General features: G+C 63.5%; 205 protein-coding genes, 4 tRNA genes, 1 other RNA gene and 2 pseudogenes (1 of these 212 running past the window's edge). 174 read left to right on the top strand and 38 right to left on the bottom strand.

Annotation, left to right across the window (positions count from 1 at the left end):
• From glyS to rnpB, 9 genes are all read left to right on the top strand, one after another.
• Nucleotides 1-22, top strand: partial view of a glycine--tRNA ligase subunit beta gene (glyS, locus tag GE073_RS15970; protein WP_153783842.1) — the 3' portion only. Its footprint begins 2,066 nt before the window's first position; 22 of the gene's 2,088 nt are visible here — the last part of the coding sequence; its start codon lies off the left edge, out of view; the stop codon is at nt 20-22.
• A gap of 37 nt (nt 23-59) precedes the next feature.
• The gene (locus GE073_RS15965; RefSeq protein WP_153783841.1) at nt 60-875 is read left to right on the top strand and encodes a pyruvate, water dikinase regulatory protein; all 816 of its coding nucleotides are present in this window, start codon (nt 60-62) and stop codon (nt 873-875) included.
• A gap of 43 nt (nt 876-918) precedes the next feature.
• Nucleotides 919-1,386, top strand: coding sequence for a YaiI/YqxD family protein (locus tag GE073_RS15960; RefSeq protein ID WP_028597050.1), 468 nt, complete (start codon nt 919-921; stop codon nt 1,384-1,386).
• A 47-nt stretch (nt 1,387-1,433) separates the two neighbouring features.
• On the top strand, nt 1,434-3,302 hold the full coding sequence (gene dnaG, locus GE073_RS15955) for a DNA primase (RefSeq protein ID WP_153783840.1): 1,869 nt from the start codon (nt 1,434-1,436) through the stop codon (nt 3,300-3,302).
• Nucleotides 3,303-3,373: 71 nt separating this feature from the next.
• Nucleotides 3,374-4,501: an RNA polymerase sigma factor RpoD gene (rpoD, locus tag GE073_RS15950; RefSeq protein ID WP_101809369.1), complete on the top strand. Its 1,128-nt coding sequence runs from the start codon at nt 3,374-3,376 to the stop codon at nt 4,499-4,501.
• Nucleotides 4,502-4,692: 191 nt separating this feature from the next.
• Complete coding sequence (locus GE073_RS15945; RefSeq protein ID WP_153783839.1) at nt 4,693-5,547, top strand: DUF2339 domain-containing protein; 855 nt, start codon at nt 4,693-4,695, stop codon at nt 5,545-5,547.
• A 1-nt stretch (nt 5,548) separates the two neighbouring features.
• On the top strand, nt 5,549-6,328 hold the full coding sequence (locus tag GE073_RS15940) for a tRNA (adenine(22)-N(1))-methyltransferase (RefSeq protein ID WP_153783838.1): 780 nt from the start codon (nt 5,549-5,551) through the stop codon (nt 6,326-6,328).
• Nucleotides 6,295-7,416 (top strand): Nif3-like dinuclear metal center hexameric protein, encoded by a 1,122-nt coding sequence (locus tag GE073_RS15935; protein WP_153783837.1) that lies wholly within the window; start codon nt 6,295-6,297, stop codon nt 7,414-7,416. Before GE073_RS15940 ends, GE073_RS15935 begins: the two co-directional genes overlap by 34 nt.
• Nucleotides 7,417-7,451: 35 nt before the next feature.
• An RNA gene (rnpB, locus tag GE073_RS15930) (RNase P RNA component class A) lies at nt 7,452-7,859 on the top strand.
• Between the two features lie 131 nt (nt 7,860-7,990).
• Here the strand turns inward: rnpB and GE073_RS15925 are convergent.
• Complete coding sequence (locus GE073_RS15925) at nt 7,991-9,946, bottom strand: S8 family peptidase (protein ID WP_153783836.1); 1,956 nt, start codon at nt 9,944-9,946, stop codon at nt 7,991-7,993.
• 199 nt (nt 9,947-10,145) lie between these two features.
• Here GE073_RS15925 and GE073_RS15920 point away from each other — a divergent pair, with 199 nt between their 5' ends.
• The 5 genes from GE073_RS15920 to thiI all read left to right on the top strand — a co-directional run bounded on the left by GE073_RS15920 (nt 10,146) and on the right by thiI (nt 14,420).
• Complete coding sequence (locus GE073_RS15920; RefSeq protein ID WP_028597044.1) at nt 10,146-10,646, top strand: YpuI family protein; 501 nt, start codon at nt 10,146-10,148, stop codon at nt 10,644-10,646.
• 55 nt (nt 10,647-10,701) lie between these two features.
• A complete protein-coding gene (locus GE073_RS15915) occupies nt 10,702-10,926 on the top strand; it encodes a DUF1540 domain-containing protein (protein ID WP_028597043.1) in 225 nt (74 codons plus the stop codon).
• Between the two features lie 129 nt (nt 10,927-11,055).
• Complete coding sequence (locus GE073_RS25970) at nt 11,056-11,859, top strand: lytic transglycosylase domain-containing protein (RefSeq protein WP_153783835.1); 804 nt, start codon at nt 11,056-11,058, stop codon at nt 11,857-11,859.
• A gap of 143 nt (nt 11,860-12,002) precedes the next feature.
• Nucleotides 12,003-13,184 (top strand): cysteine desulfurase family protein, encoded by a 1,182-nt coding sequence (locus tag GE073_RS25085; RefSeq protein WP_194843380.1) that lies wholly within the window; start codon nt 12,003-12,005, stop codon nt 13,182-13,184.
• Nucleotides 13,185-13,187: 3 nt separating this feature from the next.
• Complete coding sequence (gene thiI / locus GE073_RS25080) at nt 13,188-14,420, top strand: tRNA uracil 4-sulfurtransferase ThiI (RefSeq protein WP_194843379.1); 1,233 nt, start codon at nt 13,188-13,190, stop codon at nt 14,418-14,420.
• 198 nt (nt 14,421-14,618) lie between these two features.
• Here the strand turns inward: thiI and GE073_RS15900 are convergent, their stop codons facing one another.
• Nucleotides 14,619-15,308 carry a TerC family protein gene (locus GE073_RS15900; protein WP_153783834.1) on the bottom strand — a complete coding sequence of 230 codons (690 nt, stop codon included), beginning with the start codon at nt 15,306-15,308 and terminating at the stop codon, nt 14,619-14,621.
• Nucleotides 15,309-15,450: 142 nt separating this feature from the next.
• Here GE073_RS15900 and GE073_RS15895 point away from each other — a divergent pair, with 142 nt between their 5' ends.
• From GE073_RS15895 to GE073_RS15870, 6 genes are all read left to right on the top strand, one after another.
• Nucleotides 15,451-16,131 (top strand): TerC family protein, encoded by a 681-nt coding sequence (locus GE073_RS15895; RefSeq protein ID WP_028597038.1) that lies wholly within the window; start codon nt 15,451-15,453, stop codon nt 16,129-16,131.
• Nucleotides 16,132-16,305: 174 nt separating this feature from the next.
• Entirely contained in the window at nt 16,306-16,788 is a 483-nt protein-coding gene (locus GE073_RS15890; RefSeq protein WP_028597037.1) for a hypothetical protein, read from the top strand.
• A 61-nt stretch (nt 16,789-16,849) separates the two neighbouring features.
• The gene (typA, locus tag GE073_RS15885; RefSeq protein WP_028597036.1) at nt 16,850-18,691 is read left to right on the top strand and encodes a translational GTPase TypA; all 1,842 of its coding nucleotides are present in this window, start codon (nt 16,850-16,852) and stop codon (nt 18,689-18,691) included.
• A 130-nt stretch (nt 18,692-18,821) separates the two neighbouring features.
• Nucleotides 18,822-19,124, top strand: a complete 303-nt coding sequence (locus tag GE073_RS15880) for a YlaH-like family protein (protein WP_028597035.1) — start codon at nt 18,822-18,824, stop codon at nt 19,122-19,124.
• A gap of 63 nt (nt 19,125-19,187) precedes the next feature.
• Complete coding sequence (locus GE073_RS15875; protein WP_228551563.1) at nt 19,188-20,255, top strand: LCP family protein; 1,068 nt, start codon at nt 19,188-19,190, stop codon at nt 20,253-20,255.
• A gap of 80 nt (nt 20,256-20,335) precedes the next feature.
• Nucleotides 20,336-20,473: a hypothetical protein gene (locus GE073_RS15870; RefSeq protein ID WP_153783833.1), complete on the top strand. Its 138-nt coding sequence runs from the start codon at nt 20,336-20,338 to the stop codon at nt 20,471-20,473.
• A gap of 85 nt (nt 20,474-20,558) precedes the next feature.
• On the opposite strand, the gene GE073_RS15865 is transcribed toward GE073_RS15870, so the two are convergent.
• Nucleotides 20,559-21,104, bottom strand: a complete 546-nt coding sequence (locus GE073_RS15865; protein WP_101809363.1) for a YhcN/YlaJ family sporulation lipoprotein — start codon at nt 21,102-21,104, stop codon at nt 20,559-20,561.
• Between the two features lie 120 nt (nt 21,105-21,224).
• On the opposite strand from GE073_RS15865, the gene GE073_RS15860 reads away from it, so the two are divergent.
• Entirely contained in the window at nt 21,225-22,556 is a 1,332-nt protein-coding gene (locus GE073_RS15860) for a PhoH family protein (protein ID WP_028597032.1), read from the top strand.
• A 161-nt stretch (nt 22,557-22,717) separates the two neighbouring features.
• Nucleotides 22,718-23,950, top strand: a complete 1,233-nt coding sequence (locus tag GE073_RS15855) for an extracellular solute-binding protein (protein WP_153783832.1) — start codon at nt 22,718-22,720, stop codon at nt 23,948-23,950.
• Between the two features lie 129 nt (nt 23,951-24,079).
• Here the strand turns inward: GE073_RS15855 and GE073_RS15850 are convergent, their stop codons facing one another.
• Nucleotides 24,080-25,186, bottom strand: a complete 1,107-nt coding sequence (locus GE073_RS15850) for a hypothetical protein (protein WP_153783831.1) — start codon at nt 25,184-25,186, stop codon at nt 24,080-24,082.
• A 121-nt stretch (nt 25,187-25,307) separates the two neighbouring features.
• Complete coding sequence (locus tag GE073_RS15845) at nt 25,308-25,544, bottom strand: DUF2626 family protein (RefSeq protein WP_028597029.1); 237 nt, start codon at nt 25,542-25,544, stop codon at nt 25,308-25,310.
• Nucleotides 25,545-25,810: 266 nt separating this feature from the next.
• On the opposite strand from GE073_RS15845, the gene GE073_RS15840 reads away from it, so the two are divergent.
• The 39 genes from GE073_RS15840 to GE073_RS15655 all read left to right on the top strand — a co-directional run bounded on the left by GE073_RS15840 (nt 25,811) and on the right by GE073_RS15655 (nt 75,715).
• Nucleotides 25,811-26,455, top strand: a complete 645-nt coding sequence (locus GE073_RS15840) for an RsfA family transcriptional regulator (RefSeq protein ID WP_028597028.1) — start codon at nt 25,811-25,813, stop codon at nt 26,453-26,455.
• 1,146 nt (nt 26,456-27,601) lie between these two features.
• Complete coding sequence (locus tag GE073_RS15835) at nt 27,602-28,747, top strand: ketopantoate reductase family protein (protein WP_194843378.1); 1,146 nt, start codon at nt 27,602-27,604, stop codon at nt 28,745-28,747.
• Nucleotides 28,748-28,773: 26 nt separating this feature from the next.
• Nucleotides 28,774-29,166 (top strand): DUF3397 domain-containing protein, encoded by a 393-nt coding sequence (locus GE073_RS15830; RefSeq protein ID WP_028597026.1) that lies wholly within the window; start codon nt 28,774-28,776, stop codon nt 29,164-29,166.
• Between the two features lie 112 nt (nt 29,167-29,278).
• Nucleotides 29,279-30,928, top strand: coding sequence for a bacillithiol biosynthesis cysteine-adding enzyme BshC (gene bshC, locus GE073_RS15825; protein ID WP_153783829.1), 1,650 nt, complete (start codon nt 29,279-29,281; stop codon nt 30,926-30,928).
• Between the two features lie 35 nt (nt 30,929-30,963).
• The gene (locus GE073_RS15820; protein WP_153783828.1) at nt 30,964-32,229 is read left to right on the top strand and encodes an adenosylhomocysteinase; all 1,266 of its coding nucleotides are present in this window, start codon (nt 30,964-30,966) and stop codon (nt 32,227-32,229) included.
• A gap of 256 nt (nt 32,230-32,485) precedes the next feature.
• The gene (mraZ, locus tag GE073_RS15815) at nt 32,486-32,923 is read left to right on the top strand and encodes a division/cell wall cluster transcriptional repressor MraZ (protein WP_028597023.1); all 438 of its coding nucleotides are present in this window, start codon (nt 32,486-32,488) and stop codon (nt 32,921-32,923) included.
• 75 nt (nt 32,924-32,998) lie between these two features.
• Nucleotides 32,999-33,958: a 16S rRNA (cytosine(1402)-N(4))-methyltransferase RsmH gene (gene rsmH / locus GE073_RS15810; RefSeq protein WP_153783827.1), complete on the top strand. Its 960-nt coding sequence runs from the start codon at nt 32,999-33,001 to the stop codon at nt 33,956-33,958.
• Between the two features lie 106 nt (nt 33,959-34,064).
• Nucleotides 34,065-34,442 carry a septum formation initiator family protein gene (locus GE073_RS15805; protein ID WP_194843377.1) on the top strand — a complete coding sequence of 126 codons (378 nt, stop codon included), beginning with the start codon at nt 34,065-34,067 and terminating at the stop codon, nt 34,440-34,442.
• Between the two features lie 45 nt (nt 34,443-34,487).
• A complete protein-coding gene (locus tag GE073_RS15800; protein WP_228551561.1) occupies nt 34,488-36,746 on the top strand; it encodes a penicillin-binding transpeptidase domain-containing protein in 2,259 nt (752 codons plus the stop codon).
• Nucleotides 36,747-36,890: 144 nt separating this feature from the next.
• Nucleotides 36,891-38,846, top strand: coding sequence for a stage V sporulation protein D (locus tag GE073_RS15795; protein ID WP_153783824.1), 1,956 nt, complete (start codon nt 36,891-36,893; stop codon nt 38,844-38,846).
• A 25-nt stretch (nt 38,847-38,871) separates the two neighbouring features.
• On the top strand, nt 38,872-40,353 hold the full coding sequence (locus GE073_RS15790) for a UDP-N-acetylmuramoyl-L-alanyl-D-glutamate--2,6-diaminopimelate ligase (protein WP_153783823.1): 1,482 nt from the start codon (nt 38,872-38,874) through the stop codon (nt 40,351-40,353).
• Entirely contained in the window at nt 40,350-41,900 is a 1,551-nt protein-coding gene (locus GE073_RS15785) for a UDP-N-acetylmuramoyl-tripeptide--D-alanyl-D-alanine ligase (RefSeq protein WP_101809355.1), read from the top strand. The genes GE073_RS15790 and GE073_RS15785 overlap by 4 nt, the downstream gene beginning before the upstream one ends.
• An 18-nt stretch (nt 41,901-41,918) precedes the next feature.
• Complete coding sequence (mraY, locus tag GE073_RS15780) at nt 41,919-42,887, top strand: phospho-N-acetylmuramoyl-pentapeptide-transferase (protein ID WP_153783822.1); 969 nt, start codon at nt 41,919-41,921, stop codon at nt 42,885-42,887.
• 74 nt (nt 42,888-42,961) lie between these two features.
• On the top strand, nt 42,962-44,398 hold the full coding sequence (gene murD, locus GE073_RS15775; RefSeq protein ID WP_153783821.1) for a UDP-N-acetylmuramoyl-L-alanine--D-glutamate ligase: 1,437 nt from the start codon (nt 42,962-42,964) through the stop codon (nt 44,396-44,398).
• Between the two features lie 44 nt (nt 44,399-44,442).
• Nucleotides 44,443-45,540 (top strand): stage V sporulation protein E, encoded by a 1,098-nt coding sequence (spoVE, locus tag GE073_RS15770; protein ID WP_101809353.1) that lies wholly within the window; start codon nt 44,443-44,445, stop codon nt 45,538-45,540.
• Nucleotides 45,541-45,967: 427 nt separating this feature from the next.
• Nucleotides 45,968-46,879: a UDP-N-acetylmuramate dehydrogenase gene (murB, locus tag GE073_RS25075; RefSeq protein WP_180968518.1), complete on the top strand. Its 912-nt coding sequence runs from the start codon at nt 45,968-45,970 to the stop codon at nt 46,877-46,879.
• Nucleotides 46,880-46,894: 15 nt separating this feature from the next.
• Nucleotides 46,895-48,178: a UDP-N-acetylglucosamine 1-carboxyvinyltransferase gene (murA, locus tag GE073_RS25070; RefSeq protein ID WP_180968517.1), complete on the top strand. Its 1,284-nt coding sequence runs from the start codon at nt 46,895-46,897 to the stop codon at nt 48,176-48,178.
• Between the two features lie 98 nt (nt 48,179-48,276).
• Entirely contained in the window at nt 48,277-49,041 is a 765-nt protein-coding gene (locus tag GE073_RS15760) for a cell division protein FtsQ/DivIB (protein ID WP_028597013.1), read from the top strand.
• Between the two features lie 236 nt (nt 49,042-49,277).
• Nucleotides 49,278-50,519, top strand: a complete 1,242-nt coding sequence (gene ftsA, locus GE073_RS15755; RefSeq protein ID WP_028597012.1) for a cell division protein FtsA — start codon at nt 49,278-49,280, stop codon at nt 50,517-50,519.
• A gap of 14 nt (nt 50,520-50,533) precedes the next feature.
• Entirely contained in the window at nt 50,534-51,652 is a 1,119-nt protein-coding gene (gene ftsZ, locus GE073_RS15750) for a cell division protein FtsZ (RefSeq protein ID WP_028597011.1), read from the top strand.
• 202 nt (nt 51,653-51,854) lie between these two features.
• Nucleotides 51,855-52,781 carry a sigma-E processing peptidase SpoIIGA gene (spoIIGA, locus tag GE073_RS15745; protein ID WP_153783820.1) on the top strand — a complete coding sequence of 309 codons (927 nt, stop codon included), beginning with the start codon at nt 51,855-51,857 and terminating at the stop codon, nt 52,779-52,781.
• Between the two features lie 35 nt (nt 52,782-52,816).
• On the top strand, nt 52,817-53,539 hold the full coding sequence (gene sigE / locus GE073_RS15740; protein WP_028597009.1) for an RNA polymerase sporulation sigma factor SigE: 723 nt from the start codon (nt 52,817-52,819) through the stop codon (nt 53,537-53,539).
• Between the two features lie 200 nt (nt 53,540-53,739).
• On the top strand, nt 53,740-55,458 hold the full coding sequence (locus GE073_RS15735; protein ID WP_028597008.1) for an ABC transporter ATP-binding protein: 1,719 nt from the start codon (nt 53,740-53,742) through the stop codon (nt 55,456-55,458).
• A gap of 151 nt (nt 55,459-55,609) precedes the next feature.
• The gene (locus GE073_RS15730; protein ID WP_028597007.1) at nt 55,610-56,032 is read left to right on the top strand and encodes a GntR family transcriptional regulator; all 423 of its coding nucleotides are present in this window, start codon (nt 55,610-55,612) and stop codon (nt 56,030-56,032) included.
• Nucleotides 56,029-56,718 (top strand): ABC transporter ATP-binding protein, encoded by a 690-nt coding sequence (locus GE073_RS15725; protein ID WP_028597006.1) that lies wholly within the window; start codon nt 56,029-56,031, stop codon nt 56,716-56,718. The genes GE073_RS15730 and GE073_RS15725 overlap by 4 nt, the downstream gene beginning before the upstream one ends.
• Nucleotides 56,715-57,560: a hypothetical protein gene (locus GE073_RS15720; RefSeq protein WP_153783819.1), complete on the top strand. Its 846-nt coding sequence runs from the start codon at nt 56,715-56,717 to the stop codon at nt 57,558-57,560. The genes GE073_RS15725 and GE073_RS15720 overlap by 4 nt, the downstream gene beginning before the upstream one ends.
• A 9-nt stretch (nt 57,561-57,569) precedes the next feature.
• Nucleotides 57,570-58,769: a hypothetical protein gene (locus tag GE073_RS15715; protein ID WP_153783818.1), complete on the top strand. Its 1,200-nt coding sequence runs from the start codon at nt 57,570-57,572 to the stop codon at nt 58,767-58,769.
• Between the two features lie 201 nt (nt 58,770-58,970).
• Nucleotides 58,971-59,753, top strand: coding sequence for an RNA polymerase sporulation sigma factor SigG (sigG, locus tag GE073_RS15710; protein WP_028597003.1), 783 nt, complete (start codon nt 58,971-58,973; stop codon nt 59,751-59,753).
• A 133-nt stretch (nt 59,754-59,886) separates the two neighbouring features.
• A complete protein-coding gene (locus GE073_RS15705; RefSeq protein ID WP_028597002.1) occupies nt 59,887-60,186 on the top strand; it encodes a YlmC/YmxH family sporulation protein in 300 nt (99 codons plus the stop codon).
• A 48-nt stretch (nt 60,187-60,234) separates the two neighbouring features.
• Complete coding sequence (gene pgeF / locus GE073_RS15700; RefSeq protein WP_028597001.1) at nt 60,235-61,098, top strand: peptidoglycan editing factor PgeF; 864 nt, start codon at nt 60,235-60,237, stop codon at nt 61,096-61,098.
• 5 nt (nt 61,099-61,103) lie between these two features.
• On the top strand, nt 61,104-61,826 hold the full coding sequence (locus GE073_RS15695) for a YggS family pyridoxal phosphate-dependent enzyme (protein WP_028597000.1): 723 nt from the start codon (nt 61,104-61,106) through the stop codon (nt 61,824-61,826).
• Nucleotides 61,823-62,266, top strand: coding sequence for a cell division protein SepF (locus tag GE073_RS15690; protein ID WP_028596999.1), 444 nt, complete (start codon nt 61,823-61,825; stop codon nt 62,264-62,266). The genes GE073_RS15695 and GE073_RS15690 overlap by 4 nt, the downstream gene beginning before the upstream one ends.
• A gap of 13 nt (nt 62,267-62,279) precedes the next feature.
• Entirely contained in the window at nt 62,280-62,555 is a 276-nt protein-coding gene (locus GE073_RS15685; RefSeq protein ID WP_028596998.1) for a YggT family protein, read from the top strand.
• Between the two features lies 1 nt (nt 62,556).
• Nucleotides 62,557-63,339 carry a YlmH family RNA-binding protein gene (locus GE073_RS15680; RefSeq protein ID WP_028596997.1) on the top strand — a complete coding sequence of 261 codons (783 nt, stop codon included), beginning with the start codon at nt 62,557-62,559 and terminating at the stop codon, nt 63,337-63,339.
• A gap of 252 nt (nt 63,340-63,591) precedes the next feature.
• Nucleotides 63,592-64,089: a DivIVA domain-containing protein gene (locus tag GE073_RS15675; RefSeq protein WP_028596996.1), complete on the top strand. Its 498-nt coding sequence runs from the start codon at nt 63,592-63,594 to the stop codon at nt 64,087-64,089.
• Nucleotides 64,090-64,308: 219 nt separating this feature from the next.
• Entirely contained in the window at nt 64,309-65,508 is a 1,200-nt protein-coding gene (locus tag GE073_RS15670; protein ID WP_180968516.1) for an S-layer homology domain-containing protein, read from the top strand.
• Nucleotides 65,505-71,657, top strand: coding sequence for a CARDB domain-containing protein (locus tag GE073_RS15665; protein WP_153783817.1), 6,153 nt, complete (start codon nt 65,505-65,507; stop codon nt 71,655-71,657). Before GE073_RS15670 ends, GE073_RS15665 begins: the two co-directional genes overlap by 4 nt.
• A 456-nt stretch (nt 71,658-72,113) precedes the next feature.
• Entirely contained in the window at nt 72,114-75,218 is a 3,105-nt protein-coding gene (gene ileS, locus GE073_RS15660) for an isoleucine--tRNA ligase (RefSeq protein WP_153783816.1), read from the top strand.
• A gap of 167 nt (nt 75,219-75,385) precedes the next feature.
• Nucleotides 75,386-75,715 (top strand): DUF5665 domain-containing protein, encoded by a 330-nt coding sequence (locus GE073_RS15655; RefSeq protein WP_028596992.1) that lies wholly within the window; start codon nt 75,386-75,388, stop codon nt 75,713-75,715.
• 10 nt (nt 75,716-75,725) lie between these two features.
• On the opposite strand, the gene GE073_RS15650 is transcribed toward GE073_RS15655, so the two are convergent.
• The gene (locus tag GE073_RS15650; protein ID WP_153783815.1) at nt 75,726-76,427 is read right to left on the bottom strand and encodes a TraR/DksA C4-type zinc finger protein; all 702 of its coding nucleotides are present in this window, start codon (nt 76,425-76,427) and stop codon (nt 75,726-75,728) included.
• Between the two features lie 291 nt (nt 76,428-76,718).
• Between GE073_RS15650 and lspA the strand changes: the two genes are divergently transcribed.
• The 19 genes from lspA to GE073_RS15555 all read left to right on the top strand — a co-directional run bounded on the left by lspA (nt 76,719) and on the right by GE073_RS15555 (nt 98,772).
• On the top strand, nt 76,719-77,249 hold the full coding sequence (gene lspA / locus GE073_RS15645; RefSeq protein ID WP_028596991.1) for a signal peptidase II: 531 nt from the start codon (nt 76,719-76,721) through the stop codon (nt 77,247-77,249).
• 9 nt (nt 77,250-77,258) lie between these two features.
• Nucleotides 77,259-78,224: an RluA family pseudouridine synthase gene (locus tag GE073_RS15640; protein WP_153783814.1), complete on the top strand. Its 966-nt coding sequence runs from the start codon at nt 77,259-77,261 to the stop codon at nt 78,222-78,224.
• Nucleotides 78,225-78,455: 231 nt separating this feature from the next.
• Nucleotides 78,456-79,691, top strand: coding sequence for an LL-diaminopimelate aminotransferase (locus GE073_RS15635; RefSeq protein ID WP_153783813.1), 1,236 nt, complete (start codon nt 78,456-78,458; stop codon nt 79,689-79,691).
• 481 nt (nt 79,692-80,172) lie between these two features.
• Nucleotides 80,173-80,733: a bifunctional pyr operon transcriptional regulator/uracil phosphoribosyltransferase PyrR gene (pyrR, locus tag GE073_RS15630; RefSeq protein ID WP_101809327.1), complete on the top strand. Its 561-nt coding sequence runs from the start codon at nt 80,173-80,175 to the stop codon at nt 80,731-80,733.
• Nucleotides 80,734-80,738: 5 nt separating this feature from the next.
• Nucleotides 80,739-81,641: an aspartate carbamoyltransferase catalytic subunit gene (locus GE073_RS15625; protein WP_028596987.1), complete on the top strand. Its 903-nt coding sequence runs from the start codon at nt 80,739-80,741 to the stop codon at nt 81,639-81,641.
• 84 nt (nt 81,642-81,725) lie between these two features.
• Nucleotides 81,726-83,024 carry a dihydroorotase gene (locus GE073_RS15620; RefSeq protein ID WP_043110734.1) on the top strand — a complete coding sequence of 433 codons (1,299 nt, stop codon included), beginning with the start codon at nt 81,726-81,728 and terminating at the stop codon, nt 83,022-83,024.
• Nucleotides 83,025-83,036: 12 nt separating this feature from the next.
• Nucleotides 83,037-84,182, top strand: coding sequence for a carbamoyl phosphate synthase small subunit (locus GE073_RS15615; RefSeq protein ID WP_028596985.1), 1,146 nt, complete (start codon nt 83,037-83,039; stop codon nt 84,180-84,182).
• Nucleotides 84,169-87,381, top strand: coding sequence for a carbamoyl-phosphate synthase large subunit (carB, locus tag GE073_RS15610; RefSeq protein ID WP_153783812.1), 3,213 nt, complete (start codon nt 84,169-84,171; stop codon nt 87,379-87,381). Before GE073_RS15615 ends, carB begins: the two co-directional genes overlap by 14 nt.
• Before the next feature lie 141 nt (nt 87,382-87,522).
• Nucleotides 87,523-88,269 (top strand): orotidine-5'-phosphate decarboxylase, encoded by a 747-nt coding sequence (gene pyrF / locus GE073_RS15605; RefSeq protein ID WP_153783811.1) that lies wholly within the window; start codon nt 87,523-87,525, stop codon nt 88,267-88,269.
• Between the two features lie 2 nt (nt 88,270-88,271).
• The gene (gene pyrE, locus GE073_RS15600; protein ID WP_028596982.1) at nt 88,272-88,913 is read left to right on the top strand and encodes an orotate phosphoribosyltransferase; all 642 of its coding nucleotides are present in this window, start codon (nt 88,272-88,274) and stop codon (nt 88,911-88,913) included.
• A gap of 1,266 nt (nt 88,914-90,179) precedes the next feature.
• Nucleotides 90,180-91,673, top strand: coding sequence for a malate:quinone oxidoreductase (locus GE073_RS15595; protein WP_101809323.1), 1,494 nt, complete (start codon nt 90,180-90,182; stop codon nt 91,671-91,673).
• 111 nt (nt 91,674-91,784) lie between these two features.
• Nucleotides 91,785-92,639: a hypothetical protein gene (locus GE073_RS15590; protein ID WP_153783810.1), complete on the top strand. Its 855-nt coding sequence runs from the start codon at nt 91,785-91,787 to the stop codon at nt 92,637-92,639.
• On the top strand, nt 92,636-93,256 hold the full coding sequence (locus tag GE073_RS15585; RefSeq protein WP_101809322.1) for a hypothetical protein: 621 nt from the start codon (nt 92,636-92,638) through the stop codon (nt 93,254-93,256). Before GE073_RS15590 ends, GE073_RS15585 begins: the two co-directional genes overlap by 4 nt.
• Complete coding sequence (locus GE073_RS15580; protein ID WP_416362106.1) at nt 93,243-93,737, top strand: GNAT family N-acetyltransferase; 495 nt, start codon at nt 93,243-93,245, stop codon at nt 93,735-93,737. Before GE073_RS15585 ends, GE073_RS15580 begins: the two co-directional genes overlap by 14 nt.
• Nucleotides 93,738-93,840: 103 nt before the next feature.
• Nucleotides 93,841-95,178, top strand: coding sequence for a stalk domain-containing protein (locus tag GE073_RS15575; protein WP_153783808.1), 1,338 nt, complete (start codon nt 93,841-93,843; stop codon nt 95,176-95,178).
• 84 nt (nt 95,179-95,262) lie between these two features.
• Nucleotides 95,263-95,754 carry a tetratricopeptide repeat protein gene (locus tag GE073_RS15570; RefSeq protein WP_101809320.1) on the top strand — a complete coding sequence of 164 codons (492 nt, stop codon included), beginning with the start codon at nt 95,263-95,265 and terminating at the stop codon, nt 95,752-95,754.
• A gap of 306 nt (nt 95,755-96,060) precedes the next feature.
• A complete protein-coding gene (locus GE073_RS15565) occupies nt 96,061-97,089 on the top strand; it encodes an ABC transporter ATP-binding protein (RefSeq protein ID WP_101809491.1) in 1,029 nt (342 codons plus the stop codon).
• The gene (locus tag GE073_RS15560; RefSeq protein WP_228551559.1) at nt 97,086-97,886 is read left to right on the top strand and encodes an ABC transporter permease; all 801 of its coding nucleotides are present in this window, start codon (nt 97,086-97,088) and stop codon (nt 97,884-97,886) included. The genes GE073_RS15565 and GE073_RS15560 overlap by 4 nt, the downstream gene beginning before the upstream one ends.
• On the top strand, nt 97,876-98,772 hold the full coding sequence (locus GE073_RS15555) for an ABC transporter permease (protein WP_228551557.1): 897 nt from the start codon (nt 97,876-97,878) through the stop codon (nt 98,770-98,772). The genes GE073_RS15560 and GE073_RS15555 overlap by 11 nt, the downstream gene beginning before the upstream one ends.
• Before the next feature lie 36 nt (nt 98,773-98,808).
• Here GE073_RS15555 and GE073_RS15550 read toward each other — a convergent pair whose 3' ends face one another.
• Nucleotides 98,809-99,804 carry a glycosyltransferase gene (locus tag GE073_RS15550; RefSeq protein ID WP_028596974.1) on the bottom strand — a complete coding sequence of 332 codons (996 nt, stop codon included), beginning with the start codon at nt 99,802-99,804 and terminating at the stop codon, nt 98,809-98,811.
• 160 nt (nt 99,805-99,964) lie between these two features.
• Between GE073_RS15550 and GE073_RS15545 the strand changes: the two genes are divergently transcribed.
• From GE073_RS15545 to GE073_RS15510, 8 genes are all read left to right on the top strand, one after another.
• A complete protein-coding gene (locus tag GE073_RS15545; protein ID WP_153783807.1) occupies nt 99,965-100,774 on the top strand; it encodes an alpha/beta hydrolase in 810 nt (269 codons plus the stop codon).
• Nucleotides 100,775-100,834: 60 nt separating this feature from the next.
• Nucleotides 100,835-101,329, top strand: a complete 495-nt coding sequence (locus tag GE073_RS15540) for a glutathione peroxidase (protein WP_153783806.1) — start codon at nt 100,835-100,837, stop codon at nt 101,327-101,329.
• A gap of 237 nt (nt 101,330-101,566) precedes the next feature.
• Nucleotides 101,567-102,553 carry a Gfo/Idh/MocA family protein gene (locus GE073_RS15535; protein ID WP_153783805.1) on the top strand — a complete coding sequence of 329 codons (987 nt, stop codon included), beginning with the start codon at nt 101,567-101,569 and terminating at the stop codon, nt 102,551-102,553.
• A 1,524-nt stretch (nt 102,554-104,077) separates the two neighbouring features.
• Entirely contained in the window at nt 104,078-104,980 is a 903-nt protein-coding gene (locus tag GE073_RS15530; RefSeq protein ID WP_101809319.1) for an ABC transporter ATP-binding protein, read from the top strand.
• Nucleotides 104,946-106,028, top strand: a complete 1,083-nt coding sequence (locus GE073_RS15525; protein WP_028596969.1) for an efflux RND transporter periplasmic adaptor subunit — start codon at nt 104,946-104,948, stop codon at nt 106,026-106,028. Before GE073_RS15530 ends, GE073_RS15525 begins: the two co-directional genes overlap by 35 nt.
• A 31-nt stretch (nt 106,029-106,059) precedes the next feature.
• The gene (locus GE073_RS15520) at nt 106,060-108,966 is read left to right on the top strand and encodes an ABC transporter permease (RefSeq protein ID WP_052332891.1); all 2,907 of its coding nucleotides are present in this window, start codon (nt 106,060-106,062) and stop codon (nt 108,964-108,966) included.
• Nucleotides 108,967-108,972: 6 nt separating this feature from the next.
• The gene (locus tag GE073_RS15515; protein WP_028596967.1) at nt 108,973-109,857 is read left to right on the top strand and encodes an ABC transporter ATP-binding protein; all 885 of its coding nucleotides are present in this window, start codon (nt 108,973-108,975) and stop codon (nt 109,855-109,857) included.
• On the top strand, nt 109,854-111,416 hold the full coding sequence (locus tag GE073_RS15510; protein ID WP_084136445.1) for an ABC transporter substrate-binding protein: 1,563 nt from the start codon (nt 109,854-109,856) through the stop codon (nt 111,414-111,416). Before GE073_RS15515 ends, GE073_RS15510 begins: the two co-directional genes overlap by 4 nt.
• 156 nt (nt 111,417-111,572) lie before the next feature.
• On the opposite strand, the gene GE073_RS15505 is transcribed toward GE073_RS15510, so the two are convergent.
• Nucleotides 111,573-112,316, bottom strand: coding sequence for a sulfite exporter TauE/SafE family protein (locus tag GE073_RS15505; RefSeq protein ID WP_153783804.1), 744 nt, complete (start codon nt 112,314-112,316; stop codon nt 111,573-111,575).
• Nucleotides 112,317-112,524: 208 nt separating this feature from the next.
• Here GE073_RS15505 and GE073_RS15500 point away from each other — a divergent pair, with 208 nt between their 5' ends.
• Together GE073_RS15500 and GE073_RS15495 are read left to right on the top strand one after the other, a co-directional pair.
• Entirely contained in the window at nt 112,525-112,701 is a 177-nt protein-coding gene (locus tag GE073_RS15500; protein WP_153783803.1) for a hypothetical protein, read from the top strand.
• Between the two features lie 127 nt (nt 112,702-112,828).
• On the top strand, nt 112,829-113,749 hold the full coding sequence (locus tag GE073_RS15495) for an HD domain-containing phosphohydrolase (protein ID WP_228551555.1): 921 nt from the start codon (nt 112,829-112,831) through the stop codon (nt 113,747-113,749).
• Nucleotides 113,750-113,800: 51 nt separating this feature from the next.
• On the opposite strand, the gene GE073_RS15490 is transcribed toward GE073_RS15495, so the two are convergent.
• Entirely contained in the window at nt 113,801-114,109 is a 309-nt protein-coding gene (locus GE073_RS15490; RefSeq protein WP_028596963.1) for a hypothetical protein, read from the bottom strand.
• Between the two features lie 246 nt (nt 114,110-114,355).
• On the opposite strand from GE073_RS15490, the gene GE073_RS15485 reads away from it, so the two are divergent.
• The 3 genes from GE073_RS15485 to GE073_RS15475 all read left to right on the top strand — a co-directional run bounded on the left by GE073_RS15485 (nt 114,356) and on the right by GE073_RS15475 (nt 114,762).
• A tRNA-Met gene (locus GE073_RS15485) sits at nt 114,356-114,429 on the top strand.
• Between the two features lie 38 nt (nt 114,430-114,467).
• A tRNA-Ile gene (locus tag GE073_RS15480) sits at nt 114,468-114,544 on the top strand.
• Between the two features lie 135 nt (nt 114,545-114,679).
• Nucleotides 114,680-114,762 (top strand) — tRNA-Leu (locus tag GE073_RS15475).
• A 63-nt stretch (nt 114,763-114,825) separates the two neighbouring features.
• On the opposite strand, the gene GE073_RS15470 is transcribed toward GE073_RS15475, so the two are convergent.
• Together GE073_RS15470 and GE073_RS15465 are read right to left on the bottom strand one after the other, a co-directional pair.
• Entirely contained in the window at nt 114,826-115,077 is a 252-nt protein-coding gene (locus GE073_RS15470; protein ID WP_028596962.1) for a hypothetical protein, read from the bottom strand.
• Nucleotides 115,078-115,227: 150 nt separating this feature from the next.
• Complete coding sequence (locus GE073_RS15465) at nt 115,228-115,503, bottom strand: hypothetical protein (RefSeq protein WP_323744204.1); 276 nt, start codon at nt 115,501-115,503, stop codon at nt 115,228-115,230.
• 61 nt (nt 115,504-115,564) lie between these two features.
• Here GE073_RS15465 and GE073_RS15460 point away from each other — a divergent pair, with 61 nt between their 5' ends.
• Both GE073_RS15460 and GE073_RS15455 read left to right on the top strand, forming a co-directional pair.
• Nucleotides 115,565-116,290 carry a uracil-DNA glycosylase gene (locus GE073_RS15460; protein ID WP_028596961.1) on the top strand — a complete coding sequence of 242 codons (726 nt, stop codon included), beginning with the start codon at nt 115,565-115,567 and terminating at the stop codon, nt 116,288-116,290.
• On the top strand, nt 116,287-117,096 hold the full coding sequence (locus GE073_RS15455) for an SPL family radical SAM protein (RefSeq protein WP_153783802.1): 810 nt from the start codon (nt 116,287-116,289) through the stop codon (nt 117,094-117,096). The genes GE073_RS15460 and GE073_RS15455 overlap by 4 nt, the downstream gene beginning before the upstream one ends.
• Here the strand turns inward: GE073_RS15455 and GE073_RS15450 are convergent.
• A complete protein-coding gene (locus GE073_RS15450) occupies nt 117,059-118,042 on the bottom strand; it encodes an S-layer homology domain-containing protein (RefSeq protein ID WP_052332848.1) in 984 nt (327 codons plus the stop codon). The two genes, GE073_RS15455 and GE073_RS15450, sit on opposite strands and share 38 nt — an antisense overlap.
• Before the next feature lie 113 nt (nt 118,043-118,155).
• On the bottom strand, nt 118,156-118,494 hold the full coding sequence (locus GE073_RS15445) for a L,D-transpeptidase (RefSeq protein WP_028596959.1): 339 nt from the start codon (nt 118,492-118,494) through the stop codon (nt 118,156-118,158).
• 162 nt (nt 118,495-118,656) lie between these two features.
• Here GE073_RS15445 and GE073_RS15440 point away from each other — a divergent pair, with 162 nt between their 5' ends.
• From GE073_RS15440 to pstA, 4 genes are all read left to right on the top strand, one after another.
• Complete coding sequence (locus tag GE073_RS15440) at nt 118,657-120,018, top strand: stalk domain-containing protein (protein WP_028596958.1); 1,362 nt, start codon at nt 118,657-118,659, stop codon at nt 120,016-120,018.
• Nucleotides 120,019-120,078: 60 nt separating this feature from the next.
• The gene (locus tag GE073_RS15435) at nt 120,079-120,942 is read left to right on the top strand and encodes a phosphate ABC transporter substrate-binding protein (RefSeq protein WP_153783801.1); all 864 of its coding nucleotides are present in this window, start codon (nt 120,079-120,081) and stop codon (nt 120,940-120,942) included.
• Between the two features lie 248 nt (nt 120,943-121,190).
• A complete protein-coding gene (pstC, locus tag GE073_RS15430; protein WP_052332847.1) occupies nt 121,191-122,126 on the top strand; it encodes a phosphate ABC transporter permease subunit PstC in 936 nt (311 codons plus the stop codon).
• Nucleotides 122,123-123,007, top strand: coding sequence for a phosphate ABC transporter permease PstA (gene pstA, locus GE073_RS15425; protein WP_028596956.1), 885 nt, complete (start codon nt 122,123-122,125; stop codon nt 123,005-123,007). Before pstC ends, pstA begins: the two co-directional genes overlap by 4 nt.
• 129 nt (nt 123,008-123,136) lie before the next feature.
• Here pstA and GE073_RS15420 read toward each other — a convergent pair whose 3' ends face one another.
• The 3 genes from GE073_RS15420 to GE073_RS15410 form a co-directional block, all read right to left on the bottom strand.
• Complete coding sequence (locus GE073_RS15420; protein ID WP_028596955.1) at nt 123,137-123,427, bottom strand: hypothetical protein; 291 nt, start codon at nt 123,425-123,427, stop codon at nt 123,137-123,139.
• A gap of 98 nt (nt 123,428-123,525) precedes the next feature.
• Nucleotides 123,526-123,669 carry an aspartyl-phosphate phosphatase Spo0E family protein gene (locus GE073_RS15415; protein ID WP_084136441.1) on the bottom strand — a complete coding sequence of 48 codons (144 nt, stop codon included), beginning with the start codon at nt 123,667-123,669 and terminating at the stop codon, nt 123,526-123,528.
• 119 nt (nt 123,670-123,788) lie between these two features.
• Nucleotides 123,789-124,229, bottom strand: coding sequence for a VanZ family protein (locus GE073_RS15410; RefSeq protein WP_052332846.1), 441 nt, complete (start codon nt 124,227-124,229; stop codon nt 123,789-123,791).
• Between the two features lie 186 nt (nt 124,230-124,415).
• Between GE073_RS15410 and GE073_RS15405 the strand changes: the two genes are divergently transcribed.
• A tRNA-Val gene (locus GE073_RS15405) sits at nt 124,416-124,488 on the top strand.
• A gap of 149 nt (nt 124,489-124,637) precedes the next feature.
• Here the strand turns inward: GE073_RS15405 and GE073_RS15400 are convergent.
• The 3 genes from GE073_RS15400 to GE073_RS15390 are packed head-to-tail and all read right to left on the bottom strand — an operon-like array spanning nt 124,638 to nt 128,129.
• A complete protein-coding gene (locus tag GE073_RS15400; RefSeq protein WP_028596954.1) occupies nt 124,638-125,720 on the bottom strand; it encodes a Ger(x)C family spore germination protein in 1,083 nt (360 codons plus the stop codon).
• Nucleotides 125,717-126,787: a GerAB/ArcD/ProY family transporter gene (locus GE073_RS15395; protein WP_153783800.1), complete on the bottom strand. Its 1,071-nt coding sequence runs from the start codon at nt 126,785-126,787 to the stop codon at nt 125,717-125,719. Before GE073_RS15395 ends, GE073_RS15400 begins: the two co-directional genes overlap by 4 nt.
• Complete coding sequence (locus GE073_RS15390) at nt 126,780-128,129, bottom strand: spore germination protein (RefSeq protein ID WP_153783799.1); 1,350 nt, start codon at nt 128,127-128,129, stop codon at nt 126,780-126,782. Before GE073_RS15390 ends, GE073_RS15395 begins: the two co-directional genes overlap by 8 nt.
• A gap of 85 nt (nt 128,130-128,214) precedes the next feature.
• On the opposite strand from GE073_RS15390, the gene GE073_RS15385 reads away from it, so the two are divergent.
• A complete protein-coding gene (locus GE073_RS15385; protein ID WP_228551553.1) occupies nt 128,215-129,828 on the top strand; it encodes an alpha-L-arabinofuranosidase C-terminal domain-containing protein in 1,614 nt (537 codons plus the stop codon).
• A gap of 95 nt (nt 129,829-129,923) precedes the next feature.
• On the opposite strand, the gene GE073_RS15380 is transcribed toward GE073_RS15385, so the two are convergent.
• Nucleotides 129,924-130,502 (bottom strand): TetR-like C-terminal domain-containing protein, encoded by a 579-nt coding sequence (locus GE073_RS15380; protein ID WP_153783798.1) that lies wholly within the window; start codon nt 130,500-130,502, stop codon nt 129,924-129,926.
• 206 nt (nt 130,503-130,708) lie between these two features.
• Between GE073_RS15380 and GE073_RS15375 the strand changes: the two genes are divergently transcribed.
• From GE073_RS15375 to GE073_RS15335, 9 genes are all read left to right on the top strand, one after another.
• Nucleotides 130,709-132,196 carry a DHA2 family efflux MFS transporter permease subunit gene (locus GE073_RS15375; RefSeq protein WP_153783797.1) on the top strand — a complete coding sequence of 496 codons (1,488 nt, stop codon included), beginning with the start codon at nt 130,709-130,711 and terminating at the stop codon, nt 132,194-132,196.
• 177 nt (nt 132,197-132,373) lie between these two features.
• The gene (locus GE073_RS15370) at nt 132,374-132,853 is read left to right on the top strand and encodes a WGxxGxxG family protein (protein WP_043110731.1); all 480 of its coding nucleotides are present in this window, start codon (nt 132,374-132,376) and stop codon (nt 132,851-132,853) included.
• Between the two features lie 121 nt (nt 132,854-132,974).
• Entirely contained in the window at nt 132,975-133,256 is a 282-nt protein-coding gene (locus tag GE073_RS15365; RefSeq protein WP_153783796.1) for a phage holin family protein, read from the top strand.
• A 4-nt stretch (nt 133,257-133,260) separates the two neighbouring features.
• Nucleotides 133,261-133,452: a hypothetical protein gene (locus GE073_RS15360; RefSeq protein ID WP_101809311.1), complete on the top strand. Its 192-nt coding sequence runs from the start codon at nt 133,261-133,263 to the stop codon at nt 133,450-133,452.
• A gap of 63 nt (nt 133,453-133,515) precedes the next feature.
• Entirely contained in the window at nt 133,516-133,761 is a 246-nt protein-coding gene (locus GE073_RS15355; protein WP_127464477.1) for a hypothetical protein, read from the top strand.
• 310 nt (nt 133,762-134,071) lie between these two features.
• A complete protein-coding gene (locus tag GE073_RS15350; protein ID WP_028596947.1) occupies nt 134,072-134,323 on the top strand; it encodes a DUF3892 domain-containing protein in 252 nt (83 codons plus the stop codon).
• A 159-nt stretch (nt 134,324-134,482) separates the two neighbouring features.
• On the top strand, nt 134,483-134,692 hold the full coding sequence (locus GE073_RS15345; RefSeq protein WP_028596946.1) for a hypothetical protein: 210 nt from the start codon (nt 134,483-134,485) through the stop codon (nt 134,690-134,692).
• A gap of 348 nt (nt 134,693-135,040) precedes the next feature.
• Nucleotides 135,041-135,607 (top strand): stalk domain-containing protein, encoded by a 567-nt coding sequence (locus tag GE073_RS15340; RefSeq protein WP_028596945.1) that lies wholly within the window; start codon nt 135,041-135,043, stop codon nt 135,605-135,607.
• A 78-nt stretch (nt 135,608-135,685) separates the two neighbouring features.
• Entirely contained in the window at nt 135,686-135,997 is a 312-nt protein-coding gene (locus tag GE073_RS15335) for a DUF1292 domain-containing protein (RefSeq protein ID WP_028596944.1), read from the top strand.
• A 132-nt stretch (nt 135,998-136,129) separates the two neighbouring features.
• Here the strand turns inward: GE073_RS15335 and GE073_RS15330 are convergent.
• Together GE073_RS15330 and GE073_RS15325 are read right to left on the bottom strand one after the other, a co-directional pair.
• A pseudogene (locus GE073_RS15330) lies at nt 136,130-137,693 on the bottom strand (IS3 family transposase).
• An 88-nt stretch (nt 137,694-137,781) separates the two neighbouring features.
• Nucleotides 137,782-139,251 (bottom strand): aminotransferase class I/II-fold pyridoxal phosphate-dependent enzyme, encoded by a 1,470-nt coding sequence (locus GE073_RS15325; protein ID WP_028596943.1) that lies wholly within the window; start codon nt 139,249-139,251, stop codon nt 137,782-137,784.
• Nucleotides 139,252-139,312: 61 nt separating this feature from the next.
• On the opposite strand from GE073_RS15325, the gene GE073_RS15320 reads away from it, so the two are divergent.
• Nucleotides 139,313-140,629: an MFS transporter gene (locus GE073_RS15320; protein ID WP_153783795.1), complete on the top strand. Its 1,317-nt coding sequence runs from the start codon at nt 139,313-139,315 to the stop codon at nt 140,627-140,629.
• Nucleotides 140,630-141,786: 1,157 nt separating this feature from the next.
• Here the strand turns inward: GE073_RS15320 and GE073_RS15315 are convergent.
• Nucleotides 141,787-142,473, bottom strand: coding sequence for a YktB family protein (locus tag GE073_RS15315; RefSeq protein ID WP_153783794.1), 687 nt, complete (start codon nt 142,471-142,473; stop codon nt 141,787-141,789).
• A gap of 333 nt (nt 142,474-142,806) precedes the next feature.
• Here GE073_RS15315 and GE073_RS15310 point away from each other — a divergent pair, with 333 nt between their 5' ends.
• The 3 genes from GE073_RS15310 to gndA all read left to right on the top strand — a co-directional run bounded on the left by GE073_RS15310 (nt 142,807) and on the right by gndA (nt 146,983).
• A complete protein-coding gene (locus tag GE073_RS15310) occupies nt 142,807-143,403 on the top strand; it encodes a hypothetical protein (protein WP_028596940.1) in 597 nt (198 codons plus the stop codon).
• A gap of 427 nt (nt 143,404-143,830) precedes the next feature.
• Nucleotides 143,831-145,411, top strand: a complete 1,581-nt coding sequence (locus tag GE073_RS15305; protein WP_153783793.1) for a gluconokinase — start codon at nt 143,831-143,833, stop codon at nt 145,409-145,411.
• 150 nt (nt 145,412-145,561) lie between these two features.
• Nucleotides 145,562-146,983 carry an NADP-dependent phosphogluconate dehydrogenase gene (gndA, locus tag GE073_RS15300; RefSeq protein WP_028596938.1) on the top strand — a complete coding sequence of 474 codons (1,422 nt, stop codon included), beginning with the start codon at nt 145,562-145,564 and terminating at the stop codon, nt 146,981-146,983.
• 127 nt (nt 146,984-147,110) lie between these two features.
• Here gndA and GE073_RS15295 read toward each other — a convergent pair whose 3' ends face one another.
• Nucleotides 147,111-147,281, bottom strand: coding sequence for a hypothetical protein (locus tag GE073_RS15295; RefSeq protein WP_153783792.1), 171 nt, complete (start codon nt 147,279-147,281; stop codon nt 147,111-147,113).
• Between the two features lie 135 nt (nt 147,282-147,416).
• Between GE073_RS15295 and GE073_RS15290 the strand changes: the two genes are divergently transcribed.
• The 5 genes from GE073_RS15290 to ptsP all read left to right on the top strand — a co-directional run bounded on the left by GE073_RS15290 (nt 147,417) and on the right by ptsP (nt 153,603).
• Nucleotides 147,417-147,971: a shikimate kinase gene (locus GE073_RS15290; protein ID WP_153783791.1), complete on the top strand. Its 555-nt coding sequence runs from the start codon at nt 147,417-147,419 to the stop codon at nt 147,969-147,971.
• Between the two features lie 49 nt (nt 147,972-148,020).
• The gene (gene aroA, locus GE073_RS15285; protein WP_028596935.1) at nt 148,021-149,313 is read left to right on the top strand and encodes a 3-phosphoshikimate 1-carboxyvinyltransferase; all 1,293 of its coding nucleotides are present in this window, start codon (nt 148,021-148,023) and stop codon (nt 149,311-149,313) included.
• A 78-nt stretch (nt 149,314-149,391) separates the two neighbouring features.
• Nucleotides 149,392-149,820: a CoA-binding protein gene (locus tag GE073_RS15280; protein WP_028596934.1), complete on the top strand. Its 429-nt coding sequence runs from the start codon at nt 149,392-149,394 to the stop codon at nt 149,818-149,820.
• 127 nt (nt 149,821-149,947) lie between these two features.
• Nucleotides 149,948-151,837 (top strand): glucose PTS transporter subunit IIA, encoded by a 1,890-nt coding sequence (locus tag GE073_RS15275; RefSeq protein ID WP_028596933.1) that lies wholly within the window; start codon nt 149,948-149,950, stop codon nt 151,835-151,837.
• Nucleotides 151,834-153,603, top strand: a complete 1,770-nt coding sequence (gene ptsP, locus GE073_RS15270) for a phosphoenolpyruvate--protein phosphotransferase (protein ID WP_052332842.1) — start codon at nt 151,834-151,836, stop codon at nt 153,601-153,603. The genes GE073_RS15275 and ptsP overlap by 4 nt, the downstream gene beginning before the upstream one ends.
• A 67-nt stretch (nt 153,604-153,670) precedes the next feature.
• On the opposite strand, the gene GE073_RS15265 is transcribed toward ptsP, so the two are convergent.
• Entirely contained in the window at nt 153,671-154,195 is a 525-nt protein-coding gene (locus GE073_RS15265) for a type 1 glutamine amidotransferase domain-containing protein (protein ID WP_028596932.1), read from the bottom strand.
• A gap of 270 nt (nt 154,196-154,465) precedes the next feature.
• Between GE073_RS15265 and GE073_RS15260 the strand changes: the two genes are divergently transcribed.
• From GE073_RS15260 to GE073_RS15245, 4 genes are all read left to right on the top strand, one after another.
• Nucleotides 154,466-154,879, top strand: coding sequence for a hypothetical protein (locus GE073_RS15260; RefSeq protein WP_028596931.1), 414 nt, complete (start codon nt 154,466-154,468; stop codon nt 154,877-154,879).
• A gap of 42 nt (nt 154,880-154,921) precedes the next feature.
• Complete coding sequence (gene ytxJ, locus GE073_RS15255) at nt 154,922-155,260, top strand: bacillithiol system redox-active protein YtxJ (RefSeq protein WP_028596930.1); 339 nt, start codon at nt 154,922-154,924, stop codon at nt 155,258-155,260.
• Between the two features lie 93 nt (nt 155,261-155,353).
• Entirely contained in the window at nt 155,354-156,364 is a 1,011-nt protein-coding gene (gene ccpA / locus GE073_RS15250; RefSeq protein ID WP_028596929.1) for a catabolite control protein A, read from the top strand.
• Nucleotides 156,361-157,068, top strand: a complete 708-nt coding sequence (locus GE073_RS15245; RefSeq protein WP_028596928.1) for a 5'-methylthioadenosine/adenosylhomocysteine nucleosidase — start codon at nt 156,361-156,363, stop codon at nt 157,066-157,068. Before ccpA ends, GE073_RS15245 begins: the two co-directional genes overlap by 4 nt.
• Before the next feature lie 70 nt (nt 157,069-157,138).
• Here the strand turns inward: GE073_RS15245 and GE073_RS15240 are convergent, their stop codons facing one another.
• Entirely contained in the window at nt 157,139-158,320 is a 1,182-nt protein-coding gene (locus GE073_RS15240; protein WP_028596927.1) for an acetoin utilization protein AcuC, read from the bottom strand.
• 19 nt (nt 158,321-158,339) lie between these two features.
• The gene (locus GE073_RS15235) at nt 158,340-158,972 is read right to left on the bottom strand and encodes a GNAT family N-acetyltransferase (protein ID WP_028596926.1); all 633 of its coding nucleotides are present in this window, start codon (nt 158,970-158,972) and stop codon (nt 158,340-158,342) included.
• 275 nt (nt 158,973-159,247) lie between these two features.
• Here GE073_RS15235 and acsA point away from each other — a divergent pair, with 275 nt between their 5' ends.
• Nucleotides 159,248-160,969, top strand: a complete 1,722-nt coding sequence (gene acsA, locus GE073_RS15230) for an acetate--CoA ligase (protein ID WP_028596925.1) — start codon at nt 159,248-159,250, stop codon at nt 160,967-160,969.
• Between the two features lie 128 nt (nt 160,970-161,097).
• On the opposite strand, the gene GE073_RS15225 is transcribed toward acsA, so the two are convergent.
• Entirely contained in the window at nt 161,098-164,211 is a 3,114-nt protein-coding gene (locus GE073_RS15225) for a transglycosylase domain-containing protein (RefSeq protein WP_153783790.1), read from the bottom strand.
• Nucleotides 164,212-164,719: 508 nt separating this feature from the next.
• Between GE073_RS15225 and tyrS the strand changes: the two genes are divergently transcribed.
• From tyrS to GE073_RS15210, 3 genes are all read left to right on the top strand, one after another.
• Entirely contained in the window at nt 164,720-166,003 is a 1,284-nt protein-coding gene (gene tyrS, locus GE073_RS15220) for a tyrosine--tRNA ligase (RefSeq protein WP_043110729.1), read from the top strand.
• A 95-nt stretch (nt 166,004-166,098) separates the two neighbouring features.
• Complete coding sequence (locus GE073_RS15215; RefSeq protein WP_153783789.1) at nt 166,099-166,638, top strand: NfeD family protein; 540 nt, start codon at nt 166,099-166,101, stop codon at nt 166,636-166,638.
• Complete coding sequence (locus tag GE073_RS15210; protein ID WP_028596921.1) at nt 166,638-168,185, top strand: flotillin lipid rafts scaffold protein FloT; 1,548 nt, start codon at nt 166,638-166,640, stop codon at nt 168,183-168,185. The genes GE073_RS15215 and GE073_RS15210 overlap by 1 nt, the downstream gene beginning before the upstream one ends.
• Before the next feature lie 136 nt (nt 168,186-168,321).
• Here GE073_RS15210 and rpsD read toward each other — a convergent pair whose 3' ends face one another.
• Complete coding sequence (rpsD, locus tag GE073_RS15205) at nt 168,322-168,927, bottom strand: 30S ribosomal protein S4 (protein ID WP_028596920.1); 606 nt, start codon at nt 168,925-168,927, stop codon at nt 168,322-168,324.
• Between the two features lie 280 nt (nt 168,928-169,207).
• On the opposite strand from rpsD, the gene GE073_RS15200 reads away from it, so the two are divergent.
• From GE073_RS15200 to GE073_RS15185, 4 genes are all read left to right on the top strand, one after another.
• Nucleotides 169,208-169,858, top strand: coding sequence for a hypothetical protein (locus tag GE073_RS15200; protein WP_153783788.1), 651 nt, complete (start codon nt 169,208-169,210; stop codon nt 169,856-169,858).
• A gap of 84 nt (nt 169,859-169,942) precedes the next feature.
• A complete protein-coding gene (locus GE073_RS15195; protein ID WP_028596918.1) occupies nt 169,943-171,058 on the top strand; it encodes an aminopeptidase in 1,116 nt (371 codons plus the stop codon).
• Nucleotides 171,059-171,175: 117 nt separating this feature from the next.
• Nucleotides 171,176-171,418 carry an HPr family phosphocarrier protein gene (locus GE073_RS15190; RefSeq protein ID WP_028596917.1) on the top strand — a complete coding sequence of 81 codons (243 nt, stop codon included), beginning with the start codon at nt 171,176-171,178 and terminating at the stop codon, nt 171,416-171,418.
• A gap of 148 nt (nt 171,419-171,566) precedes the next feature.
• Nucleotides 171,567-171,863 (top strand): Fpa/YlaN family protein, encoded by a 297-nt coding sequence (locus GE073_RS15185; RefSeq protein WP_028596916.1) that lies wholly within the window; start codon nt 171,567-171,569, stop codon nt 171,861-171,863.
• Nucleotides 171,864-171,935: 72 nt separating this feature from the next.
• Here the strand turns inward: GE073_RS15185 and cax are convergent, their stop codons facing one another.
• Entirely contained in the window at nt 171,936-173,015 is a 1,080-nt protein-coding gene (gene cax, locus GE073_RS15180; protein ID WP_043110728.1) for a calcium/proton exchanger, read from the bottom strand.
• 201 nt (nt 173,016-173,216) lie between these two features.
• Here cax and GE073_RS15175 point away from each other — a divergent pair, with 201 nt between their 5' ends.
• Nucleotides 173,217-173,585 carry an Asp23/Gls24 family envelope stress response protein gene (locus GE073_RS15175; protein WP_043110727.1) on the top strand — a complete coding sequence of 123 codons (369 nt, stop codon included), beginning with the start codon at nt 173,217-173,219 and terminating at the stop codon, nt 173,583-173,585.
• A 164-nt stretch (nt 173,586-173,749) separates the two neighbouring features.
• Here the strand turns inward: GE073_RS15175 and ftsW are convergent, their stop codons facing one another.
• Both ftsW and GE073_RS15165 read right to left on the bottom strand, forming a co-directional pair.
• The gene (gene ftsW, locus GE073_RS15170) at nt 173,750-174,958 is read right to left on the bottom strand and encodes a putative lipid II flippase FtsW (protein ID WP_153783787.1); all 1,209 of its coding nucleotides are present in this window, start codon (nt 174,956-174,958) and stop codon (nt 173,750-173,752) included.
• A gap of 14 nt (nt 174,959-174,972) precedes the next feature.
• Complete coding sequence (locus GE073_RS15165) at nt 174,973-175,320, bottom strand: YugN family protein (RefSeq protein WP_028596912.1); 348 nt, start codon at nt 175,318-175,320, stop codon at nt 174,973-174,975.
• 165 nt (nt 175,321-175,485) lie between these two features.
• Between GE073_RS15165 and GE073_RS15160 the strand changes: the two genes are divergently transcribed.
• From GE073_RS15160 to GE073_RS15125, 8 genes are all read left to right on the top strand, one after another.
• A complete protein-coding gene (locus tag GE073_RS15160) occupies nt 175,486-176,682 on the top strand; it encodes an amidohydrolase (protein WP_101809296.1) in 1,197 nt (398 codons plus the stop codon).
• A 184-nt stretch (nt 176,683-176,866) separates the two neighbouring features.
• Nucleotides 176,867-178,561 (top strand): DNA repair helicase XPB, encoded by a 1,695-nt coding sequence (locus tag GE073_RS15155; protein WP_153783786.1) that lies wholly within the window; start codon nt 176,867-176,869, stop codon nt 178,559-178,561.
• Nucleotides 178,558-180,453 carry a hypothetical protein gene (locus tag GE073_RS15150; RefSeq protein WP_153783785.1) on the top strand — a complete coding sequence of 632 codons (1,896 nt, stop codon included), beginning with the start codon at nt 178,558-178,560 and terminating at the stop codon, nt 180,451-180,453. The genes GE073_RS15155 and GE073_RS15150 overlap by 4 nt, the downstream gene beginning before the upstream one ends.
• A 181-nt stretch (nt 180,454-180,634) precedes the next feature.
• Nucleotides 180,635-181,096 (top strand): YlbF/YmcA family competence regulator, encoded by a 462-nt coding sequence (locus tag GE073_RS15145; RefSeq protein ID WP_028596908.1) that lies wholly within the window; start codon nt 180,635-180,637, stop codon nt 181,094-181,096.
• 92 nt (nt 181,097-181,188) lie between these two features.
• Complete coding sequence (locus tag GE073_RS15140; protein WP_028596907.1) at nt 181,189-181,455, top strand: YlbG family protein; 267 nt, start codon at nt 181,189-181,191, stop codon at nt 181,453-181,455.
• 238 nt (nt 181,456-181,693) lie between these two features.
• Complete coding sequence (locus tag GE073_RS15135) at nt 181,694-182,131, top strand: hypothetical protein (protein ID WP_028596906.1); 438 nt, start codon at nt 181,694-181,696, stop codon at nt 182,129-182,131.
• Nucleotides 182,132-182,295: 164 nt separating this feature from the next.
• Complete coding sequence (locus GE073_RS15130; RefSeq protein ID WP_028596905.1) at nt 182,296-183,207, top strand: selenium metabolism-associated LysR family transcriptional regulator; 912 nt, start codon at nt 182,296-182,298, stop codon at nt 183,205-183,207.
• On the top strand, nt 183,198-184,046 hold the full coding sequence (locus GE073_RS15125; protein WP_153783784.1) for a PHP domain-containing protein: 849 nt from the start codon (nt 183,198-183,200) through the stop codon (nt 184,044-184,046). Before GE073_RS15130 ends, GE073_RS15125 begins: the two co-directional genes overlap by 10 nt.
• A 147-nt stretch (nt 184,047-184,193) precedes the next feature.
• Here the strand turns inward: GE073_RS15125 and GE073_RS15120 are convergent, their stop codons facing one another.
• The gene (locus GE073_RS15120) at nt 184,194-185,969 is read right to left on the bottom strand and encodes an Rqc2 family fibronectin-binding protein (RefSeq protein WP_153783783.1); all 1,776 of its coding nucleotides are present in this window, start codon (nt 185,967-185,969) and stop codon (nt 184,194-184,196) included.
• Between the two features lie 242 nt (nt 185,970-186,211).
• On the opposite strand from GE073_RS15120, the gene GE073_RS15115 reads away from it, so the two are divergent.
• The gene (locus tag GE073_RS15115; RefSeq protein WP_153783782.1) at nt 186,212-189,007 is read left to right on the top strand and encodes a calcium-translocating P-type ATPase, SERCA-type; all 2,796 of its coding nucleotides are present in this window, start codon (nt 186,212-186,214) and stop codon (nt 189,005-189,007) included.
• A gap of 294 nt (nt 189,008-189,301) precedes the next feature.
• Nucleotides 189,302-190,132: a diaminopimelate epimerase gene (dapF, locus tag GE073_RS15110; protein ID WP_028596901.1), complete on the top strand. Its 831-nt coding sequence runs from the start codon at nt 189,302-189,304 to the stop codon at nt 190,130-190,132.
• A gap of 158 nt (nt 190,133-190,290) precedes the next feature.
• Here the strand turns inward: dapF and GE073_RS15105 are convergent, their stop codons facing one another.
• Entirely contained in the window at nt 190,291-191,100 is an 810-nt protein-coding gene (locus GE073_RS15105; RefSeq protein ID WP_153783781.1) for an ABC transporter ATP-binding protein, read from the bottom strand.
• A 1-nt stretch (nt 191,101) separates the two neighbouring features.
• Complete coding sequence (locus tag GE073_RS15100) at nt 191,102-192,199, bottom strand: FecCD family ABC transporter permease (protein WP_153784750.1); 1,098 nt, start codon at nt 192,197-192,199, stop codon at nt 191,102-191,104.
• Between the two features lie 175 nt (nt 192,200-192,374).
• On the opposite strand from GE073_RS15100, the gene GE073_RS15095 reads away from it, so the two are divergent.
• The 17 genes and pseudogenes from GE073_RS15095 to spoVM all read left to right on the top strand — a co-directional run bounded on the left by GE073_RS15095 (nt 192,375) and on the right by spoVM (nt 210,378).
• Nucleotides 192,375-193,451, top strand: coding sequence for an ABC transporter substrate-binding protein (locus tag GE073_RS15095; protein ID WP_153783780.1), 1,077 nt, complete (start codon nt 192,375-192,377; stop codon nt 193,449-193,451).
• A gap of 367 nt (nt 193,452-193,818) precedes the next feature.
• Nucleotides 193,819-194,079: an extracellular matrix/biofilm regulator RemA gene (gene remA, locus GE073_RS15090; RefSeq protein ID WP_006036475.1), complete on the top strand. Its 261-nt coding sequence runs from the start codon at nt 193,819-193,821 to the stop codon at nt 194,077-194,079.
• A gap of 14 nt (nt 194,080-194,093) precedes the next feature.
• On the top strand, nt 194,094-194,717 hold the full coding sequence (gene gmk, locus GE073_RS15085; RefSeq protein ID WP_043110725.1) for a guanylate kinase: 624 nt from the start codon (nt 194,094-194,096) through the stop codon (nt 194,715-194,717).
• Nucleotides 194,718-194,734: 17 nt separating this feature from the next.
• Nucleotides 194,735-194,938, top strand: coding sequence for a DNA-directed RNA polymerase subunit omega (gene rpoZ / locus GE073_RS15080; RefSeq protein ID WP_028596897.1), 204 nt, complete (start codon nt 194,735-194,737; stop codon nt 194,936-194,938).
• Between the two features lie 138 nt (nt 194,939-195,076).
• Nucleotides 195,077-196,294 (top strand): bifunctional phosphopantothenoylcysteine decarboxylase/phosphopantothenate--cysteine ligase CoaBC, encoded by a 1,218-nt coding sequence (gene coaBC / locus GE073_RS15075; RefSeq protein WP_153783779.1) that lies wholly within the window; start codon nt 195,077-195,079, stop codon nt 196,292-196,294.
• Nucleotides 196,291-198,876, top strand: a complete 2,586-nt coding sequence (gene priA / locus GE073_RS15070; RefSeq protein WP_153783778.1) for a primosomal protein N' — start codon at nt 196,291-196,293, stop codon at nt 198,874-198,876. Before coaBC ends, priA begins: the two co-directional genes overlap by 4 nt.
• 33 nt (nt 198,877-198,909) lie before the next feature.
• Nucleotides 198,910-199,398, top strand: a complete 489-nt coding sequence (gene def, locus GE073_RS15065) for a peptide deformylase (protein WP_028596894.1) — start codon at nt 198,910-198,912, stop codon at nt 199,396-199,398.
• 5 nt (nt 199,399-199,403) lie between these two features.
• Nucleotides 199,404-200,351, top strand: a pseudogene (fmt, locus tag GE073_RS15060) (methionyl-tRNA formyltransferase); the annotation flags it as partial.
• A gap of 55 nt (nt 200,352-200,406) precedes the next feature.
• Nucleotides 200,407-201,927 (top strand): 16S rRNA (cytosine(967)-C(5))-methyltransferase RsmB, encoded by a 1,521-nt coding sequence (gene rsmB / locus GE073_RS15055; RefSeq protein ID WP_153783777.1) that lies wholly within the window; start codon nt 200,407-200,409, stop codon nt 201,925-201,927.
• Nucleotides 201,928-202,116: 189 nt separating this feature from the next.
• A complete protein-coding gene (locus GE073_RS15050) occupies nt 202,117-203,952 on the top strand; it encodes an LTA synthase family protein (RefSeq protein WP_164820190.1) in 1,836 nt (611 codons plus the stop codon).
• A gap of 232 nt (nt 203,953-204,184) precedes the next feature.
• On the top strand, nt 204,185-205,255 hold the full coding sequence (gene rlmN / locus GE073_RS15045; protein ID WP_153783776.1) for a dual-specificity RNA methyltransferase RlmN: 1,071 nt from the start codon (nt 204,185-204,187) through the stop codon (nt 205,253-205,255).
• Nucleotides 205,256-205,267: 12 nt separating this feature from the next.
• The gene (locus GE073_RS15040; RefSeq protein ID WP_153783775.1) at nt 205,268-206,026 is read left to right on the top strand and encodes a Stp1/IreP family PP2C-type Ser/Thr phosphatase; all 759 of its coding nucleotides are present in this window, start codon (nt 205,268-205,270) and stop codon (nt 206,024-206,026) included.
• A 10-nt stretch (nt 206,027-206,036) separates the two neighbouring features.
• Nucleotides 206,037-208,214, top strand: coding sequence for a Stk1 family PASTA domain-containing Ser/Thr kinase (gene pknB, locus GE073_RS15035; RefSeq protein WP_153783774.1), 2,178 nt, complete (start codon nt 206,037-206,039; stop codon nt 208,212-208,214).
• On the top strand, nt 208,207-209,130 hold the full coding sequence (gene rsgA / locus GE073_RS15030) for a ribosome small subunit-dependent GTPase A (RefSeq protein ID WP_153783773.1): 924 nt from the start codon (nt 208,207-208,209) through the stop codon (nt 209,128-209,130). The genes pknB and rsgA overlap by 8 nt, the downstream gene beginning before the upstream one ends.
• 2 nt (nt 209,131-209,132) lie before the next feature.
• Nucleotides 209,133-209,777, top strand: coding sequence for a ribulose-phosphate 3-epimerase (gene rpe / locus GE073_RS15025; protein WP_153783772.1), 645 nt, complete (start codon nt 209,133-209,135; stop codon nt 209,775-209,777).
• A gap of 5 nt (nt 209,778-209,782) precedes the next feature.
• Entirely contained in the window at nt 209,783-210,052 is a 270-nt protein-coding gene (locus GE073_RS15020) for a hypothetical protein (protein ID WP_153783771.1), read from the top strand.
• Nucleotides 210,053-210,297: 245 nt separating this feature from the next.
• Complete coding sequence (gene spoVM / locus GE073_RS15015; protein ID WP_040711006.1) at nt 210,298-210,378, top strand: stage V sporulation protein SpoVM; 81 nt, start codon at nt 210,298-210,300, stop codon at nt 210,376-210,378.
• 173 nt (nt 210,379-210,551) lie between these two features.
• Here spoVM and rpmB read toward each other — a convergent pair whose 3' ends face one another.
• Nucleotides 210,552-210,740 carry a 50S ribosomal protein L28 gene (gene rpmB / locus GE073_RS15010; protein ID WP_048748286.1) on the bottom strand — a complete coding sequence of 63 codons (189 nt, stop codon included), beginning with the start codon at nt 210,738-210,740 and terminating at the stop codon, nt 210,552-210,554.
• Between the two features lie 290 nt (nt 210,741-211,030).
• Between rpmB and GE073_RS15005 the strand changes: the two genes are divergently transcribed.
• The 5 genes from GE073_RS15005 (at nt 211,031) to GE073_RS14985 (ending at nt 216,603) form a co-directional block, all read left to right on the top strand.
• Nucleotides 211,031-211,390 (top strand): Asp23/Gls24 family envelope stress response protein, encoded by a 360-nt coding sequence (locus tag GE073_RS15005; RefSeq protein WP_028596887.1) that lies wholly within the window; start codon nt 211,031-211,033, stop codon nt 211,388-211,390.
• 20 nt (nt 211,391-211,410) lie between these two features.
• Nucleotides 211,411-213,210 carry a DAK2 domain-containing protein gene (locus tag GE073_RS15000; RefSeq protein ID WP_228551551.1) on the top strand — a complete coding sequence of 600 codons (1,800 nt, stop codon included), beginning with the start codon at nt 211,411-211,413 and terminating at the stop codon, nt 213,208-213,210.
• A gap of 78 nt (nt 213,211-213,288) precedes the next feature.
• Entirely contained in the window at nt 213,289-214,146 is an 858-nt protein-coding gene (locus GE073_RS14995; protein ID WP_153783770.1) for a DegV family protein, read from the top strand.
• Nucleotides 214,143-216,206, top strand: a complete 2,064-nt coding sequence (recG, locus tag GE073_RS14990; protein WP_153783769.1) for an ATP-dependent DNA helicase RecG — start codon at nt 214,143-214,145, stop codon at nt 216,204-216,206. The genes GE073_RS14995 and recG overlap by 4 nt, the downstream gene beginning before the upstream one ends.
• A 109-nt stretch (nt 216,207-216,315) precedes the next feature.
• Nucleotides 216,316-216,603 carry a stage VI sporulation protein F gene (locus tag GE073_RS14985; protein ID WP_028596883.1) on the top strand — a complete coding sequence of 96 codons (288 nt, stop codon included), beginning with the start codon at nt 216,316-216,318 and terminating at the stop codon, nt 216,601-216,603.
• Nucleotides 216,604-216,670: 67 nt separating this feature from the next.
• Here GE073_RS14985 and GE073_RS14980 read toward each other — a convergent pair whose 3' ends face one another.
• Nucleotides 216,671-217,114, bottom strand: a complete 444-nt coding sequence (locus GE073_RS14980) for an Lrp/AsnC family transcriptional regulator (protein WP_028596882.1) — start codon at nt 217,112-217,114, stop codon at nt 216,671-216,673.
• A gap of 146 nt (nt 217,115-217,260) precedes the next feature.
• Between GE073_RS14980 and GE073_RS14975 the strand changes: the two genes are divergently transcribed.
• From GE073_RS14975 to GE073_RS14955, 5 genes are all read left to right on the top strand, one after another.
• A complete protein-coding gene (locus GE073_RS14975) occupies nt 217,261-218,076 on the top strand; it encodes an alpha/beta fold hydrolase (RefSeq protein WP_028596881.1) in 816 nt (271 codons plus the stop codon).
• 100 nt (nt 218,077-218,176) lie between these two features.
• A complete protein-coding gene (locus GE073_RS14970; protein WP_228551549.1) occupies nt 218,177-219,400 on the top strand; it encodes a YeiH family protein in 1,224 nt (407 codons plus the stop codon).
• 162 nt (nt 219,401-219,562) lie between these two features.
• Nucleotides 219,563-220,195, top strand: coding sequence for an SGNH/GDSL hydrolase family protein (locus tag GE073_RS14965; RefSeq protein WP_028596879.1), 633 nt, complete (start codon nt 219,563-219,565; stop codon nt 220,193-220,195).
• The gene (locus GE073_RS14960) at nt 220,168-221,133 is read left to right on the top strand and encodes a GNAT family N-acetyltransferase (protein WP_052332837.1); all 966 of its coding nucleotides are present in this window, start codon (nt 220,168-220,170) and stop codon (nt 221,131-221,133) included. The genes GE073_RS14965 and GE073_RS14960 overlap by 28 nt, the downstream gene beginning before the upstream one ends.
• Before the next feature lie 174 nt (nt 221,134-221,307).
• Nucleotides 221,308-222,246, top strand: coding sequence for a TauD/TfdA dioxygenase family protein (locus GE073_RS14955; protein ID WP_028596878.1), 939 nt, complete (start codon nt 221,308-221,310; stop codon nt 222,244-222,246).
• Nucleotides 222,247-222,776: 530 nt separating this feature from the next.
• Here GE073_RS14955 and GE073_RS14950 read toward each other — a convergent pair.
• Complete coding sequence (locus GE073_RS14950) at nt 222,777-223,451, bottom strand: SOS response-associated peptidase (RefSeq protein ID WP_153783768.1); 675 nt, start codon at nt 223,449-223,451, stop codon at nt 222,777-222,779.
• 122 nt (nt 223,452-223,573) lie between these two features.
• Between GE073_RS14950 and GE073_RS14945 the strand changes: the two genes are divergently transcribed.
• The 5 genes from GE073_RS14945 (at nt 223,574) to GE073_RS14925 (ending at nt 230,508) form a co-directional block, all read left to right on the top strand.
• Nucleotides 223,574-225,067 carry a DUF2515 family protein gene (locus GE073_RS14945; RefSeq protein ID WP_153783767.1) on the top strand — a complete coding sequence of 498 codons (1,494 nt, stop codon included), beginning with the start codon at nt 223,574-223,576 and terminating at the stop codon, nt 225,065-225,067.
• Nucleotides 225,064-226,311, top strand: coding sequence for a serpin family protein (locus GE073_RS25480; protein WP_228551879.1), 1,248 nt, complete (start codon nt 225,064-225,066; stop codon nt 226,309-226,311). Before GE073_RS14945 ends, GE073_RS25480 begins: the two co-directional genes overlap by 4 nt.
• Nucleotides 226,212-226,775 carry a G1 family glutamic endopeptidase gene (locus GE073_RS14935; RefSeq protein WP_228551877.1) on the top strand — a complete coding sequence of 188 codons (564 nt, stop codon included), beginning with the start codon at nt 226,212-226,214 and terminating at the stop codon, nt 226,773-226,775. The genes GE073_RS25480 and GE073_RS14935 overlap by 100 nt, the downstream gene beginning before the upstream one ends.
• 265 nt (nt 226,776-227,040) lie before the next feature.
• Nucleotides 227,041-228,063 (top strand): LacI family DNA-binding transcriptional regulator, encoded by a 1,023-nt coding sequence (locus GE073_RS14930; RefSeq protein ID WP_153783766.1) that lies wholly within the window; start codon nt 227,041-227,043, stop codon nt 228,061-228,063.
• A gap of 162 nt (nt 228,064-228,225) precedes the next feature.
• Nucleotides 228,226-230,508 carry an alpha-amylase family glycosyl hydrolase gene (locus GE073_RS14925; RefSeq protein ID WP_153783765.1) on the top strand — a complete coding sequence of 761 codons (2,283 nt, stop codon included), beginning with the start codon at nt 228,226-228,228 and terminating at the stop codon, nt 230,506-230,508.
• The last annotated feature ends 178 nt before the right edge of the window (nt 230,509-230,686 follow it).

Genomic DNA, 230,686 nt, shown 5'->3' with positions numbered 1-230,686 from the left:
CTCGAAGCTTGTCTGGGCTTGATCCGGGGGTCCCATCTGATCCAAAGGAGAGTGGCGACGTGAGCGTATACGAGCGGGATGTCATTGTCTATGTCGTATCCGACTCGGCGGGAGATACGGGCGATCTGGTCGTGCGCGCCGCCGCGGCGCAGTTCCACCCGATCGTGCCGCAGATCCGCCGGGCGCCCTTCATCGCCGACGAGACGGCGCTAGCCAAGGTGGTGGAGCTCGCGCGCGGCAACGGCGCGATCGTCCTCTACACGCTCGTGCTGCCGCATCTGAGAGAGGCGATGGTCCGTCTGGCGGACGGGAGCGGGGTCGAGGCGATCGATCTGCTCGGTCCGCTGATCCATAGCCTCGAACGCAAGACGGGCATGCCGTCCCGGCAGGAGCCGGGGCTGAATCATGTGCTCGACGAGGATTACTTCCGCAAGGTGGAAGCGGTCGAGTTCGCGGTCAAATACGACGATGCGAGAGATACGACCGGCATCAAAAAAGCGGACATCGTGCTTGTCGGCGTGTCGCGCACGTCGAAGACGCCGCTGTCGATGTATCTCGCCCACAAGAAGTACAAGGTGGCCAACGTTCCGCTCGTGCCGGAGCTGAAGCCTCCGGACGAGCTGTTCACGATACCGAAGGAGCGCGTCATCGGCCTGACGATCGGCGTGCATTACCTCAATGTCATCCGCAAGGAGCGGCTGAAGGCGCTCGGCCTTCCGGACAGCGCTTCTTACGCCACTTCCGAGCGGATCGAGCGCGAGCTGGCCTACGCCAAAGGAATCACCGACCGGATCGGCTGCTTCACGATGGACGTGTCGCATCGGGCGGTCGAGGAGACGGCCAGCATCATCATGGAGCGGATCCGCAGCAGCTGACGGATCGCCCGGGGCCGGCCGCGGCCGAAAGGCGGGGAAGCGCATGGAGGAAAAGGCAAGCACCCGCATCGTCGTCGATGCGGACGCCTGCCCGGTCAAGCGGGAGATCATGGACATCGCCTATCCGCTCGGCGTGCCGGTGCTGATGGTCTCGTCCTACGACCACCGGCTGGAGCCGGAGCCGGGGCTCGAGATCGCCCATGTCGACCGGAGCAGCCAGGCGGCGGATCTGTATATTTTGAACCGCGTCCGGCGCGGCGACATTGTCGTCACCGGGGACTACGGCCTGGCGGCGATCGCGCTTGCCAAAGGGGCGGAGGTGATCGGCTTCCGCGGCCATCGCTACCGGAACGAGACGATCGACTCGATGATGGCGAGGCGCCATGAGCAGAGCGTCATCCGGCGAAGCGGAGGCCGGACCAAAGGGCCGAAGGCAATGACCGCGGAGGACCGGGCGGCTTTTCAACAAAAGCTGACAAAACTTTTGCAGGGCAGGCAGGAAAAAGAATAGGACCAGCGAATAGTATTACGTGTTATTCGGACGAAGGTGATGAACGAGTGGCATACGGCAAGATACCGGAAAGCGTCATCGAAGAGGTGCGCCGGAATCATGAAATTGTGGACACCGTCGGGAAGTACGTTCATCTGACCAAAAACGGCAAATATATGAAGGGGCTTTGTCCGTTCCATTCGGAGCGGACGCCTTCCTTCACGGTCACTCCCGAGCTGCAGATCTTTCATTGCTACGGCTGCGGCAAGGGAGGCAATGTCATTCGGTTCATCGAAGAGATCGAGGGCTACTCCTTCCCGGAAGCCGTCCGCCATCTGGCGGAAGAGGCAGGGATGCCCATTACATGGGATGCGCCCGGCGAGGGCTCTTCGCCGCGTGACCCCGAGCTCGACAAGTCCTATGAGGCGCATGAGCTCGCGGCCAAGTTCTACCATTATCTGCTCAACAATTCCGCTCAGGGCCAGGAGGCGAGAGCCTATCTGCTCGGACGGGGGATGAGCGGCAAGCTGATCGACGAGTTCTCCATCGGCTTCGCGCCGGAGGGATGGGACACGCTGTCCAGATTTCTGCAATCGAGGGGCTACGAGCCCGAGCTGCTGGAAAAAGCGGGCCTCCTTTCGGCGAAAAACGATGGAAGCGGTTATGTAGACCGATTCCGTGCGCGCATCATGTTTCCGATCCGTGCGCGGGACGGCAAAGTATGCGGCTTCGCAGGCCGCGTCATGGACGACTCCAAGCCGAAATACCTGAATACCCCCGAAACCCGCCTGTTCGCCAAGAGCAAGCTGCTCTATCAGCTGCATGCGGCGCGGTCCGTCTTCCGCAAGAAGAGGTCCGCCGTGCTGTTCGAGGGATATATGGACGTCATCAAGGCCTGGTCCGCCGGCGTCAAGAACGGCGTGGCGGCGATGGGCACCGCGCTGACGGACGATCATGCGGCCCAGCTCGCGCGCGAGGTGGACGAGGTGATCCTCTGCTACGACGGCGACGATGCCGGCCAGGCGGCGGCGATGAAGTCGATTCCGATCCTGGAGAAGGCCGGCGTCCGGCCGCTCGTCGCCGTGCTGCCCAAAGGCATGGATCCGGACGAGCATATTACCCGGTTCGGCGCCGAGACGTTCATGAGGGAAGTCATCGAGCATCCCGTCTCCGTCACCAAATTTAAGCTCTTATATTCGCGCCGGAATCATACACTCATAGGAGAAGAGGGCCGCAAGAACTATGTCATGGAAGCTGTCGGCATAGTGGCGGAGCTTGATTCCCGTACGGAGCAGGAAGTTTACCTGAAAGAGCTTTCCCGCGAGTTCGAGCTGTCTCTGGAGTCGCTCAAGCAGGACTGCCACCAGATCTGGAGCGAGCGGCAGAAAACGAGGCCGGACAGGGATAAGAACGATCAATCGTGGAATAATGGTAGGAATGAAACAAGGCGTGCGCCCTCGGCCGCGAGGACGGACACCACGCCTTTATTCAAACGAGCGGAACGACATCTGCTGGCTTGCATGATGCATGACAAGGAAGTGGCATCGACGGTCTACGAACAGCTCGGCGATTCGTTCATCCTTGAGGATCATGTCGCGTTGGCTGCTTATCTGTATGCCTATTACGCCGGAGGCAACGAGCCGGATGCGAGCCGATTTATCAGCTCGATTCAGGACCATCGTCTCGAGCAGCTCGCTTCTTCCATCCTCATTCATGAGGACAGCTCCTCCCTTCATTTCGAGCTTGTGCCTTCAAACATTCTCGACATCAAGAAAGAATCGGAAAGAATGGTCTTGAAGCAGAAGATCCAGGTTTTGAAGGAAGAGGCGACGCGGGCGGAAAAGGCGGGGGATGTATTGAAGGCGGCTCAGATCCATCTTGATATCATTCCTCTTGAGAGAGCGATCGACGTTTTGAAGAGCAAGGATCCAAAGTGAGATTATCGCCCTAGAAAGACAGCAGAAGGAATCGGCAGGATGACCTTTCTAGGGAGGAGGGAGTCGGGAATATGGCGAATGACCAACATACGGAGCTGGACAACGAGCAAAAAATGGAGCTGGTCAAGGATCAGCTCATCGAACAGGGGAAAAAGCGGTCTTCCCTTTCTTATAAAGAGATCATGGATAAGCTCGCTCCTTTCGATCAGGAGCCGGAGCAGATTGACGAGTTTTTCGAGCAGCTCGACGATCTCGGCATCGAAGTGACGAACGAGCGGGACGATCGGCCGTCTCCGCTCGGAGGCGAGGATCAGGAGCGCGAGAGCGACGAGTTCAACTTCGACGACGACCTGAGCCTGCCGCCCGGCATCAAGATCAACGACCCGGTCCGCATGTACCTCAAGGAGATCGGCCGCGTGCCGCTGCTGCTCGCCGATGACGAGATCGAGCTGGCCAAGCGCATCGAGCAAGGCGACGAGGAAGCGAAGCGCCGGCTGGCGGAAGCGAACCTCCGCCTCGTCGTCAGCATCGCCAAGCGCTATGTCGGCCGCGGCATGCTGTTCCTGGACCTGATCCAGGAGGGCAACATGGGCCTGATCAAGGCCGTCGAGAAGTTCGACCACCAAAAGGGCTTCAAGTTCAGCACCTACGCGACGTGGTGGATCCGTCAGGCGATCACGCGCGCCATCGCCGACCAGGCCCGCACGATCCGGATCCCGGTGCATATGGTCGAGACGATCAACAAGCTGATCCGCGTCTCGCGCCAGCTGCTGCAGGAGCTCGGACGCGAGCCCACGCCGGAGGAGATCGCGGCCGAGATGGATCTGAGCACCGACAAGGTGCGGGAGATCATGAAGATCGCTCAGGAGCCGGTATCGCTCGAGACGCCGATCGGCGAGGAGGACGATTCGCATCTGGGAGATTTCATCGAGGATCAGGAGGCGCTCGCTCCGGCGGATGCCGCGGCGTACGAGCTGCTCAAGGAACAGCTGGAGGACGTGCTCGATACGCTGACCGAGCGCGAGGAGAACGTGCTGCGCCTGCGCTTCGGCCTGGATGACGGCCGTACGAGGACGCTGGAGGAGGTCGGCAAGGTATTTGGCGTGACGCGCGAGCGGATCCGCCAGATCGAAGCCAAGGCGCTCCGCAAGCTCCGCCATCCGAGCCGAAGCAAGCGGCTCAAGGATTTCTTGGAATAGGTCGAAGGCCGGCCCGGCTCTCCGCATTCGCGGGGAGTCTTTTTTTGGCTTGGGGAGCGGATAGGTCCAACGTCCCGGAGACGGATGGCCCTTCAGCCGCTTGGCCGAGATGACGATGTAAGGAAGGGAGCCGACCGGCTCCGATTCCATAGGCCGCTCGTCTGCGAGCGGCTGCAAGGAGAGCCGTCATCATGGATATGGACAAGCGAAACCTTATGGTGCAGGAGATTCGCGGGTGGAAAAAAAGCAAGCTGCTGCCGGATCACTATTGCGACTTCCTGCTCAATCTGTATGCCGAGCCGGCGTCCGCCGACGAGGATCCGCCCCGAGAGGCACCCTCCAAAGAAAGGCTGCGGACGAAAAAAGCGGTAAGGGCGGCGGCGGGCGCATCCGGCTGGAAATGGCTCTTATTTCTTGCCATCTTCTCCCTTTTCTTCTTGATTGTTCTTCATTTTAGCTCTTTTCATCCGGCTTTGCAAATCGCGATCGCGCTGCTTGTCTCGGGCGGCTCCTTGACCGCGGGAGCGGTCATCCGGCCCCGCAGCGAGACGGCGGGCATGGCCTGGACCGGCGCAGGCATGCTGCTGCTTGCCGGCTTCGCGCTCTACCTGATGGGGCTGCACGGCCTGCTCGGCTGGCAGTGGAACGCCGCGATCTGGAGCGGATGCGCCGTTTTTTGGATCGGATACGGCATCTGGCAGCGCATACCGCTGCTCCATTTTTGCGGCTGGGCCTGCCTGGCGCTCGTGTATGCGATTTTGCTGCAGCAGCTTGCCGGCGGCGCCGCCCTCGGAGAGAAGCAGCTGTACTGGCTGCCGCTCGCGGTGCTGTTCGGCTGGTCCGGCTGGTTCGTGCGCCGCTGGTCCAAGCCTTCCTGCGCCGTCCTGCTGGGCGTCGCCTCGTTGATGGCGTTCATGCCGGAAGCGACGCTGCTCGTCGAGCAAGGTCGGGGCGTTTGGCTCCAGAGCGTATTTGTTGGTAAACTGGTGCTAGGCGGAGGAGCGCTGTTCCTCCTGCGAAACTATTGGATAGAGTGGGTTGCTTAATATGCTGACATCAAAGCGCTTAAGCGCGATCGCGGATTACGTCCTCGAGGGCTCGCGCCTCGCGGACATCGGCTCGGATCACGCGCTGCTGCCGGTCGAGCTCGTCGGCCGCGGCACCTGTCCGTCGGCGATCGCCGGCGAGGTGAACGACGGTCCGCTGGAGGCGGCTCGCCGCGGCATCGCCGCAGCCGGCCTCGCCTCGTCCATCGAGGCGCGCAAAGGAGACGGGCTGGAGGTGCTGCAGCCCGGAGAGGCCGACACGGTGACGATTGCCGGCATGGGCGGCGCGCTTATCGTGTCGATCCTGGAGGCGGGCCGCCTCGGCGGCAAGCTGGACGGCGTGCGCCAGCTCGTGCTGCAGCCGAACGTAGGCGAGGAGCTCGTGCGCGCCTGGCTGCTGGAGCATGGCTGGCATCTGGCCGACGAGTCGATCCTCGAGGAGGACGGCAAGATCTATGAAGTGCTCCACGCGCTGAGCTCCGCCGAGGCGCGGGAGCGGAGCGAGGAGCTGTATGGAGGCGAGCCGCTGCTGCCGGGGCTGACGTCCGAGGAGGACCGGAGGCTCAAGCTGCGGATGGGGCCTTATTTGACCCGTCGTCCGTCGGAAGCGTTCGCCCGCAAATGGAGCTCGGAGCTGCGCAAGCTGCGAGGCATCGCGCTCCAGCTGGAGCGTTCGGACACGGAGGAGGCGGCGGCCCGCAAGCGCGAGCTCGCCCAGGTGATCGATCGAATCGAGGAGGTGCTTGCATGTACGCGAACGGACATGTCGTCGCTGAGCTGATGGAGCGGCTCGCGCCGAAAAGATATGCCGTGGAGAACGATCGGATCGGCCTGCAGCTCGGCACGCTGCAGAAGCCGGTCCGCAAGGCGCTGATCGCGCTTGACGTGACGATGGAAGTAGTGGAGGAGGCGATCGCGGAGGGAGCCGAGCTGATCGTCGCCCATCACGCCATTATTTTCCGGCCGCTCGCCAAGATCGATACCGCATCGCCCGCGGGGGCGCTGTACGAGAAGCTGATCAAGCATGACATCGCGGTCTATATCTCGCATACGAATCTCGACGTCGCCGAAGGCGGCATGAACGACTGGATGGCCGATGCGGTCGGCATCGCGGCGGAGGGCCGCGTCAGCCTGGAGAAGGTGCATGAGGACCGGCTGCTCAAGCTTGCCGTCTATGTGCCGCAGACGCATGCCGATGCCGTGCGCGAGGCGATGTGGCAAGCCGGCGGCGGCGCGCTCGGCAGCTATGACCAATGCAGCTTCAATACGAGCGGCACGGGCACGTTCCGGCCTGGAGCGGGCAGCGCTCCGTTCCTCGGCACGCAAGGCCGGCTGGAAACCGTCGACGAGGTCCGCATCGAGATCGTCGTGCCTGAGAGCCTGCTGCGCAAGACGGTGAAGGCGATGCTGGCCGCCCATCCGTACGAGGAGACGGCCTACGACGTCATCCGGCTGGAGCGGGAAGGCAAGTCGCTCGGCCTCGGCCGCAGCGGGCGGCTGGAGCGGCCGCTCACGCTCGCCGAGCTGGCGGAGCGGGTCAAGGCCGCTTTCGACGTGCCTTTTGTGCGCGTGACGGGCGACCTCGGAACGGAGGTGCGCAAGGCAGCCGTGCTCGGCGGCTCGGGAGCCCGCTACTGGCGGCAGGCCCAGTTCGCCGGCGCGCAGGCGCTCATTACCGGGGACATCGACTATCATTCCGCCCACGACGCGCTCGCCGCGGGCATGCTGCTCATCGATCCGGGGCATAACGCCGAGAAGATCATGAAGGCGAAGGTGGCGCAGTGGCTGTCCGCACGGCTCTCCGAATCGCGCTATGCGACGGAGGTCGTTCCTTCGGCGATAAATACCGAGCCGTTTCGTCTTGCATGAGGACTCCGATCCGGCTATACTAGCTTAGGTATCGGAAAGTCTGACAGACAATCGCTGGCGGCCTCGGCCGCGAGAGGAAAGTCCGGGCTCCGTAGGGCAGGATGCTGGATAACGTCCAGTCGGCGCGAGCCGAAGGATAGTGCCACAGAAATGGACCGCCGATGGCCGGCGCCTCGCGCGCCGGATCAGGCAAGGGTGGAACCGTGGTGTAAGAGACCACGAGCGGCGTTGGCGACAACGCGGCTGGTAAACCCCATCTGGAGCAAGACCTAAGAGAACGCGGGAGCTTCGGCTCCAGCCCTTGCCCGGGGTGCGTTCGGGTTGGTCGCTTGAGCCTGCCAGCAATGGCCGGCCTAGATAGATGATTGTCGCTTGACCGTGGGAGGGTCGTTCCCGTTCGGACCACGAAGAGCACAGAACCCGGCTTACGGCAGACTTTCCGCAACGACCCTGCGATCAACAGCGCCCAGCGCTTTGGAGCATGTTGCCGTCCTATCGGACGGCGCTTCAAAGCGTCCTTCTCCCGCTCGGGAGAAGGACGCTTTGATTCAGGTTCGGGTTCAGGCTCTGGCGGCTAACCGCGCTCCAGCCTCCGCCGCAGCTCCTCCAGCTGCTTGCGGATCCGTTCGACGAACGAATCGGGCGCGTGCGAAGCCGCCGATTCGGTGGCAGGAGCGCCGCTCTCCGCCGGAACGAGGCCGGCCGGCTGCCGCCCGTCCGAGGCGGGGACCGTCGCCGCGGAGCCGCCTTTTCCGGCGGCGCGCAGCGCCTTGTCGATGTCGATCTGCCCGTAGCCGAAGTAAGGATCTCTTCCCTTGGCGCCGAGATCGCGTGCCGTGCTGCGCATGATGTCATAGACCTCGACGTTGGTCAGCTGCGGATTGAGCGAGCGGATGAGCGCCGCCAGCGCCGCGACATGCGGGCTGGCCATCGACGTGCCCGAGAGGGCGGCGTACTGGCTGCCCGGATAGGTGCTGGCGATGCTGTCTCCCGGCGCCGCCGCGTCGATGTAGTCGCCATAGTTGGAGAAGGACGACTTCTGCCCGCGCGAGTCGGTCGAGCCGACGGCGAACACTTCCGGATATGCGGCCGGATAGCCGGGCTGCTCGGAGTTGTCGTTGCCGCTTGCCGCGACGAGCACGACATCCTTGTCGTAGGCGTACTTGATCGCGTCGTGAAGGAACTCCGCCTGCGCATAGTTGCCGAGGCTCATGTTGATGACCTTGGCCCCGTGATCGGCCGCCCAGATGAGCCCTTGGGCGACGGAGTAGGTGGAGCCGGCTCCGCTCGAGTCGAGCACCTTGACCGGCATGATCTTGTTGTACCACGTCAGGCCGGCGACGCCTTCCCCGTTGTTGACCGCGGCGGCGATGATGCCCGCGACATGGGTGCCGTGGCCGACATCGTCGTCGGGCTGCTGGCCGGAGGTGACGACGTTGTAGCCTTCCGCCAGCTTTCCTTCAAGATCGGGATGGTCCAACTGCACGCCGGTGTCGAGCACGGCGACCTTGACGCCATCGCTGCCTTTGGACAGGTTCCAGCCGATTTCCGTCTCGATGGACGGGAGGTTCCACTGATAGTCGGAGTAGAGCCGGTCGTTCGGCACGATCGGCCTCACGTCGGCCGGCGCTTCGTTCGTCAGGTACAGGTAATGGGGCTCGACATAGATCGGATTCCACTTTTTGCGGAAATAGCCCATCATCTTCATCGCATCCATCGAGCGCGAGCGGAACACGTAGACGCCTCGCATCCGGTTTTCGGCGGAAGCGCCAATGTCGCGGCGGATCTGCTCCAGCTGCTCCGCGGACGGCTCGGCGCGGAAGCGGACGACGACTTCCTGGACATGGTAATGGCTGGCGCCTCCGTTGTCGTTGCCGGTGCGGACGGTGAACTCCCGCTTCGTGCCCGCGCGGACCGACTCGATCCGGTAATGGCCCTCCGCCGGAAAGGGAACCTGGCGCAGGTTGCGCATCTGATGCCGCTGCACGTCGCCGACGATGTCCTGCCGGATCAGGCCGACGATGCCTTCCTTGCCGCTTGGCGCGGGCACGGCGAGCAGCAGGTACCGCTTGCCGGCGGCCGTCAGCGTCTGCGACTGGTAGCGGGAGCCTTTGGCGATCGCCTCGGCAGCCGGCTTCGCATGCGCCGCGACGAACGATTCGGCGTCGGCCGGGACGTTTCCGGCTTCGGCGTCAGCTGCGCCGGGGCTTTTCCAGCTCAGATGAGCCATCTGCGGATGGTGGCGGATGAGCTTTTTCATCCGGTCGGCGCGGCTGGCGGCCGGCGCGTCCGTCAACGCGAACAGCTTGCCGATATCCCTGGAGCACTCGCTCGCGCACAGCATCGCGGTCGCTTCCATGTCGTGGCGGATGTCCGCCTCTTTGAGCCGGCTTTCCTGCTCTGCGGACAGAGCCCTCGTTTTGGCCTTCTGTTCCTGCGGATGCGCGCCGGGAATGAGCCAGGGGCTGATCGGAATCAACAGCGTCAGCAGAGCGAGCGCGGTGAACGCGCCGATCCATTTTTTTCTCATGAAGGCCTCATCCTCCCGGTCAAGTCTATAGCCGTTCCTGCTTAGAGTCCGGCAAGCGGGCGTAAATTATTCGGAGGGACGGCGCGGCTTCGCGGCCGCGGCAAGGGTCATAAAGAGTACAAATCGCGCCGATTGTATGTTAGGATAGACATAATCTTCAACTTCTTACGGGATTGATGAAAGGGGAACCTAATTCACCATGCCATCCGCCAATGTAAAGCCGCTCAGCGAATCAACCCGCGCCAAGCTCAAGGACGCCATCTCGCAGCTGGAGCCTTTCCTGAACGAGCATGCTCTTCCTCAGCTTGCGTCCCCGGAAGCAAATGACGAGGAGCTCACCTTCTACAAAGGGCTGCTGTCCGACCTGCGTCATCTGCTGGTCTACTCCGAGGTCGCCTATGAGAAGCTCGGGGTCACGCTGCGCCGGCCGAACTTCGACGCCGAGCATGCCGAGCGCCAGCTTTATGAGGTGTACCACCACTGCGTCAACGCCTTCTTCTATCCGAAGAACGAAGGCTACTCCGAGGACGGCCGCTACGCGTACACCGGCCAGGATGCGATCCGCTTCCGGCACAAGCCGCTGCGCAGCGCGCGCGACATCGTGCTCGGCGTATCCAAGATCTACGAAGAGCTGAGGGACGATCTCTCCTACTACGAAAACGACTACATGACCTCGCGTCGGATGCAAGGTCAAAAATAAGGAAGGCATACCGCGTCCCCTCCCTGGCCAGCCTAGGTAGCGGAGGTGAGGGACCATGCCAAAAGGCGTTGCATGCAGCGTTTCGAATTGCGCTTTCTGGGGACAAGGCAACCAATGCTCGGCCGATGCGATCCATATCGAGATCGACCAGCATGCGCACGCCGATCTGTCTGCCGAGTTTGCCGGCGGAGAGTTCGGAGATCGCCATACGGACGAGGCCAAGGAGTCGTCCGCGACCTGCTGCCACACGTTCCAACCCAAATCCGATTCGCCATCATGAGCCTCATCGAGCCGTCCCTTCCGGGGCGGCTCTTTCCTTTTTCGATAAAGCCATATCGCCGAGCTCTACATTTCCGAGGCTCGTCCGCCGATATACCGAGGATAATGGGAAATGAGGAGTGAACCTATCATGTCGATCGATCCTCGAATGCTTACGGCGCTCATTCAGCAGCAGCTGCGGCCCAGCCTGGATCAGCTGACTGGCGGCGGCAGCCAGGCATCAAGCGGAGCGGCCTCCGCTTTCGATCAGATCTTGAGCCAGCTGTCGGGGGCCGCAGGGGCTTCGGGTCTGGCCGATGCGGATACCTCCGCCTCCGCCGACTCCGGTATGATGGCGCTCGCCGCTTGGTCCGGGCTGTCTGCCGGAACCGGCTTGAACGGCCAAGCCGCCGCGGCGGCGGGCGGATGGGACGCCTCGGCTTCGCCGGCGCTGCAAGCCGCGCTGATCGCGGCGGGAAGCGGTTATGCGTCGTCAGCCGCCGCGTGGATCGGAGAGGGCGCAGGCTCGGCGGGAGCGGAGTACGAAGGGCTGATCGCCTCGGCCGCCGCCCGCCATGGACTGTCTCCGAAGCTGATCCGCTCTGTCATCGAGGCGGAATCCTCCTTCCAGCCGCTGGCCGTCTCCGGCGCCGGCGCGAAGGGCCTCATGCAGCTCATGGACGGAACGGCGCGCGGACTCGGCGTGACGGACTCGTTCGATCCCGCTCAGAACATCGACGGAGGCTCCAAATATCTCTCCTACCTGCTTCGCAAGCTGGACGGCAGCGTGCCTGCCGCGCTGGCGGCCTACAATGCCGGACCGGGAAGGCTCGATCGGCTCGGCATCCGGGACGAGGCGACGCTGACCGAGCATTTTTCCGAGCTGCCGCAGGAGACGCAGTCGTACGTCGTCAAGATCATGGCCAAGCTCGGCGGCTCCGGCACCGGGTTGTAACCGGAGGCTTTTTATAATAGGATAGGCGTAGGCTGGCTCTAGGCGTTCGGCCGGAGCCCACGGAAGGACCGCATTCGCGGCTGCACGCTTGACGGGCGGCCGGCGAAGCCGGTCTTTTTGTTTGATTCAAGGAGGTCATGGCGATGAGCAAGCACCGCCCGGTGCTTTATTTTGATCACGGAGCCTCGACGCCGCCGCATCCCGAGGTGATCCGCACGCTCGCGGAGGTGATGGGGCGGCACTATGCCAATCCGTCCTCGATCCACGGAGCGGGGCTGGAGGCGGGCAGGCTGCTGCGGCGCTCGCAGGAGCTGGCGGCCGAGCTGACGGGCACGTCGGCCGAGGAATGGGTGTTCACCTCCGGCGGCACGGAGAGCAATCAGCTTGCGGTCGTCGGAGCGGCGAGGGCCGCGAGGTCGAGGGGCCGCCATGTCATCGTGTCGCAGATCGAGCATCCATCGGTGAAGCAGGCGGCCGACCGGCTCGAGGCGGAAGGCTTCGAGACGACGAGGCTGCCGGTCGACGGCAACGGCCGGATCCGGCTGGACAGCCTGGAAGCTGCCCTGCGTCCCGATACGACGCTCGTCAGCCTCATGCATGTGAACAACGAGGTCGGGTCCGTCCAGCCGATCGAGGAGGCGGGAGCGCTGCTGCGCCGCTTTCCAGAGGTGCTGTTTCATGTGGACGGCGTGCAGAGCGTCGGCAAGCTGCCGATCCGGCTCAAGGAGTGGGGCATCGATCTGTTCAGCGCTTCGGCGCATAAGCTTCGCGGGCCTAAAGGAACCGGCTTCCTCTATGTCCGAGCCGGCGTCAGGCTGGAGCCGCTCATCGGCGGCAGCGGCCTGGACGGAAGCTGGCGCGGCGGAACGCCGAACGTGCCGGCGATCGTCGCTTCCGCCAAGGCGCTTCGCCTGGCGATGGAAGGCCGGACGGAGCGGACCGAGCGGATGGGGAGGCTGCGCAAGCGGCTGATCGGCCGCTTGGACGCGATTCCGGAGCTGCGGCTAAGCGGCGATCCGGACCCGGACTCGCCGCTGCAGGCGCCGCATGTGCTGCATCTGTCTTATCCGGGCATGAAGCCGGAAGTCGTCGTGCATGCGCTCGAGGAGGAGGGCATCATCGTCTCCACGAAGTCGGCTTGCTCGTCCAAGGACGAGAAGCCGAGCGAGGTGCTGCTGGCGATGGGGTATCCGGTTTCGCGGGCGGCGGGCGGCATCCGCATCACTTTTGGCGACGAGCATGACGAGGAGGCGGCGGACCGGCTGGCGGACAGCCTGGAAGCCGTCGTGAAGCGGCTGAAGCCGCTGGAGAGGAGCAAGATCTGATTCATGGAGTATGATCTCATCACGGTCCGGTACGGAGAGCTGACGCTCAAAGGGCGCAACCGCGGCCGGTTCGAGCAGCAGATGTTCCGCTATATCAAGCTCAGCCTGCAGCATCTGGAAGGGCTCGAATTCGAAAAGACCTATGCCCGCGCCTATATCAAGCTTAATGGAGTCGAGTATGAGCGCGTCGCCGAGGCGCTGCGCCGGGTGTTCGGCATCCATTCGTTCAGCCCGGTCAAGCGGGCGGCGAACGAGCTGGAGGCGATCCAGGAAGCCGCGCTTCAGCTGTGGAACGCGCTTCCGGCCAAGCCCGCGACGTTCAAGGTGACGGTGAAGCGGGGGTGGAAGGGATTCCCTTATGTCACCCATGAGCTCAACCATCTGATCGGCTCGCATATCCTGCGCGCGGCTCCCGAGCTCAAGGTGGACGTGCGGCGGCCGGAGATGGAGCTGCGCATCGACATCCAGCCGGAGGGAGCCTACGTCTTCAACCGCATCGAGCCGGGAGCGGGAGGCTTCCCGTACGGCTCCAACGGCAAGGCGATGCTGCTGCTGTCCGGCGGCATCGACAGCCCGGTCGCGGCATGGTCGGCGATGCGCAAGGGGCTGGAGCTCGAGCTGGTCCACTTTCACAGCTATCCGTTCACGAGCGAGCAGGCGACGGACAAGGTGATCGAGCTTGCCCGCCAGCTGTCGCGCTTCGCCGGCAAGCCGCTCAAGCTGCATCTCGTGCCGTTCACCGATATTCAGACTCGCTTCACGCAGACGGGGCAGGATCATCTGATCATCACGCTCATGCGAAGGGCGATGCTGAACATCGCCGGCCGGCTGGCCGAGCGGGCCGGCGCGGGCGCGGTCGTATCGGGGGACAGCCTCGGCCAGGTGGCGAGCCAGACGCTCGGCAGCATGAACGTGATCGGCCGCAGCCTCGAGCTGCCGCTGCTGCGCCCGCTCATCATGATGGACAAGCAGGAAATCATCGACCGAGCGGTACAGATCGGCACGTACGAGACGTCGATCCTGCCCTTCGAGGACTGCTGCACGCTGTTCGTGCCCAAATCCCCGAGCACCAATCCGAACCTGCGCATCGTGGAGCGGATCGAGGACGGCATTCCGGAGCTCGACGAGCTGATCGGACAGGCCGTCCAAGGCGTCGAGACGGTGCAGCTGGACCGGGGCAGGACGTTCCGCCGGCAGCCGGCCGTCGCCGAGGCGGAGGAGCGGGACTGGTTTTGACGGAGAAAGCCTGGAAGCAGGCTTTTTTCTTTTGGCTGGACTGCCGCTGGCCGCTGCGGCCAGCGGCGAGGGCGGCCGCGCCGGCAGGGCATCCAGGACGAGCCGCCTCGGAGCCGGCCGTCTGCTCCAGGACAGCTCGCTCGGCTGTACAAAGCGAAAAGCCGAACCGTCCGCAAGGGACGATTCGGCTTTTCGGATTCAATGCGTTTCCCGCTCGCGATGGGCGGGCTGCTTGTTTTTGCGGATCGCTTTGGTGAGAATGCCGGCTCCGACGATGAGCGCGACGACGAGACCGATGAAGAGCCACTCCGGCATGCCGCCGTTTCCGAACAGATGGGCGATCTTCTTTTCTCCCGTGATCATGTGGCCGGCGGTATAGCCCAGAATCGCCGCTCCGACGTAAAGGATCCACGAGAAGCGCTCGATCAGCCGGATGAACAGCGTGCTGCCCCAGACGACGATCGGGATGCTGATGATCAGCCCGGCGATGACGAGCCAGATGTTGCCGTGCGAGGCGCCGGCGACGGCCAGCACGTTGTCGATGCCCATGGCGGCGTCGGCGAGCACGATCGTGCCGATCGCCTGCCCGAGGGTGCTGCCGGCCTTGATGTTGTCGTGGCTGCTTTCCTCCTGCACGAGCAGCTTGTACGCGATCCAGACGAGCAGCAGTCCTCCGGCCAGATGCAGCCAAGGAATATCGAGCAGCTTCACGACCAGCACGGTGGCGACGATGCGGATGGCGATCGCTCCGAACGTTCCCCAGATGACGGCTTTTTTCTGTTGATGCTTAGGCAGGTTGCGGGCGGCAAGCGCGATGACGATCGCGTTGTCTCCGGCCAGCATAAGGTCGATGAAGACGATGGTCAACAGCGGACCTAACCATTCCATCCTTGCTCCTCCTTCGTGTTCGAACAATCCCCGACTCAAATACTTACCCGTATACGGATGAGCTGGACAATGGATTCGTTTTTTTTTGTAACATAAATGGACCTGCTTGTACATACCCCTGTAGGGAAGGGGGTCGTACGGCTTGGACCATCTATGGATCTTTCTGCAAATCATCGCGATCAACGTGCTGCTGAGCGGCGACAACGCGCTCGTCATCGCCATGGCGAGCCAGCATCTGCCTCCGGAGCAGCGCAAGCGGGCGATCGCCTGGGGCACGTTCGCCGCCATCGCCCTCCGCTGCGTGCTGACGCTTGCCGCCATCTCGCTGCTTCAGCTGCCCTATTTGCAGGCTTGCGGCTCCGCGCTCCTGCTCGTTATCGCCGTGCAGCTGCTGCGGGATGCGGAGCGTCCCGGCGAGGAGCGCCGCTCCAAGGGGGCCGGCGTCAAGCGAGCAGGCACGCTGGCCGGCGCGGTCGGCACGATTGTCGCCGCCGATTTTGTCATGAGCCTCGACAACGTGCTCGCCGTCGCCGCCGTGGCGGGCGGAGAGCCTGCGCTCATGCTGCTCGGCATCGCCCTTAGCATACCCATGATCCTGTGGGGAAGCCAGCTTCTCGGAGGCCTGCTGCTGCGCTTCCCGTCTCTTGTGTATGCCGGCGCCGGCCTGCTCGGCTATGCCGCCGGAGAGATGCTCGTCTCCGACGCGGCGCTGCAGCCTCTGCTCCGTCACGCTCCGCTGCTGCACGGGGCGCTGCCGGTGCTGATGGTGCCGGCCGTCATCGCGGCGGGCATCCTGCTGACCCGCTCCGCGCGCCGGAGCTGAAGGCTCCTCCGCCGTTCGCCAGCCTCGTTCCGGGCAGGCGAGCGGCGCTTTTTTTATTGGCATGCCCGGTTTCCCGCTGGCAATTTCACTCCGCTTCCTTTAGAATAAGAAAGATCTGACTGGTCGTACCTCTGCCTGCGCGCAGGCAGTCGTCAAGGGAAACGGGGGATAGGGTTGATCCGCAATCAATATTCCGCCGGAATCGTCATCTTGCTTGCAGGGATCGCCATCCTGCTGGGCCGCATGGGCGTCTTCAGCTTCATCGGCTCCGTATTTTGGCCGCTGTTCATCCTCGTGCCGGGCATATTGCTGCATGTGCTCTATTTCGGCCGGCTCCTCCCTGCGGCAGCGCTTGTTCCAGGCGGCATTTTGTCCGTATATGCACTGGTTTTCCTGTTCTGCAACTGGTTCGGATGGGGCTACATGAACTATTTGTGGCCGTTTTTCATCCTCGGCCTCGCGGTCGGACTGTACGAGTACTACACCTTCGATTCGTCCCATCCGAGAAGCGCCTTTACGATTGCCGCCGCGCTGGCGGGAGTCTGGGCGCTCTGCATGATCTTCGTGCTGCTCTGGAGCTGGGGCATCTATCTGATCGCGTTCGCGCTCGTCGCGCTCGGCGGCTGGATGATGGTGAGCAAGAAGGCCCGCTGGTAGCGGGCCGGCGCCTGTCGTAGATTTTAGCTTGATCCTATACAGATGGAGTGGATAAGAAGTTATGCAAGCAAGAGAGAACATTCGCAATATCGCCATCATCGCGCACGTCGACCACGGCAAGACGACGCTTGTCGACAAGCTGCTGCAGCAGTCCGGCACGTTCCGGGACAACGAGGTCGTGCACGAGCGGGCGATGGACTCCAATGACCTGGAGCGGGAGCGCGGCATTACGATCCTGGCCAAAAACACCGCGATCAACTACAAGAACTACCTGATCAACATCGTGGATACGCCCGGCCACGCCGACTTCGGCGGCGAAGTCGAGCGCATCATGAAGATGGTCGACGGCGTCCTGCTCGTCGTGGACGCTTTCGAGGGCTGCATGCCGCAGACGAAGTTCGTCCTGCGCAAGGCGCTGGAGCACAATCTGACGCCGATCGTCGTCCTCAACAAGATCGACCGCCCGAACGCGAATCCGGAAGGCGTCGTCGACGAGGTGCTCGACCTGTTCATCGAGCTCGGCGCGAACGACCAGCAGCTGGAATTCCCGGTCGTGTACGCATCGGCGCTGATGGGCACGTCCAGCCGCAACGTGGAGAAGCAGGACGAGAACATGGAAGCCCTCTACGAGACGATCATCGAGCGCATCCCGCATCCGACCGAGAACGTCGAGGAGCCGCTGCAGTTCCTCGTGACGCTGCTCGACTACAATGAATACATGGGCCGCATCGCGATCGGCCGCGTCAACCGCGGCGTCATCCGCCAAGGCCAGCCAGTCGCCGTCATGACGCGCGAAGGCGCGATCAAGCAGGCCCGCATCGAGAAGCTGTTCGGCTTCCAGGGGCTCAAGCGGATCGAGATCGAAGAAGCGGCGGCAGGGGACATCGTCGCCATCGCCGGCATCAAGGAGATCAACATCGGCGAGACGATCGCCGATCCGGCCAAGCCGGAGGCGCTGCCGGTGCTCGAGATCGACGAGCCGACGCTGCAGATGACGTTCCTCGTCAACAACAGCCCGTTCGCCGGCCGCGAAGGCAAGTGGGTCACCTCCCGCAAGCTGCGCGAGCGCCTGTACAAGGAGCTGGAGACGGACGTCGCCCTGCGCGTGCAGGACACCGACAGCCCTGACGTGTTCATCGTATCCGGCCGCGGCGAGCTTCACCTCGGCATCCTGATCGAGAACATGCGTCGCGAAGGCTACGAGCTGCAAGTATCGATGCCGGAAGTCATCGTCAAGGAGATCGACGGCCAGAAGATGGAGCCGTACGAGCGCCTGCTGATCGACGTGCCGGAGGAGAGCATGGGCGCGGTCATGGAGAGCCTCGGCACGCGCAAGGCCGAGATGGTCAACATGATCAACAACGGCAACGGCCAGGTCCGCCTGGAATTCATCATTCCGGCGCGCGGCCTGATCGGCTACCGCACGCAGTTCCTGACGCTGACGCGCGGCTACGGCATCATGAACCATGCGTTCGACAGCTACGGCCCGACCGTCGGCGGCAACGTCGGCGGACGCCATCAGGGCGTGCTTGTCGCGACCGAGAACGGCGTCTCGACGTTCTACGGCATGATGGGCGTCGAGGATCGCGGCATCCTGTTCCTCGAGCCGGGCACGGAGATCTACGAGGGCATGATCGTCGGCGAGCATAACCGCGACCAGGACATCGTCGTCAACATCTGCAAGGAGAAGCAGCTGACCAACATCCGGTCGGCCTCCAAGGATGAGACGGTCCGCCTCAAGACGCCTCGCACGTACTCGCTGGAGGCGGCGCTGGAGTACCTCAACGACGACGAATACTGCGAGATCACGCCGAAATCGATCCGCATGCGCAAGAAGCTGCTCAACAAGAGCGAGCGCGAGCGGGCGGAGAAGCAGCGCAAGACGTCCCAGGCCGGAGTCTGATTCCAGCCGAACCCATGAAGCGAGCAAGCGGCGGTTTGGCGCCGGCGAACAGCCGGACAGCCAAATGCGCCGCTTGCTCGTTGTATCCATATCGGACCGCTTGTACAACCAACCGGAGGAGTGAACTCGGATGCAGGACTGGCTCAGCGACCATCCGCTTGTATCGTATATTCTGATTCTGGCCAGCGTCATCTATATTTTCAACAAAGTATTCCGTCCTCAGCAGCGGCTACCGTTGTTGAAGGAGGTTCTGGTCTATCTGATGATGGCGATCGGCTCGACCGTGCTGCTCGTATTCCAGATCGACAAGCTGCCGATCATCCAATGCATGGCCGTCGCCGTCGCGATGATGCTGATGCTGCGCATCCGCCAGTTCAACGACCGGCGGACGGCGAAGCGCGAGCAGCGCCAAAGCGACGCCGGCCAGAGCTGATCCGCCTCTCCTGGCGTCCGGGAGGAAGCGTCCGAAATCAGGCTTGCGAACAAGGAGACAGCTATGAACAGGGGAAATGAATACCCGGCCCGCGGGCAGGGGAAATCCGGCGCTCCCGCCGGAAGCCGGAAGGGACGGCCCGGCAGACGCAAGCCGAAGCGGGTGTATTGGCTGCGCAGGCTGATGACGCTGCTGGCGCTCGTCCTGCTCGCGGGGGCGGGCTTCGCGGCTTATCTGCTCTACGACGCCAACAAGGCGCTCGGCCAGATCAGCAGCGGCGCCCCGGCCGTGCCTTCGGCCGGATCGGTGCGCACGCAGCCGACCGCGATGCTGCTGATGGGGCTCGATACCCGCGGAGAGAACGGCCTGCTCAATACCGACGTGCTGATGGCCGCAGCGTTCAATCCGCGCACCAAAAGCGCCGTCGTCGTGTCGATTCCGCGCGACGCTCGCGTGCCGGTCCAAGGCTACAAGCAGCGCAAGGTGAACAGCTATTATGCGGCGTTCATCGCCAACGCCAGATCTAAGAACAAGGACCTCAGCCGGGAAGAGGCAGAGCGTCAAGGCAAGCTCGGCATGAAGGATGCGATCGGCAGCTACCTCGACATCCCGATCGACTACGCCGCGACGATCAATTTTCAAGGCTTCGCGGATGTCGTGGACGCGCTCGGCGGCGTCGAGGTGGACGTCGACATGGACATGGATTACGACGACCACGCGGGACAGCCGGGAGGCACGAGCATCCACTTGAAGAAAGGCGCGCAGAAGCTCTACGGCGAGGACGCGCTGGGCTTCGTCCGTTACCGCAAGTCCAACGACGGCACGAACATGAGCAGCGACTTTGAGCGCAATCAGCGCCAGGAGCAGGTGATCGGGGCGATGACGTCCAGGCTGAAGTCGGTTCCCGGCATCCTGAGGCTCGGCAAAGTATTCGGCGCTGTCGGCGACAACATGAGGACCGACATGCCGGAGTCGGAGATTCGGGCGATGCTCATGGCCTACTTCGGCATCGGCGGCGGCGACATCGAGTTCATCGCGCTGACGGGCGACTGGCGGAGCCCCTACGTCTACGTCGACGACGCCTCGCTGGCCAAAGCCAAAAAAGCGCTGCAGGCCAAACTGGGCGAATGACGGTAGTGGGTGCGGCATACGTATGTTATACTACAGCTAAGATGCTCATCATGAAAATCTGACTCGCGGGAGGTAGGCCGATGAGAGAGCGCGCTAGGGCTTGCTCTAAGATTCGCCTGGACGCGCCGTCGCATCCGGCTGCAGCGGCGCCGTTTCGCGCCGACAGCCCGTCCGCTTCGGCGGCGCGGCGCTCGCTCGTCTTCTCCGCGGCGACATGAAAAAGAAGCCTGGCGACCTCAACGGGTCGCCAGGCTTCTTGCGCGCTCGGGGGCTTGTCCCCCGCGCCCGGCATTCGCCTCCGGGCTAAGGCCGGGCGGGAGAAGCAGCGGGCTCCTTGACGTTCGATTCCGGCAGCGGCATGACCTCGCTCGGCAGCTGCGGCATGACGCGACCGATCAGATCGGCCATCTCCTCGGCGAAGCCCTGGATCGGCCGGCCGGCGCGGATGTCCTCTCCGAGCTCGGCAAGCCTGCGGCTCACGTCCATGTCGGCCGTGACGACGGCATTCACGCCGAGCGGATCCTCGCGGAGCGCCTGCGCGACGGCATACTTGATCGTTCCGACCTTGGAGCGCTCGACGCTGCCGCCGACGTCGATGCCGACGACAGCCGTGGTTCCGGCTACGACGGCATGCGCCTTCTCGACGCCTTCCACCCGGGCCGCCAGTTCCTCAAGCCGCTTGGCGGCTTGCGCGGAATCGAGCTTCTTGCCGTCGTCGGCATGGGTCTGCTGGGAGCGCATCGCCGCATCGCCGGCAGGCGGGGGAGCGGCATCGCGGCGTGCGGACGTCCCGCAGCCGGCAGTCGCCAAGCAAAGCACAGCAGCAGCTGAAAGCAGCCATTTTCTCATTGCGGGACACCAGACCTTTCCTCGTACTTTGGACTCTGCAACCGACCCTAGTTTGTCCCTGTTCCGGAAGGATTATGCTTCCCGCCTTCCGGAACCATCCGGCGCCAGGAGGGGTTCTTCATGACTAAAATCTTCGTATTGGATACGAATGTGCTGCTTCATGATCCGCAGGCGATCTTCTCGTTCGACGACAACGAGGTCATCATCCCGGCCGTCGTGCTCGAAGAGATCGACTCCAAGAAGAGGCTGGCCGACGAGCTGGGCCGCAACGCCCGGCATGTCTCGAGGCTGCTCGACGGCTTGAGGGAGAACGGGCGCCTCCATGAAGGAATCGCGACCCCGCGCGGCGGCGTGCTGCGCGTCGAGCTCAACCATCGGAGCTTCGTCCGCGTCCAGGAAATGTTCGGGGAGATGTCGAACGACAACCGCATTCTCGCGGTCGCCCTGAATTACGATATGGAAGAGGAAGAAAAGGGCTCGAAGCGGGACGTCGTGCTCGTGAGCAAGGACGTGCTGGTGCGCATCAAAGCCGACGTGCTGGGGCTGCAGGCGGAGGACTATATGTCCGATCGCGTCGCGGAGCCTTCCGACGTCTATACCGGCACGGCGACGCTGTTCGTCCATCCATCGGTCATCGACGAGTTCTACTCCTATCGCTTCCTCAGCGTCAAGAGCCTGCAGCTGAGCTCAAGGCTCCATCCGAACGAGTTCATCATCCTGCGCGACGAGCTGGGCACGTCCAAGAGCGCGCTGCTCAAGGTGAGCCAGGACGGAGCAAGGCTGGAGCCGCTCTATATGAGCAACGATCCCGTCTGGGGCATCACGGCGCGCAATGCCCAGCAGCGGATGGCGCTCGAGCTGCTGCTGAACGACGACATCCCGCTCGTCACCCTCACCGGCAAGGCCGGCACCGGCAAGACGCTGCTCGCGCTGGCCGCCGGGCTGCTTAAGATCGAAGACGAGCATAAATACAAGAAGCTGCTCATCGCCCGCCCCGTCGTGCCGATGGGCAAGGATATCGGCTATCTGCCCGGCGAGAAGGACGAGAAGCTGCGTCCGTGGATGCAGCCGATCTACGACAACCTGGAATTCCTGTTCGATACCAAAAAGTCCGGCGACATCGACAAGATTCTGATGGGGCTCGGCAGCATCCAGGTCGAAGCGCTCACCTACATCCGCGGGCGCTCGATTCCGGGCCAGTTCATCATCATCGACGAAGCGCAGAACCTAAGCCGGCATGAGGTCAAGACGATCGTCTCGCGCGTCGGCGAAGGCAGCAAGATCGTGCTCATGGGCGATCCCGAGCAGATCGACCATCCTTACCTCGACTCGATGAGCAACGGCCTGTCCTACATCGTGGAGAGCTTCAAGAAGGAAGGGCTGAGCGGGCATATCAACCTGGAGAAGGGCGAGCGCTCCAAGCTGGCCCAGCTGGCGGCGGACCTGCTCTAAGGACGGCGACAGGATAGGCCGAAGGCTTCAGATTGCTGAAGCTTTCGGCCTGTTTTTTTGCGAAGGCAAGGAAGACAAGTCCCGATTCTTTTGATAGGATAGAAGAATAGAGAAGAGAAGGGGAGACCGAGGAGGACTGGACCCTGGAACGCAAAAAGTGGATGATTCTACCCGGCGCCGTCGTCGTATGCGCGCTGCTGCTGCTCGTCCAGGAAGGACCTTCCCCCGTCTCGCTGCTGCCGCAGCCCGCGGATCAGCCGTCGGGAGGCGCCGAGCGCCCGCAGGACGGCAGCGACGACAGCCGGGAGGCAAGGCTCCGTGTAAGCGTTTCCCTGGAACCGGAGGCGCTTGAAGCCCTCGAGCGGATCACCGAGGAATGGGAAAACCGCCATCCCTATTGGCAGGCCGAGCTCGTGCCGGCGGACGCCGAGGCCGATCGGGGAACGGACGTCGACGGGCAGCGGGCCGACATCGCGCTTCTATCGAGCCGCGACGTCTTGCGCTGGGCTTCGGCGGGCAAGCTGCTGCCGGCGGACGGACTCGTCCCGCAGGACAGCGGCTCGGGTTCCGTCTCCGAGGCAAGCCCGATCGTCCAGGAGCTTCGCTGGCGGGGCTATGCGTGGGGGACGCCGGCTTATGCGGATCCTCCCGTGCTGATCTGGAGCCGCGAAGCGCTGCAGGCTGCCGGCTGGAGCAAGCCGCCCGAAACCTGGGCGGAGCTGGAGCGGCTGCGGGCGCAGGCGCCGGAGAGGGCGGCGGCGGCGATCCCCGCCGCGGACGGCATCCAGGCGCTGTCCTGGCTGGCGCGCTGGCATGGCGGCGGCGCGACGCTTGATCCCGCGCTGCTGGAGGCGTCCGTGCTGCCGCGGACGGCTCCCTTGCAAGCGGCGGATCTGGCGGCTGCCGGGAGCGCGGACGCTGCCGTCGAGCTGGCGCGCCGGGGCGGCAGCTATGCGGCCGTCGTGCCGCTGTCCTATTATCGCAGCCATGGTTTGCACGTCGAATTCATCGCCGATGCGAGCCTCGCCGCCGCCGCCGCTCCGTCCGCTCTGGGCGGGTACGGTTACGTGATCTCTTCCGACACGGAATTCCCGGCTGCCGCCGGCTCCTGGATCGCTGCCGCGGCGGGCCGGAGCGCTCAAGAGCGGCTGCGGGAGGAGGCCGGGCTGCTGCCGGCCGATCCGAGCTTGTACGCGGGCGCCGGCGCGGTGGCGGAGACGCCGCTCTCCGTCTGGAAGCAGGCGCTCTTCCCGCAAGGAAGCGCGGGCGCAGGGCCGGAGAGCGGCCGCCTGCTGCCGTTCGGGCCGCTCTGGTCGGCTTACGGGACATCTGCCGGCGCGATGAGCCCGCAGCAGCTGGCGAACGCCTGGAGGCAGTCGCTGGAAGCGTCGTGAGCCTGCCTGCCGAAGCGGCAGGCAGGCTGCGGCTAGACCGTCGCGGCACAGGCATGCCCATCTCAATAAAAAGGCCGTTTCCGGCGTCGCAGACGCTTGCGGAAACGGCCTTTTTGGCGTTGTTTTGAGCTATAGGGAAAACTTGAAGCGAAGGAGCAGCTCATGCTCTTGAATCTGAACGGAATCGACACGCACGAACGAGATGAACTTGCTTGGATAAAAGCCGAGATTGAACGACTGCTCCAGCTCGTCGATCGTCGACTGCGGCAGGTCCAGGCCATTGAAGCGCAGTCCGTCAATGCGGAAGCGGATGCCGTTTTTCGGCTCCTCGACAAGCTCGTAGCGGCCGATCGCCTCCAGCTCGAGCTGTCCCTCGCTGCCGCTGGCGACGACCCTTCCGTCCTCGAAGGCGAAGCGGAACGAGGCGAGCGCCGGGTCCTGCTCCTGCAGGAAACGGTTCAGCGTTTCGTCGGGCAGCGTCAGCGTATAGCCTCCGGCGTCGAGCTTCAAATGCTCCGGATGCTCCTTCAGCCAGTCGGGCAGCCGGTTCATCGCCTTCGCGAGCGCCTTGAAATAGGAGCGCAGCTTTTCCCGCCCCTCGGACTCCCACAGCTGCTGGACCGAGCCGACCCGGCTGCGCGTCGCCTCCGGATCGTCGCTCGCCGCGATTTCCCGCTCCAGCTGCTGCCGCAGGCCGTCCATCTGGCTCCGCCGCTCCGTCAGCTGCCGCTCCAGCGCCGCCAGCTCGCTCCGTTCCCGGCTCAGCCGGGCGAGATCCGCGCGCAGCCGCTCGGAGCGCTCGCGGTAGTCGGCGATTTTGACGCGGTCGCCGCTCACGACCAGCTCGATCAGATCGAGCGTACGCAGCAGGTCGCCCAGGCTGCGCACATGCAGCAGCGCTCCGAGCAGCTTTTCCTGCTTGCCCATATAGTAGCTTGCCAGCGACTCGCCCGCCTGCCGCTTCCGCTCTTGGAGCTGCACTTCCTGCCGCTGAAGCTGTCCCGACGAGTCGTCGATCCGCTGCTGGAGCTGAAGCCGGTTCGTCTGGATGCGGCCTAGCTCCTGATCGATCTCGACGATGCGCAGGCTCATCTCGAGCAGCTGCCGCTGGGCGTCGGCGCTGCCGCCGCCGGAGGAAGCGGCCGGGGCAGAGGCAAGCGCATGCGCCGGCAGCTGCGCGAGCGCGATCAGCAAGACGAGCAGGCTCGCCAGACGGGCAGGGAATGATTTCGGCATCGGTGTCAGAAGGCCCTCCCCTCTTGTCCGGTTGTCTTCTACCCTATGCCCCGGCAGCTCCCGGAATGCAAACAACCGCCGGGCGCAAGGCCCGGCGGTCGGTCGCTTGAAGCATGTCGGATCAGAACGGAAGGTCCATCTTGAAGATGGTCCAGTAGCTGAAGCCCAGGAAGGTCAAGATCATGTAAGCCCAGAACATCAGTATGTACGTACGCTCCGTAAAGTTCAGGTAGCCCAGGAAGAAGAAGGCGATAGCCTGGAAGAAAAACAGAAGCGAAAACTCGGTCATATGTCCTGCAAATGCCATGAGGGCGATCACCAGACACCAGAAGCCGAGTACGCGAAACATGCGCGCCATGAGACGAATCCCCCTCTCGTTACGACCAGATAATATGCTAAAGAACATTATAGCGTTTTGGTCAAATACTGTAAACCGCTTTCCCGGACAACCCGGACTGAAAATCGCCATTCCGTTCTTCGCCCTTATCCTTGCCCCGGAAGGAGGATCTTATGTATGAGGCGCACCTTTATTGGATATACATTTTAGTATCAATAGATTCTATGAACTCCTGGGAGGGCATAGAGTGGAAGAAAGCGCGTTATCGCGAGGAGGTTGTAGCGAGAATGACAGCAGTCAGGCAAGATGCATGGAGCCCGGAGGACGACTTGATCCTCGCCGAGGTGACGCTGAGACATATTCGGGAAGGGGGAACCCAGCTCGGAGCCTTCGAGGAGGTCGGAGAGCGGATATCCCGCACCCCCGCGGCATGCGGCTTCCGCTGGAACAGCTGCGTGCGCAAGCGGTACGAGGAGGCGATCCAGCTCGCCAAGCAGCAGCGGCAGAAACGGAATTATTTGAAGAAGCAGACGGCGGTCGCCTCGCATGTCTCGGCCGTGGCGGAGCAGGACGTCCGCTCGAGCCGCTCGGAGGAATCCGGGTTCGGCGAAGAGACGGTCGCCATCGAGGCCGTCATCCGGTACCTGAAGCAGTGGAAAGCGACCTACAGCGACCTGCAGCGGCAGATCAGCCGGCTCGAGAAGGAGCTCAAGCTTCGGGACGACGAGCTCTCCGGGTTGAGGGAGCTGAACGACAAGCTGTCGACCGACGCGAACCACGCGCAGCTCGACTACCAGTCGGTGAACGACGATTACAAGATGCTGATCCAGATCATGGACCGGGCGCGTCGGATGACGGTCTTGAACGAAGAAGAGGAGACTCGTCCCCGGTTCAAGATGGATGCGAGCGGAAACTTGGAGCGGATCGAATGAGCGGGGCGGCAGTCGACTTCGGAAGAAGGCGGCTGCCGCTTTTTAGCGCCTTGTTTGAGCATTGCCGGCGGGGAGCAGGCTGCTGCGCTGCGCGAGCCTAGCCAAGCTGTCAAGAGGACGAACAAGGCGCTGCGCGAGCCTAGCCGCGAGCCGAGTCTTATGGGACGAATAGGCCGCTGCGCGAGCCGAGCCTTTCTCCGATTCCACTGGAAGCCGGATGCCCTGATTTCCTGACCTCCTATGCGGAGGCCATCCGTCTTCCAAGAGGACCGCTGCCGCTTCTCCGAAAGGCATCGTCTCGCTTCGCTCCCTTCGTCCCGGCGCCCGCCTCCCCCCCTTTTTTGGGGGGAGGGGAGCGTCTCCCGCATACCCGGGAGACGGCAATGCTCATTCGCGCTCATCGCCTGACCACGCTATGAAGTAGAGCCAACAAGTCGAAAAATCGAGTTAGTTGGAAGGCGCTAGCGTCGCAACGCTCTGAGTTGCGCGGAAAAACCAAGTAACTCAGGTACGCAGAAGGGGGAGCGGGCAGAGTTACGCGGAAAAACCGAGTAACTCAGATACGCAGAAGGAGAGACGGGCGGAGTTGCGCGGAAAAACCGAGTAACTCGGGTACGCAGAAGGGGAAACGGGCGGAGTTGCGCGGAGAAACCGAGTAACCCAGATACGCAGAAGGGGGAGCGGGCGGAGTTGCGCGGAAAAACCGAGTAACTCGGGTACGCAGAAGGGGGAACGGGCGGAGTTGCGCGGAAAAACCGAGTAACTCGGGTACGCAGAAGTAGAGACGGGCGGAGTTGCGCGGAAAAACCGAGTAACTCGGGTACGTAGAAGGGGAGTGGGCAGAGTTGCGCGGAAAAACCGAGTAACTCAGGGTTCAGCGGGATAAAGAAGTTTTTGTGGGTTCTGGAGAATGCGATTTAGGGAAGGAATCTGGAGCCAAGGAGATCGGAACGATCCCCGGCCCCGTGAAACGGGTTGCGATCCCCGGCCTGCCGCCCCGAAAAGCGGGTTGCGGTCCCGGCCTGCGATGTCGGCTCCGCGAAGCGGGGCCGTTTCAATCCCGCTTTCCGGTCGAGCGTCCCATTTTGTGCTGTCCAAGCCTCCCGTCCTTCTGCTAAAATGCCCCTGTGAAGAAGGAGGATGACGATGAAGATCGAGATCATCGGAGCCGGAGCCGTCGGGCTGCTGCACGGGGCGAGGCTGGCGCTCGGCGGCGCGCAGGTGCGGATGCTGACGCGCGGCAAGGAACAGGCGGAGCTGCTGGCGCGGGATGGCATCCGCCTCAGCCGAGGCGGGGAGGCGGTTGACGTCGCGGTCGAGGCGTCCGCACTGCAAGACGCGGCAATGGCAGAGGCCGAGGCGTCCACGCTGCAAGACGCGGAAACGGCTGAGGTCGAAGCGTCCGCGCTGCAAGATGCGGAAACGGCTGAGGTCGCGTCGTTCGCGCTGCAAGACGCGGAAACGGCTGAGGTCGCGTCGTCCGCGCTGCAAGACGCGGCAACGGCCGAGGTCGAGGCGTCCGCGCAGCATGACGCGGCATCGGCAACGGCCGAGGCCGGGCCGAACGGGCGCGAAGGGCGCTGGCATGTGCTGGCGGTCAAGCAGTCGGCGCTCGGCCCGGAGCTGCTGCGGCAGCTGGCGGCGCTGCTGCGGCCCGGAGACAGCCTGCTCTGCCTGCAGAACGGAATCGGGCATCTCGAGCGGTTGGCGAGGACGCTGCCGGGAATCCGCCTTTACGCCGGCGTGACGAGCGAGGGGGCGCTGCGCGTCGGCGCGCGCGAGGTTGTCCATGCCGGAGCGGGCGAGCTGCATTACGGCCCGGCGCTGGGAGCGGACGGAAGCGCCTCCGCGGACCCGCTGCTCGCCGGCTGGAGGCAAGCGCTGCAACGGGCAGGAATCGCCGCTTTTTTGTCGAATGACGTGGAAGACCGCATCTACCGGAAGCTTCTCCTGAACGCCGTCATCAACCCGCTCACCGCGCTGCTCGACGTTCCGAACGGCCGGCTGCCCGAGCATCCGCAGGGCATCCGCCTCATGAAGGCGCTGCATGAGGAGAGCCTCTCGATCCTCGTGAGCGCTGGCTTCGCCGCGACGGGCGAGGAGTGGGAGCGGCTGCTGGACGTATGCCGCAGGACGGCCGCCAATACGTCGTCGATGCTGGCCGACGTCCGGGCCGGCCGCCCGACGGAGATCGCCAGCATCAACGGGGAGCTGGCGCGCCTGGCGGCACGGCACGGCGTGCCGGCGCCGCTGAACGAGGCGGCCGCGGCGCTGGTGCATGCGCTCGAATGATGCTCCAGAGAGGTCAGGTGAAGCCTATGTTTCTTTGGGACCTGTTGAAGACGATCTACGCCGTGCTGGCCGCGGCGCCGTTCCTCCCATTCGCGGCCGTCTATCTCGGCAGCCGCATGCTGACGGGCGACAAGGGCCGGTCGTTCCGGCTGGCGATGGATGTCACGACGCTGCTGCTCATCGGCTGCGTGGCGGTGCTGTTCAACCGCGTCTTCTCCAACTCTTTCGGCTTGTACGGCATCCTGCTCCTGATGCTGCTCGGAGGCGGCCTCATCGGCAATCTCCAGCATCGCAAGCGCGGCGAGATCGACGCGGCCAAGGCGTTCCGAGCCGTCTGGAGAGCGGGCTTTTTCGTCATGGGCTTCCTCTACGTGGTGCTGATGGCGACCGGCATCACGCAGCATCTGCTGAGGCTGTAGCCCGGCCGGCGCCAATCTGTTATACTTTCAGTTACGGTTTTGACGGTCGTACCGTCATTGTGTACAATCGTAGCGAAAGAATGGTAGGATCTCGGGGAGGCCGATTCGGGTCATGGACATCGTTCGAATGGAGCTGCCTTTCGGGCAGCCCCTTGCAGATGCATACATACAGCGCCGCGACCCTGCGCTGGAAGCGCTGTTCGGCCATCATCCGGCCGACGGCTCCTCCTGGCGCAGGCGGCTCGATTATTTGAACGGCTCGGCCGATCGGCGCGCCGGCAGCCGCGAGCTGGCCGGCGCGCTGCGCGCGTTCCAGCAGCCGCTCGGCATCTCGGAGGCGGCCGAGCGGAATTTGGAGCGGCTCGCGGACGGCGCTCCCGTCGTCGTCGGAGGCCAGCAGGCCGTCCTATGGACCGGGCCGCTCATGATCCTTTATAAGGCGGTGACGATCCTGCAGGCCGCCGATGCCGCATCCAAGCGGCTCGGGGTGCCGGTCGTGCCGGTATTCTGGATCGCGGGCGAGGACCATGACTGGGACGAGGCTTGCCTCGCCTGCCTGCCCTCGCCGGTGGACGCGCCGGAACTCCGGCGGCTCTCCATGCCGCGTCCGCCCGGCCCAGCGACGTCGGTCAGCCGCACCCGGCTCGGCGGCTCCGACCTAGAGGCGGCGCTGACCGAGCTGGAAGCGGGGCTCGCCGACACGCCGTTCAAGCCGGAGCTGCTGCGCTCGCTCCGCGCCCGGGCGGCCGGCTGCGCGACGCTGACCGAGCTGTTCGCGGCGTTGCTGACGGACTGGCTCGGAGAGTCCGGCTTGCTGCTTGCCGACGCCGACCATCCGGCGCTTCGCCGGCTGGAAGGGCCGATGTTCCGGCGGCTGGCGGAATCGTCCGGCGAGCTTGCCGCAGCGTACGCCGCCTCGACCCGCCGGGTCGAGGCGCTCGGCTACAAGGCGCAGGCCGAGGCGGCGGAGGACGCCGCCAACCTGTTCTTGTTCGCGGAGGAGCCGCGCGCCTGCGAGCGGCTGCTGCTGCAGCGCGCCGGCGGACGCTTCCGCGACCGCCGCGGCCTCGTGTCGCTGAGCGAGGCCGAGCTGCTGGAGCTGGCCGAGGCGCATCCGGAGCGGCTGAGCAACAACGTGCTTACCCGTCCGCTCATGCAGGATTATTTGTTCCCCGTCCTTTCCACCGTGCTCGGACCGGGCGAGATCGCCTACTGGGCGCAGACGGCCGAAGCGTTCGGACGGCTCGGCATGCAGATGCCGATCGTCACGCCGCGCCTGAGCTTCACGCTGCTGGAGCCGCATGCCGTCAAGACGATGGCGCGGCATTCGCTGCAGCTGGAGCAGGTGCTCGCCGGTCTCGGCGGCGTCAAGGCGGAGCTGCTCGACCGGCAGGGAGCGGCGGACATCCGCGGCGGCTTCGAGCAGGCGCTGCAGGCGATGCGCGAGGCGTATCGGCCCGCGCTGGCGCTGGCTGCCGGACAGGAGCGCGGCCTGGAGGAGCTCGGCCGGACGAATTGGGAGCGGATCGCGCGAGAAATCGGCTACATGCAGGCCAAAACGCTGCAGGCGCTCGAAAGCCGCGAGCGGACGGAGCTGGACCGGCTGGCCGGGCTCGAGCTGTCGGCCGTGCCGGAAGGCCGTCCGCAGGAGCGGGTGCTGGCGGCGGTCTATTTCATGAACCGCTATGGAAGAGGCTGGCTGGACCGGCTGCTGGCGGAGCCGTACGAGCCCTGCGCCAAGCACGGCGTCATGCGGCTCTGATCGAGGGAAACCAACTGAAGAAAAGAGGCAGATCAATGAGCGTGAAAGCGAAGGAAACGAGCATCGTGGCCGATAGGAGCCTCGCTGCGGAAGGCAAGCTGAAAATCGACTGGGTGCAGGCGCATATGCCGGTGCTGAACCAGATCCGCGAGCAGTTCGAGAAGGAGCAGCCGTTCAAGGGACTGAAGGTGTCGATCTGCCTTCATCTGGAGGCGAAGACGGCCTATCTGGCCAAGGTCGTACAGGCCGGCGGAGCGGAAGTGACGATCACCGGCAGCAACCCGCTGTCCACGCAGGACGACGTGTGCGCGGCTCTCGTCGAGGACGGCATCACGGTGTTCGCCAAGTACAACCCGGATCCGCAGGAGTTCAAGCAGCTCATGGTGCGCGCGCTGGAGAGCAAGCCGGACCTCATCATCGACGACGGCGGCGACTTCGCGACGATCCTGCATGCCGAGCGCCCGGATCTGATGGAGAATCTGCGCGGCGGCGCGGAGGAGACGACGACCGGCATCATCAAGCTCAAGGCGCTGCAAAAGGAAGGCACGCTCAAATTCCCGATGGTCGCCGTCAACGACGCCTACTGCAAGCATCTGTTCGACAACCGCTACGGCACCGGACAGTCGGCCTGGGACGGCCTCATCCGCACGACGAACCTGATCGTGACCGGCAAGACGGTCGTCGTCGTCGGCTACGGCTGGTGCGGCAAGGGGGTCGCGATGCGGGCCAAGGGACTCGGCGCGAACGTCATCGTCACCGAGGTCGACGCGATCAAGGCCGTCGAAGCCCATATGGACGGCTTCCAGGTAATGCCGATGGCCGAGGCCGCCAAGCACGGCGACATGTTCATCACCGTGACCGGCAACAAGTACGTCATCAACGGCGAGCACTATCCGCAGATGAAAAACGGCGCGATCCTCGCCAATGCGGGCCATTTCGACGTCGAGTTCAGCAAGCCGGACCTGGCCGCGCTCACCAAGGAGATCCGCACGGTGCGCAAAAACATCGAGGAATACCGGCTGCATGACGGCCGCTCGATCTACGTGCTCGCCGAAGGCCGTCTCGTCAATCTCGCGGCCGGCGACGGCCATCCGGCCGAGATCATGGACATGACGTTCGCGCTCCAGGCGGTCGCGCTCAAGTATGTCAACGACAGCTACAAGGAGCTCGGCCCGGGCGTCGTCAGCGTCCCGTATGAGCTCGACGAGCGCGTGGCGCGCACGAAGCTGGAGGCGCTCGGCATCCACATCGACGCGCTTACCGAAGAGCAGAAGCAGTACCTGGACAGCTGGTCGTCGTAAGAGGATCCTGCCGAACGTGAAGCCAGACGGCTTAGCCGTCTGGCTTTTTCGCGCTTTTCCGACATTTGAATTTGCGATGCCGATAGACGACTCGCGGCCGCAGAAAGTTTTATCGGACCCGTGAAAAAAGGGACAAAAAGATTATGAAAAACGTCCTCATCTAGCAGGAAAAGGACGCGATACGCCGAATACCAATTCCCGAGTGGGAGAAAGTGGGGCAAAGTGGAGCATTGGGGGAAGGGAGTGGGGCAAGCCTATGTTTCTGGGAGAGCATCAGCACAGCTTGGACGACAAAGGCCGCCTTACGATTCCTGCCAAGTTCCGCGAGCATCTCGGCCCGGCTTTCATCGCGACCCGCGGCTTGGACAACTGCCTGTTTGTGTATCCGATGGAAGAGTGGAAGCAGCTTGAGCAGAAAATTCGCCAGCTCCCCCTCATGAAGGCGGACGCGCGAGCGTTCAGCCGTTTTTTCTTTTCGGGAGCGGTCGAATTGGAGCTCGACAAACAGGGAAGGGTAAATTTGCCCAATCACTTGACGGAGTATGCGAAGCTGGAAAAGGATTGCATGGTGCTCGGCGTGTCGAGCCGGGTCGAAATCTGGAGCAAGCCGCTGTGGGAAGGCTACTACGAGCAGTCGGAGGAAACTTTCAACGAGATCGCGGAGAAGCTGGTGGATTTCGACATTCAATTCTGATTCACATCATTCAATTTGGATTAAGGATCGAACAGTCACCAAGGTCAGTCACCAAGGGATCAGGAGGAACAGACATTGTTTCATCACATTACGGTATTGAGAGAAGAAGCCGTGGACGGCTTGGCGATCAAGCCGGACGGCATCTATGTCGACTGCACGCTCGGCGGAGCCGGGCACAGCGAGCTGATCGCCTCGAGGCTCGGCCCGGGCGGCCGGCTGATCGCGTTCGACCAGGACGATTGGGCGCATGAAAATGCCCGCGTCCGGCTCGCTCCCTATCTCGATCGCGTGACGCTCGTGCGCAGCAACTTCCGCTATTTGCAGGAGCAGCTGATGCTGCTGCCCGAGGTGCCCAAGACGAACGGCGTTCCGCAGGTCGACGGCATCCTGTTCGATCTCGGCGTGTCCAGCCCGCAGCTGGACGAGGCTGAGAGAGGCTTCAGCTACAACCATGACGCTCCGCTCGACATGCGGATGGACCGGGAGTCGGAGCTGACCGCGCATGAAGTCGTCAACACGTGGGACGAGAAGGAGCTTGCCCGCATTCTGTTCGTGTACGGCGAGGAGAAATTCTCCCGGCAGATCGCGCGCGCCATCGTGAAGAAGCGCGCCGAGGGCGACATCTCGACGACAGGGGAGCTGGCGGAGCTGGTCAAGTCCGGCATCCCTGCGGCGGCGAGGCGCACGGGCGGCCATCCGGCCAAGCGCAGCTTCCAGGCGCTGCGGATCGCGGTCAACGACGAGCTCGGCGCGGAGGAGGAAGCGCTGGAGCAGGCCGTCGCCTGCACGGCGCCGGGCGGCAGGATATCGGTCATCACGTTCCATTCGCTCGAGGACCGGATCTGCAAGCAGCTGTTCGCCGGGCATCTCGCCCGCTGCACATGCCCGCCCGATTTTCCTCAATGCGTCTGCGGCAACAAAGGCGTGCTGAAGCTCGTGACGCGCAAGCCGGTGCTGCCGTCGGAGGAGGAGCTGGAGGCGAATCCCCGCTCCCGCTCGGCGAAGCTGAGGGTGGCGGAGAAGCTTGACGCCTGAGGCTGCCCCAAGCAAGAAATCTCGAACCTAGAACCGACCCAACAAAAATTCGATGCCCGATCATCATGCCGGCAGATCAGATGAAACCGCAGGAGGGGAGCCCGCTTTGGCTTACACGAATGGCAATTTGGCTTTGCAGCCCAAACGAAAACCGCAGCAGCAGCCGGTAAAGGAAACGAAACGAGTCGTCAAGGTCCGGAGGACGATCCCGCCGAGGGAAATGCTGCGCTACATGGCGTCTGTGCTGGCGGTCGTCAGCGTGCTCGTGCTGATCCTGTTCCGCTACGCGCAGGATTACCGGATGGAGCTCCAGATCAAGGAGCTGAACTCCAGCTACAAGCAAGCGGCCGTCGAAGTCAAAGTGCTGCAGGGCGAAGTGGCCAAGCTGTCCGATCCCGCCGTCATCGCCAAAAAAGCGAAAGAGCTCGGCATGACTCCAGCCGGAGCGGACAAGGCGGACGAAGGCCAAGAAACAGGGCGGTAAGCGATGAAGGCGAACCATGCTTTTCAAACCGTAAAGCGGATCAAAATGCGTACCGTCGTTGTCGGAGGGCTTATTACCCTCCTTTTTCTTATTCTGCTGAGCCGGTTGTTCTGGGTCCAGGTCGTGAAAGCGGACTTCTGGCTGGACGAGGCGAAAAAGATCTGGACGGCCCAGGACACGATTCCGGCCGAGCGGGGCACGATCAGCGACCGCAACGGCACGCTGCTGGCGATGAACATCCCGGCCTATTCCGTCGTCGTCGATCCGAAGATGCTGGACAAGGTCGGACTGGCCGCGGAAGCGTCTCAAGGGCTGGCCAAGGTGCTCGGCAAGCCGGAGGCGGAGGTGCTGCAGCAAGCGACCTACCGCAATGACAAGGGCGAGCTCGTGCAGTACCGCATGCTCCGTCCGCAGGGCTATCAGATCGACAAGGCGAAGGCCGACGAGGTGCTGGCGCTGCGCAAGGCGCTCGCCGAGAGCTACAAGAAGCGCACGGGCAAGACGCTGCGCGAGGGCTCGGTCGGCATCGTGCTCGAGGAAAGCTCGAAGCGCTACTACCCGAACAATTTTCTCGCGGCGCATGTGCTCGGCTATATGAACAAGGAAGGCCAGCCGGTCACCGGCCTCGAGGCGGGCTTCAACGACCTGCTCAAGGGCCAGGACGGCAAGATCGTCTACGAGAAGGACGGCAACCGCGTCCAGGTGGCGAGCGGCAGGGCCGAGGTGCAGCCGGCGGTGAACGGCGGCAAGCTGAAGCTGACGCTCGATGCCGAGATCCAGAACTTCCTGCAGGACGCGATCCAGAAAGTGTACGACGAGTACAAGCCGGAGAGCGTCACGGCGATCGCCGCCGATCCGAACACGATGGAGATCCTCGGCATGGGCAGCCTGCCTTCCTACGATCCGAACGACTACTCCAAGTACAAGGTCGGCAATTTCTACAACCATGCGGTCAGCTCGCTGTACGAGCCGGGCTCGACGTTCAAGATCGTGACGCTGGCGAGCGCGGTGCAGGAAGGCGTGTTCAACCCGAACGCCACCTATAAGTCCGGCTCGATCAAAGTGCCGGGCAACACGGTGCGCGACATCCGCCGCGGCGGATGGGGCGAGATCAGCTATCTGGAAGGGCTCAAGCGCTCCTCCAACGTCGCCTTCGTCAAGCTCGGCTACGAGATGCTCGGCAAGGAGAAGCTCGTCGACTACATCGAGAACTTCGGCTTCGGCAAGCGCACCGGCGTCGAGCTCGGCAACGAGTCCAGGGGCGTGCTCAACATCATCTATCCGTCCGACGTCGCCCGCGCGACATTCGGCCAGGGACCGGTGGCGGTGACGCCGATCCAGCAGGTCACGGCCGTCGCGGCCGTCGCCAACGGCGGCAAGCTGATGAAGCCGCATATCGTCAAGTCGGTCGAGGATCCCAAGACCGGCAAGGTGACGGAGACGAAGCCGGAGGTCGTGCGGCAGGTCATTAGCGCCGAGACGTCGCGCAAGGTCGGCGAGTACCTCGAGCAGGTCGTCTCCGACAAGGAGATCGGCAGCGGCAAAAACGCCGCGATCGCCGGCTACCGCATCGCCGGCAAGACCGGCACCGCGCAGAAGGTCGTCGGCAAAGGCTACTCGTCGGATAAATACGTCGTCTCCTTCATCGGCTACGCGCCGGTCGAAAATCCGCGCATCGTCGTCTACGTGCTCGTCGACTCGCCGAACAACCCGATGGTCGGCGGCGGCACCGTCGCGGCGCCGGTGTTCAAGGAAATCGTCGGCAACAGCCTGCGCTACATGGGCGTCAAGCCGTCGGTCGAGACGGCGGCCTCCTCCGGGCAGGCGGCTCTGACCGTGCCCGACCTGAAAGGGCTCGGCGCGGCCGAGGCGCAGGCGGAGCTGAAGAAGCGCGGCCTCGAGTCGAAGCTGGTCGGCAAAGGTGCGAAGGTGCTGCAGCAGATGCCGCCGGCCGGAGCGGTGCTGGCGGAAAAGCAGCGCGTCTACCTGCTCACCGAGGAGGAGAGCGAGCTGGCGCTGCCGTCGCTCGCCGGACTGTCGCTGCGGGACGCGCTGCAGCTCTGCTCCTCGGCCGGCAAGCGCTGCGTCACCGAGGGCGAAGGCTATGTCGTCGCTCAGAGCGATGCGCGCCTGAACGGCGAGCCGGTCGTCAAGCTGACGTTGAAGCCTCCGGGCGAGGCGGCGGCCGAGTCCGCCGACGGAAGCGCCGCAGACGCGGCAGCGGACGGCGAGAAGAAGCCGAAGGAAGGCTCCTCGGATACGGAAACAGCCGGCAGCGGGCCGGACCGGTCGCCAGGAGGCTGAGCGGCCGCGGCTCTGCGGCTCGCGAGGTCGGGCCGGGGCCCGGCCTCCGGGCTTGTTCTACAACCTCTCTTCATCGAATAGGGTAACGTGTACGGACAGACTCTGGCTGTCCTCCCAAGTTCGAACGGAGAGGGGAACGAGCGGATGAAGGTGTCCCACGTCACCTTGCGCCGGCGCCTGTTCCTGGCGCTGGTCATCGTCATCATCGGATTCGGCGCGCTCATCGCGCGCCTTGCCTATGTCCAGCTGGCGCGCGGAGGCGAGCTGTCGGCCAAGGCGGAGGACAACTGGCGCCGCGAGGTCGACTTCGCGCCGCGCCGCGGCGATATCCTCGACCGCAGCGGCGAGCAGCTCGCCTACAACGTCAGCTCGCCTACGATCGTGGCCATCCCGGTCCAGATCAAGGACAAGGAGGGCACCGCCCGCAAGCTGGCCCCCGTGCTCGGCATCGACGAGCAGAAGCTGCTCGGCTTGCTCAAGAAGCGGGCGAGCAGCGTGTTCATCAAGCCCGAGGGACGCAAGATCACGCTGGAGAAGGCGATGGAGGTGCGCAAGCTGGAGCTGCCGGGCATCGTCGTGGCGGAGGACAACAAGCGCTACTATCCGTTCGGCGAGCTGGCCGCCAGCGTGCTCGGCATCACCGGCATCGACGGCGGCCTGACCGGCGTCGAGAAGAAATACGATTCCTACCTCAAGGGAGTAAAGGGAAGCGTCTCCTACCTGTCGGACGCGAGCGGCCATCTCATGCCCGGCTCGACCGACAAGCTCGACGAGCCCCAGGACGGGCTGAACCTGCAGCTGACGATCGACCGGCAGATCCAGAGCATCATGGAGCGCGAGCTTGACCAGGCGATGGCCAAGTACAAGCCGAACAGCGCGATTGCGATCGCCATGGATCCGAACAACGGCGAGGTGCTCGGCATGGCCAGCCGTCCGACGTTCGAGCCGGGCAACTACAACGCCTATCCGGCGGAGGTGTACAACCGCATCCTGCCGATCTGGATGACGTACGAGCCGGGCTCGACGTTCAAGATCATCACCTTGTCGGCGGCGCTGGAGGAAGGCAAGGTCAACCTGAAGAACGAGCATTTCTACGACCCCGGAGCGGTCGAGATCGGCGGCGCGAGGCTGCGCTGCTGGAAAAAGGGCGGCCACGGCAGCCAGACGTTCCTCGAGGTCGTGCAGAACTCCTGCAACCCCGGCTTCGTCGCGCTCGGCAACCGGCTTGGCAAAGAGACGCTATTCAAGTATATTAAGGACTTCGGCTTCGGGAAGAAGACCGGCATCGACATCGGCGGCGAGGAGAACGGCATCCTGTTCAAGCCCAGCCAGGTCGGACCGGTGGAGCTGGCGACGACCGCGTTCGGGCAGGGCGTATCGGTGACGCCGATCCAGCAGATCGCGGCGGTGTCCGCGGCGGTCAACGGCGGCACGCTCTACAAGCCTCATCTGGCCAAGGCGTGGATCAAGCCCGAGACGGGCGAGGTGGTCGAGCGGATCGAGCCGGAGGCGGTGCGCAAGGTCATTTCCGAAAAGACCAGCGCGCAAGTGCGCGAGGCGCTCGAGAGCGTCGTCGCGCTCGGCACCGGCGGCAACGCCTTCCTCGACGGCTACCGCGTCGGCGGCAAGACGGGCACCGCGCAGAAGGTCATCAATGGCCGTTATTCGGCCAACGAGCACATCGTCTCGTTCATCGGCATCGCGCCGGCCGACAATCCGCGCATCGTCGTCTACGTCGCCGTCGACAATCCGCAGGGCATCCAGTTCGGCGGCGTCGTCGCCGCGCCGATCGTCAAGGGCATCCTCGAGGACTCGCTGCAGTACATGGGCGTGCCCAAGAGCGCCGATCAGATCGGCAAGAAGTACAAATACGGCGAGACGGCGACGGTCACCGTCCCGAATCTCGTCGGCAAGACCGTATCGGACATCTACGAGGATATGAACATGAACTTCAATCTCGTCTCCGCCGGCAGCGGCAGCACCGTCATCCGGCAGGCGCCGGAGGCCGGGGCCCGCGTGGACAAAGGCTCGACGATCCGCATCTATCTCGGCAGCGACGCGGATCTGCCGCAGCCGGCCGGGGACGGGCATAGCCACTGACGCATGACAGAGAGGAGAGAGAACGATGCGCTTGGAGCAACTGGCATCGCAGCTTAAGACCGCCCGCCTCGCAGGAGACGGAGCGACGGAGATCACAGGGGTGGAAAGGGACTCCCGGGCCGTAAAGCCCGGGGATCTGTTCCTCTGCCTGCCCGGACATACGGTGGACGGGCATGACTTCGCGCCGCAAGCGGTGTCGGCCGGAGCGGCGGCGCTCGTCGTCGAGCGCCCGCTGCCGCTGGCCGTGCCGCAGCTGATCGTGCGCAGCAGCCGCCACGCGATGGCGGTGCTGGCGGACGCTTTTTACGGCCATCCGAGCCGGGACCTGCGCGTCATCGGCGTGACCGGCACGAACGGCAAGACGACGACGACGTACCTGATCGAGCGCATCCTCGCCGACGCCGGCCGCGCGCCGGGCGTCATCGGCACGATCGAGATGCGCTACGGCGGACGCTCGTTCCCGATGAGCGGCACGACGCCGGAGGCGCTCGACCTGCACCGGGACCTCGCCGCGATGCGCGAGGCCGGCACGACGCATGTGGCGATGGAGGTTTCCTCCCATGCGCTGGAGCAGGGCCGCGTCAAGGGCGTCGAGTACCGCACGGCGGTGTTCACCAACCTGACGCAGGACCATCTGGACTATCACGGCACGATGGACGTGTACCGCGAGGCGAAAGGGCTGCTGTTCGCCCGCCTCGGCAACGGCTACGGCGACGGCGAGACGCGTTATGCCGTGCTCAATGCCGACGATCCGGCGGCGGAGCGGTTCCGCCAGCTGACCGCGGCGGAGGTCGTCACCTACGGCGTCGACGCCGAGGCGGACGTGCGCGCTTCGAACATCCGCATCGACGCAGGCGGCACCTCCTTCCATGTGAGCAGCTTCGCCGGCGAGGCCGATATCACGCTGCGGATGGTCGGCAAGTTCAACGTCTACAACGCGCTGGCGGCGCTGTGCGCCGGGCTGCTCGAGGGCGTCCCGCTGGCGCAGGCCAAGGCAAGCCTCGAAGGCGTGCCGGGCGTGCCGGGCCGGGTCGAATCCGTCGACGCGGGCCAGGACTTCGCCGTCATCGTCGACTACGCCCATACGCCGGACGGACTGGAGAACGTGCTGCGGGCGGTCAAGGAATTCGCCGCGAAGCGGATCATCACCGTGTTCGGCTGCGGCGGCGACCGCGACCGCACGAAGCGGCCGATCATGGGCGAGATCGCCTCGCGCTACTCGGACTATACGATCGTCACCTCCGACAATCCGCGCACCGAGAATCCGGAGACGATCCTGCTCGACATCGAGGTCGGACTGCAGAAGGCGGATGTTCCCCAGGACCGCTACGAGCTGCTCGTCGACCGCCGCGAGGCCATTGAAAAAGCGGTTGAAATGGCAAGCCCGGGGGATGTAGTATTGATTGCGGGGAAGGGCCATGAGACCTATCAGATCATCGGAAAGACGTCGCATGACTTCGATGATCGGCTGGCCGCCCAAGACGCGATAAGGGGAATACGCAATTGATCAGACGCAAGCTCAGCACGATCGCTGAAATGAGCTCGGGCCGCCTGGGGCCCGGTTACATAGACGTTCCGGAGGGCGCGGAGCCCTCCAGCCTGGAGCTACCCGCGGGCGGCTGGACCGACCTGCTCGTCCAGGGCGTGACGACGGATTCCCGCCGCATCGGCGAGGGCCAGCTGTTCGTGCCGCTGACGGGCGATTCGTTCGACGGCCACGATTACGTGGAGGCGGCGTTCCGCCAAGGAGCGGCCGCCGCGCTTTGGAGCCTCGACCGCGAGCTGCCGGCGTCGCTGGCCGGCAAGCCGCTCGTGCTCGTCGAGGATCCGCTGGAGGCGCTGCAAAACCTCGCCGCCGCCTACCGCGCCGAGCTGCGCACGCTCATCGTCGGCATCACCGGCAGCAACGGCAAGACGACGACGAAGGACATGACGGCGGCCGCGCTCGGCTCCGTCATGCGCGTGCACAAGACCGCCGGCAACCTCAACAACCACATCGGGCTGCCGCTGACCGTGCTGGAGCTGCCGGAGGACGCGGAGGCGGCCGTGCTCGAGATGGGCATGAGCGGCCTGCGCGAGATCGCGCTGCTCACGAATATCGCCCGTCCGGACATCGCCATCATCACGAACATCGGCGACGCCCATCTGCTCCAGCTCGGCTCGCGCGAGATGATCGCCCGCGCCAAGCTGGAGATCGTCGAGGGGCTGCGTCCGGGCGGACTGCTGCTCGTCAGCGCCGACGAGCCGCTCATCGCCGCCGAGCTGGGGCGGACGACGCTGCCGCGCGGCGCGCAGGTGCGCACGTTCGGCGCCTCGCCGCGCAGCGACTGGCGAGCGGCCGGCATCGAGGTCGGCGCGCAGTCCTGCGCCTTCACGGTCAAGGCCGGTCCGGCCGCCGGCTTCCGGCTGGCCGCGGCGCCCGGTCCGCGCCCTGCTGCGGACGAGACCGCTGCGCCTGCGGAAGAGGCTTGCGAAAGCTGCTTCCCGCAGGTGCGCATCGAAATCCCCGTGCCGGGCGTGCACAACGTGCACAACGCGCTGGCGGCGATCGCCGCGGCGACCGCCGTCGGCGTGCCGGCGGAGGCCGTCGCCTCCGGGCTGCGCGCGATGCAGCTGACCGGCATGCGCATCCAGCCGGTCGCGGCGGCATGCGGCGCGATGATCCTCAACGACGCCTACAATGCCAATCCGACCGCGGTGCGCGCCGCCGTCGACCTCGTCGCCGGCCTGACCGGCTATCGCCGCAAGTGGATCGTGCTGTCGGACATGCGCGAGCTCGGCGAGACGGAGCAGGAGCTGCATCGCGAGACCGGCGCCTACATTACGCCGGATAAGGCGGACGCCGTCCTGACGTGGGGAGAGCTGTCGGCCTACACGTCGGCCGGGGCCGCGGAGGCTTTCGGCGAGCGGGCCGCGGAGGCGGTGCGCCATTTCGACTCCCAGGAGTCTCTCATTCTAGCGATACGCGAGGAGCTCGATCCGCGGGATCTGGTGCTGGTCAAGGGCTCCCGCACGATGCATATGGAAAGGGTCGTCGAAGCGCTTCAGCGCTGAGGCGGCAGGGTGGAAGGCATGGACATGCTCGCGATACTCATGACAATCGGCGTCTCGTTCCTGCTCGCGGTCATTCTCGGACCGCTGTGCATCCCGCTGCTCCGGCGGCTCAAATTCGGGCAGCAGGTGCGCACGGACGGACCGCAGAGCCATCTCAAAAAATCCGGCACTCCGACGATGGGCGGCATCATCATCCTGCTGGCGGTCACTGTCGCGTTCCTCCGCTTCTCGGAGAAGACGACGGAGTTCTGGGTGCTGCTCGTCGGCGCGCTCGGCTTCGGGCTCGTCGGCTTCCTCGACGACTACATCAAGATCGCCCTCAAGCGCTCGCTCGGCCTGACGGCCAAGCAGAAGCTGTTCGGGCAGCTGCTGTTCAGCCTCATCGTCTGCGTCTTGCTCTACCAGATGGGACACAGCACGGTGGTGTCCGTTCCGGGCACGAGCTTCAGCCTGGACTTCGGCTGGTTCTACTATCCGTTCGTCATCATCATCTTTTTCGGCACGACCAACGCGGTCAACTTCACCGACGGCGTGGACGGCCTGCTGTCCGGCACGAGCGCGATCGCCGCGGGGGCGTTCACGATCATCGCCATGCAGGCGACCGAGCATGAGAGCGCGGTGTTCACGGCGGCGCTTGTCGGCGCGGTGCTCGGCTTCCTGATCTTCAACGCGCACCCGGCCAAGGTGTTCATGGGGGATTCCGGCTCGCTCGGCATCGGCGGCGGACTGGCCGCGGCGGCGATCCTCACCAAGACGGAGATTCTGCTCGTCCTGATCGGCGGCGTGTTCGTCGTCGAGATGATCTCCGTCATCCTGCAGGTCGGCTCGTTCAAGCTGCGCGGCAAGCGCATCTTCAAGATGAGTCCGATCCACCACCATTTCGAGCTGTCCGGCTGGTCGGAATGGAAGGTCGTCACGGTGTTCTGGGCGGTCGGCCTCGCGCTGGCGACCGCCGGCCTCGCGCTGTACCGGATCGGCGGAGGCTGATCGGCATATTCCACGCAAACGGCAGCCGTCCGAAGGGACGGCAAGCCGTTTTGCTGCATAAGGAGAGGATTTGGATGGATCATCCATCTGCATACCGCGATCGCAAGGTCGTCGTGCTTGGCCTGGCGCGCAGCGGCGTCGCCGTCGCCAAGCTGTTCCACCGGCTCGGAGCGGACGTCGTCGTGAACGACCGCAAGCCGCGGGAGGACAGTCCGGAGGCGGGAGAGCTCGAGGCGCTCGGCATCCCGGTCGTCTGCGGCAGCCATCCCCAGGAATTGGTTGGTTCAACAACGGCGCTGCTGGTGAAGAATCCGGGGATTCCGTATAGCGCGCCTCCGGTGGCGGCGGCGCTGGAGCTCGGCGTCGAGGTCGTCACCGAGGTCGAGGTCGCCGGCCATCTGTCGGCGGCGCCGATCATCGGCATCACCGGCTCCAACGGCAAGACGACGACGACGACCTGGATCGGCGAGATGCTGAAGGCGGCAGGGCGCAAGCCGGTCGTCGCCGGCAACATCGGCCGCCCGCTGTGTGAGGCGGCGCAGGAGGTATCCGCGGACGACGTGCTCGTCGCCGAGCTGAGCAGCTTCCAGCTCAAGGGCACGACCTCGTTCCGCCCGCGCGTCGCGCTGCTGCTCAATCTGGCCGAGACGCATCTGGACTACCACGGCTCGATGGACGACTACGCCGCCTCCAAGGCGAAGCTGTTCGCCCATCAGACGGAGGAGGACGTCGCGGTGCTGAACGCCGACGATCCGTTCTGCGCCGAGCTCGCTCCGCGCCTGCGCGCGCGGCTGCTGCCGTTCTCGCTGAAGCAGCGGCTGGAGCGGGGCGTCTGCGTCGAGCCGCCGTTCCCGGCTGACGCTCAGGCGGACGAGGCCGCGGCCGAGCCGCAGCGCATGATCGTCTACCGCGACGGCAGCGGGGGAGAGCTGCCGCTGCTGCCGGCAGCGGAAGTCATCCTCCCGGGCCGCCACAACCTGGCCAACGCGCTGGCCGCTGCGGCCGCCTGCATCGCCATCGGCGCCGAGCCGCAGGCGCTGGCGGAGCCGCTGCGCCGCTTCGGCGGCGTCGAGCACCGGCTGGAATTCGTGCGCGAGGCGGACGGCGTCCGCTATTACAACGACTCCAAGGCGACGAACCCGACGGCGACGACAACGGCGGTCGGGTCGCTCGACCGGCCGATCGTGCTGATCGCCGGCGGGCTCGACCGCGGCTCCGACTACATGGAGCTGCTGCCGCTGTTCCGCTCGCGGCTCAAGGGGCTCGTCGTGCTCGGCCAGACGAGAGGCAAGCTGGCCCGCGTCGCGGAGCTGGCGGGTATGCCGGACTCGCGCGTGGCCGATGCTGGGGAGGATGCCGAATCCTCGATCGCCCAGGCGGTGCGGCTCGCCGCCTCGCTGGCGGAGCCGGGCGACGCCGTGCTGCTGTCGCCGGCCTGCGCGAGCTGGGATATGTTCCCTTCGTACGAAGTGCGGGGGGACATGTTTAAGGATTCGGCGCATACCTTGTAAGTAGGGGGCTCGTCCCTACTTTCCCATGCCAGAGGTGTTGCGTCATGCCCAAAGCCCGGTCCGCTCCGGACGCATGGCTGATCGGTTCCATCGCCCTTATCCTCGCCATCGGTCTGATCATGGTCTACAGCGCGAGCGCGGTGCGGGCGTTCCAGGACTTCGGCGACAAGTTCTACTATGTGAAGCGCCAGTCGCTGTTCGCCGCGCTCGGCATCGGCGCGATGGTGTTCACGGCCAATACGGACTACCATGTATGGAAGAAATACGCCAAGCCGCTGCTGCTGGTCTGCTTCGCGCTGCTCGTGCTCGTGCTCGTGCCCGGCATCGGCGCGGTGCGCGGCGGCGCGCGCAGCTGGCTCGGCATCAGCTCGTTCGGCATCCAGCCGTCCGAGTTCATGAAGCTCGGCATGATCCTGTTCCTCGCCAAGATGCTCTCGGACAACCAGCAGCGGGTGACGCTGTTCGCCCGCGGGCTGCTGCCGCCGCTCGGCCTGATGGCGGCGGCGTTCGGCCTCATCATGCTGCAGCCCGACCTCGGGACGGGCTCCGTCATGATGGGCGCCTCGCTGCTCGTGCTTTTCGTCGCCGGAGCGCGGATGAAGCATCTCGGAGGCTTGGCCGCCGTCGGGGCGATCGGCCTCGTCGGCCTCATCCTGGCGGCTCCGTACCGGCTCGCGCGGATCACCTCGTTCATGGACCCTTGGTCCGATCCGCTCGGCGCGGGCTACCAGATCATCCAGTCGCTGTACGCGATCGCGCCCGGCGGACTGGTCGGGCTCGGCCTCGGCATGAGCCGGCAAAAGTACAGTTACCTGCCGGAGCCGCAGACCGACTTCATCTTCTCGATTCTGGCCGAGGAGCTCGGCTTCATCGGCGGCGCGCTGCTGATCCTGCTGTTCCTCATCCTGATCTGGAGAGGGATGCGCGCGGCGATCTACGCGCCGGACACGTTCGGCAGCCTGCTCGGCGCGGGCATCACCGGCATCGTCGCCGTCCAGGTGCTGATCAACATCGGCGTCGTCATCGGGCTCATGCCCGTAACGGGCATCACGCTCCCGCTCGTCAGCTACGGCGGCTCGTCGCTGACGCTGCTGCTCACCGCGCTCGGCATCCTGCTGAGCCTGTCCCGCTATTCAAGATAAGGCGGGCCGGGAATTCCCGGCCGCTGCGGGCGCGGCTGCGCGGCCTGGCGGCTTTCGGGCGGACTCCAATTCGAACACCGCGATCCGCTTCGGCCGAAGCGGATCGATGCGATAGGCAAGGCGGCGCGGCTGCGCCGCATGAATCAGGCCGCGCTCGAGCCCCGGCATGCCGAGGCTCGAGCGCGGCCTCATCGCCGGCGGGCTGCCAAGGCCCGCAGGCAAGCAGCAAGGGATTCGCGGCGCCGGGCGGCTGTCACCACGGCGTCCGGCTGGGCATAGGATACTGCATAATCGTGTCCGTCAGCTTGAGGGCGGCCGGTTACCTTTTCCGCAAGGGAGAGTGGCATTCGTCGGAGCCGGAAAGCGGCTCCGGGCTGCAGCTTGAGGATGGCTTGCCGCGAGCCCCGACACATGAGGAGGAACGACCATGGAGGCATGGATGGCAGAGCTGGAGGATGCCGCGATCGGCGGCATCCAGAAGCATGTGCCGCTTGCCAGGCATACCACCTGGAAAATCGGAGGCCCGGCGGACGTCCTGCTGTCTCCGGCCGGCAAGCCGGAGATGATCCGGGCGATGGCGATCCTGAACCGCCGCGGCGTGCCGTGGACGATCATCGGCAAAGGCTCCAACATGCTGGTGAGCGACAAAGGCATCCGGGGCGTCGTCATCAAGGCGGGAGAAGCGCTGGACTACGCGGAATTCGACGGCACGCTCGTGCGCGCCGGCGCCGCGTATTCGATCATCAAGCTGACAGTGATGGCCGGCAAGCAGGGACTGACCGGACTGGAGTTCGCCGGGGGAATTCCGGGCACGGTCGGAGGCGCCGTCTATATGAATGCGGGTGCCCACGGGTCTGACATGTCGCATATATTCAACTCCGCCGAAATCGTGCTGGAGACAGGGGAATTGGCCGTATGGGGGCCGGAGGAGATGGCGTTCCGCTATCGCCACTCGCGCCTGCAGGATCCGGGCAGCCGGGGCGTCGTGCTGGAAGCGACGCTGCAGCTCGCGCATGGCGACCGCAAGGAGATCGCCGCGGCGCTGGCGACGCACAAGGAGCGCCGCCGGCGCACCCAGCCGCTGCAGCAGCCTAGCTGCGGCAGCGTGTTCCGCAACCCGCCGGGCCATCATGCCGCCAAGCTGATCGAGGAGAGCGGCCTCAAGGGCTTCTCGATCGGCGGCGCGCAAGTATCGCCCATGCACGCCAATTTCATTGTCAACACCGGGCAGGCGACGGCAGAAGACGTCCTCACCCTGATCGCCCATATCCGCAGCACGGTCAAGAACCGCACGGGAATTGAACTGATGCCCGAAGTATTGGTGGTGGGTGAGCGGTAACTTGGAGGTGTAGGTTTGGACAAATTGGTGATTGAAGGCGGGCAACCTCTCTCAGGAACCATTGCTATCCAAGGGGCGAAAAACGCGGCCCTGCCGATTTTGGCAGCCAGCGTGCTCGCCTGCGGCACAGTGACGATCGAATCCGTGCCGCAGCTGCTCGATATCGAAGTCATGCTGCAAATTCTGCGCGAGCTCGGCTGCCGCGCCGAGCATGAGGGAGAAACGGTCACGCTGAATACGGCGACCGCCTATCATGTCCATATTCCGGAGAAGCTGATGAGCCAGATGCGCTCCTCGATCTTCCTGATGGGGCCGCTGCTTGCCCGTTTCGGCGAGGTGCATATCTACCAGCCGGGCGGCTGCGCCATCGGCGAGCGCAAATTCGATCTCCATCTGGAAGGGCTTCGCGCGCTCGGCGCCGAATTTGAAGAGAATGGAGACCGGATCTCCTGCCGGGCCGACAAGCTGATCGGAGCGGACATCCATCTGAGCTTCCCGAGCGTAGGCGCGACGGAGAACATCATGATGGCGGCCGCGCTGGCCGAAGGCCGCACGACGATCGTCGGCGCGGCGCGCGAGCCGGAGATCCAGGACCTGCAGAGCTTCCTGAACGCGATGGGAGCCCGCATCATGGGCGCCGGCACGGACACGATCACGATCGACGGCGTCGAGTCGCTGAGCCCGTGCTCCTACCGCGTCATCCCGGACCGCATCGTCGCGGGCACGCTGCTCGTGGCCGCCGCGGCGACGAAGGGCAAGGTGACGCTGACGAACACGCGTCCGGCGCATCTGTCCTCGCTCGTGCATGTGCTGCGGCGCGCCGGCACGAACGTCGCCATCGACGGCGACGTCATGACCGTCAGCGCCTCGTCTCGTCCGAAGGCGGTGGAGCGCATCGTCACGTCGCCTTATCCCGCTTTTCCGACGGACCTGCAGTCGCCGGTCATGGTGCTGCTCGCGCTGGCCGACGGCGTCAGCATCATGAAGGAGACGATTTTCGAAGGCCGCTTCAAGCATGTCGGCGAGCTGAGCCGGATGGGAGCGGATATCCGCGTCGATCTCGGAGCGGCGATCATCCGGGGCGTGCCGCGCCTGTACGGGGCGACGGTGGAGGCGACGGACCTGCGGGCCGGAGCCGCGCTCGTCATCGCGGGGCTCGCCGCCCAAGGACGGACGATCGTCGAGCAGGTGCACCATATCGACCGCGGCTACGACAGCATCGAATCGATGCTGAGCCGTCTCGGAGCCCGCATCGCGCGCAGCGCGCCGGTGCCGGACAACGGGGCGGTGCCGGGCTGAACCGGCCGCGGCCGGTAACACCGGCAGGCGATTCATCGACGGTCCATCCGCCGCTTTTGCGGGGATGGGCCGGCTTTACAGCTTGAGGAGGGACAAGCGTGGCCGAACTCATACCGCTTCTGAAGGAGCCGCCGCCGAAAAAACGGGGCAGCCGCAAGCTGATCCTGATCCTGGTGCTTCTTTTCCTTATTCTATTGTCCATTCTTTTCTTTAATTCCGCGATCAGCAAGGTTTCCGCCGTCACCGTCTCGGGCGAGCAGTTCACGCCGGAGGCCGTCATCAAGGAGGCGGCGAGCGTGCGCCCCGGGGATGCGTTTTTCGGCACGGTGGCCGGCACGGTGGAGAAGCGCGTCGACGCGCTCGGCTCGATCAAGCGGACGACGGTCGAGAAGAAGTTTCCCGGCGAGGTGCGGATCATCGTGGAGGAGTACCCGCCTGTCGCGTTCGAGATGGACGACGCGGGCAAGCTGAGCGCCATTCTCGCCAGCGGCAAGATTCTGGAGGCCGACGCCGGCAGCGCCGTCGTGGACAAGCCCGTGCTGTCCGGCTGGCGCAAGGACGATCCGGTCAAGAAGAAGCTGTGCGAGGCGCTCGCCGACATCCGTGCCGAGGACCTGGACCATCTGTCGGAGATCAGTCCGAGCCCGACCGAGTCTTATCCGGACCGCATCCGCATCTATACCCGCTCCGGCTTCGAGATCGTCACCGCCGTCTCGCTGCTGAAGGACAAGCTGCCGACGATCAACTCGGTCGTCGAGGAGCGCTCGCCGGGGCGCGCGACGCTGCTGCTCGCCGATACGTACATGCCGTTCGGATCGGCCGAGGAGAGCGCGGACGAAGGGAGCGCGGGCGGCTCCCGCTGACGCTTGCCGAGCAAGCCCACCCTTTTATTTCGCTTCAAAGAATGGTAGAATTTAAGATAGGCTTTTTTTCAAGTTGGAGAAGGCGCCTTTCATGCAAAATGCCAGCGCTGGGATGAATTTCCTCGTGAAAAAAATGTAGAAAAAAGAGGGAAAATATCAGAAGCGTGGAATATGTACGACAGATATATTCACGACAGGCGATAGAAACTAGCGACCGGAACGGAGGTGCCGCGCAATTGAGCAGCAACGACATCATCGTCAGTTTGGACATCGGTACATCCAAGGTTCGAGTTATTATTGGCGAAGTGGCCAACGGAGCCATTAATATAATTGGAGTTGGATCCGCCGACTCGGAAGGCATCCGCAAAGGAGCGATCGTCGACATCGACCAGACGGTCAAGTCGATCCGCAGCGCGGTCGAGCATGCCGAGCGCATGGTCGATATCGAGATTTCCGAGATCTACGTAGGCGTGCAGGGCAACCATATCGCCCTCCAGAGCAACCACGGCGTCGTCGCGGTGTCGAACGAGGACCGCGAGATCGGCGACGAGGACATCGAGCGCGTGCTGCAGGCGGCCAAGGTCGTCGCACTGCCGCCGGAGCGCGAGATCATCAATCTCGTGCCCAAGCAGTTTCTCGTCGACGGGCTGGAAGGCATCTCCGACCCTCGCGGGATGATCGGCGTCCGCCTCGAGGTGGAAGCGACGATCGTGACCGGCGCCAAGACGGCCATACATAATCTGATCCGCTGCGTCGAGAAGGCCGGCCTCCACATCTCGGGCATCATCCTCATGTCCCTCGCCTCCGGCATGATGTCGCTGAGCAAGGACGAGAAGACGATGGGCACCGTGCTGGTGGACATCGGAGCGGGCTCGACGACGCTCGCGATCTTCGAGCAGGGCGGGCTCGTCGCGACGTCGACGCTGCCGGTCGGCGGCGAGTTCGTCACGAACGACATCTCGTACGGCCTGCGGACGCAGACCGACCAGGCGGAGAAGATCAAGCTCAAATACGGCTGCGCGTCCGTGACCGACTCCGCGGAGGATCAGCGCTTCAAGATCACGCGCCTCGGCTCCAACGTCGAGAAGGAGTTCTCCCAGGTGGATCTCGCCAATATCGTCGAGCCGCGGATGGCGGAGATCTTCTATCTGATCCGGCAGGAAGTGCGCCGCCTCGGATACGGCGCCAAGGTCCAAGGCTATGTGTTGACGGGCGGATCCGTCAACATGCCGGGCACCCTCACGGTCGCCCAGCAGGAGCTGGAGTCCACGGTGCGCATCGCCGTGCCGGACTTCATCGGCGTGCGGGATCCGGCATTCGGCAGCGGTGTCGGCATGATCCAGTACGTCAGCAAGCACATGACGATTCGCAACTCGGGAGCGGTCAAGAAGCAGGCAAGCCGCAAGACGGGAACCGCCGCCCCCGCTAAACCCGGCATGATTGAACGAATCAAGAATATGTTCAGTGAATTCATCTGATCGGGGGAAATAGAATGTTGGAATTCGATATTGACCTGGAACAACTGGCTCAGATCAAAGTCATCGGTGTCGGAGGCGGCGGCAGCAACGCGGTCAACCGGATGATCGACAACGGCGTCAAGGGAGTGGAGTTCATCACCGTGAACACCGACGCCCAGGCGCTCCATCTGGCGAAGTCGGAGCATAAGCTGCAGATCGGCGAGAAGCTGACGCGCGGCCTCGGCGCCGGCGCCAATCCGGAGGTCGGCAAAAAAGCCGCCGAGGAGTCCCGCGACCTCGTCGCCGGCACGCTCAAGGGCTCCGACATGGTGTTCGTCACGGCGGGCATGGGCGGCGGCACCGGCACGGGCGCGGCTCCCGTCATCGCCGAGATCGCCCGCGAATGCGGCGCGCTGACCGTCGGCGTCGTGACGCGTCCGTTCACGTTCGAAGGACGCAAGCGCTCCAACCAGGCCGAGCTCGGCATCGAGGCGCTCAAGGAAAAGGTCGACACGCTGATCATCATCCCGAACGACCGCCTGCTCGAGATCGTCGACAAAAAGACGCCGATGCTCGAGGCGTTCCGCGAGGCCGACAACGTGCTGCGGCAGGCGGTGCAGGGCATCTCCGACCTGATCGCGGAGCCGGCGCTCATCAACCTTGACTTCGCCGACGTGAAGACGATCATGACCGAGCGCGGCTCCGCGCTGATGGGCATCGGGATCGCGACCGGCGAGAACCGCGCCGCCGAAGCGGCGCGCAAGGCGATCCAGAGCCCGCTGCTCGAGACGTCGATCGACGGCGCTCGCGGCGTCATCATGAACATCACCGGCGGCAACAACCTGTCGCTGTACGAGGTCAACGAAGCGGCCGAGATCGTCATCGAGGCATCCGATCCCGAGGTGAACATGATCTTCGGCGCGAGCATCAACGAGGACCTCAAGGACGAGATCAAGGTGACGGTCATCGCCACCGGCTTCGAGCACAAGGCGGCGAGCCCCGCTCCGGTACGCCGTCCCGTCAGCCATGCTCCGGCTCCGGAGGCTGCCGAGCCTCGCCAGACGTCTGCCTCGCCGAAGCCGTTCAACAACGCTTCCAGCGATCAGCTGGAAATTCCGGCCTTCCTGCGCAACCGCCCGCGCGGCGACCGCTAGGGCCATTCGAACCAGGCCGAACAGCCGCCCCTTCCAACCGGAAGGGGCGGTTTTTTGTCGTCGCGGCATCCGCCCGATCCGACAAAACTAGAGCGGCCGAAGCGGCAGGATTAGACAGACATCGAGAGGGGGGCTGGACTATACTGGGTTCATTCGTTCTCCGGGTTCAAGCTACGCCGCGGACCAAGGAAGGTGAGCTTCGCTGGCCGTTTACGTCGACGTCCTTTTTTTGAGAGAGCTGCTCGTAGACGGCTCGATGCTGCTGCTGACCGCCTGGATCCGGGGAGTGAAGGCGAGGCCGGTCCGCGTGCTGGCTGCGGCGTCGATCGGCGCGGCCTATGTCGTGCTGATGCTGTTTCCGCCGCTGTCCTTCCTCTATACGATCGCGATCAAGGCCGGCATCTCGCTTGCGATGCTGTACGTCGCCTTCGGGTTCCGCGATACGCGGAGCTTTCTGCGCTTCATCGGCGCGTTTTACGCCGTCAACTTCGTCGCGGCCGGAGCCGTGCTCGGCGTCCACTACATGCTGATGTCCGGATCGGACGAGGTGTGGCGGACGATGCGCTTCCTGCAGGACGGCATGGCGGTCGAGCTGCAGACGAGCCTATGGTTCGTCGTCAGCGTCACGGCGATCGGCCTGTATCTCATGCGCTCGGTCGTCGCCGGCAGGCGGCAGAAGGAGCTGGTGCTTTCCCATCTGGCCGAGGTGACCGTCCGCATCGGGGAGTCGGAGCATCGCTGCACCGGCCTCGTCGATACGGGCAACCAGCTGTATGATCCGTTGTCGAGAACGCCGGTCATGGTCATGGAGGCGTCGCTCTGGGAGGACGAGATCCCGCCCGGATGGATGAAGGGCATCCGGGACGGCCAGGTCGACCGGCTGGTGGCCGAGCTGGGCGAGGAAGAATTCAAATGGCAGGACCGGATCCGGCTCGTTCCTTATCGCGGCATCAACAAGGGCACCCAGTTCATGCTCGCGCTCAAGCCCGACGGCGTCGTCATCGAACGGGAAGGCAGCCGGAGCGAGTCGAGCAAGGTGCTGATCGGGCTGGACGGAGGCAGGCTGGTCGCGGACGGCTCGTACCGCGCCATCATACATCCCTCCCTGGTCGAGAGCCAGGCGGGCTGAACGACGATCCCAGAATCGAAGGAGATGGAGACCCCATGATGGTGAAGCTGCGCTTGAACCTGCATCTGTACTACTACCGGCTGCTGTTCCTGCTCGGGCTGAAAAGCCAGGAGATCTACTACATCGGAGGCAGCGAGGCGCTGCCTCCCCCGCTCACCCGGGAAGAGGAGGAGTATTTGCTGGAGCGGCTGCCGTCCGGCGACAGCGCGATCCGGGCGATGCTCATCGAGCGCAATCTGCGGCTCGTCGTCTACATCGCGCGCAAATTCGAGAACACCGGCATCCACATCGAGGATCTCGTGTCGATCGGAGCGATCGGACTGATCAAGGCGGTCAATACGTTCGATCCCGAGAAGAAGATCAAGCTCGCGACGTACGCCTCCCGCTGCATCGAGAACGAGATCCTCATGTTCCTGCGGCGCAACAGCAAGACGCGGACGGAAGTCAGCTTCGACGAGCCGCTCAACATCGACTGGGACGGCAACGAGCTGCTGCTGTCGGACGTGCTCGGCACGGAGAACGACACGATCTACCGCAACATCGAGGAGCAGGTCGACCGCAAGCTGCTGCATAAGGCGCTTGACAAGCTCACCGAGCGCGAGCGCATCATCATGGAGCTGCGCTTCGGCCTCGCCGACGGGGAAGAGAAGACGCAGAAGGACGTCGCCGACCAGCTCGGCATCTCGCAGTCGTACATCTCGCGGCTGGAGAAGCGGATCATCAAGCGGCTGCGCAAGGAGTTCAACAAGATGGTCTGAGCCCGGCCCGGCGCCAATCGGCTCGGGGCGGAGGGCAAACGGAATGAGGACGGCCGGCATCGCTGCAGATGCCGGTTTTTTCGCGGCTTTTCCGGAAAAAACAACTTTAATGAAAAAAAGCTTTGATTTTGAGAACGAGTCTCACTACAATGTTTGTATAGGTTTTCCTTTCATAATTCAATGCAGAAATGAGTGAAGAAATGCTCCGCCGATTTTTCTCGTACTATCGTCCGTACAAAGGACTGTTCATCCTCGACTTCACCTGCGCCGTCATCGCCGGCCTGCTGGAGCTCGCGTTCCCGATCGCCGTCGGCCGCTTCACGGACGACCTGCTGCCTACCGGCAACTGGAGCCTCATCGTCTGGGCGTCGGTCGGCCTGCTGGCCGTCTATGGCGTCACGGCGCTGCTGAACTACATCGTCACCTACTGGGGCCATATGCTCGGCATCAACATCGAGACCGACATGCGGCGCAACCTGTTCGGCCATGTGCAGAAGCTCAGCTTCCGCTTTTTCGACAACAACAAGACCGGGCATCTGATCGGCCGCATGACCAACGACCTCAACGACATCGGCGAGCTCGCGCATCACGGTCCGGAGGATGCGTTCATCGCCGTCATGACGCTCGTCGGGGCGTTCGGCCTGATGGCGTACCTCAACCTGGAGCTGGCGATCATCAGCTTCATCATCGTGCCGGTGCTCGCCTGGATGATCATCTACTTCGGCAAGCGAATGGGGCAGACGTACGGCCGGATGTTCGGCAACGTCGGCAACTTCAACGCCCGTATCGAGGACAACGTCGGCGGCATCCGCGTCGTGCAGTCGTTCGCCAACGAGGAGCATGAGAACAAGCTGTTCGCGGTCGAGAACGCGAACTACCGCCAGACCAAGCTGATCGCCTACAAGACGCTGTCCGCCAGCATGACGCTCAACTACGTGATGATGCGGCTCATCACGGTGCTGATCCTGCTGTTCGGAGCCTGGTTCTATATCGATGGCCGCATCGAGATGGGCGAGTTCCTGGCGTTCCTGCTGCTCTCCAACGTGTTCTTCCGTCCGATCGAGAAGATCAACGCCATCATCGAGAGCTATCCCAAGGGCATCGCCGGCTTCGGCCGCTACTGCGAGATCATGGACACCGATCCGGACATCAAGGACAAGCCGGACGCCGCCGTCCTCGAGCGGGCGAAGGGCGCGATCGAGTTCAAGAACGTAAGCTTCAGCTACGAGCCGGGCCGCCCGATCCTGAAGGGCATCGACCTGACGATCCGGCCGGGCGAGACGGTCGCCTTCGTCGGTCCCTCCGGAGCCGGCAAGACGACGATCTGCAGCCTGCTGCCGCGCTTCTACGAGGTCGACGGCGGCTCGATCACCGTTGACGGCCATGACATCCGCGACGTGACGGTGGAGTCGCTGCGCCGCAACATCGGCATCGTGCAGCAGGACGTGTTCCTGTTCTCGGGCACGATCCGCGAGAACATCGCCTACGGCGACCTGGGCGCGACCGACGAGCAGGTATGGGACGCCGCGCGCCGGGCGTCGCTCGACGAGCTGATTCGCTCGCTGCCGGACGGCATGGACACGGTCATTGGCGAGCGCGGCGTCAAGCTGTCCGGCGGGCAGAAGCAGCGGATGAGCATCGCCCGCATGTTCCTCAAAAACCCGCCGATCCTCATCCTCGACGAGGCGACCTCCGCGCTCGACACCGAGACGGAGGCGGCGATCCAGGCGGCGCTGGCGGAGCTGTCCGTCGGCCGCACGACGCTGGTCATCGCGCATCGCCTCAGCACGGTGCGGAGCGCCGACCGCATCCTCGTCGTCAACAGCAGCGGCATCGCCGAGGAAGGCCGGCATCAGGAGCTGGTCGCGGCCGGAGGCATCTACAGCCGCCTGCATGTCGCCCAGATGAGCCAGGCGTAAGACGAATCTCGGCAAGTTCGAAACGCCGCCTTCCCATCGTGGAGGGCGGCTATTTTTTTGCAAGCCATTGACAGTCAGGTGTATGATGCGCATAATACACATAGATCGTGTATGAACCAAGTAGTACACACACTTAGAAGCGAGGTGTGAGATGGGCATCGACGAATGGCCGGAGCTGGCCATGAACAGCCGCGATCCGGTCTACCTGCAGGTCGTCCGGCACTTCAAGGAGCTGATCGCGACCGGCTGGCTGGAGGCGGGACAGCATGTGCCTTCCCGCAGGGAGCTCGCGGCGCGGATGAAGATCAACCCCAACACGGCCCAGAAGGCGTACAAGGAAATGGAGGAACAGCAATTGATCGTCACGGAAGGCAATTCTCCCAGCCGGATCACGAGCGACGCGGCCACGCTGAGAAGCATCCGCTCCGAGCTGCTCGGCGAGGCGGTTCAGGCATTCGTCGAATCGGTGCGCCGTCTGGACGCTCCGGTCGAGGAGCTGGTCGAGCTCGTGCGCGAGAAATACGGGCGGGGCGAAGCAGCGGCTGAGCCGAGCGAGGGAGGGCCGCTGCCATGATCGAGGTCAGCGACATCCGCAAGAAATACCGGCGCAAGCAAGTGCTCGGCGGCGTCTCGTTCCAGGCGCAGAAGGGGCAGATCACCAGCCTGATCGGACTGAACGGCGCCGGCAAGTCGACGGTGCTGAAGGCGATCATGGGGCTGACGCCGATCGACGGCGGGAGCATCCGCATCGGCGGCCAGGCGATCTCGCCCGCCGCATACAATACGATCGCCTTCATCCCCGACCGGCTGACGATGCCGGGCTCGATGAGGCTGCGCGACGGCCTGCAGTTCATGGCCGACTTCTATCCGCGTTGGAATCCGGCGCGAGCCGAGGATCTGATGAGCTTTTTCCGCCTGGAGCGGGGAGAGAAGATCGGCCGCCTGTCCAAGGGCACGGCGATGAAGTTCAACCTCGTGCTCGGCATGGCGCAGGACGTCGACTACGTGCTCATGGACGAGCCCTTCTCCGGCATCGACCTGTTCAGCCGCGAGCTGATCGCCGAGGTGTTCACGAGCCAGCTCGTCGAGGACCGGGGCGTGCTCATCACGACGCATGAGATCGGCGACATCGAGCATCTGATCGACCATGCGGTGCTGCTGGATCAAGGCCGCGTCGTCCGCGACTTCGACTGCGAGCAGATGCGCGAGGAGCACGGCAAGTCGGTCATCGACGTCATGAGGGAGGTGTACCGGGGATGAAGACGAATCTGATTGCGCTGCTCAAGCTGGCGGATCTGGAAATCCGCCGGTTCCGCGGCATTCTGCTCGGCTTGATGGCGCTCGTCGCGCTGATCCAGCTTGGCGGGCTGTCGATGGTGACCCGAACCCGGCTCAGCCAGATCGAAAGCCAGATCGAGCGGAGCGGCATGACGCTCGCCGAATTCAAGCTCCAAAACAGCGGCCTTTCCCTGCTGGAGCTGCTTGGAGAGCTGGACGGCGTTACGGGCGTCGCGATCGCCTGCTGCATCGTCGTCGTCGCCGCCTACACGCTGATCATCTGGTACCGGGACTGGTTCGGCCGGGCGAGCTTCGCCTACCGGCTGCTCATGCTGCCTCATCCCCGTTTCCTGCTCTATCTGTCCAAGCTGGTCGCGATCCTGACGTTCGTCTTCAGCCTGTTCGCCTGGCAGATCGTCATCGTCGCCGGACAGATGCTGCTGTACCACGTCCAGATTCCGCACCAGCTGCGCATCGAACGAACGTTCATCGATACGATCCGAAGCACGGATCTCGTCATCTTCATTCCGGTGCGGCTGACGGAATTCCTGCTCGTGTACGGCCTCGGCCTCGTCATCGTGCTGCTGCTGTTCACGACGGCGCTGCTCGAGCGCAGCTACCGGCTCAAAGGACTGCTCGGAGGCTTGGCGCTCAGCGCGGCGGCGTTCGTGCTGCTCGTCTGGCTATGGGCAGGGGCGGAGGACAGGGGCAGCTTTCTTTACCCTACCGAGCTGCTGGCGCTCTTCATCGGCGTGCTGCTCGTCAGCGCGGCAGCGGCCCTCTGGCTCGGCTGGCGTCTGCTGCGCGGCAAGGTCTCGGTCTAAGGAGGACTTATGAAAAAATACGGATACAGCATCGGACTGGCGGCGCTCAGCGCGCTCGTCCTGATCGGTTACGTTGCCGCGGCGTCAGCGGATCGCAAGCCTCCTTACCGGCTGACGACGGAGGAGGGGGACGCAGCGGTCATGAACGGCTTCGTCCTGGACGGCCTCGGCTCCCGATTGACGGCTGACGGCGGCAGAGAGCGGACCGGCAGCCGGTTCCTTTCCGCGCCGTTCCATGACTTGATGGAGCCGGACCACTACTACTCGGAGCGGAACGAGCTCATCCTCGCCCATCGCTCGTTCATGAGGGGCCATCGGATGGATGATTCGTACTATCGGGATGATGCTACGGTCATCGGCGCCGATCTGGACGACGCGCGCTCGACGATCGACGTCCGCCTGCTCGACCGGGCGAGCGGCGGCGTCCGCGAGCTCGAGCTTCCGATCGAGCTTCCGGCAGGAACGAAGCGGCTCGATTCGCATTCTTCCAACCGCAGCATCGTGGACGTGCAGCTGGAGAACGGACGGATCCACCTTTTGGTCCGCGGCGACTACTTGCCGTTGGAGGGGGAGCGGAATCTCTGGATTTACGAGGACCACATTGTGGACAGCGCCTCCGGAGAGCGTGTCGGCACGGTCGAGGTTTTCCGCAGCGGGCCCGAAACCGAGCTGTCGCGCGAGACGACCGTCGATCTCATCGAGGAGGTGCGGCAAATGGACGCCTCCGGCATCGTCATGCTGAACGTGAAGCGGCTCAAGCATGACGACGGGACGAACCAGGAACAGCCGTCGCCATTGCTGCAGGAGTGGCGCCTCGTCGGCTACGATTATGCCAGCGGCGAGACATGGGATCTGCCCAAGGCGGGCATGGATCGGCTCAAGCAAGGGCTGGAGCCGCGCCTGCACGGCGGAATTCTCTATGCTTTCAAGGAGCACATTGAAAAGCCGGTCATCCACTTCCTCGACCCGCGCTCGGGAGAGGCGGCTGCGGAGCCGCTTCCGCTCGAAGAGTCCGACATTCCGCAACGGAGCGTCAGGCTGCAGGACGGCCGGATCTACGACAACTTCTTGGCCGGCAAAAAACCGACCGTCGTCGTCTACGACGAAGCTTCGCGCCGCGTCCTGTACCGGGGCAGCGTGGAGCAGGCCGATCCGCGCGCGGAGCCGGTCGACTACAAGTATTTCTCCTTGAATTTCTATGGGAAATGAACCGTCTATGCCGGCCCAAGCCGGGGCAATCCTGCCCCGTTTTTTTTTATCTCGCGCTGGCGATGGGGAAACCCTTCCGGCGCCTGCCTGAAGGCGCTTACCGGATGCTCTCGGGGGATGCGGACGGAGCTTCCGGCAGGAATAAAAATGAAGCCCGAGGAGATAATGCTTATTAATGTTTCTCCTTGGGAGGTAGTCACGTTGACCCGAAATAAAGTCGAGATCTGTGGAGTGGATACCGCCAAACTCCCCGTCCTTACCAATGTTGAAATGAGAGAGCTGTTCACCGCTCTTCAGACGAAAAACGAGTGGTCGGCCAGAGAGAAGCTGGTGAATGGAAACCTGCGGCTGGTGCTCAGCGTCATCCAGCGGTTCAACAATCGCGGAGAGTTCGTGGACGATCTGTTCCAGGTCGGCTGCATCGGGCTGATGAAGGCCATCGATAACTTTGATCTCGGTCAGAACGTCAAGTTCTCGACCTACGCCGTGCCGATGATCATCGGCGAGATCCGGCGCTATTTGCGGGACAACAATCCGATCCGCGTCTCCCGCTCCCTGCGCGACATCGCCTACAAGGCGCTGCAGGTGCGCGACGCGCTGACGAACCAGAATTCCCGCGAGCCGACGATTTTCGAGATTTCCGAGGCGCTCGGCGTGCCCAAGGAGGATGTCGTGTTCGCGCTGGACGCGATCCAGGATCCGGTCTCGCTGTTCGAGCCGATCTACCACGACGGCGGCGATCCGATCTACGTCATGGACCAGATCAGCGACGACCGCAACAAGGATGTCGGCTGGATCGAGGAGATCGCGCTGCGCGAGGCGATGCACAAGCTCGCCCAGCGCGAGAAGATGATCCTCTCCATGAGGTTTTTCGAGGGCAAGACGCAGATGGAGGTCGCGGACGAGATCGGCATCAGCCAGGCTCAGGTGTCGCGCCTCGAGAAGTCGGCCATCCAGCAGCTGCAGAAGCATGTGAAGACCTGAATAGCGGATTCAGAACTCAAAGGGCGCCGATCGGCGCCTTTTTTTCCGCGTCCGGAGGGCTGTTCGCCTCGTCCGGAACATATACATGGAAGGGACCGAAACCATCCTAGGACGGGAAGTGCGCCTCATGATCATGAAAATCTCCGACTTTCAGACGAAGGATGTCATCAATATCATCGACGGCAAGCGTCTGGGCCAGATCACCGACATGGAGATCGACCTTCGGCAGGGGCGGATCGAATCGATCGTCGTGCCGCATTACACGAAGTTTTTCGGCATGTTCGGCAACGGCAGCGAGCTCGTCATCCCATGGCGCAACATCGTCAAGATCGGAGCCGACGTCGTGCTCGTGCGCATGGAGAATGCCGGCGCGAAGACGTATCTGGAGGACGACGACATTCAGGTGAAGCCGCTGCAGCGGCGGGAGCCGTAGCGGGGACGGAGCGGCTCGTGCTACACTAGACGACGAGGTGAGGATCGGATGGAGCCGTTCGTTCAGCGACATAGACGGGATGAGGCGAAGGAAGCTTCGCTTTTTTTGTTGGAATCATGGGTAAAGGAAAAGGACGGACTTACGGCCGGCTTCACGGGACGAGGCGGCGGGAAGAGCGGGGAGCCGTGGGCGTCGCTCAACCTCGGCCTGCATGTCGGCGACCGCGATGCGGACGTCGTCGACAACCGCCGCCGGCTGACGGAGGCTCTCGGCTGGCCGGCGGAGGCGTTCGTCTGCGGCGAGCAGGTGCACGGCTGCGCGGTGCAGGCGGTCGGTGCGGCGGACGCGGGGCGGGGCTTGTCGAGCCGTGCGACGGCCGTGCCGGACACCGACGCGCTCATGACGGATGAGCCCGGCGTGCTGCTCGTCTCCTTGTATGCCGACTGCGTGCCGCTTTATTTCTGGGACCCCGTCCGAGAGGCGGTCGCGCTGGCCCATGCCGGCTGGAAAGGCACCGTGCTCGAGATCGCCCGCCGCACGGTCGAGGCGATGGCGGAGCGTTACGGCAGCGTGCCGGCGGACATCCGCGCGGCGATCGGTCCGTCCATCGGTCCGTGCTGCTACGAGGTGGATGAGCCGGTGCTCGAGCGCGTCCGGCCGCTGCTCGCAGAGCTGGCGGAGGCGGGCATCGTCCGGCTGGCCGAGACGATCGAGCCGTCGTCGCCAGGGCACGGCCGCCTGAACTTGAAAGAGCTGAACCGACAGATTATGATAAAAGCAGGAATTTTGCCGACCCGTATCGAATGTTCGGAGTGGTGCACCGGCTGCCGCCGCGACCTGTTCTTCTCCCACCGCATGGAGGGAGGGCGTACGGGAAGGATGGCGAGCTGGATCGGCATGAAGGGCAGGTGACGCCGATGCCGCTCTTGGAGCGCAAGGCGCAAGTAGACCGGAGGATCGCGGAGGCGTGCCGCCGTGCGGGGCGCGATCCCCGCGAGGTGAGCGTCATCGCGGTCACCAAGTATGTCTCGCTGGAACGGACGCGCGAGGCGCTGGCGGCGGGCTGCCGCCAGCTCGGCGAGAACCGCTGGCAGGACGCCCGCGCCAAGTGGGAGGCGCTGGCGGAGGAGTACGGAGCGGACCGGACGGGAGAATCTGTCGAGTGGCATTTCATCGGCTCGCTGCAGACCAACAAGGCCAAGGACGTCGTAGGCAAGTTTACATACATCCATTCGCTGGACAGGCTCCCGCTGGCGGAGGCGATACACCGCAAGGCGGCCGCGCTCGGCATCCAGGTGCCCTGCTTCATCCAGGTGAACGTCTCCGGCGAGCTGTCCAAGCACGGCCTGGAGCCGGCGGATCTGGAGGAGCTGGCGAGGGGGCTGCGGGATTATCCGTCCGTCCTCCCGGTCGGGCTGATGACGATGGCTCCGCATGAGGAGGACCCGGAGGCGACTCGGCCGGTATTCCGCCGGCTGCGCGAGCTGCGCGACGAGGCCAACGCCAAGGGCTGGTTCGCGGAGCCGCTGAGAGAGCTGTCGATGGGCATGTCCAACGATTTCGAGATCGCGATTGAGGAAGGCGCCACCCGGGTGAGGCTTGGAACCGTCCTGGTGGGCCATGAGGAGGAGCGTGTGTGAAGGTGATGAACCGGTTCATGAATTTCCTCGGCCTGCAGGACGAGGAGGAGATCATCGAGCGCGAGACCGTACAGGCGCATGACGAGCAGGAAGTTGAAACCTCACCGGCCGAAACGCGTAAGCAATCCAAAGGCAGCAACATCGTCAGCATCCATTCCCAGAAGAACATGCGGGTCGTGCTGAACGAGCCGCGTTCCTACGACGAGGCTCAGGAAATCGCGGACCATCTGCGCAACCGGCGCTCGGTCATCGTGAACCTGCAGCGCGTCCGCACGGACCTCGCCGTCCGCATCGTCGATTTCCTGAGCGGCACGGTCTATGCGCTGAACGGGCATATTTCCAAGCTCGGTCCAAATATTTTCTTGTGCACGCCGGATTCAGTCGATGTTCAGGGCACCATAACGGAAATGCTGGCAGAAGAAGACTTCAGAAAAAGATGAGGTGACCTAACCGTTGGGATTCGACTACGTCCGTCTCATCAATACGCTTGAGACGATCTACAGCTTCATGATCATCGGCTATATTCTGCTCTCCTGGCTGCCCAACGCGCGCGAGAGCTTTATCGGCGAGTTTCTGGGCAAGCTGGTCGAGCCCTACCTGAGCATTTTCCGCCGCTTCATCCCGCCGATCGGCGGCATGCTCGACATCAGCCCGATCGTCGCCCTGTTCGCGCTTCGCTTCGTCGCGTACGGGCTGATCGGAGTTCTGGATTTCCTGATCGGACGCTAGGATGATGTCGGGGTTTTACGATCATTTCCTTCCGGAAGAGCGGCCCTTCGTGGATCGCGTGCTGGAATGGATCGAGCGGTCCGCGGAGCTCCATGAGCTCAAGCGGACCGATTTTTTAGATCCGCGCCAGCAGAGCATCCTGCTGTCTCTGGCCAATCGCGAGCCGGCGGTGACGGTTCGGCTCGACGGAGGCTACGAGGGCGCGGAGCGCCGGAGAGCGCTCATCGCGCCCGAGTACCGATACCTCGATGCGGAGGACATCGCCATCGTCGTGCTCGACATCGAAGCGCCGTCCGGCGGGCGGCTGGAGCTCGATCACGGCGATTATCTGGGCGCGGTGCTCGGCCTCGGCATCAAGCGCGACCGCATCGGCGACATCCACGTCGGCGACGAGGGCGCGCAGCTGCTCGTGGCGTCGGACATCGCCGATTTTCTTAACGTCCATCTGCGTCAAGTCCACCGGGTGAACGTGCTGACCTCCGCCAAGCCGTTGGAGGCGCTGCGCCCCGTCGCCGTGGAGATGGACGAGATGACGTTCACCGTCGCCTCGCTGCGGCTGGACGGCGTCGCCAGCGACGTCTTCCGGATCAGCCGGACGAAGATCGTCGATCCGATCCGCGCCGGCCGCTGCCGCGTCAACTGGCGCACCGAGGAGGACCCGTCCAAGCCGCTGCGCGAAGGGGACGTCGTCTCCATCAAGGGGCTGGGGCGATTCAAGCTGCTTGAGGTCGACGGCGTCACCAAAAAAGGCCGCATCCGCGTGCGCGCGGGCAAATACGTCTAGCAAAGCAGGAAGCGTCGCCGGATGGCGCGCTGGATGATCCGCCGCCGCGAATGCAGGGCAGGCCGGGGTCATCCTTTTTTTTACAGGGCAAAGGCTCTGTTGAAGGGGTCTGTTTTTGCCGATAGTAAAAAGGACGTCTTTTTTTTCGCGGCGTGTGGATTTTGCAGGAAAATGCCTTTACCTGTCGAAATCAATAAGCCACACCATGGACGGCCAAGACATCAGGAATCCAACCAAGCAGGAGGTGCCCCAATGCCGCTGACGCCATTGGACATACATAACAAGGAGTTCGGCCGGAGACTTCGCGGGTATGACGAGGATGAGGTCAACGAGTTCCTCGATCAGGTCATCAAGGATTACGAGGCGCTGATCCGGGAAAACAAGGACCTGCAAAACCAAATCCTCAACCTGCAGGAGAAGCTGAATCATTTCGCCAATATTGAGGAAACGCTCAGCAAGACGATCATCGTGGCGCAGGAAGCGGCCGACGAAGTCAAGGGCAACGCCAAGAAGGAAGCCCAGCTCATCATCAAGGAAGCGGAGAAGAATGCGGACCGCATCGTCAACGATTCGCTGATGAAGTCCCGCAAGGTGAGCCTAGAGGTCGAGGAGCTTAAGAAGCAGGCCTCCATCTACCGCACGCGGTTCCGCACGCTCGTCGAGGCGCAGCTGGAGCTGCTGTCCCAAGACGGCTGGGACAAGCTTGAGAGCGCATCGAGCACGCTGTCGATCGAGCATTCGAGCCGCTGAGTTCAACCGCATAGCCATCCGCTACGGGAAGCACCCGTTCGCACGAGCAACACGCGAACGGGTGCTTTTTGCCTTTTTTCTGGGTTTTTATGGAGGTAATCCGTGTCGGGGAAGGTGGGGAATGCCGATAAATAGAGGAGTCATGGAGTGGAAAAGCGAGAATTTCGAATGCTGAATTTATCTTAAAGGAACGAACTTCATAGATGGAGGATGATTGGAATGCAGATGAAAAAAACATGGATGTCTTTAGCGGTAGCTGGATTATTGATGGGTACAGTTAGCGGAGGGGCGCTGATGTCGAAGACTGAAGCCGCTTCTGCAACTGCATTCTCGGATGTGAATTCTTCGGCTTGGTACTACGCCTCGGTGGCCAAATTGGCAGGCAAGGGGCTTGTCAATGGCTGCGGAGACAGCCTGTTCTGCCCCGACCGGTCGATTACTCGCGCCGAGTTCATCAAGATGACCGATTCCGCGCTGGGGCTTCCGGTAGGCGAAGCGGCGGCGGGCCAAGCTTGGCATGTTCCGTACATTCAAGCGGCGGTCAGCGCCGGCGTCCATAAAACGAGCGACTTCAACGGCAGCTGGTCCCAGCCGATCAGCCGTCAGGAAATGGCGCGGCTCGTCGTGCGGGCCGTGGACGAGAAGCTGCGGCAGGCCAAAACGACCGATCCTCAGCTCGTCTATGAAGCGACGAAGCGCGGCATTCTGTCCGGCTTATCCGGAGGCGAGCTGGGCCTGAAGGAAAGCTCGACGCGCGCACAGGCGACGGTCGTCATCGACCGCATGCTGACGCTGCTGGATGGCGGATCGCTGCCAGTGGACAAGCGAGCCGCGTCTTATGCGGAAGTGGCTTATACCGGCACGAACGTGGAAACGATGTGGGGCGGCAACTTCCGCCAGCTGCCGTTCAAGGCGAAGATCCGGAACTACGTCAACGGGGAGTTCAAGCAGATTCTCATCCTCGATATGGATGACAAGAACAGTCCGTATCGGAGCTGGCTGCCGAACGGGACGTTGGAGCAGTACGACTGGAGAAATCCACGCGGCATTGTAAAAACAACCAAAGACCTATGGAAAAATGAATATATGATGGCGATGCGGATCAAGCTCAGCAACACGCAAACGGTCAAGAAATTGAACTACCAATTTAGGGACATGATTGGAGCGCCTTATTTTGTAGCGGCACTTCCCGTAAGCGATTCTCGCAATGAAGGCCCGTTCGCAACAGAACTGGATTTCTCCATGAGTACGATCAACTCCAAGGAAGTTTGGGTGTTCTATGCGATTAAGAAAGAGATCGTCGAGCGAGCCAAAAAATTTAATGGTGAATACTTCTATTTCGAGACCTTCGGAAACGATCACTATTTGCTTTACTTAGGAAGCAAGAATGGAAGCATCTTTGGAGGAAATGATGCATGAAAAGCAAGCTAAGCGTTCTATTACTGCTTTCGTTTCTGGTCTCCTTGATCGATCCCGGCGTGTGGCTTCTTCCATCCGCAGCTGCAGCAAATCCTAATACGGCAACGTTCACCGGAAATGGCGGTGGATACCACAAGACGCCGATCGTCGAAGGCTTACAGACTCAAGTCGTTAAAGTGTCCGGGAAAAAGGTCAAGTCCTGGTCATTCACCATCAACGGAAACCTTAAAGGGCAGCTGGGCTCCTATAACGAGAGCACTGGGAAGATCGAGCTTCCGCCTGTTAACGGGAAGGAAATTCTGCTCTATGGTACGAGAGAGTCCAGAATGTACTATGACATCTGGCGGAACTCCAGCGGAAAGCAATGGACGATGGCAGGCGAAGGGACGGGAGCATATACCTTTACGGCGGATGCCTCCACCATTGCAAACGGCATCTCTCAATATCCGGGCGAAATTCCGGTTCGGGACAGCTCCGGCGCGACAATCGACGCCAGGTTGCGCTACTCGGATGGTTCCGCTGCCGCCTGGTCCGATGCGTTAGGTGCACCGGAAACATTCAAACGAGTGGACAAAGATGAAACGATCTCCTACGCCTTCATCGAGCCAAGCTCCGTCACAATTACCGGAGCGGTACCGCTCAGCGGCCAGACGATAACCGATACCGGCAAAGGAAAGCCCGGCTACGGGTATGTCAAGGTGAGCCTGATGCTTGGCAATGGCAATAACACACAAGGAATGGATTGGCAGCTGCTCGACGGCAGCTCCGGCAACGTCCAAGGCCGCCGCTACCCGCTCAACTCGACGACGACATGGGAGGCCAAGACATACAGCGTCGAATATACGCTGACCGTCACCTACGAGCCGATCGACGCCTCCAAACCCGATCTCGTCGCGGACAGCATCCGAGCATCCGGGATGATCGAGCTTGGAAAGGCCGCGACGTTCACGGCCGACTATCATAACGAGAACCTCGACATCAACAAGTCGTTTACCGTGAACGTGAAGGATGTTGGAACCGGAACGGTCATGAAATCCGAATCCGTTCCCTCCATGAAGGCGGGGGCGAGCCGGTCGCTGACGTTCACCAGCACCTTCACCTCCAACGCTGCCAAGACGTTCCGGCTGACGGTAGACTCCGCCAACACGATCGACGAGGCCAGCGAAACCAACAACACAGCAGACGGGACCTTTCGGCCGAACGAACAGCAGCCAACACCGACGCCAATCAAGAATTTCTCTGGTGATTTTGACGTCATAAAGCCTGTCATTGCCTATCGGGACACCTTCTCTTTAAAACCCAAAGATTTTGTCCTGAACCAGTGCACCTATGTTTCTCATACCTGGCAAATCAAGCAGGGGCCGTACACCTATACAAGCCCGGCGTATTACAACTATTCCACGGAGACGTCGTATTCGTTCGAGAGATGGCCTTCTCTTCTAGGCGTCGGCACCTTCCAGGTGTACATGATCCTTAAGACAAGCTGCGGGGAAGCCGAGGTCGGCCCCAAGATGTTGACCATTACCGGCCCGTCCAAGAACAGCCCGCCGGTCATCAAAATCGGATGGATCGATCCGTCCGGTGATCCGACGAAACCGGTCTCTTCAACGCCGCAGAATGAGCGTCTGACCTTGAACGTGCTCAGCATTTCGGATCCCGATCCAGGGGACAGCGTAACATTTGAAGGCTATGACTTCTCCGGGAGTTCCAGCGAATGGATTCGCAATCTTCCGAATCGATTCGGCGGCGAGACGATGATGTGGGAGTATCCAAACGTCACGATGGATCAGAATGGATTTTATTCCATCTGCGCCACCGTCCGGGACCAGTGGGGAGCCACCGGCAGCGGATGCACCAGCATCAATGTCGTGCCGCCCAACCCGATTCCGATCATCAATGGTCCATCTCAAATCCGGGAAGACCGGCCCTACTCCCCTAAATTTGACGCTAACAGCAGCTACAGTCCAATCAAAGGGCGGACCATTGACCACGCTCGCGACGAGTGGTCTGGCATCAGAGAAATCTACGACACGCCGGGCGAGTACAAGATCAAGCTGGATGTCTATGACAGTTTAGGCTTGAAGTCGCTTCAGCCGGCCGAAAAGATGCTTACTGTCCTCGAAGACATGCCGCCCGTTCCGAAGCTGGAGTTTCCGAGTCCAGCACTGCGGAATGCAAGCGTCGCGTTCAAAAACACCAGCTACTCTCCGGACGGAGACCCCATCGTGGTGAACCAAGTCTCTTATCGCTACGATGCGAATAATGACGGCAACTACTCCGAACCCGAAGTCATCATCACCATGCGAGCAGACAAGACGTTTGACTTCAAAGGAGCCAAAGTCGGCCGGTATCGATTCAAAGTGTATGTAAAAGAAGACTACGGCAAGGAGGCTATAGGCTACTTTGACTTTGAGGTCATCAACGACGCCCCGCAGGTATCATTCGACGTCACTTCCGAAAGCCTGGAGCCTGAACCGCTTGTGTCGGTACCGATCAGCACGAAAACAATGGCAGAAGATCGCACCAAGTGGGGAAACAGCAACTTTGGAGCCGAGACAAAAATTTCTTCCTGGGTCTACAATCCAGCAAATGGAGCCTTGGCTGCCCCGTGGGCGACGTTCAACCGGGCGGAGCTCTTCATGGTTGGAAGCGACGGATATCCTCGGACCGTACGCAGCAATCCGGTCGATGATCGTTCCTTTACCGGTTTCATGCAGTCAGCCCTTTTATCTGGCGGCGTCACGGCCATCTCCAACTACGATAAAAATACGTACGTCTACACGTACGATTTTTATCGGGATGGAGTGAAAATCGGCAGCCGAACGGGACTAGAAGGCATCGTTGCAGTTGATCTGTACACGGGGATTGTGCACACCCGGCTGTATGGCGATGCCAGCAAAATCAGAAGCTACTACGCCGATTCCTTCCTTAATCCTGCCGGAACCCCGTTTGCCATACGGGGAGAAGTGTATGCCAACGGCAAATGGATCAAAGTCGATTACCCTACGGTACTGGGAACGACGCCGAACCTGAATGCAGGCAGCTTGCCGACAGCTTTTTCCGACCATCTCTACTACTATGCGGAGTACCAGAACAGCAGCAACGGAACTCCACTAAAAACATCGTTCACATGGGACGGAGTGAAGAGCGAAAAGCAATGGTACAACAACACTGAATATGAGCATAACTATATTCTCGGAGCCGAGTCCATTGTCGCCGGCAGCGTCGATAAAGACATGAACTATGTCACCTCGTCGTACCGTACCTTCTCCAGTTCATCGAAAGTCTATTTTAGCCGGAATCTGGAGGATGACACGGACCGGTACCAGAACCTTATTCGTACACCAGACGACCGTATCTTTGTCACGTTTGATGGAAAATGGGTCGTAACCAACACGGGTGTTTATGATCGGAACCATCCCTACTCCTACGCGGATCCAATCTCCAGCTTTGACTATGGGACCCGAGTCATGCACGTGACCGATACGAACTACGCTTTGCTGGACAACTACGAGCGAGGGGCAAAGCTGATCCGAATTCAAGATAACGGAACGATAACGATCATCCGAGATTATCCTCAGCTGCAGTCCATTTATAGAAACATACGGATTGATAATCAGAACAACTTCGTCTTCCAAGACCGGGAGACGCTATACAAGATCAGCACGTCCGACTTCTCGCTCACGCAGCTGGCGGCCGTAGGCAATTTCGCCGTGCCGATCAACAACGGTGCTTTTACGGTGGCAACCAACGACCGGCGAACAGAAGTCTATGCGCCTCGCGAAAGTCGGCCGGAAGGAGCCTATATCTCTTCCCACAACCAATTGCTCGGTCAAGCAAAGATGAAGAATGTCTCGTACAGTTTCAAGATGAAGCTTAACATGTCAGCTCCGTCGTATCTCTATTCGGGCTATTCGTTCCACGCGCAGGATAACCGGAACATGTACCGCGTTGAGGTCAATCATGACTCGGTCAGCCTGGTCCGGGTCGCCGGAGGAACGAGGAAGGTGCTTCAAAGCGCATCCTATCCAATCAATCTGGCCCAAAAGTACACGTTTAAGATTCAAGTTCTCGACGGAAAGATCAAGGTCTACGTGGACGGCACGCCTGTCATCGACATCAACGAGACTACGTACACCGAAGGGAAGTTCGGGCCGTTCGCCGAGATTCCCAAAACGGAATTTTTCCAGGTGAGCTATACGGACCTGACCCCAATCAGTACGTCAACCGTGCTGAACGGCGTCGGCCTCGTCGGAAGACCGCTCATTTATACGATCCGGAACACGGACACGGAAAACGATCCGCTAATCAAAGATCTGACTTCCTGGAAGTACGTCCAGCTGGCGCAGAAATTCCTCGATGCCCAGGACGGCAAATCAGGCGCGTCTGCCTTGAGCGGGAAGTGGTTCACCTCTCCGGCCGCCGTCATCGACAAGGTAGGCTTGTACCGAATCAGCTACAAGTCCAAGGATGATCCGCATCCTGACTATCTCTATCCGAAGATGGACTTCGACGAATACCGCAAGGAGAGCAACGAGTCGGTACGCGATGTCATCATCCACCGGCCGCCAATTTCGGACTTCGACGTCTCGCTCGCTTCGAACGGGACCGTCTTGTGGACGGACCGCAGCCGGGACCCCGATCGCTACCTGTCGAGCAGCCATTACTCGACCGAAGCGACGGGCATCGACTACTACCGGACCAAAGGCGTGCTCGAGAAAAAGTTCTATTATATCTCTCCATCGGGCAAATTCGTTCGAACCAAGTTGGTTACCCCGGATGAAATCGGAGAATATACTGTTGGCCTGGCGGTGAAGGATGAATACGAAGCCTGGAGCGATTACACGGAGAAGACCGTCTACGTCGGCACGCTGCCGCAGCCGGACGAGCCTCCTCATGCCGGCTTCAACCTGAGCCGCGCGACGACGTATCGAGGCGTGGAGATCAGCATCGATTCGACCGCATGGGACAAAGAGGATGGAGCGCGCCAAAACCTTCCTCACGACTACTTCATCCGGAATCTGGATGGCGGAACCGAAACGATGGCCAGCCAGGCCCGGACGACGTGGACCAAGACGTTCAGCACGATGGGGACTTTCCGAATCCGTCAGGTGGTGGAGGACAAGCTGGGCCAGACCGATACGGTTTCAAAAACGGTCCAAGTCGTCAATCGGATTCCGACCGCGAACATCTTCGTTCCTTCGTCTGCCGATCAGACGAAGCCGGAAAAGCTGACTGAGTTCCGTCCGACGTTCAAATGGAGCTATGGCGATGCCGACAGCGATCCGCAAACCAAGTACCAGGTGAGGATTTACCGCTATGGGGGCATCATCGTCCACGATTCGGGCATCAAGAACGGGAGCGACGGAACCTACATCCCTACAGCCGATCTTCCGGAATACACGAACCTTTACATCGTGGTCAGAGTTTTGGACGGCTTCGATTGGGGGGAAAGCGCTCCGAAGTTCTTCTACATTGAAACGAACCGCCCGCCCGTAGCGGACTTCGACTGGACGCCGAAGCCGGTCTATGAAGGCGACCCGATCCAGCTGCTGGACCGCTCGTCTGATCCGGACGGAGACGCGCTTACGGCGAAATGGACCGTGCTCGACCCGTCGGGCCGAACGAGCGTGCATGCGGCTCCGCCGCTCCTTGAACGGTCCTTGCCCGGCACCTATCAGGTGACGCTGACGGTCAGCGACGGCAAGGCGGAAGCGACGGCTGCGAAGCCGATCTCGGTCGTGCCGCTTGGACTGAGCGCCGATGTCGGCCATACGGCGGACTGGAAGGAAATCCATGACCGGCTCGGCCACGAGACGGCGCAGCATCCGAAGGAGTTTTATGCCGGGGAGAAGCTGATCGTGCAAGGCTATCCGGTCCCGGCTCCGGTGCTGCAGGTGACGGCGAGCTTGACGGCCGGAGGCGGGCTGGACGCACGCTCCATCCTGAAGCCGGTGACGGCCGACCGCCATTATGCGGGCGAGCTGCATGACGAGCGGTGGGCGCATCTGACGGATGGACTGTCCAAGGGCGACTATACGATCCGCTTCGAGGTGGTGTACCGCAACGGCACGCGCAAGACGGCGGACGTGCCGATCCGCATCATCGGCTCGGCGCTCGGCGCCGCGGGCGTGCACCGCAAGCAATAGCGGCAGCCGCAGACGGACGGTTGACACCTTTTGCCGGTATGAGGTATAACCTAGTATAGAAATGCCAATGATAGACCGACTGTAACCATAGCAACTTCATTGACGAGAACACGCGCCCTGCGGGGAAGATCCCCAGAGAGCCGGCCCAGAGCTGCAAGCCGGCGTTCGGAACCCAGACGTGCATCCTCTCCGAGAAGCGCCGCCGAATCGGCCGCTTCGGCCCCCAGGGCTGGACGGTCCCAGTAAGCGCCGCCGGATGTCCTCCGTTACAGGGAACGCGGATTGCGCAAGTTCGATCCGCTGCCGAGGAGCGCTCGCGCGTGACGGCTGTCGGAATCGACAGGCCGCTGCCGATGCGTTCGAATCAGGGTGGTATCGCGAGTTTACGCTCGTCCCTTTCCAAGGGGCGGGCTTTTTTATTTTCAAGAGCTTATTTTCCAAGAGGAGTGTTGAGCGATGCAAAGAGTGGATGTGAAGGAGAAGGCCCGCGCGCGCGAGCTGCGCGTGCTGGACAAGTGGAAGACGGAGGAGACGTTCAAGGCTTCCATCGACAACCGCGCAGGCAAGCCGAACTTCGTGTTCTACGAGGGACCGCCGACAGCGAACGGCAAGCCGCATATCGGGCATGTGCTCGGCCGCGTCATCAAGGACTTCATCGGCCGCTACAAGACGATGTCCGGCTACCGCGTCGTGCGCAAGGCCGGCTGGGATACGCACGGCCTCCCGGTCGAGCTCGGCGTGGAGAAGGAGCTCGGCATCTCCGGCAAGCAGGAGATCGAAAACTATGGCGTCGAGGCGTTCGTCAAGAAATGCAAGGCGAGCGTGTTCGAATACGAGCGCCAATGGCGCGAGCTGACCGAAGCGATCGGCTACTGGACCGACATGGACGATCCTTACGTCACGCTCAAGAACAGCTATATCGAGAGCGTCTGGCATATCCTCTCGACGATCCATGGCAAAGGGCTGCTGTACCGCGGCCATCGGGTCAGCCCGTACTGCCCGTGCTGCCAGACGACGCTCAGCTCGCATGAGGTCGCCCAAGGCTACGAGGACGTCAAGGATCTCAGCGCCACGGTCAAGTTCCCGCTGGAGAACGGCGAAGGCCATCTGCTCGCCTGGACGACGACGCCATGGACGCTGCCGGCCAATACGGCGATCGCGGTCAACCCGGATCTGACCTACGTCAAGGCGAAAAAAGACGGCGAGGTATACTTCGTCGCCGAGGCGCTCGTGGACAGCGTGTTCAAGGGCGACGACAAGCCGGAAATCGTCGGCAGCGTGAAGGGCGCCGAGCTCGTCGGCCTCGCCTACCGCGCTCCGTTCGACTATGTTCCGGTCGAGAAGGGCCATGTCGTCATCGGCGCGGACTTCGTCAGCGACACGAGCGGCACGGGCATGGTCCACATCGCGCCGGCGCACGGCGACGACGACTACAAGACCGCCCGCAAAAACGGCATCAGCCTGCTGGCCGTCGTCAACAACCAGGGCCGCTATGTCGACGAGGTGACGGATCTGGCCGGACGCTTCGTCAAGGACGGCGAGGTCGACATCGAGATCGTCAAGATGCTGAGCGAAAAAGGGCTGCTCTTCTCCAAAGAGAAATACGAGCATAGCTATCCGTTCTGCTGGCGCTGCAAATCGCCGCTCATCTATTACGCGACCGAGAGCTGGTTCATCGAGACGACCGCCGTCAAGGAGCAGCTGATCGCGAACAACAGCGGCGTCGACTGGTACCCGGGCCATATCCGCGAGGGCCGCTTCGGCAAGTTCCTCGAGGACCTCGTCGACTGGAACATCAGCCGCAACCGCTACTGGGGCACGCCGCTCAACGTCTGGGTGTGCGAGGCGACGGGCAAGGAGTACGCGCCGTCCAGCCTGGCCGACCTGCGCGAGCGCTCCGTGACGGAGCTGCCGGAGGACTTCGAGCTGCACAAGCCGTATGTGGACGAAGTGAAGCTGCGCAGTCCGTTCGCCGAAGGCGCGGTCATGACCCGCACGCCGGAGGTGATCGACGTCTGGTTCGACAGCGGCTCGATGCCGTTCGCGCAGCAGCATTATCCGTTTGAAAACGAAGGCCGCTTCGCCGAGCAGTATCCGGCCGACATCATCTGCGAGGGCATCGACCAGACGCGCGGCTGGTTCTTCAGCCTGCTGGCGGTCTCGACGCTGTACAACGGGCAAGCTCCGTACAAGGCGGTCATCTCGACCGGCCATGTGCTCGACGAGAACGGCCAGAAGATGAGCAAGTCCAAGGGCAATGTCATCGACCCGTGGGAAATCATCGACGAGTACGGCACCGACGCGTTCCGCTGGGCGCTGCTCGCGGACAGCGCGCCGTGGAACAGCAAGAAGTTCTCGCGCGGCATCGTCGGCGAAGCGAAGTCCAAGGTCATCGATACGATCGTCAACACGCATGCGTTCTTCGCGCTGTACGCGAGCATCGACGGCTTCGATCCGTCCGAGCATCAAGGACGCGTCTCCGCGGCCAAGCTGGACCGCTGGATCGTCTCCCGCCTCAACACGCTCGTCCGCACGGTCGTGACCGGCCTGGAAAGCTGGGACTTCCTCAACTCGGCCAAAGCGATCGAGGCGTTCGTCGACGAGCTCAGCAACTGGTACATCCGCCGCTCGCGCGACCGCTTCTGGGGCAGCGGCCTGACCGACGACAAGCTGGACGCGTACGCGACGCTGCGCGACGTGCTGCTGACGCTCTCCCGCCTCATCGCGCCGTATGCGCCGCTGCTGGCGGAGGATGTTTACGGCAACCTCGGCGGCAAAGGCAGCGTCCATCTGGCCGACTATCCGACTGTCGACGAATCGGCGATCGACGCCGAGCTCGAGCGCGACATGGAGACGGCCCGCACGATCGTCGAGCTGGCGCGCAACGTGCGCAACGAGACCGGCATCAAGACGCGTCAGCCGCTGTCCGAGCTCATCGTCTCGCTGAGCGGCGAGTTCGCGCTGACGGACTACGAGGAGATCGTCAAGGACGAGATCAACGTCAAGGCGATCCGGGTCGAGACGAGCGACAGCGGCTTCGTCGACTTCGCCCTCAAGCTGAACCTCAAGGTCGCGGGCAAGAAGTTCGGCAAAAACGTCGGTCCGATCCAAGCCTACCTCAAAGGATTGGACGTCGATGGCGCTCGCGCGATCGTGACGGGCGGCAGCTTCGTCTTCGCGTCGCCGGACGGCGAAGAAGCGACGGTCGCGCTCGACGAGCTGCTCGTCGAGAAGCAGGCCAAGGCGGGCTTCGCCTCCGCTTCCGGCGGCGGCGTGACCGTGGCGCTCAATACCGACATCACGCCGGAGCTCGAGCGGGAGGGCTGGGTACGCGAGGTCATCCGCGCCGTGCAGGATACCCGCAAGAAGCTCGACCTGCCGATCGAGAAGCGGGTCGAGCTCGTGCTGGACGCCGACGCCGAGCTGACGGCGGCGCTGCAGGAAAACGACGAGCTGCTTCAGAGCAGCGTGCTGCTGAGCAGCGTCAGCTACGGCAGCGAGGCCGGCATGGAGCGCGTGCAGCTTGGCGAGCGCTCGCTCGGCCTGCTGATCCGCGGCTGATTCGGGCCGCGCGGCCAGGCGTCGCGCCAGCGGCAGGATAGACGGACAAAAAGGCTCCTTTCTCCCGGACGGGAGAAAGGAGCCTTTTCCTGTGGAATCCGCCAGCATTTTCCGGGACATACTAGCGGGGAATTCTTGAGCCTGAACATACGGAAGGAGGAGCGGGCATGGGCGAAGAGCATCGGAGGAACAAGGCGAGCGAGCAGGAGCGGATCAGCCTGCTCCAGGATCGGCTGGAGAAGATCGCCGCCGATCTGGAGCGGTCCCAGATGGCCGAATACGTCGATCTGCTCAATCGGCCCTGGAAGCTCATCCGCCGGAATCTGGTCGCAGGCGTCTCGCGCGGCGTCGGCTACGCGATCGGCATCGCCTTCTTCACGACCGCGATCCTGTATCTGCTGCAGGCGCTCGGCCAGCTCAACCTGCCGATCATCGGCGACTACATCGCCGACCTCGTGCGCATCGTGCAGATCCAGCTGGAGGGCAAGCAGTATTGAACGAGGCGGATCAGTCGGACGGCAGCTCTTCTCCCCGTCCGCTGTCCATGTAGTTCTTGTACTCGCGGTTGCGCACGACGCTCACATGGCGGCCGGTCATGTCTGTCGCGAGGAAGCTTTCGATGTCTTCGACGTAGCCGACATTCTCGTCGGACTCGATGCCGATGCTCTGGTAGCTGTCTCCCGGCATCTCGTCCATGGCTGGAGAGGTCGACGTGCCCCAGTGCTCGACGGTCTGCCACGCATCCTCGCCGTCGAATCCGGGATCGTACTTGCCGTCGCGGTCGGAGTCGCCGAACGGAGGACGAAGCACCGCCTCCTCGGCCGGACGGCGGCGGGACACATGCTGCCGCGGGGAATGCTGGATGCAATAAAGCGTATCGGGAAGCGCCGACAGCCGCTCTTCCGGAATGTCTTCGCCGCAGACTGCGCAGCGGCCGTAGCTGCCGTCGATCATCGCCGCCAGGGCGGCATCTATGCGCTCGCGATGCAGGTCCATCTGCTCCTGAAGCGCGATATCCTTGCCGCGCTCGAACATTTCCGTCGCTACGTCCGCAGGGTGGTTGTCGATCGTGCTGAGCTCGCCGGTCTCGTCGCGCAGCGACTCCTGCAAGCCGTCGTGATCGGACTCCACGTCGCGGCGGATCAGCTCCTCGCGCTGCCGGAGCAGCCTTTGCTTCAACCGCCCGATGAGAGCTGGGGAATGAGTCATGTCGCACACACCTTTCGGCAGCCGCGCAGGCTGCGAGGGGACTGGAATTGCTGCTGTTAGTGTGGACGACTTGCAGCCGGATTACAGATGGGGTTCTCTGGAAGCGAGGAGCCTCCGGCCAATGGCTTGCGGGCCGGCGCCGCGCCGTCCCGAATCCGTCCTTATCGCCGTCCCGGCACCGGCTCCAACGCTTGCCTCGAAGCTGTCCCGAAGCCTGCTGCCAGGCATGCCTGAGCGCTGGCTCCGCCCGGAACGGTTATGCTACAATGAGACGGACGAGGAGGGAAAAGCTTGAAGGTCAAGGGGTATTCATACGTGGTGGCGCTGGCCGCCATCTTGCTCGACCAGATCACCAAAATCATCATCATGAACCGGCTCGAGCTCTACGAGCAGATCAAAGTCATCGGAGATTTCTTCATCATCACCTCCATCCGCAACACGGGAGCGGCCTTCAGCATGCTGGAGGGGAAACAACTGTTCTTCCTCATCATCACGCCGATCGTCGCGGCGGGCATCGCCTGGTACATCCACCAGCAGCGCCGATCCGGCAACGTCTGGCTGCTGACCGCGCTGGGCCTCGTGCTCGGCGGAGCGCTCGGCAACTTCATCGACCGGCTGCTCTACGGGCATGTCGTCGACTTCCTATCCTTCAATTTCGGCTCCTATTCGTTCGCGGTGTTCAACATCGCCGATTCGGCGATCACGATCGGCGTCATCATGATCATCATCGACACGCTGCGGGAGGACCGCCGCGCGCGGGCGGCGGCCAAGGAAGGCCGCGACCCGGAGCAGCCGAAGGAAATATTGCATACAGAGGACTGACTTCGCCTTATGACATTCCAAAACAACCCGCTTGAACATGTCGTCGAGCAAGACGACGAACGGCAGCTCGAATGGACGATCGCGCCGGAGCAGGCGGGACAGCGCATCGACAAGTTCATTACCGACCAGCTCGCCGATCCCGCCATCTCGCGCACGCAGGTCCAGGACTGGATCGCGTCCGGCGCCGCATCGGTCGGAGGCCGCGCCGTCAAGGCGAACTACAAGCTCTCCGCAGGCGACTCGCTCTCCGTGACGGTGCCGGAGCCGGAGGACGCGGCGATCGTGCCGGAGGACATCCCGCTCGACATCGTGTACGAGGACTCCGACGTCATCGTCATCAACAAGCCGCGGGGCATGGTCGTGCATCCGGCGCCGGGCCACTCCGGCGGCACGGTCGTGAACGCGCTCATGCATCATTGCCGCGACCTGTCGGGCATCAACGGCGTGCTCCGTCCGGGCATCGTGCATCGCATCGACAAGGACACGTCCGGCCTGCTCATGGCGGCCAAAAACGATCTGGCCCATCTGTCGCTCGCCGAGCAGCTCAAGGAGCATAGCGTGACGCGCAAGTATGTCGCGCTCGTGCACGACAACCTGCAGCATGACATCGGCACGATCGACGCGCCGATCGGACGGGACGAAAAGGACCGCAAGATGTTTACGGTCACCACCAAAGGCAGCAAGCATGCGGTGACGCATTTTCAGGTGATCGAGCGGATCGGCGACTATACGCTGGTCGAGCTGCAGCTGGAGACGGGCCGGACCCATCAGATCCGCGTCCACCTCAAGTACATCGGCCATCCGCTCGCGGGCGATCCGGTCTATGGGCGCAACAAGACCGTCGCGCTGGGAGGACAAGCGCTCCATGCGGCGGCGCTCGGCTTCACCCATCCGCGCACGGGCGAGCGGCTCGAGTTCGAGGCGCCGATCCCGGACGACATGCAGCATGTGCTGACGAGCTTGCGGAACCGCTAGCGGCAGCTGTGCCGGCCTTGACGCTCCGGGCATTTGCGGACGATGCGAAAAATGCAAATTTTTCGCGCAATGTTCCATTAGCACGGCAAGCGCCTTGCGCTATGCTGAAACAGGCTGCACTCGCGCGCCGCGACCCTCCGGAAGCGGCCGTGCCAGCATGAGACCTCCACGACCCGGGCGCGGCCTTCCGCTCCCGGGTCCATTCATGAAACCGAAAGGGGATCCGATCCCATGACCTCGATCAATTCCAATTATTTGAACCTGCAAGGCAGCTACCTGTTCTCGGAAATCGCCAAGCGGCGCACGAAGTTCATCCAGGACAACCCGCAGGCCGAGATCATCAGCCTCGGCATCGGCGACGTGACGCGCGGCCTGCCGGAAGCCGTCACCAAGGCGATGCACGCCGCCGTCGACGAGCTGGCCGTGCCGGACAGCTTCCGCGGCTACGGTCCGGAGCAGGGCTACGACTTCCTCATCCAGGCGATCATCGAGAACGACTACAAGGCGCGCGGCGTCGACATCGCCGCCAACGAAGTGTTCGTCAGCGACGGCTCCAAGTGCGACGTCGGCAACATCCAGGAGATCTTCAGCCAGGATGCCGTCGTCGCCGTCCAGGATCCGGTCTATCCGGTCTACGTCGACACCAACGTCATGGCGGGCCGTTCGGGTTCGTTCAACAGCGAGCTCGGCCGCTACGAGAACATCGTCTACCTCGACTGCACGGCGGAGAACGGCTTCAAGCCGTCGCTGCCGGACCGCAAGGTCGACCTCATTTACCTGTGCTACCCGAACAACCCGACCGGCATGACGCTCACGAAGGACGAGCTCAAAGTATGGGTCGACTACGCTCGCGAGAACAACTGCCTCATCCTGTTCGACTCGGCGTACGAGTCGTTCATCACTGAAGCCGACGTGCCGCACAGCATCTATGAAGTCGAGGGAGCGCGCGAGGTCGCGATCGAGTTCCGCAGCTTCTCCAAGACGGCCGGCTTCACCGGCGTCCGCTGCGCGTACACGGTCGTGCCGCGCGAGCTGAAGGGCCTCGACAAGGACGGCAACTCCGTCGTCATCAACGACCTGTGGAACCGCCGCCACACGACCAAGTTCAATGGCGTCTCCTACGTGACCCAGCGCGGCGCGGAAGCGATCTACTCGCCGGAGGGCAAGGAGCAGATCCGCGGCCTCGTCGACTACTACATGACCAATGCCGGCATCATTCGCGACGGCCTTGCGTCGCTTGGGCTGGACGTATTCGGCGGCGTCAACGCGCCGTACATTTGGCTCAAGACGCCGAAGGGCCTCGACTCGTGGGCGTTCTTCGACAAGCTGCTGTCCGAGGCGAACATCGTCGGCACGCCGGGCGTCGGCTTCGGCCGCAGCGGCCAAGGCTACTTCCGCCTGACGGCGTTCGGCAGCCGCGAGAACACCGAAAAAGCCGTGGAGCGCATCCGCGGCCTCAGCCTGTAAGCCGATTCGACGAGCCGGTCCGCCAAGCGGACCGGCTTTTTCTTTGCCCGGCCATTGCCCTTTCCGGGATAAGGTGTTATTATTATTCAGACAGTTGAATATTAATACAAAATAACCAAGGAACAGGGTCGGGGTTGACTTCATCGGCCTCGCATGGGATAATCGTATCCGATAACGGCAGTACCTTTAACTCAGTCCAGAGAGGCTGGCAAGGTAGCGTGATATGTGCCGTCGTCGATGAAGCTTGTCAGCCAGCTCGGAGTCCTTGCCTCCGCGCGGCCGGCTCGGCGCGTCCTTGCGCCTGCCCGCCGCCGGAGAGGGATCCGCCCGCTTGCTCTTCTTCAAGACGGCACATGCTTCTTTCCCTCTCCTTGCTGAGCGTTCAGCAGGGAGATTTTTTTTGCCCTGCCGAGGGAGGATAAAGCCGTACACTACCCATGCGCAGCGGCTGCGGCCGGACGCTGAAGGAGCTCGATCACCCATGTCAGAAGGCGAGAAGCGCGCCATCATGGACGATACCGCCATACGGAGAGGCCTGACCCGGATCGCCCATGAGATCGTCGAAAAGAACAAAGGCATCGAAGGCTGCGTGCTGGTCGGCATCCGGACTCGCGGCGTCTACCTGGCCCGCCGCCTCGCCGAGCAGATCCGCGAGATCGAGGGAACGCCTGTCGCTTGCGGCGAGCTGGACATCACCGGCTACCGCGACGACCGCTCGCCGGACGGCCAGCGGGGAGCCATCGCGGTGCCCGATGCCGGAGGCCAGCCGGTCCCGGTCCACGACAAGCGCGTCATCCTGGTCGACGACGTGCTCTACACGGGCCGGACGATCCGCGCGGCGATGGACGCCTTGATGGATCAGGGACGTCCGCAGTCGATCCAGCTGGCCGTGCTGCTCGACCGCGGCCACCGAGAGCTGCCGATCCGGCCGGATTATGTGGGCAAGAACGTGCCGACCTCCAAGCAGGAGAGCATCCGCGTCTCCCTTCAGGAAGTGGATGGAGAAGACAACGTCACCATCACGGAAAGACAGGGAGGATGATCAGGATGACGGCATTGCAGCTGCGGCAAAAAAGCCTGCTTGGCTTGAAAGGAATGGGGCGCGAGGAGCTGGAGTCGATCCTCTCGCGCGCGGCCCACTGGGAGCGGCAAGAGCAGAAGGTGCAGCCCGTGCTCGCGGGAAGCTTCGTCGCCAACATGTTCTTCGAGAACAGCACGCGCACGCGGTTCAGCTTCGAGGTGGCGGAAAAGCGGCTCGGAGCCGAGGTGCTGAACTTCTCGGCGGCGGAATCGAGCGTGCAGAAGGGCGAGTCGATCTACGACACGGTGCGCACGCTGGAGTCGATGGGCATCGACGCCGGCATCATCCGGCTCAAGCCGGCCGGAGTGCTTGAGGAGCTCGCGGAGCGCATCCAGGTGCCGCTCATCAACGCAGGAGACGGCAACAACGAGCATCCGACGCAGGCGCTGCTCGACCTGTACACGATGCGGCAGCAGTTCGGATCGCTTTCGGGGCTGCGCGTCTCGATCATCGGCGACATCAAGCACAGCCGGGTGGCCCGCTCCAACTACTGGGGGCTGAAGCAGTTCGGAGCGCAGGTGCGCTTCTGCGCGCCGGAAAACATGCGTGAGAACGAGCTGGATGTGGCCTACGTGAGCATGGAAGAAGCGCTCGAAGCCGACGTCGTCATGATGCTGCGCGTGCAGCTCGAGCGGCATGAGGGCGGCATGCTCCGCTCCGCGGAAGAGTACCGCGAGCAGTACGGTCTGACGGCGGAACGGGCGGCGCGCCTTGCGCCGCATGCGATCATCATGCATCCGGCGCCGGTCAACCGCGACGTCGAGATCGACGGCGATCTGGTCGAGCATCCGCAGTCGAGAATTTTCCCGCAGATGCAGAACGGCGTGCCGGTGCGCATGGCCGTCATCGAACGGGCGCTGAGAGGATAGAGGCGGCGAGCGCCGCCAGGAAGCAAGGACGACGGAAGCAGGCAGGCAAGGCGGCATTCGCTGCGAAAGGGGACGGATCAAGCAATGGCAGCTGTGGAATGGATCGTGAACGGACGGATCTGGAACGAGGAGAGCGGCGAGCTGGAGACGAGGCATATCCGCATCGAGGACGGCCGGATCGCCGAGATCAAGGCCGGCGATGCGCCGGCGGCGGCAGGCGAGGGCGTGCTGGACGCGCGAGGAAGGCTGGTCTCGGCGGGCTTCATCGACATGCACGTGCATCTGCGCGACCCGGGCTTCGAGCACAAGGAGGATATCGTCACCGGCACCGCCTCGGCGGCGGCGGGCGGCTTCACTACGATCGCCTGCATGCCGAACACGCGGCCTTCGATCGACACGCCGGAGACGGTGCGCTATGTGATCGACAAAGCCCGCGAGCAAGGAAACGGCGTGAAGGTGCTGCCCTACGCGGCCATCTCCAAAAACCAGCTCGGCCGCGAGCTGACCGACTTCGCGGCGCTGAAGGCGGCCGGCGCGATCGGCTTCACCGACGACGGCGTCGGCGTGCAGCGCGCGCAGACGATGAAGGACGCGATGGAGCTGGCGCAGTCGCTCGACATGCCGATCATCGCCCACTGCGAGGATGACAGCCTCGTCGAAGGGCTGTACGTCTCCGAGGGCAAGTTCGCCCGCGACAACGGCATCAAGGGCATCCCGAACGAGTCCGAGGCGATCCATGTCGGCCGCGACGCGCTGCTGGCGGAATCGACCGGCGTCCATTACCACGTCTGCCACGTGAGCACCGAGCAGTCGGTGCGCCTGATCCGGCTCGCCAAGTCGGTCGGAGTCCGCATCACCGCCGAGGTGTGCCCGCATCATCTGGTGCTGAGCGACGAGGACATCCCCGGCATGGATTCCAACTGGAAGATGAACCCGCCGCTGCGCACGCCGCGCGATGTCGAGGCGGTCATCCAAGGCCTCGAGGACGGCACGATCGACATGATCGTCACCGACCACGCCCCGCACAGCGCCGAGGAAAAAGCCCGCGGCATGCAGCTCGCGCCGTTCGGCATCGTCGGCTTCGAGACGGCGTTCCCGCTGCTGTACACCGCCTTCGTCCGCACGGGCAAATGGTCGCTCGGCTTCCTGCTGAACCGCATGACCCGAATTCCCGCTTCCGTCTTCCGCCTCGACTCGGGGCGGCTGGAAGTCGGAGCTCCGGCGGATCTGACCGTCGTCGAGCTGGAGGAGAAGCGCGAGGTCGATCCCTCTGCCTTCCTTTCCAAAAGCAGCAACACGCCTTTCGGCGGCTGGAAGCTCTACGGATGGCCCGAAGCCACCGTCGTCGCCGGCAGCGTCGTCTGGTCCCACCAAAGCGCATAAGGAGTGATACGGATGCAAGCGAGACTGATTCTTGAGGATGGAACCGTATTTGCGGGCCAGTCGTTCGGCGCCGAGACGTTCAAGCCCGGCGAGGTCGTATTCAACACCGGCATTACCGGCTACCAGGAGGTGCTCTCCGATCCGTCGTACTGCGGACAGATCGTCACCATGACGTATCCGCTGATCGGGAACTACGGCATCACCCGCGACGATTTCGAGACGGTGGCGCCGTTCATCCACGGCTTCGCCGTACGCCGCCACGAGCCGATCCCGAGCAACTGGCGCGCCCAGGTGTCGCTGGACTGGCTGCTCAAGGAGCACGGCATCCCGGCGATCAGCGAGATCGACACGCGCATGCTGACCCGCAAGCTGCGCCACTTCGGCACGATGCGCGGCGTCATCACGACCGGCAGCGAGCGCGTCGAGGCGATCGTCGAGCAGCTGACCGGCACGCCGCTGCTGCGCGACCAGGTCGCCCGCACGTCGACGAAGCAGGTGTTCACGAGCCCGGGCTTCGGCGAGCGCATCGTGCTGATCGACTACGGCGCCAAGACCGGCATCCTGCGCGAGCTGACCAAGCGCGGCTGCGACGTCGTCGTCGTGCCGCATGACACGTCCGCGGAGACGATCCGCCGCCTCAATCCGGACGGCATCCAGCTGTCCAACGGCCCTGGCGACCCGCAGGACGTGCCGCATGCGGTCGCGACGATCCGCGAGCTGCTCGGCGAATACCCGATCTTCGGCATCTGCCTCGGCCACCAGCTGTTCGCGCTCGCTTGCGGCGCGGATACGGAGAAGCTCAAGTTCGGCCATCGCGGCGGCAACCACCCGGTCAAGGAGCTTTCCACGGGACGCTGCTACATTACGAGCCAGAACCACGGCTACACCGTGCCGGAGTCCAGCATCGCCGGCACCGAGCTGACCGTGACCCATATCAACAACAACGACAAGACGGTCGAAGGGCTGAAGCATAACCAGCATCCGGCCTTCTCGGTCCAATACCATCCGGAGGCGGCCCCGGGGCCGTTCGATTCCAGCTACCTGTTCGACGAATTCCTGGAGCTGATCCGCACCCATCGCCGCACTAACCCTTCCAAGCCGCGTCAAGCCCAGCTGTCGGAAGCGTCCAAAGGAGAGCTGCTGTATGCCCAGAAATAACCTGCTCAAGAAGATCCTCGTCATCGGCTCCGGCCCGATCGTCATCGGCCAGGCCGCCGAGTTCGACTATGCCGGCACGCAGGCTTGCCAGGCGCTGAAGGAAGAGGGCTACGAGGTCGTCCTCATCAACAGCAATCCGGCGACGATCATGACCGATACGAACATGGCCGACAAAGTGTACATCGAGCCGATCACGCTCGACTTCGTCTCCCAGATCATCCGCCAGGAGCGTCCGGACGGCCTGCTGCCGACGCTCGGCGGCCAGACCGGCCTCAACATGGCGGTCGAGCTGGCGCGCGCCGGCGTGCTCGAGCGCGAGAACGTGCAGCTGCTCGGCACGCAGCTGACGGCGATCGAGAAAGCCGAGGACCGCGATCTGTTCCGTGAGCTCATGCGCGAGCTGGAGCAGCCGGTGCCGGAGAGCGTCATCGTCACGACGGTCGAGGAAGCCGTCGACTTCGCCAATGAGATCGGCTACCCGATCATCGTTCGCCCGGCGTATACGCTCGGCGGCACGGGCGGCGGCATCTGCGCGACCGAGGCCGAGCTGCTGGAGACGGTCGCCTCCGGCATCCGCTACAGCCCGATCGGCCAGTGCCTGATCGAGAAGTCGATCGCCGGCATGAAGGAAGTCGAGTACGAGGTCATGCGCGACGCGAACGACAACTGCATCGTCGTCTGCAACATGGAGAACTTCGATCCGGTCGGCGTGCACACCGGCGACTCGATCGTCGTGGCGCCGAGCCAGACGCTGTCGGACCGCGAGTACCAGATGCTGCGCTCCGCGTCGCTCAAGATCATCCGCGCCCTGAACATCGAGGGCGGCTGCAACGTGCAGTTCGCGCTGGATCCGTTCAGCTTCCAATACTATGTCATCGAGGTCAACCCGCGCGTCAGCCGCTCCTCGGCGCTCGCCTCCAAGGCGACGGGCTACCCGATCGCCAAGATGGCCGCGAAGATCGCCGTCGGCTACACGCTCGACGAGATCGTCAACCCGGTCACGGGCCAGACGTACGCCTGCTTCGAGCCGACGCTCGACTACATCGTGTCCAAAATTCCGCGCTGGCCGTTCGACAAGTTCACGGGCGCCAACCGCAAGCTCGGCACGCAGATGAAGGCGACCGGCGAAGTGATGGCGATCGGCCGCACGTTCGAGGAGTCGATGCACAAGGCGATCCGCTCGCTGGAGATCGGCACGCATCGCTTCCATCTCAAGGACGCGCATGAGCTGGGCGACGAGACGCTCCGCACGCGCCTGGCCAAGCCGGACGACGAGCGCATGTTCCTGATCGCCGAGGCGTTCCGCCGCGGCTGGACGCTCGCCGACATCCAGGACCTGACCAAGGTCGACTGGTGGTTCCTCGACAAGATCGAGAGCATCGTCGCCTTCGAGGACGAGCTGCGCCGCGCTCCCGGCCTGACCAAGGAGCTGCTCTACGCGGCCAAGCGCCGCGGCTTCTCCGACCGCTCCATCGCCGAGCTGCGCCGCGAGGGCAGCCAGCAGACGCTGACGGACGAGCATGCGGTGCGCGCGTTCCGCCTGGAGCAGGGGCTGCGTCCGGTCTACAAGATGGTCGACACCTGCGCCGCCGAGTTCGAGGCGAGCACGCCGTACTACTACTCCACCTACGAGGTGGAGAACGAAGTGACCGAGACGGACAAGCAGAAGGTGCTCGTGCTCGGCTCCGGCCCGATCCGCATCGGCCAGGGCATCGAGTTCGACTACTCGACCGTGCATGCCGTCTGGGCGATCCAGAACGCCGGCTACGAAGCCGTCATCATCAACAACAACCCGGAGACGGTATCGACCGACTTCAGCACCTCCGACCGGCTCTACTTCGAGCCGCTGTTCCTAGAGGACGTGCTGAACGTCATCGAGCAGGAGCAGCCGATCGGCGTCATCGTGCAGTTCGGCGGCCAGACGGCGATCAACCTCGCCGCTCCGCTGGCGAAGGCGGGCGTGCGCATCCTCGGCTCCAGCCTCGAGAGCATCGACACCGCCGAGGACCGCAAGAAGTTCGAGGCGCTGCTGCGCGGCCTCGACATCGCGCAGCCGGAAGGCAGCACGGTGACGAACCTCGAGGAGGCGATCGTCACGGCGAACCGCCTCAGCTACCCGGTGCTCGTGCGTCCGTCGTACGTCCTCGGCGGCCGCGCGATGGAAATCGTCTACTCCGACGAGGAGCTGGTCGGCTACATGGCCGAGGCGGTCAAGATCAATCCGGAGCATCCGGTGCTGATCGACCGCTACATGCTCGGCAGGGAAGCCGAGGTCGACGCGATCTGCGACGGCGAGACGGTCGTCATCCCGGGCATCATGGAGCATGTCGAACGCGCAGGCGTGCACTCCGGCGACTCCATCGCGGTGTACCCGCCGCAGTCGCTGTCCGCGGACATCAAGGAGCAGATCATCGACATCACGATCAAGATCGCCAAGGCGCTGAAGGTGGTCGGCCTGGTCAACATCCAGTTCGTCATCCATAACGACAAGGCGTATGTCATCGAGGTCAACCCGCGCTCCTCGCGCACGGTGCCGTTCCTCAGCAAGGTGACGGGCCTGCCGATGGCGAACCTGGCGACGCGCGCCATCCTCGGCACGAAGCTGGCCGAGCTCGGCCATGTCGACGGCCTCTGGCCGGAGGACAAGTTCGTCAGCGTCAAGGTGCCGGTGTTCAGCTTCGCCAAGCTGCGCCGCGTCGATCCGACGCTGACGCCGGAGATGAAGTCGACGGGCGAGGTCATGGGCCGCGACGAGCAGTACGCCAAGGCGCTGTACAAGGGACTGATCGGCGCCGGCATGAAGATTCCGCTGCAAGGCTCCATCGTGGCGACCGTGTCCGACAAGGACAAGGGAGAGGCGCTCGAGCTGCTAAAGGGCTTCTATGCGATCGGCTACAAGATCATCGCGACCGGCGGCACGGCCGCCGCGCTCGAGGCCGAGGGCATCGTCGTGCAGCGCGTCAACAAGCTGAGCGAAGGCTCGCCGAACATCCTCGACCTGATCCGCAGCGGCCAGGCGCAGTTCGTCTTCAACACGCTGACCAAGGGCAAGACGCCGGAGCGCGACGGCTTCCGCATCCGCCGCGAGGCGGTCGAGAACGGCGTCGTCTGCATGACGTCGCTCGATACGGTGCGGGCGCTGCTGAACATGCTGCAGACGATCAACTTCAGCTCGAACCCGATGCCGGTCCTGCAATAATCCGATGAAGCACGGCCAGCGCCGATGAGCGCGCCGTCTCCAGCACCGCCTTCCTAGGCGCTGCCGGCGGCGCGCTTCTGGCGGATGGTCTTTCTCTATGCCCAGTCGACCGAACAGATCGATCCCAAGGAGGAGCAAGCGATGAGCACAACGGCCCTGAGCCGCGAGCAGGCGGCAGCCAAGGTGATGGTGGCGCTGGATTATCCGGACGCCGCCTCCGCCGAGCAGCTGCTGGAGCAGCTCCAAGGCATTCCCTGCTACATGAAGGTCGGCATGCAGCTCTTCTACGCCGCCGGACCGGACTTCGTCCGCCGGCTCAAGGAGCGCGGCTACCGCGTGTTCCTCGACGTAAAGATGCATGATATTCCCAACACCGTCAAAGGCGGCGCGAGCAGCATCGCGAGGCTCGGCGTCGACATGTTCAACGTGCATGCCGCCGGCGGCCGCGACATGATGGAGGCGGCGATGGACGGCGTCGAGGAGGCGCTCGCCGCCGATCCTTCGCTGCCCCGCCCGACGGTCATCGCCGTCACGCAGCTGACGAGCACGAGCGAGGAGATGCTCAACGACGAGATCGGCATCCCCGGCACGGTCGAGGAGGCGGTCGCCCGCTACGCGCTGCTCGCGATCGCGTCCGGCCTCGACGGCGTCGTCGCCTCGCCGCATGAGGTGCAGCTCGTCAAGGACGCCTGCGGGCCGACGTTCCAGACGGTCACGCCGGGCATCCGTCCGGCCGGCGCCGATGTCGGCGACCAGGCGCGCATCATGACGCCGCAGGACGCGCTTCGCGCCGGCACCGACTATATGGTGATCGGACGGCCGATCACCCGGGCGGCCGATCCGCGCGCCGCCATTGAATCCATTATCGAGGAGCTGATCCAAGCATGAGCATGCTTCAAGTCGAAAGCCTTCCGCGCGAGATCGCGGCCAAGCTGCTGGACATCGGAGCGGTCGCGCTGCGGCCGGAGGAGCCGTTCACCTGGACGAGCGGGCTGAAGTCGCCGATCTACTGCGACAACCGGCTGACGATGTCCTACCCGGATATCCGCGACCTTGTGGCGGAGGGCTTTGCCGCGGTCATTCGCGAGAGCTATCCGGACGCCGACGTCATCGCCGGCACGGCGACGGCGGGCATCCCGCATGCCGCCTGGGTCGCGCAGAAGCTGAACCTGCCGATGGCCTACATCCGCGACAAGGCCAAGGGCCACGGCAAGCAGAACCAGATCGAAGGCCGCATCGCCGCGGGGCAGAAGGTCGTCGTCATCGAGGATCTGATCTCGACCGGCGGCAGCTCGATCAAGGCGGCGCAGGCGGTCGCCGAGGCGGGCGGCGAGGTGCTGGCGGTCGTCGCCATCTTCTCGTATCAGTTCGCGAGCGCCGAGAAGGCTTTCGCGGAGGCGGGCGTGCCGCTGCGCACGCTGTCAGGCTACTCGGCGCTGATCGACGTGGCTGCCGAGCGCGGCATCGTGCAGAGCGGGCAGCTCGCGTCGCTGCAGGCGTGGCGAGAGGACCCGGCCAGCTACGGCAAGTAGGCGGCGAGATCGGCCTCGCGCCGAGGCAGAGCGATAGAGGGGCGGGACGGCGCATGAGGCCGACCGTCCTTTTCGCTGTCTGGGCAGGAGGGCCGCTGCGCGAGCTGAGCCTTTCTCCGGTGAAGCCGGAGAACCAGACCCGGAGAAGTAGCCCCGGTAGGGCATGAAGCCCGCTGCGCGAGCCGAGCCTTTTCTCGGCTGGAAGCCGGAAAGCGGGCCAGGGACAGGCGAACCGCTGCGCGAGCCGAGCCTTTCTCCGATTCCACTGGAAGCCGGATGCCCTGATTTCCCGACCTCCTATTCGGAGGCCATCCGTCTTCCAAGAGGACCGCTGCCGCTTCTCCGAAAGGCATCGTCTCGCTCCGCTCTGCCTCGCCCCGCAAGCTTGCTCCCTCCCCCTTCTTATTAGGGGGGAGGGCCGTCTCCCGAATACTGGGAGACGACAGCGCTTCGCGCGGCCAACAAACTGGCCTTAAAACAGACCGAGCCAGCAAGCAGGCAAAGCTGCCTGCACAAACCATCCCAGCCCTGCTCGACCAATTACATAGGCGAGCTGCGCGGAAAAACCGAGTAACTCGAGTGTCCAGGGGGAGAAACGGAACGAGTTGCGCGGAAAAACCGAGTAACTCGGGCGTCCAGGGGGAGAAACGGAACGAGTTGCACGGAAAAACCGAGCAACTCGGGTGCCCGGGGGAGAAACGGGGCGAGTTGCGCGGAAAAACCGAGTAACTCGGGTGTCCAGGGGGAGAAACGGAACGAGTTGTGCGGAAAAACCGAGTAACTCGAGTGTCCACGGAGCGAAACGGAGCGAGCTGCGCGGAAAAATCGAGCAACTCGGTGCGGCTGTGGAGCTGGAAGTTCAGGGGCGGTTGGTGGAGCGGTCTGGTTGCGCATCTGAATGCAGAAGTAAGATGCTGCACTTGTTGCAACAGGCGCGGAACCGTGCAACATGCGCGAAGCGTGAGCAATATGCCAGGACCAGGAGCGAAGCGGACGGGAGACTCGCGAAGAAGCGGCCGCGGGTCCCTTGGAGGCCGGGTTCCACCCCTGCTGGAGAATGGAATCAGAGGAATCTGGGCTCTAGGAAGATCGGAACGAGTCCCCGCTCCGCGAAGCGGATCGGTCCCGGTGTCCGCGCTCCGACAAGCGAAGATAGGACTCGAGCGGTCATTACAAAGCGCCGTCGAATCGTGCTATACTAGAGGGAGTGATTGTGGATCCGAGTCGATCCGGCTTTAAAAAATTCATGGGTAAGGACCGATAACATTGAGCAATCGACAACCTGCAACTGACGTGATCTTGATCGGCGCCGGCATCATGAGCGCCACCCTTGGCGCCTTGCTGAAGGAGCTTGCGCCGGACTGGAGCATCAAAGTGTTCGAAAAGCTCGCCTCGGCAGGCGAGGAAAGCTCGAACGAATGGAACAATGCCGGTACGGGCCACTCCTCCCTGTGCGAGCTCAACTACACGACCGAGAAGGCCGACGGCTCGATCGACATCAGCAAGGCGGTCAAGGTCAACGAGGAATTCCAGGTATCCAAGCAGTTCTGGGCGCATCTGGCGGCAAGCGGACTTATCCAGCATCCTCAGGAGTTCATCAAGGCGCTGCCGCATATGAGCCTCGTGTTCGGGCAGAACAACGTCAACTTCCTCCGCAAGCGCCACGAAGCGCTCAAGGACAACCCGCTGTTCCGGGGTATGGAGTATTCCGACCGTCCCGACCAGCTCAAGCAGTGGATTCCGCTCATCATGGACGGACGCAAGGTCGACGAGCCGATTGCGGCGACGAAGATCGACTCCGGAACGGACGTCAACTTTGGCGCTTTAACGCGCATGCTGTTCGCCCATCTGCAAAGGCAAGGCGTCGATGTCCGCTACAACCATCAGGTCGACGACGTGAAGCGTGCCGGCGACGGCAGCTGGGAGATCAAGGTGCGCGACGGCCGAGGAGCGGTCGAACGCCATAACGCCAAGTTCGTCTTCCTCGGCGGCGGCGGCGGCAGCCTGCATCTGCTGCAGAAGTCCGGCATTCCAGAAGGACGTGCCATCGGCGGCTTCCCGATCAGCGGCATCTTCATGGTATGCCAAAATCCGGAGGTCGTCTCCCGGCATCACGCCAAGGTGTACGGCAAGGCCGCCGTCGGTGCGCCGCCGATGTCCGTGCCTCATCTTGACAAGCGTTATATCGAGGGCAAGGAAATGCTGTTCTTCGGACCTTTCGCCGGCTTCTCGCCGAAGTTCCTCAAGAACGGCTCGATGCTCGATCTGATCACGTCCGTCAAGCCGAACAACCTGGTGACGATGCTCGCTTCCGGCGCCAAGAACGTGCCGCTCGTGAAGTACCTGCTCAAGGAGCTGTCGCTGTCCAAGGAGCAGCGGATGAACGCGCTGCGCGAGTTCGTTCCGGAAGCCAAGAGCGAGGACTGGGAGCTCGTCGTAGCCGGCCAGCGCGTGCAGGTCATCAAGGATACGCCGGCGGGCAAAGGCATCCTGCAATTCGGTACGGAAGTCGTAAGCGCGGCCGACGGCTCGATCGCGGCGCTGCTTGGCGCCTCGCCGGGAGCATCGACTGCGGTTTCCGTCATGCTGGAGGTCATTGAAAAATGCTTCCCGCAGCAGCTCAAGGCATGGGAGCCGAAGATCAAGCAAATGATCCCTTCCTACGGCCTCAAGCTTCTCCAGCACCCGCAGCTGATCGCGCAGATCGAGGCCTCTACGGCCAAGGCGCTCCAGCTCAAGGAACTGCATCCAGCCAAATAAGCTGTCTTCCCTCCCCGGTACCGACCGAACGGTTCCGGGGATTTTTTGCATTCTTTCCCAAAATACTCCTGGATTATGCTATGATAGGCAGGTTGAAGGAGGAGACGCGCAATGCTAGGCTGGATCAAGCGCCGTCCGTGGACGGCGGCAGCGGCGGCGGTCGTGCTGATCGCGGCGAGCTGGACCGGGAATCTGCTCTATCGCGGCACGCAGCTGTTGGAAGAGCCTTATTTTTTCACGCAGGATCAGCTCGTCCATCCCGGCACCAATCAGCTCTACATCCCTTACTTGGAAAATCGCCGAGAGCGGAATTCCGTCCTATTCGTGCAATGGAACGAGCGGCCCGATGCTGCCATCGTGCTGCAAGAGACGATGGGCTTCCGCTACCAGCGCCAGCTGACGGCCTATGCCAGTTGGGAAATGGATCAAGAGGCTTATGAACAGCTCAAGGAGCCGCAGCCGATAACGTTGACCGTACACTACCGCAATGGAACCATAAAGCAGGTCCAGGCTGGTACGCTGCGCAAGCGCGAGGAGTCGGTTCTAGGCATCAAGGGCAAGGGGGGCGGGTCCGACAACGGTTCCGTAAACGGCGCAGCCGCTTGCGACTGCACGCTCGAAAGAATCGAAGTCGTTCCTGCTGAGCTTGGCGACTCGATCCGGTTGAAGCCTTACGGCTTCGGGGCTAAGTCGCTGCAGCCGCCGGTCGCGCTGACCAAAGGGGAGACGATCCGGATCGACTGGTCGTTCGCGCCTGACGGCGGGAACAGCCTTCGCGGAGCCCATTATTACGAGATGGGCCTGGAGCTGACGTTCCGGACGGAGGACGGCCGGATCATCCGGGAGCGGGAGCCGCTTGCTTTTCCGAACTTGGCCATCGACGAGAACGACTTGACGGCGCTGGTGAAGCAGCTTCGAAAAGGAAGCGAGCCGCATCCGGCCATGAACGGAGGGAGCTCGCGATGAATGTATCCTGGCGAAAGCCGCTTCGCCGCATCGGCTGGGGCCTCCTCCTCGTGCTGCTCGACGTGCGGATCGCGGGCATCGACTGGCTGCCGGACTTCGTCGGCTATATGATGGCGGCGTCGGGATCGCTGCGGCTCGGCAGCGAGTTTCCCGCGATGCGCCGCGCCGGGCGGCTCGCCTGGGGGCTGGCGGCCGTCTCGCTCCCGGCTGTGCTCATGCCGTATACCATGAATCCGACGGAGGGAATCTCGCAGCTGCCGCTGCCGGTCCAGCTGTACGGCCAGCTGATGCTGGCGCTTCACGCCGTGCTGATCATGCTGCTCTGCACAGGGCTGCGCGAGGCGGCATCCAAGGCGAAAGCGAGGGACATCCAGCATCAGGCCGGAGGCAGGCGGACGTTTTATGCGCTGCTCGCTTTTGTCCTGCTGGTGTTCTATCCGTTCCAGTTCAATCTAGAGGAGCTGCAGTGGTGGGTCTGGTATGGAGGCGGCGTCCTCCTGCTCGGCATCGCCGAGCTGCTGGCGCTGCGGCTGCCGTTCCGTCTAGCCCGTGTCCGCAGGCACAGAGTCGACAAGGAGGCGACAAGGAGGCGCCAACCCTATGATCATCATTCGTAAACGAAATCCGGAAGAGCCGCTGCCGATGGAGCTGCTGCTGCTCGCCGACCCGTCCGCCGAGATGGTCGCTTCCTACGCGGAGCGCGGTGAATGCTGGCTGCTGGCCGATGGCGACGAATCGCCGATCGGCGCGTACGTGCTGCTGCCGACGAGGCCGGCGACGCTGGAGCTCGTCAATGTGGCGGTCGCCGAGGAGCGCCAGGGCCAAGGCCTCGGCAAGCGGCTCGTGCTCCATGCGGTCGAGCGCGCCCGCGAGCTCGGGGCGGCGACGCTCGAGGTCGGCACGGGCAACTCCAGCATCGGCCAGCTGGCGCTCTATCAGCGCTGCGGCTTCCGCATCGCGGGCGTCGACCGCGATTTTTTCGTGCGCCACTACGACGAGCCGATCGTGGAGAATGGAATTCCGTGCGTCGACATGATTCGGCTGTCGATGGATCTTCCCCGCTCCGACGCGGGTGCCGGGACTTCCGGCCCCCGTTGATTTTCCGATAGACAAGGCGAGGCCGACCTCCGATAATAGAGTTGAAGTTTTCCATACGTGGAGCTTACATAATCGAGGTCAGGGGAATGCCAATCATGAACCATTGGAAAGGTCTTGCCGCCACGGCAATCGCTGCGGCCGTCATCGCGACGAGTCTCGGAAGCGGCGCGGCCGATTCGGCCGCGGCGGCCGCCGCAAGCCGGCGATCAGCGTCGTGCTGAACGGCAAGACGCAGAAGTACGATCAGCCGCCGGTCATCGTGAACGGCTCGACGCTCGTGCCGCTGCGCGGCATTTTCGAAGGGCTCGGCGCCAAAGTGTCCGTCAGCGGCAAGCAGATCACCGCGACGAAGGGCTTCACGACGATCGTCCATACGATCGGCCAGAACTGGGCGCTCGTCGACGGCCAGAAGGTCGAGCTGTCCCAGCCTTCGCTCGTGCTCAAAGGACGCACGCTCGTGCCGCTTCGCTTCATCGGCGAAGCGCTTGACAGCAAGGTCGGCTGGAACGCCGCCAAGCAGCAGGTGACGGTCGCTCCGCTCCAAGGCGCCGAGCTGCAGGCGCGCTGGGCGGACAAGGCCAACAGCTTCGCCTGGGCCGGCAAGCTGGACAAGCTCAAGGCGATGCTTGCCGCAGGCTGGAAGCCGGCGCTCAGCGAGCAGGCGTTCATCACGAGCGTCTTCACCAAAAACAAGGACATCGTCAAGCTGTTCCTCGACAACGGAGCCGACGTCAACATGATCGTCACGATGGAAGAGGGCGACGCCATCGCGCTCGTCGAAGCGGCGACGTTGCCTTACCGCGAGACGGCGGACGGGGAATATCCGGCAACGACCGAGGCGTCCGATCTGGAGCTCTTGCGGCTGCTGCTCTCCGCCAAGCCGGACATCGCCGGCCTCGAGCAGGAGAACGGCAACCTCGTCTGGACGGCGATCCACGCCGGACGCCTGGAGATCGTGAAGGAGCTGCTGGCGGCCGGAGCGAGCGCCAAGTCCGACGGCAAGCAGCAATTCGCTGCGCCGCTCGCCGCCGCTGCCGGCTATGTCGGCGCTGACGGCAGCCGCGCGTACGCCATGATGGAGCTGCTGCTCAAGAACGGCGCCGATCCGAACGACTGCAACTGCGACGTCAAGGAGAGCTACACGCCGCTTGAGCTCGCGAGCGGCATGCTGTACGACGCCCAGGATGACGGCATCGCCTACAAGCCGGAAGCCCGCGTCGTCGAGCTGCTGCTCCAGCATGGAGCCGATCCGAAGCGGGACCATGCGCTGTACGAAGCGGTCGACGCCGAGGCGCTGGACATCGTCAAGCTGCTGCTCGCCAAGGGCGCCGACCCGAACAAGAAAAATCCGTCTACGGAAAAAACGCCGCTGGATCTTGCCAAGGAGCTCGGCAACGCCGAGCTGACCGCGCTGCTGCAGCAGACCGCGGCAAGCGTATAGCAACAGAGCCCGTCCGCATTGTCGGACGGGCTTTTTTAAGTCAACCGGAATTTTAAGTCAATCGGAAGAAGGAGGCAGGCCGAGATGAATCGAGAGGAAACGATCCGCGCCGCGGCGCGCTTGCGCGGCGAAGGCCAGGGCGAGGAAGCGCTGCGGCTGCTGAAGGCGCTGGCGGAGCATGCCGAGGAGGACGCCGAGCTGCAGTACCAGCTCGCCTGGACGCATGACTCGCTCGGACTGGAGCGGGAGGCGGTGCCGCATTACGAGCGGGCGCTCTCGCTCGGACTGGCGGAGCCGGGAGACGATGCGGGAGCGAGGCTCGGACTCGGGAGCACGCTGCGGACGCTCGGCCGCTACGCCGAGGCGCGGCAGCTGCTGGAGGCGTCGGCGCAGCGGTACCCGGAGCGGGCGGAATTTCGCGTGTTCCTGGCGATGGCGCTGTACAACGAAGGCGAGGCCGCCCGCGCGATGGAGCTGCTGCTGCGCGAGCTGGCGGACAGCAGTTCCGCCGCCGGCGTGCGGGATTATGCGCCTGCGATCCGTTTTTATGCGGACAAGCTGGATCAGGTATGGTGAAAAAAAGCCTTTACCAAACCTTCCCTTCCGTGTAAGATGAATCATCAAACGGAAGGGTTTCTAGGGATCCGGGAAGCGGCCGCGCCGATGCGGCCCTCTTCGACCGAACCGAGCGAGACCGGCGCGGCGCCATAGGCCGCGTACACCGTAAGGGATAAAAGACCTTCGGAAAGTTCCGCCTGCACGCCTGTGCCGGCCGGCTTTCCGAAGGTCTTTTTGCCGATTCCGGCCGAGGCCGGGAAAGGAGCGGCCCCGCATCGCGTGCGGGTCCGGCACGGACAGACGAGCACGAAGGGAGCGGAGAGCATGAACGTATTGGAGACGAAGGGACTGCGGAAGACGTTCCGCGTCAAGCGCAAGGAGCCGGGATTCGCGGCGAGCCTCCGCTCGCTGTGGGCGCCGAGCTGGAGCGAGAAGGAGGCGGTGTCGGGCATCGACCTCGCGGTCGAGGAGGGGGAGACGATCGCTTTCCTCGGTCCGAACGGAGCCGGCAAGTCGACGACGATCAAGATGCTGACCGGCATCCTGCATCCGAGCGGCGGCGAGGCGACCGTGCTCGGCCATGTGCCTTGGAAGGAGCGCAAGCAGCTCGCCTACCGGATCGGCACCGTCTTCGGGCAGAAGTCGCAGCTGTGGTACCATCTGCCGCCTAGCGACACGTTCGAGCTGATGAGCCGCATCTACGAGCTCGACCGGGACGACTACCGCCGCCGGCGCGACTTGCTGATCGAGCGCTTCGAGCTCGGGCCGTACCTCGATACGGCCGTGCGGCGGCTGTCGCTGGGCGAAAGGATGCGCTGCGAGATCGCCTGCTCGTTCCTGCACCGGCCGCGCCTGCTGTTCCTCGACGAGCCGACGATCGGCCTCGACGCCATGATCAAGGAGCGGATCCGCGAGCTGATCGCGGAGCTGAACCGGGAGGAGGGGACGACGGTGTTCCTGACGTCCCATGACGCGGGCGACATCGAGCGGCTGTGCCGGCGGGCGGTCGTCATCCATCACGGCGGCATCATGGTCGACGGCTCCGTGCAGCGGCTGAAGCGCGACATCCTCCGCTACAAGACGGTCGCCGTGCGGCTTGCCGAATCGTCCCCGCCCGCCGAGTCGCTGCCGCTGCCTCCCGGGGCGCGGCGGCTGCCGGCCGACGCCGGCCAGCTGCGGCTGTCGGTCGATCTGACGGAGATCGGCGTCGAGCAGGTGCTGCAAGGGCTCATGTCGACGCTGGCGATCGCGGACGTGACGATCGAGGACCCGCCGATGGAGGAGGTCATCAAGACGCTGTTCGCCCGAGGCCGGGACGAAGGCGTGGCCGCGCGAGAGGAGGATGCGCCATGATCGCCGCCAAAGGCGCGAAATACGCCGCCGTCGTCCGCATCACGCTCAAACAGCAGACCGCTTACCGGATGGACTTCCTCATGCGCTCGCTGTTCCTGCTGCTCATCCTCTACGTGTTCATGCAGCTCTGGTCGGCGGCGTACAGCGGCCAGGGCGAGGGCGCGGAGATCGCCGGCTTCCGGCTCAAGGACATCATCTGGTACCTCGTGCTGACCGAGGCGTTCACGATGGCGTTTCCGCAGCTGTGCACGCGCATCGAGGAGGAGGTCAAGAGCGGCGGCATCGCCGTCCGCCTGCTGACGCCGATCTCGTACGCCGGCTACCAGTACGCGTCCTATCTCGGGGAGGCGGCGCTGCGGTTCGTCGTCAATCTGGCCTGCGGCAGCCTCATCGGCTGGATGCTCGTCGGCCCGCCGGAGCTCGGAGCCGGCTGGTCCTCGATCGCGGTGCTCGGGCTCGGCAGCTTCACGCTGGCGTTCCTGCTCAACCTGTCGATCGCGCTCTGCTCCTTTTGGGTGGAGGAGACGCGGGGACTGGAGTTCATCCTGCAAAAGCTGCAGTTCACCGTCGGCGGCATGCTCATCCCGCTCGACCTGATGCCGCACTGGCTGCAGCAGGTATGCGCCTGGCTGCCGTTCCAGGCGGTGCTGTACTTTCCGGCCAAGTCGGCCGTCAGCGGCGGGGAGGAGCTGGGCGCCTACGTGGCGCAGCAGCTCGGCTGGATCGCCGTCATGGCGGCGCTGTGCGCCTGGATCTATTCGCGGGGCATAAGGAGGCTGAATGCCAATGGAGGCTGATCGCAAGCCGGCCGAGCGGTCCGCGTCGGCGGCCGCGCCGACCCGGGCCACGACCATGGCCGCTTCCGCAACGGCTGCGGACGGGCGCAAAGGAACGTTTTGGCGAGGCACGCTGCCGTTCCTGCTCACCTGCTGGAAGCTGAACCTCGCCGGCGCGATGGAGTTCCGCCTGAGCTTCCTCATGACCGCCGGCATGATGTTCCTGAACAACGTCATCTGGCTGCTGTTCTGGGGCATCTTTTTCGACCGCTTCCCGGATGTCGCCGGCTGGGAGCTGAAGGACGTCATGCTGCTCTGGGCGGTCAGCGCAGGCGGCTTCGGCTGGGCGAGCGTGCTGCTCGGCAACTTCACGCGCATCGCCTATCTGACGGCGAACGGGGAGCTGGACGTCTACCTGACCCAGCCGAAGCCGCTGCTGCTGAACGTGCTGGCGAGCCGCATGTCGCTGACGGCGATCGGCGACTTCCTGTTCGGCGCGGCGATCTATGCGTACGTCGGCGACCATAGCTGGACAGGGCTGGCCTCTTTCCTGCTCGCGCTGCTGATGTCCGGCCTGTTCTTCCTGTTCTTCACGCTCGCGACCGGCTCGCTGGCGTTTTTCTTCGGCAATGCCGAGGGCATCGCCTTCCAGCTGTTCAACAGCTTCCTCGCGTTCACGACCTACCCGGCGGACATCTTCAAAGGGCTCGGCCGGCTACTGCTGTTCACGATCGTTCCGGCGGGCTTCATCAGCTACATGCCGATCGGCCTGCTGCGCGGCTGGGACGGATCGTTCATGCTGGCGGCGGCAGGCATGCTGCTGCTGCTGGCGGCGCTGTCGCTCGGGCTGTTCTATGCGGGCCTGCGGCGCTACAGCTCGGGCAACCGGATGGCGATGAGGAGCTGACGTCCAGCCGGCGGAATGGCTGCGGCCAGCGAATGCCTACAGCCAGCCGGAGTAGAATTTCTCGTAGCCGGCCTTCATGACGCGTCCGCCGAAGCGGCTGAACGCCTGGTCGCGGTTGTCCTCGGACACCCGGCGCGGATGCGCGGCCGCCATGTTCAGCAGCTCGAACCAGTTGGACTCGCTGCCGGCGAACGTATGCGTCGACGCGATATGCCCGTAGCAAGGATGCTCGGGCTTGACGACGAGCTTGCCCATCGCCATCGCCTCCGCGAGCGGCATCGAGAACGTGTCGAAGCGGCTGCTGCTCCAGTACACCTTCGCCGAATTCATCAGCTCGAACACCTCGTCCCTGGACAGCGCGAACTTCAGCGTCACGTTGGACGGGATGTCGTAGCGCTTCATGCTCTCGCGGTAGCGGAGGCCGCCCATCGCCATCACGACGTCCTTGTCCGGATTGCGGCGCGCGTACTCGAGCGGCAGGTCGGGACGGCGGTTCGGCTCGTCGCGCCCGATCCACAGGATGCGGTTCTCGACCACCTGCGACGGGTCGTAATGGCGCTCGGCGAGCTCCTCCTCGAAGCCGATCGGAATGACGTCCACGTCCGTGACGCCCCAATCGGCGCGGAACAGGCCTTTCAGATAGTCCGTATGCACGACCGCCTTGTCCACGATCGAGTAGAACGGCTTCATCATCTCGTAGCCGGTCAGGTCGGGATGCGGGTAGCTGTGCGGGAACAGCACCGCCTTGTCGCGGAACATCTTGAGGAACGTGAACCCGGATACCGTGTAGATGACATGCTCGATCCGCTCCCGGTCGAGCTGCTCCAGCACGAGGTCGTAGTTGACGAGATCGCCTTTTTCGTACTCGTAGCCGGGCGCCTGGTCGTATCCGCTCACATGGCGGTCCGGCGCGACGAACACGATCTCGACGCCGAGCTCGCGGCTGAGCGCCTGCAGCCTTTCGGCATAGATGCGGGGGCCCTGGGCCTCCGCGAATTGAATTTTTCTCATGACGAGACCGACTTTCGTCACCGTCGATTCCTCCTTCGGGTGGGGCATGCTTCTGCTAGTATAATCGACCGGCCCGATATGGGGTAGAGAAGAGGGAGGAGAACGGCAGAGCGGCGAGGAAGAGGGTATAAGGCATTAAGGAAACGAAACGCCGCATCAGCACTCGAGAGGAGCATGCATCATGGAAAAAATCGAGCTATGGCCGCAAGGAGCGCCGGGCGCGCTCGGCACGCAAGAGGAGGACCGGCCGCATCTGCTGCGCTTCCCCGCGGCCGGCACGGCAGCGAGAGGGGCCGTCGTCGTCTGCCCCGGAGGAGGCTACGCGATGCGGGCCGGACATGAGGCCGACCCGATCGCGGCCTGGTACCAGGAACGCGGCTTCCACGCGTTCGTCCTGCATTATCGCGTCGCCCCGTACGCCTATCCGAGCGCGCTGGAGGACGCCCAGCAGGCGATCCGCCTCGTGCGGCTGCACGCGCAGGAGTGGGGCGTCGATCCGGAGCGGATCGCGCTGCTCGGCTTTTCGGCAGGCGGGCATGTGGCGGCGAGCGCGGGCACGCTCAGCAACGACGGCGACCCGCTGTCGGACGAGCCGATCCGGCGGATCGGCTGCCGTCCGGACGCGTTGCTGCTTTGCTATCCGGTCATCAGCATGCGCCCGGACGTGACGCATGGCGGATCGCGGCGCAACCTGCTCGGCGAGCGGCCCGACCCGGAGCTGGAGGCGCTGATGAGCGCGGACGAGCAGGTCGGCCCGGATACGCCGCCGACGTTCCTGTGGCATACGGCGGAGGATGAAGGCGTCTCTTCTCGCAACAGCCTCCGATTCGCGATGGCGCTGGCGGAGCACGGCGTCTCCTACGACCTCCATGTGTACCAGCGCGGGCGGCACGGCATCGGCATGGCGGCGGACGACCGCCGCGCCGGCGGCTGGCTGGAGCTTTCCCGGAGCTGGCTGGAGGATCTCGGCTGGGGAGGATCGTCGCGTTGACGGCATTGAATTAATTTTATACAATTGAATCAGAAACGATTTAATTGGGAGGCGATGCCGATGTCGATCTATGAGATTCCAGTGGAGAAGTCCGGCGGGGAGCAGACGACGCTGGAGCCCTATCGCGGCAAGGTGATGCTGATCGTCAATACGGCGACCAAATGCGGGCTGGCGCCGCAGTTCGACGGCTTGGAGAAGCTGCATCAGACGTATAAGGACGAAGGGCTGGCCGTGCTCGGCTTTCCGTGCGGCCAGTTCGCCAATCAGGAGCCCGGCGGCGACGATCAGATCCAGGAGGCGTGCCGCATCAACTTCGGCGTCACGTTTCCGCTGTACGCCAAGGTCGACGTGAACGGCGACGGCGCGTCGCCGCTGTTCCAATACTTGACGAGCGAGGCCAAGGGCTTTCTCGGCACGAAGGCGATCAAGTGGAACTTCACGAAGTTCCTCGTCGACCGGGACGGCCGCGTCGTGCAGCGCTTCGCGCCGACCGACAAGCCGGAGAAGATCGAGAGCCATATCCGAAGGCTGCTCGGAGCCGGCGCTCCGGCGTGAGCCGCGCCGGGCGATGAGCGGCGCCAGGTGATGAGCGGCTCGACCGCAGAGGCGCCTGTCCGATAAGCGGCTCGATCGCAGATGCGCCCGTCCGATAAGCGGCCCGATCGCAGAGGCGCCCGATCGATGATGCCGGTCGTCGCCCGCCCGTCTCCGACTCCGGAGGCGGGCTTTTCTATCTGCCCAAGGCCGCTCTGTGATAGACTGGATACGATCCAGATCCAAGGAGGAACAAGCATGCTGCGTATCGGAATCATCGGCTCCAACTTCATCACGGAAACGTTCATCGACGCGGCTCGGCAAGTCGACGGGCTGCAGCTCGCGGCGCATTATTCGCGGAGCGCCGAGCGAGGGGCGGAATTTGCGGACAAGCACGGCATCCCGTGCCGGTTCACGGATCTCGAGGAGATGGCTGCGAGCCGCGAGCTCGACGCCGTCTACATCGCCAGCCCGAACTCGCTGCATGCGGAGCAGGCGGTCTTGTTCATGAAGCGCGGCAAGCATGTGCTGTGCGAGAAGCCGATCGCCTCCAACAGCCGCGAGCTGCGGGAGATGATCGCCGCCTCCAGGGAACATGGCGTGCTGCTGCTCGAGGCGATGAAGTCGACGTTCCTGCCGAACTTCGCCGCGATCCGGGACAATCTCGGTCGTCTTGGCGAGGTGCGGCAGTATTTCGCTTCGTTCTGCCAGTATTCCTCGCGCTATGACCGCTACAAGGCGGGCGAGGTGCTGAACGCCTTCAAGCCGGAGCTGTCCAACGGCTCGCTGATGGATATCGGCGTCTACTGCCTGTATCCGCTCGTAGCGCTGTTCGGCAAGCCGCAGACGGTGCAGGCGAGCGCCGTCATGCTGGATACCGGCGTCGACGGCCGCGGCAGCCTGCTGCTCGGCTATCCGGGGATGGAGGCGCTGATCGCGCACTCCAAAATCAGCGATTCATCGCTGCCGGCCGAGATCCAGGGGGAGCAGGGCGTCATGCGCATCGAGCGGATCAGCCAGCCGGCGTCCGTGCGGCTGCAGCTCCGCGGCGGACAGGAAGAGGACTTGAGCCGGCCGCAGGCCGCCAATACGATGCAGTACGAGATCGAGGCTTTCGTACGGCTGATCGCCGAAGGCCGGACCGAGTCGGACATCAACACGTTCGAGCTGTCGCTCGCCGTGATGGAGGTCATGGACGAGGCGCGCCGCCAGATCGGGCTTGTGTTCCCGGCGGACCGGGCGTAAGGGCAGGGACGGCACGAATCTAGGGTACAAGGGATGAGGGAAGAGGCTGCTTCCAGGCCGGCTGCGCGCCGGTTGGGGACGGCTTTTTTTGTGTGCGGGATAAGGGGACGGGCGTTCGGGGGCGGACAAGCCGCTGTGCGAGCTGACTGCTTAGGACGAATAGGCCGCTGTGTGAGCCGAGCCAAGCCAAGCCTGTGGGACGAACAGGCCGCTGCGCGAGCCGAGCCAAGTCTATGGGACGAAGAGGCCGCTGCGCGAGCCGAGCCTTTCTCCGATTCCACTGGAAGCCGGATGGCTTGATCCCCTGACCTCCTATGCGGAGGCCATCCGTCTTCCAAGAGGACCGCTGCCGCTTCTCCGAAAGGCATCGTCTCGCTTCGCTCCCTTCGCCCGCCGCCCGCTCCCCCTTTATTTAGGGGGAGCGGTCCGTCTCCCGAAAGCCTGGGAGACGACAGCCTCGACTGTGCCCAGCGCTCGCCAAGTTAGCTCGGCTTTGCTCCATCTCCGCGTCCGCCCAACCCGCGTCGACTTCTAAGCAGGCTATGATCTGCCAAGCTGCCGACCCTACTGCCTCGTCAGCCAGCCATTGGCGAAGCTAGCTGGTGAACGGAGGAGCGTGATCGAGGCATGAAGTCGAAAAAATCATGTTACCTGGAGGACAGTTGGAGAAACGACGGAGATGCGCGGAAAAACCGAGTAGCTCGGGTGCGAAGACGAGTGAACAGGGGGAGATACGCGGTAAAACCGAGCAACTGGGACTCGTAGACGAGTAAACGAGGGAGATGTGCGGAAAAACCGAGCAACTGGGGTGTGGAGACGAGGAGAGGTGTGCGGGCTGCTGAGCTCGGGCGGCGTCGGTCGGGTGGCGCGAGCGCGGGATGCAAACGGTGGCATGCGAGCGGGACGCGGGCGGTGCGGACGGCGTGGGGGAGTGCGGGCTGCGGAGGCGAGGATGCAGGCAGCGGGAGCCCGGGATGTGCAAGGCGGGACGCGAGCGGTGCGGACGTCCGGGCGGCGTGGGCGGAGCTAACGAAACTGAGGAACGTTATTTGTCCGAAATAGGCGCAAATAAAATTGTAACGATACTGAGAAGTGCTATTGAAGGCTTCAACACCGATTTTTCGGAGTTGAAGGCCCCGTAGCGCTCGTCAGTTTCGTTAAAAGTTCAGAAAGGCGGTTTTCGGCGAAATAGCGTCTCTCCGTATTGTTAGCCCTCCAAGGATGCGGACAACACAAATGGAAGCGGCTGTAAGATGCCTCCGTTCTCGAGGAGCTTTCCGAACCGCCGCTTGTGCCGGAAAAGGGAATTCGTGGCTTCGGGCTCCACGAAGACCGAGAAGAGTCCCCGTCATTCGGACGTTCAAGTCCGGAGCTTTAGCCCGGGAAGCCGCATCTGAAACGGGACTTTTGTCGCGTTTTTTGGTTTTTTTTCGAAAAAGGCAATTTCCGGTGTAACCTTTAACCATTTCCATCCGTCTACAGGAAAAATGAGAAAGATGAGAAAATGGAGGGTCGAGATTCACCATGATCTGGAAAAAGAAGAAAAAAGATTCTCCTGCTCAGGCGCCGCCGGATGAACTGTCGCCGGAACCGACCGCCGAAGGCGAGCTTGTCGAGGCGGTCGGACCGGCCGATCCCGCCGGGCTCCAGGGCGGCACGCATCCGGCCGATCCCGCCGAGCTCCAGGGCGGCACGCATTCGGGCGCTGCCGCCGGCCGCATCGAAGCCGCGGCAGCGGAACGGGACGTTCCGTCCGGCGAGCCGCTGCTTCAGGTCAGCGGCGTCCAGCGCAGCTTTCCGGCCTCGGGCGGTCCCATCCATGTGCTCAAGGGCATCACGATGGAGGTGCCGCATCGCCGCCTCGTCATGCTCAAGGGCCGCTCGGGCTCCGGCAAGACGACGCTGCTCAATCTGATCGGGGGACTCGATACGCCGTCCAGCGGCGAGATCTGGTTCGACGGTGAGCCGATCCACAAGCTCGGCGACGACAAGCGCACGGTCATCCGGCGCGAGCGGATGGGCTTCATCTTCCAAGCGTTCGCGCTCATGCCGCTGCTCTCCGCGTACGAGAACGTCGAGCTGTCACTGCGCATGGCCGGAACGCCCCGCTCCGAGTGGAAGGGCCGCGTGGAGCATTGCCTCGCGATGGTCGGCCTCGAGCGCCGCATGAAGCACCGCCCGTTCGAGATGTCCGGCGGCGAGCAGCAGCGGGTCGCCATCGCCAAGGCGATCGCCCATCGGCCGCGCCTGCTGCTGGCCGACGAGCCGACCGCGGAGCTCGACACGCAGATGTCGGCGCAGATCATGTCCGTATTCCGCACGATGATTCAATCCGAGGGCGTCACGATCTGCATGACGACTCACGATCCTACGATTTTGGAGGTTGCCGATCATGTTTACGAAATGGTGGACGGGACGTTCATCTAAGCGTGCCGCCGCTCTGCTGCTGGGCTGCTCGCTGGCGCTCTCCGCCGGCTGCTCGCTGCTGCCGGCCGAGCCGGAGGAAGAGGTACTGCCGACCATCGCTCCGCCGCAGATTTCCAAGAAGCCGGAGTACGAGGTCACGACGCAGACGCTGGAGACGCGCGTCGAGGCCGCCGGCAAGCTGATCTCGCTGCGCGAGGAGACGCTCTATTACACGCTGGATGGAAAACGGCTCAAGGACTTGTACATAAAACCCGGACAAAAAGTGAAGAAAGGCGATCCGATCGCGTCGCTCGACGTCGAGGACATGCAGAAGCAGCTGCGCGACCAGCGCCTGCAGTTCCGCAAGGACGAAGTCGCGATGAAGGAGACGCTGCGAAAGAAGGACGAAATGCCGCCGGTCGACTTCGAGGCGGCCGTCATCGCCTTCGAGGAGAAGCGCCAGGCGATCGGCGACCTGGAGGAGGAGATCGGCAAGGCGACGCTCGTCGCGCCGTTCGCCGGCACGGTCGTGCAGCTGCCGGTGCAGAAGGGAGACGCGATCAAGGCCTACGATCCGATCTGCGTCATCGCCGATACGGGCCAGCTCGTGCCCGGCATCAAGCTCGACGCCGACGAGCTGGAGCAGGTGACGGTCGGCATGAAGGCTGTCGTCGACATCAACGGCGTCGGCGAGGTCAGCGGCAAGATCACCGCTTTGCCGGTGGCGCAGCCTGACGACAACGGCGGCAACGGAAACGGAGGCAATGGAGGCAACGGAGGCGCGTCCACGCCGGAGCGTCCGGAGGACTTCCTGCTCATCCAGCTCGACAAGGTGCCGGCGAACGTGGCGCGCGGCACGATGCTCTCCGTCAGCATCGTCGTCAAAAGCAAGCCGAACGCCATCGTCATCCCGCCGTCCACGCTGCGCAGCATCGGCTCCCGCACCTACGTGCAGGTCGTCGAGGGCGAGACGAAGCGGGAGGTGGACGTGGAGGTCGGCGAGCAGACGGCGACTGCGGTCGAGATTCTGAAGGGCCTCGAGCCCGGGATGAAAGTGGTGGGCAGGTAACGTGCTGCTGATCCGATTCCTGTTCCGCAAGATGTGGAACACCAGATGGCTGACGCTCAGCTCGCTCGCCGGCCTCGTGCTGGCGGTCGCGTTCGCGGTCAGCATCCCGATGTACGCGGACGGCTCGCTGAAGCGCGTCGTCACGCAATCGCTGCAGGAGGAGAGCGAGGGGCTGCCGGCCGGCTCCCTGCTCATGCGCTACAATGCAAGCCCGGGCCCGACCGATCTGGCCGCGCTCGGCAGCGTCGACGGCTACATCCGCGACGACGTCCCGGCTCAGATCGGCTTCCCGATCGAGACGGCGACGCGCAGCTACTCGATCCGCAGCGCCGACATCACGCCGGAGGACCCGACCAAGGTCAGCGCCAGCGTCAGCCGCAAGTTCTCGCTGCAGGCGCTGACGGGGCTCGAGGGCAAGGCCGAGCTGACGCAGGGGCGCTGGTTCGTGCCCGGCAAGGGCGGCGGGGATACGATCGAGGCGGTCGTGCTGGAGGAGGCGCTGTACCGCGCCGACATGCACGTAGGCGACGTGTTCCTTTACCCGGCCTACGGAGGCGGCTCGAACCAGACGCTGCGCGTCCAGATCGTCGGCACGTTCAAGCCGAAGCAGGATACGGATCCGTTCTGGTACCAGGGCCTCGAAGGGATGATGAACACCTTCCTCACGAGCGAGCCCGCCATGACGGACGGCATCCTGAAAGACCGCAAGCTGCCGCTCCACAGCGGCACCTGGTACTACGCGTTCGACCTGCGCGAGATTCGCACCGGCGAGCTCGCTCCGCTGAGCCGCACGCTGGAGAGGCTGAACATCGAGCTGTACCAAAAGCTGCCGGATACGCGCGTCGAGATCAGCTTCGCGTCGATCCTGCAGCAGTTCCGGACGACGAGCCTGCAGCTGCAGACGCTGCTGTTCACGCTCGCCGCGCCGATGATCGCGATGGTGTTCTATTTCATCGCGATGAACGCCCGCCAGGCGCTCGACAAGCAGCGCAGCGACATCGCCGTGCTGCGCAGCCGCGGCGCCGGCACCCGGCAGATCATCGGGCTCTATCTGCTGGAGAGCCTGCTGCTCGGCGGCGCGGCGTTCGTGCTCGGCCCGCTGCTCGGCTGGTTCATGGCCAAGAGCATCGGCTCGGCCAACGGCTTCCTTGAATTCGTCGACCGCAAGTCGATTCCGGTCGGCTTCACGACCGATGCGATCATCGCCGGCAGCGCGGCCGTGCTGCTGGCCGTGCTGGCGACGGTCATCCCGGCCGTCGTCTACGCGCGGGCGTCGATCGTCGGCTACAAGCAGAAGCTGGCGCGCTCGGACCGCGCGCCGTTCTGGCAGCGCTGGTTCCTCGACGTGCTGCTGCTCGGCGCGAGCGGCTACGGCTGGTACCTGCTGAGCGAGCGCCAGATGCTGACGTTCCAGACCGGAATGACGACGGATCAGCTGAACGTGCAGCCGTTCCTGTTCTTCGTGCCGGCGCTGGCGATCTTCTCGCTCGGCCTGTTCTTCCTGCGGCTGTTCCCGTGGCTGCTGCGGCTGTTCAACTGGCTCGGCCGCAAGCTGCTGCCGGTGCCGCTCTACTTGACGCTGACGCAGCTGTCGCGCTCGTCCCAAGGCTATTATCCGCTCATGATCCTGCTCATCCTGACGCTCGGGCTCGGCGTCTACAACGCCTCGGCCGCGCGCACGATCGACCTCAACTCGACCGAGCGCACGCTCTACCAATACGGCACCGACGTCGTCATGCAGACCGTATGGTCCAGCACGCCGGAGCTGCAGCCCGGCCAGGGCGGCAACGGAGGCGGAGGCAACGGCGGCAACGGCGGCAATGGCGGAGGCGGCAATGGAGGAAACGGCGGCAACGGCGGAAACGGCAATGGCGGCGGCAACGGCGGCGGCGGAGGCGGCAATCCGGGCGGAGGCGGCCAGCAGCCGGTCAAGGTCCGGTATTCGGAGCCGCCGTTCGAGGTGTTCCGATCGCTGGACGGCGTCGAGGCGGCGGCCCGCGTGCTGCAGGCCAAAGGCAACCTCGTCGTCTCCGGCCGCTCGATCGGCCAGGGCACGCTGATGGGCATCGACAATGTCGACTTCGCCAAGGTGGGCTGGTTCCGGGACGATTTGTATCCGGTCCATCCGAACCATTATCTCAACAACCTCGGCATCTATGCCGAAGGCGCCGGAGCGATCGTCCCGTCCGGCCTCGCCGAGAAGTATCAGCTCAAGCTCGGCGATACGATCTCGATGGGGCTTTCCGACGGCATGATCGACTTCGCGGTCGTCGGCATCCTGCCGTACTGGCCGTCGCAGTATCCGGACGAATCGCCGTTCCTGATCGCCAACCTGGACTACATCTACGATCAGGTGCCGCTCCTTCCGTACGAGGTCTGGCTCAAGATGAAGCCGGACGCCAAGGTCGCCCCGCTCATGACCGAGCTTCAGCAGCACGGCATCGAGCTGGCGAGCGTCAAGGACGTGCGCTCGGCGCTGATCGCCCAGAGCAAGCTGCCGACGCGCGGCGGCGTGTTCGGCATCCTGAGCCTCGGCTTCCTCGTCTCCGTCATCGTCACGCTGACCGGCTACATCCTGTACTGGTTCTTCAACCTGTCGGGACGGGTCGTGCAGTTCGGCGTGCTGCGGGCGATGGGGCTGTCCAAGCGCCAGCTGACCGGGATGCTGCTGCTCGAGCAGCTGTTCACCGCCGGCCTCAGCATCGGGCTCGGCGTCGCGATCGGCAAAATCGCGAGCCTGCTGTTCCTGCCGTTCCTGCAGACGGCGGACAACGCATCGGGCAACGTGCCTCCTTTCCGCGTCGTGTTCAACAGTCAGGATACGATGCAGCTGTACGTCGTCGTCGCCTTCATGATGCTCGTCGGCGCGCTGCTGCTGATGCTCCATATCCGCAGGCTGCGGGTGCATCAGGCGGTCAAGATGGGAGAGGAGCGATGATGGGTCATGATTGATTGCGAAGGGCTGGTCAAGATCTACAAGACCGACGATCTCGAGGTCGTCGCCCTGCAGGGGCTCAACCTCAGCGTCAAGGACGGCGAGCTGATGGCGATCATCGGCAACAGCGGCAGCGGCAAGTCGACGCTGCTCAACATCCTCGGCGGCCTCGACCGGCCGTCGGCCGGAACGGTGCGCGTCGGCCCGTGGGATCTGCTCAAGATCACCGACGAGCAGCTCGTCAAGTACAAGCGGGAGACGGTCGGCTTCATCTGGCAAAACAACGCCCGCAACCTGCTGCCGTACCTGTCGGCGATCGAAAACGTCGAGATGCCGATGATGCTGCGCGGCAAGGTGGACCGCGCCTATTCTCGGCAGCTGCTGGAGTGGGTCGGTCTGAAGGAGCGGATGCACAACAAGCTGCATCAGCTGTCCGGCGGGGAGCAGCAGCGGGTCGCGATCGCGATCTCGCTGTCCAACCGGCCGCAGATGCTGCTCGCCGACGAGCCGACCGGCTCCGTCGACAGCCGCACGAGCGACCTCATCATGGACATTTTCCGCACGCTCAACCGCGAGCTCGGCCTGACGATCGTCATCGTCACCCATGACCTGTCGCTCGCGGGCAAGGTCGACCGGGTCGTCGCCATCCGCGACGGCCTCACGAGCACCGAGTTCCTGCGGCGCAACACGCATCTCGACGAAGCGACCGGCTTCGGACAGGGCGGCCTGCAGGACGTGCACGAGGCTTTCGCCGTCGTGGACCGGGCCGGGCGGCTGCAAGTGCCCAAGGAGTACCTGACCGCGCTCGGCATTACAGGCAAGGCGTCGATGGAGTTCGACGGGGAGCGCATCATCATTACGAAACCGAAGCTAATTGAGGGGGAACAGGCATGAAGGAGCTTGGAGAAAACGCCGTGGTAAAAAAGAAGGGGACGCGCCTGCGCGCGGCCGGCTTGGCCGCGATGGCGGCGGCACTGGCCGCGGGAACGCTTGTAGGCTGCAGCGGCTCCTCGTCGGAGCAGGCGGAGCAGAGCGTGCTGCGCATCGGCATGCTGTACGGCTCGCCGGACAATGACTCGTGGTTCCGCCAGCAGTACACCGATACGTTCGAGTTCACGCATCCGAACGTCAGCTTGGAAATCGTCTATGCGAACAATTACAACGACATGCGCTACACGAACGGCGACCAGCAGAAGGAGCAGCCGGATCCGTACGAGAAGATGCAGGAGCTGCTGACCGGACAAAATCCGGTCGACGTCGTGATGGTCGACTATTACCAGCTCCAGCGGATGGTGCAGGACGGCCTGCTGCAGCAGCTCGACCCGCTCATCGCCAAGGATAAGTTCGATATCAGCGACTACGTGCCGACGGTCATCGACGGCATCAAGGCGGCCGGAGACTCCAAGATCTACGTGCTGACGCCGACCTTCTCCGGCTCCGCCCTGTTCTACAACAAGAAGATTTTCTCGGACGCCGGCGTGCAGCCGCCGACCGACAAGATGACCTGGAACCAGGTGTTCGACCTCGCCCGCAAGGTGAAGGGCGGCACGGGGGAGAAGCAGGTGTTCGGCCTGACGATGAACCGCTGGAGCGGCGGCGATCCGTTCAGCGACCTTCAGACGTATATCGCTCCGCTGCAGCTTAAGATGTTTGACGATAAGGGCGAGAAAATGCTCGTCGACAGCGGACCGGCCTGGTCCAACGCCTGGGATACGATCCTCAAGCTGTACAAGGAGGACGTCCTGCCGACGCAGGAGAAGATCCAGAAAATCAACGAAGCGCAGCAGAAGCAGCGGGAAAAGGACCAGAACTCGTTCATGTACCAGAACGACCTGTTCAACTCCGGCAACGTCGCGATGACGATCGCCGACTACAACTACATCATGGAGCTCAAGAACATCAAGGATGCGGCCGCGACGAACAAAAACATGAAGCCGATCGACTGGGACGTCGTGACGGTGCCGGTGTTCGAGGAGCACCCGGATGTCGGCGGCAACTCCTACCTCGGCCAGCCGATGGGCATCAACGCCAAGGCGCAGAATCCGGACGGCGCTTGGGAATTCATCAAGTTCCTCAACAGCCGCGAATGGGCGAAGCTGAAATCGCGCAGCACCTATGAAATTCCGGCGCGCGCGGAGTTCATCAAGCCGATCGACGGCATGCAGTACAACATCAAGGCGTTCTACTCGCTGAAGCCGGTGCCGCCGACGAGCAGCGCGATGGAAGAGCTCGCGCGCAAGAAGCCGGGCATCTACGAGGTGCAATCGATTGGACAGCAGTCGTTCCAGCAGGCGCTCAGCGGCAAGATGACGGCCGAGGAAGCGGTCAAGGACTGGGCGACGAAGGGCAACGCCTTGCTGGCGAAGCTGAAGACGAACCCGACGAACAGTCCGGAAGGCAAGGAAGGCGGAAGCACGGACGGAGGAGCGGTGGAGGTTCTGCCGGCCGGCTGACGGAAGCGTTCGAATCCGCCGGCTCTCGGGACGGCGTCCCGAGCCGAGCCGGCGATTGTCGGACTGCCGGCCGGATCGTTCCGGCAGGCGTCAAAAAGGGACGAAGCGCGCATCACTGCGCTTCGTCCCTTTTTGTCCTGCGGGATGCGTTGCGTCCTAGAAAAGGATCAGATTGAGGCCGCCAAGCGCGGCAAGCCCGAGAATCAGCGCTTGGAACACCTTTTGCGGAATGAGCGGCAGCAGCTTGATGCCGACCCAGGCGCCGGCGGCGACCGCCGGAATCATCCAGGCGTTCAGGACGAGCGTATCGGCCGTGATCAGCCCGAGCGAGGCGGTGAACGGCACTTTAGCGACGTTGACGATGAAGAAGAACATGGCGTTCGTGCCGACGAAGCGCATTTTGTCCATGCCCTTGGCGAGCAGGTAGATCGACATGATGCTGCCGGCGGCGTTGCCGATCATCGTCGTGAAGCCCGCCAGCACGCCGAGGCTGTTGTTGAACGCCGGAGCGGAGCTCAGCGAGACGGACGCGGCGCTTTCGATGCGGTTCTTGAACAGATGCAGCAGCAGCAAGGCGAGCACGAGGCTGCCGAGCAGAATCGAGAGCGGCCGGTCATGGATGCGCCCGAGCACGAGGAAGCCGCCGATCAAGCCGGCGAACACCCACGGCAGCAGCGTCGCCAGATGCCGCCAGACGACCTCCTTGCGGTAATAGAGGATCGCGATGATGTCGCCGATGATAAGCACCGGCGTGATCAGGCCGACGGATTCCCGTGCCGGATAGACGCTCGCCATGACGGCGGCGACGAACAAGCCGAGCGTCGGCATGCCGGTTTTGGAAAAGCCGATGAGGATGGAGCAGAGGACGAGGACGGCCAGCTGCAACGATGTCGGTTCCATGGTAGCCTCCTCTGCGTCAGCCAGGCGAATGCCTGGCCATGTCATGCGCGGTTTCCTTCATCTTAACGGACGGAAGGCGCGTCCGGCAATCCCGCCGTTTTCGCGCGTGCATCCGGAATGAAGCGCGTACATCAGGGGAACGATGACGATAAAGAGGCTCGGACGACAGGCAGGAGCCGCCCGACGACGAAAGGATGCGAGCGACGCGATGACAGCGATGACAAGATGGATTTATTGGGGACGCCTGTACGACAGCAAGTTCCAGGCGGGCTGCCTCGTCAAGCGGATGGAGAACGATTGGTGGATTTACGGCTACGAATGCCCGAAGGAAATCGAAGTGTTTCAATCGAAACGGGGAAAGTACGGCGTCCGCTACATGCCCTGAGCCTGCTCGGGGCCGCTCTCCAAAATCTCGTTGCAGCCGGAAATTGAACGCGATAGAATAGCGGTAGCATGAAGCCGAATGACGCGTTCAAACGTCAGCTTGGCAGAGAGCGAAGGGAGGGGCGCGCATGAAGGAAAGCCAGTCCGGCTTGACGATTCGGAGCTTCGACCAGCCCATGGAGACGGTCTCGCTGACGAGCAGCGGCTTGGAGCTGAAGCTGATCGCATCCGGCGACGGCACCGAGATCATTCACCACCGGCTGAAGGCCGGAAGCCGCTGGGCGTTGTATCCCGCCGACGGATGGGAAGCGCTGGAGTTCGTCTACGTGCTGACGGGCTCGTTGATCTGGCATTCTCCGTCGGGCGACCATGTGCTGAGGAGCGGGGACTCCGTCTCCGGAGAGCCGGTTCGGGACGAGACGATTTTCATCGCCGAGACGGATTGCGAGTTTTTGTATGTCGCTTCGCAGCCCGTGTTCCACCACTATAGCGAAAATGCCAAGGAGCTCATGAGGCTGGCTGTCGACATCGAGCAGAAAGACGGCTACACCGCCGACCATTGCTACACGATCATGAGGATGGCGATGATGATCGGGGAGAGCATGGGCCTCACCTCCGCCCAGCTGATGGAGCTGAATTACGGCTCGTTCTTTCATGACATCGGCAAGACGAGGGTGCCGGCCAGCATCTTAGGCAAGCCCGGCAAGCTGACGAGCGAGGAATACGAAATCATGAAGACCCATGCGGCGCTAGGGCGCAGCATCCTGAACGAAACCGGGATGACCCATCTGAAGGCGGCCGGGCTCATCGTGGAGCAGCATCACGAGCGATTCGACGGCAGCGGCTATCCGTATGGCTTGAAGGGCGGCAGCATCCACATCGGCTCGGCGATCGTCGCCGTCGTCGATTCCTACGATGCGATCACGGCCCAGCGCGTCTACAAGGAAGCCGTGCCCAAGGAGCAGGCATGGGAAGAGATGGAGCGCTCCCGCGGAAAATATCATCCCGATGTCATGGACGCCTTTTTCAAGCTGGCGCATCAGCTATAAAAAAACCTGCCTGGCCCCGAGCTCTCGAGAGAGCCCGCAGCCAGGCAGGTTTTACGTTTTTGGCCTGTTGATCAGCGCCAGGGGCGGATCGACGGCCAGCAGGGAGAAGCCGTTCAGCTTGACCATGGCGTAGGAATGATCGATGGAAAGGCCGGTGAGGCCGGTTACCGTCCCATGCACGTCTTCTTGCAGATTGAAGGTCGCTTCGCCCAGTGCGCCCGAAGGCTTGATGACGCTTGGCAGCAGGTTGATGCCGACGGTAATGTCCTGTTCAGGCTTGTAGGCGGCAAAGGCGCTTCCAGCGAGCAGCGTTTGGACCGCGATTGCAGCGGCAACGAGCAGCGTTGCTTTTTTCTTCATTCTACCCCTCCTATCAGGTGATGGATATAAACAAGGTCATAGGTCCTATAAACCGATAAAAATCGGTATATATGGGCCTTTTGACGCATGATTTATAGGGTGATCTTACCAATTCCTGCTAGAGTCGTCAATTGCGATTTGCGAGAGTTTGCATCGAATCAAAGCCCGCCGGCCGGCAGGTTGACTTTGCCAGAGCGGCTGTAGTATATTTATGTTTGTGTTCCCAAGCGGAACCGTGATTTTTGACGCGGGGTGGAGCAGCCCGGTAGCTCGTCGGGCTCATAACCCGAAGGCCGCAGGTTCAAATCCTGCCCCCGCAACTTATTCGCCCTTATGCGAGTCAACCTATCCCTCAAAAGGGCCCTTAGCTCAGTTGGTTAGAGCGGTCGGCTCATAACCGATTGGTCGCAGGTTCGAGTCCTGCAGGGCCCACCAATCAGAACGAACGGACCGCCTCGCGATGCGAGGCGGTTTTTTATTTCCCGGCGGTCCGGACAATCCGTTGACGCGCGCTGGCGAAGTATGGTAAGCTGTCTTTCGTCATGTCGCTCATACGGCGCATCTCGTCTTGCCGGAGTGGTGGAATGGCAGACACAACAGACTTAAAATCTGTCGGGGGCAACCCCGTACCGGTTCGAGTCCGGTCTTCGGCATCATACGCAAAAAAGCAGCCCTCGGGCTGCTTTTTTGCGTGGATCATGCTTTCGCGCGGCCGATCAAGGAAGCTCGTCCGAATCCGGCGTGGCAGGAGCGGCCGGACTTGCGGCGGCGGGAACGACCTTGGCCTGCACCTGCTGGGCCGGATTGCTCGGCGCGCCGTGGGGCATCGCCAGAGCGAGCAGCGACAGCAGCAGAGCGGAGGACCAGACGGCGCCGACCAGGCGGCTCGTCGCAGACAGCTTGCTCCATCTGGCCGGCAGCATGACGAACGGAGCCATCATCCAGCCGACGGCTGTAGCCAAGCGCATGGCAATCACGCTCCCTCCCGTGGATACGAACTATATCGGCAGGTTTTTTCATTCCATTAAACGGATCAGCGTGAAAAATAACGCCGGATTGCCCGGCTTGGCTGAATCCAGTACACTGGAGACAGAAAAAAAGAAGCCCCTGGAGGCCTCTTACTTCGCTGCCGGCTCGGCAGCCTTCAGCTCTTCCAGGTCGACCTGGCTGCTGATTTCCTCGATGAACTTGTCCATGCAGTTGCAGTAGTAGTCTCGGCGGCATACCGGACAAGGCGTCGTCTGGAGACGATTGATCTTGGTGCCTTCCGGGCCGTAGAACAGGCGGCATTCTCCGCCGTCCTTGAGCTTTACGACGACCTGGTACAGCTGGGTGGAGTCGTTGCGCTCCGCGAGCTTGACGTTCGTTACGAGCGGACGGTAACTCATGGCCATCACCTGCGACTTTCTTCGATATGGGCTAATCAATTTTACTTTCTACGGAGGGCGATGTCAAATGACCGTGACGTTCCGCAACGACTGGGAGCCGTTTATCCGGGAGGAGATGCAGCAGCCGTATTACCGCGAGCTGCGAGGCCGGCTGGCGGAGGAATACCGCAGCGGTCCGGTCTATCCCGACATGCATGATATTTTCAACGCGCTGCATCTGACCTCGCTCGCAGACACGAAGGTCGTCATCCTCGGCCAGGACCCGTATCATGGCCCCGGCCAGGCGCATGGCCTCAGCTTCTCCGTACAGCCGGGCGTGCGCATCCCGCCGTCGCTGCAAAACATCTACAAGGAGCTTCAGGACGACATCGGCTGTCCGCTGCCCGAGAGCGGCGACCTGCGCGGCTGGGCGCGCCAGGGCGTGCTGCTGCTCAACAACGTGCTCACCGTGCGGCGGGGACAAGCCGCTTCGCATCAGGGGCTCGGCTGGGAGCGGTTCACGGACCGCATCGTGCGGCTGATCGGCGAAAGGGAGCGTCCGGCGGTGTTCCTGCTCTGGGGCAAGCATGCGCAGAACAAGGCCGCTTTTCTGGACGGGAGCCGGCATCTGCTGCTGTCTACGCCGCATCCGAGTCCGTTCTCGGCCCATCGCGGCTTCCTGGGCAGCCGGCCCTTCTCCAAGGCGAACGCTTTTTTGGAAAAGCACGGCATGGAGCCGATCGACTGGTGCCGGACGGCCGAGCCGGCCGCTCGCGACGAAGCCGCCGCCGGGCACGAGCGCGGCGCCCGATGAGCGGCCCGGCGAAACGGCCGGCCCGCTGGCTCAATCCTGCGGCAGGCTATCTCGAAGGCTATACGCATACGCTCAATCCGTACACGGGCTGCAGCTTCGGCTGCAGCTACTGCTATGTCCGCCGGATGCCGGTCGGACTGTTCCGGGCCGAGCCGTGGGGCAGCTGGGTCGACGTCAAGAAGCTCGATGCGGCCGCGTTCCGGCGCGAATGGAGCCGCGAATCGGACAAAGGGCCGATCCGGCTCTTTTTCGGCTCGGCGACCGATCCGTACCAGCCCGCGGAGGCGCAGGCGCGCACGACCGCTTCGCTGCTCGAGCTCATGCTGGAGCGCCCGCCGGAGTTCATCCTGCTGCAGACGCGCAGCGCCTTGATCCTGCGGGACAAGGAGCTGCTGGCCCGCTTCGGCGGCAGGCTGCGCGCGAGCGTGACGATCGAGACGGACGACGAGGCGATGCGCCGCCGGTTCACGCCGCAGGCGCCGCCGCTCGCCGCCCGCTGGCGCGCGCTGAAGGAGCTGCGCGAGGCGGGCATTCCCGTGCAGGCGGCCGTCTCGCCGCTGCTGCCCCATACGGAGCGGTTCGCAAGCCGTCTCGTCCGCGAGGCGCCGCGCATCGTCGTCGACGACTTCCACCGCGGAGACGGCAGCGGCGGCCGGCGCTCCGGCCAGCTCGGCATGAGGGAGCAGTACCGTTCCCTCGGCCTCGAGGCCGACTATGCGCCGGCCGCCGCGGACCGGTTCTATGAGTCGCTGCTGGCAAGCCCGGACGTCAGCGTGCATTTTTCCCGGGCAGGATTCCTCCCTTGAGCGGCTCGCCGCTGCTGGCCGCCGCTTCGTCGAGCACGGCCGTATAAGCTTCGTCGACATACGTGTCGGCGCTCACCTCGGTGATGACCTGCGGGTACATCTGGCCCGGCTTCGGCCGTACGACGGCGACGCTCACGATCGCCTGTCCGCCGTCGAAGCGGATCGAGGCGATCCGGATGCCGTAGCCGGGATTCGGTGCTTGAGCGGATACGGTCACTTTGACGACGCCGTCCGCCAGCTTCGCTGTCGTCAGCTCGACGCCTGCAAGCGGCGAGACGGGAGAGGGAGATTCGCTTTCCGGTTTTATGCCTTTCACGAGCTTCCTTCCTCCTTCGACCCAGGCTGCCGCGTCGCTGCGCGAGACGGCCTTTTTGGGCTGGAAATTTCCCGACGGATCGAGCAGCGGCAGACCCGCGCCGATCAGCTCGAGCACGCTGTCCCGATAGGCGCTTCCGACCGCGGAATCGTCCTCGGGCGCCTCGCCTTTTGCTCCGCTCCACCCGCCGTCAGCCGCCTTCATCGCCTGCAGCAGCAGCGCCGCGAACGTCTCGCGGGACATCGGCGCGCCCGGCTTCACGTCCTTCGGCAGCCCGACGCCGAGCGCCGCGCCGATCAGAAACGACTCCGAATACCATGCGCTGTCGCTCATGCCCGGATAGTACTGGCTCGCCTGCGGAGCCTGAATGAACCGGATCCGGTCCAGATTGAGCCCGAACGCCTTCACGAGCAGAGCTATTCCTTCCGCATTCGTCAGCGCCTCCGCCGGCCGGAACTTGCCGTCTCCGCCGCTCAGCAGCCCGGCCTGTTCCAAGCTGCGGATGGCGGCCGCGTTCGGATCCGCTTCCACATCGGCAAAAGCGCCGGCATGGAGCGGCGCGGCCGCCAGCAGCAGCGCCGCTGCCAGACCGCCGGCCAGCAGCCGGCTTTTCTTTCTATTCCTCGTCATCTTCCCTCGCTCCCTTCTCGATTCCGCTATCTGTAGGTTGGCCCAAAACTCGGCCCGGCAAGCAAAGACCATTCTGCCGTTACAGACGCAGTCCAGGAGCGAATGGTTGCGGCTCAGGGACGGATCGTGACTCTGGTCCCGAGCGGCACGAGCGCCGAAAGCTCGAGCACGTCCTCGTTGTGCATGCGGATGCAGCCATGCGAGACTGCGCGCCCGATGGAGGCGGGATCGTTCGTGCCATGAATGCCGTAGTGAGGCTTCGACAGCCCCATCCATAGCGCTCCGAACGGCCCGCCCGGATTCAGCTGCTTGTTGATGATCGTGTACTCTCCGGTCGGAGTCCGGGTCAGCATCTTGCCGACAGCAATCGGAAACTGCCTCACGACAATATCTCCGTCCAGCAGATAGAGCGCGCGATCGGACAGATCGACGATGATGCGGTATTTAGGCATGCGGACCTTCTCCCTTCCCGGTAGCATATGCGACCGAAGCCCCCTTTCGCCTGGGTCTTTCCTTTACATAATCGTTAAAAATTCCAAATATAGCCTAAACAATTATGCCTTAGGATCAGCTTGTACGGGACAATAGTCGCAAAGAAGGGTGAAGAGCCAACCATGAACAGAGGATCTAAAGCAATTGCAGCGGCGCTGGTCGCCGCGATCGGAGCCGGTGCGGCAACAGCGGTGTCCGCGGCCGAAGCGAAGCAAGCCACGATCAGCGTCAATGGAAACGAAGTGATCGTACGCTCGATCGTCCAGGGGGGCAGCCAGCTGCTGTCCGCCGCTGATCTCGCCCATGCTCTCGGCGCCGAGCTGGAGGTTCTTCCCGGCGGAGCCGGCGTGCGCGTCACGCTCGGAGACCGCACGCTGCTGCTGCAAGCCGGCTCCAAGCAGATCCAGACGGACGAAGGTCCGGTCGCTCTGTCCAGCGCCGTCACGAGCTGGAAGCAGGTCAACTACATCGAGCCTGGCGCCTATGCGGCCGCTCTCGGAGCGACGTGGAAGGGCGGAGCGGACGGCTGGTCGATCGAGACGCTCGACCTGCTCGATGCGGTCGACTCGGTCCAATGGGCAGGCAGCGGACTGATCGCATCCGTCACGACGGAGGACGGCCGCCTCGACTACATCGTCGACCCGGCGACCGGAGCGCGGACACAGCTGCTCACCTCGAACGGCGCTTCCGAGCTGGTCGTCTCGCCGGACGGCGCCTCGGCGGCGTTCGCGGATGCTGACGGCGTCGTGCGGATCGTCGATCTGGCGGCGCGGACGATGCGCAAGCTCGGCACGGACACGAGCATCAAGAGCAATCTGCAATGGGCGCCGGACGGCAAGAGCCTGTTCTTCCTGCAAGGCGACAAAACCTCTGTCATCGCGGCGATTTCCCTCGAAGACGGCAAAGTGTCCAAGGTGCTGGACGACAAGGTCGAGTACAAGGGCGACCTGTCCGTGAACGGAGCGGGCCTGACGTATTCGGTCGTGAAGACCGGCAAGGTGACCGCCGATGCGAACAAGGACGTCAGCCTCGACGATGTCGCGATCGACTTGGCCGGCACGAGCCCGCAGCTGTTCGATCTGGCGCTTGGCGCCGCTGACGCCAAGCCGGCCGCTCTGACCAAGGGCGACGAGGACAAGCTGTTCATCCAGCGCTCCGCATCCGGCACTGTTTATTATGTGAAGGCCGGCGACGAGAAGACGATCTCCACGCTCGTCTCGCAAAAAGGCGAGCAAGCGAAAACCGCCTTCGACAAAGAGGACGTGCTGGAAGCCGTCCAGGCGGGCAGCTTCATCGGCATCCTGACCGAAACGTCGGTCTACGTGCTGGACGAGTCCACCGAAGCGGTGACGAAGCTGGCTGCCGCTCCGGAAGGCGCCTACGGCCTGACGCTGTCCAAGGACGGCAAGCGCGCCGCGCTGATCGCGGACGGACGGCTGCAGTCGCTCGGCGCGGACGGACGCTGGACAACTCTCAGCAAGTAAGCGGCAAGCACGGCCTGACGGCCAATTTTTACGGGTCCAATCGAAAGGGGAAACTTCCACATGAAATGGTTCGGCAAAATGACTACGATCACGCTGGCGGCGACGCTGCTGCTCGGCTCCTACTCCGGCTCCGCCACGGCGGCCGCCTCCAAACTGAGCGGCAAAATCGTCATCAACGGCTCCTCCGCGCTGCTGCCGCTGTCGCTGCAAGCTGCGAGCGAATTCAAGAAGCTGCATCCGAAGGTGCGCATCTCCGCCTCCGCCGCGGGCTCCGTGACCGGTCCTCAATCGGTCCGCAAAGGCATCGCCGACATCGGCGCTTGCGACTGGGACGCCTCCACGGACGTTCCGGGCTTCAAGAAGTTCGACGGCCAGGTCGCCAATAAAGTGGCGGTCATCCCGTTCGCGGCGATCGTCAACAAAAGCACGGGCGTGACCGAGCTGTCGACGAAAGAGCTGCAGGACATCTTCTCCGGCAAGGTGACAAACTGGAAGGAAGTAGGCGGCAAGGATGCCGACATCGTCGTCGTCAACCGCGCCTTCGGCTCCGGCACGCGCGTCAACTTCCAGCTGAAGGCGCTCAAGGGCACCGACTTCATCTCCAAAGGCGACAACTATAAAGAAGTCAAATCGAGCGGCGACATGAAAACGGCCGTCGAGACGACGCCGAACGCGATCGGCTACATCGACCTCGTCTACGTGACGGACAAGATGAACGCCGTCAAAATCGACAACGTCGCTCCGACGACGGACAACGTCATCAACGGCAAGTACAAGGTGTGGAGCTACGGCTACTACATGACGAAGGGCCAGCCGACCGGCGCGACGAAATCGTTCATCGAGTACATCCAGAGCGCCAAGTTCCAAAACGGCTCGCTGAAGAAGCTGAAGTTCATCCCGATTACGGCAATGAAAGGCGAGTAATAATCTCGCCTTCCATTCCGGTGTCGGCAATGAAAGGCGAGTAATAATCTCGCCTTCCATTCCGGTGTCGGCCATGAAGGAAGCGTAACAACTTCGCCTTCTCCATTCCGGTGCCATTCCCGCTCGACCCGCTCCCCGGAAACCGCGCCCAGGGCGTGTTTGCAAGGCTCCTAAGCCGGTTTGCAAACACGTCCCGGGAGGCCGGCTTCCGGGGATGCTTTTCATCTCTCGGAGAGGATCGTCCGCCCATGAGCAAAACCATTCCAACCCTATCCGCCCCGCAGCGCCCTTCGCGCAGCTCCAGCGTCCGCAGGCTGCGCCTGAGGCTGGAGCATCGCTCGTTCCGGCTGCTGTGCGCGTCATCGGCCGTGCTCGTCTGCGGCGTGCTGCTGGCGATGCTGTTCTTCATGTTCCGCACCGGCGTGCTGACGTTCCGCGACGTCCCGGTCAGCGAGTTTTTCCTGTCTACGGCCTGGGAGCCGGAAAACGAGAAGTACGGCGCGCTCGTCTTCATTCTCGGCACGTTCGCGGTGACGGGCCTGACGCTGCTCATCGCCGTGCCGATCTCGCTGCTGGCGGCGCTGTTCCTGGCCGAGCTCGCTCCGCAGCGGCTCAGCCGAGTCGTGCGTCCGATCCTTGACCTGCTCGTCGGCATCCCGTCCGTCGTGTACGGCTATATGGGCCTGACGCTGCTCATTCCGGCGCTGCGCGCGGTCACCGGCTCGAATCTGGGCGACGGCGTGCTGGCGGCATCGCTCGTGCTGGCGGTCATGGTGCTGCCGACGATTACGCGCATCAGCGACGACGCGCTGCGCGCCGTGCCGCGCAAGTATGTCCAGGGCTCGTTCGCGCTCGGTGCGACGCGCTTTCAGACCGTCACGGGCGTCATCCTGCCGGCCGCCGGCCGCGGCATCGTGCAGGCGGTCATCCTCGGCATGGCGCGCGCGATCGGCGAGACGATGGCCGTCGTCATGGTCATCGGCAATACGCCGCAGCTGGCGGACAGCCTGCTCAAGCCGACGTCGGTGCTGACGAGCAATATCGTCATGCAGCTGCCGAACGTGCCTTTCGACTCGACCTGGAACAACGCGCTGTACATGATGGGCTTCCTGCTGCTCGCGATCTCGCTGCTGATGATCGGCGTCGTCCGGATGCTGCAGAAGAAAGGGGAGAATGCGGCATGAGTCAAGCTGCGAATCAAGCGCGGCGCACCGCGCTCCGCCGCAGCCGTCGCGCCGACAAGGCGTTCACCGCCGTCGTCTGGTCCGTCGGCCTCGGCTGCGTGCTGTTCACGCTCGCGCTGCTCGGCACGATTTTGGCGGAGGGGCTTCCGGGATTGTCGTGGAGCTTCGTGCTCGGCTTGCCAAGCGAGATCGAGGAAGGAGGCGGCATCGGACCGGCGCTGTTCAACTCGCTGTATATTCTCGTGCTCTCGCTGCTCATCTCGATTCCGCTCGGCCTTGCTTCCGGCATCTATCTGGCGGAGTTTGCTCCCGACAACCGCGCGATCGGCCTCATCCGCATCTGCGTCGAGGGACTGGCGTCCGTGCCGTCGCTTATTTTCGGCCTGTTCGGCATCGCGCTGTTCGTGGAGGGCATGGGCATCGGTCTGACAATCATCGGCGGGGCCGTGACGCTCGCGCTGCTCAATCTGCCGCTGCTGACGCGGGTGACGGAGGAGGCGATGCGCTCGGTGCCGCCGGAGTACAAGCAAGGCTCGCTGGCGCTTGGCGCGACGCATACGCAGACGATCTTCAAGGTGTGCTTGCCGGCCGCCTTGTCCAGCATCATGACCGGCATCAGCCTGACGGCGGGACGCGCGTTCGGAGAGAGCGCCGTCATCGTGCTCGTATCGGGCGTCTCCACCTCAGGGCTCATGTGGGACTTCGATCCGATGTCGCCGGGAGCGACGCTGGCCGTGCATCTCTGGTACGTGCAATCCGAGGCGATCGTGCCGGACGCCGCTGACATCGCTTCGCATGCGGCTGCCGTGCTGCTGATCGTCGTCCTGCTGCTCAATCTGCTGCTGCGCATCCCGATCTGGTGGAACGCGCGGCGCGCCTAGGTTTTGGGCAAGGATGAGGCAGGCGTTCCTGCGGGCGCTCCTGCCGCCGCCGAGAGGCTTCCATGGCCCATCGTCAAAAGACCGCGATCGTCCCCTGCCGGCGGACCATCGCGGTCGATTTCGTTTTATTTAGGAGTCGGATGCTTGGTGCAGCGAAGGAGGGGGCTGCTTGCGCCTGCGGACGCGCGGCGCGAGCGATTCGACTGCAGGGCGATGCGGAAGGACGGTGCGGCAGCCCTCGAACTTGCATTGTTCCATGAAAAAATAAGTTCCGGCAATTTTCACCGTATCGCGATTGAACATCTCGATCGGATGGCCGCTTAGGATCAGGCGGGAATCCTTGTAAACGGACACGGTCCATCCTTCGTCGACGGCCTGCTGGAAATGGGCCGGCTCGCTCAGCAGCCTCAGCACTAGCATGACAGCAACCCCTAAACCAATCTACTATGATACGAATTGTATCATAAAAGGCCTGTAGAATGGAAGAGGCAATAGGACGAAAGAACGATTATACGGAATCAGCCTGCTTTATAAAAAGAAACGATCAATTCGTCCAAACGTCTGCTTAGCTCCAGACTGTATCCAGAAGAGCTTACGGGAGCCTTATTGAGGGCTTCGCGCAACCGTTCGATATCCTTCATGATCTCGGTCTTTTTCGACATGGTCAGTCACATCCTTAGAAAAATTGATGGATGATGTCGACAACTTATGCATAATTTACTATATATTGCCACTCTCTATGACTATTCTTAAAGCGATTGAACTCGGTTTGAAACAGGGGTCACCGGTCTTTTTTGGACAAGGCGGCAAAACAGACGAGTAAAAAGGCTGCGGTCAGGGCTCCCGACAGATCGATGATCACGTCGTACAGCCTGCCGTCCCGATGCTGAAACAGCTGCAGCGCTTCCGTCGCCAACGCGAACAGCAGCGAAAGAGCCAGCGCCGGGAGCTTGCGTCCTAACCACAGCATGAGCAGCAGGTCGAGCACCGCGAAGCCGAGAAAGTGGCCGAGCTTGACGAGCAGCCATTCGCTATGGATGGAGCGGATGTCCGCCCAATGGAAAAACGGCCGGAAGTCGGGAGAAAGATCGAAGGAGAAAACCAGCTCCCGATGAAGGAGGAGCTGACGGAGGCTTTCCGTGCCGGTGAGCATGAGCAGGAGGCCAGCCCAGGCAAGCACGGCGGCTAGGCGCAGAGGATGAGGATTCGGTTTTGTCGGCATGGCGGCGGATCACTCCTTTTCGTTGGCCGTTTGGTTTGCAGTATAGCCGATGGAATCGCCTGCGAAACAGGCCGGAAACTTTTTTTGAAAAAAGTGTTGACGATGTTTGGTCGAGCTGGTATAGTATTAATTGTTCGCGGGACAAACGCGGACGAGATGAAAGAAAGAAATATCCCTTCTAAACATGATCTGTTAGCTCAGCTGGGAGAGCACCATCTTGACAGGGTGGGGGTCAGTGGTTCGAGCCCACTACAGATCATACCAAAAACCCTTGCGGAGCAAGGGTTTTTTTCATTTTGAGGAAGAAAGCGATATCAGTGTTCCTCTTGTATGGATAAGCGTCCGGCGTCCGAGGACAGATCATGCCCTGGTCAACAACGTGGCTATAAATGTGACCTGAGAACGTTTTTATCGAATTAAGGTCTTATCCTTTTGAATTTCATTTTTAATGAAGATATCGTTGATGACGTTAACTTGAACATTGATTTTCTGCTCAAGCTTAGGAAACCATTCTGATTTCCAATTTTTTAGCTGCTCTTCCGATAGCTGTGGACGGTAAATAACGCCGACGCCTAGCACATCTGAGCGAAGAAGCTCTAATTTTTTGACGGTCTTTTCAAAGTTTCGATTTAACTGCTTGCGAACCTCTCTTTCAATCTCCATATTGCTTTTTCCGCTAGGGCCTTCAGCAATGGTAACATCAAGGGTGATATCCGTTCTTAATGAGGGCCCTTTAGCCGACCAGCGGGGATAATGTCTTATTTTTACATTTTTGATGAGAACGCTTGTATTCTCTGCAATCTCAATCGTTCCTCCCGTATATTCGCCTTTAAATAAATTGTACAGAAACGTCTCTTCTCGATTCAGCCTCCCAACCATGCGGTCCTCACGCATGACGGCTGTTCCTTTAAACTTATACATGGTGCGTTCACCATTTTGAAGCAAGGGTATGGCCATGTCTTCGGAATAGGAATTCTGGCTGCGATAAGCTTCCCATATCCGTAAAAGGGATTGGTTTGGAGTCCAGCCTGCTTCTTTGTTGAAAAAATCATAGGTAGATATTTCTGGTGTTGGCGAGATAACATGATACATCGTCTTGTCGAAATCGCCATCGACAATGGCGACCATGCCTTTAATTGAAAGGTCGTTTGCTCTGACGGCATAATCGATAATGTCTCGAATACCTTCGCCGGCAATCTTGTAATCGAACAATAAGAGCCTTAAATGCACCAAATTGATGCTTTTTTCGGAATCGGTACGAATGAGATCAATCGCTTTACTGATAGATTTGGCTTCCTTTTCCAAAAACTGAATTTTTCCTGCTGCATCCGGGATTTCTAAAATAATGTTGTATTTTTCATTCGAACCCTTCCCGATCCCCATAACGACCGGAAGATACTGCTTGTTAATATCTTTCGTATCCCAGCATCCTTCCAACAAGATCATCATTCCAATCATGACGGCAACAATCTTCATCCTTAAGCTTATCATGCGCGGACCTCCTTTCTGCGCCACAATGTCGACAAGTAGACGATAATTGGAAAACCAACGGTGGAATACAAGCATAAGCAAGCGTTGATATAAAGAAATTTATCGAGAGCCATAATGTTAGGAATCCACTGACTGGCGGCATACAGGAACAGGCATACAACGGCCAGGATCCATCGACTTTTCGCCTTAGGCAAATAGAGCTGTTTCAGCATAGACGTGAACATCCAGAGCAGAACAGCAACTTTTATTAATCCCAACCCGCTGGAAGAAACGACATAAAAACTCGGAAGCCAGTCAAAAACGACCCATTCCAAATCGACGGTATCGGAGGCCATGAGCATCGGATATTGAAAATGAATGGCCGTTTCCTGTACAAAAATGAGCAGAGGGACGTAGACGGAGGTCAGCGCAATCAGGAAGATAACTCCGACTAGCGCAGCAGCAGTGCCAAAACGGATCCTTAAATGGGACGGAGTCATGCCAAGAAACAGAAACCCTGCGAAAATAATGGTCCCCACATAAAAATCCGGCCGCAACAGGAACGAAAACTGGCTGTCCCAAACCGGGAAAATGTAGTGGAAATTAAAGTTGCCTATGCTGATCAGCAAGGAGAAAAGGATGAAAGGCATGAACAAAATAAACCATCCCATACTCGCCCGAATCATTGCGGCTAGTCCCGTCCAGGCTCCGTAGAAACAGATGGCGACAAAAATGGCCGAAGTAGCGTATGCAGGTGTTTCTGGGAGCAGGACAGTTCGGATCTCTGAAGACAGGTAATAAGTAAGCAGGACTACTTCTAGAAATAGAAAAACCAACAGCGGGAGCACGATCAGCCCGGCCCCCCATTTTCCGATAGCATCCGAGCAAAGCTCCATGACCGTTTTTTCTGGAAATTTTGACATAGCCTTCAGGTAGAGCCACAATACCAGCAGCTCCGCCAAAAAAATGATCGCAACCGGCATCCAGTGTCCTTTGGAGGCGGAAGCTATCATTCGCTCCGGAAAGATGGCGAATATGGAAGCTAGATGCAGCAAGAAGAAAAGGATAATCGTCTGGAATTTATTCATCAGCCATCCTTCCCTTCACACTCCAACTCAAGTAAGGCACCGCACAGGTCGTCAACGATGCAAAGTAAAGAATGACCCAAACCAGGGCAGCCTCTAGACCCCAAATGCCGAAGATGGAACTGACAACCAACACCACATACTTGTATAGTCTTACTCCGACCGCATTCATGTAGCTCGTCAAGGCAAAATTTGAAATGGCAGACGCAACTAAAATAATAATAAGCAAATTACTGACCAGTTTAGCCTGAACGATGGCCTGTCCCAGCAAGATGCCGCCAATCATCGTTATCGTCGGACCAATGTTTTTGGGCAGCCTTATTGTCGCTTCTATAATCATCTCCAGCAACAATAACACCAACAGTGCTTCAATGAGCGATGGATACGGCACGCCCTCCCTGCTCTTGGCTACGGTAATGGCCAGCTGGATGCGGAGCAGCTCCGGATTCACGGAGTTGAGAACAACGTATAAGCCTGGAAGCGTGACGGATAGCAACAAGGATGCGCCGCGAATGGCACGAAGAAACACTTGAAACAGAAGCGGGTATTGGACATCCAGGGTAGTGGACCATAAATCGCTGACGATAGCGGGAAATGCGAAAGCAAAGGAAAATTGGTCCATTAAAATAACCACTTTGCCATTGAGCAGATTTTGCACCGTCTCCTCGGGCAATTCCGAGGAAATATAAGTTGGAATAAGAGTGAGTTTAGGATGTCCCAGAATTCGGGTCAAATCCCGTACGGTGGAAAGCTCTAAATGGGCATTTTCATCCAGCTTTTTCTTCACTGATTCAATTACTTCCGGAAGTGTTGTTCCTTTTAGATAAACCATGGCGATTTTCTTTAAGGCTCGGTTGCCGACGGATCGAGTTTCGATCACTAATTGGTCCGAGATCATTTTTTTTTGAATCAACCCGATATTGGTATCCAGATCTTCCGTAAAGGCATCAAATGCCGACTGCAGGGGATTTTCGCTGTTGGGACTCATGACAGCCCTGGAGAGCTCCGCCCCCTCAGGTTCAATGATGGCGAAAAATCCCTCTTGGCCAAAAAGGATAAGCTTTCCTTTCAGCACATAATCAAACAAGGCATTCAGCGATCCCGAAGCATCCACTTCCATCGAATGGAGCGCATCCCATTTCAAGTCATTATTTTTATCCATGACGATTTGATTTAGAATCGACAGCGTCACCGGCAAGTTTACTAGAGTTCGCAGATAATAGGCTTTAAATTTCTCTCCTGCAATGACAACGTGCTTGCATAGAAAATCCGCTCTTTGATGAAGTCGTTCCTGCAGCTCGCTCTCCAAGCTTTGAGCATAGTCTTGATCCAAATACTGCAACATCAACCACCTCTTTTGAGGTATTATGCAGATTCCCTAAATTCTTTATGCAATAATTGGGGCTGGACACATTGAAATGCATTCCTAGATGTCGCACCGCAAACAAGCATTGATGCGCGCTGTTGGATCGGCTACACTGAGTTGGACAGAAGTCAGGAAATTCATACCGTGGAACGGAGATGAGCCATTGAAGCCGATCAAAGCCGTCATTCAGGTTAATCGAATCTTGGGGACGAAGGACCCGAACCTGTTCGGGCAGTTTATAGAGCATTTCGATGATCAGATTTATGGAGGCGTTTACAACCCGGATTCGCCTCTCTCCGATGAGAGCGGCCTGCGCATGGACGTGACGGAGGCTATCGCGGCTTTGAATCCTCCCGTCGTGCGCTGGCCCGGAGGCTGCTTTGTCTCCGCCTACCACTGGGAAGACGGAGTCGGACCGGAGCGCCAGCCGTCCTTCGATAAGGCCTGGCGGGTGGAGGACCCGAATACGTTCGGAACGGACGAGTTCATCGCGTTATGCCGGAGGATCGGCGCGGAGCCCTACATCTGCACGAACGCCGGCACGGGGACTCCGGAGGAAATGAGCAACTGGGTGGAATATTGCAATCTGCGCAGTGAAGGAAAATACGCCAGGAAGCGGATCGCCAACGGTCATGTCGAGCCGTTCAAGGTGAAGTACTGGAGCATCGGGAACGAGAATTATCTGCCCGGGGAAATCGGAGCCAAGACGCCGCTGGAGTGGGGGGTATTCGTACGGGAATCGGCCAAGATGATGAACCGCGTCGATCCGACCATCGAGGTGCTTGCAGCCAGCGTTCCCGATCTCGAATGGAACCGGCATCTCCTGCAGGAAGCAGGGAGCTATCTCGACTGGATCTCCATCCATGGCTACTGGGACGAGAGATGGCAGAACAACGATTTGTCCTCGTACGAGACTTGCATGGCATATTCGCTGGAGATTGAGAACCGCATCGTCACTACGAAGCACATGCTGGGCGCATTCGGATACCTCGGAAAAATCCGCATCGCGTTCGATGAGTGGAATCTTCGCGGATGGCATCACCCGCATGTCGATTCGGCGACGGAGGATTATTTGACGCCCCGCAAGCTGAACAACCGGAACGACAGCTATACGATGGCGGACGCGGTTTTCAACGCCTGCTTCCTGAATCAGTGCCTGAAGCATTGCGATGCAGTTGGCATGGCCAACTTTGCCCCGACCGTCAATACGCGCGGTGCCATCTATGCCCACGAGAATGGCATCGTGCTGCGCTCGACCTACTTCGTGTTCCAGCTGTACGGCAAGCTGCTCGGCGACCGGGTCGTGGACAGCTGGCTGGACGGCAATGAGGACTTCGGGAGCGTTGACCGCAAGGGCCAGGCGATCCGGGTTCCGGCACTGGATGTCGCTGCGACCGTATCCTCGGAGGACGAATCGCTCCGTCTGGCTGTCGTCAACCGCCATCCGGACAAGGCGGTGCCGCTCGATCTGACAGCGCTCGGCATGCCGGGGGATGCGGCATCGGCCGTACTGCACAGCATCGTAGCGCCCGGCAAGGACGCTTATAACGACGTGCATTGCCCCGATGATATCCGAGTGATGGAGCGGGAGCTCGACCTATCGGAAAGCGGACCGCTGGCGATCGACATCCCGCCCCACTCCGTTCATGTTCTGGTCCTGACTCCCCGCCGGAGTTAAATGGAGCGTTGCGGGATTCCAGGAGCAAGCAGCCCTTATAACGCCTGATCGGCCAAAGAAGCCAGAGCGTTCTCGCTCTGGCTCTTCTTGCGGCTTCAGGCTCCTTTGCGCTTGGTCAGAAGCATGAATTGCTTGGCAAGAAAGCGGGGGGTATAGGGCATGTCTCTACGGAGCCACGAGACGATCAATCCGATCAGCGCGGACGAGCCGTACCAGATGACGATATCCTTCGGAACAGCCGGTTCTTCGCCCGACTGCTCCGCCTTCCATTGCATGCGGCTGGTAATAAGCTCCGACAGGAGCTGCAGCAGCCTTTCGGCGAAAGCCGGCATGAGGCGCGCGGCGAGCACGGCTTTGTAAAAGGCGGAGTGCATGGCGATATGCTCCAGCAGGTCGATCAGCGTCTGCTCGAGCTCCTCCGTTTCCTGGGAAGAGGAGGCGAACAGGATCAGCCGGATCTGCTCGGCCATTTCTTCCGCCAGCCGATCCATCAGATCCGGAATGTCCCGATAATGCAAATAAAACGTCACCCGGTTGATCGAAGCGCGCTGGGTCAGCCGCTGCACCGTAATTTTATCAAGCTCCGTTTCTCCGAGCAGCTCGATAAAGGCATCCTTCAGCAGCTGGCGCGTGCGCAGGATGCGGGGATCGACACGAGGCCCCGTTTCCGCCATTTCCGCCCCTCCTAAACAATTTAGTGGTAAATGTTTAATATCATCCATCAAAACGACAGCGAGCGTTTTCAATCGGATTTTCTTTACAGATCGATGGATTCTGTCGCTTGAACCTCCGTTGAAACGGACTATAATCTCCTTTATGCCGTGTTTAGTATACAACACTGTGTAAAAAAGATTCCAGAGTCGGCGGAGGGTGATGGAGAATGGGCGACAGCCATGCAGGAGAAAGGGATGGAATCAAAAAGGGACCGATTTTGTTCGTCATGATTCTCGGAGCGTTTCTGGCGACGCTGAACCAGACGGTCATGACGGTAGCGATCCCAAAGCTAATCGTGGAGTTCGGCATCGAAGCATCGACGGCGCAATGGCTGACGACGGGCTACATGCTGGTGAACGGAGTGCTTATTCCGATCACGGCGTTTTTCATGCAGCGCTTCTCGACGCGTCAGCTGTTCCAGGCCTCGATGTGGATTTTTCTGGCGGGCACCGTCATCTCGGCGATTTCGACGGATTTCCCGCTGCTGCTGACCGGGCGCATGGTGCAGGCCGCGGGAGCAGGCATCATCATGCCGCTGCTGATGAACGTCATCCTGACGATCTTCCCGGCGGACAACCGCGGAGCCGCGATGGGCATGGTCGGACTCGCGATCATCTTCGCTCCGGCGATCGGTCCGGTGCTGGCGGGCTATATTTTGGAGAGCTACGATTGGGAGGTCATGTTCTACGGCATGATTCCGCTGGCGCTCATCGCCATCGGATGCGGCTTCATTTATTTAAGGAACGTTTCGGAAAAAATCGACGCCCGCCTCGACATCGGGAGCGTCATCCTGTCGACGATCGGCTTCGGAGGCATGCTCTACGGCTTCAGCCGCGCCGCGAGCGCGGGATGGGCAAGCGCCGAGGTTCTCGTCACAATCGGCGGCGGAGCGCTGGCGCTGGGCGCCTTTATCTGGAGGCAGCTCGTCTTGAAGGCTCCGCTTCTTGATCTGCGCGCATTCCGCTATCGGCAGTTCGCGCTGACGACGCTCATCCAAGTAGCCGTCACGATGGTCATGTATGCCGACATGATGCTGCTTCCGCTTTATTTGCAAAACGCGCGCGGCTATACGGCGCTGGAGACCGGCCTGCTGATGCTTCCGGGCGCGCTCGTCATGGGCGTGCTCATGCCGGTCGCGGGCAAGCTGTTCGACCGTTTTGGCGTCAAATGGCTGGCTGTCATCGGCCTTGTCGTTACGATCGGGACGACGTTCAGCTTCATCAACCTGACCGATTCGACAAGCTATATGGACCTGCTGCTCCTGTCGACGGGCCGGCGGATCGGCATGGCGCTGCTCACGATGCCGATCCAGACCGCCGGTCTGAACGAGCTGCCCTCGCGCCTGAACCCCCATGGCACGGCCATCTCCAATACCGTCCGCCAGGTCGCGGGAGCGGTCGGCACGTCGCTGCTCGTCACGATCATGACCGATCGCACGAAAGTCCATATCGGCGAGCTTGCGGCAGGCGGAGCGCTCACCAAGGAACAGATGATCGTGGAAGCCTCGATTCAAGGCATCAACGACGCCTACGTCTGGATCATCGGGTTCGCGGCGGTCGCGCTGGCGCTGTCGTTCTTCCTCGCGAACAAGCGGCGGGCGCCTGTGACGGAACTCGTCCCGGCGGCTTCTGCGGCCATTGCCGAGCGCGATTGATGCGGCGGACCCTTCATCGCTGGAGAGTTTGCTCTTTCCGTCCAAGGAGGACCAGACGAGCCAACGGTTGACGGGGTTGCGGCTCGCCTCCGGGAGGATGCTAGGAGGGCTTCCTTTTGCGGCTGTTCCACTTGGCCGTTTCATCCCATCCCATTAGCGAACCTGGAGGTCTGACCTGTGAAAAAAACGATGACATCCCTAGCTTCCGTAGCCGTGCTGGCTTCCATGCTGAGCGTTCCTGCCCATGCCAACATGAAGGACATGACCCGCAACATCGGCCAGAACCTGAACCCGTCATCCGTCACGACGGATGTAGAGCGCGGCATGAACCGCGGCATGACCGGTCTGGAGCGCGGAGCGAACCGCGGCATGCACCATCTGGAACGCGGCGTGAACCGTCTGGAGAACGATTTGGATCTGAACCGCCATCACCGCATCAACACAAACGGCACGGTGACGAGCCCGACCGGCTACCGCGCCGGAACCTACGACGGCATGGCGGCAGGAACGTACCGCGCGCACAATGTCGGCACGACAGGCCACTACACGGCTGCCGCTACGACCAACACGCGCAGCCATGCCGGCTGGGGCTGGCTTGGCCTGCTCGGCCTGTTCGGTCTGGCCGGGATGCGCTCGCGCAATCCGGAACGCCACTAATCGAAGATCGACCGCCGCAGCCTCGCGCTGCGGCTTTTTTGCGTTTTTCCGCCGACCGCTCGTCATATTCGTCCCGCTTCCATCATATAGTAGCTTGCCAAGGAAGAGAGGGGGGACGAGGATGACGGTCGAAGCGCTATCTGAGCTGATCGATCCCGAGCTGACCATTGTCGTCGCCGCGTGCTGGGTCATCGGCATGATCTTGAAGGGGACGCCTCAAATTCCGAACTGGACCATCGTCTACATCGTGTCGGGAGCGGCGATCTTGCTTGCGATGGCGCTCCAGGGCTTCACGTTGGAGGTGGCGCTGCAAGGGCTGCTGTGCGGAGCCGTATCCGTTTACGGCCATCAGCTATTCAAGCAGACGAGGGAAGCGGTTCGCAAAGACGGGGAGGAGAGCTGAAGCGATGGGAAACGCGGCGGCATGGACGGCGGAGCTGGCAATTTGGCTGCTCGGCTTGGCGGCTTTGGTCGGTACGGCGGTCTATCCGCTCAGCCGACTGATCCGATGGGATTCGTACAAATATGACCGGACGTATGTGTGGGTCGGGTACGGGGAGGAGCTGGACCGTTCCGAAAGAAACGGCAAGCCGGAATAAGGAACGGGGCGATAGGGCGATACTGATCGCAAGATCAGCTCGTAGAAAGGAAGCCGAAGCCTCGTGAAAAATAAGTTGGGACAAGCGGCCTTGCTGGCGGCGCTGCTCGGATTGGCCGCCGGCTGCCAAGGAGCTTGGACGCTGCGCGGCGCGGCGGAGCCGACGCAGGGCAGAACGGAATCGGTCCGCTCCGCCCTTTATCCGGAGTCGGTCCGATCGGCCCTCTACGGAGAGCGGCCGTCGTCGGACGGCGGACTCGCTCCGCAGCGGCGCCATGACCGGGACCGGACGTGGAAGCAGGCTTATTGAGACGGAAAAATGGGACGAGGAAATCATTCCTCGTCCCATTTTTTGGAGTAGGCTTTTTTGGTTACGGCCAGCAGCAGCCAGATCATCAGCGCTACCATCAAGCCGGAAAGGAACAGCACGCCTCCCATGCCCATGTCAACGTCACCTCTTCCCGAGTCCGCCCGCCGCTTTGCGGGCGTGCAGTCATGCCTTCATCATACCGCATCTGGGCGGCACGGGCTACTCGCGGATAAAAAAGGGGCGGCGAGGGAAAGCTGAACCTGCAAGCGGATCGTTCCGCTTCCCTACATGAAAAGGAGGGGAATCCCCCATGGAGATCGGAAACGGAGAAGCGCAGAAGCGCGAAAGCATCGTTGCCGTGCAGAAAAACGGCGACGGCGATCTGACCTCGTTCAAAACCGACAGCGGCCGCGTGCTCGCGTACGACCAGGCGATCGCCGAGGCGAACCAGGGCCTGCTCGCCGGCGTGAACGTGTTCAAGGGCAAGGATGGCGGCCACTACCTGCGCGGAGACGCGGACGGAGACCCGACCAACAACCTGGATCAGCTGCCGCTCTTCTGACGAGCCTTCGGACGGCTCGAACCGCGCGTTTTCCGCTGGCTGGCGGAGGCGCGCTTTTTTGCTGTCTCTGCCCGTCCGCGGGCGGGCCATCCGCCGGACCGCTGCATAGGATAGCGGGGAAGCGTCCTGCAGCGGGACGCCCGGAAGGAGAATGGCAGCATGAGCAAAGGCGGCTCCAAGACGAAGACCGCGAAGAAAAAGGCGCCCGCATCCGACCGTCGGCAGGTCCAGATGAAGCTGGTCCTGTCCGACACATGCGCGGTATGCAAGACTCCCTGCTCCCGCGGACAGCAGTATCTGGCCCGGATGCGCCAGCCGGGAGCGCTCGGCAAAGGCGTGCCGTGCGTCCTTACCCGCACCTACGGCTGAGCGCCGGCGGCACGGTATTTCCCGGGCAAGCGCAAAATACCGCATCTTCCGACAAGACGCTCCCCGCGCCGAAGAGGATGCGGAATTCCCGGAGCCGAGCAGATGGTTGCGCCGCCCCCCGCAACTTTGGATCAAGCCGAGCAAATGGTTGCGCCGCCTCCCGCAACTTTGGATCAAGCCGAGCAAATGGTTGCGCCGCCTCCCGCAACTTTGGATCAAGCCGAGCAAATGGTTGCGCCGCCTCCCGCAACTTTGGATCAAGCCGAGCAAATGGTTGCGCCGCCTCCCGCAACTTTGGCTCAAGCGATGAGTATAACTGTTCAACTGGTTCCGGAAGAGGGGATATTCATGAAAGGGAAGAAGGTTCTGGTGCTGACGCTGGCCATGGCGCTTTGGGGCGGGACGATGATTTTCGCGAACTCGGCCTCGCAAGCGATCCGGGTGGCGCTCAACGGCAGCGAGCTGTCCGAGGGCGGCATCATGAGCGAAGGCAAGAGCTACCTCCCGCTTAGACAGCTGGCGAGCCAGATGCAGGCGCTCGTCCTTTGGGACGAAAACGGCAAGAAGGCATCGATCATCAAGCCCAACGTACATATGTTTCTGTTCAAGCCGGACAAGTCCACCTTCGGCGGCGTCGAAGTCGGCAAGAAGGTCACGTTCAGCGTTTTCGCGCAGATCGACACGCTGACGACGGACATCCATTCGTTTCGGATCACCATCACCGACCCGTCCGGCAAGGAGTCTTTGATCCAGCAGGATACGATGAAGGCGAGCAAGGACAACTTCTGGTTTCTGACGGATGATTTCAAATACAGCTTCGACAGCGCGGGCAAGTATTCGGTCCGTTTTTCGATCCGGCTGGCGGCCGCAGACGATTGGAGCGTCGTGTCCGAGAAGAATCTGCTTGCCAAGTAATCCCGATTTGACCCGTGAGGCGGCTCATGGTACGATACCAGAGTTAATTCGAGAGCACTGATGAAAGCAGGGATAGATATGAGCGAGCACAAGCATGACGACAACTGCGGCTGCGGCCATGACCATGACCACGAAGAGCCGGTATTCGTCGTTTCCGACGAAGAGGGCGTCGAGCGCGAGATGGTGATGGTGTACCAGTTCGAATCCGACAACCAGGCGTATGCCGTTCTTCTGGACCGCAACAATCCCGAAGAGGACGGGCTGATCCTGCGCGTCGAGGAAGAGGACGACGAAGCTTTCCTCGTCGGCATCGAGGATGATGCCGAGTGGGAGCGCGTCACGGCGATCTACGAGGAATTCGCGCGTCAAGAGAACGAAAAGCAGGGCTGAGCCCAGCTTTCCAAGCCTGTCAAGCCCGGCCGTTGCGGCCGGGCTTTTTGACGTTTCGCCCGGCGTTCGCAAAAAAAGCCGCCCCTTGGCTGAACTGCACCCCGTCAAGTAGACAGTACAAAAAATAAAGATCTATGAAGCGGCCTTAGCCCTAAATTCAATGGGACTGAGGCCGTTTAGTTTTTTCTGCAATCGTTCGTAATTGTAAAAGTGGATGTAATCATCAATATCGTTCTTTAGCTGCTCAAAAGTTTGGTATTTATGCAAGTAGTACTTCTCACATTTCAACGTTCCCCAAAAAGATTCCATAGGACCGTTATCAATACAACGTCCGACCCGGGACATGCTCTGCTTCAGCTTAGCCTTATCCAACATTTTCTTAAAACTCGAAGACGTGTACTGGAAGCCCCGGTCGCTATGAAGGAGCGCTTTGCTTCTTGGCGCTGCCTTTAGCGCCAACTTCAATGTTTTAAACACGAGCGGATTATTATTGGAATGTCCCAGTACATAAGAAACAATCGATTTATCATGAAGGTCGAGAATGGCGCTTAAATAGGCCTTCTGACCGTTGCCATATTTAAATTCAGTGACATCCGTTAGCCACTTTTCGTTCGGTGCTTCCGCTTGAAACGCACGGTTTAATACGTTCTCAGCTACGTGCTGCGGTGTAGAACGTTCATATTTCTTTTTCTTCCTGCGAATGACGGACTGAATCCCTTTTATCTTCATCAGACGATACACGCGTTTGTGGTTAATCCGCTTCTCCGTTTGTCGACGCATATGCAGCGTTAATTGACGGTAACCGAAGGTGCCTTCAACCTTTTCATATAACGTCATCATGACCGCCGTAAGCTCCTGGTTCTCCAACTGTCGTTGGCTAGGCTTGTGACTGAGCCACTTGTAGTAGCTTGACCTTGGAATCTCCGCCACCTTGCACAGTAGCTGTATGCTAAGCGCTTCTGCCTGCTGCACGGCTTGGATAGCGAGATAAATGTTTTCCTGTCGATGTCCGCTTAGCGACGCCTCCCTTGAAACTCCTGTAACTTTTTTAAGAAAGAATTCTCCGCCCGAAGCCGCTCAACCTCGTACTCCAGTTTCTTCATGGCGAGCTTTTGCTGGTCGACCTCAGATAACTCTTCAGGTGCCTTTGTGCGCCCTCTGCCGTCTCGCAAAGCGTTCTCGCCATCTGCTTCGTACTTCTTTACCCATCCGTAAACTTGCTGATAAGAAACGTGATATTTCTCTACTGCTTTTTGATAGTTTCGATTTTGCGATAAGCAATAGATTACAATGTCCATTCGTTCTTCCCAAGTCGTTGTCCGTCCCTTTGTCATAGCGGCTCCGCCCCGTTCTTATACGGTCTTAGACCGCTATGACTATTATACTTCTTAATCCAGTTTCGGAGCTGTGTACGGCTTGCCATATGGTACTTCCTTATGATTTCATTCTGTGAGTACTTTCCAGATAGATAATCTTGAACAGCCTGAAGTTTAAGTTCCACTGAGTAGCTCTTATTCTCTGCACGCCATGCTAACCCTTCGAATCCGTACAGTTCATAACGACGTCGCCATTCCTTCAACGTACTGACGTTAATGTTATATTTACAAGCGATGTCTCTTCGTGATCCCCGTCCTGCTTCATACTCCTTCAGAATGGCCAATTTCTCTTCTCCGCAGTACTCATTTATTTGAGACATGAAAAAACTCCCCTTGATAAACAGGTTTTTATTATTTCACCTGTCTACCTAAAGGGGAGCATATCAGGCCGGGGCGGCTCGAACAGCTTTAGAAAATGGCGGATTCCTCGACGATGACCTTGACGAACTGAATGCTGCGATCCTCGGGGCCTTTGACCGGCAGGCCGACCTCGACATGATCGACGATGTAGTCGATGTTGGACTGCGAGATGACCTCGCCCGGCAGCAGGATCGGGATGCCCGGAGGGTAGACGTAGATGAATTCCGCGATGATGCGGCCGGCCGATTCCTTGAACGGCAGCACCTCGGTCTCGCCGTAGAAAGCCTCGCGCGGCGTCAGCGACAGCTGCGGGATCTCGGGGATCTTGACGACGAGCTCCTGCACCTCGTCCACCTGCGGATAGCGCTCCACCATCGCGCGCAGCGCGCCGAGCAGCTGGCCGACCGTGTCCTCGGAGTCGCCCGGCGTAATCAGGCAGAGGATGTTGTACATATCCGACAGCTCGACCTCGAGATTGAAGTTGTCGCGCAGCCAGTTCTCCGCCTCGTAGCCGGTGATGCCGAGATGGCGGACATGGATCGTCAGCTTGGTCGGATCGTAGTCGAACGTCGCCTCGCCGCCCAGAATCTCCTTGCCGAAGCAGTACAGACCGGGAATCGCGTTGATCGCCTCGCGGGCAAACTCGGCGAGGCCGATCGCCTTCTCCGCCATCGCCTGGCCGTTCACGGCCAGATTGCGGCGCGACGTATCGAGCGAGGCGAGCAGGATGTACGAGGTCGACGTCGTCGTCAGCATGCTGATGATCGTCTGCACGCGCTGAGGATTGACGCGTCCCGCCCTCAGGTTGAGCACCGAGCTCTGCGTCATCGAGCCGCCGAGCTTGTGCACGCTCGTCGCCGCCATGTCGGCTCCGGCCTGCATGGCGCTCATCGGCAGCCGGTCGCTGAAATGGATCAGCACGCCGTGCGCCTCGTCGACCAGCACCGGGATGTCGTAGCTGTGGACGAGATCGACGATTTCCTTGAGGTCGGCGCAGATGCCGAAGTAGGTCGGGTTGATGACGAGCACGGCCTTGGCGTCGGGATGGCGCTCGAGCGCGCGCCGCACGGAGCGCGTCGTGATGCCGTGGTCGATGCCGAGGTTGCCGTCGCGCGCCGGAGAGATGAAGACGGGACGGGCTCCGGCGAAGATGATCGCCGACATGACGGACTTATGGACGTTGCGCGGCACGATGATCTTGTCTCCCGGCGCGCATACCGAGAGGATCATCGTCATGATGGCGCCGCTTGTGCCTTGGACGGAAAAAAAGGTATAATCGGCTCCGAACGCATCGGCAGCCAATTTCTGGCTTTCCTCGATGACGCCGGTCGGCTGATGCAGGTCGTCCAGCGGAGCTATATTGATCAAATCGATCGACAAGGCGTTGTCGCCGATGAAGGAGCGAAATTCAGAGTCGGTTCCAGCGCCTTTTTTGTGCCCGGGAATATGGAATTGCAGCGGGTTGTTCTCCGCATGGCGGCGGAGCGCGCTGAAGAGAGGGGTGCGGTTATGGTCCACCGTATTCATCCACAGCCTTTCAGATTCGGATTCAAGGATAACAAACAAGGTTGAGTATAGCATGTACGGGGGGGATTGCAAGCCTGCGGATTCCCCCGCCCGAACTGGGAAAGGAGCTTGTCGATCCGTGAAGCTGAGCCTGCCGAAAAACAGCAAGAAGATTATCCGCTCTCCGTTTGTCATCAAGCTATTGATCATCATGTTCGGCGTCGAATTCGTCAAGGGGGCGATGCTCGTCTCCGTGCTGCCCGTCTATATGAGGGACGAGCTCGGCCTGACCGCCTACGCGGTCGGATGGGCGCTGGCGAGCCAGTACATCGGCGACAATTTCTTCCGCAGCCCGCTCGGCTGGATCATCGACCGCATCGGCTACCGCACGGTCATGCTGCTCGGCGTGCTGTTCACGGGACTGTCCGTGCTCGTCATCGCGCTGACCGACCAGACGGGCTGGATCATCGTCGCCTGCGTGCTGCTCGGCATCGGCACCTCGCCGCTCTGGCCGTGCGTCATCACCGGGGCGACGGCGGTCGCCGGCGACGAGGCCGGCGGCAGCATGATGAGCGTCATCTACATGAGCTGGCTCGTCGGCGTCGGCATGGGCCCGATCGTCATCAACTTCTTCATCATCAGCCGCTACGAGCCGGCGTTCTGGCTGATGGGCGCGATCATGGCGGCGATCGTCGCCGTGACGATGACGCTGCCGGGCCGGCGGGCCTCGCGGGAAATCGAAGGCCGCCTGGCGGACGAAGCGCCGAGCAAAAGCTCCGGCCCGCTGCCGGAGCGGATCCGGGCGTACTTCCGCAAGGTCGGACAGTCGCTGCATGCGAGCCGCCTGCTCTATCCCGCGATGTTCATCCAAAACTTCGCGCTCGGGCTGCTGACGCCGGTGCTGACCCAGTATGCGCGCACGGTGCTGCATCTGTCGCCGCAGCAGTACAGCTATTTCCTGCTCGCCGGAGGCGCGATCACCGTGCTCGGCCTCATTCCGATCGGGCGCGGCGTCGACCGCTACGGCACCCGCTGGTTCCTGCACGCGGGCTTCCTGCTCGCCGCGGTGTCGCTGCCGGTGCTCGGCTACATGCGCTACCTGCCGCTCGTGCTCGTTGTCGTCGCCGTCGTCGGGCTCGGCTACGCCTGCATCATCCCGGCGTGGAACGCGCTCATCGCCAAGGCGATTCCGAAGGAGGAGCGCGGCGCCGTCTGGGGCTTCTTCCTGACGATCGAGGGACTCGGCATGGTGTTCGGCTCGATCCTCTCCGGCCGCCTGTGGGACAGCTTCGGTCCGCACGCGCCGTTCCTCATCAGCGGCGCCTCGCTCGTCGTGCTGTTCGTCCTGCATCTGCTCATCATCCGCCGGGGACGCATCTCTCTCGCTTAGGGCGCAGCTGCAGGCCCGCGACGCACCAAAAGAGGGGATCCCGACACCTTGGCTTACTAGGGACAACATCTTCTAAATGGGTTGTACACAAAAAAATCTTCCTCTGGCAAGATGCAGGCATCACCCAACATGGGCCAGAAAGGAAGATTTTTTGGGCATCCAGCAGACCACGGATCCGCTTGCCCTGCCCATGGATTTGTCGAGGACTCCCCGAAATCCGCCTCGTTCGTGTCGTGAATGCGGCGGCGGTGGGCCGCATTCACGACAAGATGTTTGCCGAGACAGCTGCATGAATGGGATGTTCTCGCGAACCGCCTTCGGGAAGCGGACCAACCAAGGCAGAAATGTGCCTTGGATCCGGTCCGCCGGCCGGGAAGCGGGCCAACCAAGGCAGAAATGTGCCTTGGATCCGGTCCGCCGGCCGGGAAGCGGGCCAACCAAGGCAGAAATGTGCCTTGGATCCGGCACGCCGGCCGGGAAGCGGGCCAACCAAGGCAGAAATATGCCTTGGATCCGGCACGCCGGCCGGGAAACGGGCCAACCAAGGCAGAAATGTGCCTTGGATCCGGTCCGCCTTCGGGAAGCGGGCCAACCAAGGCAGAAATATGCCTTGGATTCGGCACGCCGGCCGGGAAGCGGGCCAACCAAGGCAGAAATGTGCCTTGGATCCGGCACGCCGGCCGGGAAGCGGACCAACCAAGGCAGAAATATGCCTTGGATCCGGCACGCCGGCCGGGAAGCGGGCCAACCAAGGCAGAAATGTGCCTTGGATCCGGTCCGCCGGCCGGGAAGCGGACCAATCAAGGCAGAAATGTGCCTTGGATCCGGCCCGCCGGAAACCAGCCTGCACGAAAGCGGAAGGAAACCGAGAAATCAATGTCAGCCCCGGGGGGTTCCCGAGGTTCCGGTGTTTTCTGCTTCGCGGCTTACCAAAAGCAAGCTTGGAGGTCGGGTGGCCTTCCCTTGCCCACAATCTACTGAAGAGGGCAGCTGTGGATGCACAAAGACCCCGAATGGAAATGGAGCCGAGGCAGCTGGCTTCATGCTTCATTCGAGGTCTTTGTTTCTTTTGGAGATTTTGGAGTGTCTCCATTTGCTTTGGGGACAGCCCCTTTGTCGTTCCGGGGCGCGGGCTTCCGCCCGGCGCGCGTCCGAATTTAGCGAGACGCCAGCAGGTAGAGCGGCATGAGCGTCTGGAACACCGATTCGGCCTTGCGCACGAACGCCTCGCCGTCCTGCAGCAGCGGGTCGCTGCGGTCCAGATGGACGCCGCAGAGCAGCTCGGCGGCTTTGACCGTGCGCAAGCGCTCGAACAACGCCCGCAGCTCGTCCCGGCTCATGCCGTCATGCGGCGCGGCTTCCGGCCGGGTATGGTCGCCGGACCAGACGTAGCCTTGTCCGGCCGGAGGCAGGGCGTAGATCTCGTCCAGCCTCTCGAGGGCGCGTCTCGCGAACTCGGCCTTGCCTTCCGCCTCGTAGATGACGGCGAACTGGATGAAGGCATGGGTGCCCCACAGGCCGATCTGAAAATGGGGATGCGCCTTGTAGCCCCGCTTGTTGGCGGCAAAGGCGACCCAGGTGTCGCTCGGCGGATTGACCGTGCGCCGGGCGTGCTTGGCGACGTGAGGGTGGAACTCCGTGCCGGACAGGACGGACAGCTCGGGGGAGAGGCGGCTGCCGAGCTCCTCCAGCTTGGGGCGGATGCCCGAGATGAGGGCCGACATGCGCGGCTCCAGGCCGTCGATGGCGAAAACGTCGAAATCGGCCGGTCCGAAGCCGGGGAAGTCCTTATGGCGCTCGTCCAGTGCCGAGGCGCTGGATCCGCGGGATGGAGGTTGGGTCATAGGCTTGTTGTCCTTTCGTAAATGAAAAGTTCGCGGACGAACCGGCTCCCGGTCATCAGGACGGATCGTCGTCCATATAGTATATCACAGCCTGCATCGAGGCTGGACAAGTCTCCCTTTTAGCGGAAAGACCGCGTGCCGGACAGGCGCGGCGGACGCGAGCGGCGTAAGTCGACATTGGGAGCGCTGTCATTCCGAACAGGCTTGCGCCCTTTTCTTCAAAATTAGTCAATAAACCAAGTTGCCATCACATAAGATGGAGTATAAACTACGGGTAAGATCAAATTGTCTGAACATTTAGTCAAAACAACCTAAAGCAGGGGAGGGATTGCCGTGAATAAAAGCTACGAAGTGGAATATTGCAACTTGGAGCTGAGATTTGACCGCCGGCAAATCCAGAATCTCATCCGCGATTTGATCCATGAAGGCTACTCCCTCTACTGGAGCGAGACCGAGGCCCAATTTTTGATCTCGATCCGCACGGGCCGCAAGCTGGTGAAGCTCAGGTTCCAAAAAATGAAGAACCGGTACAAGATCGTGGGCGACTACATCATCAAGGACGAAAAGCTGTCGGAGTTGATCGAGAAGCTGATCGGCGATACGCGCGGCCATGCGGTCGTAAAACGGATGAAGGACCGTCAGATCGTCATTGAAAATATTATGTTCGGTGAAATCATTCGACTCGTGGAGGTGTCAGGGATGGAGCATCGGATTATTTATCAGAAGAAGCCTGTCGTCACCCTGGAGGAAATTACGAAAGCCTTCCAGTCGACCCGAGCGGAGGAGCGGGCAGCGGTGCTCCGCTACGAGCTGGATTACGAGCTGTGCGTCCTCTACGACGCGCTGCAGGCAGGCGACAGCCAGGCCGCGGAAGACAGCCGCGACCGCCTCGTCCAGATGCGTGGGGAAATGCTTCAGCTAGAGCTGTAACCTCGCGAACCGGTCAGGTGAGCGGTTACGCGAACAGAGAGCTGTAACCTCGCGAACCGGTCAGGTGAGCGGTTACGCGGGCAGGGAGCTGTAAGTCAATTGACGAGCTTTAACCACGCGAGTCACTAGGCGAGCGGTTAAGCCCATCTTATTCGGCAAGGTGACAAAAGGTGACAAGCGGACCGGAATCGGAGCTTGGCGGCGGCATCGCCGCGAGCTGAAGCCGGCCGGAAGACGGAGACGCGGATCCGCTTGGATCAGCGCTCCGTCTTGTTCCGCTTGAAGGCCGTGCTCGAGGCCCGTCCGCCGCCGGACGGGCTTTTTCGCGTCCGTTCCGGCTTTGCGTTTGACGGCTGCCCGGTCTACTATTAGAGGAAGGCCGCTTGAGCCAAGCGGTTCGGAAGCGACTTCGGGGGGAGAACGAACGATGGATGGTAGGGTTAGCGGTCCCGCGGACCGGCTGGAGCTGGTGGCGGCGATCGATCTCGGGACGACGAGCGCGAAGGCGGTGCTGATGAATGCGTCGGGCGGCCGGCTGACGGTCGAGGCCGCCGCCGACTGCGGCTATCCGCTGCTTGCCGCCGAGCCCGGCTGGGCGGAGCAGGATCCGGATCAGATCCGCGAGGCGGCGGAGCAGGCGCTGCGGCAAGCGCTGCAGGCGCTGGCAGGCCGCCCGCTGCAGGTGCTGGCGCTATCGTTCAGCAGCGCGATGCACTCGCTCATCGCGCTCGATGGACAAGGCAGGGCGCTTACGCCCTGCATCACCTGGGCCGACCAGCGGGCGGCGGAGCAGGCGCGGCGGCTGCGCGAGGACGAGACGCTGCAGGGGCTGCGCAGCCGGATCGGCGTACCCGTCCATGCGATGCTGCCGCTGTGCAAGCTCGTCTGGATGCGCGAGCAGCGGCCGCAGCTGCATCGCGAGGCGGCCTGCTTCGTCGGCATCCGCGAGTATGTGATGCGCGGCTGGACGGGACGTCCTTGCCGCGTCGATCCGTCGATCGCGGGCGGCACCGGGCTGTATGACCTGCAGGGACGCCGCTGGGATGCCGAAGCGCTGGAGCTGGCGGGCATCGGAGCCGATCGCCTGCCCGAGCTGGCGCCGGCAGCCTGGATCGATCGGCAAGGCTTGAGCGACGAAGCGGCGGAGCGCCTCGGCCTGCCTGCGGGCACGCCGCTCGTGCTCGGCGGCGCGGACGGCGTGCTCGCCAATCTCGGCGCGGGAGCGGTGCAGGACGGCATCGCCTCGGTCACCGTCGGCACGAGCGGCGCGGTGCGGGCGGCGGTGAGCCGCCCGGCGGCGGACGCCGAGGGGAGGCTGTTCTGCTACGAGCTCGGCGAAGGACGGTGGATCGCGGGCGGCCCGGTCAACAGCGGCGGCGTCGTGTTCCGCTGGGTGCGGGACAAGCTGTTTCCCGGCATCGCGGAGGAAGCGGAGCGCAAAGGAATGGACCCTTATTCCTACCTGGTCGAGCTGGCGCTGCAGACGCCGCCGGGGGCGGACGGCCTGCTCTGCCTGCCGCATCTGGCGGGCGAGCGGGCTCCGCATTGGAACGAGGATGCCCGGGGCGTCTTCGTCGGCTTGTCGCTGGAGCATGACCGCCGCCACCTGATCCGCGCCGCCCTGGAGGGCATCCTGTACGGCCTGCGCTCGGTGCTGGAAGCGCTGCGGGAGACGGCCGGCCCGCTGCGCGAGATCCGCGCCAGCGGCGGCCTGCTCCGCTCCGCGCCGCTGCGCCAGATGCTCGCGGACATGACGGGGCTGCCCGTGCTGCTCACGGACACGGCGGAAGCCTCCTCCGTCGGAGCGGGCCGGCTCGCGCTCGAGGCGCTCGGCCGCGGCGGGGAGGCGGCGCCCGAGGTGCCGATCACCGATCGGCGCGAGCCCGATCCGGCCGCCGGCTTGACCTACGACCGCCTGTACGGGATCTACCGCCCGGTGTTCGGCCGGCTGGCCGGAACGTTCCGCGAGCTGGCGGACATCCAGCGGGCGGGAGCGGACAGCCGCTGAAGCGTTCCGCCCGCCGTTCATCCAATATTCATGTAGCGGGCGTTCCGCACGGCGAATCGTTCGTGGTACAATCATTTGCATAACCGATCAAAAAGGGTACACTAGGGCAAGATGCATATCGGGACTAACTCAGCAAAGGAATGGTCATTCATGTCGAAACAGCAAATCGGCGTCGTCGGTCTCGCCGTCATGGGCAAGAACCTCGCGCTTAACATCGAGAGCAAAGGCTTCACCGTATCGGTATACAACCGTTCCCGCGAGAAGACGGACGAGCTTCTGGCCGAATCGCCGGGCAAGAACCTCCATCCGGCCTACACGATCGAGGAATTCGTCGCTTCCCTGGAAGTGCCGCGCAAAATCCTCATCATGGTCAAGGCGGGCGGTCCTACGGACGCGGTCATCGACGAGCTCGTGCCGCATCTGGAGCAGGGAGACATCATCATCGACGGCGGCAACGCCTACTTCCCGGACACCGAGCGCCGCAGCAAGGCGCTTGAAGCCCAAGGCTTCCGCTTCGTCGGCACGGGCGTATCGGGCGGCGAGGAAGGCGCGCTCAAAGGGCCTTCGATCATGCCGGGCGGTCCGGAATCGGCCTACAAGCTGGTCGAGCCGATCCTGACGGGCATCTCCGCCAAGGTGAACGGCGACCCTTGCTGCACGTACATCGGACCTGGCGGCGCCGGCCACTACGTCAAGATGGTGCATAACGGCATCGAATACGGCGACATGCAGCTCATCACCGAGGCGTACCATCTGCTGAGCTCGGTGCTGGGGCTGTCGACCGACGAGCTGCACGAGATCTTCACCGAGTGGAACAAAGGCGAGCTCGACAGCTACCTGATCGAGATCACGGCCGACATCTTCTCCAAGAAGGATCCGGAGACGGGCCTGCCGATGGTCGACGTCATCCTCGACTCCGCCGGCCAGAAGGGCACGGGCAAATGGACGAGCCAAAGTGCCCTCGACCTCGGCGTGCCGCTGTCGATCATCACGCAGTCCGTCTTCTCGCGCTTCCTGTCCGCGATGAAGGAAGAGCGCGTCGCCGCGAGCAAGGTGCTGAGCGGACCGAAGCCGGCTCCGTATGCAGGCGACAAGGCCGCCTTCGTCGAAGCGGTGCGCAAGGCGCTGTTCGCGAGCAAGATCTGCTCCTACGCGCAGGGCTTCGCCCAGATGCGCGCGGCATCCGACGAGTTCGGCTGGAACCTGCGCTACGGCGACATCGCGATGATCTTCCGCGGCGGCTGCATCATCCGCGCCCGCTTCCTGCAGAACATTAAGGACGCCTACGACCGCGATCCGGAGCTCCGGAACCTGCTGCTCGACGAATACTTCAAGAACATCGTCGAATCGTACCAGGGAGCCTGGCGCGAAGTAATCACGGCGGCCGTGGCGAGCGGCATCCCGGTGCCGGGCTTCTCCAGCGCGCTGGCGTACTTCGACAGCTACCGCACGGAGCGCCTGCCGGCGAACCTGCTGCAGGCGCAGCGCGACTACTTCGGCGCGCATACGTTCCAGCGCACGGACAAGGAAGGCGCCTTCCACTTCGAGTGGATGGACTCCAGCGAAGGCTAAGGCCGATCCGGCTCCAGCGCTTCCAGCGCCTCGCGCAGCTTCCGGCGCAGCCGGTCCGCCTCCAGCGGGCCGCTGCGCGGCGAGCGCAGCAGGCTCATGGAGGCCTCGGCGAAGCCCTCGAAGCAAGTCAACCAACGTGGCTGCGGCAGCCCTGCAAGGCAGGGGCGCCGTCAGCCACTTTTTTTCGGATATAATCGAGCGCCCAGATGACGTCCTCCCGGGAGAGCGTCTCGCCGGACCCGACGATCCGGCTCATTCGCCGTTCGGCGGCCCCTGGATCCAAGCTGCGGCCGGTCATGGAACCGCCTCCTTATGCCGTTCTCGTTCTCTATTCAATCCTTATGAAAAATAGAGATTTTTATACCCCGTCTCTAGCAATTGATGATATGATATTCGGAAGGAAAACGACCGCAAGGGTGGGAAGACAGACACGATGCGCCAGGCAGAACAGGATAGGGACAAAATCGTCCTCATCGGCTTCATGGGCACGGGCAAATCGACGGTAGCCGCCATGCTGGCCGAGCGGCTCGGCTGGCGATGCGCCGACACCGATGCCGAGGTCGTGCGGGAGCAGGGCAACTCGATCGCCGAGCTGTTCGCGACGCGCGGAGAAGCCTTCTTCCGCGACGCGGAGACAAGAGCGCTCGAGCGGCTGCTGGCATGCGGAGATCCGCTCGTCATCGCGACCGGCGGCGGAGCGGTGCTGCGCGAGCGCAACCGGCAGCTCATGCTGGGCGGCGCGTTCGTCGCGGCGCTGCAGGCTTCCGAGGCTGTCATCGTGGAGCGGGTGCGGCATGACCAGGGCCGTCCGCTGCTGGCGGGCGATCCGGCCGCCAAAGTCCGCGAGCTGCTGGAGAAGCGCCGGGGGGCGTACGATTTCGCGCCTCTGCAGGTGATGACGGACGGACTTTCCCCGGAGCAAGCGGCGGAGGCGGTAGCCTTGGCGTATCAAGACGCTTCAAGGCTTTACCGCGCTTCCGACCTGTAGCCCTCCGGCAGACGAATTTTCAACCAACAGACAAAGGGGTATGACGAACATGGACGTAGTGGTAACGCCGACACCGGAGCTGAAGGGCAGCATCCAGGCTCTATCCTCCAAAAACTACACGACCCGCTACCTGCTCGTGGCCGCGCTGGCGGAAGGCACGAGCACGATCTATCATCCGGCGCACAGCGAGGACAGCGACGCGATGCGGCGCTGCATCCGCGACCTCGGCGCAGAGCTGGAGGAGGATGGCGAGAAGATCGTCATCAAGGGCTTCGGCAGCAAGCCGCGCGACGTGCGCGAGCTCAATGTCGGCAATGCCGGCGCCGTGCTGCGCTTCCTGATGGCGGTCGCCGCGCTTTGTCCGGACGTGACGTTCGTCAATGCGTACCCGGACTCGCTCGGCAAGCGCCCGCACGACGATCTGATCGTCTCGCTGCGCCAGCTCGGTGTCGAGGTCGACGACCATGAGGGCAAGCTGCCGATCACGATCCGCGGCGGCGCGCCGAAGGGCGGCAACATCACCGTATCGGGCAACGTCAGCTCGCAGTTCCTGAGCGCGCTGCTGTTCCTCGCGCCGCTGCTGGAGGAGGACAGCGAGATCGAGGTGCTGGACGACCTCAAGTCCAAGGTCGTCGTCGGCCAGACGCTGGAGGTGCTGGAGCAGGCGGGCATCGTCATCGAAGCGTCTGAGGACCTGATGCGCTACCGCGTGCCGGGCGGCCAGCGCTACCAGGCCCGCACCTACCGGGTGCAGGGCGATTATCCGGGCTCGGCGGCGGTGCTGGCCGCAGCGGCGGTCACGCGCTCCGAGGTGACGATCCACGGCCTGCCGGAGAAGAGCCGCCAGGGCGAGCGCGCCGTCGTCGACGTGCTGCGCATGATGGAGACGCCGCTCGTGCATGACGGCGACGACATTACCGTGCGCGGCAACGGCAAGCTCAAGGCGGTCGAATTCGACGGAGACGCGGCCACCGACGCGGTGCTGGCGATGGTCGCGGCGGCCGTGTACGCCGAGGGCACGTCCCGCTTTTACAACGTCGAGAACCTGCGCTACAAGGAATGCGACCGCATCACCGACTACCTGGCGGAGCTGCGCAAGGCGGGAGCGGACGTCGAGGAGAAGCGCGACGAGATCATCGTGCACGGCAAGCCGGAAGGTCTGGAGGGCGGCGTCGAGATCAACGCCCACTACGACCACCGCGTCATCATGGCGCTGACGGTCGTCGGCCTGCGCTGCCGCCAGCCGCTGCGCATCCGCGACGCGCATCATGTCGCCAAGTCGTACCCGATCTTCTTCGACCATCTGCAGGCGCTCGGCGCGAACGTGCAGTGGCAGGAGTAGCGTAAGCGCCCGCCGCTCGGGGCAACGTATATCTTGACGCAACCCATCCTTACCCATGCCGAGGAGGAATCGTACGCCATGCCGTTTGCCAATCCCGAACGCGAACAGATCAAGAGCCTGCTCGAGGCGCACACGACCGTCGCGGTCGTCGGCCTCTCCGACAAGCCGGACCGCACGTCCCATGCCGTCTCGCAGGCGATGCAGCAGCGGGGCTACCGCATCATTCCGGTCAATCCGGCGGTGCAAGGCGACATTTTGGGGGAGCGCTGCTACCCCGACCTCGCCTCCGTGCCGGAGCCGATCGGCATCGTCAACGTGTTCCGGCGCAGCGAGTTCACGCCCGACATCGCGCGCGAGGCGGTCGCAGCCGGAGCCAAGGTGCTCTGGCTGCAGCTCGGCGTCTATAGCGAGGAAGCGGCCGAGATCGCCCGCCAGGGCGGGCTCGACGTCGTGATGGACCGCTGCATCAAGGTGGAGGACTCCATCCTCCAGCCCCGAATCCGCTGAGGCGGACGCTGCCGAGCAGCCGTCCGGACAAGCGCGGAGGCAGGCCGAGCCGGCCTGCCTTCTTTCTTTTGACAAGGATAGGGCGCGCGGCGTAATCTAGATCGGTAGCAAGAAAGGAGGAGCAGGCTTGAACTTCATGGGCAACTTGCAGCAGCTCGGCCGGGCCGTCATGCTGCCGATGATCGTGCTGCCTGCCGCGGCGATCTGCATGAGCCTGGCGCAGCTTCCGTGGGATGCGGCGGGCCTGCCGGCGATGGCGGAGTACCTGCAGATCGCCGGCCGCTCGCTGTTCCTCTTCCTGCCCTATCTGTTCGCCGCCGGAGTCGCCTGGGGCACCTCGAGCAACGGGGGAGCGGCGAGCCTGTCCGCGCTGGCCGGCATGTTCATCTACTCGGGCATCGTGCAGTCGAGCAGCTACGACATCGAGCCGACGGTGCTGATCGGCGCGCTGATCGGCATGCTCGCCGGATACAGCTACGAGCGGTTCAAGTCGATCCGGCTGCCCGAGTCGATCCAGTTTTTCGGGGGTCCGCGGTTCGTGCCGCTGTTCGTCAGCTTCGTCTGCATCCTGTTCTCGCTGTTCATGGTCGCGGCGGCTCCTTCGCTGAGCCGCGGCCTGCTCTGGCTCGGCGACGTCGTCGCCTCGGCCGGAGGCTTCGGCGTGTTCCTGTACGGCTTCCTGCACCGCATTCTCGTCGTATTCGGCCTGCATCATCTGCTCAACCATGTGTTCTGGTTCCAGATCGGCGGCTACCGGATGGACGGAGGCGAGATGGTGTACGGCGACCTGCCGCGCTTCTTCGCGGGCGACCCGACTGCGGGGGCGTTCATGGCCGGGCTGTATCCGACGATGATGTTCGCCCTGCCGGCGATCGCGCTGGCGATCATCCAGGAGGCGCGGGAGGATCTCAAGCCGAAGATCAAGCGCACGTTCCTGTCGGCGGCGCTCGCCTCGTTCCTGACCGGCGTCTCGGAGCCGGTGGAGTTCGCCTTCCTGTTCGTCGCGCCCTATCTGTTCGTCATCCATTCCGTGCTGTCCGGCCTCATCATGTGGGCCGCGTACGAGCTCGGCATCCGGCACGGCTTCTCGTTCTCCGGCGGCGCGATCGACTACGTCATCAACATGCATCTGGCGACCAAGGGCTGGCTGCTTCTTCCTCTGGGCATCGTCGTGTTTCTGCTGTATTATGGACTTTTCCGCTGGGCGATCCGCCGCTTCCAGATTCCGACGCCGGGACGCGAGGAAGGCTCGGCGCTCGACGAGTGGGCCGGCGACATCCCGTACCGCGCGCCGCTCATCCTGCAGGCGATCGGCGGCAAGGAGAACGTCGAGACGCTCGAGGCCTGCATCACTCGGCTGCGGATCAAGGTGCGCAACGACAAGCTGCTCGACAACGCGGCGCTGCGCGATCTCGGCGCGGCCGGCGTCATCCGGCTCGGCGGCGGCAACGTGCAGGTCGTCTTCGGCACGTTCTCCGAGCTGATCCGCGAGGAGATGCTCAAGACGATGCAGCGCGACCGCGCGCAGGTGCTGTTCAGCTCGCCGGTCCAGGGCCGGATGATTCCGCTGGACGAGGTGCCCGATCCGATCTTCGCGGGCAAGCTCGTCGGCGACGGGGCGGCGTTCCTGCCGGAGCGCGGAGAGCTCGTCGCCCCGGTCAAGGGCGAGGTCATCCTGCTCTATCCGACGATGCACGCCATCGGCCTGCGTACGCCGGAGGGCTTGGAGGTATTGATGCATATCGGCATCGATACGTCGTCCTTGGACGGCTATTTCCATGCGGCGGTCAAGGAAGGGGATGAGGTCATCCCCGGCCAGCTGCTCATCTCGTTCGACATCCAGCGGCTGCGCAAGGCGGGCAAGTCGCTGGCGACGCCGATGCTCATCACGAATCCGCAGCTCGTCCGTTCGTGGGGCTTCGGACCATTCAAGACGGTGAAGCGGGGCCAGACGGCCGTCATGTCCGTCATGCTCCGCGAATCCAAGGACAGTCAGGCTGGAGGGAAACGCTCATGACACAGGGAATTGGAGCTTCGGCGGGAATCGCGATCGGCAAGTGCTTCGTGCTCCCGAACTGGGAATGGGACCTGCCGGAGCAGAAGATCGACGTCGCCGACCTGGCGCGGGAGTTCGAGCGCCTTTACGAGGGCATCCGCACCTCCAAGGTCGAGATCGAGCAGATGAAAGACGAGCTCAGCGAGGTTGTCGGTCCCGACGAGAGGAGCATTTTCGACGCCCATCTGGCGATTCTGGACGATCCGGTCTTCATGAACGAGATCCAGGGCATGATCGAGCGGCAGTACAAGGCGGCGGAGGTGGCGGTCAAGGAAGCGATCGACCACTTCGTGACGATGTTCGACCTGCTGGACGACGAGTATATGAAGGAGCGGGCGCTCGACATCCGCGATGTCGGCAACCGGCTGCTCAAGCATCTGCTCGGCGCGCCCGAGATCACCCTTCCTTCCGATACGCAGCCTTACGTCCTCGTGGCCAAGGAGCTGTCTCCTTCGCAGCTCGCCCATCTCAATCCGCGCAACGTGCTCGGCATCGTCACCTTCGGCGGCAGCACGACGTCGCATTCGGCGATCATGGCCCGGGCGCTCGGCATCCCGCTCGTCGTCGCGGTCGACGACGACCTGGAGGAGCGCGTGCAGACCGGCGACGTCCTGCTGCTGGACGGCGGGAGCGGCTTCGTGGAGCTGAGCCCTTCGGCGGAGCTCGTCGCCGCCTATGCCCGGCTCAAGCAGGAGCAGGAGGAGGAGAAGGCCCGGCTGCGCGGCTTGGCCCATGTCGATCCGTCGACGCCGGACGGCAAGCGGCTGCGGCTGTCGGCCAACATCAGCTCCCTCAAGGAGCTGGAGATCGCCTTGTCGAGCGGAGCGCACGGCGTCGGGCTGTTCCGCACGGAGTTCCTCTACATGGACCGGACCCGCTTTCCCAAGGAAGAGGAGCAGTTCGAGGTGTACCGCAGCGTCGCCGAAAAGCTGGACGGCGGTCCGCTCGTCATCCGCACGCTCGACATCGGCGGCGACAAGCATCTCGACTACTTCGAGCTGCCGGAGGAGGAGAATCCTTTTCTCGGCTATCGCGCGATCCGCATCAGCCTCGACCGCAAGGACCTGTTCCGCACGCAGCTGCGCGCCATCCTCCGCGCCTCTCACTATGGAGACGTCAAGGTGATGTACCCGCTCATCTCCTCGGTCGAGGAGGTGCGGGAGGCGAACCGGCTGCTGCGCGAGGCGATGGCGGAGCTCGAGGCGGAAGGCAAGCCGTTCAACCGGGCGATGGAGACCGGCGTCATGATCGAGCTGCCGGCCGCCGTCATGATCGCGGAGCTGCTGGCCAGAGAGGTCGACTTTTTCAGCATCGGCACGAACGACCTCGTTCAGTTCACGCTCGCCGTCGACCGGATGAACGACAAGATCTCGCATCTCTACGAGCCTTATCATCCGGCGGTGCTGCGCATGCTGCGCACGACGGTGGAGGCCGGGCGGAGGCAGGGCATCACGGTCGGCGTATGCGGCGAGATGGCCGGCGATCCGGCGGCGCTGCCGATCTGGCTCGGGCTCAACGTCGACGGGCTGAGCATGTCGTCGCATTCGATCCTGCAGGTCAAGGAGCGGCTGCTGCGCACGAGCCAGGAAGAGAGCCGCGCCGCGCTGGAGCATGTGATGGCGAGCAGCACGGCGGCCGAGGCGAAGTTGCAGCTGCAGCGCTTCAAGCGCGAGGTCGACGAGCGCGAGACGCCGGAGCTGGCCGACGGCCGGCGCTGCAACGGATAGGCGGACGACCAAAAAAGCCTTGCCGGGACGTTTCCGGCAAGGCTTTTGCTTGGGGCGGCACTCGTCTTCAGCGGCTTTTCAGCGCATCGACGAACGCTTTGGCATAGGGCGGCAGATCCGGCGGACGGCGCGCCGAGATCAGGTTGCCGTCCACGACGACGGCCTCGTCATGCCAGACCGCTCCGGCGTTCTCCATGTCGTCCCGGATGCCGGGCGTGGAGGTCACTTGGCGGCCCTGCAGGATCTTGGCGGAAATGAGCACCCAGCCGGCATGGCAGATCTGGCCGATCGGCTTGCCGTCGCGGTCCATCTCCTGCACGAGGCGAAGCACCTCGGGATAGCGGCGGATCTTGTCCGGCGCCCAGCCTCCAGGCACGAGCAGCCCGTCCACCTGCGAGGCGTCGACCTCCTCGTAGGCGAGATCGGCGGTCGCGGGCACGCCGTACTTGCCGATATGGGTCTTGCCTTTCGACGGACCGGCGAATTCCACGAGGGCTCCCTCCTCCCGGACGCGATAGACGGGATACCACAGCTCGAGATCCTCGAATTCGTCATCCAGGAGGCAGATGACTCGTTTTCCTTGCAGCGTCATGTTCGATCACTCTCCTCTAGCAGCCATTGTAAGGCAGGGAGACGGGACAAATCAAACGGACGGGCGCGGCGAAACCGCTGACAGAAAATGCTTGCCGCGCGTCAGCAGGAATTTTCGCGAAAAAGGTCGAAGTAAGCAAAAGCGAGCACGGACGGGAACGACGTGCCTCCCAGCGCCGCCGGGCAGAGCGGAGCCCGGGCGCCGAGCAAGCGGATTCGCCGCTGCCGGGCCGGGCGGCCATGCTGCCGATGACGAAGGAGTGGACCAATCATGCACAAAACCTGTACTTGCGGACAGACGATGACGATGAAGCTGCGCACCGTCATTTACTCCGGCAAGGTCGAAATCGACAATGTTCCGATCTATTCCTGCCCTTCCTGCAGCCGCAGCGAGGTGCTGCCGGAAGTGAAGCCCGACCTGACGGGCCTGATCGGCCAGCTCGGCGAAGAGCCGGCCAAGCAGACGCTTTTGTTTAACGAGCTGAACGAGTGGGCAGATTTACTGCTAGAGGCTTCCGCCACCCGCAAGACGCCGAACGGCGCCGCCGTCCAGCAGATCGTAGACGAGCGCATCGACAGCCTGCTGGAGCTGCTGCTGCTGGCCGGATCGGTCGGAGACGAGGCGTGGAGGCAGGATATCGAGAAAAGGCTCGCCCAGCTGAGCCGCTGCACCTTGCATACATAAGAACAAGAGCTGACTATCGAACGAATAGGAGAGTGGGAACCGATGAGCTTCATTTCCCTTCAGACGCTAGAGGATTGGAACCGCGTGCTCGAAAAGTCGCATGAGAAGCCGGTGCTGGTGTTCAAGCACAGCACGCGCTGCTCGGTCAGCGCGGAGGCGCATGAAGCTTGGGAGAGCTGGACGCGTACGGCCAAGGACGAGGGCGTGGAGACGGCGCTCGTGCGCGTCGTCGAGGAGCGTCCGGTATCGAACGCCATCGAGGAGAGCCTCGGCGTCAAGCACGCTTCGCCGCAGGCGATTCTGGTGAAGGACGGCAAGGCCGAGTGGAACGCCTCGCACTGGAACATTACGGAGTCCTCGCTGGCCGAGAACGCCCGCTGACATTGCAACCGCCCCTGCGTTTGTCGTATGATAGCCGTAACGTAAAGGGGTATCATGCTGCCAAATAATTCATCATATTGGAGAGAAGGAACCGTGACTGTAACCATTTACGATGTTGCAAGAGAAGCGGGAGTGTCCATGGCTACAGTCTCCCGCGTCGTCAACAACAATCCCAACGTCAAGCCGCAAACGCGCAAGAAGGTGTACGAGGCGATCGAAAGGCTCGGCTACCGCCCGAACGCGGTCGCGCGCGGACTCGCTAGCAAGAAGACGACGACCGTCGGCGTCGTCATCCCCGACATCTCCAACTCGAACTTCGCCGAGGTCGCGCGGGGCATCGAGGATATCGCCAACATGTATCACTACAATATCATCCTGTGCAGCGCCGACAAGCGCAAGGAAAAGGAGATCCGCGTCATCAACACGCTGCTGGAGAAGCAGGTCGACGGCCTCCTCTTCATGGGCGGCGCGGTGACGGAGGAGCACAAGCAGGCGTTCAAGACGGCCAACGTGCCGGTCGTGCTGTGCGCGACGACGGACGAGCAGAACGAGATTCCGTCCGTCGACATCGATCATGAGGCGGCCGCCTACGACGCCGTCAAGACGCTGATCGGCCAAGGCCATCGCGACATCGCGATGATCAGCGGCACGCTGCAGGATCCGTCGAACGGCTACGCCCGCTACCAAGGCTACAAGCGCGCCTTGCAGGAAGCCGGCATCGCGGAGCGCGAAGACTTCGTGCGCATCGGCAATTACCGGTACGAGTCCGGCGTCGAGGCGATGGGCCATTTCCTCGAGCTGGACAAGCTGCCGACCGCCGTCTTCGCGGCAACGGACGAGATGGCGATCGGCGCCATCCATGCGATCCAGGACAAGGGCCTCGCCGTGCCCGGCGACATCTCGGTCATCAGCGTCGACAACAGCCGCATGGCGGAGATGGTCCGTCCGACGCTGTCTGCCGTCGCCCAGCCGATGTACGATATCGGCGCCGTATCGATGCGCCTGCTCACCAAGCTGATGAAAAAGGAGCCGGTCGAGCAGGCGAAGGTCGTCCTGCCTCATGACATCGTCAAGCGGAACTCGGCCGGAGCGGCAAAAGCATGACGTACGGAACGATCGGAATCATCGGCGCGATGGCGGAGGAGCTCGAGCTGCTCTTCCGCAGCGCCGAAATGGGCGAGGAGACGCGCAAGGCGGGCATGACGTTTCGTCGCGGCACGCTGCACGGACAGCCGATCCTCGCCGTCAAGTCGGGCGTCGGCAAGGTGAACGCCGCCGTCTGCACGCAGGCTCTTGTCGATCTCGGCGCGGACTGCGTCCTGTTCACCGGCGTGGCCGGCGCGATCGATCCCGAGCTGCGCATCGGCGACATCGTCGTGTCGACGGCCTGCATCCAGCATGATATGGACGTGACCGCCCTCGGCTTCGGACCGGGCGTCATTCCGTATCAGGAAGTATCGGTCTTCCCCGCCGACGCGGAGCTGGTCGAGCTGGCGGCGGAAGCCGGCCAGTCGGCCGCCAAGGGCAAGGCGATCCGCGGCATCGTGCTGTCGGGCGACCAGTTCATCGCCAGCCGGGACAAGGTGCAGCAGCTGCGCGACAGCTTCGGCGGAGCCTGCGCCGAGATGGAGGGCGCGGCGGTCGCTCAAGTTTGCCATCTCAACGAGGTGCCGTATGTCGTCATCCGGTCGATGTCCGATCAGGCGGACGGCAGCGCGCATATGAATTTCGAGGAATTCACGATGCTGGCCGCGAACCAGTCGTTCGAAGTCATCGACGCGATGATCCGCCGCCTCAGCCAAGGCTGAGCGCGATTTCTAGACCAGCAGCCGCCGGTCTCCGAGAGGAGGCCGGCGGCTGCTTTTTGCCATGTCGACATCAATAGTCCTGGGCCGAAAGCTCCCATGTCCGCCGGTTTTGGAGCGTAATCTCGGCGCGCCGCGGCATCGGGCTCCAGGCCGACGTATCGTCGAGCCAGTGGAGGGGCAGCGCGACCGGAGCCTGAGGCTGCCAGCGGTCAAGCCAGGCTTGGGGCAGAAGGGAGAGGCCGCCTTGCGGCTCCTGCAGCCGGGAAGCGAGCGGGTGGCCGGACATGACGAGCCAGACGAGCGACCATGCGCGCGGGACGACGCGCCACGGGTCGTAGCCGCCGCCGCCGAGCGCCACCCACCGTCCGCCGCACAGCTCATGGGCAAGCTGGCGGATCAGCCGGGGCATCTCCAGATAGATCCGCATGCTGCAATGCACATGCGACAGCGGATCGAACGCATGCGCGTCGCAACCGTGCTGGCTGACGATGAGGTCAGGCTTGAAGGCGCGGGCGATGCGCGTGACGGTCTCCGTGAAGCACTCCAGCCACGACTCGTCCTCGGTATACGGCTGCACGGGCACGTTGCAGCAGGCGCCGAAGCCTTTGTCGATGCCTTTTTCATGGGTGAAGCCGGTGCCGGGGAACAAATACTTGCCGGTCTCGTGGATCGAGTAGGTGAACACGTCCGGATCCTCGTAAAACGCGTACTGCACGCCGTCGCCGTGATGGACGTCCGTGTCGATGTAGAGCACGCGCGCGCCGTGCTTGCGCCGCATCGCGGCGATGGCGATCGCGGCGTCGTTGTAGACGCAGAAGCCGGAGCCATGGCCGGGAAAGGCGTGATGCAGCCCGCCGCCCATATGATAGGCGTGAAGGGCGCGTCCCGACAGAACCGCGTCCGCCGCCGCGATCGAGCCGCCGACGATGGCGGACGCCGCCTCATGCATGCCGGTGAAATAGGGCGTATCCTCGGAATCGAGGCCGAAGCGGCGGGCGAGTCCCGCGGCGCTGGCCGGCGGAACCGGCTGGCTGAGGCCGCGCACCGCCTCGATGTAGTCGGGGCGGTGGATGAGCGCGAGCTGCTCATCCAGGGCCGTATCCGCTTTCAAGACGGATTCGGAAGGCAGAGCCCCGCTCGCTTCGAGCAGCGTCTCGGCGAGCTCCACGCGCAGCGGGCTGAACGGATGCTCATCGTTGAACCTATACGGGCTTGCGCCGGTCGAGCGGACATAGACGGCTTTATCCTTCATGTTCTTCCTCCTGAATCGATCAGTACATGAATCGCTGCCGGAACCGGACGCGGTCGAACTGCTCGACCGACGACAGCGGGACCTGCTTGCCGATGCGCACCATAAGGCAGTTGGCCGGATGGGAGCAGATCTCCGGGTCGTCGGTGGCGAACCAGACCATGCCGACCGATTTCATCAGCTTCTCCATCATGCGGCGGTAGTCCCAGATGCCGAGGCCGGTGCCCTCCAGATCCCAGTGCCAATAGTACTCGGTCGTGTAGACGATGAAGTTCTCCAGCTGCCCGTCCTCGAATGCGAGCGCGATCATTTTTTTGCCGAGTCCGACGGAGCGGTAGTCCTTTGCCACTTCGACGGCGCCGAGCTCGATCAGATCGTCCATGCCGCCTTCGGACCAGCGCTCCAGCTCGTCCGGATAATGGAAGGTGACGTAGCCGACGATCATGTCTCCGTCGCGGGTTATGATGATGCGGCCTTCCTCGAGGCCGGCGATCTCGATCAACGCTTCCAGCTGATCCTTCGGCCGGCGGAAGGCATCCAGGCCGGGATGCATCGTACAGTCGGCGAGCCGGGACGGATCGACCGGCCCTTCGAGCACGAGCTCCCGATTGCCGAAAGGAACGACAAGGGAATGGTGGCGCTTGATAGGCTCCAACGTGATCGCACCTCCAAAGCGAAATGGCGGCAGACCAAAAATAGGCGGTCCGCGCCTCTTATCACTTATAGCAGAAAAAAAGCGGGATGGAAAGGACAAGCGTCACGCCCGGAGGGCGACTTTTTAGTCGAACAGGGGTAAAAATAGGCGAAAAGTAGGCGCATACATTTCCATATGCTATACTGGAGGAACATGAATTCCGATTCATCCTTGGCTTGTAAGCGCATCCGATCCGTTGCAGTACACTACGATGATGACGATGGAAGGTGATTAGCATGTCGATTGACCACAAGGAAAAGATCGCGGTTTCCGCTGCTTCTCCGAATATGGGCAGCTATGAGGAAGAGCATGCTTCGTTTGACTGGAGCGAGGTAGAGAAGCATTTCACCTGGCATGAGACGGGCAAGGTCAATATGGCGCACGAGGCGATCGACCGCCATCTGGCCGAGGGTCGGGGGCAGAAGACCGCTCTGCTCTACAGCGATCCGAAGCGGGATGAATCCTATACGTTCGAGCAGCTGAGCCGCCTGTCGAACCGCTTCTCCAACGTCCTCCGCAAGCTGGGCCTCAGTAAGGGCGAGCGGCTGTTCATTTTCATGCCCCGCTCTCCGGAGCTCTACGTGGCGCTGCTCGGCTCGCTCAAGGTCGGCGTCGTCGTCGGCCCTCTGTTCGAGGCGTTCATGGAGACGGCGGTCAAGGACCGGCTGCTCGACAGCACGGCGACGGCGATCGTGACGACGCCGGCGCTGCTGCCCCGGATCAAGCGCGACGAGCTGCCGGACCTGAAGCATGTCATCGTCGTATCCGATGAAGACGTGCCGGAGGGCACGGTCTCCTACAAGGACGAGATGGCCGCCGCTTCCGAAGAGGCGCAGATCGAATGGCTGGACCGCGAGGACGGGCTGCTCATCCACTACACGTCCGGCTCCACCGGCAAGCCCAAGGGCGTCTTCCACGTGCAGAACGCGATGCTGCAGCATTACCATACGGGACGGGTCGTCCTTGACCTGAAGGAAGACGACGTCTACTGGTGCACCGCCGACCCGGGCTGGGTGACGGGCACGTCGTACGGCATTTTCGCGCCTTGGCTGAACGGCGCCACGAACGTCATCCGCGGCGGCCGCTTCAGTCCGCAGGACTGGTACACGACGCTCCAGCGCTACGGCGTGACCGTCTGGTACAGCGCGCCGACGGCGTTCCGCATGCTGATGGGCGCAGGCGACGACAGCGTCGCTCAATACGATCTTTCCAGCCTGCGCCATGTGCTGAGCGTGGGCGAGCCGCTCAATCCCGAGGTCGTCCGCTGGGGACTCAAAGTGTACGGCCAGCGCATCCACGATACGTGGTGGATGACGGAGACGGGCGGACAGCTCATCTGCAATTACCCGTCGATGGAGATCAAGCCGGGCTCGATGGGAAGGCCGATCCCCGGCGTCGAGGCCGCCATCATCGACGATGCAGGCAACGAGCTGCCGCCGTACCGCATGGGCAATCTGGCGGTACGCACGCCTTGGCCGTCAATGATGCGCAAGATCTGGAACAATCCGGCCAAGTACGAGGAGTACTTCCGCATTCCGGGCTGGTACATCTCCGGCGACTCCGCCTACCGCGACGAGGACGGCTACTTCTGGTTCCAAGGCCGCATCGACGACGTCATCAACACGGCGGGCGAGCGGGTCGGACCGTTCGAGGTCGAGAGCAAGCTGGTGGAGCATCCCGCCGTCGCCGAGGCCGGCGTCATCGGCAAGCCCGATCCGATGCGCGGCGAGATCATCAAGGCGTTCATCTCCCTGCGCGAAGGCTTCGAGCCTTCCGACGAGCTCAAGGCGGACATCGCCCGCTTCGTCAAGGAAGGGCTGTCCGCGCACGCGTCGCCGCGCGAGATCGAGTTCAAAGACAAGCTGCCGAAAACGCGCAGCGGCAAGATCATGCGCCGCGTCCTCAAGGCTTGGGAGCTGAACCTGCCGACGGGCGACCTGTCGACGATCGAGGACTGATCCCCGTTATCCTTCATGCCGCACAAGAAGAAGCCCTGCTCCGATCGGAGCAGGGCTTCTTCTTGTTTTTATGTCTAGAAAAAAAGCTTGCGGACCGAGGAAGCTGTCCGCAAGCCAGGCAAGAAGGATCAGCGGGCCGACCAGGTGACCGCTTGGGAAAAGTCCGACTCTCCGGCCGCATTGACGGCCGTGATCCGGAACGTGCCGGTGCTGATCGGAGCGACGTATTCGAAGCTCGTGCCGCCGGTCGAGCCGATGTTCTGGAAGCTGCCGTCGTTGCCGGCGCTGAAGTACACCTGATACGAGGTGACTCCTTCCGCGGCGCTGTTGGCGCTCCATTCGAGCTTGACGCCGGTGCCGGTGCCGGAAGCCTTGAGCCCGCTTGGACCGGACGGCTTCATCGCTGCAGGCTGCTGCTCGTTGCCGGGCTGCTCCGTAGCTGGAGGAGCTCCGCCGTCTCCGGAGCCGTTGCCCGTGTCCGGGAAGCCCGGAAGGCCCGGAAGGCCCGGCAGCGAGCCGCCAGGGCTGACCGTCTGGCTGCGCTCGGACTCATGCCCCGCGACGTCGACCGCGGTGACGTAGTACGTGCTGCCGAAGCCGCCGGAGCGGTCGACGAATGCCGTGGCGTCGCCGGCCAGGATGGAATCGCCGACCTTGGCGAAGTCGCCGCCCGACGAGCGGTAGAGGCGGTAGCCGACGACGTCGTTTTGCGGGCTCGCCGAGAAGGTGATGCGGTAGGCGCCGCTCAGCGACTCCAGCGCGACATTGGAAGGCGCGGACGGCGCCGCTCCGTCATCCTGCCGCGGATCGAGCCTCGACGGAGCCTCGCTCTCGGCGTCTTTGGGGATGAACGCGGAGATCGGCTTGCGGTATTCGGCCGGCATGACGGCCTGCGCCTTGTTGATCTCCTCGATCAGATCGCCGAGCGGCTTCTCGCGCCGGATCGTCGTCTTCGTGAACACGAAGTCGGCAGGCGTGCCGTCCTGGGCGATGTAGTTGACGCCGTTGTAGCGGATGAAGCTCATCGCGCCGAGCACGTCGTCGACTTTGACCGGAAGGTATTTTTTGTTGAACCAGTCGGTCGTGAGCAGGCCGCTCGAGCGGATCAGCGGACTCGGCAGCAGGCCGCTGACGCTCGATACGGTCGCCTTGACGAGCCCGCCCGGCTGCGGGAACGCGTCGGTCTTGAAGATGTCCGGACGGTCCTTGACCGTTTCGTTCATGATTTTGGACCAGAGCGTGCGCGCCCTGGACTGGGAGGCTTTGACGAGCGTATTTTTCTGCTCCTTATAGCCGACCCAGACGCCAAGCGTGATGTCGGGGCTGAAGCCCATGAACCAAACGTCGCCGTAGCTTTGCGTCGAGCCGGTCTTGCCGGCGATCGGAATCTTGCCGTACGCGTCGAAGCTGCTCGCTACGCTGTGGCCCGTGCCGCTCCGGTCGGCGATGACGGTGCGCAGCATGTCCGTCATGAGGAACGCCGTCTGCTCCGAGTACACCTGCTTCGGCGCCAGCTTGTGCTCATAGACGATATGGCCGGAGGCGTCGACAATCTTGCTGATGAGATACGGCTCGTTGTACTTGCCGCCGTTCGGAATCGTCGCGTACGCGTTTGTCAGCTCTTTGACGGAAACGCCTTTGCTCAGTCCGCCGATGACGCCGGTCTGGGCGTTGTCGTCCTCCGGCTGCAGCGTCGTGATGCCGAGCGAGCGGGAAAATTCCCACGCCTTCTCGATCGTCACCTTGTCGAGGAACAGCTTGAGCGCCGGGATGTTCAGCGAACGGTTGAGCGCATCCCTCGCCGTGACGAGGCCGTTGAACTTCTTGTTGGCGTTCATCGGGATATGGTAGCCCTTCTGGCCGTCCTTGAGGATGATCGGCGAATCGTCCAGCACGCTTGCCGGCTGTACGAGCCCGGCTTCGAGCGCCGGCAGGTAGGCCGAGATAGGCTTCATTGTCGAGCCGGGCTGGCGGGTCATCTGGGTCGCGTAGTTCATCTGCTCGATGTTGAAGTCGCGCCCTTCCAGCATGCCGAGGATCGCTCCCGTATGATGGTCGATCATGATCGCGGCCGCCTGCTCCGGTCCTTTGGACTTGCTCGTCGGGCCGAAGTTGTCGGGATCGTTGCCGATCTCGCGCATGTTGTTGTAGATGACCTTGTCGATCGTCGTGTAGATGCGGTAGCCCGAGCGGAGCAGCTGCTCGCGCGCCGCCTGCACGATTTCGGCGTTCTCGCTTTTGGCGAGATCCGCTTTTTGGAGATTCGGGTTCTGCTTGAGGGCGATGAGCTCGGCCGCCTCCCGCTCCGTCTCGAGCATCAGGTACGGGAACGTGTTGTACGCCTTCTCGCGATGCGGCGCGAGCGAGCCCTTGATGTCGAAGGCGAGCGCCTCGTCGTACTCGGCCTGCGTGATGCGGCCGGTCTCCAGCATGCGGGAGAGGACGAACTTCTGGCGGGAGATCGCCCGGTTGAAGCCGGACTCGTTGAACTGGCCCTTGCCGTTGAACGCCGAGTAGGCGGACGGCAGCTGCGGCAGGCCGGCAAGATAGGCCGACTGCGCCAGATTGAGCTTGTTCAGGTCGGCGACGTTGAAGATGCCGATCGAAGCCGACTTGATGCCGTACAGGTTGTAGCCGGACGAGCCGTTGCCGAACGGCATCTTGTTGAGGTACGCGGCCAGGATCTGCTCCTTGGTCAGGTAGCGCTCCATCCGGATGGACAGCAGGATCTCCTTGAACTTGCGGCTGTCCGTGCGGTCGAGGCTGAGAAAGACGCGGCGGGCGACCTGCTGGGTCAGCGTGCTGCCCCCGGTCTGCCGGTCCTCGTTCAGCAGCTTTTCCTTGACCGCTCTGCCGAGGCCTTTGTAGTCGACTCCGATATGATTATAAAAATTGCTGTCTTCGGTCGAAAGCAGGGCGTCGATGACGGACTGCGGGATGTTCGACAGGTCGACGAGCCGGCGATCCTCGTCGGTCCTCAGTTGGCCGACCGGCGTCGTGCCGTCGTTGAAGTAGACGAAGCCGGTCAAGGCGTTTTCGTTGACCTTGGCTTCGAGCTCGCTGCCCGGCCGCACCGGATCGTCCTTGACGAGCGCGGCGACATAGCCGGTGGCGATGCCTCCCGCGAACAAGGCGCCCGTGATGCCGAATATAACGAGCCATTTGACCGTTATCCAGACGACAAGGCCGAAGGTCCTCCAGCCGCTGCGCGGCTTGCGGAGCTGTTCCTGGTCTTGAGCCATATGTACGTATCCTCCTCCAAATGAACAGAGCTATTATATCACATGCTTCCTGAATCGGCACGGCCGGACAGCGTTCGCTGCGATTCGCCGCCTGCCGTCTGCTGTCGGAAAATGCTGCGGGTTGACAGCCGTGCTAGGGGCATGATATAACTTGCAGCAACAAACCGCATCCCGGCCCGGTCCGCGGAAGCGCATAGCGTGAACGGCATGGATGGGCCTCCAGTAGCCGGACGTCGAAGCGGATCAGAGAGCCGGTGGGTGGTGCGAACCGGTGCGCAGCGTCTTGGCGAATTACCGCCCGGAGCCGGCTGGACGAGGCTGAGCGATCGGCATGTAGTCCGGTCCCGGAAGCAGTCTTCCGTTATCTTCAACGAAGTGGGGGCAGTTTTGGCTTTTCCGAATGGAGAAGCCGCCGCTCCAACAAGGGTGGTACCGCGAGCTGATCCTTCTCGTCCCTTCGGACAAGAAGGATCTTTTTGCATTTCATTTAAGAAAGGGGACCCCCATCATGAGCGTTGAGGAGCAGAAGGAGCAGGAGAAGAAGCGCTTGTCGGAGGCGCAGCAGGAGGAGGTCAGGCGCCAGCTGGACATTCTCGCCCGCGGAGCGGCGGAGATCGTCCCGGCGGACGGGCTGCGGGAGAAGCTGGAGCAGTCGGTGCTCGAGGGCAGGCCGCTCAACGTGAAGCTCGGCCTCGACCCGTCGGCGCCGGACATCCATATCGGCCATACGGTCGTGCTGCAGAAGCTGCGCCAGTTCCAGAGCCTGGGCCATCAGGTCCAGCTCATTATCGGCGACTTTACCGGCCGCATCGGCGATCCGACGGGCAAGTCGGAGACGCGCAAGCCGCTGTCGGAGGCGGACGTGCGGCGCAACGCGCAGACGTACCAGGATCAGATGTTCCAGGTTCTCGATCCTGAGCGGACCAAGCTGTACTACAATTCCGAATGGCTGTCTCCGCTCCAGTTCGGCGACATTCTGGGGCTGGCGGCCAAGTCGACGGTCGCGCGCATGCTGGAGCGGGACGACTTCACCAAGCGGCATCGGGCGGGCCAGCCGATCGGCATCCATGAGTTCTTCTACCCGCTGATGCAGGGCTACGATTCCGTCGCGCTCGATACGGACGTCGAGCTTGGCGGCACCGACCAGACGTTCAACCTGCTCATGGGACGCCAGCTGCAAAAAGAGTACGGCAAGCGCCGCCAGATCGCGATCACGATGCCGATCCTCGAAGGCCTCGACGGCGTGCAGAAGATGAGCAAGAGCCTCGGCAACTACATCGGCATCTCCGACGAGCCTTCCGACATGTTCGGCAAGGCGATGAGCATCCCCGACGAGCTGATGGCGAAATACTTCCTGCTGGCGACCGATCTGGACGAAGCCGAGCAGGCCGGAATCCGCGACGGATTGGAGAGCGGAGCTCTCCATCCGATGGAAGCGAAGCAGCGCCTCGCCTGGACGCTCGTCCGCCAGTACCACGGCGCCGCAGCGGCCGACGCAGCGGCCGAGCGGTTCCGCGAGGTATTCCAGCAGCGGGAGCTCCCGGAGGAGATCGAGGAAGCGTTTCTGCCCGCAGCGGAGCTGGAGGACGGAGCGATCCGGCTGTCCCGGCTGCTGACCGTCCTCGGACTGTCCGAATCCGGCAGCGAGGCGCGCCGGAGCGTGCAGCAAGGCGCTGTCCGGATCAACGGAGAGCGGCTGGACGATGCGTCCGCGGAGCTGCGTCCCCGGGATGGGGATGTCGTTCAGGTCGGACGCCGGAGGATGGCGCGGATCCGCTTCGATAAAAGTTGACCGGTCATTTGTCAAAGTAGTGAAACATTTCCTTGAATCGGGCGTATAGAAGACCAGGCGGTTACAATCGCTTCCAATAATGGGGGGTGAGTGAAATGGAGACGCTATATTTATCCTGCTTGGCTTTCGGCGTGCTGTTCGCGCTCGTCAGCGTCGTGCTTGGCGATCTGCTCGGCTCGGCGCTTGACGGAGCGCTGGATTTCCTCTCGGCGGATGCCGGCGGCATTTTCCAGCCAGCGGCGCTGGCGGGCGGGATCACCGCGTTCGGCGGGGCCGGCCTCATGCTGGAGAAGTACACCGAGCTTGGCGCGGGAGCGACGGCGAGCCTGTCGGTTCTGCTCGCGATCGCCGGCTCCGTGGCGATGTTCTTCCTTTATGTGAAGCCGATGAGGAACAGTGAGGCGTCGTCGGGCTACTCGGTCCGGGAGCTGGGCGGGATGATCGGCGAGGTCATCACTCCGATCCCCGCCCATGGATGCGGCGAGGTGCTGATCCGGATCGGCGCAGGCGTTACGAACCATACGGCGGAGAGCTTTGAGAGCCGGGACATTCCGTCCGGCAGCCGTGTCGTCGTCGTCGAGGTGAAGCCGGACGCGCTTTCGGTCGCCATGATGAATGAGAGAGGAGACCTGTAATGCCAGAATTTCTCGTAATTCCTTCGATTGTCGTCGGCGTCATCGTCTTGCTGGGCCTCGCTTTCTGGGCTCGCTACAAGACGGCGAGCCCGGACGAGGCGATGGTCGTCACCGGTTCTTTCCTCGGCGCGAGCAATGTCGCGTCGGATGATTCCGGCCGGAGCATCAAGATCGTCCGCGGCGGGGGCGCGTTCATCCTGCCGGTGTTCCAGCGGGTGGAGTTCCTGTCGCTGCTGTCGATGAAGCTCGACGTCTCCACGCCGGAGGTGTACACGGAGCAGGGCGTGCCGGTCATGGCCGACGGCGTCGCCATCATCAAGATCGGCGGCTCGATCGAGGATGTCGCGACGGCGGCCGAGCAGTTCATGGGCAAGCCGGTCGAGGCGCTCAAGAGCGAGGCTCAGGAAGTGCTGGAGGGCCATCTGCGGGCGATCCTCGGCTCGATGACGGTCGAAGAAGTGTACCGCAACCGCGACAAGTTCGCGCAGGAGGTGCAGTCGGTCGCGGCGAAGGATTTGAAAAAGATGGGGCTGCAGATCGTCTCGTTCACGATCAAGGATCTGCGCGACAAGCACGGCTATCTGGACGCTCTCGGCAAGCCGCGCATCGCCGCCGTCAAGCGGGATGCGGAAATCGCCGAGGCTCAGGCGCTCCGTGACTCGCGGATTCAGAAGGCGGCGGCGGAGGAAGAAGGCCAGAAGGCCGAGCTGCTGCGCGACACGAACATCGCCGAGGCGTCCAAGCAGAACCAGCTGAAGGTGGCCGAGTTCAAGAAGGAGCAGGATACGGCCAAGGCAGAGGCGGATCAGGCGTATACGATCCAGGAAGCCCGCATCAAGCAGCAGGTCGTCGAGGAGCAGATGAAGGTCGAGCTGGTCCGCAAGGAGCGCGAGATCGATCTGGAGACGAAGGAGATCCTGCGCCGCGAGAAGCAGTACGACTCCGAGGTCAAGAAAAAGGCCGACGCCGACCGGTATGCCGTCGTGCAGGCCGCCGAGGCGGAGAAGGAGCGGCAGTACCGCGCTGCCGATGCGCTCAAATATCGCATCGAGGCGGAAGCTCACGCGATGGCCGAGCAGAAGCGGCTCGAGGGCCAGGCGCAAGCCGACGCCGAGCGCGCCAAAGGTACGGCGGAAGCCGAAGTCATCCGGCTGCGCGGTCTCGCCGAAGCCGAGGCGAAGGAAAAGCTCGCCCTGGCGTTCGAGAAGTTCGGCGAGGCAGCCGTCCTCGACATCATCGTCAAGATGCTGCCGGAGCTGGCTGCGAACGTCGCGGAGCCGATCAAGTCGATCGACAAGCTGACGGTCGTCGATACCGGCAACGGCGCCGGAGCGGCGCGCCTCTCCAACTACGTGACCGACCTGATGGCGACCGCTCCCGAGATGCTCAAGAGCGTCGCCGGCATCGACGTCAACGAGCTGATGCGCAGCCTGACGTCCCGATCGGCGTCGCCGGCAGCTGCGGCGTCGCTTCCGAAGGCCGAGCCGGCGCTGCCCGCCGCGGCTGCGCTGAGCGCGGCCGCAGCCGAGGCGCCGAGCAAGTCCTGATCCTCCGCATTCATGCTGGAATGCGAGCCGTTTCCGCCCTAGCGGCGGGAACGGCTTTTTTCGTCTAGCAAGGAGCGCGCAAAAAGCCTCGCGGCATATGCCGCGAGGCTTTTGAGGCTGCTGATCCGAAGTCGGATTAACGGCTGTAGAACTCGACGATTTGCTTTTCGTCGATGTCGGAGCTCAGCTCGCCGCGCTCTGGCAGGCGGATGTACTTGCCTTCGAGAGCTTGCTCGTTGAATTCCAGGTACGCCGGCAGGTGATGGCGGCCTTCCATAGCTTCTTTGACCAGCTTGAGGGAACGGCTGCGCTCACGCAGGCCGATCACATCGCCAGGCTGGACTTGGTAGGAAGCGATGTCGACCTTCTTGCCGTTCACCGTCACGTGGCCATGCGCTACGAGCTGGCGAGCGCCTGCACGGGAGTTGGCGAAAGCAAGACGGTACACGAGGTTGTCCAGGCGGCTCTCAAGCAGGAACATGAAGTTCTCGCCGGAGATACCTTTGATTTTCGAAGCTTTGTCGAACAGGTTGCGGAATTGCTTTTCGTTCACGCCGTACATGTGGCGCAGCTTTTGCTTTTCCGCGAGCTGGAGGCCGTAGCCGCTCACTTTTTTGCGCTGGCTCGCTTGGCCGTGCTGACCCGGAGGGAAAGCGCGCTTCGCGAGTTCTTTGCCGGTGCCGCTCAGGGAGATGCCGAGGCGGCGGCTGAGTTTAAACTTGGGACCTGTATAACGTGACATATTGGGTGTAGCTCCTTCTTCAAATGGAATGTTTGAAAAGGGTCCAACGTTTCGCCGAATGCTGCATGAACATGGACGAGCCATGACCTGAAGGGGAAGTTCAGCCGCTGCCCCCGCAGCTGCAGCACCCATGAGGGTGTCACAAAACCTTTGGCCTATATTCAACAACTAATTTTAAAGGATTCATGCTCGACATGTCAAGGGAATCGCCGCTTCTGCATAAGGGAACGGCAAGCGAGGGAAAATCCTACGGAACGCAGGAATGAGAGGAGTGCTTTTGATGACCTTCCGCATCCCCATAAAGCGAATTCATACGCTGCTGGCGCTGCTCGCCGCGGCGTCGCTGCTCGCCGGCTGCGCGGCAACGTCCGCGGAGCGCTCGCCACGGGAGCTGCTGCGCCTGGCCGTATCGGGGCTGTCCGTCCCGGAAAGCTATCGCTTCGCGTTGATCGAGACCGATCCGTCCGGTGCCGGGGCGGCGCGGCAAGAGGAGTGGAAGGGCGAAGTGCGCCGCCATGACGGACTTCGCCTGTTGACCAGCGGAGCGGGAGCGGCGGTCCAGATCGACGGGAGCGACCGGTACGGCGAGGACAGCTACAACCCTTCGGCGCTGCTGGAGGGGCTGCTGGATGGAGCGGCGAGCGTCCGGCTGGACGAGGCCCGCTCGGGCGGAGGAGAGGCGGTGCTGCTCATCGAGCCTGATGCGAGCTTCGCGTCGGGCCTCTGGAGCAAGCGGCTGCGCGCGCAGGCCGAGCAAAGCTCCGCGGCCCGTCCGCTGCAGGCGGCCGACATGCGCTGCGAGCTTGTCGTGGATCGGCATCGGCTCGTGCCGGTGGAGCTGACGGAGCGGTCCAGGCTGGTTTTTTCCGACGGCGGAAAGCGGGTCGAGGAGGAGCGGTCGCTGCGGTTCCGCTTCGAGACGGAACCGTGATGCGATGACGCGGAGCCGTGCAGAAGCAGGAATGCTCGTGATAGGATGGGAACGGAATTCATCTATTCGAGGAGGTATGCAGCCATGCGCGATCCGCGCCTGCAAACATTAGCCGCCAATCTGGTCCGCCACTCCGTGCGCGTCCAGCCTGGCGAGAACATCCTGATCGACATGATCGGCCCGGAGCGGGAACTGGCCAAATGCCTCGTGGAAGAAGTGGCCCGCGCCGGCGGCCGTCCGTTCGTCGAGACGAGCGACCGTTCCGTGCTGCGCTCGATGCTGCTGCACGCGACGCCGGAGCAGATCGGGCTGTGGTCGAAGCTCGACCAGGAGCGCATGAAGCAGATGCAAGGGTACATAGGGATCCGATCGGGTGAAAACGTCAACGAGCTGTCGGACGTGCCGGAGGACAAGATGAAGCTGTACCAGCAGCTCTACTCCCATCCGGTGCACTCCGAGATCCGCGTCAAGAAGACGAAATGGGTCGTGCTGCGCTATCCGAACGCCTCGATGTCCCAGCTCGCCAAAATGAGCACCGAGGCGTTCGAGGACTTCTACTTCGACGTGTGCAACCTCGACTACAGCCGCATGGAGGAGGCGATGACGCCGCTCCAGCAGCTGATGGACCGCACGGACAAGGTCCGCATCGTCGGACCGGGCACGGACCTGAGCTTCTCGATCAAGGGCATCGGCTCCGTCAAATGCGCCGGCGAGCGCAATATTCCGGACGGAGAGCTGTACACGGCGCCGATCCGCGACTCCGTGCAGGGCACGATCACGTACAACACGTCGAGCGTCAACTCGGGCGTGACGTTCGACAACATCTCCTTCACGTTCGAGAACGGCCGCATCGTCAAGGCGACGAGCAGCGATACGGACCGGATCAACGAGATTCTCGACACGGACGAAGGAGCCCGCTACATCGGCGAGTTCAGCCTCGGCTTCAACCCGTACATCCTGCACCCGATGAACGATACGCTGTTCGACGAGAAGATCGCCGGCTCGCTGCACTTCACCCCGGGACAGGCTTACGAGGAAGCGGACAACGGCAACCGGTCCGCGGTCCACTGGGATCTCGTCTTGATCCAGCGTCCCGAGTATGGCGGCGGCGAGATCTATTTCGACGACGTGCTGATCCGCAAGGACGGGCTGTTCGTGCTGCCGGAGCTGGAAGGGCTCAATCCCGAGCGATTGAAATAAGCGGATTCCGCAGATGGGCTTCCGGGTAAAAATATCCTGTTCATCTTGAACGGGGGAGCGTTTCGGAGTATGATGGAGGAAACGTTTTCTTAAGTTTTTTAACAGGGAGGAATACCCATGTCCAACAATGCGGCTATCGTAGAAATTTCCCAAGTTGCCAGCCGGTTCCGCTCGTCGATCGTGCTTCAAGCCGAAAACAAGTACATCGACGTGAAGAGCATCCTCGGCCTGTTCACGACGTTGGTGGGTACGCATTCCTACGAGCTTCACGTCCACGGGCCTGACGCCGACGAGGCGAAAAAGGCGCTTGCCGAAGTATTCGCCAAGCACAATCTCAACATTACGATCATCGGCGAATAGATGCCGGCGAAGGGCGACTCTACCCGTCATGCGGGCGGAGTCGCCTTCTTTGTTTGTCCTTGTGTATTCCCCCCGAATCGTCTACTATTAGAGATATTAGGCAAACCAATGACAACAACGGCGAGACATCCGCACAGGGGGGGAAACTATGTCTTCACCGGAAGTTCTGGTCCATCTGCATCAGAAGGCGGTTCTACTGCTGCAGGATGACGCAAACAAGATCGAGAAGCTCATCGAAGTGCAGATGGAAAATCTTGCGACCCGCAAATGTCCTCTGTACGAAGAGGTTCTGGATACCCAGATGTACGGTTTTTCCCGGGAAGTAGACTTTGCGGTGCGGGCTGGCCTGATCGAGGAATCGGCAGGGAAGGCCATCATCAGCAAGCTGGAGCGCAACTTGGCTCAATTGTACGAAGCGCTGGACCAAAAATCCCAGCTTCTATAGGATGGACCGAAGGCAAATGAAAAAGCGGCGCCGCGTCGACAGACAGCGGTGCCGCTTTTTTGCTTAGATGCGCTACACGAGGTAGAACGCGAAGCCGAGAATGATGTACACCATGACGAGCAGGAAGCCCTCGTACCAGTTCGTGCGTCCGTCGCTCGAAACCGCCTTGGCGATGAACACCGAGACGGCGATGGCGGCAAGCTCGATCGGCGTGAAGACAATGTCCATCGTCGGGCCGAAAAAGCCGCTGATGAGGACGAGCACCGGCGCCACGAACAGCGCGATCTGCAGGCTCGAGCCGACGGCGATCTCGACGGCGGCGCCCATCTTGTTTTTCATCGCGAGCATGATGGCCGCGCTGTGCTCGGCCGCGTTGCCGACGATCGCGACGACGAAGGCGCCGATGAACAGCTCGGACAGGCCGAAGCGCTCGGATACGCCGTGCAGCGTGCCGACGAGCCATTCGCTGACGAACGCGACCATGACGGTCGCGACGACGAGGTAGAGCACCGAGCGCTTGAGGGACCAGAGCGGCTTTTCCTCATGCGCGTCCGCTCCGGCCTCGGCCTTGTCCTCCATCTCGGACAGCATGTCCTTGTGGGTGACCATCGAGAACACGAGCCAGAGCAGGTAGCTGACGATCAGGATGATCGCGACCGTGATGCTCAGGATCTGGTCCTGGCGGAAGCTGAAATGCTCGGACGTGACGAACGTCGCCGGAATGAACAGGGCGACGACGGCCAGGATCATCAGCGTGGAGTTGTGGGTGGCGAGCTGCACGTTGTAGCGCTGCTCCTTGAACTTGAGGCCGCCCAGCAGGATGCTGAGGCCGAGCACGAGCAGCAGGTTGCCGATGATCGAGCCGGTCAGGCTGGCCTTGACCGTCTCGAACGAGCCGGCTTTCACGAGGAAGATGGCGATGATCAGCTCCGCCGCGTTGCCGAACGTGGCGTTGAGGAAGCCTCCAAGCCGCTGGCCGGCGTAATGGGCGACCGATTCCGTCGCCTGGCCGAGAAAGCCGGCGACGAAGATGACCGAGATCGCCGATACGGCGAACTGGAGCATCTCGTTCCAGTGGAGATAATGGGCGAGTCCGCTCACGACGAACGTGAGGATGAGCCCGGCGAAGAACAGCTGGCGACGCTTGGCCATAATGCACCTCTTTGGCAAGGATGAGCCGGGTCGGGACCCGGCAAAATATGTATCTTACTATACCCAATTCAAGGACTAAAGTAAACGGAGGCGAGCGGCTTCCGGACTGTCTTGCATTTCCGAGAGCGCATCCTTTACAATGGATGAAAGTGGAGTCAAACGAAGGGGTGGAGCGTCGTGGCGGAAGATCTTGAAACAGGAATGATTCGGATTTCAGATGACGTAGTCGCAACGATCGCAGGACTCGCCGCGCTCGAGACGCCGGGAATCGCCGCCATGTCGGGCGGCATCTCCGAAGGGCTGGCCAAGCGGCTGAGCGGAAAGAACGCCCAGAAGGGCGTGACGGTCGAGGTCGGACAGCTGGAGGCTGCGATCGACCTGCGCGTCATCGTGCAGTATGGGATTCCGATCCAGGAAGTATGCCGGCAGCTGCAGCTCGGCGTACGGGAGGCGGTCGAGAACATGACCGGCCTTCATGTCGTCGAGGTGAACGTCAAGGTCGACGGCGTCATGTTCAAGGAAGAGACGGCGGAGGAGCCGGCTTCCGGCGCCAGCCGTGCGATCAAATAGCTTCGCCTTTGCCTGTCCCGCTCGAGCGGGACAGGCTTTTTTTTGATCCGACGGCGTGGCCGCTCGCAGGCGAGGAGCGGAAGGCGGAGGGGGGACAGCGAAAAGAGCAGGCAAAAGCGCCTCTGCCGGTGATTCGGGCAGAGGCGCCGAGAAGGACGGAAGCGCTAGTTTTCGGACAGCATCGGCTGCTTCGCAGATCGAGGCCGCGCGTTCGGCGACGTCTGGATCGCCGGATCCCGATTGGCCTCGCGGGAGATGCTCAGCATGACGCCCATCGCGATAAGCGAGGCGAGCAGCGACGATCCGCCGTAGCTGATGAACGGCAGCGTGACGCCGGTCAGCGGGATCGCGCCGGTGACGCCGCCGATGTTGACGAACGCCTGGATGGCGAACAGCGAGACGATGCCGGCTCCGACGACGGTGCCGTAGATGTCCGGGCAGCGGAGCGCCACGATGATGCCGCGCCACAGGAACATCAGGAAGACGAGCAGGAACAGGCTGCTGCCCAGGAAGCCCAGCTCCTCGCCGATGATCGCGAAGATGAAGTCGTTGTAGGCGAAGGGCAGATACTGGACCTTTTGCACGCTATGGCCGAGGCCGGCTCCGGTGAAGCCGCCATGTCCGAGCGCCATCAGCGAGCGGCTCACCTGCATGCCGGATTCGAGCGCGTGGGCGAGCGGATCGCGGTAGCTGGTGAACCGCTCCAGCCGATATGCCCAGCCGTCGCTGTCGACGAGGAAGCTGATCGCGATGACGATCGCGATGGCGATGGCGCCGAAAAACCCCGAGGCGACGAGCTGGCGCAGGTTGGCGCCTCCGGCGAAAATCATCATCATCGCGCAGGCGCAGATGACGAGGCAGGAGCCCATGTCGGGCTGCAGCATGATCATGCCGCAGACGACGGCGACGATGACGATGACCGGCACGAGGCCGCGCTTGAAGCTGCGGAACCGCTCGCCCTTTTTGGCGATGAGCGAGCCGAGATAAAGGATGAGGGCGATCTTGGCGAACTCGGTCGGCTGGATGGTGAAGCCGAACAGGTTGATCCAGCTTCTCGCCCCGTTGATCTCATCCGCCACGAAGGGCACGAGGAGCAGCATGAGCATGGCCGGAATGAAAAAAAGGATGAAGCCCTTCTTGAAGAACTGATAGCGGAAGTTCGTCAAAAGGAGCATCAATCCCGTGCCGAGACCGGCGAATAGAAGCTGTTTCTTGAAAAAGTGCAGCGGATCGTATCCGTACCGCCTGTCCACCTCTGCGATGCTGGCGCTGGCGCTGAAAACCATGACGAGGCCGAAGCCGACCAGCGCCAGCGTCAGGATGAGAAGCAGGAAGTCCGGTCGGCCGCGGCGGCTTTCCGGGTTTGCTTTCATTTCATACCATCACCTTATTCGGCCAGCTTTTGCTTCAGCTCGGCCAGCTTTTGCTTGGCGGCGCTCAGGATCGGCTGCGGTACGGCAGATTCATATTCCATTCCGTGGGGGAAGGTGGCGCGGCCGATGTAGACATGCTCGATCGCAAGCACGGCGGCCGGGTTTTCCAGCTTGCCTTCGACGGCGCGGGTATTCAAGCGCAGGAAGTACTCGAAGTCCGTGCTGCGGTCGACGAACTTAAGGTCGTATGTAGCCCGGTAATATTCCCACTGCCAGCGGACGAATCCGAGACTTTCCGCGCTCTCGTCCAGGTGAGCCAGATCGCTCTTCATTCCGTCAAGGCCGGTGTTTTCAATAATCATGAATATCCTCCTCAGCAGCTTGGCAAAGACTGTATGCACGTTCATCATTCATATTAGTATGTTTCAAAGTCGAGCGCAAGGGCGCGGCTTTTTTTGAAACGGCGCTCTATCTCCCTCGGCCGGCCTTCTGGTACACTAGTCCGTGAGAGCAAGGAGGAGATGGGAATGGACAACCAAAGACGTCTGGAGGCGGAGCGGACGCTGGAGCGGCTCATGCCGCGGATGGTGGAGCATCGGCGCCATCTTCACCGCCATCCGGAGCTGAGCTTCCAGGAGGCGCGGACATCGTCCTGGATCGCGGAGCGGCTGGCCGACATCGGCTGCGGCAGCGTGCGGACCGCCGTCGGCGGCTTCGGCATCGTCGCGGAGTGGACGGGTCTCGAGCCAGGTCCTACGGTCGCGCTGCGGGCCGACATGGACGCGCTGCCGATCGAGGAGGAGACGGGAGCGGACTACGCCTCGACCGTGCCGGGCGTCATGCACGCTTGCGGTCATGACGCGCACACGGCCGGCCTGCTCGGCGTCGCGGCCTACTACGAGTCGCTGCAGGGCGCCTTCAAGGGGACGCGGCGCCTGCTGTTCCAGCCGGCGGAGGAGCTGACGCCGGGCGGAGCGAAGCCGATGATCGAGGACGGCGCGCTGAGCGGAGTCGACGCCATCTACGGCGTGCATCTGTGGAGCCCGCTGCCGGCGGGCCGGGTCGAGACGAGAGCCGGCGCGTTCATGGCCGGAGTGGACGAGTTCACGATCGATATCGTCGGTCGCGGCGGCCACGGCGGCATGCCGCAGCATACGGCGGACGCGATCGTCGCCGGCGCGGCGCTCGTGACGGCGCTGCAGACGATCGTCAGCCGCAACGTCAGTCCGCTCGAGACGGCGGTCGTGACGATCGGCTCGTTCCAGGCCGGAGAAGCGAGCAACATCATCGCCGGCCACTGCCGGCTCAAAGGGACGGTGCGTACGTTCGACCTCGGCGTGCGCGATCAGATCCGCGCCCGCATCCGGGAGCTGACGCGCAGCGTCTGCGCCGGCTACGGCACCGAGGGGCGGCTCGACTACCGCGAAGGCTATCCGCCGGTCATCAACGACGAGGCGGAAGCCGCGCGCTGCCTGCGGACGGCGGCGATGCTGTTCGGCGAGGACGCCGCGGGCCTGTCGGAGCTCATTACGGCGGGCGAGGATTTCGCCTACTATCTCGAGCGGATTCCCGGCTGCTTCGTCTTCGTCGGAGCCGGCAATCCGGAGCTTGGCGCCGTCTACCCGCATCATCATCCGCGCTTCGACATCGACGAGAGCTCGATGAAGCAGGCCGCCTTGCTGCTCATCGGCTGCGCGGAGTCGTTCGCAGACGCGAACGGCTGACTTTTTCGCGGCGCCTGGCGCCGCAGCGCCGTACGGCGGCCCTCGGCCCTTTTTTCTGCCTGCAGAGGTGGGGAGAAGGGCTTTTTGGCGCGCCGCGGCGGAGGGAGGGGCGCACAGAGGGCATAAAATCAGGCTTCGCTGCCCCATACTGTCAAAAACAGGATTGGGGAAAGGAGCCCTGGCGATGCTGAAACGAAGCAGCGGCCCATTGGTCGTGCAGGCGGACGGCACGGTGCTGCTGGACGAGTCGCATCCGGCAGCGGAGGAGGCGAGGGAAGCGCTCGGACGGTTCGCCGAGCTCGTCAAACGGCCGGGCACGCTTCATCACTATCGGATCGGGCCGCTTCCGGTCTGGAATGCGGCTTCGCAAGGAATGACGGCGGAGCAGATGCTGGAGCCGCTGCGGCGCCATGCCCGCTACCCGGTGCCGGCCGCTTTGGCGGAGCAGATCCGGCAGTGGGTCGAGCGCTGCGGCGGACTCGAGCTGCGGAGCGGCCGGGAGGGAGCTCTGCTGCTCGTCGGGGAGCAGGCGCTCCTGGAGGAGCTGCCGGAGCCGTTTTTTCAATCGCATGCAGCCCGGCGGACGGAGCAAGGATGGGAGCTGCCCGCCGACCGGCGCGGAGAGCTGAAGCGCGAGCTGCTGCGGCTCGGCTTGCCGGTGAAGGATCGGGCGGGCTACCGGGCAGGCGAGTCGCTTGACATCCGCCTGCGCGGCGAGCTGGCGGGCGGGCGGCCGTTCGAGCTGCGGGACTATCAGGCGGAGGCGGTGGACCGCTTTTGCCGCGAGGACGGAGCCGGCGGCAGCGGCGTCGTCGTGCTGCCGTGCGGAGCGGGCAAGACGGTCGTCGGCGCGGCGGCGCTCGCCCGGCTCGGCCAGGCGACGCTCGTGCTGACGTCGGGCTCGACCTCGGTTCGGCAGTGGAAAAGAGAGCTGCTGGAAAAAACGACGCTGCGGGAGAGCGACATCGGGGAATACACGGGCGATCTCAAGCAGATCCGCCCGGTCACCGTCGCCTCGTACCAGATCGTCGCTCATGGCAAAGGCGCGTCGGGAGCCCGGGCGGACGGAGGCCACTTCGACCTGTTCGGCAGCCGCGACTGGGGCCTGATCATCTATGATGAAGTCCATCTGCTGCCGGCGCCCGTCTTTCGTCTCACGGCGGAGCTGCAGGCGACGCGCCGGCTCGGCCTGACGGCGACGCTCGTGCGCGAGGACGGCCGGGCGGAGGACGTGTTCTCGCTCATCGGTCCGAAGCTGTACGAGCTGCCGTGGCGGACGCTGGAGCGCCAGGGCTGGATCGCGGGCGTGCGCTGCCGCGAGCTGCGCGTGCCGCTGTGCGACTCGATCGCCGAGCGATACGAGCGCGCGGACCGCAAGACGAAGCTGCGCCTGGCGAGCTCGAATCCGGCGAAGCTGGAGGCGGTGAACCGGGTGCTCGGCGCTCATCCGGACCGTCCCGCGCTCATCATCGGCCAGTATCTGGACCAGCTGCATGCCCTCGGCCAGGCGCTCGAGGCGCCGGTGCTGTGCGGCAGCACGCCGGCGCCGGAGCGCGAGGAGCTGTTCCGCCGCTTCAATGCCGGCGAGCTGCGGCGGCTCGTCGTCTCCCGCGTCGCGAACTTCGCGGTCGATCTGCCGGACGCCTCGCTCGCGGTGCAGGTGTCGGGGACGTTCGGCTCGCGCCAGGAGGAGGCGCAGCGCATCGGGCGCCTGCTCCGTCCGAAGGCGGACGGCATGCCGTCGCTGTTTTATACGGTTGTCAGCGCGGGCACCAAGGAGACGGAGTTCGCGCTCAAGCGGCAGCTGTTCATGGTGGAGCAGGGCTATGCGTACGAGACGATTGGACCGGAAACGGCGGAAAGGGGATGGAGCGGATGAGCGGCAGCAAGCCGTGGGAACGAAGCCGACCGGCCGTTCGTGCGGGCGGCGCGCCCGTCGGGAAGTCTGGCGGGGCGCTTCACGGCGCCGGAGCGGCGGCGGAAGCGCAGCCGTCTCCGTCCGCTGACGATGCGGGATGGAGCGCGCTTGCCGGCCTGACGGGCGCTCCTGCGGAGGGGGCGACCGGGCGCTCCGGCAGCGCCGCCGAGGAGCGCAGCCGGCCGGCTGCGCGGCTGCTGCGGCTGCTGCTTCGCCGCTACGGGCTTGCCGGAGCGGAGGAGGGGCGGCTGCTGGAGGCCGCTTGCGCCGAGCATGCATGGTCCAGCCTCGAAGCGGAGGCGGCGCTGGAGGCGCTTGCGCGATCCGGCGACGCCCAGGTGCGCGCCCGATTCTGGGGCGAGCGGATCGTGCATGTGCCCGAGGCGGACGCGCTCGCCCTGCTGCAGCGGGAGTTTCCCGCGCAGGCGGAGCCGCTGCCGCTGCAGCAAGGCGTGCGGGAGCTGCCGGGCGGCGCCAGCACGCGGCTGCTGTCGCGGGTGCTGCTCGGAGCGGCGGCGCAGCTGGCGCGCGACGGCTTCGCCGTCACCGCCAAGGGACGGCTGCACCGCAAGCTGTGCCGGAGCCTGGAGGAAGAGCTGCGGCTGCCGGAGGAAGGGCTGAGCCTGCTGCGGCTGCCGCCTGCCTGGACGCTGGAGTATGAGCCGCCGCTCGCGCTTGCGCTCGATCTGATGGCGGAGCATGGCTGGCTCTCCGCGAGCGGCGAAGGCTGGCTGCTGGACGGCGAGCGCCTGCGCGGCTGGCTCGAGCGGCCGATGCTGCAGCGCGAAAGCTCGCTGCTGCGCGCGCTGACCCGCCGGGCGCTGCGGAAGGGGCCGAGCGAGGCTGCCGCCGCTTCCGCTACGGCGGGGCTGGAGCCGGACCGCTGGTACCGGATCCGGGAGCTGGAACAGGCCGCGAGCGTCCGCGGCGAGCCGGAGGCGGCGCAGCGCTGCTTGCGCGCCTGGCTCGAGCTGCTGCGCTCTTGCGGCTGGGCGGAGCTCGCCGAGACGCATGATGGCGAGCCGGTCCTGCGGATGCAGCTTGCTTTTGACGGACAGGACGGGGAAACGGCGGATTGCGAGCCGCTGCTGGCGCAGCCGGGAGGCGAGCTGTGGGCGGCGAGCTGGTCGGACTACCGCGCAATCTGGCTGCTGGAGCTGGTCGCCGAGCGGGGGGAGCTGCGCGAGCTGACCTCTTACCGGCTGACGCCGCGCTCGCTGGCGAGGCTCGGCCAAGGCGGGGACGGAAGCGGGCTGGCGAGCCTGCTGGAGCAGGCCTGCGGCTGCCCGCTGCCGGCCGCAACGCTCGGCGCGATCCGGGAATGGACGGCGAGCAGCGAAGCGGCCGCTGCGGGCGGTGCGGAGCGCGTCCGCGCATTTGCCGCCGAGTCCGGCGAGGACAAGTTTTGGGCGGGCTGCATGGGCCTGCTGCCGCAGCCGGCCGCCACGCCCGCCGGGGCGGCCGCCGCGCGCGGCCAGCTGCGCCAGGCCTGCGCCCAGGCGGAGGATCCGTTCGGTCTCCAGCAGCTGCCGGCAGCCGAGCCTACGCGGCAAGGGCGGACCGAGCTGGAGCGGTCGCGCCCGGGACTGCCGGCCGCCTGGTGCGAGAAGCCGCGCCGCTATCACGCCTCGACTGCGCTGCAGCTGCTCGAGAGCGCGCTGCGGATCGGACTGCCGGTCGAGCTGTCGACCGCCGAAGGCCGGCACATTTTCGTGCCGGAGCGGGTCGAGCGCGAGCCGGGCGGCGGCTGGACGGCCGGCGGCAGATTCCGCGACAGCGGCGGTTGTCCCGCCGGGGCGGGCAAGCTGGATTCCGCGGACAAGGCGGCGCTGCGCCTGCTTCTCCCGCGCTGAGTCCCGTCCGCATCCTTTCGCCGGGATCAAGCTCCTGCGCAGCGGCCTGGCTGCGGGACAGGCCCGCCCTCGGCAGCCGGACGGCCGGGAAAGTCCGCCGGCGGCAGTATCCGATTCGCTCGCGGTTGTGCTATGATAAGCGATAAGCGGCTGCAGCTGCGGAAAGGAGTGATCGCGGATGATGCAGGATCTTTCCCTCGCGGAGCCTGCCCCGCTGGACATGGCGCCGCTCGTGCTGCGCGCCTACGAGCTCGGCGATTCGATCAATCAGTCGGCGCTTGTCGCCGAATATCTATATTGGAAGGACCGCGTGGAACAGGACCCGGAGGCGCTTCGGCTGAAGCGGGAATTCGCCAAGGCCAAGGAGCTGTTCGCCGAATGCGAGCGCTTCGGACGCTTCCACCCCGATTACCATGCGGCCAAGGACGCCGTCAAAAAAGTCGAGGCCGAGATGGCCGAGGTGGAGAGCATCCGCCGCTACAAGGAGACGGAGGCGGAGGTGGACGCGCTGCTCTACGACGTGTCGCTGCTCATCGCCGAATCGGTGTCGAGCGCGATCAAGGTGCCGAGCAACAACCCGCTGCCGACGGGCGGCTGCGGAAGCGGCGGCTCCTGCAGCTGCGGAAGCGGCGGCTGCGGCTAGGGCGTGTCTGCATGCCCCGAAGGAAGCAGATGTGACCGAATTTTTAAAGGCCGGACCGACATTTACACAGGATCAGGACGGTGAATCCTAGCATGCTTTCGGAACAGAGAAAGGGACATATCGTCTGGGTGAGCGACGTCAAGGCCGCCCGCAGTTTGGAGAAATACGGCAACGTCCACTTCATTTCCCGCCGCCTCCACTATGCGGTCGTCTACGTGGACGCGGACCGCGAGGAAGAGACGCTTCGCAACCTGCAGCGGCTTCCTTACGTGAAGAAGATCGAGCGCTCGCTGCGCAGCGAGCTCAAGACGGAGTACACCAAGGAATCCGAGGACAAGACGCGCTTCTACAGCATGTAGCCTCCCGTTTGGCGCGGACGATCGGATGCGCGCCTTCAAGCCTTTGCTCCCGATTCGGGAGCGAAGGCTTTTTTGCTTGCCGAATCGTCTAGAGGAGGAGAGGCCTCGCTTGATAATCCAAAATGTGCCAATAATGGGGAGGACTTATTTTATATTTGAAAAAGGAAATAGTCATGGTAGAATAAGCCTAAACTATATATAGATATAAAGGCCTGCTTCCTCAGAAGGAGTGGACAAGGTGAAGGATCGAGTAACGGAGAGATGGAGCACCTACGAGACGTTCCACGTGCAGCTCGGCGACAAGCGCGTGGCGGACATCATCATTACGAACCATGCCCGCGACCGTTGGACGGATCGGGTGGAGAGCCAGAAGACCGGCTACGAGGATATCGCAGACTTCATCTGGCAGTGCCTCAAGCAGGGAAGGGTCGAGCCCTACTACCGCAAGGAAGAGGACGTGTATCTGATCGACGACGATCTCGTGTTCGTCGCGGAATTCACCGATTCCGAAAAGGATTTCGACCTCGCGGGCACGCCTCTGCACAAGATGATTGTCGTCACGTTCCTGGGCCGGATGTCGGAAACGATCGAATTGAGGGACTTGAAGTCCTATTATTCCTGGCTCAGGCATTCCAGGCGGATGACGCTGATAAAAAGCAGCCGGAAACGCAGATAAAAAGAATAATTTGACTAACCTCAGTCAAATATGGATTTCTTTGGATTAAAACAAGCCTTTCAGCCCCCGATGAAAAGGCTTGTTTTTGTTGGTTTAATCTTTTTCCTATGAAAATGCCCAAAGGCACGGTTTGCGGTATAATGTCGCTTAAGGAGGCGAAACCGGTGGCTCTCAATTTTCATCAGCTGCATATCTTCCATACCGTTGCCGAAAAAGGAAGCTTCTCGGCGGCGGCGCAGGCGCTGCACATGACGCAGCCTGCCGTGACGATGCAGGTGCAGTCGCTCGAGGAGCTGCTCGGGACGAAGCTGCTGCTGCGGAGCACGAAGCGCATCGAGCTGACCGACGCCGGCAGCGTGCTCATGCCGTACGCCCGGCGGAGCATGGACCTCATCCGCGAGGCCGAAGGCGCGATGGCCCGTTACGCCAGCGGCCTCAAGGGCCGGCTGCAGCTCGGCGCGAGCCTGACGATCGGCGACTACATCCTGCCGCGGCTGCTCGGTCCTTTCAACCGGGAGCATCCCGACATCTCGATCCGGATGAAGGTGATGAACACGACGCAGATCATGGACCACATCCAGAACCATCAGCTCGACTTCGGCTTGATCGAAGCGCCGATCACCCATCCCGACCTGCAGACGGAGCCGGTGCTGAGCGACGAGCTGCAGCTCATCGTCGGCCGCCGCCATCCGCTCGCGGGACGAGGCGAGGTGACGCTGGCGGAGGCGATCGGGTACCCGCTCGTGCTGCGCGAGGAGGGCTCCGGCACCCGTCAGGTGATGGAGGATCAGATGACGCTGCAGGCGATCCATCCGCAGGATCTGCAGATCGTCATGGAGCTCGGCAGCACGGGGGCGGTCAAGTCGGCGGTCGAGGCGGGCATCGGCATGTCGTTCGTATCGGCCTCGTCGATCAAGCATGAGCTGTCGCTCGGCCTGCTGGAGACGGTCCGGATCGTCGACGCCGACTTCAGCCGCAAGTTCTATTCCATCTATCTCAAGTCGGCGGTGCTGCCGCTGCCGGCCGTCTCGCTGCTGAATTTCCTGCGGGGGAGGGACCTGAGCCAGTGGCTGTGATTCGAGCGGATCTGCATGCGCATACGAACGCCTCCGACGGCGTCGACTCGCCGGCGTCCGTCGCGCGGATGGCGGCCGAGGCCGGACTCGATGCGCTGGCGATCACCGATCACGATACGATGGCCGGCGTCGAGGAGGCGGTCCGCGAAGGGAAGCGGCTCGGCCTGCTGGTGCTGCCCGGCATCGAGCTGAGCGCTTCCGAGGACGGCATCGACATTCATGTGCTCGGCTACGGCATGGACGCCGACGATCCGCTCTGGCGCGAGCGGCTGCTGCTCCAGGGCAGCGCGCGCACGCGGCGCAACGAGCGGATGGTCGAGCGGCTGCAGGCGCTCGGCATCGAGCTTACGCTCGAGGAGGCGATGGAGGCCGCTCGGGCGGCCGGCGCGGAGCCGGCCAGCCTCGGCCGCCCGCATCTGGCGTCGGTGCTCGTCGCCAAAGGAGCGGCGGCGAGCATCCGCGATGCGTTCGACCGATATCTCGGCGAAGGCGCTCCGGGATATGCGGCGCTGCCGCGCATCGCGCCGGAGGAGGCGGTCGAATGGATTATCGAGGCGGGCGGCGTCCCCGTGCTCGCCCATCCGGGCCTGTACGGCCGCGACGACATCGTGAAGCGGCTGGCGTCCGGCGGCCGCCTCGCCGGCATCGAGACGAGCCATCCGAGCCATGACGAACGGCAGGAGCAGCGCTACGCGGCGATCGCGGATCGGTTCGGCCTGTTCGCGACGGGCGGCTCCGACTATCACGGGAATCGCGGAGGAGAGCAGCGCCACAGCGCGGTCGGGGCCAAGACCGCCGATGCCGCTCCGCTCCTGGAGCGGCTCGCGGCGGGGCTGTAGGCTAGGCCCCGCTGGAAGCCGTCTGCTTGACGGGCGGAAGCCGTCGATGCCGCCGTCGATGCCGCCATCCGCGGCGACAGCAGGAACAAAAAAGCATCCCCCGGGTCCATTCACGGACCTGGGGGATGCTTTTTTGTTTTTCGCGTATCAGCTTTTGATCGTCGACGGCAGCGCCTTGATGCGCTCCTCGTCGGGGGTGATGAACAGCGTTTTCTGCCGGTCGTAGATGACGAATCCGGGCTTGGCGCCGCTCGGCTTGTGCACGTGGCGGATCAGCGTGTAGTCGACCGGGATCATGCTCGAGCCTTGGGCCTGGCTGTAGTGGGCCGCCAGCATCGCGGCTTCCTCCAGCGTCGGATCGCCGAACTCGGCCGCGCGGATGACGACGTGGGAGCCGGGGATGTCCTTCGTATGCAGCCAGGTGTCGCCGGAGGCGGCCAGCTTGTTGGTCAGATGCTCGTTCTGCGTATTGTTCTTGCCCACATAAATCGGTAGCCCCTCGGAGGAGGTGTAGCAGAGCAGCGACGGACGGGCCGGCTTCTTGCGCTTGGCGCCGCGCTTCTCGCGCGCGCGCAGGTAGCCTCCGGCGACGAGCTCGTCGCGGATCTCCTCGACATCCTGCAGGGAGGCGGAGCCGAGCTGCTGCAGCAGCGAGTCGAGGTAGCGGATCTCCTCGCGCGCCAGCTCCATCTGCTCCAGCACCGCGCCGGTGCTGTTGCGGGCTTTGGCGTAGCGGCGGAAGTACCGCTGGGCGTTGTCCGACGGGCTCAGCTGCGGATCGAGCTCGATGTCGATCTCGGCGCCGTTCTCGTCATAGTAGTCGACGACGGTGACCGAGCGGTCGCCTTTTTGGAACGAATGCATGTACGTCGTGAGCAGCTCGCCGAGCTTGCGGTGCTTGTCCGCGTCCTTGGCTTCTTCAAGCGTCGCGGCTTGCTTCTCGAGCTTCTTGACGTTTTTGGCGCGTTCGTTGTGCAGGAACTGCAGCATGTCGGAGACGCGCTGCTTGACGGCGTCGCGGCCGGCCTTGTCGCCGTAGTACGCCTCCAGGCACTCGCTGATGGTGGCGAACGCTCGGCGCTCGCCGGCGACATGAGTGAGCGGAGTGATCGAAAAGAGCGCCTTGCCGTCCGGCTGCTCGACGATGCCCGGCTCGTCGTCATGATCGCGCGCGGCGTTCAGGAACCGGTCGAACTCCGTCCACAGCGCCTCGGCCGGGTCCGTGCCCGCCGCCTTGGAGGCGCGGTAGGCGAGCTCGCGGCCGAGCAGCGGGCTGAAGCCGCTGAAGGCGGCGACGAGCCGCTTCTCCGGCGCGGGCGCGGGACGCGGCGCCTCGGCATCCGCGTCGGCGCGGGCCTCGACCGCTTCCAGCGCGGCCTCGAACTGCTCCCGGGTGACGATGCCGAGCGGGTCCTGCTTGCCTTGCTCCGGCGGAGCCGTGTAGCGGGAGCCGGGCATGACGATGCGGTAGGCGCTGATCGCCGGCGTGACATGGTGAATCCCGTCGTGGATCGTGCCGCTGGCGGAGTCGGTCAGGATGATGTTGCTGTGGCGGCCCATCAGCTCGACAATGATCGTCTTGAGCGACAGGTCGCCGAGCTCGTCGCGCTGGCGGATCTCGATGTGCAGGACGCGCTCCATGCCGATCTGGCGGATCGACTCGATCTGGCCGCCTTCGCAGTATTTGCGGAGCAGCATGCAGAACATCGGCGGCTCCATCGGGTTCTGATAAGTCCGCTCGGTCAGATGGACGCGCGGGTAGGTCGGGTTGGCGGACAGCAGCAGCCGCTTGCCGCCGCCGGCGCCGCGGGTCTGCAGCACGAGATCGTGGGAAGAGGGCTGGTGGATCTTATGGATGCGGCTGCCGACGAGCTGCTGCAGCTCATGCGCGGCGGCGCGCAGGACAAATCCGTCTAGGGCCATGTCGGGTCGTTCTCCTTTTTGCGAATGGGCGCGGCGTGCGGAAGAGAAGAAGCGCCGGGCGCGCGCGGATGGATGGATCGATGCGTCCTCCAGTGTACCACACCCTGCGGCGCATGGCATCCGGCAGCCTGGCCGGCTCGCCGGACAAGGGATAATTCGGAGATTGTCCTCATATAGTGTCCTAGAGCCTTGCGGATGCTGGCGGCAGCATGAGTGCGGGCAGCGGGAGGGAGAAGAGTCGAATGGAAAATACGAATTGGCATCGGCTGTCGGAAGAAGAGCTGCTGGCCCGGCTCGGCTGCTCGCCGGAAAGCGGGCTGGCTCCGGACGAGGCGGCGAGGCGGCTCGCGGAGCATGGCCGCAACGAGCTGTCGGAGGGCGAGAAGCTGTCGCCGGCCAAGCTGTTCCTGAATCAGTTCAAGGACTTCATGGTGCTCGTGCTGATCGGCGCGACGCTGATTTCCGGCCTGCTCGGCGAATACCTCGACGCGATCACCATTTTGGCGATCATCGTCATCAACGCCGTGCTCGGCTTCATCCAGGAGTTCCGCGCGGAGCGCTCGCTGCGGGCGCTCAAGGAGCTGTCGGCGCCGACGGCGCATGCGCTGAGGGGAGGGAGCATCGTCTCCGTGGCGGCGAGCGAGCTCGTGCCGGGAGATATCGTGCTGCTGCAGAGCGGAGATCGCGTGCCGGCCGACCTGCGGCTGCTGAGCGCGCACGGCTGCCAGGCTGAGGAATCCGCCCTGACCGGCGAGTCCGTGCCGGTATCGAAGCATGCCGATCCGATCGACGAGGACGATCTGCCGCTCGGCGACCGGCGCAACATGGCCTTCCTCGGCACGCTGCTGACCGGCGGCACCGCGCGCGGCGTCGTCGTGCGCACGGGGATGGGCACGGAGATGGGCAAGATCGCCGACCTCATCCAGCAGACGGAGGAAATGGAGACGCCGCTGCAGCGCCGGCTCGAGCAGCTCGGCAAGATTCTGATCGTCGTCGCGCTCGGCCTGACCGTCATGGTCGTCGTCGCCGGCATCCTGCACGGCCAGCCGGCCTACGGCATGTTCCTGGCGGGCGTCAGCCTCGCGGTGGCGGCCATCCCGGAAGGGCTGCCCGCGATCGTCACCGTCGCGCTCGCGCTCGGCGTGCAGCGGATGATCCGGCGCAAGGCGATCGTGCGCAAGCTGCCTTCGGTCGAGACGCTCGGCTGCGCGTCGGTCATCTGCTCCGACAAGACCGGCACGCTGACGCAGAACAAGATGACGGTGACCCGGGTATGGACCGGCAGCCGCGAGCTGGAGGTGACCGGCGAGGGCTATGTGCCTCAGGGAGGCTGCTTCGACGGCGGCAAGCCGGTCGAGGCCAAGGACGACGCGTCGCTGCGGCGCGTGCTGCAAATAGCGGCGCTGTGCAACAACGCCGTGCTGCAGCGGGCGGCCGAGCCGGCCGCTGCGGTCCGCTCGAGCGCGCCGGAGCCGGAGGAGGCGTGGGAGCTGAAGGGCGATCCGACGGAAGGCGCGCTCGTCGTGCTGGCGGCGAAGATGGGCCTTTCCGCCTCCTCCTTGGAAGGGCTGTACAAGCGGGAGCAGGAGTTCCCGTTCGACTCGGAGCGCAAGCGCATGTCGGTCGTCGTCAGCCATCAGGGCGGCCGCCTCGCCTGCGTCAAGGGCGCGCCCGATCTGCTGCTGGAGCGCTGCACGTACATCCTCTGGGACGGCAAGGTCGTGCCGTTCACCGGCACGCTCCGCACGAAGGTGCAGCAGGCGCAGGAAGCGATGGCGCAGTCGGCGCTGCGCGTGCTCGGCCTCGCCTATCGCGAGCTCAAGCCGCACGAGAGCTGCGAGACGGCGGAGGAGGCGGAATGCCAGCTCGTCTTCGCCGGCCTCGCCGGCATGATCGACCCGCCGCGCCGCGAGGTGCAGGGCGCGATCGCGACCTGCCGCCGCGCCGGCATCAAGACGGTGATGATTACCGGAGACCATCAGCTGACGGCCGAGGCGATCGCCGCGCAGCTCGGCATCATGCCTCGAGGCGGGCTGTCGGTCAGCGGGCGCGAGCTCGCCGCGATGTCGGACGAGGAGCTCGACAAGGTCGTCGACAACATCTACGTCTACGCCCGCGTCTCTCCGGAGCACAAGCTGCGCATCGTCAAGTCGCTGCAGCGCAAGGGCCATGTCGTGGCGATGACCGGCGACGGCGTGAACGACGCGCCGGCGATCAAGGCGGCCGACATCGGCATCGCGATGGGCATCTCGGGCACCGACGTGTCCAAGGAGGCGTCCTCGCTCGTGCTCGGCGACGACAATTTCGCCAGCATCGTGTCGGCGATCGAGGAAGGGCGCAGCATCTACGAGAACATCCGCAAGTTCATCCGCTACCTGCTCGCCTCCAACGTCGGCGAGATCCTGACGATGTTCCTCGCGATGATGGCGGGCCTGCCACTGCCGCTGCTGCCGATCCAGATCCTGTGGGTGAATCTCGTCACCGACGGACTGCCGGCGATGGCGCTCGGCGTCGACCAGGCGGAGAACGACCTGATGACGCAGAAGCCGCGTTCGGCGCGCGAGAGCATCTTCGCCCGGCGGCTCGGCTGGAAGATCGTCAGCCGCGGCATCCTGATCGGAGTCTGCACGCTCGGCGCGTTCTGGATCACGCTGAGGAGCGCTCCGGAGGGAGCGGCCGGCCTTGCCCTGGCGCAGACCGTCGCGTTCGTCACGCTCGTCATGGCGCAGCTGATCCATGTGTTCGACTGCCGCAGCTCGCGCTCGATCTTCCATCGCAACATCCTGCAGAACAAGTACCTCGTGCTCGCCGTGCTCTCGTCGCTCGGCCTCATGCTGGCCGTCCTGTACGTGCCTGCCTTGCAGCCGATCTTCAAGACGGTGCCGATCGGACTGCGCGAATGGTGCCTCTCGCTCGTCGCCGCCGGCATCCCGACGTTCGTCATGGGCATCGGCAGCGTGCTCGGCTCGTCCAAGAAGCGCAAGCCGAAGTCGCGCATCAGCTACACGAGCGGCGGCAGCCAGCCTTCGCTCCGCTGACCATCGGCCGCTCCTCTGGGCTCCGCTCCGCGCGGACGCTCGGGGGAGCGGCTTTTTCGATGGACAGGAAAGGCGAAGCGACAGATTCTCCTGAGCTTGCTTGCCTCGGAACGAAACTCGCCTCTCCGCCGGAGGACGGAGAATGCCGGTTCGCCTTGCTTAAAAGTGCAAATCTTCGACGCATTTGGGAATAGCGTGGCGGACCCGGATGAGCTATGCTAAAGAAATCGTCAACAGGCGGCGTTGCCGCCGTTCCCTACCTTTACTTCCACCATTCAAGGAGCGTGCATAGAGATGCAATTCACCAAAATGAACGGACTCGGAAACGACTTCATCGTCGTCTACGGCGAGCGCGACCTGCCGGCCGGCGTGGACAAGCTGGCGGTGGAGCTGTGCAACCGCTACTTCGGCATCGGCGCCGACGGGCTCGTCTACATCCTGCCGTCGGAGCGCGCGGACTTCCGCATGCGCATCATCAACTCGGACGGCTCCGAGGCGGAGCAGTGCGGCAACGCGATCCGCTGCGTCGCCAAGTACGTCTACGACCACGGCCATGCCGACAAGGAGTCGCTGACGATCGAGACGCTCGGCGCCGGCGTGCAGCAGGTCGAGCTGACGACTCGGGACGGCAAGGTCGAGCTCGTGCGCGTCGACATGGGCGAGCCGATCCTGAGCGGCCTGCAGGTGCCGACGACGATCGACGCCGAGCGCGTCGTCTCCCACCCGATCGAAGCGGGCGGGCGCGAGTTCCGCTTCACCGCCGTCTCCATGGGCAACCCGCATGCGGTCATCTATGTCGACGACGCGGCTTCGTTCGACCTTGCCGAGTGGGGCCCCAAGCTGGAGACGCATCCGATGTTCCCGCGCAAGACGAACGTCGAGTTCGTCACGGTGAACAGCCGCGAGCAGGCGGACATGCGCGTCTGGGAGCGCGGAGCGGGTCCGACGCTCGCCTGCGGCACCGGCGCTTGCGCTACGCTCGTCTCCTCCGTGCTGAACGGCCTCACCGACCGCAAGGCGGTCGTCTCCCTCAAGGGCGGCGACCTGCATATCGAGTGGAGCGAGAGCGACAATCATGTGTACATGACCGGTCCGGCGGCGGAAGTGTTCCGCGGCGAGCTGTAAGGGCGCTGGCAAGCGGGCCAGCCGGCGGACGCCTCGCGCGAGCCGACAGGCAGCTGCGGCCGAATGAACAAAACCCCCTTCGTCTTCGCAGGAAGACGGAGGGGGTTTCTTGCGTCCTGCGGCGATGAGAAGCCCACGCAGGCGGCTCCCGAAAAAGCTCAGCTCCCGGCCCGCGCCGCGGCGGCTTCCGCCGCCGCGCTCGGCCCGGACTCCAGGTAGGCGATGCCGAGCCCGCCGGTAACCGGGTTCTCGTAGATCCGGCAGTCCACTTCGAACACCTCGGAGATGATCTCGCGGGTGAGGACGCTGCGGGGAGGCCCTTCGGCGTAGATGCGGCCTTGCTTGACGAGATAGAGATGATCGCAGTAGGCCGCGGCCAGCTCCAGGTCGTGCAGCGCCGCCAGGACGCCGATGCCGAGCGACTTCACGAGCGAGAGGATCTGCAGCTGGTACTTGATGTCCAGATGGTTGGTCGGCTCGTCCAGGACGAGGAAGCGGGGCTGCTGGGCCAAGGCGCGGGCGAGGACGACCCGCTGCTTCTCGCCGCCGGACAAGGAAAGGAAGCTGCGTCCGGCCATCGGCAGCATGCCGACCGTGAGCAGCGCCTCCTCTACGAGGCGCTCGTCTTCCGCGCTGTCCGCGTCCAGCAGCTTCTTATGCGGCGTCCGGCCCATCATGACCATCTCGCGCACGGTGAAGTCGAAGCTGAGCTCGTTGAACTGGCCGACGACGCCCATCATGCGGGCGACGGTCTTGGGCGAGGCGCGGAGCACGTCGGCGCCGCCGAGGACGACGCTGCCGGCGGACGGCTGCACGACCTTGTAGATGCTCTTGAGCAGGGTCGACTTGCCGCAGCCGTTCGGCCCGATCAGGCCGACGAAGCGGCCGTCCTCGACGCGGAGGCTTACGCTTTTCACGATGTCGGCGCGCGCCAGCGTTACGGATACGTCGTTCACATCGAGCTGCATGTCATTTCCCTCCGAACTCGTAGCCTTTTTTGATGAGCATGTACATGAACAGCGGGGCCCCGATCAGCGCCGTGATGATGCCGATCGGCAGCTCGACCTTCGGGATGGCGGTGCGGGCGATGATGTCGGTCCAGATCAGGAACAGTCCGCCCGCCCAGATCGACAGCGGCAGCAGCCGGCGGTGGTCCGAGCCGACGGCGGCCCGGACCATGTGCGGGATGATCAGGCCGACAAAGCCGATCATCCCGCAGCTCGAGACGAGGACGCCGGTCAGCAGCGCCGTGGCGATCAGATAGAAGCGGCGATACCGGTTGAGGTTGACGCCGAGCGTGACGGCCGCCTCCTCGCCAAGCAGCATCGTATTGAGGATGCGCGACTGCAGCAGGAAGAACAGCGCCGCCAGCAGCACCGCCGCCGCGACGAGCGGGAGGCGGTCCCATTTGGCCGCCGCGAGGCTGCCCATCGTCCAGAAGGTGACGGTGCGGATGCCCTCCGTGTTGTTGGCGAAATAGATGATGGAATTGGCGAACGCCGTGCAGAGCGCATGGATGACCATGCCCGACAGCACGAGCTTGGCGGAGGTCATCCGGCTGCCGATGCCGGACAGGGCGAGCACGAGCACGGAAGCGCCGATCGCGCCGGCGAACGCCCAGAAGGCGAGGCCGAGCTGTCCGAGCACGCCTCCGGCTCCGAAGCCGATCATGATGGAGAAGGTGGCGCCGAGCGAGGCGCCCGACGAGATGCCGAGAATGTACGGATCGGCGAGCGGATTCTGGACGGACGCCTGCATGATCGTGCCGCACAGGCTGAGTCCGGCTCCGACGAGGAGCGCGAGCAGCACGCGGGGAAAGCGGATCGTCCAGATGATGTTGGCGTTCGGCCCGCTCAGGATGTCGGCGGAATCGCCGAAGGTCAGGCCGAACAAGCGATGGGCGAGAATCTGGAACGACTGTCCGAGCGGGACGTCGACCTGTCCGAGCGAGACGGCGATGCCGATGGACAGCAGCGTGAAGCCGGCGAGCAGCAGCTGCAGCAGGGCGAAGCCGGCCTTGCCGGAAGGCAAGGCGGCGAAGCGGCGTTTGGGAACGGCAGAGGGCATGGACAAGCGGATCGATCCTTTCTCCAGAAGCGATAGACTCGGGATGAAGCTATCTATCGAGAGTAAATGAGAACGATTATCGTTGTCAACATTAGAAAAAAGAGTTGACAAGGGGAGTCTCCGAGGCGAAAATGATAATCATTCTCAATAAACTCACGACAAAAGGGGTCTATTCATGAACGCTGCCACATCCGTTTCCGCCCGCTTCAAAGCCGGCTCCATCCTGCTCGCGACATTGCTGCTGTCCGCCTGCTCGGCGAACGGGGGCAACGCTCCCGCCTCTTCGGCCTCGCCGTCTCCATCCTCGGCTCCGCCGGCGGCCTCCGCGTCTCCGTCGCCGGCCGCCGCCAAGACGGCGTATCCGCTGACGATCCAGAACTTCACGCTGAAAGCGGAGGGCGGAGAGTGGGAGGCCAAGGATCAGACCTTCGACAAGGCGCCCGAGCGCGTCGTCGTCAATACGCAGCCGATCGCCGAGCTGATGATCAAGCTGGGTCTCGCGGACAAGCTGGTCGGCGTCGCCGCCCTCTACGGGGAGCTGGATCCGGAGGTGGCCGAGGCGTTCGCCAAGGTGCCGGTGCTGTCCAAGGATTATGTGAGCAAGGAGCCGGTCGTGGCGGCCGATCCGGATCTGGTCATGGGCCGCGGCGGCCTGTTCGCCGACGCGGACTGGGGCGTAGGCACGGTGGACGGCCTCAACGAGCTCGGCATCAACACCTTCGTGAACACGACGAGCATCAAGGGCGCGACGCTGGACAGCCTTTACGACGATGTCGACAAGATCGGACAGATCTTCGATGTCCAGGAAAGCGCGGCCGCCCATGTGGCGAAGCTGAAGGCCCATGCGGAGTCGATCAAGCAGGCGTATGCCGCGCAGGACGAGCTGACCTTCGCCTTCGCCTCCGATCCGGGAGAGGGCGCGATCGCTCCGTACAGCGGCATCACCGATACGTTCCAGGCCGACGCGCTGAGCCTGCTCAAGCTGAAGAACGGCTTTGCCGACATGCCTTCGGACGAGGCCAGCGTCGAGGAGCTCGTCGCCTTGAACCCCGACGTGCTGCTCGTGACGATCTACACGGGCTCGCCGGCCAAGGAGAAGACGCTCGAGTCGTTCTACGCCAACGAGGCGCTCAAGGACATCTCCGCCATCAAGAACAAGCGCGTCTACTTCATCGACTTCAACGCGTACTGGGGCTACGGCGACCAGATCTTCGCCGCCGTCGAGAAGCTCGGCAAGGAGCTTCATCCGTAATCGCCAAGCGCGTGGCGCGGCGCATCTGCTTTGTCGGCCCTCTCCCCATGCGGGAGAGGGCTTTTCCGCTTTTTGCGGCTGTCCCGCCAATAGCCGAAAAAGCGCGCGAATCGCCCTTTCGCTCCGGATTTCGCATTGTGCCTTGTTCGCGGACCGATTATCGATTAGAATAGGTACACGAATGCCCGCCCGGCCGCAGCCGGAGCGGACAGGGCAAGCGGGAGCGGGCTGCCCGCGAGCGGCGGCCGGAGTTTGGGCCGTGGAATTTGTGTCAACACTAGTTGCAATGGTTCTGCCCATTGCCAGAGGATGGACCTGGAGACAGGCGTCCGATCCTGTTCCATATCGTCCGGAGGGAGAACCTGACATGGCTATCAAGCTCATCAATATCGGCTTCGGGAACATCGTATCGGCGAACCGGATCATCTCGATCGTCAGCCCGGAATCGGCGCCGATCAAGAGGATCATCCAGGAGGCGCGCGACCGCCACATGCTGATCGACGCGACCTACGGCAGGCGTACTCGCGCGGTCATCATCACGGACAGCGATCATGTCATCCTGTCGGCAGTCCAGCCGGAGACGGTCGCGCACCGTCTGTCCGCCAAGGACGACGATCACGACGAATAATAGCGGGGAGTACTATGAACAAGGGATTATTGATTGTATTGTCCGGCCCTTCGGGAGTCGGCAAGGGCACGGTCTGCTCGGTGCTCCGCCACAAGATGCCGGAGCTCGTCTACTCCGTCTCGGCCACGACGCGCTCGCCGCGCCAGGGCGAGACGGACGGCATCAACTATTTCTTCAAGTCGCGCGACCAGTTCCAGGAGATGATCGCGCGCGGAGCCATGCTGGAGCACGCGGAGTACGTCGGCAACTACTACGGCACGCCGCGCGATTTCGTCGAGCAGACGATCAACAGCGGCAAGGACATCATCCTCGAGATCGAGGTGCAGGGGGCGCTCAAGGTCAAGGAGACGTTCCCGCAGGGCGTCTTCATTTTCCTGATGCCGCCTTCGCTCGACGTGCTCAAGCAGCGCATCGTCGGCCGCGGCACCGAGAGCCAGGACGTGATCGACTCGCGCATGTCGGTCGCCGCCGAGGAGATCGGACTCATCCGCTACTATGACTACGCGGTCGTCAACGACGAGATCGAGGCTGCCTGCCACCGCATCCAGAGCATCGTCACGGCCGAGCACTGCCGCAAGGAGCGCTTCCTCGCCAATCTGCCGGAGACCGTGAAGACCGCCGCATCCGAAAAAGCCTGAACGGAGTGATTCGAACGATGTTGTATCCATCCATTGACGAAATGATGAAGAAGGTCGACAGCAAGTACTCTCTGGTCGTTGCGGCAAGCCGCCGCGCGCGCTCCCTGCGCGACGGAGAGAAGAGCGAGCTCAAAGGGGCCAAGTCCCATAAGCAGGTCGGCGTCGCTCTCGAGGAGATCTACCACGATCTTCTGCAGGTCGAGCAGCGCAACGAGGACTAGCCGGCTTTCGGATCGGTCCGCCTGGCCACTCGGCCCGGCGGAGCCAGCAGCCGCATAGCGCATGAATTAACAACCCTTGCGGTTGTTATTTTTTTATCGCCAGGCAAAACAGGCAGATAGCAGAAAGGAGCTGCGGACATGCTACGCGGCAAAACGATCCTACTCGGCGTCACCGGCGGCATCGCCGCCTACAAGGCGGCCGCCTTGTGCAGCAAGCTCGTGCAGAAGGGCGCCGAGGTCCATGTCATCATGACGGAATCGGCGGTCCGCTTCATCGCGCCGCTCACGCTGCAGACGCTCTCGCGCCACCCGGTGCATCTCGATACGTTCGACGAGAAGGATCCTGCCGTCGTGACGCACATCGACCTCGCGGACCGAGCCGACCTCATCCTGATCGCGCCGGCGACGGCGAATTCGCTGGCCAAGCTGGCCGCAGGGCTCGCCGACGACATGCTGTCGACGACGCTGCTCGCGGCGACGGCGCCGATCATCGCCGCGCCTGCGATGAACGTGCACATGTACGAGCATCCGGCGACGGTCGCCAACATGGAGACGCTCGGCCGGCGGGGCGTGCGCTTCCTCGATCCGGGCACGGGCCAGCTGGCCTGCGGCTATGTCGCCAAGGGACGGCTCGCCGAGCCGGAGGAGATCGTGCTCGCGGTCGAGAAGTTCTTCGCCTCGCGGACGCTGCTGGCCGGCAAGCGGCTGCTCGTCACGGCCGGCGGCACGGTGGAGCGCTTCGATCCGGTGCGCTACCTGACCAATGATTCCTCCGGCAAGATGGGCTTCGCGATCGCGGAGGCGGCACGCGACATGGGCGCCGAGGTGACGGTCGTCGCCGCCCGCACGGACGTGCCGGCGCCCGGCGGGGTGGAGCTCGTGCGCGTCGAGTCGGCGGAGCAGATGCTGGAGGCGGTGCTGTCCCGCTACGCGGAGGCGGACATCGTCGTCAAGGCTGCCGCCGTCGCCGACTACCGGCCGGTCGAGCGCCATGCCTCCAAGCTCAAGAAGTCGGCCGGCACGCTCACGCTGGAGCTGGAAAAAACGACGGACATCCTGGCGGAGCTCGGCCGCCGCAAAAGCGGCCAGTTCCTCGTCGGCTTCGCGGCGGAGACCGAGCGGCTGGCGGAGCATGCGATGGACAAGCTGCGCCGCAAAAACTGCGATCTGATCGTCGCCAACGACGTGACGATGGAAGGCGCGGGCTTCGGCGGCGACACGAACGCGGTGCAGGTGTTCGACCGTGACGGCGCGGCGCTTTCGCTGCCGGTGCTGAGCAAGCGCGAGACGGCCGAAAGGCTGCTCGGACTCGTCGCCTCGCGGCTCGGAGGCGCGTCGCCGGAGGGCTCGCGATGAGCCGCGTCGCCGGCGTCATCGTCGACGTGCCGAGCCGCAGCACGGACCGGCCGTTCAGCTATGCCGTGCCGGCGGACATGCGGGCGTGGATCGAGCCCGGCAGCCGCGTCGGCGTGCCGTTCGCCGGCCGCACGCTGCAAGGGTTCGTCGTCAGCCTGGCGGACGAGCCTCCGGCCGAAGGCCCGGCCAAGCTCAAGCCGATCGCGGAGCTGCTCGATCCGCTGCCGCCGCTGCTGCCGGATCTGGTGGAGCTGGCGCGGTGGATCAGCGAGAAATATTGCTGCACATGGACGGCGGCGCTGCAGGCGATGGTGCCTTCGGCGATCAAGGGCAAGGCGGAGCGGCATCTGCGGCTGGCAGACGGCGCGGACGAGCCGGCTGCCGAAGCTGCGGCCGAGTCGGCTGCGGCGCGGTCCGATGTCGGCCGGCCGGAGGCGTTTTGGGCCATGCCGGGAGAGGCGGCTCCGGAGCTACCGCCGTCCGAGACGCTGCCGCAGGAGCTCGTCCGGGAGCTGCGCCGCCACGGCAGCCTGAAGCTGGAAGCGGCGCGGCAGCGATGGCCGGAGGCGGGCGGCGCGATCAAGCGCGCGCTCGCGCAAGGCGTGCTGATCGAGGAGACGTCGATCCGCGACCGCATCGGCGTGCGCACGCAGCTCACCGTCTATCCGCCGCTGGACCGCGAAGCGGCGCAGGCGGCGCTGGAGGCGCTGCCCGGCACGGCCAAGCGGCAGAAGGAGCTGCTCCTCTACGTGCTCGCGCTCGAAGGGCCGGTGACGCTGCAGGCGATGCTGGCCGACACCGGCGCCAGCGCCTCGTCGGCCAAGGCTTTGGCGGACAAGGGCTACATCCTCGTCGAGGAGGCGGAGCAGCAGCGCGACCCGTACGCCGGACGCGAGTTCCGCCGCTCCGAGCCGCTGCCGCTGACGGACGCGCAGCGCGAGGTATTCGTGCGCATCCGGGATGCGGTGGAGCGGACGGCTCCCGCGACGTTCCTGCTGCAGGGAGTGACCGGCAGCGGCAAGACCGAGATCTACATGCAGTCCATCCAGCGCGCGCTGGAGCTCGGCCGCGAGGCGATCGTGCTCGTGCCCGAGATCTCGCTGACGCCGCAGATGGTCGAGCGCTTCAAGGGCCGCTTCGGCGACGAGGTGGCCGTCCTGCACAGCCGCCTCTCGAGCGGCGAGCGCTACGACGAGTGGCGGCGCATCCGCCGCGGCGGCGCCAAGGTGGCGATCGGGGCGCGCTCGGCGGTGTTCGCTCCGTTTGCCCGGCTCGGCCTCATCGTCATCGACGAGGAGCATGAGTCGAGCTACAAGCAGGAGGAGACGCCCAAATACCACGCCCGGGACGTCGCCGTGCAGCGGGCCCGCCAGCACGGCGCCGTCGTCGTGCTCGGCTCGGCGACGCCGTCGCTGGAGACGTACGCGGCCGCGGCGCGGGACGGGGCGGGCGGCGCGCTGCTGCGCCTGTCCGAGCGCGCCGTCGCCAGCTCTCTTCCGCCCGTGACGGTGACCGACATGCGCGACGAGCTCAAGAGCGGCAACCGCTCCATGTTCAGCCGCGCGCTGCACGAGGCGCTGCAGGCGCGGCTCGAGCGCGGCGAGCAGTCGGTGCTGCTGCTGAACCGGCGCGGCTACTCGACGTTCGTCATTTGCCGCTCCTGCGGCTATACGGCGCTCTGCCCGCACTGCGACATCTCGCTCACCTACCACCAAAAGACGCGGGCGATGCGCTGCCATTACTGCGGCCATGCGGAGCTCGCGCCGAGCGCCTGCCCGTCCTGCGAGAGCGAGCAGATCCGCTATTTCGGCGCGGGCACGCAAAAGGTCGAGGAGGAGCTGGCCAAGCTGTTCCCCGGCATCCGCGTCATCCGCATGGACGTCGACACGACGACGGAGAAGAACGCGCATGAAAAATGGCTCAAGCTGTTCGGCGAGCGCAAGGCCGACGTGCTGCTCGGCACGCAGATGGTCGCCAAAGGGCTCGACTTCCCTTATGTGACGCTCGTCGGCGTCATCGCGGCGGATACGTCGCTCAACCTGCCCGACTTCCGGGCGGCGGAGCGGACGTTCCAGCTGCTGACGCAGGTGGCCGGGCGCGCGGGGCGCCATCATCTGCCGGGAGAGGTCATCATCCAGACATACAACCCGGAGCATTATGCGGTCATCGCCTCGCAGCGGCATGACTACGAAGGCTTCGTCGCGGAAGAGATGAAGCATCGCCGGATGATGGGCTATCCGCCGTTCTGCCGGCTCATCCTCGTGACGATGTCCCATGAGCAGCTCGCGACGCTGTCGGCGGCGAGCGATCGCTTCGCCCGCCGGCTGATCGAGCTGGCCGGCCAGCGCGGCGTGCTGCAGCCGCTGCACGGCAGCGGCGCGCGGGCGCTTGAGCTGCTCGGTCCGGTCGCCTCGCCGATTTCCCGCATCAAGGACCGGTACCGGTTCCAGTGCATGGTCAAATACCGCGGAGCGGTGCCGGCCGCCGAGCTCGTCTCGGAGGCGATCCGGCAGGCCGAGGCCGAGGCGCCGCGCAGCGGCGTGCTGTTCAGCGTCGATGTCGATCCGCATATGATTTTATAACGTTCGATTTCATCCAAGGAAGGTGCATGCCTCATGGCAATCCGTCTTATCGTACAAAATCCCGACCCCGTCCTGCGCGAGGTCGCCAAGGAAGTCACGAAGTTCAACGCCAACCTGCACAAGCTGCTGGACAATATGGCCGATACGATGTACCACGCCGAAGGCGTCGGACTCGCCGCGCCGCAGATCGGCATCTCCAAGCGCGTCATCGTCGTCGATGTCGGAGACGACAACGGGCTGATCGAGATGGTGAACCCGGAGATCGTCGAGCGCGAGGGCGAGCAGTTCGGTCCGGAGGGCTGCCTGAGCATCCAGAACCTGAACGGCGACGTGCGCCGGGCGAACAAAATCCGCGTGCGCGGCCAGAACCGCGACGGCGAGACGTTCGAGCTGGAGGCGGAAGGCTTCCTCGCGCGGGCGTTCCAGCATGAGGTGGACCATCTGAACGGCATCCTGTTCATCGACCTCGCGGAAGAGCTGTACGACGGCTCCGCGCGCGACCGCCGCGAAGGCGAGGAGTGAGGCCGATGCGCGTCGTATTCATGGGCACGCCGGAGTTCGCCGTGCCTTCGCTGCATTGGCTGATGGGCGAGGAGGCGAAAGCGCTCGGCGTCGAGGTCGTCGGCGTCGTCTCCCAGCCCGACCGTCCGAAGGGACGCAAGAAGGAGCTGGCGCCGACGCCGGTCAAGGCGGCCGCGCTGGAGTACGGGCTGCCCGTGCTGCAGCCGGAGCGGCTGCGCCGCGCGGAAGCGGTCGAGGAGCTGAAGGGGCTTGCGCCGGAGCTGATCGTGACGGCGGCGTACGGCCAGATCCTGCCGCTGTCGGTGCTGGAGATGCCGCGCCTGGGCTGCATCAACGTGCACGGCTCGCTGCTGCCGAAGTACCGGGGCGGAGCGCCGATCCAGCGTTCGATCATGAACGGCGAGGACAAGACGGGCGTGACGATCATGTACATGGCCGAAGGGCTCGACACGGGCGACATGATCAGCCGCGTCGAGGTGCCGATCACGGACGCCGACGACTCCGGCACGATGTTCGCCAAGCTGAGCGAGGCCGGCGCGCGGCTGCTCGCCGAGACGCTGCCGGATCTGCTTGAGGGACGAGCTCCGCGCGTGCCGCAGGATGACTCGCAGGCGACGCATGCGCCGAACCTGACGCGCGAGGACGAGCGCCTCGACTGGACGCGCGGCGCGCGCGAGCTGTGGCGGCAGGTGCGCGGCCTGTCGCCGATGGCCGGCGGCTTCACGCTGCTCGGCGGCGAGCCGTTCAAGGTGCGCGCCTGCGCGCCCGAGGACAAGCCCGGGCCGGCAGGCGCGGCGCCGGGGCAGGTGCTGGATGCCGGGGCGGACGGCATCCGCGTCATGACCGGCAGCGGCGTGCTGCGGCTGACGGAAATTCAGCCGGCCGGCAAGCGGGCGATGCCCGCTGCCGAATGGCTCAAGGGTGCCCGGCTCGCAGCGGGCACCGTGCTCGGCGCGCCCGCGGCGGAGCCGGCGCGGCAGACGCGGCCGCCGGCGAAGGCGGCCGCCGATGAGCGGCGGCCCGCAAGGCGGCCGCCGCCAGGGCGCGGCGCCGGGCAAAGCCGGCGCCGCAGGCGCGTCCCGCCGGGGCGCTGCCCCCGGCGGCAAGCCGCGCGCCGCGCAGCCGGCGGCGCGGAGGCGCCGCAGCGCGCGCGAGCTCGCGCTGGACGCGCTCGTCCGCGTCGCGACGAGCGGCGCGTACAGCAACCTGCAGCTGCATCACGCGCTGCAGGAGGCCGAGCTGTCGCGCGCCGACGCCGGGCTCGCGACCGAGCTCGTCTACGGCACGCTGCAGCGGCAGCTGACGCTCGACCGCTGGCTGCGCCAATTCGTGGCCAAAGGCTTCGCCAAGCTGGAGCCATGGGTGCTGTCGCTGCTGCGGATGAGCCTGTACCAGCTCGTCTACCTCGACCGCGTGCCGCCTCATGCGGCGGTCAACGAGGCGGTCGAGATCGGCCGCCGCCGCGGACATGCCGGCATCGCGGGCATGCTGAACGGCGTGCTGCGCAGCGCCGTCCGCCAGCTGCCGCAGCTCAAGGCGGAGGACTTTGCCTCCGAGCCGGATGCCGCGCGGCGGCTGTCGCTGCGCCACTCCTATCCGGAATGGCTGGCCGAGCGCTGGATCGCGGCATACGGCGAGGACACCGCCGAGGCGATGATGAGCGCCGGCAACGAGGCGCCGCAGGGCAGCCTGCGCGTCAACCGGCTGCGGCTCTCGCCGCAGCAGGCGCTGGAGCGGCTGCGGCAGGCGGGGCTCGACGCCCGTCCGTCCGCCGCCGCCCCATGGGCGGGCGTCGTCGTCGACCGCGGCGGCAATCTGGCCGGCACGGACGGCTATACGGAGGGGCTCTGGTCGATCCAGGACGAGAGCTCGATGATCGTCGCCGCCGCGGCCGCGCCTCAGCCCGGCTTCCGCGTGCTCGACTGCTGCGCCGCTCCGGGCGGCAAGTCGGCGCATCTCGGCGAGCTGATGGACGGGCGCGGCGAGATCGTCGCCAACGACCTGCATCCGCATAAAAAGGCGCTCGTCGAAAGCCAGGCCGCCCGCCTCGGCCTCGGCCTCATCCATGCGGTCGCCGGCGATGCGGCGGAGCTGCCGGAGCATTTCGCGCCCGGCTCGTTCGATCTCGTGCTGCTCGACGCTCCATGCTCCGGCCTCGGCGTCATCCGCCGCAAGCCGGAAATCAAATGGACCAAGTCGCCGGCCGACATCGAGGCCATCGCCGCGGTCCAGGAGCGTCTGCTGGACGCGGCGGCCGAGCTCGTGAAGCCCGGCGGCACGCTGCTTTACAGCACCTGCACGATCGCCGGCGAGGAGAACTCCGCTCAGATCGCTTCCTTCCTGGAGCGGCATCCGGCGTTCGCGCTCGATCCGGCCGGCTGGCCGGAGTCCGTGCTCGCTCCTTTGCGCGCCGCCGGCATCGGCGACGCGAATGCCGGCCGCTTCGACGGCTCGCTGCAGCTGCTGCCGCATCATTTCGGCAGCGACGGCTTCTATATCGCCCGCTTGCGCCGGGGAGATCACCGCTAGCCTTCCTCGCTCCGACCGTCGGAGCGAGGTTTTTTTGCGCGCCTGAGGCCGCGCGCCGGCGCCGCAGCCGGCGCTTTCCGCGCTCGCGAACCGGTTCGTGAGCGCTTTTTCATTGGCGCCTCGGAGCGGTTTATATTAAACTATCGTAAAAGGAAAGCTCGCGAAGACCGCTTACAGGAGAAGATGCGCATGAAGAGCAAGTTCCGCCGGAGCATCCGATATTTGTCCACGCTGCTCGGCCTTTACGGTTTCGGCATGATCATTCATTTCTATATCCAGGCCTCGGCGCTCGGCTTCGACGCCGGCGCCGCCTGGGACTGGGCGGCCGGACAGCTGCCGATGTTCTTTTGGGGCAGCACGTTTTTCTTTTTCCTGCTGTGCGGGGCGGCGGCCTTGTTCCGCAACGTGTACGGAGGCTCGCTGCTCGTCGGCGCCGTCGCCGGCCTGACCGGCCTGGCCGTCTACGAAAAGATGAAAGCGACCGGGGAACCGTTGTTCCCTTGGGATCTCATGCAGCTGAAGAACATGTCCGAGATGGTCTCGATGGCCGACGGCCTGTTCTCGCCGGTCGTGCTCATCCTCACCGCGCTCGTGCTGGCCGGCCTCGGCTGGCTCATCTTCAAGCTTCCGAAGCTGCGTTTTCCGCTCGTGCTGCGCGTCGCGCTCGCCGCCGCGTCGATCACGGCGGTCGCGCTGTTCGTGCAGACCGCAGGGGGCAAATATCCGGCGCTGCTCGACAAGCTCAGCTACCAGAACATTTTCTGGGATCAAAAGGCGAACTACCGCTACAACGGGTTCGTGCTGGCCTTCGCCTCCAACCTGAACCAGACGCTGATCGACGAGCCGGAAGGCTACGGGAGGGAGGCGGTGGAGGCCATCGCGGAGCGCTACGGCTCGCTGCCCGAGGCTCCGCCGGCGGCATCGCCGTCCGAGCCTCCGAACATCGTGTTCGTCATGAACGAGGCGCTGTTCGACGCGACGCGGCTGACGGAATACAAGCTCGCCGAGGATCCGCTGCCGTTTTGGCATGGCGCGCAGCAGTCCCGGCCGTCCGGCTACGTCCTTTCCCCCGAATTCGGCGGCAGCACGGCGAACGTCGAGTTCGAGGCGCTGACGGGGCTGTCGATGTCGCTGCTTCATGACGGCGCGGTGCCGTTCCAGCAAAATCTGACGAAGCAGACGGATCTGCCCTCGGTCGTGAGCATCCTCAAGAGCCGGGGCTACGACGCGCTCGCTCTCCACCCGTACGACAAGACGTTCTACAGCCGCAACCAGGTCTATCCGATGCTGGGCTTCGAGCGGTTCATCGGGCAGGACGACATGAAAAACCGCGAGTGGCTCGGCTCGCGCAGCTATTTGTCCGATATGGCGGCGATGAAGGAAGCGGCGCAGGAGCTGGAGAAGGCGGACGGCAAGCCGCTGTTCCTGCATCTGGTCACGATGCAGAACCATTACCCGTATACGAACAAGGAGATCCACGGCGGCAACTCGATCGAGGCCGAAGGCGTCGATCCGGCGCTGAAGGACCAGCTGGAGACGTACGTCGAGGGCATCAAGCAGACGGACGGCGCGCTCCGCTACCTGAACGAAGCGATCCAGAAGCTGGATCGGCCGACGCTCGTCGTGCTCTGGGGCGACCATCTGCCGGGGCTTCCGGCGAAAATTTACGAGGATGCCGGCTGGACTGACGAGCGCCTGCGCCATGAGACGCCGCTGCTGCTGCTGGCGAACTACGAGCTCGGACGCGAGCCGCTCGGGACGATCAGTCCGTCGTTCGCCGGACCGCTCGCGCTGCGTTATGCGGGACTTCCGCAGCCGGCTTTCTACAAGCTGCTCGAGGCGGTGCGGCAGCAGCTGCCCGGCCTCGGCAAGAAGGTGACGCTGGGCGCCGGAGGCGCGGCGCTCGACAAGGCGGCGCTGACGGAGGAGCAGCAGCGCCTGCTGGACGACTACCGCATGATCCAGTTCGACCTGCTCGAAGGCCAGGGGTACGCCAAGGAGCTGCTGTTCGGGGAAGGAAGCTAAGGCGGGAGCAAGGATGGACGGAGCGGCGGCTCCGTCCTTTCTTGTTGCGCCGGGCCGCCTCGAGCCGGCTCCTTCCGCCCGTCCTCGCGCGGGCGGCCAGCGGCAGCGAGGCCGGGCTAGGCATGGCTGTGGTCTTGGAATGGACGTTTGTGGTAAACTAGAGCGACGAGCGTCCTGCGGAGGCAGTGCCGGACGGCGCTCCAAGAACGATGAAATGAGATGAAGCATTGAGATGAAAGCATTCGATCAGCCTTATATCGTGGAAACACCCTTTATATATGACTATTCCCTGGAGCAGCTGCAGGACTGGATGAAGGAGCAGGAAGAGCCTGCGTTCCGAGCCGGACAGCTGTTCGACTGGCTCTACGTCAAGCGCGTCTCCTCGTTCGACGAGATGACGAACCTGCCCAAGCCGCTGCGGGACAAGCTGGCGGCCTCGTTCCAGTTCATCACGCTGAACGAGATCACCCGCTTCGAGTCCAAGGACGGCACGGTCAAGTTCCTGTTCGGCCTGCATGACAGCCATGCGATCGAGACGGTCATCATGCGCCACAACTACGGCAACAGCGTCTGCGTCACGACGCAGGTCGGCTGCCGGATCGGCTGCACGTTCTGCGCGTCGACGCTGGGCGGCCTCAAGCGCAACCTGACCTCGGGCGAGATCGTCGCGCAGGTCGTCAAGGCGCAGCAGATGCTCGATCCGGAAGGGCAGCGCGTCTCGAGCATCGTCATCATGGGCTCCGGCGAGCCGTTCGAGAACTACGAGGCGACGATGGCGTTCCTGCGCATGATGATCCATCCCAAGGGACTGAACATCGGCCAGCGCCACATCACCGTCTCCACGAGCGGCATCGTGCCGAGCATGTACAAGTTCACCGAGGAGAACACGCAGATCAACCTCGCGATCTCGATCCATGCCCCGAACGACGAGCTGCGCTCCAAGCTGATGCCGGTCAACCGCCGCTACCCGTTCCAGGAGGTCATCGACGCCTGCCGCAACTACATCGCCAAGACCGGGCGCCGGATCACGTTCGAGTACGCGCTCATCGGCGGCACGAACGATCGTCCCGAGCATGCGCAGGAGCTGGCCGAGGTGCTGCAGGGCATGCTTTGCCACGTCAACCTCATCCCGGTCAACCACGTGCCGGAGCGCAAGTACGTCCGCACGCCTCGGGAGGATATTTTCGAGTTCCAGCGCATTCTTGAGAAAAACGGCATCAACGCGACGATCCGTCGCGAGCAGGGCCATGACATCGCCGCGGCCTGCGGGCAGCTCCGCGCGAAACATATGGAACTAACGTAACGAGGTGACGGGATGTTGACAGTGAACCGCAGTGATATCGGCCGCATCCGGATGGCCAACGAGGATCGTTCCTGGGCGGGCGTGACGGCCGGAGGGCTGACGCTCGCGATCGTAGCCGACGGCATGGGCGGCCATCAGGCCGGCGACGTCGCCAGCCAGCTCGCCGTGGACGCGTTCCGCGAGGCGATGGAGCCGCTCCCGGCAGGCGTGTCCGCAGACGAGGCGGGCCGCATGCTGCAGGAGGCGATCCGGCGCGCCAACGAGGTCGTGTACGACATGGCTTCCCGCAACGAGCAGTACCACAACATGGGCACGACGGTCGTCGCGGCCCTGTTCGTCGAGGAGACCCGGCTCATCCTCGGCCATATCGGCGACAGCCGCGCGTACCGGATCTCGGAGCAGGGCATCGCCCAGCTGACCGAGGACCATACGCTCGTCAACGAGCTCGTGCGCTCCGGCCAGATCAGCTTCGAGGAGGCCGCCCATCATCCGCGCCGCAACGTCCTGACGCGGGCGCTCGGCACCGACGAGGAGGTCGAGCTGGACGTGCGCATGCTCGACTGGCAGCCGGGCGACATCCTGCTGCTGTGCAGCGACGGCCTGAGCGGCATGCTCGACGACAGCGAGCTGCTCCAGGTCGCGGGAGACGCCGGCGAGAGCCTCGAGGCCAAGGCGGACCGCCTCATCTCGCTGGCGCTCGCCGCCGGCGGAGACGACAATATCACGGTAGTCCTGATGCAATCCGGAGCCGCAACGGACGGGGAGGAGTGAGGACTTCATCATGATCGGAAGAGAACTAGGGGGCCGCTATGAGATTCTGACCCGCATCGGAGGCGGGGGCATGGCGCTCGTCTACAAGGCCCATGACCTGCTGCTGAGCCGCAACGTCGCGGTCAAGGTGCTGCGGCAGCAGTACGTGCACGACGAGGAATTCATCCGCCGCTTCCGCCGGGAAGCCCAGTCGGCAGCGGCGCTGTCCCACCCCAATGTCGTCAGCATCTACGACGTCGGCCAGGAAGAAGACATCCACTACATCGTCATGGAGTGCGTCGACGGCCAGAACCTCAACGAGGTCATCCAGGAGCGCGCGCCGCTCCAGGCGGACGAGGCGGTGCGCATCGCGGCGCAGATCGCGGACGCGCTCGACCATGCCCACCAGAACCATATCATCCACCGGGACATCAAGCCGCACAACATCCTGATCGGCAAGAACGGGCGCGTGAAGGTGACCGACTTCGGCATCGCGCGCGCCGTCACCTCGTCGACGATCACCCAGACGGGCTCCGTCATCGGCTCGGTCCACTACTTCTCGCCGGAGCACGCCAAGGGCGTCAGCGCCGGCGAGAAGTCCGACATCTACTCCCTCGGCATCGTGCTCTACCAGATGGTGACCGGCAAGCTGCCTTTCCTCGGAGAGAGCCCGATCAGCGTCGCGCTCAAGCATCTGCAGGAGCCGCTGGAGGACCCTCGCGCGGTCAATCCGCTCGTGCCGCAGAGCGTCGAGAACATCATCATCAAGGCGCTGCGCAAAAATCCGTCCGAGCGCTACCGCTCGGCGGGCGAGATGCTGGAGGATCTGGAGACGGCGCTGTCGCCTTCCCGCCGCAATGAGCCGAAGCTGCAGTTCGGGGGCGGCGATTTCGACGAGACGCGCGTCATGCCGGCCATCCGTCCGGGCCGCGAGCTCAAGGAGCCGGTCCGTCCGGGCGCCGAGCCGCCGCCTCCGCAGCCGGAGGACGGCCATGCGACCGCGCGTCAGGAAGCCGTGCGCGAAGAAGAGGAGGACGAGGAGACGGATCGCCGGCGCGGCTGGGTGAAGCCGCTCGTCATCGTGCTTTCCACGCTGGCCGTGCTGGCCGCTGTCTACGGCGTGTTCCGGCTTGTCTCCGGATCGCTCGACGTGGCGGAGGTCGACGTGCCGTACGTGGTCGGCATGACCGAGGCGGATGCCAAGGCCGCGCTCGAGGCGAAGGGGCTGCTGCTGGAGGACCCTTCCATCCGGGCGTTCAAGCCGGACGTGCCGAAGGATCAGGTGTTCGCTCAGTCCAAATCCAACATGCGCGTCAAGACCGGCTCGCGGGTAAGGCTGTCGATCAGCGACGGACCCGAGCTCAAGGCGCTCGGCGACTACAAGGGGCAGAAGGCCGCCGACGTCGTCGCCGCGCTCCGGGCGCTCGGCTTCCCGGAAGGCTCGATCCGCCTGAACGAAGTTTCCGACGATTCGGCAGAGCCGGGCGTCGTGCTGAGCCAGGAGCCTGGCGCGAGCAGCCAGCTCGATCCGCTGGCCGATACGGTGACGCTGACCGTCAGCAAAGGTCCGGAGACGGTGAAGATGCCGGATCTCGTCGGCAAGACGGTCGAGGAGGCCCGCAAGCTGATCCAGGAAGCCGGCCTGCAGCTGCGGGAGGACAACATCGTCAAGGAAGGCAGCTACAAGCCGGAGGGCGAAGTGCTCTCGCAGTTCCCTTACGATGCCGGCAGCCCGGCCCGCAAAGGCGAGCAGGTGTCCATCACGATCAGCTCGGGCCTGCCGCGGGACGCGCTGGAGTATACGTTCGACCTGCTCATCTCGCCGGCTCGGGCCGGCAGGGCGAGCGAGATCCGCATCGTCTACACCGACGCGACCGGCAAGGACGTCGAAGCCCACAAGCGGGCGATCAAGGATACGCGCAGCTTCCCGGTGAAGGTCGTGCTCGCGCCGAATACGGAAGCGTTCGTCAGCGTCTATCGCGACGGACAGCTCGCCGATACGTTCTCCCGCACCTACGACGAGGTGAAGAGCGGCGCCGACAGCGGTCCGACGACCGTGCCGGGCACCGAGCCGAGCCCTTCGCCTTCCGTGTCGCCGGAGAGCAGTCCGACGGCCGACCCGAACGCGGCCGCCGGTCCCGACGGGCAGAACGAGGGACCGGAGACCGCTTTGGGGGATGGACAAGGGGAGGACGGCGACGATGACTAAGGACGGCGCGGCCCGCGAGGGCCAAGGACTCATCGTCAAAGCCCTGAGCGGCTATTACTACGTGGCGGAGGACGGCTGCTCGGAGCAGCCGATCCAATGCCGCGCCCGAGGCATCTTCAAGAAGCGCGGCGAGTCGCCGCTCGTCGGCGACCGCGTCGACTTCAGCGTCAGCGGGACGGGCGAGGGCACGGTAGAGGCGATCCATCCGCGGTCGACGGAGCTCGTGCGGCCGCCGGTCGCGAACGCCGACCTGGCCGTGCTGGTCTTTTCGGTGACGGAGCCTTCGCTTAGCCTGACGCTGCTGGACAAGTTCCTCGTCCATATCGAGCATGCGGGGCTGGAGGCGGTGCTCTGCCTCAGCAAGCAGGACTTGTCGGAGGAGGGCCGCGAGGAGGCGCTCGAGGCGGCGGAGACGGTGAACCGGATCTACGGGCGCATCGGCTACCGGGTCATCGGGACCAGCTCGCGCCAAGGCTCCGGCCTGGAAGAGCTGCGGGGGACGCTCGAAGGCCGGCTCGCGCTGTTCGCCGGACAGTCCGGCGTCGGCAAGTCCTCGCTGCTCAACGCGCTGCTGCCCGGGCTCGGGCTGGAGACGAGCGAGATCAGCGTCCGGCTCGGCCGCGGGCGGCATACGACCCGCCATGTCGAGCTGGTGCGCGTCGGCACGGGCCATGTAGCGGACACGCCGGGCTTCAGCCAGCTCGATTTCCAGGAGCTCGGCATCGAGGACCTCGGCTACGGCTTCCGCGAGTTCCGCGCGCTGTCCGCAGGCTGCAAGTTCCGGGGCTGCACGCATACGCACGAGCCGGGCTGCGCCGTGCTGGCCGCGCTGGCAGCGGGCGAGGCGGCGCAGAGCCGGCATGACAGCTATGTCCAGTTCCTGGGCGAAATGAAAGAGAAAAAGCGGAGGTACTGACCATGACCATCATCGCACCCTCGATTCTATCCGCTGATTTTTCCAGACTCGGCGACGAGATCGCCGCGATCGAGCGGGCCGGCGCAGACTGGATCCACGTCGACGTCATGGACGGACGGTTCGTGCCGAACCTGACGTTCGGCCCGCCGGTCATCTCCGCCGTGCGGGGAGCGACGAAGCTTCCCTTCGACGTGCATCTGATGATCGAGCAGCCGGAGCGCAGCATCGCCGACTATGCGGCGGCAGGCGCGGACCGCATCACCGTCCACCTCGAAGCATGCACGCATCTGCACCGCGCGCTGCATCAGATCAAGGATCTCGGACTGCCGGCCGGAGTCGCGCTCAATCCGGCGACGCCGATCAGCCTGCTGGAGCCGGTGCTGGAAGATGTCGACCTCGTGCTCGTCATGACGGTCAACCCGGGCTTCGGCGGCCAGTCCTTCATTCCGTATTCGCTGCAGAAGCTGCGCGACCTGCGTTCCCGCCTGCGTGAGCGCGGGCTCAGCGGCGTCTCCGTCCAGGTGGACGGCGGCATCAATCCGTCGACCTCCGCTCTCGTGCGCGAGGCAGGCGCGGACGTGCTCGTGGCCGGCAGCTACGTCTTCGGCCACGAGTCCCCCGCCGCGGCGATCGCCGCGCTGAGGTAAGCCGGATGGGAGAGAGACTGAAAACCATCGCCGTCGTCGCCGGCTACGGACTGGTCGGCGGCGCGCTGCTGGCGATGTTCGTGCTTATCCCGAGCGTCATCCGCTTCGTCTTCTCGCTGATCGCGCTCTGGCTCGGCGTACGCTTCTTCCGCAGCCACGAATCGCTCGGGCGCCGCATCGGCTTCATCGTTGCCGCGCTTGCCTTCTTCTTCCTGTTCGTGCTGTTCATCACGATGGTGATGTTCATCCGCGAAGGCATGCCGACCGCTCCATAGCGGCGGCTGGGCGGGCAAGGGGAGTCCGCGCCGTCCGGGGGAGAGGGCCTCTCCTTGCCGGCAACTTGGGCTCGGTCCCCGGAATAGGACATCGCAGGTCCGCATAGGATGGTTACATGAACCTAGGTTCTTGTAGCCTTTTTTGCTTTCGAGGGAATGGGCCCGTGCGGCCTGAAACGGGGATGAACATGCAGGCCCGGCAGTGCTGCCCGTCAACGATCAGCGATCTCGAGGAGGGATGAAGCATGAAGTTCTATACGATCAAGCTGCCGAAGTTTTTGGGCGGATTCGTCAAGGCGATCCTGAACACCTTCCAGAAAAGCTGAGCGATGGCGACTGCGGCTGCCGGCCGCCCGACTTTCGATCCCGAGCGTCAGAGAGCGCCGCGCCGGCACGGCGCACGCTCTTTTTCGCGTGCCGCGGCAGGGGCAAGCCGCGGCAGGGCGAAAAAAAACAGCGTTCCTGCCGTCTGGTGAACGGCGGAACGCTGTTTTTGCGGTTATACACGAGTGACTTTGCCGGATTTCAGTGCGCGGGTGCTGACCCAAACGCGTTTTGGCTTGCCGTCGACCAGAATGCGGACCTTCTGAACGTTGACGCCCCAAGTGCGGCGGTTGCGGTTATTCGCGTGGGAAACATGGTTTCCTGTGCCGGGTGCCTTACCCGTAACGAAGCATTTGCGAGACATGCAGTACACCTCCTTTGCAGCTTGCAGGTTGCAAGTACGAAACCGAAGGATTCCGTAGGCAAACATACTTGGTTATCTTATCATAGAACGTCCGTCTCATCAACCATCGTTTGGCAGGAGACGCGGGCGGGAAAACGGCGCAAATACGCGAAAACGGAAGAGAACGGCGTTTCAGACTTCATAAACGGCTCCGTTTATAGTACAATGAAGGTCAGTCCCGGCCAATCAGGGGCTTTGGGCGCAGTCGGCATCAGCCGAACGGCCCGCAGAGAAGGAGCGTGTGACCGGCCATGCCTATGCAGCTTGCCAACGAATTAGGTAAAATCAACGTAACAGACGATGTAATCGCCGTCATCGCGGGCTCGGCGGCGCTGGAATGCTACGGCCTTGTCGGCATGGCATCCCGCAAGCAGCTCAAGGACGGAATCGCCGAATTGCTGAAGCGGGACAACCTCTCGAGAGGCGTCGAGGTGCGGCGCGAGAACGAGGAGACGCATATCGACCTGCACATCATCGTCGGCTACGGCACCCGGATTTCCGAGGTTGCCCACAACATCCAGACCAAGGTCAAATACGTACTGAATGAAGTGATCGGCCTGAAGGTCGACCATGTCCATATTTTTGTCCAGGGCGTGCGGGTCATCCGTTAGTCAGGAAGGGGAAATTTTGCTTGGGAAAGCGCTTTATTAATGGTTCGGACTTCGCCGGTATGGCTTTGCTCGGTGCGGAGAAGCTGCAGCGCGGCGCGGAGCGCGTCAACGCTCTGAATGTATTTCCCGTTCCGGACGGCGATACGGGAACGAACATGAACTTAACGATGGCCTCGGGGGTGCGCGAGCTGCAGAGCAAGCGCTCGGACTCGGTCGGCCGTACGGCGGAGGCGCTGTCCAAGGGACTGCTGATGGGCGCTCGCGGCAACTCCGGCGTCATTCTGTCCCAGCTGTTCCGCGGCACGGCCAAGGCGCTGTCCGGACTCGACGAGGCCGACCCGAGCCAATTCGCGGCGGCGCTCCAGCAAGGCGTCGACATGGCCTACAAGGCCGTCGTCAAGCCGGTGGAGGGCACAATCCTCACCGTCGCGCGCGAGACGGCGCGGCATGCCCAGCAGGCCGCCCGCCGGGCGCCTGACATGGAGTCGCTGCTGCAGGAGGTGTACGCGGCGGCGAACGAATCGCTGCAGCGCACGCCGGAGCTGCTGCCGGTGCTCAAGCAGGTCGGCGTCGTCGACTCCGGAGGCCAGGGCCTCGTGCTCATTTACGAAGGCTTTCTCGAGTACCTCGCCGGCAGCCCGGCGGAGACGGGCGACACGGCGAGCGAGGCGGCTCCGGCGGAGTCGTTCCGCTACCTGGCGGACGCTCCGCGCGCCGCCGAGCCGGCCAGGCCGTCCATCCCTTCCGCGGGTGGCAATGCCCAGGCCCAGCTGTCGACGAGCGAGATCGAGTTCTTCTACGACATGGAGTTCTTCATCAAGCGCCGGCTCGCGCCTCCGGGAGCTCCGGCGTTCGACGAGGACGCGTTCCGGCGGGCGCTCGCCGTGGACGGGGACTCCATCATCGTGATCGCCGACGACGAGATCGTCAAGGTGCACGTGCATTCCCGCCGTCCCGGCGACGTGCTCAACCTGGCGTACCAGTACGGCGAGCTGACCGAGCTGCATATCCTCAACATGCGCGAGCAGCACCGGGAGATCGTCGGCGAGGAGATCGACTTTGGCGCTCTCGGCGCCGATCTCGCGCCGGACGAGGCGCTGGCCGTAGCCGAAGTGCTGACGGGCGCCTCGCCGCAGGGCATCGCCGAGGCGGCCCATGAATGGGCGCCGTACGGCATCGTCGCGGTCGCGATCGGCGACGGCATCTCCGGCATTTTCAGCGACAACAACGTCGACATCGTCCTCTCGGGCGGCCAGACGATGAATCCGAGCACGGAGGACTTCCTCAAGGCGATCGACTCGCTGCCGGCGGAGCATATCTTCCTGCTGCCCAACAACAGCAACATCATCCTGGCGGCGGAGCAGGCGGCCGAGCTGTCCGAGCGCTCCGTCTCCGTCATCCCGACCCGCACGGTGCCCCAAGGGCTCGCGGCGGTGCTTGCCTTCAAGGACAGCGAGACGCCCGAGCGCAATACGGCCCTCATGTCCGGCGCGGCCGACGCCGTCCGCTCCGGCAGCGTCACCCAAGCGGTGCGCAATACGGAAATCGACGGCGTCGAGGTGCAGGAAGGCGACTACATCGGCATCGTCGAAAAACGGATCGTCATCTCCGAGCCGAGCCTCCAGGAAGCGTGCCGCGGGCTCATCCGCCAGCTGCTCGAGAACGGCGGCGACCTGCTGACGATCCTCACCGGAGAGGGCTCCGAGGCGTCCGGCACGGACGAGCTGGCGGACTGGGTCGCCGAGACGTATCCGGATGTCGAGCTCGAGGTGCATGAGGGCGGCCAGCCGCTCTACCCGTACCTCTTCGCCCTCGAATAATCCAAGCCCGCGCCGCCGGTGCGGCATATCATTCCTTGCGTTCCGCCAGCGGGACGCGAGGCCGTGGAGGTAGCCCCTATGACTCAGGTTCGCATCGTAACCGACAGCACGTCGGATATCCCGGAGGAGATTCGAAGGGAGCTCGGCATCGAGATGGTGCCGCTGCAGGTTCTGTTCGGCACGGAAGCCTTTCTGGACTCCGTTACGCTGAAGTCGGAGGCGTTCTACGACAAGCTGGTCGGATTCAGCGGCCTGCCGACGACCTCCCAGCCGTCGCCGGCCGACTTCATGGCCGTATACGAGCGGCTGCTGGACGAGACGCCGGACGCGCCGATCCTCTCGATCCATCTGTCCTCGCAGTTCAGCGGCACGTACCAGTCGGCGCTGCTCGCGAGCACGATGCTCGAGCGCGAGGCGGACATCGCCGTGTTCGACTCCCGCACGGCTTCCTGCGGCATCGGCATGCTCGTCATCCGCGCGGCCGAGATGGCCCGCCAGGGCAGCTCCAAGGACGAGATCCAGGCCGAGATCGAGCGCATGCGCAGCGAGACGGAGCTGTACTTCCTCGTCGACACGCTGGAATACCTCCAGAAAGGCGGTCGGATCGGCAAGGCTTCCGCCCTCATCGGCTCCATCCTCAATATCAAGCCGATCCTGACGATCGACTCCTCGGGCGTCATCGTGCCGGTGGACAAGGTGCGCGGCTCCAAAAAGGCGATCCAGCGCATCGTCGACATGCTTCGCGAGAAGTTCCCGCCGGAGGAGCCGGTCGCCGTGCACTTCGCCTGGACGCATCAGAGAGGCTCCGCTCTGGACCTGCAGGAAGCGGTCACGTCCAGCTTCAACGTGCAGACCACTTCCATCACGACGCTCGGTCCGGTCGTCGGCGCCCATGTCGGTCCCGGCACCGTCGCCGTCTTCATGCACCGCAAATGAATATTCCTGCGGCCTTGCCGGAATCCGTTCCGGTAAGGCAGATCAAAGGCGTGAGCGCTCCGAAGGAGCAGGAGCTTCACGCCTTTGGCATCTATACCGCGCTTGATCTGATGAACTACTTCCCGTTCCGCTACGAGGACTATCGGCTGCGCTCGCTCGCCGAGGTCAAGGACGGAGAGAAGATCACGATCCAGGGCATCCTGCGCGGCCTGCCGATGGTCGCCCGCTTCGGCAAGGGCAAGACGCGCATCACGGTCAAGACGGAGGCGGACGGGCAGCTCGTCACCGCGGTCTGGTTCAACCGCATGTTCATCAAGGACCAGCTGCAGCTCGGGCGGGAAATCACGCTCACCGGCAAATGGGACGCGCGGCGCATGCAGATCACCGTCACCGACTCGGAGTTCCCGGACAAGGGGCCGGCCAAGACCGGCACGCTGCAGCCGGTCTATTCCGTCGGAGGCACGATCACGCAGGCCTGGATGCGCAAGACGGTCCGCCAGGCGCTGGAGCAGTACGGGCCGCTGCTGGAGGAGAACCTGCCGGAACGGCTGCTGCGCAAGTACCGCCTCATGCCGAGAAGCGAGGCGGTCTATCATATCCATCATCCGGAGGATCCGAAGGACGGCCAGGGCGCGCGGCGGCGGCTCGTCTACGAGGAGCTGTTCCTGTTCCAGCTCAAGCTGCAGGCGTACCGCATGCTGAACCGGCGCAAGGCGGACGGCATCGTGCATCGCGTCGATCCGGAGGTCATCCGGCAGTTCGCGGCCTCGCTGCCGTTCGAGCTGACGGACGCGCAGAAGAAGGTCGTCAACGAGATTCTCGCCGACATGCGCCAGCCGTCGGCGATGAACCGGCTGCTGCAGGGCGACGTCGGCGCCGGCAAGACCGTCGTCGCCGCGATCGCGCTGCTCGCCGCCGTCAAGGCGGGCCATCAAGGCGCGCTCATGGTGCCGACCGAGATTTTAGCCGAGCAGCACATGCGCTCCTTGACGCGCCTGTACGAAGGGACGGGGCTGCAGACGGCGCTGCTGACAGGCAGCGTCAGCGACAAGAAGCGCCGGGACCTGCTCGCCGGCCTGCAGATGGGGCTGATCGACGTGCTCATCGGCACGCATGCGCTCATCCAGGACGATGTGGAATTCCGCTCGCTCGGCCTCGTCGTCACCGACGAGCAGCATCGCTTCGGCGTCAACCAGCGCAGCGTGCTGCGGCGCAAAGGGCCGAGCCCCGACGTGCTGACGATGACGGCGACGCCGATTCCGCGGACGCTGGCGATCACGGCGTTCGGCGACATGGACGTCTCGACGATCAAGGAGCGGCCGAAGGGGCGCATCCCGATCCAGACGTACTGGGTCAAGCACGGCATGATGGACCGCGTGTACGGCTTCATCCGGCGCGAGATCGACGGCGGCCGGCAGGCGTACGTCATCTGCCCGCTCATCGAGGAATCGGAGAAGCTCGACGTGCAGAACGCGATCGACCAGTTCGTGCAGCTGCAGCAGGCGTTTCCCGATCTGCGGATCGGGCTGCTGCACGGGCGCATGACGGCATCGGAAAAGGACGAGGTCATGGCGGCGTTCGCCGCGGCGGACGTGCAGGTGCTCGTCGCCACGACGGTCGTCGAGGTCGGCGTCGACGTGCCGAACGCGACGCTCATGATCATCATGGACGCGGAGCGCTTCGGGCTGTCGCAGCTGCATCAGCTGCGCGGCCGCGTCGGACGCGGCGCCCATGCGTCGTACTGCGTGCTCGTCGCGGATCCCAAGACGGAGACCGGCAAGGAGCGGATGGCGGTCATGCAGGAGACCGACGACGGCTTCGAGGTGGCCCGCCGCGATCTGGAGCTGCGCGGACCGGGAGATTTTTTCGGCACGAAGCAAAGCGGCATGCCGGACTTCAAGCTGGCCGACATGGCGGCGGACTTCGCCGTGCTGGAGGCGGCCCGCGAGGACGCGGCGGAGCTGGCCGCCGAGGACGGATTCTGGACGGAGGAGGAATATGCGCCGCTGCGCGCGATCCTCGCCAAGGATCCGATTTTCCAGGGCAGCCAGCTCGATTGAATCGGCAGGGACGAATGCGGAGGAGGCAACTCCGGGCAGACGAGGGCATATAGTAACATCGGTGGTTAGGGGCGGAAGCCCGACCAAATCGATGGAGGTGCCCTGCTGCATGAGCTACGTCAAATACGGAATCCGGCCCGAATTCGTCGAACGCGTCAAGCTGAAGCTGAAAAACCCGGCCGTCAAGGAGCGGATCAAGCTGCTCGTGAACGGGCTGACCAAGTACGATCTCGCCGACCGCGCCAAAGTGCGCAAGCTCGTCAAGAGCGCGGCGAGCATCCTGCACGAGAAGCTGACGGACACGCAGGAGGAGCAGCTCGTGCAGTTCGTGCTCGGCCAGAAGATCGATCCGAACAATACGTTCCATCTCATCAAGCTGTGGGGCATGTTCCGCTGAACGGGCGGAGGCGCCTCGAACGCCAAGCGGCTCCGCCTTCGGGCGGAGCCGCTTTTATTTCTCTCGATTAGTTGGGCGCTTCGCGGCCGGCGACGAGGCTTCGGTCTTCGAATCGGGTCGAAAGGACGACCAGAGTCGAGGAGAAGCCGAAGGCGTGGCAAGTTTCCAGAAACGCTTCCAGCGACTCGCCCGTTTCGGTCATGACCTTCATCAAATAGTTGTACTCCCCGCTCGTCCGGTAGAGGTCGACGATCTCGGGGGCCGTATCGGCAAAAGCTTCGAAGTCCTTGCACGAAGCGGTCTTGAACAGGACGAACGCGGCCGCATGCTTGCCTAGCTTGGACGGCGACAGTTTGGCTCCGTACCCCGTGATCACTTCGCGCTCCTCCAGCTTGCGCAGTCTTTCGGTCACGGCAGGCTGCGACATCGCGATCATCCGGCCTATCTCCGAGACTGTGATCCTGGCATTGTCGTGCAGAATGGCCAAAATCTTGAAATCGATCGAATCCATGCTGAGCCACCTCGTTTTTAACGGGCAAGGGCCTGAACGTACGATAGAAATAAAGATTCAGCCCTCGAACTCCGTTGATTTCTTATTTCGATTGTAGTGCCGGTTCCGTAAACTGTCACTATCAACGAAAGAGGGAGTGAAGGACGATGGCGACACTTGAAACGAAGCAAGGCGCGCTCGAGTTCACGACGGGAGACGGCGTGCGGATCGCGTACCGGCTCGACGGATCGGTGGACAAGCCGGTGCTGCTGCTGGCGAACTCGATCGCGACTTCGATGGACATGTGGGAAGGGCAGGCTGCCCGGCTAAAGGAGCATTTCCGGCTGCTGCGCTATGATTATCGGGGGCATGGAGGCTCGGATACGCCTGCTGGCCCTTACTCGCTCGACCGATTGGGAAGGGATGCCGTCGAGCTGCTCGACGCGCTTCGGATCGATCGGGTCCATTTTCTGGGGCTGTCGCTCGGCGGCATCGTCGCGCAATGGGTGGCGATCCACGCGCCGGAGCGGATCGATCGGCTCATCCTGAGCAATACCGCCGCTCATCTCGGTTCGCCCGAGCTGTGGGAAGGCCTGATCGCGTCCGTGCTGAAGCCGGGCAGCATGCCTGAGACCGCGGAGTCGTTCATGAAGAACTGGTTCCCCTCGTCCATGCTGACGCCGGACAATCCGATCGTCAAGTCGTTCCGCGAGATGGTGCTCGCTACCCGTCCGCAGGGAATCGCGGGAAGCTGGGCTGCCATCCGCGACATGGACCTGCGCCGGACGGCCTCGCTCATCGACCGGCCGACGCTGGTCATCGCCGGCGAGCAGGATCCGGTGACGCTGCCCGAGCACGGAGAGTTGCTGGCCAAGACGATACCGGGCGCAGAGCTGCTTGTCCTGCCCTCCGCCCATCTGCCGAATGTGGAGATGGAATCCGCCTTCATCGAGGAGGTGACCGCGTTCCTGCGCCGCTTATAAGATTTGCTGATCGATCGGATCGGACATTCGGATTGGGAATTCCAGCTCCTCTGCGGTATCGTGGACAGCAGCAAGCAAGAGCGGGCTGGAGGCGAGGCGCATGGCGGGCAATGTCGGGAAAATAGCAGTCGGGCTCGAGAGGAGCGCAGGCGCACGGAGCGCGGCGGCGCGGATGCCAGCCGAGGCGAAGGCGGACGGCAGGGCGCGGATGCAGGCCGAGGCGAAGGCGGACGGATGGATGCGGATGCGGTTGGAGACGAAGGCATTTCGCCCGACGCGGAGGCAAGGCGCTGCCTGGCGGCGGCCTGGACTGCTGCCGGGGCTGTTCCTGACCGCGCTGCTGGCCGCCGCCGGCAGGATGCTCGGCGAGCTGCCGGGCTTCGGCGTGCTGGGGCCGCTCGTGCTGGCCATCCTGCTCGGCATGGCCTACCGCGAATGGCTGGGAGGCGTGCCGCTGAGCGCGGCCGCCGGCATCGCCTTTTCCTCCAAGCAGCTGCTGCGCCTCGGCATCGTGCTGCTCGGCATGCGCCTCGATCTCGGAGACATCGTCGCGGCAGGTCCCGGCGTGCTGGCGATCGATGCGATCCATGTCGCGCTGACGATCCCGTTCGTCTGCTGGCTGGCGGGCAGGCTCGGAGCGGACCGCAGGCTCGCTCTGCTGACCGCCTGCGGCACGGCGATCTGCGGCGCCGCCGCTGTCGCGGCGATCTCGCCGCAGCTGAAGGCGAGGGGCGAGGAGACCGCTGTCGCGGCCGCGACGGTCGCCATCCTCGGCACGATCTTCACGATCGCGTACACGCTGCTGCAGCCGCTGCTGCAGCTCGCCCCGGCCGCTTACGGCGCCTGGGCTGGATCGACGCTGCACGAGGTCGCCCATGCGCTGGCGGCGGCGGAGCCGTTCGGCCAGGAGGCGCTGGACATGGCCGTGCTCGTGAAGCTGACGCGGGTCGCGATGCTCGTGCCGGCGGCGCTGCTGATCGGGCTGTGGGCGCAGCGCCGCGAGTCGCGGCGCGCCGCCGCGCAGGACGCTTCGGCTGGCGGCGGCGCAGGACGGACGCGCGTGGCGGCGCCGTGGTTCATCCTCGGCTTCCTGGCGATGAGCGGCGTCCATACGCTCGGCATCGTGCCGCAGGCGGCCGCGCAAGGCATGACGACGGCCGCCTACCTGCTGATCGCGATGGGGATGGCGGGCCTCGGGCTCGGCGTCGACTTCGCCACGTTCCGCCGGCTGGGCGGGCGCGTGTTCGCCGCCGGCCTGATCGGCTCGCTGCTGCTGGCCACGCTCGGCTACGGCCTCGTCCGCTTGTTCGGACTGGGAGGATGAGCGGGCCGAAAGCCTGCCGTTTCGAAGCGGAACGAGATTCCGTCTCCGGAGCGGGCATGAGCCAGGAGAGCGCATCGGGCGTTTCGGCGAAACGTCCGATTTTCACGGTATCCTTTTCCAGCGGCCCCGGTTTATACTGGCTCTTGGAGGTGCTTTGCACAGATGACGACGCTTATTCAAGAGCATTCGCTCGTATTGTTCCAGGGAGACAGCATTACCGACGCGGGACGCGACCGCGGCGACGCGGCAAGCCTCGGTGCGGGCTACGCGCTTCTGGCGGCGGGCCGGTTCGGCAGCCTGCATGCGGAGAAGGGGGTGCGCTTCCTCAATCGGGGCATCGGAGGCGATCGTGTCGCTGACCTGCAGGAGCGCTGGGAGCGGGACTGCCTGGAGCTGCGTCCGGACTGGCTGTCGATCTACATCGGCATCAACGACACCTGGCGCCGGTACGACAGCGGCTCGCCGACGACCGCGCAGGCGTACAAGGACGGCTATCGCCGGCTGATCGAGCGGGCGCTCGAGGCTTCTTCGCCGCGGCTCGTGCTCGTCGAGCCGTTCGTGCTGCCCGTGAACGAAGGGCAGAAGGCGTGGCGGGAAGATCTCGATCCGAAAATCCAGGCCGTCCGCGAGCTGGCCGGCGAGTACAAGACGCTCTATGTGCCGCTGGACGGCCTGTTCGCGCAAGCGGCGGCTCGGACCGGTCCGGCCTATTGGGCTCCGGACGGCGTTCACCCGTCCGCGGCGGGCGCGGCGCTGATCGCCGAGGCTTGGCTGAAGGCGGTGCAGGCGATCTGACGGCGCCGGAGGGGAAGGGCGGATGGATCGATCTGCGGACCGGGCCTCGGGAGGAGCGGAACGCGCTGCTCGCCCGCTCGCTGTTCGATCCCGGCCGGGCCGCGGAGATCGCAGCCCGCTACGAAAGCGAGCCGGAGCTGGAGCTGGCCGGACGGATCGAGCAAGGAAGGCTCGTCGGACTGGCCGGGTGGCGGAGGGAGGCGGACGGCGGCGTCGAGCTGCGGCATCTGGCGGTGCTGCCCGAGGCGGAGCGCTGCGGCATCGGCCGCAGGCTCGTCCGGCATGCGCTCGAGCGCTCCGCGGCAGGCCGGCTCGTCGCCGAGACGGACGACGACGCCGTCGGCTTTTATCGGCGCATCGGCTGCACGGCGCGTCCGCTCGGCGAGCTCCATCCCGGCCGCGAGCGCTGGCGCTGCGAGCTGCGCCGCTACGGCAGCCGCGAGCCGGAGGCGGCCGACTTCGAGAAGATCGCAGGCTGGCCGCGCAGCCGATCGGAAGCGTACTACATGTTCCCGAGCGGCGGCTGGCCGCTGCGGGCGGAGCGGCTGCAGGCGCGCGCCGCGGAGCGCCGGCTGCCGACGCTGATGCTGGACGCCTCTGGGACGCCGGCCGCCTACGCCAACGTGTATGAGGACGAGGGGCAATGGTGGATCGGCAACGTCATCGTGAATCCCGAGCTGCGGGGGCGAGGCGCCGCCGAGGCGCTGCTGCTGAAGCTGTGCCGGGACGCCGGGGAAAGGCTAGGCGCGGACGAGCTGCATCTCGTCTGCCATAGCCCGAATGCCAAGGCGCTGCTGCTTTACAGCGGACTGGGCTGGGAGCCGTACCGGATCCTGCGCAAGCTGGGTCCGGAGCTGGAGCCGCTGGCGGGCATCGCAATGAAAAAGCGGCTGGAATCCACCTATTCACACTATTCGGGTAGGAATATAAAAATATAGATTGACAGCTGCTGCATCGAGCGGTAGGATGAATGCAGAAAGACCAAATAAATAGCCCGGGAAACTTGGGAATAGGCCCGCCGGTCAAACCGGAGGTCCATGACAGCGTACAGGAGCTGTCGTGGGCCTTTTTGGCTTTTTTCCAGGCAGAAGGGCAACAGGAGGATGAAAAGGATGAGCGAGCAGCAGCAGGCAGAGCAGAGTGGAGCCTGGGAAATCCGGCCGGTCACGCCGGCGACGGGAGCGGAAGTGAGCGGAGTGGTGCTGTCGGATCGGCTCGGCGAGGAGGATATCGTCCGGCTGCGCGAGGCGCTCGCGCGGCATAAGGTGCTGTTCTTCCGCGGCCAGGGCCATCTGGACGACGCCGCGCAGGAGGCGTTCGCCGCCCGGCTCGGGCAGCCGTTCGCCCATCCGACGGTCCCTTCCAAGGAAGGGACGGGCTACATCCTTGACGTCGACTCGCAGCATGGCGGCCGGGCGGACCAGTGGCATACGGACATCACGTTCCTCGATGCGTATCCGTCGGCGTCGATCCTGCGCGCGGTCGTCGTTCCGGAGGCCGGCGGCGACACCGTATGGGCGAATACGGCCGCGGCCTACGAGAGCCTTCCGCAGGAGCTGAAGGAGCTGGCCGAGCGGCTGTGGGCGGTGCACAGCAACGACTTCGACTATGCGGTGGCGGCTCAGCGCAAGGGCGTGCCGCTGGAGCAGGAGCGCGATTACCGCCAGGTGTTCGCGTCCACCGTCTACGAGACGGAGCATCCGCTCGTCCGCGTGCTGCCCGATACGGGCGAAAAGGCGCTCGTGCTCGGCAGCTTCGCCAAGCGCATCCTGAACGTATCCACCTCGGCGTCTCGGCAGCTGCTCGAGCTGTTCCAGGAGCATGTCGTGCGGCTGAACCATACGGTGCGCTGGCGCTGGGAGGAAGGCGACGTCGTCATCTGGGACAATCGCGCGACGCAGCATGTGGCGGTCAACGACTACGGCGAGCAGCGCCGCATCGTGCGCCGCGTGACGCTGGCGGGCGACGTGCCGGTCAGCGTGGAGGGCAAGCAGAGCCGCACCCGCACGGCGGGCGGTCCGCGGCCGCAGCTCGATCCGGCCGGCGCCTAGGACGGGAGCTGAGCGGGATCTCTCGGCAGGTCGACGGCTGAAGGCGCTCGCGAGCCGGAGGCGCGCGAACGACGAAGAAGCGCCTTCTCGCAAAAAGCAAAAGCTCCTTTCCCCGCTTGTCCGAGGGGAAAGGAACTTTTGCTTTGCCATCCGCTTTGCGATTCGCGGCTGCTCCTGCCTTGGAACCGCCGAATCGGGCTTGGAACGGACAACCAGGGCACAAATGTGCCTTGGATTCGCCCGAATCGGGCTTGGAACGGACAACCAGGGCACAAATGTGCCTTGGATTCGCCGAATCGGGCCTGGAACGGACAACCAGGGCATAAATGTGCCTTGGATTCGCCGAATCGGGCTTGGAACTGGGAACCAGGGCATAAATGTGCCTTGGATTCGCCCGAATCGGGCTTGGAACGGACAACCAAGGCACAAATGTGCCTTGGATTCGCCCGAAATTGGGCTTGCAACGGACAACCAGGGCATAAATGTGCCTTGGATTCGCAGATTCGGGCTGTCACTCCATGCAGCCGAGCTCAGTCGGGCAGCGGCTCGATGCAGGCCGGGCCTTGGCTGCGCACGCTGCCGACCTCGCGGCGGACCGGGTACGCGCGCATCTCCTCCGGCGGATAAGGGCGGAGCAGCGGCTGCAGCCGCTGCGGATCGCGCAGGCCGCGGTCGAGCCAGAGCGCCTCGTCCTCGGGACGCAGGATGACCGGCATCCGGTCATGGATCGGGCGCATCAGCTCGTTCGGCTCCGTCGTCAGCACGGTGCAGGTGGACAGCTTCTCGCCGGCCGGCGAGATCCATGTCTCGTACAGGCCGGCCATGGCGAACGGCGCGCCGCTTTTCAGCGTGACGCGCAGCGGCTGCTTGGCCCCGTCCTGCTGCTGCCATTCGTAAAAGCCGTCCGCCGGAATGAGGCAGCGCTTGCGCCGCAGCGCCTCGCGGAAGGCGGGCTTGGCGGCGGCCGTCTCGGAGCGGGCGTTCAGCATGCGGCTGCCGATCTTCGGATCGTCGGCCCACGGCGGCACGAGCCCCCACTTGAGCTCGCCGAGCCGATTTTTTTCCCCGTCATGAATGATCGCCAGCACCATCTGGGCCGGCGCGATATTGTACTTCGGCTCGTAGTCCCCCAGCCCCGCCTCGCCGATCAGGAAGCGCAGCATCAGCTCCTCGAGCGTGACGGTCAGCGTGTAGCGTCCGCACATCGTCTCCCGCTCCTTTCGCTCACTCTCGTTGCTCCTAGTATAGCGCATGCCCGTCCGGGGGTTAAGCGGCCTTCTTCCCGACTATACTTCTAACAGATCGTCAGAGCGGGAGGAAGAGAGTCATGGAGGCTGGATCGGGTTCGGAAAACGGGCAAGGAAGCGGCAGGCAGGAGCGGCCTTCCGCATCGGCAAAGGCTGCCCCGCCGCAGCGCCGCCGGCTGCTGGAGCTGCTGCTGCTGCCGGCGGCGCTGCCGGCGGCAGCCTATGCGTATGCCGCCGGCAAGCGGCGCAGCCGCAAGGCGGCCGCGACGCTGGCGGCAGGCTCGCCGCCGCTCGCGCTGGCGGCGCCGGCCGTCGCGGAGCTGCGCGCCGCGTGGCGCAAGCTCGAGCGCGCCGCCGCCAAGGCCAAGGCCGCGGCGGCCGCGCCAGCCGCGGCCGCTCCGGCGCCGAGCGCGCCTGCGGGCGGCAAGGCCGCCGCATGGGCGGGGCTGCCGAAGGCAAGCCCTGCCTGGAGCGCGGAGGCGGCGGCCGCCCTCGGCGCGCCGCCGGCGCTGCCGGCCGGCCCGGCCGGCGATGCCGCGCTCGTGCAGCGGCTGCGCGCGGAGACGGCGCGGCTCAATCGCAACAACGTGACGCGCACGGAGGCATACCGCGCGTTTTATTTGCGTCGGCCGGAGGTGCACTGGGCGCTGCTCGCGCATCTCGTCTCGCGCAACGGCGGCTGGAACATGTCCGATCTGCAGGGCGAGTGGCTGCCCCGGCTGCTCGACCTGCACAAGCGCCGCTGCACGTTCGGCATGCTGGAGCGGGCGAACGCGCTCATTTTCCACGACGCCTATCCGCAGCTGCTGCTCTATGAGGAATGCCGCCGCACGAGGCGCAATCTGCTGCATCTGCTGCCGCAGCTCGGCGTGTCCGCGTTCATGCGTCCCGTCTGGCAGCAGTTCCTGCGCACCGGCGACGCGGTGCCGCTGACGGTCGGCCTGATCGTCAACGAGCAGCATTTCATCGAGGAGCGGGTCGTGCAAAATCCGTATTATCGGCGAAAGGTGCTGAACACGTTCTTCTTCGGCATGCAGTCGGTGCTGCAGCTCAACCAGGTCCTGTTCCCGTACGGCAAGGACGAGGGCGGCGATCCGCTCGTCGCGGGACTCATCCTCGAGGACTTCTCCGACCTGGCCGAGCGCATCGAGTTCGGCAAGCGGCTGTATGCGATGCTGTTCGCGGTTCCGGGCGTCGCGAAAGGCGCCCTCGCCTTCGTCAAGGCGACGCGCCATACCGGATCGAGATCGGATTACGCGCCGGAGCTGTACGCGCCGGTACGGCACGGGGCTCCCGGCGCCGCCTACCGCGAGCGGCTGCGCGGCGGCAGGCTGCTGCCGGGAGCGGAGCCGCTGTACAGCCCGCCGCTGTCGGCCGCCTGGGCGGACCGGCCGGTGGACGACCCGGAGCCGGGCGACTGGTTCAAAGGGCCGGAGGACGTGCTGCCGTATTTCCGGGCGCTGCCGGTGCCGGATCGGTTCGAGCTGACGGCGGACTACCGCATCGCGCTCGGCAAGGTGGAGCTCGCCGTGCTGGCGGCCTCCGGCTCGGGCTTCGGACCGAAGCCGGGCTGACGGCCCTGCGGCCCGCCCGGCGCGGCTGGTCTCAGCCAGCGGCCAAAAGCGATGTCGATGGCGTCCATGACGTCCGGCGGGAGCCGCTGCCGTCCTACCGCAAGACGCTGCAAGCGGATTACGGAGCCGAGCTCGAGACGGCGGACTTCGCTGGCGGCGGCGCGGAAGCGGCGGAGCGCATGAACCGCTGGGTCGACCGGCATACCGAGGGCATGATCCCGCAAATCGTCGATTCGAACGAGCCGCTTGATCCGGAGACGCTCGCCGTGCTGCTGAACACGGTTTATTTCAAGGGCGGCTGGCAGGACGAGTTCGATCCGGCGCGGACGGAGCAGGCCGCGTTCGCGATGGACGGCGGCGAGCGGCTCGATGTCGCGATGATGCAGCGGGGCGGCAGCTATCCGCACCTGCGGACGGAGCGCTTCGAGGCGGTGCGCCTGCCGTACGGGCTGAAGGGCGGATACCGGCTGCTGCTCGTCCTGCCGGCTCGCGGGCTCGGCGTGGATGACCTGCTGCCGGACTTGGAGCGCTACGAGGAGTGGCAGGACGAGCTGCAGGCCAAGGCCGGCAGCGTCGCGCTGCCGCGCTTCAAGGCCGCGGTCCGCAGCGTGCTGAACGAGCCGCTGCGGCAGCTCGGCATGCGGCAGGCGTTCGCGCCGGGCGCCGACTTCGGCGGCATGCTGGAGGGCAGCCCGGACCTCCAGCTCAGCCTCGTCCTGCAGCAGGTCGTGCTGGAGGTGAACGAGAAGGGGACGGAAGCGGCCGCGGCGACGCTGATGGCGGAAGGCGGCGCGGCGCCCCCGAGCGATCCGGGCGGACCGGCCGTTTTTCCTCGCGATCGAGGACGGGGTCTCGGGCGCCTGGCTGTTCCTCGGCCGGATCGGCCGGCCCGCGGACGGAGCGTAGCGGCGCAAAAAAGCCGAGCCCGCCAAGGGCGTCCGTACAGGCGGACGCGGCGTCCGGCGCATCGAATAGAGCATCCTTCCGCTAAGGATGTGAAACGATGCCTGTCCGTACACGCAGCGCCAGCCTGCATCCGCCTTGCCGCAGGCTGCGCGATCAAAAGAAAGCCGGGCGCTCCAACTGGAGCTCCGGCAACTGGAGCGGCTACGCGATCGAAGGATCGCGAGGCGCCTTCTCCAGCATTTCCGCCCGCTGGACCGTCCCGGTCGCGCGCCCGACGTCCCAATCCACTTATTCGTCGGCCTGGATCGGCATCGACGGCTACAGCAACAGCGATCTGATCCAGACCGGCACCGCCCACGACTATGTCGACGGCCGTGCAGAGTATTACGCCTGGTGGGAAATCCTGCCCGCCTCGGAGACGCGCATCCCGCATCCGGTCCGCCCCGGCGACGTCATGGCCGCCCGCATCGCCCGCGTGAGCCGCGGCCGCTGGTCGATCGCGCTGCGCAACGTCACGCGCGGCTGGACGTTCCGCACCGTCCAGACGTATCGCGGCCCGCAGCGCTCGGCCGAATGGATTGTCGAGGCGCCGCAGATCGGCGGCGACATCGCGACCTTCGCGCGCATCACGCCGCTGCCGTTCCGCCGCTGCCGGGTTGACGGCCGCAGTCCGGGCCTCAAGCTGTCCCAGCGCGGCGTCATGGTGCAGGGCCGCTATATCCGCGCGCTTCCTTCGCGGCCGAACGCCGCGGGCGACGGCTTCGTCGTGCGCAGCGTGCGGATCCGCACAAGCGAGTCCTGATGGAAGGGCGCTTGCCGAGCTAACCGGCAAGCGCCCTTTTCGCGAGGGGGCCGAAGCGCCTCGGCCGGGCGAAGCGGCGGCGATCCTTCGATAGAATACGCTTTCATTTTCTCGTTGACAAAATTCGGGACGCCGATTATGATCAGGGTGTGAAACGTTTAATCATGGCCAAGTCAAAGCTGCACCATGTCTGGTTTAATGTCGGTGAAGGAGTCATTGCTTCATGCGATGAAACGTTTAATCCAAAGAGCAAGGAGCTTCAAGCATGAGCGCCAGTCGCGTTACGATCAAGGATGTCGCCAAGCTGGCCCAAGTGTCCATCGCGACCGTATCCAACGTCATCAACGGCACGGGGCGCGTCTCCCCGGAAACCCAGCGCAAGGTGGAGCAGGCGATCGGCGAGCTCGACTTCGCGCCGAGCGCGTCGGCGCGCAACCTCAAGGACAAGAAATCGTCGCTGATCGCCGTCGTCGTCCCGCTGCTGGAGAAGGGCCGCTTGCAGGACAACCCGTTCTACTGGCATCTCGTCCGGGGCATCGAGGAGAGCGCGCGCGGCGTCAAGCTGCATGTCATCCTCGTCGGCATCGGCCCGGACGAGACGTTCTCGTTCGTGCGCGAGCAGCATCTGGACGGCCTGATCTTCGTCGGCGCGTTCGCCCGCACGGAGCTTGTGGAAAGCATGCTGCGCCTCGGGGTGCCGTGCGTCTTCATGGACAGCCTCGTCGACGATCCGTCCTTCTACCAGGTCGCGCTCGACGACGAGCTGGGCGGCTACATCGGCACGAAGCATCTGCTGTCGCTCGGCCACGAGCGGATCGCGCTGCTGACCGGCGTGCTGCTCGAAGGCGGCGTCAACTACTGCCGCTGGCAGGGGTACCGGCGGGCGCTCGAGGAGGCGGGAGTGCCTTATCGGCCGGAGCTCGTCTACGAGGAGCCGACCTCCTCGCTCGGCGGCTACCGCGCCGCCTCGCGCATCGGGGCCAAGACGGGCGGCATCACCGCCGTATTCGCCCTGTCCGACATGGCGGCGATCGGCCTCGTCAAGGGGCTGCATGATCTCGGAATCGTCGTGCCCCGCGACATCTCGGTCGTCGGCTTCGACGATGACGAGCGGGCGCGCTACTGCATCCCCGCGCTGACGACGGTGCGTCAGGACATCGTCGAGAAAGGGCGGACCGCGGTCCGCCTGCTGACGGCCCAGCTGGAGCGGGAGCCGCTCGCGGAGCGGCGCGTGACGCTCGGCGTCGAGCTCGTGCCGCGCCAAAGCACGGCGCCGCCTTCCCGCTAGTCCCGGAGGGGCAGCGTCCAGGCCCGCGCTCCCGGCCGGCCTAGGACGGATGGATTCGAACCGGACCCGAACGATGAAAGGAGGTGGGGGGAACCGTTCGGGAACCCGGAGCTCGGAAGGAGCTCTTGTTCGACCATCCATTCTAGCGGGGAGTGTTGACGAGTGAAGGTATGGAAAAAATTGACGATCGCGGTGCTGGCAGGCGGCCTGGTGCTGCCGTCCGGAGCGATCCACCCGCCTAAAGCGGAAGCGCTTACGGCTTCCGGGGCGCTCAGCCCGGTCACGCCGAAGGACACGGTCTATCAGATCATTACGGACCGCTTCGTAGACGGCGATACGAGCAACAACAAGCCGGCGGGCTTCGACCCGACGCTGTTCGACGACGCGAACGGCGACGGGCGCGGCGACGGCAACGATCTCAAGCTGTATCAGGGCGGCGATTGGAAGGGCATCATCGACAAGATCCCCTATTTGAAAAATATGGGCGTCACGGCCGTCTGGATCTCCGCGCCTTACTCCAACCGCGATACCGCCATCAACGACTACCAGGCGGGCGGCGCCATCAACCGCTGGACGAGCTTCCACGGCTACCATGTGCGCAACTACTTCGCGACGAACAAGCATTTCGGCCTGATGAAGGACTTCGAGGGGCTGCGCGACGCGCTGCACGCCCAGGGCATCAAGCTCGTCATCGACTTCGTCACGAACCATACAAGCCGCTGGCAGAACCCGACAAGCGGCTACAGCGCCGAGGACGGCAAGCTGTACGAGCCGGACAAAAACGCAGCGGGCGCCTATCAGTTCAATGCCGCCGGCGACCTGCTCGACGCCAACGGCGACGGCAAGACGGACAACCTGCTCGCCGATCCGCACAACGACGTGAACGGCTGGTTCCACGGGCTCGGCGACCGCGGCGCCGACAGCTCCCGCTACGGCTTCCGCCACAAGGATCTCGGCTCGCTCGCCGACTTCTCGCAGGAGAACAGCGCGGTCATCGCCCATCTGGAAAAAGCGGCGACGTTCTGGAAGTCCAAGGGCGTCGACGGCTTCCGGCATGACGCGACGCTGCATATGAACCCGGCCTTCACGAAAGGGCTGAAAGACGCGATCGACTCCGCCTCCGGCGGTCCGATGACGCATTTCGGCGAATTTTTCATCTCGCGTCCCGATCCGAAGTATGACGAGTACCGGACGTTCCCGGACCGTACCGGCGTGAACAACCTCGACTTCGAGTATTTCCGCGCGTCGACCAACGCGTTCGGCAATTTCTCCGAGACGATGAGCAGCTTCGGCAACATGCTGCTGACGACGAGCGCGGACTACACCTACGAGAACCAGGCGGTGACGTTCCTCGACAACCACGACGTCACGCGCTTCCGCTACATCCAGCCGAACGACAAGCCGTACCATGCCGCGCTGGCGACGCTCATGACGAGCCGCGGCACGCCGAACATCTACTACGGCACGGAGCAGTACCTGTCGTCGGCGGACAGCAGCGACATCGCGGGCCGCGTGTTCATGGAGAAGGCCGCGTCGTTCAACCAGAACTCGACGGCGTACAAGGTCATCAAGAGCCTGTCGGCGCTGCGCCAGTCCAACGAGGCGGTCGCCTACGGCACGACGTCGGTGCTGTACAGCACGAACGACGTGCTCGTCTACCAGCGCCAGTTCTACGACAAGCAGGTCGTCGTCGCCGTGAACCGCCAGCCGAACTCGAGCTTCGTCGTGCCGGCGATCAACACGACGCTGCCTGCCGGCACCTATGCCGACACGCTTGGCGGACTGCTGTCCGGCGCTTCGGCCAGCGTGACGAACGTCTCCGGCCAGAACAAGATCGCCAGCTTCACGCTCGCCGGCGGCCAAGTGAACGTCTGGTCGTACAATCCTTCCCTCGGCACGACCGTGCCGCGCATCGGCGACGTCGTCTCGACCTCCGGCCGTCCGGGCAATACGGTCTACATCTATGGCACCGGACTCGGCGGCTCGCCGGTCGTGAAGTTCGGCGCGACGACGGCGACCGTCGTCAGCAGCAGCGATACGTTCATCGAAGCGGTCGTGCCAAGCGTCGCCGCAGGCCCGCAGACGATTACCGTGACCAAGGGCAGCAGCGTCAGCAACACGTTCGCCTATGAGGTGCTGACTGACGATCAGGTGCAGGTCATCTTCAAGGTGAACGCGACGACCACGCCGGGACAGAACATCCATCTTGTCGGCAGCATCGCGGAGCTCGGCAGCTGGGATGCGGCCAAGTCTACCGAAGCGATGATGAACCCGAACTATCCGGTCTGGTTCCTGCCGGTCAGCGTGCCGAAGGGCGCGACGTTCCAGTTCAAGTTCGTCAAAAAGGACGCGAGCGGCAATGTCGTCTGGGAAGGCGGATCGAACCGCACGTTCACCGCGCCGACATCCGGCTCGGCCGATACCGTCGTCTATACGTGGCAGTAGGCTTGTCCCGCGTGCAGGAGGGACAATTGAATCAAAAAAAGAGATATCCTGCGTAAAACAGAGGTATTAAGGGAAAAACAACGTAAACGAGCGATTATAGGCAGAAAACAAGCTGTGCAAACGATTTAACAAACCGGTTTTGCTGATGTATGATGGATGAGGTTAATGAATGAACCGC

This window comes from Paenibacillus sp. B01, from assembly GCF_009649995.1.
Lineage (GTDB): Bacteria > Bacillota > Bacilli > Paenibacillales > Paenibacillaceae > Paenibacillus_O > Paenibacillus_O pasadenensis.
This window is presented reverse-complemented; position numbering and strand designations above follow the sequence as displayed.

Coding starts and splice junctions, on each gene's coding strand:
- GE073_RS15625 (WP_028596987.1), top strand. CDS start 80,739: ATGACGGCATTGCAGCTGCGGCAAAAAAGCCTGCTTGGCTTGAAAGGA.
- GE073_RS15190 (WP_028596917.1), top strand. CDS start 171,176: ATGTCCAACAATGCGGCTATCGTAGAAATTTCCCAAGTTGCCAGCCGG.
- rsgA (WP_153783773.1), top strand. CDS start 208,207: ATGACTAAGGACGGCGCGGCCCGCGAGGGCCAAGGACTCATCGTCAAA.
- GE073_RS15720 (WP_153783819.1), top strand. CDS start 56,715: ATGAAGACGAATCTGATTGCGCTGCTCAAGCTGGCGGATCTGGAAATC.
- GE073_RS15655 (WP_028596992.1), top strand. CDS start 75,386: ATGGGCGAAGAGCATCGGAGGAACAAGGCGAGCGAGCAGGAGCGGATC.
- GE073_RS15465 (WP_323744204.1), bottom strand. CDS start 115,503: ATGGCCATGAGTTACCGTCCGCTCGTAACGAACGTCAAGCTCGCGGAG.
- GE073_RS15395 (WP_153783800.1), bottom strand. CDS start 126,787: ATGAATAAATTCCAGACGATTATCCTTTTCTTCTTGCTGCATCTAGCT.
- ptsP (WP_052332842.1), top strand. CDS start 151,834: ATGACACAGGGAATTGGAGCTTCGGCGGGAATCGCGATCGGCAAGTGC.
- GE073_RS15155 (WP_153783786.1), top strand. CDS start 176,867: ATGCTGAAACGAAGCAGCGGCCCATTGGTCGTGCAGGCGGACGGCACG.
- GE073_RS15525 (WP_028596969.1), top strand. CDS start 104,946: ATGTTTACGAAATGGTGGACGGGACGTTCATCTAAGCGTGCCGCCGCT.
- GE073_RS14980 (WP_028596882.1), bottom strand. CDS start 217,114: ATGGATTCGATCGATTTCAAGATTTTGGCCATTCTGCACGACAATGCC.
- GE073_RS15350 (WP_028596947.1), top strand. CDS start 134,072: ATGGAGATCGGAAACGGAGAAGCGCAGAAGCGCGAAAGCATCGTTGCC.
- GE073_RS15385 (WP_228551553.1), top strand. CDS start 128,215: ATGTCGCACCGCAAACAAGCATTGATGCGCGCTGTTGGATCGGCTACA.
- GE073_RS15410 (WP_052332846.1), bottom strand. CDS start 124,229: ATGCCGACAAAACCGAATCCTCATCCTCTGCGCCTAGCCGCCGTGCTT.
- GE073_RS15360 (WP_101809311.1), top strand. CDS start 133,261: ATGGGAAACGCGGCGGCATGGACGGCGGAGCTGGCAATTTGGCTGCTC.
- GE073_RS15175 (WP_043110727.1), top strand. CDS start 173,217: ATGATTCGGATTTCAGATGACGTAGTCGCAACGATCGCAGGACTCGCC.
- tyrS (WP_043110729.1), top strand. CDS start 164,720: ATGAGCGTTGAGGAGCAGAAGGAGCAGGAGAAGAAGCGCTTGTCGGAG.
- GE073_RS15650 (WP_153783815.1), bottom strand. CDS start 76,427: ATGACTCATTCCCCAGCTCTCATCGGGCGGTTGAAGCAAAGGCTGCTC.
- GE073_RS15460 (WP_028596961.1), top strand. CDS start 115,565: ATGACCGTGACGTTCCGCAACGACTGGGAGCCGTTTATCCGGGAGGAG.
- GE073_RS15100 (WP_153784750.1), bottom strand. CDS start 192,199: ATGCCCTCTGCCGTTCCCAAACGCCGCTTCGCCGCCTTGCCTTCCGGC.
- GE073_RS15500 (WP_153783803.1), top strand. CDS start 112,525: ATGACAGCGATGACAAGATGGATTTATTGGGGACGCCTGTACGACAGC.
- GE073_RS15335 (WP_028596944.1), top strand. CDS start 135,686: ATGAGCGAGCACAAGCATGACGACAACTGCGGCTGCGGCCATGACCAT.
- GE073_RS15830 (WP_028597026.1), top strand. CDS start 28,774: ATGTTTCTTTGGGACCTGTTGAAGACGATCTACGCCGTGCTGGCCGCG.
- GE073_RS15160 (WP_101809296.1), top strand. CDS start 175,486: ATGGACAACCAAAGACGTCTGGAGGCGGAGCGGACGCTGGAGCGGCTC.
- GE073_RS15845 (WP_028597029.1), bottom strand. CDS start 25,544: ATGGCGCGCATGTTTCGCGTACTCGGCTTCTGGTGTCTGGTGATCGCC.
- GE073_RS15735 (WP_028597008.1), top strand. CDS start 53,740: ATGCTCCGCCGATTTTTCTCGTACTATCGTCCGTACAAAGGACTGTTC.
- spoVM (WP_040711006.1), top strand. CDS start 210,298: ATGAAGTTCTATACGATCAAGCTGCCGAAGTTTTTGGGCGGATTCGTC.
- GE073_RS15185 (WP_028596916.1), top strand. CDS start 171,567: ATGTCTTCACCGGAAGTTCTGGTCCATCTGCATCAGAAGGCGGTTCTA.
- GE073_RS15040 (WP_153783775.1), top strand. CDS start 205,268: ATGTTGACAGTGAACCGCAGTGATATCGGCCGCATCCGGATGGCCAAC.
- GE073_RS15925 (WP_153783836.1), bottom strand. CDS start 9,946: ATGAGAAAAAAATGGATCGGCGCGTTCACCGCGCTCGCTCTGCTGACG.
- remA (WP_006036475.1), top strand. CDS start 193,819: ATGGCTATCAAGCTCATCAATATCGGCTTCGGGAACATCGTATCGGCG.
- GE073_RS15820 (WP_153783828.1), top strand. CDS start 30,964: ATGAGCGTGAAAGCGAAGGAAACGAGCATCGTGGCCGATAGGAGCCTC.
- GE073_RS15705 (WP_028597002.1), top strand. CDS start 59,887: ATGAAAATCTCCGACTTTCAGACGAAGGATGTCATCAATATCATCGAC.
- GE073_RS15945 (WP_153783839.1), top strand. CDS start 4,693: ATGGATATGGACAAGCGAAACCTTATGGTGCAGGAGATTCGCGGGTGG.
- GE073_RS15865 (WP_101809363.1), bottom strand. CDS start 21,104: ATGAGAAAATGGCTGCTTTCAGCTGCTGCTGTGCTTTGCTTGGCGACT.
- GE073_RS15615 (WP_028596985.1), top strand. CDS start 83,037: ATGCAAGCGAGACTGATTCTTGAGGATGGAACCGTATTTGCGGGCCAG.
- GE073_RS15340 (WP_028596945.1), top strand. CDS start 135,041: ATGAAAGGGAAGAAGGTTCTGGTGCTGACGCTGGCCATGGCGCTTTGG.
- GE073_RS15920 (WP_028597044.1), top strand. CDS start 10,146: ATGCCATCCGCCAATGTAAAGCCGCTCAGCGAATCAACCCGCGCCAAG.
- GE073_RS15005 (WP_028596887.1), top strand. CDS start 211,031: ATGCCTATGCAGCTTGCCAACGAATTAGGTAAAATCAACGTAACAGAC.
- priA (WP_153783778.1), top strand. CDS start 196,291: ATGAGCCGCGTCGCCGGCGTCATCGTCGACGTGCCGAGCCGCAGCACG.
- GE073_RS15195 (WP_028596918.1), top strand. CDS start 169,943: ATGCGCGATCCGCGCCTGCAAACATTAGCCGCCAATCTGGTCCGCCAC.
- GE073_RS15570 (WP_101809320.1), top strand. CDS start 95,263: ATGAATCGAGAGGAAACGATCCGCGCCGCGGCGCGCTTGCGCGGCGAA.
- GE073_RS15530 (WP_101809319.1), top strand. CDS start 104,078: ATGATCTGGAAAAAGAAGAAAAAAGATTCTCCTGCTCAGGCGCCGCCG.
- mraY (WP_153783822.1), top strand. CDS start 41,919: ATGGACATGCTCGCGATACTCATGACAATCGGCGTCTCGTTCCTGCTC.
- rlmN (WP_153783776.1), top strand. CDS start 204,185: ATGAAAGCATTCGATCAGCCTTATATCGTGGAAACACCCTTTATATAT.
- GE073_RS15635 (WP_153783813.1), top strand. CDS start 78,456: ATGACCTCGATCAATTCCAATTATTTGAACCTGCAAGGCAGCTACCTG.
- GE073_RS15305 (WP_153783793.1), top strand. CDS start 143,831: ATGGATGGTAGGGTTAGCGGTCCCGCGGACCGGCTGGAGCTGGTGGCG.
- sigE (WP_028597009.1), top strand. CDS start 52,817: ATGATGGTGAAGCTGCGCTTGAACCTGCATCTGTACTACTACCGGCTG.
- GE073_RS15880 (WP_028597035.1), top strand. CDS start 18,822: ATGCAGGACTGGCTCAGCGACCATCCGCTTGTATCGTATATTCTGATT.
- mraZ (WP_028597023.1), top strand. CDS start 32,486: ATGTTTCTGGGAGAGCATCAGCACAGCTTGGACGACAAAGGCCGCCTT.
- pyrR (WP_101809327.1), top strand. CDS start 80,173: ATGTCAGAAGGCGAGAAGCGCGCCATCATGGACGATACCGCCATACGG.
- bshC (WP_153783829.1), top strand. CDS start 29,279: ATGGACATCGTTCGAATGGAGCTGCCTTTCGGGCAGCCCCTTGCAGAT.
- def (WP_028596894.1), top strand. CDS start 198,910: ATGGCAATCCGTCTTATCGTACAAAATCCCGACCCCGTCCTGCGCGAG.
- GE073_RS15680 (WP_028596997.1), top strand. CDS start 62,557: ATGATGTCGGGGTTTTACGATCATTTCCTTCCGGAAGAGCGGCCCTTC.
- rpoZ (WP_028596897.1), top strand. CDS start 194,735: ATGTTGTATCCATCCATTGACGAAATGATGAAGAAGGTCGACAGCAAG.
- GE073_RS15515 (WP_028596967.1), top strand. CDS start 108,973: ATGATTGATTGCGAAGGGCTGGTCAAGATCTACAAGACCGACGATCTC.
- rpoD (WP_101809369.1), top strand. CDS start 3,374: ATGGCGAATGACCAACATACGGAGCTGGACAACGAGCAAAAAATGGAG.
- GE073_RS15165 (WP_028596912.1), bottom strand. CDS start 175,320: ATGATTATTGAAAACACCGGCCTTGACGGAATGAAGAGCGATCTGGCT.
- murD (WP_153783821.1), top strand. CDS start 42,962: ATGGATCATCCATCTGCATACCGCGATCGCAAGGTCGTCGTGCTTGGC.
- rpmB (WP_048748286.1), bottom strand. CDS start 210,740: ATGTCTCGCAAATGCTTCGTTACGGGTAAGGCACCCGGCACAGGAAAC.
- rpsD (WP_028596920.1), bottom strand. CDS start 168,927: ATGTCACGTTATACAGGTCCCAAGTTTAAACTCAGCCGCCGCCTCGGC.
- GE073_RS15020 (WP_153783771.1), top strand. CDS start 209,783: ATGGGAGAGAGACTGAAAACCATCGCCGTCGTCGCCGGCTACGGACTG.
- GE073_RS15510 (WP_084136445.1), top strand. CDS start 109,854: ATGAAGGAGCTTGGAGAAAACGCCGTGGTAAAAAAGAAGGGGACGCGC.
- GE073_RS15245 (WP_028596928.1), top strand. CDS start 156,361: ATGACGTACGGAACGATCGGAATCATCGGCGCGATGGCGGAGGAGCTC.
- GE073_RS15200 (WP_153783788.1), top strand. CDS start 169,208: ATGACCTTCCGCATCCCCATAAAGCGAATTCATACGCTGCTGGCGCTG.
- GE073_RS15295 (WP_153783792.1), bottom strand. CDS start 147,281: ATGACCGGCCGCAGCTTGGATCCAGGGGCCGCCGAACGGCGAATGAGC.
- GE073_RS15520 (WP_052332891.1), top strand. CDS start 106,060: ATGTGGAACACCAGATGGCTGACGCTCAGCTCGCTCGCCGGCCTCGTG.
- GE073_RS15840 (WP_028597028.1), top strand. CDS start 25,811: ATGACAGCAGTCAGGCAAGATGCATGGAGCCCGGAGGACGACTTGATC.
- GE073_RS15105 (WP_153783781.1), bottom strand. CDS start 191,100: ATGCAGCTCGATGTGAACGACGTATCCGTAACGCTGGCGCGCGCCGAC.
- rsmB (WP_153783777.1), top strand. CDS start 200,407: ATGAGCGGCGGCCCGCAAGGCGGCCGCCGCCAGGGCGCGGCGCCGGGC.
- GE073_RS15420 (WP_028596955.1), bottom strand. CDS start 123,427: ATGCTAGTGCTGAGGCTGCTGAGCGAGCCGGCCCATTTCCAGCAGGCC.
- acsA (WP_028596925.1), top strand. CDS start 159,248: ATGTCGATTGACCACAAGGAAAAGATCGCGGTTTCCGCTGCTTCTCCG.
- GE073_RS15495 (WP_228551555.1), top strand. CDS start 112,829: ATGAAGGAAAGCCAGTCCGGCTTGACGATTCGGAGCTTCGACCAGCCC.
- GE073_RS15115 (WP_153783782.1), top strand. CDS start 186,212: ATGGAAAATACGAATTGGCATCGGCTGTCGGAAGAAGAGCTGCTGGCC.
- GE073_RS15150 (WP_153783785.1), top strand. CDS start 178,558: ATGAGCGGCAGCAAGCCGTGGGAACGAAGCCGACCGGCCGTTCGTGCG.
- GE073_RS15940 (WP_153783838.1), top strand. CDS start 5,549: ATGCTGACATCAAAGCGCTTAAGCGCGATCGCGGATTACGTCCTCGAG.
- GE073_RS15140 (WP_028596907.1), top strand. CDS start 181,189: ATGCTTTCGGAACAGAGAAAGGGACATATCGTCTGGGTGAGCGACGTC.
- GE073_RS14975 (WP_028596881.1), top strand. CDS start 217,261: ATGGCGACACTTGAAACGAAGCAAGGCGCGCTCGAGTTCACGACGGGA.
- GE073_RS15730 (WP_028597007.1), top strand. CDS start 55,610: ATGGGCATCGACGAATGGCCGGAGCTGGCCATGAACAGCCGCGATCCG.
- dapF (WP_028596901.1), top strand. CDS start 189,302: ATGCAATTCACCAAAATGAACGGACTCGGAAACGACTTCATCGTCGTC.
- GE073_RS15855 (WP_153783832.1), top strand. CDS start 22,718: ATGATTCTACCCGGCGCCGTCGTCGTATGCGCGCTGCTGCTGCTCGTC.
- GE073_RS15455 (WP_153783802.1), top strand. CDS start 116,287: ATGAGCGGCCCGGCGAAACGGCCGGCCCGCTGGCTCAATCCTGCGGCA.
- GE073_RS15445 (WP_028596959.1), bottom strand. CDS start 118,494: ATGCCTAAATACCGCATCATCGTCGATCTGTCCGATCGCGCGCTCTAT.
- GE073_RS15560 (WP_228551559.1), top strand. CDS start 97,086: ATGATCGCCGCCAAAGGCGCGAAATACGCCGCCGTCGTCCGCATCACG.
- GE073_RS15290 (WP_153783791.1), top strand. CDS start 147,417: ATGCGCCAGGCAGAACAGGATAGGGACAAAATCGTCCTCATCGGCTTC.
- GE073_RS15835 (WP_194843378.1), top strand. CDS start 27,602: ATGAAGATCGAGATCATCGGAGCCGGAGCCGTCGGGCTGCTGCACGGG.
- GE073_RS15565 (WP_101809491.1), top strand. CDS start 96,061: ATGAACGTATTGGAGACGAAGGGACTGCGGAAGACGTTCCGCGTCAAG.
- GE073_RS15850 (WP_153783831.1), bottom strand. CDS start 25,186: ATGCCGAAATCATTCCCTGCCCGTCTGGCGAGCCTGCTCGTCTTGCTG.
- GE073_RS14970 (WP_228551549.1), top strand. CDS start 218,177: ATGGCGGGCAATGTCGGGAAAATAGCAGTCGGGCTCGAGAGGAGCGCA.
- GE073_RS14955 (WP_028596878.1), top strand. CDS start 221,308: ATGAGCGAGCAGCAGCAGGCAGAGCAGAGTGGAGCCTGGGAAATCCGG.
- carB (WP_153783812.1), top strand. CDS start 84,169: ATGCCCAGAAATAACCTGCTCAAGAAGATCCTCGTCATCGGCTCCGGC.
- GE073_RS15665 (WP_153783817.1), top strand. CDS start 65,505: ATGAAAAGCAAGCTAAGCGTTCTATTACTGCTTTCGTTTCTGGTCTCC.
- GE073_RS15900 (WP_153783834.1), bottom strand. CDS start 15,308: ATGGAATGGTTAGGTCCGCTGTTGACCATCGTCTTCATCGACCTTATG.
- GE073_RS15215 (WP_153783789.1), top strand. CDS start 166,099: ATGGAGACGCTATATTTATCCTGCTTGGCTTTCGGCGTGCTGTTCGCG.
- GE073_RS15795 (WP_153783824.1), top strand. CDS start 36,891: ATGAAGGTGTCCCACGTCACCTTGCGCCGGCGCCTGTTCCTGGCGCTG.
- GE073_RS15315 (WP_153783794.1), bottom strand. CDS start 142,473: ATGACCCAACCTCCATCCCGCGGATCCAGCGCCTCGGCACTGGACGAG.
- GE073_RS15505 (WP_153783804.1), bottom strand. CDS start 112,316: ATGGAACCGACATCGTTGCAGCTGGCCGTCCTCGTCCTCTGCTCCATC.
- GE073_RS15875 (WP_228551563.1), top strand. CDS start 19,188: ATGAACAGGGGAAATGAATACCCGGCCCGCGGGCAGGGGAAATCCGGC.
- typA (WP_028597036.1), top strand. CDS start 16,850: ATGCAAGCAAGAGAGAACATTCGCAATATCGCCATCATCGCGCACGTC.
- GE073_RS14965 (WP_028596879.1), top strand. CDS start 219,563: ATGACGACGCTTATTCAAGAGCATTCGCTCGTATTGTTCCAGGGAGAC.
- pyrF (WP_153783811.1), top strand. CDS start 87,523: ATGAGCACAACGGCCCTGAGCCGCGAGCAGGCGGCAGCCAAGGTGATG.
- pstC (WP_052332847.1), top strand. CDS start 121,191: ATGAGCAAAACCATTCCAACCCTATCCGCCCCGCAGCGCCCTTCGCGC.
- GE073_RS15915 (WP_028597043.1), top strand. CDS start 10,702: ATGCCAAAAGGCGTTGCATGCAGCGTTTCGAATTGCGCTTTCTGGGGA.
- GE073_RS15120 (WP_153783783.1), bottom strand. CDS start 185,969: ATGGCCCTAGACGGATTTGTCCTGCGCGCCGCCGCGCATGAGCTGCAG.
- GE073_RS15320 (WP_153783795.1), top strand. CDS start 139,313: ATGTACGGGGGGGATTGCAAGCCTGCGGATTCCCCCGCCCGAACTGGG.
- GE073_RS15540 (WP_153783806.1), top strand. CDS start 100,835: ATGTCGATCTATGAGATTCCAGTGGAGAAGTCCGGCGGGGAGCAGACG.
- GE073_RS15435 (WP_153783801.1), top strand. CDS start 120,079: ATGAAATGGTTCGGCAAAATGACTACGATCACGCTGGCGGCGACGCTG.
- GE073_RS15715 (WP_153783818.1), top strand. CDS start 57,570: ATGAAAAAATACGGATACAGCATCGGACTGGCGGCGCTCAGCGCGCTC.
- GE073_RS14950 (WP_153783768.1), bottom strand. CDS start 223,451: ATGTGCGGACGCTACACGCTGACCGTCACGCTCGAGGAGCTGATGCTG.
- GE073_RS15450 (WP_052332848.1), bottom strand. CDS start 118,042: ATGACGAGGAATAGAAAGAAAAGCCGGCTGCTGGCCGGCGGTCTGGCA.
- GE073_RS15555 (WP_228551557.1), top strand. CDS start 97,876: ATGGAGGCTGATCGCAAGCCGGCCGAGCGGTCCGCGTCGGCGGCCGCG.
- GE073_RS15225 (WP_153783790.1), bottom strand. CDS start 164,211: ATGGCTCAAGACCAGGAACAGCTCCGCAAGCCGCGCAGCGGCTGGAGG.
- GE073_RS15375 (WP_153783797.1), top strand. CDS start 130,709: ATGGGCGACAGCCATGCAGGAGAAAGGGATGGAATCAAAAAGGGACCG.
- pgeF (WP_028597001.1), top strand. CDS start 60,235: ATGGAGCCGTTCGTTCAGCGACATAGACGGGATGAGGCGAAGGAAGCT.
- GE073_RS15145 (WP_028596908.1), top strand. CDS start 180,635: ATGCAGGATCTTTCCCTCGCGGAGCCTGCCCCGCTGGACATGGCGCCG.
- pknB (WP_153783774.1), top strand. CDS start 206,037: ATGATCGGAAGAGAACTAGGGGGCCGCTATGAGATTCTGACCCGCATC.
- thiI (WP_194843379.1), top strand. CDS start 13,188: ATGGAGTATGATCTCATCACGGTCCGGTACGGAGAGCTGACGCTCAAA.
- GE073_RS15380 (WP_153783798.1), bottom strand. CDS start 130,502: ATGGCGGAAACGGGGCCTCGTGTCGATCCCCGCATCCTGCGCACGCGC.
- GE073_RS14945 (WP_153783767.1), top strand. CDS start 223,574: ATGGAGGCTGGATCGGGTTCGGAAAACGGGCAAGGAAGCGGCAGGCAG.
- ftsZ (WP_028597011.1), top strand. CDS start 50,534: ATGTTGGAATTCGATATTGACCTGGAACAACTGGCTCAGATCAAAGTC.
- GE073_RS15640 (WP_153783814.1), top strand. CDS start 77,259: ATGACATTCCAAAACAACCCGCTTGAACATGTCGTCGAGCAAGACGAC.
- GE073_RS15210 (WP_028596921.1), top strand. CDS start 166,638: ATGCCAGAATTTCTCGTAATTCCTTCGATTGTCGTCGGCGTCATCGTC.
- rpe (WP_153783772.1), top strand. CDS start 209,133: ATGACCATCATCGCACCCTCGATTCTATCCGCTGATTTTTCCAGACTC.
- GE073_RS14985 (WP_028596883.1), top strand. CDS start 216,316: ATGAGCTACGTCAAATACGGAATCCGGCCCGAATTCGTCGAACGCGTC.
- aroA (WP_028596935.1), top strand. CDS start 148,021: ATGGACGTAGTGGTAACGCCGACACCGGAGCTGAAGGGCAGCATCCAG.
- GE073_RS15585 (WP_101809322.1), top strand. CDS start 92,636: ATGAATGTATCCTGGCGAAAGCCGCTTCGCCGCATCGGCTGGGGCCTC.
- coaBC (WP_153783779.1), top strand. CDS start 195,077: ATGCTACGCGGCAAAACGATCCTACTCGGCGTCACCGGCGGCATCGCC.
- GE073_RS15265 (WP_028596932.1), bottom strand. CDS start 154,195: ATGACGCTGCAAGGAAAACGAGTCATCTGCCTCCTGGATGACGAATTC.
- GE073_RS25970 (WP_153783835.1), top strand. CDS start 11,056: ATGTCGATCGATCCTCGAATGCTTACGGCGCTCATTCAGCAGCAGCTG.
- GE073_RS15415 (WP_084136441.1), bottom strand. CDS start 123,669: ATGTCGAAAAAGACCGAGATCATGAAGGATATCGAACGGTTGCGCGAA.
- ytxJ (WP_028596930.1), top strand. CDS start 154,922: ATGAGCTTCATTTCCCTTCAGACGCTAGAGGATTGGAACCGCGTGCTC.
- murB (WP_180968518.1), top strand. CDS start 45,968: ATGGAGGCATGGATGGCAGAGCTGGAGGATGCCGCGATCGGCGGCATC.
- GE073_RS15675 (WP_028596996.1), top strand. CDS start 63,592: ATGCCGCTGACGCCATTGGACATACATAACAAGGAGTTCGGCCGGAGA.
- GE073_RS15280 (WP_028596934.1), top strand. CDS start 149,392: ATGCCGTTTGCCAATCCCGAACGCGAACAGATCAAGAGCCTGCTCGAG.
- GE073_RS15050 (WP_164820190.1), top strand. CDS start 202,117: ATGAAGAGCAAGTTCCGCCGGAGCATCCGATATTTGTCCACGCTGCTC.
- ftsW (WP_153783787.1), bottom strand. CDS start 174,958: ATGAAAGCAAACCCGGAAAGCCGCCGCGGCCGACCGGACTTCCTGCTT.
- GE073_RS15695 (WP_028597000.1), top strand. CDS start 61,104: ATGCCGCTCTTGGAGCGCAAGGCGCAAGTAGACCGGAGGATCGCGGAG.
- GE073_RS14995 (WP_153783770.1), top strand. CDS start 213,289: ATGACTCAGGTTCGCATCGTAACCGACAGCACGTCGGATATCCCGGAG.
- GE073_RS15725 (WP_028597006.1), top strand. CDS start 56,029: ATGATCGAGGTCAGCGACATCCGCAAGAAATACCGGCGCAAGCAAGTG.
- GE073_RS15790 (WP_153783823.1), top strand. CDS start 38,872: ATGCGCTTGGAGCAACTGGCATCGCAGCTTAAGACCGCCCGCCTCGCA.
- GE073_RS15390 (WP_153783799.1), bottom strand. CDS start 128,129: ATGTTGCAGTATTTGGATCAAGACTATGCTCAAAGCTTGGAGAGCGAG.
- GE073_RS15670 (WP_180968516.1), top strand. CDS start 64,309: ATGCAGATGAAAAAAACATGGATGTCTTTAGCGGTAGCTGGATTATTG.
- GE073_RS15095 (WP_153783780.1), top strand. CDS start 192,375: ATGAACGCTGCCACATCCGTTTCCGCCCGCTTCAAAGCCGGCTCCATC.
- GE073_RS15345 (WP_028596946.1), top strand. CDS start 134,483: ATGAGCAAAGGCGGCTCCAAGACGAAGACCGCGAAGAAAAAGGCGCCC.
- GE073_RS15440 (WP_028596958.1), top strand. CDS start 118,657: ATGAACAGAGGATCTAAAGCAATTGCAGCGGCGCTGGTCGCCGCGATC.
- ileS (WP_153783816.1), top strand. CDS start 72,114: ATGCAAAGAGTGGATGTGAAGGAGAAGGCCCGCGCGCGCGAGCTGCGC.
- GE073_RS15470 (WP_028596962.1), bottom strand. CDS start 115,077: ATGCGCTTGGCTACAGCCGTCGGCTGGATGATGGCTCCGTTCGTCATG.
- GE073_RS15400 (WP_028596954.1), bottom strand. CDS start 125,720: ATGATAAGCTTAAGGATGAAGATTGTTGCCGTCATGATTGGAATGATG.
- GE073_RS14930 (WP_153783766.1), top strand. CDS start 227,041: ATGAGCGCCAGTCGCGTTACGATCAAGGATGTCGCCAAGCTGGCCCAA.
- GE073_RS15870 (WP_153783833.1), top strand. CDS start 20,336: ATGAGAGAGCGCGCTAGGGCTTGCTCTAAGATTCGCCTGGACGCGCCG.
- GE073_RS15240 (WP_028596927.1), bottom strand. CDS start 158,320: ATGAAGGATAAAGCCGTCTATGTCCGCTCGACCGGCGCAAGCCCGTAT.
- spoVE (WP_101809353.1), top strand. CDS start 44,443: ATGCCCAAAGCCCGGTCCGCTCCGGACGCATGGCTGATCGGTTCCATC.
- GE073_RS15935 (WP_153783837.1), top strand. CDS start 6,295: ATGTACGCGAACGGACATGTCGTCGCTGAGCTGATGGAGCGGCTCGCG.
- GE073_RS15960 (WP_028597050.1), top strand. CDS start 919: ATGGAGGAAAAGGCAAGCACCCGCATCGTCGTCGATGCGGACGCCTGC.
- cax (WP_043110728.1), bottom strand. CDS start 173,015: ATGGCCAAGCGTCGCCAGCTGTTCTTCGCCGGGCTCATCCTCACGTTC.
- GE073_RS15860 (WP_028597032.1), top strand. CDS start 21,225: ATGACTAAAATCTTCGTATTGGATACGAATGTGCTGCTTCATGATCCG.
- pyrE (WP_028596982.1), top strand. CDS start 88,272: ATGCTTCAAGTCGAAAGCCTTCCGCGCGAGATCGCGGCCAAGCTGCTG.
- GE073_RS15545 (WP_153783807.1), top strand. CDS start 99,965: ATGGAAAAAATCGAGCTATGGCCGCAAGGAGCGCCGGGCGCGCTCGGC.
- recG (WP_153783769.1), top strand. CDS start 214,143: ATGAATATTCCTGCGGCCTTGCCGGAATCCGTTCCGGTAAGGCAGATC.
- GE073_RS15800 (WP_228551561.1), top strand. CDS start 34,488: ATGCGTACCGTCGTTGTCGGAGGGCTTATTACCCTCCTTTTTCTTATT.
- gndA (WP_028596938.1), top strand. CDS start 145,562: ATGTCGAAACAGCAAATCGGCGTCGTCGGTCTCGCCGTCATGGGCAAG.
- GE073_RS15490 (WP_028596963.1), bottom strand. CDS start 114,109: ATGAAGAAAAAAGCAACGCTGCTCGTTGCCGCTGCAATCGCGGTCCAA.
- GE073_RS15590 (WP_153783810.1), top strand. CDS start 91,785: ATGCTAGGCTGGATCAAGCGCCGTCCGTGGACGGCGGCAGCGGCGGCG.
- gmk (WP_043110725.1), top strand. CDS start 194,094: ATGAACAAGGGATTATTGATTGTATTGTCCGGCCCTTCGGGAGTCGGC.
- GE073_RS15535 (WP_153783805.1), top strand. CDS start 101,567: ATGCTGCGTATCGGAATCATCGGCTCCAACTTCATCACGGAAACGTTC.
- pstA (WP_028596956.1), top strand. CDS start 122,123: ATGAGTCAAGCTGCGAATCAAGCGCGGCGCACCGCGCTCCGCCGCAGC.
- GE073_RS15365 (WP_153783796.1), top strand. CDS start 132,975: ATGACGGTCGAAGCGCTATCTGAGCTGATCGATCCCGAGCTGACCATT.
- GE073_RS15260 (WP_028596931.1), top strand. CDS start 154,466: ATGCACAAAACCTGTACTTGCGGACAGACGATGACGATGAAGCTGCGC.
- GE073_RS15620 (WP_043110734.1), top strand. CDS start 81,726: ATGGCAGCTGTGGAATGGATCGTGAACGGACGGATCTGGAACGAGGAG.
- GE073_RS25085 (WP_194843380.1), top strand. CDS start 12,003: ATGAGCAAGCACCGCCCGGTGCTTTATTTTGATCACGGAGCCTCGACG.